The sequence below is a fragment of the Cochleicola gelatinilyticus genome, from assembly GCF_001637325.1.
Classification (GTDB): domain Bacteria; phylum Bacteroidota; class Bacteroidia; order Flavobacteriales; family Flavobacteriaceae; genus Cochleicola; species Cochleicola gelatinilyticus.
The window spans coordinates 1-230,686 of the sequence record NZ_LRXL01000045.1; the positions used below are offsets into that span (position 1 = coordinate 1).

Consider the following 230,686-nt stretch of genomic DNA (forward strand, 5'->3'; position numbering starts at 1 on the left):
CACAAGATAGTAGTAGTCTCGCACGGTATTCTAGCTCCTCTAACATACATCTATGAAACGCTCTAGGCGACCCTCCTCCACCTGTACGCGATGACCGGCCAACACAAAGCCACGAATGGTGAATAATTAATCAGTATTTCAATATTCCCACGAGGTTAAGACGCCACTAAGCAACCTTTATGTAACTCTGTGACCTTCCCGCCTACAGCGGGACGCGATGACCGGGCTACGCTACACCCCGAATGGTGTATAATTAATCAGTATTTCAATATTTCCACGAGGTTAAGACAGCACTAAGCAACTTTTATGTAACTCTGTGACCTTCCCGCCTACAGCGGGACGCGATGACCGGGCTACGCTACACCCCGAGTGGTGTATAATTAATCAGTATTTCAGTATTTCCACGAGGTTAAGACAGCACTAAGCAACCTTTATGTAACTCTGTGACCTTCCCGCCTACAGCGGGACGCGATGACCGGGCTACGCTACACCCCGAGATTAGCTTTCACCGAAATCTCTAAATTTTAAGTTCTTAAAAAGATCTCAAAAAATTTTTGCGGAGAGTGTGGGATTCGAACCCACGCGACAGTTACCCGTCGACAGTTTAGCAAACTGCTCCATTAACCACTCTGGCAACTCTCCAAAAAATAAGAACGTCCTCTTTTAAAAGAGCGGTTGCAAAGGTAACTTTTCATTTGAGATTTCACAAAATTTATGCTTCTTTTTTAAAGGAAAATTTTTTGAAGGATCTTATTTGTTTTTTTTAACCTTATAACTTGCTGCAAACCAATAAAATCTTTTGGTTTTCAATAGTGGTTGTAAAAAACAAATATAGCTCCCCACCATCTTTTATGTTCCATTTCTTTCGTAATGTAGCTACAGATTCGGGAAAATTTCTAATACTAATATTTGCTTTGTCAATATGCAATCCACGCATTTCTTTCTTAGAATAATTAACCACCTTATCTATAGAGAACCTACGGCCAGGAAATTCTCTTAACGCTTCACTTGTGTATAAGTGACTGTGCTGGTGTAATTTTTTCACCTTAAAAGCATCAGAAAGCAGGTGAAATGCTCCGCTTTTTAAAATTGCAGTGTTTGGTTCGTAGAGAAATCGTTTTGGATTATCATAAATAGTTTCAGAAGTGTCGCTTAATTTGAAGTTGAAAGTCTCAACAACCTCGTTTGTGTAATTAATGGTTTTTATTAATGGAGTATTAAAACAATCTTTTTTCAGTAACCATACGAGTTCTTTTACTTCATTTGAAACAGCCACGACATGAATTTCTTCAACATTACTAAGTTCTTCAAGTCCTATTGAGAGATCAAGCATTGGAGACGTTTTCAGTAATATTGTGGAGGTGTGATTGAAAAGTGTGTCTAAAACTTCTGGAATATTAGGTTCACAGTCTCTTAAAAAGAATACTTTCCCCTTAGTATTATGTCGGCGGGAAGGGTCAATATAAATAACATCGTATTTTTTATTTTCAATTCCAGAGAGTCCATCTTGTGCAAAACAGGTGATTGTTCTTGCGTTAAGCATTATAAAGTTGTGTGCTGCAATTTCAGACAAAGCTTCGTTATGCTCGTAATGATCTACCTGCCGAAAATTCTTTCCGAAGTAAAGGCTGTCTACCCCAAAACCACCAGTAAGGTCTGCAATATTATTTCCTGCCACTATGGTTGCTTTATAGGCCGCTGTTTCTTCAGAAGAAGTCTGTTCTATATTCAGTTTTGGAGGATAATAAACTCCTTCTGTATTATAATAAGAAGGTAGTTTTTTTACAGTCTTTTTTCTACTTTCAATTTGCTGAATTAGCTCTTGAGTCGTAATTTCCTTAAAAGGGCTTCCAGCAAACGCGAGTTTTTCTAAGGGGTCGTTATAATTTATTATAAATTCCTGGACCGTAGCGCTTAACAGTTTCTTGTTCAAAGTATTAATATAAGTTTTTTGTAAGACGTTTTACTATTTTATATTCTGAAAGAAACTCCTTTGAAATCACTTTTATAGCAGTGTATGTGGGGACTGCTAGAATCATTCCTGCAATTCCAAAAACAAATCCACCAATCAGGATAGCAAGAAAAATTTCAAGAGGGTGCGACCTAACACTTTTTCCAAATATTACTGGCTGAGTAATCAAATTATCGAATGTTTGGGCTATAGCATATCCAATTGAGGTGTAAATTAAGAGCGGTAACAACTCTGTTGAAAAGTCAGCACCAAGATTATTAGATATAACTACAAGAAGCATTAAAAAGCCTCCAATAAGAGGTCCGAGATAAGGAACGATATTCAAAAAAGCGCAAATAAGTGCAATAGCAATGGCATTTTTAATATCTAGAAATAATAGCAATACTGAATAAAATAAGGTAAGTATTGTAATTTGAAGCAATAGACCTATAAAATAGCGAGAAAGCAACTCTTTAATTTTGGTAAAGACCATCATAAATCGACGTTCATTTTTTTCTTTGGCAAATACAGTTACCGTTCCTGTAATTAGCTTATCGTCTTTAAGTAAGAAAAAGGAAATAAACAATACCGAAAAAAGGCCAACCATAAAACTCCCAACATTTCCAAAGAAAACTTCTACGAAGCTAGGAATAACTTCCATTTCAAAGTTTCGAACATACGAGGTGTTTTTAATCGCTTCAACGATATCAATTCGTTCTACACCAAGATAGTCACTTGCTTGAATGTTTAATTCATTAAGATCTCTTTTTACAAGGTCGAAATCGATCTTAGAGATGGTTTTACTTTGTTCTATTACAATAGGAGTGAAAACCCAAAGAAGCAAAATAACTGAAGCAATTACTAACAATAATGTTATAATAGAAGATAACGTGTTGCCTAACTTGAGTCGACTTCTTAAAAATAAAACGACGGGGCGGCCAATAAGTGACACTACAGCTGCAATCCCAATAAATAAAATAAGGGCTTGAATTTCGTATAAAAACCAAAGCAATAAAATAACTCCAGTAAGAATTGCTACCACTTTTAGTATTCCAACTGTAATTGCCTTGGCGTTATCTTTCATGTTGTAAATATAGCACAATCTAAATGCTAAAATATCAATTTTTTGTTAAGGCATACAGGGCTATTCCCGTTGCTTGTATTACATTCATACTACTATTTACACCGTACATTGGAATATGTGCGATTTTATCTGCTAAAGACAAAATTTGTTTGGAAACACCTTGCTGTTCGTTTCCAAGGATCAAGATAATTTTTTCATCTTCACTAATTGATAAGGATTGAATTGGTTCACTTGTTTCGGTAATTTCTAATGCTGTTATTGTAAAGCCTTGTTTCTGAAACTGTTCTATTTCTGAAGGTACATCATCAACTATACGATAGGGTACTATTTTATTGGTATTTCGAGCTGTTTTTCGCAGTCTTGAAGAATTAAAATTAATAGTAGCATTAGAAAAAACAATTTCTGAAACACCAAAGGCATCACAAATTCTAAAAAGACCTCCTACGTTTGAAGGGCTTTGCAAACCGTCACAAAGAACCACAATTTTATTTTTACGAATGGAAACAGAGGTCATGTCATGTGTGAGTTGTTGTGACATTTTAGCTCAATTTTCGAATGCGTATTTTACAATATTAGCGCCCATTTGCAATGCTTTTAAACGAACCTCTTGTGGGTCGTTATGAATTTCTTGATTTTCCCATCCATCTCCAAGATCGCTTTCGTAGGTGTATAAAAGAATGAGACGACCTTCAAATTCGATTCCGAATGCTTGCGGACGAGAGTTATCGTGTTCGTGAATTTTAGGCAATCCCTTTGGGAAATTATAATGAAAATTAAAAATTGGATGATTTCCAGGAAGTTCTTTCAATTCAAAATCTGGGAAAATTTTCACAATCTCTTTCCGAAGGTATTGATCCATTCCATAATTATCATCGATATGCAAAAATCCTCCACTTATTAAATAGTCTCTAAGATTTTGAGCTTCTTCAGAAGTAAAAAAAACATTTCCATGTCCCGTCATATGTACATAAGGATAATCGAAAAGATCAACACTTTCTGGAGTCACAGTTTCGGGCTTAGCTATGAGCGTAGTATTAATTTGTTCATTACAAAATTGAATTAAATTGGGGAGCGCCGTAGGATTACTATACCAATCACCACCACCACCGTACTGTAAAACGGCTAATTTTTGAGCCGACATAACGCCCGAACAAAGTACTAATAAAATAAGAATGAGTTTACGCATGGTTTCAAAAATACAAATAAATGCGGTGCAAATAGAAGGGTGTTTTTTAAGTCGAATTAAAATAATTTATATAATAATTTCACTACTCATTTACAAAAGCCACGCTGTGACACGCTACTACAGCTGCGGTTTCTGTTCGCAAACGAGAATTTCCTAAACTTACAGGAATGAAATTGGAAGCAATGGCATTTTCAATTTCGGAAGTTGAAAAGTCACCTTCGGGTCCAATAAGAATTACTACAGACGTTTTAGGTCTTAATTGAGATTTAAATGATTTCTTGTTGGTTTCTTCGCAATGTGCAATGCATGAAAGGGTTTCTTTGTCTGATATAGCTAAAAATTTCTCAAGAGGAATCGCTTCATTCAATTTTGGGAGATATGCTTTAAGTGATTGTTTCATTGCGCTCACTAAAATCTTTTCATAGCGTTCAGGTTTAATAACTTTACGTTCGCTGTGATCGCAAATAATTGGAGTAATCTCTGTGATCCCTATTTCGGTTGCTTTTTCCAGAAACCATTCAAATCGATCGTTTAGTTTGGTTGGGGCAACTGCCATATGAAGCGAATAGGGGAGAGGTGCTTGTTTTTCAGCTTTTAAGATTTTTGCAACACACTGTTTTTGGTGTACACTTATAAGTTCAACTTCAAAGAAAAAACCTGACCCGTTGGTGCAATGTATGCGATCGCCTTCTTTTTTTCGAAGAACTTTTCCGAGGTGACGGCTTTCTTCTTTTTCGAAAACAATTTCGGTATCGGTTTCTTTAGTATGTGGCGTGTAAAATAAATTCAAAGTAAAAAGGGTAAAAATGAGTTATTTTGATGTTCGTTCGGCGTGTTCAATACCCAACTCGATCCATTGTTGTAATTTTTCTTCGGTATTATATCCTTCCGAAGCAACAAAAATAAATTCTTTTGTAGGTTTCCCTGTAAAGTTCATTGGAGTAACATGTGGCTGCCGTAGTGTCCCCTCCATTTTTTCTGAAATCACTCGAACCATTAGACGTTCTTTAGTTTCCCCAACACACATTTTTGATTTGTACAAGAAGCAATAGCCTCCAAACATTTTTTTCTCGGTAATGTGTGCAGTCCAGGGCAATAGAGCCACTTTTAGTCTTCGAATTAAATCTTCAGAATTTGGAGTCATGCACGAGTATGTATAAAAACTTTCTTTTGCCGATTAATCAAAGCTACGTAAACTTTTGGATGGCAGGTGTTCCTCACAGAACTAATTGTTGTTTTTCTTTTGTTTTAAACCTTTACTTTTAAAAACTCGTGTTAACCTGCTATTTGTGGGGTACGATCTATGTTTAGTTATATTATTAAAAATAAGGGCGGTTATAAATAAAATAATGGTGCCTGTTAATACTGGTGAAATGACATAAAAATAGCCTAACGTTTTAATTTTTTCGGTTCCTATTACTGCAATCAATGCTGTAGCACCACCGGGTGGGTGTAATGTTTTGGTAATTTGCATGGCAAGTATCGAAGTTGCAACCGCAAGTGGTGCAGTAATCCAAATAATTTCTGGAAAAAATTTAAAAATTGTAACTCCAATAAGTCCAGAAATTATCTGTCCGCCAATAAAATTTCGAGGTTGTGTTAAGGGACTTTGTATCGCTGCAAAAATAAGCACACTTGATGCACCAAAGGAACCAATTAAAAGTACATTTTCTAATTCGGGCAAATAAAACGACTGAATAAAAGCAATAAGTCCAATACCTACAAATGCTCCAATAAATGACCAAAACTGTTCTTTAAAATCAATTAAAGTCTCTTTATAGATCACATATTTTGAGATCCTAGCGTTTCTCTTTATTTTTTGGCGTATTCTCATTATTATTTGTGTTCGGTCTACATCACTTTTACAAACGTATTTTTACCTTTTGTTCATTCAACATCAAAAAATGAGCATACAGATGTTTAAGATTTAAAGTTTCATACGTGCATTTGCAGCTATCTCCTGTGTGTTGAAGATCCCTTGTTTGTATTTTAACTCTCCAACAATTGCGATCATGGCAGCATTATCGGTGCAATACTCAAAATTAGGAATGTGTGTCTTCCAGCCATATTTTTGTTCTGCATCTTTTAGTGCCTTTCGAATTCCACTATTTGCTGAAACACCCCCACCAATGGCAATCTCTTTAATCCCAGTTGCTTTTACAGCATTTTTTAGTTTGTCCATTAAGTACTCTACAATAGTGTGTTGAAGACTTGCGCACACATCTTCAATATTTTCGGAAATAAAATCAGGATTAAGGTCTACCTGCTTTTCAACAAAATAAAGAACTGCTGTTTTAAGTCCGCTGAAGCTAAAGTCCATAGGTTTTACCTTTGGTTTGGTAAATCGAAAAGCTTTCGGATTTCCTTGTTGTGCATACGTATCGATTAAAGGGCCGCCGGGATAAGGAAGTCCTAAAATTTTCGCAGATTTATCGAATGCTTCGCCTACTGCATCGTCTATAGTTTGACCTATTACTTCCATCTCAAAATAACTGGTCACTTTTACTATTTGAGTATGTCCTCCACTAATTGTTAATGCTAAAAAAGGGAAATTTGGTGCAGTTTGATCTTCTGCTTTAATAAAATGAGCTAGAATATGCGCTTGCATATGGTTTACAGCAATCAATGGGATGTCTAACCCCATCGCTAATGACTTTGAAAATGAGGTGCCTACCAACAAAGATCCCATAAGTCCGGGACCTCTTGTAAAAGCTATGGCACTTAATTGATTTTTGTCGATATTTGCCCTGCGAAGTGCTTGGCTAACCACCGGAACAATATTCTTTTGGTGAGCACGCGAAGCCAACTCGGGGACCACGCCACCATATTCCTCGTGTATTTTTTGTGTGGCAACAACATTGGCGAGTACTACACCGTTGTGAATAACAGCAGCAGCAGTATCGTCGCAGGAGGATTCGATTCCAAGTATATAAGTGTTCGTATCGTTCAAGATTAGGTATGTTTATTGCGTGTAAAATTAAAACTTTAAAAGCGTATCAAAAAATTTAGAAAAATAGTACTTCGCATCTTCGCAGTTATTGTACTGCTTATCGTACTTACGATTATTGTTTTTTCTATTCCTTCCGTGCAAACTTATGTAGCCAATCGAGTTACCAAAGATCTTAATGAGACCTATGGTACCAATATTAATATCCATCGATTAGGACTCAACTGGAAAGGCGAAGTTGATATTCGAGAGGTTTATATTGCAGACCATCATGACGATACGCTAATTTATTCGAAAGAGCTTCAAACCAACATATTAAGCTTTCAAAATCTAATAAAAGGAGATCTTGGCTTCGGAAACATTGCACTTAGTAATGCGAAATTATACGTGAAAACATACAAAGATGAGGAGGATGATAACTTGTATATTTTTTCAGAAAAATTTAATACTGGAAAACAAAGTAGTACCCCTTTTACGCTTTTTAGTAATGATGTAATTTTAAGAGAAAGTCACGTAAAAATTACAGACGAAAATCTCGATACTCCTGTAATTTTTGATTTAACGAATGTAAATGCGATTGCAGACAATTTTAAAATCACTGGTCCCGATGTGTTTGCGAACATAAAAGAACTTTCGCTAAATGCGGATCGAGGTTTCTCTATTAAAAATTTAAAATCAGATTTTTCTTATACTACCGAAGCAATTTCTTTAAAAGAGCTAACGCTAGAGAGTGAAGATTCTGAAATCAACGGAGAAGTTATTATGACCTATGGTGATGGTGGGTTAGGTGATTTTGAAAACACCGTTGTGATCAAGGCAGATTTAAACAATACTAAAATTTCGACCAACGATCTAAATGCATTTTATAATGAGTTTGGTACAGATCAACTTATTTTTCTAAACGGATCTCTCGATGGTACGCTCAATGACTTCACTTTCGAAAATGCACGCCTAGAGTCCGGTGATATGCGCGTGGTTGGAAATTTTGCGTTTAAAGATCTTTTAAAAGGAAGCGATTTATACTCTATTACCGCTTTAAACCACAGCATTCGCACCAACTATTACGAGTTGCGTCGTTTTATGCCTCGTGTGCTTGGCGATGTTCTTCCGGAACAACTTAAAGTAATTGGAACTTTTACTTTTCAAGGAAATACTAGCATTAGTGCCACTAAATTAGATACAAAGAGTACCATAAGAACGTCCATAGGAAGTGCTGAAACCAATCTTTCTATGGGGAATATCAATGATTTCGATAATGCATACTATAAAGGAAATATACGCTTAGATAATTTTAATCTTGGTAAAATCGCTAATTCTATTTCCTTCGGAACAATGACTGCCAATTTAAATGTGGATGGTCGAGGGTTTACACAAAATACAGTGAGTACTGCAATCACTGGGAAAATTTCTTCTTTTACTTTTGAAGGATACACGTATAAAAATATAAATGTTTCAGGGAATCTGAAGAATCCATTGTTCAATGGAGAACTTACCATTAATGATCCCAATTTAAAGCTAGATTTTAAAGGACTGGTCGACGTGTCGAAAGATTTTAATCAATACGATTTTGAAGCCGATGTTACCTATGCTGAATTAAATAAGCTAAATTTATTTAAACGAGACAGTGTTTCGGTCTTCGCCGGAAAGGTTATAATGGATATGGATGGCACCACTATAAATGATGCTAAAGGAACCATCTCCTTTATGGAAACCTTTTACCAGACTGCCGATGACGATTTTTACTTCGATGATTTCAAGATCATTTCTACGTTTGAAGGTCCTGTAAGAACTATTACCATCGATTCCCCCGACATTATAAATGGATCCATTACTGGAGAATTTTTAGTAGAAGACATTCCCAATCTTTTTGTAAATGGAATAGGAAGTATTTATACCAATTACATTCCTAGCGAGGTCACAACCAATCAATACATAGATTATAACTTTACGGTTTATAATAAGATTGTTGAAGTTTTCGTGCCACAGCTTCAGTTAGGTGAAAATACGCGAATTAGAGGCTCGGTATCTTCAGATCAATCTAAATTTAAGCTGGACTTTCGTTCTCCTGAGATCGTGCTGTTCGATAATTATATGAATACCGTTAACCTTCAAGTTGATAATGACAATCCTCTCTATAATACTTTTATAGCTGTAGATTCTGTAGATGCTGGATTTTATGATGTGATCGATGTAAATGTAATTAACAAAACAATAAAAGACACTCTTTTTGTTCGGGCGGAATTTAAAGGAGGCTCTAAAAAAGAAGATTTATTTAACTTGTCTTTGTACCATACAATAAATCCATCGGGAAAATCTGTAGTAGGAGTAAAGAAATCTGATATTACTTATAAAGAAAATGTTTGGTATCTTAATGAGAACGAAGACCGATTAAACAAAGTAGTGTTCGATGATAATTTTCAGACCGTTCGCATAGATTCATTAGTGTTAAGCCATAACAATGAAATTATACAGATGTCTGGACAGCTTCGAGATTCTACTTATAAAGATCTAAAGCTTCAGTTTAACGATGTAAATATTGGCAACCTAACGCCTCATATAGATAGTTTACGTTTAGCGGGAAATCTAAATGGTAAACTAAATTTCCTTCAGAAAAACGGAGCCTATTACCCCGATTCTAAAATGCGAATCGATAACGTTATTATTAACGATATTGGGTTTGGGGATCTACTTCTTTCAGTAACAGGAAATGAAAACCTTACAGAGTATAGTATCAATACTTCGTTAACCAACAATCAAGTAAAATCGATTAATGCCGTCGGAAAAATCGATGTCTCTCCAAACAATCCTCGTATCGAAATGAAAATCGATCTTAATGAATTTAATATGCAAGCATTTAGTCCGTTCGGCGGGGATGTTATTACCGACATTCGAGGTCTTATTTCTGGAAGTGCAAGGGTTTCGGGCGATTATAAGTCCCCTGATATTTTGGGTCGCTTTAATCTTGAAAATAGTGGGTTAAAAGTACCGTATCTTAATACAGATTTCGATTTGGATGAAAATACCACCGTTCTGGTCACAAAGAATAAACTCGAAATAAACAACTCGATTATTACCGATACAAAATACGGTACAACTGGATTATTCACGGGGAATGCAACTCACGAAAATTTTTCAAAATGGGCATTAGATCTCTCTATCCAAGCGGACGAACGATTGTTGGTTCTGGACACCCCAGCGGAAGAAGATGCCTTGTATTATGGAACTGCTTTTATTAGTGGAGAAGCAACGATAGCTGGTCCAATCGATGAATTAGTTATCGACGTTCTAGCGTCTACCGAAGAGGGAACTACGTTCAAAATTCCGTTGAGTGATACCGAATCTATTGGCGACGATTCTTTTATTCGGTTTTTATCGCCAAAAGAAAAAGAAGCGCGTATTAGTGGAGAGCAACTAGATCTGGACGATCCTAAAGGCCTGTCGCTTAATTTCGATTTAGATATTAATGATAATGCAGAGGTAGAGGTCGTTGTAGATCAAGTAAATAATTCGCGATTAATAGGAAGAGGAGCAGGAACCTTGTTAATTCGTATTAATACCCTCGGAAAGTTTCAGATGTGGGGAGAATTTACCGTGATTGAAGGATTGTTCGATTTTAGATACGGCGGATTAATACAAAGAAATATTGCAGTGGTTCCAGGCGGAAACATTAATTGGGATGGAGTTCCAGAACGAGCACGACTCGATATTAGTGCAAAATATTCTACAGAAGCAAATCCATCGGTACTTTTAGACAACCCAACCGTTAACAGAAGAATACCAGTAGATGTTCTAGTAGATCTTACGGGAGAAATTATACAACCAGATTTAAATTTTCGAATCGAATTCCCTAGAACTAGTTCGGTCGTTCGTAGTGAATTAGAATATAAATTACAAAATCAAGAGCAGCGACAAAAGCAGGCGTTATTCTTAGTTGCAACAAACACATTTATTAGTGACACTTACGACAATGCAGGGATTGCACCAACAGCATTGGTTGCCGAACGTGTTTCTGGTATTGTAAACGAATTATTTGCCGATCAAGATGGGAAGTTTAAGGTTGGATTAGATTATTCGCAAGGAAGTAGACTGCCTAACCAAGAGTCTGCCGATCGGTTTGGAATTACCTTATCAACTCAAATTAACGAACGAATTCTTATTAACGGAAAAGTAGGTATTCCTGTGGGAGGAGTTAATGAGACTGCAATTGCAGGTGATATTGAGGTGCAGTGGTTAGTGAATGAAGATGGAAGTCTGCGGATGAAATTCTTCAATCGTCAGGCAGATATTCAGTTTATCGGGGAAGATCAGATTTTCGAACAGGGTGGAGGTATTTCATATTCCGTTGATTTCGATACTTTCCGTGAGCTTGTCGATAAACTTTTCAATAAAAAGCTTACTTTAGAATCGGAAGAACCACTTCCCGTAACCCCCGACGATAATTCGTTACCTGTGAACTTCAATACAGAAGCACGACAGGAAAATGAATAATTATTTCTGAAGGTATATCGAAGGATTATAGTTTCAGAAACAACTTCAACTTTATTTCTATAACGAAGCGATCATCGAAATTTCTACATTCACAAATTTAGGAAGGTTTGCCACTTCCACAGTTTCTCTGGCTGGCGCCGTAGCTTCATCGAAATACTTAGCATATACTTCGTTGATTTTACTAAAGTCTTTCATATTACTAATAAAAATAGAGCTCTTTAATACATTTTCGAAGGTCATTCCTGCTGCTGCGAGAACGGCTTTCATATTCTCCATGACAAGTTGTGTTTCGTCTTGAATGGTGCCTTTAAAAAGTTTTCCATTTTTCGGATCTATTGCAATTTGTCCAGAGGTATATAACATCGTTCCGTGTAAAACAGCTTGATTGTAAGGTCCGATAGGAGCGGGTGCGTTTGGAGTATTAATAATTTTCTTCATGATTATTTTAGTTAGAGATCAAACTCCAATATACTAATAAATTAAAGCCTTTGGTCTGGTTCTCTACGTTTGTCGTATTTAATATCACTAAGAATGGATGATTTAATACCAACAAAGAAATACCAAGATGTATTAATACTACCAATGGGCGTCCAGTTAAAACTCATTTGCCAGCTTTCAAGATCTCTTTGAAACCTGAATTGTGTAAGCGTAACTCCTTTGTTTTTAAAATCATATCCAGAGGAAACACCCACTTGCCATCGGGGGGATAATTCTAAATTAGAACTAAACATAAGGGATTGTGAAGAAATTTCATTCTGCCTGCGAGAATTAGAATATGTTGCAGTATAGGCAAGCCTAAGATCCCAAGGTATTTTATAGTTGTACCATTCAACATTTTTTTCGGTTCCGTCATCATCTTCTTCCTCGAAAATAGCACCATTATTTATATCGGTGTTGTCCCCAAACAAATCATCGGGACGTCCTCCGTTTCTAAAGGTGTCGTTATTTAACCGATCGGGATCGCGACTTTTTCCTTCAAAATCTTTGCTAGAAAATGTGTAGTTAACACTAATATTTGCGTTTGTTAATCGAAATAAACTACCCCCATTTTCAATATTAAACATATCGATTTTATTGTTACTATTATCTAGAGCATAAGGGTCGAGTACTCCATTAAAATTAAAGTCTAGTTTTTCAACAATAGGAATGCTTCCAGAGAACCGTAATGGACTCCAATTTAAAGAGTCTCCCGCTAGATTATAGGCAGTTGAAAAATTTAAATTATTTATAAGTACTACCTTTTTTGGTTCGGTCGCGGTGGTGTCTTTGTCACGTACTTTTGCTTCAAACGTATTGCTAAGGCTCATTCCTATACTACTCGAAAAATTTTGCCCTGGCACACCGTATAAAGTTCCTTGAAATCGGGAATATGAAACAATTTCTTCATTTATGTCTGGGTCGGCTGTAGCGGGTGGTCTACTGTAAGTGTCGTAATATTGATCGAAACCAGGATTGATATTATAACTTAAACTTGGTCGCACCACATGACGTATAGCTTGTATTTTTTTATCTTCTCCAAAATTAAAAGTTCCGTACACGGTAGATCCTAGGCTAGTTGAAAAATTATATGTGCGGTAACTGTCAAAGCCAGGTATAGTGTCTGTTACAACGGCTCCGTTACCATCATTTAAATCTTCATCGAAACGCTGTCTAAATGTTTTTAAGGTCCATGTTTCTCTAAATGTTGTACTAGCAGAAGCACTTAAATAATCTAAAATTTTAAAATTTGTACTAATAGGGATGGTGTGTTGAACCCCTACTAAAGCATCATTAAACATCTCTGGTTTCAGAAATAAAGAATCGACTGTATTAATTCGATTTTCACCCCGAACATCATACTGTAAATTAATATTTTGCAGAATTCCTTTTTTAACTCCAACTTTAGGAGCAAAAGGGAATATTCGAGATACGCTTGCGGTTACATTGGGTAAAGAAAGGGTTACATTTCCTGTGTTTGTATTCTGTGAATGTGTTGCTGCGATAGTAGTATTTACCTGAGGTTCACCATCGAAAGTCTTGGAATACGAGACAGATGACTGTAGGGTGTTAACTAACGAACTAGCATTGTTATTTACATTTATAGATTCTTGAAAATACCTCTGACTTCCAAGGTTTACGGAAGCTGAAAAACGAGAGTTTGGACTTGCCTTTTGATCTTGCGTATGCGTCCATCTTATATTGTATTGGGAGCTCTGACTAAAATTAGGAAAACCGCGCTCTTCATTAATAAGATTTTCATATCGAACACTAACATTTCCATTAAACTTATAACGAACCCGATACGAAGATTCCCCTCGTAAACCATAACTACCATTTGTATAGTAATCTCCTAATAGTGTAAGATCTACATAGTCGTTAATAGCAAAATAATACCCTCCGTTTTGAAAGAAAAATCCACGTGCATTATTATCACCGATGGCAGGAATAATAAATCCAGAAGTTCTATCTTCAGTTAAAGGGAAATATGCAAATGGTAATCCGATGGGTGTTGGAACATCGGCAATGTACATGTTTGTAAGTCCAGTTACGATCTTTTTCTTCGGAACGAATTTTGCTTTTCGCGTATAGAAGTAATATTCTGGATCGTCTATATTTTTTGAAGTGGTAAATTTTACATTCCGTAGAAATACTACCGAATCATTTTCTTTTTTAGTGACTTCAGCGATTACATTAAAGCCGCTTTGCTCGGTACGAGAATTAAATACAATCGCCTTTTCTGAATCAAAATTAAAACGAATCGAATCGGGTCGTACTTCATTAGCTGCTTGAACAAACACTGGTTTTTGAGAATACACTCCAGCGCTATCAATTCCTTTAGCGTACACTTCATTTTTGTTGTAATCGAGAATAATAAGTCCAGCGTCGATCCTCGTGTCACCATAGATCACATAGGCTTTATTGTACATATACACTTTATTTTCCAATCGGTCGAGGTATACATAATCTTCACCGTAATAATCTACAATATCGGTGAGCGTTTCTTTAGGCGGTTGAACTGAATCTGTTTTTACGGTGTCTGAAACAGCTTCATTAGTTTCTAGAACTACAGGCTTCGGTTGTGGTGTAAGTGAATCTGTTACTACAGTAGAAGGAATGTCTGGATTTTCATTTGGAGGAATATCTTGCGAATACAAACCGTTGCTGCAAAGAAGCAGAAGAATAAAGACAACCGATACATAGTGCTTTTTTGTTTGCAATGCTGCGCTATAAATTTTGTGTGTTTCCGAAGTAATTTTGGTTAAATTTGCGTATTGTAATAACAAAATATGCTACGAAAACACCTGGTCTTAATAGAAGGTGTGTAAAAACCCTGACAGACCTTTGGCTTAATTTTTGAAACGTCAAAATTAAGCATATTTTTCGGGCTACCTTTTAAAATCAAAAAATTAAAATATCAAATTTCAAGATACGTTACTAACTATATGAAAACGAAACTAATTCACTTTTTCGTATTTGCCTTTTTCGTAAATACTTTATTTGTTTTTGCAAATCACAAGAATAATACCACAAAACCTTTTGTCGTTGTTTTAGATGCGGGGCATGGGGGGCATGATTCTGGAAATACAGGGAATGGATACAAGGAAAAAGATATTGCATTGAAAATCGTTTTAGAGGTCGGAAAAATTATTAGTAAGATCGATGGTGTAAAAGTAATCTATACCAGAAAAGATGACACTTTTATAGATCTTTGGGAACGTGGAGCAATTGCAAATAGAGCCGATGCAGATCTTTTTGTTTCGGTACATTGTAATGCACACAATAGCGATGCTTATGGTACGGAAACTTTTGTATTAGGACTGCATGCTAACAAGCGGAACCTAGAAGTGGCTAAAAAAGAAAATGAAGTAATTTTTTTAGAAAAAGATTATCAAGAAAAGTATGCAGGGTACGATCCAAACTCGCCAGAGTCGTTTATTGGTCTTACCTTAATGCAGGAAGAATACCTAGATCAGAGTATCATGTTGGCGAGCTTGATTCAGAATAATTTTACTAATAAACTGAAACGTAAGGATAGAAGTGTAAAACAAGCTGGTTTTATTGTATTGCATCAAAGCTATATGCCTAGCGTTTTGGTCGAAACAGGATTTCTCACTAATAGAAAAGAAGGAGCCTATCTAAATTCTAAAAAAGGCCAGCAGGAAATGGCAGAATCTATTTCGGAAGGAATTATAACCTACCAGAAAAATTTAGGAATGGCAACATCGAGATCCCAAAACCCTGAAATTACCCAAGAAGAGATCGACAAAGCGATTGAAACTACCGAAGAAAAAAAATATGAAGGAATTACCTTTAAAGTTCAAATCGCTGCCAGCAGTAAAAAAATCGATTTAAAAGCCTATAATTTTAAAGGGTTGAAAGACGTAAGTCGCAATGAAGAAGACGGGTTGTGGAAATATTATTACGGGGAAACTTCAGATTATAATAAAATTCAATTAATGAAAACATTTGCCCGTGAAAAAGGATATTCTGGCGGGTATATTGTAGCCTTTAAAGGGCGAAAAAAAATAAAACTCTCCGAAGTCTTAAAATCGGAAGATAAATAGAATCTGTTTATTTATATTTATTCATAAATTTGTAAGAATTAAAATTCAAAACATTTGAGACTCTCAAGAGAAGTAAAAACAGGAATACTAGCCATTGGCGCGATCTTACTATTTATATTTGGGTATAGTTATTTAAAAGGGACCAATTTGCTTGAGAAAAAGCGAACCTTTTTTGTGAAGTACGACAACGTAGAAGGACTCGCAAAATCTGCCCCCGTAACCATAAATGGACTTAATGTAGGAAAAGTACAAAGCATCGATTTTGCAAATAGGGAAGGTGGACTCATAGTTGAATTTGCGCTCGACGAGGATTTCGATTTTTCAAAAAATAGTCTGGTGCGAATATACAGCAGTGGATTAATAGGAGGAAAGTCTCTTGGAGTTTTCCCTGTCTATGATCGAGAAAATATTGCCAAATCTGGTGATACACTTCGAGGGGAGATTGAAGATGGAATGCTTAGTGCTGTGACTAAAGCATTAGGACCTCTCGAAAAGAAAGTAAATAACACATTGGCAACTGTCGATACCTTATTACTCGCCTTTACCGATGTAGTTGACGAACCCACACGAAGGGATCTTAAAAGCGCTATTAAAAATTTAAATGCTACATTAAACTCCTTAAATGGGGTTTCTACAAAATTAAATGGGGTTCTTGCAGGAAACTCAGACAAACTTGACCGTACTTTTACCAACCTAGATATTACAGCTAAGAACTTTGCTACTTTATCAGATTCTTTATCGCAATTAGAAACAGGAAAATTGGTTACAGACCTTCAAGATGTGGTAAGTCGTTTCGATGCTATTGTTGAAGGAATCGATAATGGAGAAGGAACCGTTGGTAAGTTATTAAAAGATGAACAATTGTACGAAAACCTAGAAGGTGCCTCTCGTCAATTAGAAGAACTAATGCAAGATCTTAAATTAAATCCAAAACGTTACGTTCACCTTTCAATCTTCGGAAGAAAAAACAAAGAGTACGAAAAACCAGAAGATCCCAATAAATAAACTATGCAATACATTCCTAATATTCTTTTCTTAATTGCGCTCGTCGTAGGTGTCGGTTTTTTTACCATGAATATCCGTAAGGTTATTCGAAATATTAAATTAGGACATGGGGTAGATACCTCAGACCATAAAGCTGAACGATGGGGAAATGTATTTCGAATTGCATTAGGGCAATCTAAAATGGTGGTACGACCTATTCCAGGGTTGTTGCACATTGTTGTATATGTCGGGTTTATAATTATAAATATTGAAGTGATGGAAATCGTCATAGACGGTATTTTCGGAACTCACCGAATTTTTTCATTTCTAGGTCCTGTATATGATTTCCTTATTGCTTCATTCGAAATTTTAGCGCTACTCGTACTTGTTGGTGTAATTCTTTTTTGGACTCGAAGAAATGTACAAAAACTGAAACGGTTCTGGGCACGTGAAATGACAGAATGGCCAAAAAATGATGGTAACTTTATTCTGTATTTTGAAATGATTCTTATGGTGCTGTTTCTTACAATGAACGCAGCAGACCTTCAGTTGCAACAAATGGGTGCCGCACATTACACACAAGCGGGTTCATTTCCTGTAAGTAGTTTTATCGCACCACTTTTTGAAAATTTTTCAGAAGCAACCCTTATTATTATTGAAAGAACAGCGTGGTGGCTACACATTTTAGGGATATTAATATTTCTGAACTATTTATACTGGTCGAAACACCTTCACATCATGTTAGCATTTCCTAATGTTTACTTCGGAAAAGTAGTTCCGAAAGGAAAGTTTAAAAACCTTGAAGCAGTTACCAATGAAGTAAAATTAATGATGGATCCTAATGCAGATCCGTTTGCCGCTCCAGCTGAAGGAGCAGAAGCACCAGCAAAATTTGGAGCCAGTGATGTAATGGATCTTAATCAAATTCAATTGCTAAACGCTTATACCTGTACAGAATGTGGACGTTGCACCAGTGAATGCCCAGCAAATATTACAGGAAAGAAATTATCTCCAAGGAAGATCATGATGGACACCCGTGACCGATTGGAAGAAGTAGGAAAAAACATTACTAAAAATGGTGAGTTTAAGCCTGACGGAAAACAATTATTAGGAGACTATATCTTACATGAAGAATTATGGGCGTGTACGACCTGTAATGCTTGTGTAGAAGCTTGTCCGGTAAGTATCGATCCACTATCGATTATTATGGATATGCGACAATACTTGGTTATGGAACAGTCAGCAGCTCCAATGGAATTAAACGGAGCGATGACAAATATCGAAAACAATGGAGCTCCTTGGCCCTACAATCAAATGGATCGATTAAACTGGAAGAACGAAGCATAAAAACAATACGAAGCGAAAGAAATTGAGATCATGAAAAAAGAAGAAGTAGCAAAAATATTACATGCAAAAGTAGAAGAAGGATCTCATGTAAGTCCCATATTACCAGAAGGAATTAAGAATTACCTTATCGATATTGATGGAACGATTACTGAAGATGTTCCTAACGAAGAACCAGAGCGTATGGCTACCTGTGAGCCTTTTCCCGATGCATTAAAAACGTTAAATAAGTGGTATGATGAAGGTCATATAATTTGCTTTTTTACATCGCGAACCGAATCGCACCGTGAGGTAACCGAGCAATGGTTAAAACAACATAAATTTAACTACCATTCCCTATTAATGGGGAAACCGCGTGGAGGTAATTACCATTGGGTTGATAATCATTTAGTAAAGGCTACCCGATACAAAGGTAAATTTACCGATCTGGTTGAAAAAGAAGTAACCATTCAAGTTTTTGAAGATTAAATTAAAAAATAGAAGATGTTTCTTTCTGAAGTTTTCTTAAGATATTACATCTTTTTTAATAGTAATTAAAATACACCCGTTTAATCGGGAAATTATATGAGTGACGCAATAAAAGTACCCACGATGGCCGAATATATGGCGCAAGGCAAACAACCCGAAGTTCTTTTTTGGGTAGGTTGTGCTGGTAGTTTCGATGATCGTGCCAAAAAGATTACCAAGGCATTCGTAAAATTATTAAACAATGCCGGTGTAGATTTTGCCGTATTAGGTACCGAAGAAAGTTGTACCGGAGATCCGGCTAAACGTGCCGGAAATGAGTTTCTGTTTCAAATGCAGGCTATGGGAAACATAGAAGTTCTCAATTCATATGAGGTTAAAAAGATCGTTACTGCGTGTCCGCACTGTTTCAACACCATTAAAAATGAATATCCAGAATTGGGTGGAAATTACGAAGTGGTTCATCATACACAATTTTTAAAATCGCTTTTAAGTGAAGGTCGTCTTAAAGTTGAAGGAGGAAAATTTAAAGGAAAGCGAATTACGTTTCATGATCCTTGTTATTTAGGTCGTGCGAATGGAGAATATGAAGCACCTAGAGAATTGCTCCAAAAATTAGAAGTGGAATTAGTTGAGATGAAACGCTGTAAATCTCGTGGATTATGTTGTGGTGCCGGTGGTGCTCAAATGTTTAAAGAACCAGAAGAAGGAAAAAAAGACGTGAACATAGAACGTACCGAAGAAGCGATCGAAACAAAGCCAGATATAATAGCTGCAGGTTGTCCTTTTTGTAATACAATGCTTACCGATGGTGTTAAAGGAAAAGACAAAGAAGGTGATATCGCTGTAATGGATGTTGCTGAAATGATTGCAACAGCAGAGGATTTTTAACAAAAAGGCCTCATTATTTTGTGATTTCTAAATTTCACAATCCGTTATTCTTTGCGACCTTTACCAAATTACTAAATGAAAGAGAACTATGCTCACAGATTTTACCAATCTACCAGACAATTCCCGTATTTGGATCTATCAAGCCAATCGTAAATTAACCGACGAAGAAGTAGAAAAAATACACACTAAAACAAATGCTTTTTTAGAAAAATGGACTGCTCATGGAAGTGAACTAGAAGCAGGTTTCGAACTAAAATACAATCGCTTTATTGTTATAGGTCTTAATCAAGCAAATGCTTCAGCTTCTGGTTGTAGCATTGATGCTTCAGTACATTTTATTCAAGAACTAGAAAAAGAGTTCGATGTAGAATTGTTAGATAAAATGAATGTTACTTTTTACAATGGTGAATTCATTGCTCACAAATCGCTTACCGATTTCAGAAAAATGGCAAAAAATCGCTCCGTTTCTGGAAATACCGTAGTATTTAATAATCTCGTCAATACAAAAGCTGAGTATCTTGAAAATTGGGAAGTTCCAGCAAAAGAGAGCTGGCATAACCGTTTTTTAGCATAGTTATTGTAACCCCCCGTACATGAAAAAGTTGTTTTTTACCGCCTTCTGTTTATTAACGTATGCAGTAGTATTTTCACAACAGATTAATCCGCTGATCGTAAAAGAAGATTTTCAAGATCAAAAAAAATGGGTCGACAGCATCTATGGGTCGATGTCTCTTCAAGAGAAAGTAGGGCAGCTTTTTATGGTCGATGTATTTTCTTCAGATCCCAAAGCGAAGACCGATAAAGTAAAAGATCTTATTAAAAACCAATACATTGGTGGGGTAATTTTCTCAAAAGGAGGACCAAAACGACAAGCAAAACTTAATAATGAATTTCAATCGCACTCTAAAGTGCCTTTGTTAGTCGCTATGGATGCCGAATGGGGACTTTCTATGCGATTAGATTCAACGTATGCATTTCCTTGGAACATGACTTTGGGGGCAATTACAGACAATAGTATTGTTGAAAAAGTGGGATACCGAATAGGAGAACACTCTAAACGACTCGGAGTACATATTAATTTTGCACCAGTGGTCGATATTAATACCAATCCGAAGAATCCAATCATTGGAAATCGTTCGTTTGGGGAAGATAAAGAGAATGTTACCGAAAAAGCATTGGCATTTATGAAAGGAATGCAGCGTGCCGGAATTATTGCCAATGCTAAACATTTTCCCGGGCATGGTGATACCGATACCGACTCTCATAAAACGCTTCCTACAATTGAGTTTTCTAAAGAACGTATCGACAGTGTCGAATTATACCCCTATAAAAGACTTATTCGTGAGGGGCTTAGTAGTGTAATGGTTGCTCACTTAAATGTTCCTTCACTTGAGCCTAGAGATGGATACCCTTCTTCAATTTCAAAAATAATCGTGACCAATATGTTGAAAGGACAGTTGGGTTTTAACGGCCTTATTTTTACCGATGCTTTAAATATGAAAGGCGCAGCGAATTTTAAAGAGCCGGGGGAGATTGATCTTGCAGCATTTCTTGCAGGAAATGATGTGTTATTAATTTCTGAAGATATACCGAAAGCGCATCAGTTATTGGTGAATGCCTATCGAGAAGAAGTGATTTCAGAAGAACGATTAGCACATTCTGTAAAAAAGATTTTATATACTAAATACAAAGTAGGGTTAAATGCCTATCAGCCCGTAAATGATAATTACTTAATTGAAGATCTTAATTCGGTAATCGATGATGTGGTTTATGAAGAAGCGATGGAAAATGCATTAACGATGTTGAAGAACGATCGAGCAATCCTGCCAATTAAAGATCTTCAGAAGAAAAACATTGCCTATATAAATTTTGGAGATGCAGATGGTAAACCTTTTCTTAATCAACTTCGAAAATATGCAAAGGTTGATTATGTAAAAGCAACTTCGTTAGATAGCTATGTTCAAAAACTTAAAAACTATAATTATGTAATTGTTGGGTTTCATAAATCGAACGAGAATCCGTGGAAAGGATATCAATTCACCGATAAAGAATTGGTATGGTTGTACGAAATCGCACGCACCAACACCGTGATTCTTGATGTATTCGCAAGACCATATGCCATGTTAGACTTAAAAACAACTGCGAATTTTGAAGGAATTATCATGTCCTACCAAAATAGTACAGTCTCTCAAGAATTATCGGCACAGCTCATTTTTGGTGCACGGGAAGCAAAAGGAAAACTTCCAGTAACTCTTGGAGATGATTTTCCCGTAAATACTCATTTTAAAACCGCATCACTTAAAAGACTACAGTACGGAACTCCCGAAAGTGTGGGAATTAATAGTTATAAATTAAATAAAATTGACTCTCTTGCGCGGTTAGGTGTATACAGTGGAATGATGCCTGGCGCACAAATTTTAGTCGCTAGAAGAGGAAAAGTTATATATAATAAAAATTTTGGCTACCACACTCCTTCAAAAAAAAATGCAGTAAAAGATAATGATGTTTACGATGTGGCTTCGCTAACAAAAATCTTAGCAACGCTCCCCTTGATCATGGAACTGGTAGATCAAGGAAAATTGAATCTCGACACGAAACTTTCAGAAATGTTGCCAGAATATAAAGGGTCTAATAAAGGAAATATTACGCTTCAAGAAATGCTTACGCATACGGCACGTCTAAAAGCATGGATTCCATTTTACACCCATACATTAGATACTGTGACGCATCTTCCTTCAGTAAAATACTATAGAAAAAAACCCGATGTAAAATACAACATCAAAGTTGCCGAGAATTTATACATGCGGAAAGACTATCAAGACAGCATTTACGAGATTATTAAAGAAAGTGAACTAAGAGATCGTAAAGGATATAAATACAGTGATCTTCCTTATTATTTAATGAAAAAATATCTTGAAGATTACTATGGTACCACCATGGATAAGTTGGTGCAACGTAATTATTATGAATCATTAGGAGCTAATTACACTACATTTCTTCCTCTTGAAAAATTTACCAAAGCAGATATTGTTCCTACTGAAGAAGACACCTATTTTAGAATGCAAAAAGTACATGGATATGTTCACGATCAAGGCTCGGCTATGATTGGTGGGGTGAGTGGTCATGCAGGACTTTTTAGCAATGCAAACGACATAGCAAAAGTTATGCAAATGTATTTAGACAAAGGGTTTTACGGCGGAAAACGCTATTTTAAACCAGAAGTTTTAGATCTTTTTAACACGTGTTATTACTGCGATGATGATATACGACGGGGGGTTGGATTCGACAAGCCTCAATTAGGAGAATCGGGTCCCACGTGTGGATGTATTTCTATGACAAGTTTTGGTCACAGCGGATTTACTGGAACCTTTACATGGGCAGATCCAGAAGAAGAGATTGTATATGTTTTTCTCTCAAACCGAACGTATCCTTCTGCAAATAACCGAAGTTTAATTGGTAGTAATTTGCGAAGTAATATTCAAGAAGCTATTTATGAGGCCATCGATCATAAAAATGAAACAAAAAAAATTGAACAATGAAAATAGCCATCGTTTGTTACCCAACCTTTGGAGGAAGTGGAGTAGTAGCTACAGAATTGGGAATTGCTTTAGCAGAGCGAGGACATGAAATTCATTTCATTACCTATAAACAACCGGTGCGTTTAGAGTTGTTATCTCGAAACATACATTTTCATGAAGTTTCGGTGCCCGATTACGCGTTGTTTCATTACCAACCGTACGAGTTAGCATTGTCTAGCAAATTGGTCGATATGGTGAAATTACATAAGATCGATCTTATGCATGTTCATTACGCAATACCACATGCTTATGCGGGTTATATGGCTAAGAAGATGCTAGCAGAAGAGAATATTTTTATTCCAATGGTGACGACATTGCACGGAACCGATATTACCCTTGTTGGAAACCACCCTTTTTACAAACCTGCCGTTACCTTTAGCATTAATAATAGTGACGTGGTAACTTCAGTTTCAGCAAGTTTAAAAGAAGACACGCTTCGCCTTTTTGATATTCGAAAAGACATACATGTCGTCCCTAACTTTATTGATATTGAAAAGTATAACAATCCATATACCGATTGCCAACGAGATCTTATGGCAACAAAGGACGAGCGCATTATTACACACATAAGTAACATACGTGCAGTTAAAAGAGTGCCAGATGTAATCGAAATATTCGATCGTATTCAAAAAGAGATTCCTTCAAAATTACTTATTGTAGGTGAAGGACCTGAAAAAGAAGCCTGTGAACGATTATGTGCTTCAAAAGGAATTCAGAATAAAGTGTTGTTTTTAGGGAACAGTAGTGAAGTAGATAAGATTCTTTGTTTTAGTGATCTATTTTTACTTCCTTCAGAAAAAGAAAGTTTTGGTCTTGCAGCTTTAGAAGCGATGGCAAGTAGCGTTCCCGTTATTTCTAGTAATACTGGCGGATTGCCCGAAGTGAATCAACACGGAGTTAGTGGCTTTTTAAGTGAAGTTGGGAATGTTGATGAAATGGCACAAAATGCCTTATTAATTCTGAAAGATGACACCTCGCTTTCAACCTTTAAAAGGCAAGCTAGAGAAGCCGCCATAAAATTTGATACGAAAAACATCGTTCCTCTTTATGAAGCTGTCTATGAGAAAGCCTCCAATAAAGTGACGTAATTTCTTCTTTTAAAATTACCTTTCTTAAATAAAATTTTTCTTCAAAAATTCCATGGCATTTCCGTGCAATACGCGCTCTATGATTGCTTCGGAAGAAATATGATTATAATCTTTTAAACGTTCTCGATTATTTTGAAGGTATGCCTCAGCGTGATGAATTAACTCATCTGCTAGATCTGAAATATTTTCTGCAGTCCAAATTCCTTTTATTGGATTCACAATACCATCAAAATCACTTCCAATTGACTGAATTCCCCAACAAAAAAGATTCGCTGCATTTAGTACTTCAGCGACATGCTCAATTTGTCGCCATACCAATAATGATTTACGTTTTAATTGCTTTCTTTTATTGGGAAAGAAAATTTTAGATTGATTTATAGCATGCGTACTGCCTATTCGTCTTTCATCCATTTGTAATCCAAAGATTCCGTTGCTTTTTGCAATTCGTATAAGTTCATCATCGTACAGATTAATGTCTATATCGGCAAACCAACCTACATAATCTGGATAATCGGTTTCATACCATTCTTCGATCGAGCGTTTTCCATTTACAGCTCCATGACTCGCAATTACCGGAATGTTTTCTTCGCTATACAAATCATCTAGTAAGTCATAATAGGTATTTCTTGAGGCAGTACTCATATGTTTTACGTCAATGAGAATACGATCATTGTTTGTATTATCTAAGAGCTCTTTTAGAACTCGTAAGCCAAGAGGAGTGATTCCCGTATCGAGTCCACGATTTTGATTTTCCTCTAAAGCTCCTATGCTTATGCTTCTTGCATGCCCACAAAGTTCGTTATAGAAATGATGTGCAAAAGTGATGAATAATGGACGGTGCTCCCAAAGCTTCACTTTCGAAACATTTTTCATCACTTCTATTGGATCGGCCATGTCTGTACTCATGTCTAATCCTGTATTAAATGCGTGCGCTCCTTCAATAGAAAGTACGACGTTGATAATTTTTTTGTTTTCAGTTTCGCTTTCAAAATTTTTCTCAATCTCTTTAAAATTCTTTACAAGTCGGTATGTGTAAAAAATACCATCTATTTTTTCAACCTGATTCTGTATTTGTTTGTAGAAATCATATTCGTCTGTAAGGTCTTCGTAGTAGTCTTTATGATTTAGAACATAATCTATTCTTTTTTGACTAATGCTTGCAGCAAGATTTACCAATAAATCGGTAAGACCTTTAAACCCTAAAAGTCGTTTGCTAAGAAAATGTTTTTCAAAAGGGTAGAGACTTACAATTACCACTTTAGATCCTGCTCTAGCTAAAGCAGACATGTCGGTTTGTGTAAATTTTGTTAATGTAACAATACGATTAACAAATTTCTCTAGTGTGTTGGGGGGGCTATAATGCCATATAGAGTTCTTTCTTCCAGCATCCAAGCTATTTAATTTAGCAGGAGTATATTTAAAGCTTTTGCTGTAGGGTTTTAGAGAAGGATGGCAATGAATATCAACATAATGTTTTTTCATTGTTTTGAGTTAGTTAGTTGGTTATCACAAAGTTGATAATTTTTTTTTAAATATCATGTACATGGCATCTAGATTATAAAATAAAAAAGCCCCGTTCGTTATGAACGGGGCTTGCTATCTATATTGGTTTGTATACTAGAACTGGTAACGTACTCCCAAAGCAATGTCAAAATCAACATCGTCATTATAATCTCCAAAACCAAATTCGGGTCTAAAGTCTAGGGATAATAATAATGGAAAATCAAAATTATACTCGATACCTACATCTCCAGCTAAGAATATATATGTTTCGGTGTCATCGAAACGATCGTCGTTCGGAAAAAAACGATCATCAAAATCTACTTGAGCGATACCAGCACCAGGGCCCGCATACCAATTAAATCCTCCATCGATGTTCCATACCCATTGGTAAAGACCTACTAATTTATAAGCATCAAAGTCATTATTACTTCTCCATCCTAAACCGAATTCTAATCGGTTGTTGTTGGTTCCAACTGCGCGTTGATAGTTAATTTCTGTTCCAAATCCGTCACTATCACCAAGGCGCAAACCAATTGCATTTTTTGAGATCTCTTGTGCTTGAGCTTCAAAAGTAAAAGCAGTTAGTACTAAAAGAATTACCAGTATTTTTTTCATGTTGTTTGTGAGTTTAGTTATTTCCACAAAGCTAGTCTTTAATCAAGCTTACTTTTGTTAATAGCTTCATAAGAACTACATATAGTTTAAGAAAGTTCTGTTAACGTTTCGTATTTTTACGTACTAGAATGAAAAAAAAATTAAAGAATCTTGCTTTAAGCATTGAGGGTGAACTTCATTACGATTCACTTTATACTACGCTGTATGCTACAGATGCCTCCGTATATAGAAAATTACCAATAGCAGTAGCTTTCCCCAAAACTTCATTGGACCTCAAAAAACTTATTAATTTTGCTTTAGAGAACAGTACTTCTTTAATTCCAAGAACTGCGGGTACATCGCTTGCAGGGCAATGTGTTGGCGAAGGAATAATTGTAGATGTGTCTAAACACTTTACAACAATTATAAATATCGACGCCGAAAAAAAAACTGTAACGGTACAACCTGGCGTTATTCGTGACGAATTAAACAGTGTGTTAGAACCGTATGGTTTATTCTTTGGTCCAAATACTAGCACCACAAATCGCTGTATGATAGGAGGGATGGTTGGAAATAATTCTAGTGGAACAACATCGATACAATATGGCGTAACAAGAGATAAGGTGCTTCAATTAAAAACGTTTCTTTCAGACGGAAGTGAGGCGATCTTTACATCCATTACTTCGGAAGAATTTAAGCAAAAAATGCTTCAGAAAGACCTCGAAGGAAAAATTTACCAGCGAATCTATTCAGAATTAAAATTAGACAGTGCAAAAGACGAAATACTGAAACAGTTTCCGAAGCCGGAAATTCATAGAAGAAACACGGGCTATGCGGTAGATACATTGCTTAATACTTCCACATTTAGCACTTCTGAAAATCTTATAAATCTTTCCACGTTACTTACTGGAAGCGAAGGTACATTAGCATTTACCACAGAAATTACACTTCAGCTAGATGTGTTGCCACCAAAACATACAGCAATGGTTGTTTCACATTATACAACTCTGGAAGATTGCTTAAAAGACGTTGTTACTGTTATGCAGCATGATTTACATACGTGCGAAATGATGGATGATGTAATTTTGGATTGTACTAAAAAAAATAAAAAATATGAACCCTATCGTTTTTTTGTACAGGGCGCTCCTAAGTCTTTATTGCTATTAGAATTAAAGGCGGATACAGAAGAAATTTTGGAGTTACAGATCAAAAATCTACTAAATTCATTAACCGCTACGGGTTTAAGTTATTCAAACATAGTATTAAAAGGGTCTGAAATAACAATGGCTTTAGAATTACGTAAAGCAGGATTAGGATTGTTAGGGAACATGGTAGGTGATAAAAAGGCAGTTGCATGCATAGAAGATACAGCAGTTGCCTTAACAGATCTTCCTTCGTTTATAGCGGAATTTACGGCGTTAATGAAAAATTACAATCAAGGCGCGGTTTATTATGCTCATGCTGGTGCTGGAGAACTACACTTGCGCCCTATACTAAATTTGAAAGAAAGCTCTGGAGTAGATTATTTTAGAAAAATCACAACCGATGTTGCTCTTCTAACTAAAAAATATAAAGGTTCTTTTTCGGGTGAACATGGGGATGGTATTGTGCGTTCCGAATTTTTACCCATACTCATTGGAGAAACTAATTATCAACTTCTAAAACGTATTAAATTTACGTTCGATCCTTACAATATTTTTAATCCAGGAAAGATTATAGATCCTTATCCTATGGACGCTTCATTGCGGTATGTACCCGATAGAAAGGAGCCGAAAATTCCTAGTTTTTTAAATTTTGATGATTCTGGAGGCATCCTACGGTTAGCAGAAAAATGTAATGGTAGTGGCGATTGCCGTAAATCTGCAGAGGCAGAAGGGGCAATGTGTCCAAGCTATCAGGCAACTAAAGATGAGAAAGATACGACTAGAGCCAGAGCAAATATGTTACGAGAAGTACTTACTACTCATAGCGATCTAAACGCCTATGGTTCTGAGAGTCTTAAAAAAGTATTTGATTTATGTATTAGCTGTAAAGCATGTGCAACTGAGTGTCCGAGTAATGTTGATATGGCAACTGCAAAAGCAGAATTTCAATTTCAATATAATAAGATACACGGCGTGAGCAGAGTAAATAAGCTGTTTGCTAAAAGTTCTTTCTATAATAAAAAAGCTTCAAAGTTTCCCTGGTTGATAAACAGCATTTTTAAAAATCATTTTTTATCGGGTTTTGTTAAAATGAGAATGGGAATTGCTTCTAAAAGAACATTGCCAATACTATCAAGTAAAACTTTTAGTAAGATTTACTTAAAAACTGTAAAACAGTCTACTATAAATAAAAATAACAATAAAAATGTTGTTTTATTTATAGATGAGTTTAGTAATTACCTCGATGCTAAAATTGCTGAAGATACCTATCAGCTTTTAATATCATTAGGCTATAATGTAACACCGATTATGCACTTAGATAGTGCACGTGCATTGTTGAGTAAAGGATTTTTAGAAGAAGCAAAGAAAGTAGTAAATACAAATTTAACTTATTTAAAAGATAAGGTTTCTAAAGATGCTCCATTGGTTGGAATTGAACCTTCCGCTATTTTAGGTTTTCGAGATGAATTTCTGCGTTTAGCAGACGATGTAGATTTAGCAGAGCGAGTTGCTCAACACACTTTTTTAATAGAAGAGTTTCTTTCTAAGGAAATTTTAAAAGGACGCATTACGACAGAACAATTTACTTCCGAAGAAAAAACAATTAAGATTCATGCGCACTGTCATCAAAAAGCAATGAGCAATCAAAAGGTTACTTTCGATATATTAAATCTTCCAGTAAATTATAAACCAACCATTATATCAAGTGGTTGCTGTGGTATGGCGGGAAGTTTTGGGTATGAGAAAGAGCATTACAATGTGAGCATGAAAATAGGAGAATTAAAGCTTTTTCCCTCTATAAGAAAAGCTTCTAAAGAAACCATTATCGCTGCAAATGGAACGAGTTGTCGACACCAAATAAAAGATGGAACGCAGCGAGAAGCATTACATCCAGCAACCATCTTACGACAAGCGTTGCGTTAAGAAAAAAGTTGTTGAAACGCAGACCACATTTCTGGGATAGCGTCCTCATCGTTCATAGCAATTTTAGAGGCAGTAGTTTCTGGAGTATCGTAGGTATTTTTATTGAAGTAATAGAGTTTCCAACTTTCGTTTTGATATTCTAATGCAGTAAGGTTTTCAATCCAATCACCACTATTAAGATACACACATGAGCCTTTATCATTTGTTATTTTTCGTATTTGCGGTTGGTGGATATGTCCACAAACCACGTAGTCGAAGTTGTTTTCTATGGCTAGGTCGGTGGCTGTTTTTTCGAAATTCGTTATGAACTTCATAGCTCCCTTTACCGAATTTTTAATTTTTTTAGAAAGTGAAAACTTTTCTCTTCCCAACTTTGCTAGACAAATATTTATAAAGCGATTTAGTATTATTAACAAATCGTACCCCCAGCCTCCTAATTTTGCGATCCACTTTGTATGTTGTACAGAAGCATCGAATACATCACCATGGAAAAACCATGCTTTTTTACCATCTAATGTGAGAACCAATTTATCGAGAATTTGAATATTTCCCATTTTTGTATCACTAAACCGCCGCATTTTCTCATCGTGATTTCCTGTTAAATAATACACTCGGGTCCCTTTTGTAGCAAGCGCAATAATTTTTTTAATCACTAATAAATGTGCTTTAGGAAAATACCGTTTCCTGAACTGCCAAATATCAATTATATCGCCATTTAGAATTAACTTTTTAGGTTTCACCGAATTTAAGTACTGTAGTATTTCTTTAGCATGACACCCATAGGTACCAAGGTGGAGATCGGAGAGCACAACTACTTCTACTTTTCGTTTCAACAGCAAAGATTTTATAATACAAAGAACCTATTTTATAGGAACTGCAAGTTTATCTGAATGTTATGCTTTGGTGTTTAAAACTTTATATTAAAATAGCTATGTTTCGCAAGTATTAAGCGCAATGTTTATTTTTAATATTCGACCGTAAGATTTACATTTGTTGAAAACACAATTATGGCAGGTAATTCCTTCGGAACAATTTTTAAACTCACTACTTTCGGAGAATCACATGGTGAGGCTATCGGTGGTATTATCGATGGGTGTCCAGCCGGTGTAACAATAGATTTGAATGCGGTTGAAACTGAAATGAACCGAAGAAAACCAGGGCAATCGGCTATTGTGACTCAACGAAAAGAACCCGATACAGTGCGTTTTCTTTCTGGTATTTTTGAAGGAACGACCACGGGAACGCCCATCGGTTTTGTAATTGAAAATTCCAATCAGAAGTCGAAAGATTACGATCATATAAAAAAAACATACCGTCCTTCGCATGCCGATTATACCTACGATAAGAAATACGGAATCCGAGATTATCGAGGAGGCGGAAGATCTTCAGCTCGGGAAACTGCTTCAAGAGTAGCTGGAGGTGCTATAGCCAAACAATTGCTTAAAGATATTAAGATTACAGCATATGTTTCAGCCGTAGGAAGTTTGAAACTACAGAAATCGTATTCCGAAGTAGATTTTTCAGAAATAGAAAAAAATCCAGTACGTTGCCCAGATGCACAAATGGCTTCAGAAATGGAAACCTATATTAAAGATATAAGAAAACAAGGGGATACTGTTGGTGGCATGGTTACTTGTGTGATCGAAAATGTGCCTGTCGGACTCGGAGAGCCGGTTTTCGATAAATTGCATGCCCAACTAGGGAAGGCGATGTTATCGATTAATGCGGTGAAAGGATTTGAATTTGGAAGTGGTTTCGATGGAATCACAATGAAAGGGAGTGAACATAATGATCTATTTGAAACCGATGGCAGTACAAAAACGAACTTCAGTGGTGGGATTCAAGGCGGGATTAGTAATGGAGCACCAATCTATTTTAATGTAGCTTTTAAACCAGTTGCCACGATCATGCAGAAACAAAATACAATTACTTCGGAAGGAGAAATCGTCGAAATGCAAGGTAAAGGTAGACACGACCCTTGTGTGGTCCCAAGAGCTGTTCCAATTGTTGAAGCAATGGCGGCATTGGTACTGGCCGATTTTTGGTTGCTGAATAAATTGTCTAAATTGTGACCTTTGAGATTTTTTTTTCTAATTATTATAGAACCTTAGCATAAAAGTCACCCGACTTCTCGGGAATACATATGAAAAAATTAGCGCTACACTGGCAAATCATTATCGGATTAGTTTTAGGAATTATCTGGGCATTATTATCTAGCACATTAGGTTGGACCAATTTCACTATTAATTGGATTGCACCTTTTGGAACCATATTTATTAATTTACTGAAACTTATTGCAGTGCCTTTGGTGTTATTTTCGGTGATTAGTGGTGTTGCTAATATTGGTGATCCAGCAAGTCTAGGTAGAATGGGAGGGAAGACTTTGCTAGCTTATCTTCTAACAACTGTTTTAGCAGTGTCATTAGGATTAGCGCTTGTTAATGTTATAAAGCCAGGGGCTTTGGTAGATGAAGATAGTAGAATTGATAACCGAATTAGTTACGAAATCTGGGCAAACGATCAAGGCTATGAAATAAAAGATGGTATTAATTATTTGCAAGAACCCGAATTTTTCGAGCGTGCCCAACGCATTACCGACCTTTCTAAAGGCGAACTAAAAGATGCTGCTGTAAATGAAAAGATGCAGACGGCTAATCAAACAAAAGATGCGGGTCCATTGCAGCCATTAGTAGATATTGTTCCTCAGAATTTTTTCCGTTCACTTACCGATAATGGGCTAATGCTTCAGATTATCTTTTTTGCATTGTTCTTTGGTATTTCTTTGCTTTTCATTCCTAATGAAAAATCGAAACCTGTTACCGATGTGGTGGATAGCATCATGGAGGTATTTCTGAAAATGGTCGATTTAGTAATGCGAGCCGCTCCGTTCTTTGTCTTTGCGTTATTAGCAGGAGTAGTAAGTAAAATGGCAGGGGATGATATAGGAAAAGTATATGAAATTTTTAAAGGATTAAGTTGGTATTCGCTAACAGTTTTTGCGGGACTTATGATTATGATTTTTGTAGTGTACCCTCTATTCTTAAAAATCTTTGTGAAACAAATTCCTTACAAAGGCTTTTTTAAAGCAATGAGTCCGGCGCAAACACTAGCCTTTTCAACATCAAGTAGTGCAGCAACCTTACCTGTTACGATGGAATGTGTAGAAGAGAATTTAGGGGTCGATAAAAAAGTAACAAGCTTTGTGTTGCCTATTGGAGCAACGGTAAATATGGATGGAACGTGTTTGTATCAAGCAGTAGCGGTGGTGTTTTTGGCGCAATTGCACATGATCGACCTTACATTAGGACAACAGTTAACTATTGTACTTACAGCAACTTTGGCGTCTATTGGTAGTGCAGCAGTTCCTAGTGCAGGACTTGTAATGTTAATAATCGTATTAGACTCGGTAGGGTTGAATCCGGCTTGGATCGCAATTATTTTTCCAGTAGATCGTATTCTAGACATGTTTAGAACCGTGGTAAATGTTACAGGAGATGCTACGGTATCTTCGATTATTGCTAAAGGGGAAGGAATGTTGCATTATAAAGAACATGAAAATCCTTCAGAAACATTCGATCTCGATTCGTAATTGTTATTAACAAACGATTAATTTTTACAGAAACACTTAGAAAGATGTATTTTTTTTAAGTTATTTGTATAGCCCATTGCGTTTTACGCAACTACAAATCTATTATGTTCTCGATTACTATGCCATGAAAAATCTCATAGCATGAAACAGAACATTACTTTTTTAGCATTTTTTTTACTCACCTATTTGGCAGGTGCCCAAGTAGGAATAGGAACTACAAATCCATCACCCGCTTCTAATTTGGAAGTAAGTGGAACAACAAATGGCGTAGGGCCGTATCGAGGTTTTATGCCTCCAAGAGTAGCTACAATAGCACAACGCGATCTTATACCAGCAACTTCTACCGATGTCGGATTAATGATTTTTGTTTTAGACCCTGGTTGCTTACAGCTTTGGGATGGAGATAGCTGGGAGAATGTGAACTGTTTTACAGTGCCTCCTGTCCCTACAGAGCCATGGATTAATGAGTTGCATTATGACAATGGCGGAAGTGATGCGGGCGAAGGTGTAGAAATTGCCGGTCCTGCTGGCATAGATCTTTCCGATTACAGAATTGAATTTTATAACGGCTCAAATGGTTTATCCTACGATGGCTTAACATTAACAGGAATAATTGGGGATGAAGGAAATGGTTTTGCTGCAGAATGGTTTCCGAGAGTTGATATACAAAATGGAGCACCAGATGGATTAGCACTTGTAAAAATTTCAACGGGAACAGTGCTTCAGTTTATTAGTTATGAGGGTTTCTTTACGGCAGCTGATGGGCCTGCGGCTGGAGCTGTTTCACAGGACATTATTGTACAAGAAGATACTGGGACGGCTATTGATGAATCATTACAACTAACTGGAACAGGAAATAGATATACCGACTTTAACTGGAATGGACCCACACCGCATTCTCGCGGCCTTTTAAATGTAGGACAAACGGTTAATTAATTTCAAAAAAATAAAAACCATAAAACCTCTTCTTTTAAAAATTAGAGGTTTTTCTTTATTGCATATTTTAGAACTTGTGACATTTCTAATAATATGTATCTTTATGTTAAAACCATCAACTATGAATGTTTGCTTTATAATGTACCCTTGGGATGAAATGGACCCCGATAACGATTCAACGCTTGCGATGATTCATGAATTTGTAAAACGTGGACACGGATTGGCAATTACAACGCCTGCAAACCTTACCATTCGGGATAGCGTTGCTTTTGCTTTTTCTAAAGTCATGAAGCGAAAAGATAAAATAGCCGGTAGTCTTAAATCATTTCATAAACAAGCAGAATTTTATGATGAGATGCTACCTATGGCAGGCTTCGATGTAATTGTATTACGAAGCAATCCACCGTTAGATATGATCATGTTGAATTTTCTAGATTCGGTAAAAGATGATGTCTTTATTATGAATGATCTTGATGGAATACGCCGGGCAAATAACAAGCTATATACAGCGGTTTTTGAAGATGATACGAACGAAATGATTCCTCGAACCCATGTTACAAAAAATAAAGAATATTTAAAGAAAACAATCAAAGAGGGACCAGATAAGATGATTCTGAAACCTTTAAACGGATATGGTGGATCGGGAGTAATTTTAATTGAAAAAAGAGCTATGTCGAGTATTAACTCGTTATTAGACTTTTATATCGATAATAAAGATGGTACTTCTAATTATGTAATACTACAAGATTATATTGAAGGTGCCGATCAAGGAGATGTGAGAATATTGCTTCTTAACGGACAACCTATTGGGGCAATGAAGCGAGTCCCAGGAGATGAGGACCACCGCTCTAACGTGAGTGCAGGTGGCTCTGTTCAGAAGCACACATTATCGAAACAAGAAAAAGAATTGTGTCGTCGAATTGGTCCTAAATTAGTGAAAGATGGATTATACTTTGTGGGTATCGATGTAATAAATGGGATGCTAGTAGAAGTAAATGTTATGTCCCCAGGTGGGATTACGTATATGAATAAAGTATACAAAGTTAAAATACAAAAAAAGATCATCGATTTTGTCGAAGACAAGGTAATCGAACGAGTAGCTGCATTTGAAAGAAGACAAAAGCTTCGAAAACATGTGGATGAGGCGTAATTAAAGACGTAATGAAAAATATTTATTGGATAATGTAGAAGGAACTATAGAAGTAGATGAAGAAAATTTAGAGGGGGCAATTAAATAAATTTGTATGAAAGATCAAGGCAATAAATTACTTCTTGTACTTGGATTATTAGGTAGTATAAGTAGTATAGTCGCATTACTTATTCATTTTAGTGGAGACAGCCTTCTTTTGTTTTTCTTTTATGCAATTCTAATTATCGCAGGTGGAGTGCTCGGCTTCATAATTAGAGGGGTCTTATTCCAAAGAAATACTTCTACAAATAAAGTTTTTAGAACTCCCGATAATGCTAAATATAATGAACAGTTCTATGAGTATTTTAATGATAAGATTAGAAATGCCAAACACGATATCTACATAACAGGTGAAGGATTTGAATGTAAAGATCCTAAAGGCAAAGAAATCGCTAGAGAGTTTAAAAGCGCGATTGAAACAGCTCTTAAAAACAACGTGAAAGTAATTCGACTTCAGACAAAAACCTATCACGAAAACGACTATTGGAATAAACAACTTAAGTATTTACTTAGTGAATATCCAGACTATTTCGAACTATACATAACCAACACAACCTTCGAAATTACTGGTTTAGCCTCGGTTTGTGTTATAGATGATTGTAACGACAAAGACAATACAGTAGAATTTATGTTCACCGTATTGAGAAATATTGGAACTAAAAATGCTAGATTAGCGGGTGTTGGAATTTTTATTGAAAACAATAAAGAACTTTGTATCGATTTTAAGGAAAGGATACTTGCAGATATAAATAACGAGGTTTCCACAGACCGAATTACGCTCGAAAATTTCGATAGAGAGATGGTAGAGAAATATTTATATTTTTCTTACGGCTCTAATATGGATTTAAGTCAAATGAAAGAACGATGCCCTTCTGCCGAAAAAATTAGCAATGGGTATGTAGAGAATTATTCTTTAGTTTTTAATAGAAAAGGGGATTATCGCGATGGAGGTGTGGCCAGTATAGAACCTGCTTCAAATTCAAGGGTTTATGGGGTGATTTTCGAAATGTCGAAAGACGATTTTAAGGAACTTGACCGCATTGAAAACCCAAATTCTTACGTTAGAAAAATCATGCGGATTAATTCACTTGATCATGGCGAATTGGAATGTAATTTGTATCTCGCTATTCCAGAAGGAGATATTTCACCAGATGAAGAATATTTGGAAAAAATTATCTCAGCGGCACATATTGCTAATTTACCTTTAGATTATATTCAAATTTTAAAAGATTACAGACACAAGGCACAATAACCATAAATTTTTACATTTGCTCATATATGATACGTCTTTCAGCTAAACAACTAATTGAAAAAATTAATAATGAAGAAATTTTCGAGGCAGTCTGTGACGATTATTCATTCACGCTAAAAGTTGATGCCTATGTGCCTTATGTGTGCAGTGCAATTCACGATGGGCATCAATTTCGAAGAGAATTATGGGATAAATGTACGCATACCGAATACGATCGTTGGTTCGAGGAAGATCCTTGCACTAAAGAGTTTGTAAAAACGCATCCTATTGTAATAGCAGGATGCGATAGCCGATTCGAATACGATCTTAATCGTGATCCCGACAATGCAATATTTGATGATGCCTGGGGAAAAAAATTATGGAAAGAACGATTAACGACCGAGCAACGAAATAAAAGTCTTGAAAAACATGCTACATTTTATACCGTTGTTCATGCCTTAATTTCAAAATTAGAGGAGAAATTTAAGGATGTAATTGTGTATGACATGCATTCTTATAATTGGAAAAGATGGGATCGCGAAGTACCCGTAATTAATTTAGGAACGACAAATATAGATACGCAACGTTATGGAACGTTTATAGAGTCTTGGCGCATTTCTTTATCTCAACTTGATATCCCTGGAGTGCCTGAAACAACCTCTTTAGAAAATAATACCTTCTTCGGAAAAGGCTATTTTTTGAAATTTATTACCAAAAACTTTAGAAATACCTTAGTTTTGGCGACAGAATTTAAGAAAATCTATTGTGATGAAATGAAACAGGTGATCTTTCCTGAAGTAGTTTTCGCTATTGAAAAACAACTTCAGAAAAAATTAAAAGATCATGCAAACGCTTTTTACAAAACACACAAATCTTAAATTTTAGAAATTAATAGACCTTAGATATTAGGATAAAATTTTTCAATGACCTACCCCGAAGCCAGTATCGATAGCCATCCAAATCTTTTTAAGATAGATTTTAATTTAAACAAATTAGTTCAGAAAATTGAGTTACTTAATTATGTGAACCCCATTAATATTGAACAAGAGAAACGAAATTTCTTTGCTTCCAAGTACAATATAAATCCGAACTTTAAATACCGGAAAATTGATTTTAATGCGCATCAGATTCAGCAGGAACTATTCTCGCAAGACATTGATAGTATTAAAGATGAAACTACCCGAAATTTTTATAGGGATGTAATCTACGATTATTCGGGGTTAATACAATGTATTGAAACGATAGGGCAGGGTCGAAAATTTTACTATAACGTTTTAAAATCGTTTGGAACTCCTACAGAAAAAGATGTTGAAAATGCACGTTTTATTCTTCATTTTGAAGATGAATCGTATGATAAAGAAATGATCCCAGCCTATTCAGCACCCGAAGCGCTCGATTATTTTATGGATTTTACCAAACGATATGATTTTGCCTTTAACACCAAATTATCGAATAAGATCACTGCGGCAGCAATGGTGCAAAATAACACGCAAACACTATTATTAAAAAAGAACTATCGATATAGTGCCAATCAGTTAAAGGTATTAGCAAATCATGAGATAGGGGTGCATTTGGTTACTACGTTCAATGGATTAAATCAGTCGTTAAAAATTTTTCATAACGGATTCCCAAACAATGTTGAAACTCAAGAAGGACTTGCCGTTTTTAGCGAATACATGAGCGATTGTTTAACACTCTACCGCCTCAAAGAACTAGCGTACCGTGTTATGGCTACCGATAGTTTACGAAAAGGTTTTAACTTTTGCGATACATTCGATTTGTTGCACAATCAGTATAAATTAAACAGAGACGAATCGTATAATATTACACTACGCGCACATCGGGGTGGTGGGTTTACAAAAGATTATATGTATTTAACAGGTTTAAAAAAAGTGTACGATTATTACCATCGTAATGAAAATCTAGACACGCTACTGGGAGGAAAGGTTACGTTAGAAGCTGCGCCAATGGTTTTAAAATGGAAAGAAGAAGGCTTAGCTCTGGAAAATAGGTACCGTAATTTTGCGTTCGATTCTAACGAAAATTCTAACACCAAATTGAATTTTATTCTTCAGAATTTAAAATAGAAAAAGCGGATAGAAATCTCCATCCGCTCTTAAATATTTTAAATTTAAACGAAACTTAATTTTTAATTATCTTTCTTGTTATCGATGATGTATTGCTATTAACTTTAAGTACATATATTCCTGTAGCGAATGCTGACATATCAATTTGAGATTGAATTGTTCCTGTAGCTATTTTTGTTCCAAGCACATTATATATTTCGTATGAATCTGCAATATTGTTTTTGTCTATTATGTAAATAATTCCTGTAGTTGGATTTGGGTATATTACAACATTTGTTAATTGAGATTCTTCTATACCCGCTATAGGTTCTGTATTAAATCGTGAAAAGTAAACATCGTAACTTCCTATAGAACTTATAAGATCCTCCTCATCGAACGGATTAAAATCTACATCTGTACCTTGAAAAGCACCAAAGGTTATAATTTCGTTGTTTTCATTAATTTCGAGTTGTGGGTTTACTTCTGCCAAAGGACCTCCAATTGTCCAATGGTTCACATAATTACCATCTGTGTCAATTTCTAATAGGTAGCTGTCGGTATTTCCATTGGAAGTACTTTCGGCAGTGTTGTCACTATTGTCAAAATCGGTTGTTACTAAGAAAGTTCCAGTAACAAAAAGATTTCCGGTGGCTTCATTTTTTCGCAAACTGTATACGTCTTCTAAATTTGTAGTATCATCACCCCCAATAGTATAACTAAATTGATAGTCTCCATTTGAATTAAATTTACTTAGATAACCATCGTAACCACCTAAGGCTGTAAACTCATTAACTCCGTCTGTAGGGTTTAAGTCTGTAGTTTCAGTATACATTCCTCCAATATAAATATCTTCATCGATGCTTTTTATGACTTTTGAAATTTCTGAAGCAGCACCCCCAAAGGTTTGCGCCCATAGGTATTCCCCATCTGAAGTAAATTTGGCCATAAAAGTGTCTCGAGCACCATTAGATGTGAATTCTGCATCTTCAGTTTCAGAAGGATTGAGATCTACTGTTTCTTCAAAATCCCCTATCATGAGTAAATCCCCATTTGCATCGAATTCCATGTCGTTTATTTGCACTAATCCTTCCGAAGTAAATGTTTTTACCCAAACATAGTTTCCATCGGTATCCAGTTTCAGAAGAAAACCATCTAGAGATGAGCCTCCTCCGGTGGATATAATTATTTCTTCTCCATCTGTAGAAGGGTCGAAGTCTGCATAAGCAAATCTACCTCCCACATAAACATTTCCGTCGGTATCTACTTCAATACTATAAGAGTCTTCATTTGCTACTGCCGCAGGATTGCTTACTTGTTTTGCCCAGATAAAATCCCCATTAGGATCTAATTTTATAATAAAGCAATCACGACTTGCAAATGGAGAAGGCTGCATTAATAAAAATTCTTCTGGTCCTGGATCAGCATCAAAAGAGTCTGGACCTGCTCCTGTAAAATATCCAGTGATATAAATATTGTCATTGATATCTATTGCTACGTCGAGTGCTACATCGTCCATAAACCCTCCAAAGCCTTTAATATCTAAAGGTGTTCCATTGCTGTCGTGTCTGGTTAAAAACCCGTCAGCGTTTCCACCTTCCCAAGTAATTGTTGCATCCCCTAATGTTAAGGTTCCTGAATATAAACCGAGTGTGAAAATTTCCCCTTGACTGTTAACGGCAGAGCGATAATTAATGTCGATAGAAGTATCACCAATGCTAGTGGTTCCAAAATATTCTTGCGCTCTTACGAGATTCGTAGTAACGATAAGAAATGTTACTATTAAAATGTGAGTAATTGTTTTCATTATATAAAAATTATAGTTAATTATTTAGCGTTTATATTAAATTCTAATCCTATTCCACGCACGCTTTGCAGGCGTATAGAGGGATCTTTTTTAAAGTATTTACGAACCCTGCTTATAAAAACATCCATACTTCTTCCCGAAAAGAAATCTGTTTTATTCCAAACGTGTGCGAGTATCTCATCTCGTTTAATAAGTTGATTCTTATTAGTATTGAGGTAATAAATAAGCTTTGCTTCTTTAGCAGTAAGTCTTTGCATTGTATTGTCTATGCGTAATTCAAGATTTCGATAATCGAAAGTGTAATTGCCAATATCTATTATACTATTTGTTTCATCATCAGGCTCTATAATACTTTGTTGCTTTACTCTTTTAACAATATTCTTAATTCGAAGAATGAGTTCTTCAGCTTCAAAAGGTTTAGCGATGTAATCATCGGCTCCTAGTTTTAAGCCTTTTATTCGATCCTCTTTTGTTTTACGTGCTGTGAGAAATAGAAAAGGCATTTCTGGTTTTATGGTAACAATTTTTTTTGCTAATGAAAACCCATCCATCCTCGGCATCATGACATCTAATATGCATATATCAAAATCTTCTTCTTGGAAGAGTTGGTATGCTTTTTCTCCATCCTTCTCCCACTTTATCTGAAAATTATTTAATTCTAGATATCGCTTTAGCATGGTACCCAAGTCTTGATCATCTTCTGCTAATAATATTTTCCAGCTCATACAATTGGGATTTTAATGATAAATGTAGCTCCGTGATTTACTCGGCTATGTACTGTAATTGATCCATTATGTGCTTTAATTATTTGTTTGGTATAATAAAGTCCTAATCCAAGTCCTTTAAAATTATGGGTGTCTTTTTCCCCTACACGGTAAAATTTATCGAATATATATTTTTGATATTTTTCTGAAATTCCAATCCCATCATCTGTTACCGTTATGTGATGAACATTTTCTTCTTTTATAATTCCGTAAGACACTACGAGTGTTCTCCCGCCATATTTTATGGCATTATTTAATAAGTTTATTATTGCAGTACTTAAGTAAAAATTATCTGCACTTAATAAAATTCCAGTGTTGTCGATATGGGTGATAATATTCACTTCTGAATGTAATGTTAAGCGATAATCTTCTATTACTTGTTTCATAAAAAGACTTCCATTAAGTTCTTCTTTGGATAGTTTAATCTCTTGATACCCCAAGCTACTTTGCAACACTTGATCGATAAGTTTTTGTAGTCTTATGTTTTGTCGATTAACTACCTCCACTGCTTCTGAAGCAATAGTGCGATCTTGGGCATACGAACTTGTAAGAGTTTTAGTAGCCAAGGATAAAGTAGATAAGGGAGTTTTTAACTCATGTGTGATATTATTAATGAAATCGGTTTTAATTTCAGCAAGTCTTTTTTGCTTTAATAAATTCTGAATCGAATAATAGAGAAGTGCAACAACAAAAAGTAAAAGGAGACTAGAAACAATAAAAAGTCCCGATAACTCTTTAAATAATATGGTGTTCCAATCGGTAACATTCATGTAAATACTAGACTTAAAGGTAAGATCGAATTTATCTGGTACGCCATTATTTAAAAATTCGTGGTCTTTTTGCCAAGTACTATTATTAATTAGCATGGCATCTTCTTGTTTAAAATTTTGACCTACAAGAAGTATGGTGTCTGGAGTAACTTCTGAAATTATAGTTTCAGAGTTCCCATCATTATTAGTTAATGTGATGCTAGTTACTAGTTTTTTAAACTTAATGTTGATACCAGGAATTTGAGATTCGATCCCTTGTTTGTAAAGATTTAAAAACCCAGGATTTATCTCTTTAGCTTTCTGCTGAAGACCCTCAACAGCTTTATCTTTGGTGAGGTTGCCACTTTTATACTCCTCTAAATGATAAAGAAAATCGTTTCGATATAACCAAAGAATTGAATCTACTTCTTTTGTATTATAAACTTTAGCTACAGCATTTCGGGCATCGATCGTAATTGTCTTTTTCTTAAGCTCATACGAGTTATAGATAAGATACCCCTGTATTGCAATAAGCGCTAATAAAGTAATTACAGCAGCTATTATTAAGCCTTTGGTTTTTAATTGCATATCGTAAAAGTAGGTGTTAGATAAGCCATTAAGGTACAAAAAAGCATGCGTTAACCGATCGTTAACCTAACTGTTACTAGATATGAATTAGAACTAAAAACGTTTTTTAAACGTTGAATAATAATTAAAGCTATAAAAATCTGGATTTTAATTCTGGAGTCGGAATCATACAGCTATCTTTTTTTCCGTACCATTTGTAGCGATTTTTTGCGACGTAATCGTAAACTTTGTTTCTTATAAAAGTAGGAATAATTATAAAGGCATAGAGCAGGGGATAAGCACCAGACAATCCTTTAGCAATGCGAAGTGCTGCTGTAGATTTAACGTAAGCGGTATTGTTCTCAATAAGAATAATAGAATCTGTATCGTTAGGGTCTATAGTAAACTCTTCGGTAAGCGAAGCTCCAATTTCGCTCTGTAAAGCAGCAAATTGGAAACGATTTTTTGGATCATGACGAATTACAAAATTGATAGAGCTATTGCACAAATTACAAACCCCATCGAATAAAATAATGCTATGTTTTTCTGTTTTGTCCATGAATTATAGTGCAATTAGATTTAGATGTTTTTTAAATTTCCTAATTCCCCATTTCTCACTTAAACTTTCTCCAATTCATCCATACTTACATCTGCGGTAAACATTCCATAATTCACAATAGCTTTTTTCTTTTCGATGCTATCAATTGTTCCTATGGCACGCCCATCTATCATTCTAACTCTGTCGCCAACTTTAAGTATAACTTTCGGTTTTGGAGGTGGTGCTTTTTTAGCTTCTGCTTTTTCTTTCTTTTTTCGTTCTCGAATTACTTCAACTTTTTTCTCTACTTCTTGCTGAACTTTTTTTTCTTTAGCTTTTACAACCTTTTTTACTTTAGGGGCGAGCTTTTTTCGTTTGCTGTTTTCTATCATGACCAGCTTCATTAATTCATCTGTAAGCTGTTTTTTTCGTTTGTTGTTGAAATAAGATTCCGATAACGAATCGAACTTCTTACCTAAGCTAATCATCTTTTGGTTCGCATCATATAATTCTTGATACCGTTCTAACTTCTCTTGAACTTTAGCATTTATTTCTTCCAATTGCTTACTTTCCCCCCGTGCTTTCTCTTCTTCAGATTTTAATGAAGCAGAGGTTTTACGGAGTGCCGATCGTTCTTTTTGAAGGTTCGCAATTGTTTTATCGAATCGAACTTTTCCGCGTTCTATTTTTTTCTTCGAACGGTTAATAAGACTGTACGGAATGCCATTTTTTTGTGCAACTTCAAATGTAAACGAACTTCCAGCTTCTCCTAAATGAAGTTTATATAAAGGTTGAAGCGATTTACTGTCGAACTGCATGTTTGCGTTAATGGCATGCGGTAATTCGTTTGCCAGTAGTTTCAGATTAGTGTAATGAGTCGTGATTATTCCAAAAGCTTCTCGTTCGTAGAATACCTCCAAAAAGGTTTCAGCCAATGCTCCACCTAATTCGGGATCACTTCCGGTACCAAATTCATCAATTAAAAAGAGGGTCTCGTTATCACATTTCCGAAGAAACTGATTCATTTTTTTTAATCGGTAACTATACGTACTTAAATGGTTTTCGATAGATTGGTTATCTCCAATATCGGTAAGAATACGCTCGAAAAAACAGAGTTCACTTTGTGGATCCACAGGAATTAACATTCCACTCTGTATCATTGCTTGTAATAGTCCTACGGTTTTTAAAGTGATACTTTTTCCCCCTGCATTTGGACCTGAGATCACAATAATTCTACTTTCTGGCTCCAGTGCGATGCTTTGCGGAAATGTCTTTTCGTTTCTTTTTTTATTTGCTGTTAAAAGTAGAGGGTGATACGCATTTACAAGAGAGAGTCTTTTTTCTGAAGTAAGTAACGGCAACACTCCATCAATACTAATGGCATATTTTGCTTTGGCGTAAAGAACATCCATCGTCGAAAGATAGTCTTGATAATCGGCAAGCAATGAAGCATACGGACGAATTTGTTCGGTGAGCACCTTTAAAATTCGTTTTACTTCTTCCTGCTCTTCATACACAAGAGTGCTAAGTTCGTTGGCATATTCCAGCGTTTCTTGCGGTTCTATATACACAATACTTCCTGTTTTGGAAGTACCTAAGACTGCGCCTTTAATTTTTCTTCGGTGCATGGCAGTCACGGCAAGAACTCTTCTATTATCGACGATTGTCTCTTTTATGTCATCTAAGTATTCAGCTTTTACATAACGTTGCAACGCTCTTGAGAAAGAGGCATTAATTTGTCCTTTCACCAAGTTGAGTCTTCTGCGAATGGCGTCCAGTTCGGGTGAAGCATCATTTTTTACTTCACCGTATTTATCAACTACTTTATTAATTGCTTCGGAAATCATCCCAGTATAAGCAACTCTTTCTGAAAATGCATTTAGATATATATAGAACTCTTCAAATTTTTTAAAGAATTTAAGTAATATTCTAGTCGTTTCTGAAACACTTAAAATGCGACGAAATCCGGAGATCTCTAACGTACTGTTTTCAATTTCAAATAACTGAAGTTCTTTAAATATGGGCTCGAAACCATGATTTGGAATTCGATTATCTCCGTCGAATGAAGCTACAAACTCTTTTACCCTATTTAATTCGGGCGCAATGTCGTTTGTATTTCTATAGGGAGCAATACCAGCTACTTTTCGTGTGCCTGGTTCGGTTACACAAAATGCTGAAACCTGACTCAAAACCGTGGGAAACTCAAGGTCTTCTAAGGTTTTTTTATGGATTTTTGTCTTTGAATTCTGTTGCAATTTTTATTCTTAATTTTGAAAAAGTAAAAGTACAAATAATGCAGATAAAAATAGAGGAAGGTTGGAAGTCGGTTTTAAAAGATGAATTTAAAAAACCTTACTTTGAAGAATTGACTCGTTATATAAAAACCGAATACGAACAACACACATGTTTCCCGCCAGGCAATGAAATTTTTGCAGCATTCGACCATACACCCTTTAATGAAGTAAAAGTGGTGATTCTAGGACAAGATCCTTATCACGGGCCAGGCCAAGCTAACGGACTTTGTTTTTCGGTAGCCGATGGAATTGCTCATCCTCCCTCGCTTCAGAATATTTTTAAGGAACTTGAAACCAATATTGGGGTGCAACTTCCTGATAGTGGAAACTTGCAACGATGGGCAGATCAAGGAGTTCTTTTGCTAAATGCTACGTTGACAGTCCGTGCTCACAACGCAGGCAGTCATCAGAAAAAAGGATGGGAACAGTTTACCGATGCTGTGATTAGTGCACTTTCAGAACAACGAGAAGATCTTGTCTTTCTTTTATGGGGTGGATACGCAAAGAAGAAAGGAGCCAAGATCGATACTACCAAGCATCTTGTACTTACTAGCGGACACCCATCCCCATTGAGCGCCAATAGAGGATATTGGTTCGGAAATCAACATTTCAGTAAAGCCAATGACTATTTAAAAAAACTTAAAAAAATGCCAATTGAATGGTAAATAAGCCATCAAAATTGTAATATGTATTATGAAAAAAATTATTTCTCTACTATTATTATCTGTTATTTCTGGTGTTCATATAAGTTGTGCACAAGAGAAAGCACCTTTTTCGATTCATCCAGAAAGTTTTCAGGTAGATCCAAGTAAAAAAATTATTGTACTTAATATAGATGCAATAGAGAGTGATCCTGAAACTCCACTAAGCACCATTACATTAGATACGACCTATCATTTCGAAACACCGATAGCATCGTTATCGAACAGTGAAGTGTACCCAGTTTCAGTAGGGGAAGAACAATTCAGTTTGTATGTTACAAAATCTCCGATCCTTTCAATTACGGTTAAGGATGATATTGTTGATTTTCCGAAGAAAAATGCGGAGTTTCATTATTACGATGCCGACACTACGTTTACCAGTGCTGCAGGAATTGAGCTACGTGGAAATCTATCGCTTACCTATCCCAAGAAATCGTTTAATGTAGAATTTTATACCGATACAATTTCGAAAGGAAAAAAGGAAATAGACTTCAAAGATCTTCGGAAAGAAGACGATTGGATTTTAGACGGTCTTTACAATGAACCCTTATTTGTTAGAGCAAATTTTTCTCAGACACTTTGGAAAGATATGTACGAACCGCATTACGCTTCAGAAGAGCCCAAAGCCCGAAGTACGATCGATGGGTTTTATGCAGATCTTTTTATCGACGGTGAGTATCGAGGTGTCTATTTCTTTTCAGAAAAAATAAACCGATCCTTACTGAAACTAAAGAAAATGAAAGACGGTGTTGCCAACGGATTGCTTTTTAAAGCATCGAATTATGTAAATGGAACTGCATTTAAAGGCGCTCCAGAATTTAATAATAATTTACCGATGTGGGGTGGTTTTGAGATGAAATATCCTTTTGAAGATTATGTAGCGCATTACGATGATTTCTATAAAGCGGTTAAATTCGTTGCCGAATCGAACCCAAAAGCGTTCGAAGCTGAGATTGACTCCTATTTTGTTGTGGATAATTTAATGAATTATTTTTTGTACATAAATTTAATTCGTGCTACCGATAACTTAGGAAAAAACTACTATATGGCTCGGTACGATAAAGAGACTCCTTTTTTTATTGTTCCGTGGGATCTTGATGGCGTACTTGGAACCATTCAAGACGGGAAACGAATTGCAACAACAAACGACATTTTGAGTAATAATTTATTCGATCGTCTGTGGAATGAGAATCCGAATAACTATAGATCGAAGGCAATTACGCGATGGAAAGAATTGCGAAGAGGGGAGTTTAGTGATGAAAAAATTAGCAATCGAATAGAAGAGAATTACTTAAAATTAAAAGAAAACAACTTTTATGAAAGGGATGCAAAGGTATGGAATGTCTCTCACGACGAAGAAAACCTAACTTACCTTAAAGAATGGCTTGAAAATAGATTGTTGTACCTAGATGGATATTTTAAAGAATAAAATACCTCTGATTATTACTTATAAAAAAGAAATTACTCTTCTTCGGGTACTTCGGGATCTGTAGCATCGTTACAGCTAAATTCTAAAAGTAGATAGTTAGTAACAAGTAAGGCCCCCAAAATGATTAGAAAGATTGTCATATTGCTTACTGTTTTATATTTAAAAGATGCAGTAAGTATAAATGGGTTGCGTTAACAGATCATTTTTTTAAAATTTGTGTAATACCCTGTTTTTATTGATCTTATCGTCGATAAGCTGTAATTTTTTTAATTGTGTTTGAATTTTTTCGAGCTGTGAATCTGTTAATTGTGACTGACTCCATTCGGTAAGCGACAACCACTTTTGTACATCTTTAAGTTCTAATTCGTATCTATTAGCAATCATCACATCGATAGAAGGGATGTCTTTAAATTCTGAAGTAGTTCGATTAATGATTTCAATAATTTTTTTAACCGCGTCTTCATCTTTCTCTAATACCTCGTCACGAACTGCAATAACGAAGCAAGGCCAAGGGGTAGGGCATTCACCTACCAATCGAAATGTTCCGTTATCTACATGAGGTTTGGTCATAAATTTCTCCCACATAAAATAATCGCCATTTCCTTCAGGAAGATTTTTTAGTGCTCCATCAAGATTTTTTATTACCGTAAAATCAAGGTCTTTTTCGGTATTCCAGCCTTGTTGTTCCGCATTTACGAAAGCCATTAAGTGGGATCCCGAACCGTATCTACTAATAGCCGCCTGAGTACCTTTTAATTCTTTAACCGAATTATAGTCTGAATTTTCAGCCACGTGAATTCCCCAAAGCAAAGGTGTTTCAACAAATACTTGTACAATTTTACACGGATTTCCATTAACAATATCGCGTACCATTCCTTCGGTTAAAATAACTGCCATATCAATCTCACCTTCGCGCAATGCTTTGCACATTTCTCCAGTACCTCCCGAGTAATCTTTCCAACGTAAATTTATATCCTCTTCTTGATATTCTTTATCACGTAGTGTTAAATACCAAGGTAAATTAAAGTGTTCTGGAACACCACCAATTTTAAAATTTTTCATGCTACTAGAATGGATAAGGTTTTTTGAATTAACAGATCAACTGTCTTTTGGGGTTGTTTGCTGAATGTTTGGTCACATCGATTCGCTAAGATAGCATTTAATGAAATAGCACGATGCCCCAACAAAGTCGCCATTCCATAAATTCCTGATGTTTCCATTTCAAGATTGGTAATTTTTTTCTTCTGAAACTGAAAACTGGTAAGTTTGTCGTTTAACATGTTATCTTCTGTTTGAAGCCTAAGAACGCGACCTTGCGGCCCGTAAAACCCAACATTGGTGGCAGTACAACCTTTTAAAAAATCGGTTTCAGAAGAGAATAATTTTAATAGTTCGGTGTCTGCTGAAACTACATATGGGGTTGATTTATGGGCATTCCAGTTAGTATGCTGTACAAATGCTTCAGAAAAAGCGGAATCTGTAAAAGAAATATTTCCGTAGAAATGAAGCAGATTGTCAAAACCAATCGCTGTTTCAGTAACTAAAAATGAATCTATAGGAATAGTTGGTTGTATAGCCCCAGAAGTTCCAATACGAATTATAGTAAGTTTGGTAAGGTCTTTTTTAACGCGACGTGTCTTAAAATCGATATTAGCAAGTGCATCGAGTTCATTTAGAACAATATCGATATTATCGGTTCCAATTCCGGTAGAAATAACGGTTATTCGTTTTCCCTTATAGGTACCAGTATGTGTTTTAAACTCTCTTTTTTGTACCTCGACCTCAAGAGCGTCAAAGTGTTTTGAAACTGCTTCAACACGATCGGGATCGCCTACGGTAATAATGGTTTCTGCAATATCAGCAGGTTTTAAATTTAAGTGATATATACTTCCGTCGTCATTGAGAATTAATTCACTTGATGTGAGGGCAGGTTGTTTCAAACTTGAGTTTCTGTTTATTTAAGAGTTGTTTCTTAAGAAGCTAAATGTTGCATGCTTCTATCGTATTGAGTGGGTTAAAATGCCAAATTTAAAATTTTAAATAGACCATTTACTTTATCCGCCAACGCGCTTAGTTTTAAATCCTTTTTCTTGTAAAAATTTCATAATGCGATCGCGATAATCACCTTGAATGATAATTTTTTCATTTTTAAAACTACCACCCACACTTAATAATTGTTTTATTTCTTTGGCAAGTTTTTTAAAGTCGCTATCTGCTCCGGTATATCCTTCAATAATAGTGATAGGTTTTCCTTTACGCTTTTCGTATTTACAAAGTAACGGATCATCTTGAAGCCAAAGAGTTTCTTTATTCTCAAGGCTCGCAGGTTCTTCCGATGTTTCGTGTTCGGGAAATAAATTTTTAAGTTGGTCTTCTAACGATTTCAAAAATAATTAATTTTAAAAGTTCTTACGTGAGTGGATGCATTACTTATTTTTTAATCAAACCTATTTCTACCAGTCGTTGATGTAAAAAATCTCCTGCAGTAATATCATCAAATGCTTTTGGGTGTTCGTCATCTACACATTCCTCCAAACAATCGAGACGCATATCGCCTCTTGGATGCATAAAAAATGGGATAGAATAGCGTGGAGTGTTCCATTGCTCTTTTGGTGGATTTACCACCCGATGTATGGTAGATCTTAACTTATTATTGGTGTGTCTTTCTAACATATCTCCAACATTTATTACTAATTCATCGTCTTTAGGTATGGCGTCGATCCATTCACCGTCTTTACGAAGAACTTGTAAGCCTCCTGAAGAAGCTCCCATTAAAAGTGTAATTAAGTTAATATCACCATGAGCACCAGCACGAACCGCACCTTTTGGTTCTTCGGTAATTGGAGGGTAGTGAATAGGGCGCAAAATACTATTTCCATTGGCTGCCCAATGATCGAAATAATGTTCCTCTAAACCAATGTATAAAGCCAACGCTCGTAATACATAAATTCCAGTTTTTTCAAGCATACGGTAAGCCTCCATTCCGGTGTGATTAAAATCTTTTAATTCGGTGACTTCAACATTGGCAGGGTATTCCTCTGGGAGATCCGCATCTGCATCTGGTTCTTGACCAAAATGCCAAAATTCTTTTAGATCCCCTTCTTTTTTTCCTTTGGCATGCTCTTTTCCAAAAGAAACATAGCCACGTTGTCCGCCTAATCCTTCTATTTCATATTTCTCCTTGGTTTCTAACGGAAGTGCAAAAAAAGATTTAATTTCTTTATATAGTTCTTCAACCAATGTATCACTCAAAAAATGATTTCTAAGAGATACAAAACCTATCTCTTCGTATGCGGTTCCAATTTCCTGAACGAACTTTTCTTTTCTTTTTGGATCGTCCGAAAGGAAGTCGGCAAGATCTACACTTGGTATATTATTCATAATACTTTATTTAATAGTACAAATATACCAAATTCACTTCGGAAATTCCTCAATAAAAAAACCTCTAAAATCTTTGAAAACATGCTATTTTTTCTACATTTGATATATATTTTCTGAAATCTTTCAGAAGCAACCCAATTCTATGAAGTCTCAGATTGTTCCTAAGATCCATTTCGATTACGACCGAACCAATATTAATAGTGATACACTTGTATCTCTTTACAGAGCAATGCTTAAACCACGCCTCATTGAAGAGAAAATGATGATTCTCTTACGACAAGGAAAAATCTCAAAATGGTTTAGTGGAATAGGACAGGAAGCTATTTCTGTAGGAGTAGCAAGTGTGCTAAATTCGAATGAATATATTTTGCCAATGCACCGAAACCTAGGTGTGTTTACCACCCGCGAAATTCCTTTATATCGCTTGTTCTCACAGTGGCAAGGGAAAGCAAACGGATTTACAAACGGTCGAGATCGTAGTTTTCACTTCGGAACCCAAGAATTTAATATTGTTGGAATGATATCGCATCTAGGACCCCAATTTGGTGTTGCCGATGGAATTGCATTAGCAAACCAATTGAAGAAGAATGATCATGTATGCGCCGTCTTTACAGGCGAAGGAGGAACTAGCGAAGGTGACATTCACGAAGCACTAAATGTCGCTTCTGTTTGGCAATTACCCGTTTTGTTCTGTATTGAAAATAATGGGTACGGTCTCTCAACACCAACCAGCGAACAATATAATTGTGAACATCTTGCAGATCGAGGAAAAGGCTACGGAATGGAATCGCACATTATCGAAGGAAACAACATTCTTGAGGTTTATAGCAAACTTAAAGAGTTGGTTTCAGATATGCGTAAAAACCCCCGTCCAGTATTATTAGAGTTTAAAACCTTTAGAATGCGTGGACATGAAGAAGCAAGTGGAACGAAGTATGTACCTACAGAATTAATCGACTTTTGGGGCGAAAAAGATCCGCTTATAAATTTTGAAAAATATTTGATTTCTGAAGAATTATTATCGGAAGAAATGATTGAAGCTTTTACGAATGCGATTAAACAAGAAATTGATGAAAATCTAGAGAAAGCTTTTGAAGAACCAACGATTGAAGCTGATTTAACAAAAGAGTTAAATGACGTGTACTCAAGCTTTAAATACCAAGAAGTTGCGCATACTAATGATGTTGAAAATATACGACTCATAGACGCAATTTCTGAAGGACTAAAACTCTCAATGAGAAAACATGATAATCTTGTTATCATGGGGCAAGATGTTGCAGAGTATGGTGGTGTTTTTAAAATTACAGAGGGTTTCGTTGAAGAATTTGGAAAGGAACGTGTACGTAATACACCTATTTGTGAATCTGCCATAGTTTCGGCAGCTATGGGATTATCTATTAATGGGTTTAAAGCTGTTATGGAAATGCAATTTGCAGATTTTGTAACTTCTGGATTTAATCCGATAATAAATTATCTCGCTAAATCACATTACCGTTGGAATCAGAAAGCAGATGTAGTAATACGTATGCCTTGTGGTGCAGGGGTAGGAGCAGGTCCTTTTCATAGTCAAACTAATGAAGCTTGGTTTACACATACCCCAGGACTCAAAGTAGTATACCCTGCATTTCCTTATGATGCGAAAGGGTTACTGGCTACTGCAATAGAAGATCCTAATCCAGTGCTCTTCTTTGAGCACAAAGCTCTTTATCGTAGCATTCGTCAAGATGTTCCTAAAGAGTATTACACATTACCAATTGGAAAAGCAGCGACATTAAGAGAAGGAGATGCAATTACTATAATTTCGTATGGAGCAGGAATTCATTGGGCTATCGAAACATTAGACACACTCCCAGATGTAAAAGCAGATCTTATCGATCTACGAACTTTATCACCTTTAGATACAGAAACCATCTTTGCTTCTGTTTCAAAAACAGGTAAAGCGATCATCTTGCAAGAAGATTCGCTATTTGGAGGAATTGCATCCGATATATCGGCATTAATTTCAGAACACTGTTTCGAAAAATTAGACGCCCCAGTAATGCGTGTGGCTAGTATAGAAACTCCTATCCCTTTTGCAGCGGCATTAGAATCTCAGTATCTTCCAAAAAATAAATTTAAAGAGGCATTAATAAACCTACTAGCTTATTAATACTTTAACATTTGCTGTTAAACTTTAGACAAACATTCTCTACACAACGTCCTGTTGCTGTACCTTAGCTGTATTACTAATCATCAAAACTTAAACATTATGGTACGTTGGATCGTTATTTTTTTAGTCATTGCATTAATCGCAGCAGTATTCGGATTCGGAGGAATTGCAGAAGGAGCTACAGATATTGCAAAAATTATTTTTTACATCTTCATAGTATTACTGGTACTTTCACTTTTGTCCAGACTTTTTAGAAGATAATAAGCAAATAACAACTTAATTATTAATCACTTAACTTAAATTAAATATGAAAAAGATCATATTACTTTTAGTTTTAGGAGCTACCATGTTCGCATGCGGAGTTCCCAAAACTGTACAAGAATCACGTAAGGTTATTAAAGGATATTGGAATCTTGATAAAATAACTTATAATCAATCAGGAAATTTTAATGTTACAATGTTCAACGATACATCGACAGAATGTTTTGAAGGAACTACATGGAGATTTATTCCAAACAATAATACAGGTGTATATTCGGTAAACGACGCAAATTGTCCTACTGGAGATCGAAATTTCGTTTTTACGATACAAGAGATTGACCCTAATACTGGATTGTACGATTTTCTTTTAAAGCCTACCAATGCTAAGAATAAATCTGAAGACGATAGAGGTTTCAGATTGCAGTTAAAGCAATTAAATGCTAATTCTATGCAATGGCAACAAACGGTAACTTTAGAAGGTGAACCGTTTAAAATTAATATGAACTTTTCTAAAATTGAAGAATAATGAAAACATTTTTTAAACAACTTTCGCTAGCTGGTTTAGCATTAGTATTTATTGCTAGTCTTAGTAGTTGTGAAGCAACACAAAACGCAAATAATAAACAAAAAGGTGCTGTTATAGGTGCTGCAGGAGGTGCTGTTTTAGGTGCCATTCTTGGGAACAACATCGGTAAAGGTGGAAATGGTGAAATTGGAGCTGTTTTAGGAGGAGTCGTTGGTGGTACCGCGGGTGTTCTTATTGGTAACAAAATGGACAAACAAGCGCAAAAAATTGAAACTGAAATTCCAGGAGCTCAAGTAGAGCGAGTAGATGATGGAATCGTTGTAACATTCGATGAAAACAGTGGAGTTTATTTCGACACCAATAAATATAATATTAATTCAGCATCACAAGTGACTCTCGATAAACTTGCAGGAGTTTTAAGAGAATATCCAGATACAGATGTATTGGTAGTTGGTCATACAGACAGCACGGGTGCTGACGATTATAATATGACGTTATCTAAGAATAGAGCGTACGCAGTGACCAATTATTTCACACAGAATAAAGGATTATCTAATTCGCGTTTTACAACCAATTGGTTTGGTGAGCAAAGCCCTGTTGGAGATAATAACACAGTAGATGGACGACAACAAAACCGTCGTGTGAACGTAGTAATTGTGCCGAATGAAAAAATGAAGCAAGATGCCGAGCAAGAAGCTGGTAACTAATTACTAAGTAGATACCCATCTATTTAATGAAGCTCGTTCAAATTTTTTTTGAACGAGCTTTTTTTATATCGTTCATAGTTTTACATTTAGAAAATGCATAACAAAAAATACGACCTCATTATTATTGGAGCAGGGCTAGCTGGACTTACAGCAGCCATACACCTCTCCAATAATAATCTTAGTATTTTAGTATTAGAGCGACATACTTTTCCACGTCATAAAGTATGTGGAGAATATATATCTAACGAAGTACTGCCTTACCTTAAGCATTTAGGAGTTGATCCTTTACAAGCTGGTGCAAAAATGATAGATCAATTTTTAATAAGTAATAAAAAAGGGGCAACGTTAAACACCTCTTTACCTCTTGGAGGATTCGGAATTAGTCGATATGCATTAGATGAGATGCTCTACAACAAGTGCAAACAAACTGTCGATTTTGTATTTGAATCTGTTGAAACTGTAAATTTTACTTCGGAAAGATTTACTGTAGAAACGCAGTCTAAATCTACTTTTGAAGCCAAATACGTACTAGGGGCTTTCGGGAAACGATCGAACCTCGACCTACATCTGAAGCGCTCTTTTATACAGCAAAAAACTCCTTGGATGGCTGTTAAAGCACATTATAAATACGATCTTTCGGAAAAATCGGTACAGCTTCATTCGTTCGATGGAGGCTATTGCGGACTTTCAAAAGTAGAATCAAACGCAGTGAATGCTTGTTATTTAACAACAGTATCTTCCTTTAAAAATGCTTCCTCAATCAACGATTTTCAAAATAGAATTCTATCACAAAATCCGCATCTTCATAAATTTTATTCCGAAGCAATTCCAATTTTCGAAAAACCATTAACGATAAGTCAAATATCATTTCAATCTAAAAATGCTGTTGAAAATCATATTTTTATGGTAGGTGATAGTGCAGGATTAATACACCCCTTATGTGGCAACGGAATGGCAATGGCTATTCATAGCGCTAAATTATTTTCAGAGTTGTTTCTGGAAGCATATCATTCTAAAAGCGTCTGTAGAGCCGACTTAGAAAAGGAATACAGCAAACGATGGAACGAGACATTTATAAAACGATTACAAGCAGGCGAGCGTATTCAACGTATCTTACAGCATCCTATTGCAATGAAAGTTGGGTTTGGTATTGCTAAAATTGTTCCTTCAATTCTTTCTCCGATTATACAAAGCACACACGGAAAGCCTATAGTTGTATGACGTATTTCTCTTCAACATATCGTTCTAAAGAACCTGAGTTTATGGATGAATTCGACCTACAAGGAGTCGAAATGGAACGAGTATTAACCGATCTAAAGAATGTAAATAGATTATTAGGTGGTAATAAAGTAACCCGAAAAGGAATTGCTTATTTACTTAAAAATGCTCCAAAAAATAAGGTATACACCCTCATCGATATTGGTTGTGGTGATGGAGAAATGCTTCGACAATGTGCTCGTTTCGGAAAATATAATGGGTATAATTTTCAACTCATAGGGATCGATGCGAATGGTTATATTTTAAAAGAAGCAAGAAAAAGATCTAGTAACTTTTCAAATATTCAATATCTAAATAACGATTTATTTTCGCCTACGACGACGCTTCCAGAATGCGATATTGCGTTATGCACTCTGTTCTTACATCATTTTGAAGAAGCTAAAATTATTCAATTACTTACCAAACTTTCCGAAGTATCGAAAGTAGGGGTTGTGGTTAACGACTTACAACGAAGTCGATTGTCTTTCGTATTATTTTCGGTCGTACGGCATTTTCTATTGCGAACAAAAACAGCTCGTAATGATGGATTGGTGTCTATTGCTAGGGGATTTAAACGAAAAGAACTAGAGTTACTTTCAGAAAAAATTCCGAAGCAAACCTCCCGAATTCGATGGAAATGGGCGTTTCGATATCAATGGATTTTAAAAACAATTAATTAATACCAAACACACCATATGAGTGTAAAAATAACAACTGTAGCCACACAATTACCTCCATATACGAGAGAAACCACCGAGATTTTACCCTTTGTTGAACAATGGCTGCAGGGGCAAGATTCTAGATTTCAACGAAAAGTGATGAAAATTTTTGAAGGAGCAGGGGTAGATCGGCGCTATTCGATTATGGATGCACATGAAGTTTTTCTAAACACTAGTTTTGAGGAGCGAAATGATATCTATGTTCGAGAAATTAAAAAACTTGGACGAAGATCACTTGAAAAAGCACTTGAAAAAGCACAATGGAATCCAACCGATATCGATTATATAATTACTGTAAGTTGTACAGGTATCATGATTCCTTCTGTAGATGCATATCTTATCAACGAACTTAAAATGAGGCAAGATGTAGTGCGTCTTCCAGTTACAGAAATGGGATGTGCCGCTGGGGTTTCGGGGATTATTTATGCTAAAAATTTTTTGAAAGCCAATCCAGGAAAACGGGCTGCTGTAATTGCTTTAGAATCTCCAACAGCAACATTTCAGCTTGAAGATTATTCGATGGTTAATATAGTTAGTGCTGCCATCTTTGGTGATGGTGCTGCCTGTGTATTAATGTCTTCAAATGAGGACGATCAGGGCCCAGAAATAATTGATGAGGCGATGTATCATTTTTATGATGCTACTACCATGATGGGCTTTAAACTAGTGAATACAGGGTTGCAAATGATCCTCGATAAAGAAGTACCTCAAACTATTACAGATCATTTTCCGAAGATTGTACATCCCTTTTTAAATCAAAATGGAAAAAAGATAGAAAATATTGACCATCTTATTTTTCATCCAGGCGGAAAAAAAATTGTTCAAACCGTGGAAAAACTTTTTGGAAGCTTAGGAAAGAACATAGACGACACCAAAGAAGTACTGCGACTGTATGGAAATATGAGCAGTGCCACAGTTTTGTATGTGTTAGAACGTTTTATGGATCGAGGAGTTGAAAAAGGTTCTTTAGGACTTATGTTAAGTTTCGGACCGGGATTTTCGGCACAAAGAGTGTTACTCAAATTTTAATTCTGAAATTTAAAAAGAGTATCTTTAAATACTAAATGAAAGAATCTCTATGAAACCGGAACAAATTCAAAATGAACTTCCGTACGCAAAACCGTTTTTATTTGTAGACAAACTAGAGCATGTCGATGAAAATGGTGCACGCGGACATTATACTTTTCCTGAATCTTCCTTTTTTTATGAAGGGCATTTTCCTGAATATAAAATCACTCCGGGAGTTATTTTAACCGAATGCATGGCACAGATCGGCGTTGTAGCGCTGGGAATCTATATCTATAATCTTGAATTTCCAGGAGCCCGAATACGAATGGTAGATGCCGCAGATATTGATGTAAGCATTGCTCTAGCAGAAACACATATCGACTTTAAAAAACCGGTCTTTCCAAATGAGAAAGTGACCGTAATTTCAACCAAAGAGTATTATCGTTTTAACAAGCTTAAATGCAAAGTTGAAATGCGGAAAGAAAATGGCGATCTTGCCTGCCGTGGTTTTATAAGCGGTGTAATTATTCCACAAAGTCGACGTGGATAAACAGCGAGTTGTTATAACAGGATTGGGGGTGGTAGCGCCTAATGGTACAACACTCTCACAATTTAATGAGGCGATACGCTCTGGTGTGTCTGGAATTCAACACTATCCACATCTTGAAGAATTGAGCTTTTCGTGCTGCATAGGCGGAATTCCCTCTATTTCTGAAGAAAGAAAAAGAGAGTATTTTACAGAATTACAGCTTCGAAATTTTAAAAGTAGCGGCATATTATATGGCGTTATTGCTGGGCTTGATGCTTTGGAAGACGCTGGGATTCAACGCGCAGAGAAAAATGCTGATCCGTTATGGGATCTGGGAATAATCTTCGGAACAGGAACCAGTGGGGTTGACAAATTCAGAGAAGCGATTTATAAAGTAGATGAAGGAAATGTACGTCGTTTGGGAAGTACTACCGTGGTACAAACAATGGCAAGCGGCATTAGCGCTTATCTGGGTGGCATGATTGGAGCTGGCAATGTGGTTACCACAAATTCTTCAGCATGTGCTACCGGTGCCGAAGCAATTCTTTTAGCGTATGAACGTATAGCCTACGGCAAAGCGCAACAAGTGCTTTGTGGAAGTACAAGCGACGATGGACCTTACTTATGGGGTGGTTTCGACGCAATGAAAGTAATAACATATAAACATAACGATGCGCCTAAGAAAGGATCTCGCCCAATGAGTGCCACAGCAAGCGGATTTGTGCCTGGAAGTGGGGCAGGAGCCCTCATTCTTGAATCTTTAGAAAGTGCTGAGCATCGAGGAGCTAAAATCTATGCTGAAGTTTTAGGTGGAGCTATAAATAGTGGAGGACAACGAGGTGAAGGTAGCATGACCGCTCCTAATAACAAAGCAGTGCAACGTTGTATTACCGATGCATTAAAAAATGCTAAGATAAATCCTTCTGAAATAGATTACATTAATGGACATCTTACCGCAACTGTAAAAGATCCCGTAGAAATTAACAATTGGTGTGCTGCATTAAACAGAAGCGGGAAAGACTTTCCATACATTAATTCGCTTAAAGGTATGGTAGGGCATTGTCTTGCAGCAAGTGGTAGTATAGAAATAGTTTCAGCAATTCTACAATTAGATCAAGGGTTTGTGTTTCCAAATATAAATTGTGAAGATCTGCATCCTGAAATCTTATCTAAAGTTGATGCTGAGAAGATTCCGAAGCAATTAGTGAAAACTACGTTAAAAACCATTGCAAAAGCGAGTTTTGGTTTTGGCGATGTAAATGCCTGTATTATCTTTAAAAAAAAATAAACTATGACCACCGAAGTTATTTATGCTAAACTGCTTCCTATTATAAAACGATATTTGCCAGAAGATGTTGATACTAATACGATACAGCCCGATAGTGATCTAACAGATGAGCTTAATATAAACTCTGCACACCTTGTAGATGTCGTACTCGATGTAGAGGATGAGTTTGAAATAGAACTTGAAAATAGCGATATCGAGCAATTAAGAACAATGAATGATGCCATTGCAATTATTCAGAAAAAAATAAGTTAAGCTAACGGAAGCTATTTTCCAAGGAACTTGTTTAATCCCTAAATCATGATTTTTATGAATTTCAGACTCTTATTACTTTGCTGTATATTTTTATGTATATCGAATGTACAAGCGCAAGAAACTACCGAAACACTTTTAACAGAGGCTTACGCTAAAGCACAAGCTGAAAACAAAAATGTTTTTGTGAAATTTGAGGCTTCATGGTGTGGTTGGTGTAAACGGATGCAAACACAAATGAAAGATTCGGAGCTGGCTCCATTATTTGATGCAAATTACGTGATCGTAACCTTGGTTACTAAAGAAACTAAACGCTTAAAAGGTCTGGAAAACCCAGGAGCTTTCGAATTGTTAGAAAAACATAAAGGAGTTAAAGCTGGACTGCCTTTCTGGCTAATTTTTGATGCTAAAGGAAATTTAATTGGAGATTCGCTTGATGCTGAAGGAAATAATTTAGGTTGTCCTAGTGCGGTTAATGAAGTTAGTGTTTTTCTTGAAACCCTTCAGAAGACCTCTAATTTATCGGAAACAGAGCTTCAAATGATTGGAGAAACATTCCGTTCAGAATAACTAGTTCATGTTTCACATACATCTTCCGAAGTTTGCACCACAACGCCTAGCTATAAAACTTAATGTAGCTGGAGAAAGAAGTGTGCGCAATGGGCATCCGTGGATTTTTTCAGAAAGCATAGAAAAAATAAATAAAGAAGCACATTCTGGGGATGTTGCAATTATCTTTAGTCATTCTAAAAATAAACCTATTGGAGTGGGATTATACGATCCCGACTCTCCAATTCGGCTCAAAATGTTGCATAGTGGGGGAGGTGCCCAAATTAATTCAGCCTTTTTTGCAGATAGAATTGAACGAGCCTTTTCGCTGCGTCACGAGTTATTAGAAACGAATACCAATAGTTATCGACTACTTTTTGGAGAGAACGATGGTTTTCCAGGATTAATTGCAGATGTCTATGCGGGAGTACTTGTAATTAAATTATATTCCACTATTTGGTTTCCTTACATTGAGCAAATTATTGAGCATTTAATTACTATTTCAAATTGCGAAGCCGTAGTTATTCGTTTAAGCAGACGGCTTCAGCAAACAGAAAGTTATGGGCTTAAAGATGGAACCATTTTTTATGGTAATCTAGACAATGAAACAGTTCATTTTATTGAGCACGGAGTACATTTTTCAGCACATGTAATTCTTGGACATAAGACAGGTTATTTTTTAGATCATCGAGAGAATCGAAGACAAGTAGGGCTGCTTTCCAAGAGTAAAAAAGTATTGGACGTATTTTCGTATGCTGGCGGTTTTTCGGTACACGCATTGGCAAATGGAGCGACCGAAGTTACAAGTGTAGACATTAGCAAACAAGCCTTAGAGTTGGCTGTAGAAAATGGAAAACTTAATGAATTTAAAGGGGTACATACCACACTTGCAGGTGATGCGTTTACTGTCTTGCAACAACTTATAGAGCAAAAGAAAACCTTCGACGTGGTAGTTATCGATCCTCCTTCATTCGCGAAGAGTAAGAAAGAGGTGGATATTGCTAAAAAAAAATATTCACAATTAGCGAAACTAGGAATTGCACTTACCGCGAAAAATGGGTTGCTAGTTTTGGCATCATGTTCTTCACGCATTACTTCTGAAGCGTTTTTTGCCATCAACGAAACAGTTCTTAATTCTCAGCATCGAAATTATAACGTTGTACAAAAGACGAACCACGATATTGATCATCCTATTTCTTTTTCTGAAGGAGCCTATTTAAAATGTGGTTATTATCGTTTCATTAATTAATCATTTACATAACTTGGAGTTTACAAGGCTTCTTCCCTTATAGTAACAATGAAGTAATTAGATAAAAAAAACGCTTTCGAAGTACTTCGAAAGCGTTTTTCAATTAAATATTGAAATAAAATTATTTAAAATTTTCGTCTTCAGTTTTTGAAGAAATAATAGGTTTTTCGGTATGCATGGTTTTTTCTATTCCAGCAGATTCAACATCGAAAAAGTTCATAATATTGGGTGGGTTTTCGATTTGTTTAATCTTATTCCCTTTTATAGCGATAGGTTGTGTAAGAACTTCAGAGTTATTTTGAAGGATCTTCACCCAATCTACCGAAGTAAACTCTGAGGTATCTTCAACCTTCGCAACTCGCTTGTCTACAAGATCACCAATTTTACATCCTAATTTATCGGCAATTTCGGCCCACTGTGTTCCAGTAACTTCAGTTTTTGCAATGTCGATGGTTTGAATTTTATCTTCCATACCTTGCAAATAACTTAACGTATGTGTACCAACACGTGTTTCACTACTATATATTAATGTTAATTGCCTATCATCTGTTGCAATTACTCCCATAGTTTTCATTTAATTTATTTTTATTCAGAACATTAATATGTCTGCATTTTTTCTTTCTTTTTTTGTAACTGCGTTTTTAATTCGCTCACTGTTTTTGCAATAGCGGCTTCAAAAGAACCATTGGCAGTTTCAGCAAATAAAGTTGCTCCCGGTACATTAGCACGAATTTCACAAATTTTTCCAAGGTCTTCCCCTTTCATGTTTTGTTTTTTGAAATAGACATCCACGCCTACGATAAAGTCGTATTTTCCTTCTAACTTATTTAATTTCTCTGTTACCATTGCTTCAAGTCGGGTACTTGCAGCTACGTCTTTGTATTCAAAATTGATATTCATATGCATTGTTTTTAAGTTCGTTCTTAAAGGTACAATGCCCTGTTAGGCTTAACAAGGATTTTAATAATTATTTGTGAAATATCAAGGAGTTGTGTTGGTTTCTTCGGAAGGAATTACAATCGAAGCTATTATTCCGCTAGCAAGTGCTAGTATAATGATCCCGAGCGATATCCACTCTGGAATTTCAACGTGATGAGCCAATATCATTTTTACCCCAACAAATGCAAGAATAACTACTAAGCTATAATTAATGTATCGAAATTTCTGAAGCATTCTCGAAATAAGAAAATACATAGAACGTAATCCGAGTATCGCTAATATATTAGAGCTAAATACTATAAATGGATCTGCGGTGATGGCTAAAATTGCTGGAATGCTATCTAACGCAAAAAGTATGTCTGTAAGTTCGATAACCATGAGCGCAATAAAAAGGGGCGTGGCTGCTCGAATTCCCATTCTCCGAATAAAGAAACGATCGCCATCCATTACTGGAGTTACAGGGAAAATCTTTTTTAAAATTTTGTACGCGGCCGATTTTTTAGGATTAAATTTTTCACCAGACGAGGTAGCCATCTTAAAAGCTGTAAAAAGAAGAAACGCGCCAAATACATAAATAACCCAATCGAATTTGGTAATTAAAGTAACTCCAAAAAGAATCATTAAAGCTCTAAAAACAATGGCTCCTAAAATTCCCCAAAATAACACCCGATGCTGAAACTTCTCAGGTATAGCAAACGACGAGAAAATTACTGCGATTACAAACACATTGTCGATACTTAATGAAAGTTCGATAAGATATCCTGTAATATATTTCAAGACAGCATTTTCTGGAGTGAGTCCAGTAGGGTTTTCAATTAGTTCGCTAGAAAATAGCCAGTATATTACTCCAGAAAAACTTAATGCTATGGTTACCCAAACAGATGTCCAGATAGAAGCTTCCTTTGTTTTTATAACATGTGCTTTCTTATTAAAAACACCTAAGTCTAAGGCAAGAAAAATGATAATTATAGTAATAAAACCTCCCCAGACAATCATAATTTTTTTTTCAAAAATAAGCGTTATTATAAATAACTAAAAATAGGAAACGTCTTAATATTCTTCAAAAAGCGTTAAATGTTTTTTAAATTCTTTTAAACAGATCACAAAGGCTGTAACTTACTACAAAAACAATATAACTATGAAAACTACACCCAATGATTTTCCAATTTCAGAAACCATAAAAAATAGGTGGAGTCCTCGCGTTTTTGCAGCAAAAGAAATGACAAAAGATGAAGTTCAAATTTTACTAGAGGCAGGGAGATGGGCGCCAAGTTCTAATAATTTACAACCATGGCGTATTATTTGGGGAATTAAAGGAAGTGATACTTACGATCGTATTTTTAATTGTCTGGCCGATTTTAATAAGCAATGGGCTGGAAATGCTCAGGTGCTTTGGGCATGCGCTTTTAAAAAAACGATGAAAGATGGTGAAAAGGAAAACTTTCATGCGCTCCACGACTTAGGACTGTTTATGGGAAATGTTTCTAATCAGGCTCAAGAAATGGGGATTGCCTTACACCAAATGGCTGGAATCGATTTTAAAAAAGCAGGTAAGGAATTCAATTTTACAGAGGAGTACCATGTGGCTACGGCGGTTGCTTTTGGATATTACGGAGGTGATGCATCTTCTTTACCAAAAGATCTTCAAGATCCTGAAACAAAAACCATGCGCGAGCGAATAAAACAAGATGATTTTGCCTTCAACGGAAATTTTAAATAAAAACTAATTAAAAAAGAAAAAGCTATGAGTGATTCAAATAAAAATAAAGACCACGCTGATTTTCAAGATAACTACAGAAGATCTTCAAATTTTGGAAAAACAGATTCTGAAGACCCCTTAAAGGTTGCAGGAGATGGAGAAGTAAAACTATCTAAAGAGGGAAATACAATGAGTGAAAGTGATAAGAAAAAGATCGCTGATGCAATGGATTCTATGCAGCAACGAATGGAAATCACTCCCGGTGGAGATCAATCTGACAGAGCGGAAGAAGAGTAACTCGGATAACCCTTTTTTTCTAAAAATAAACCACCTAAATTAAGTATGCACCCCTTTCAATGTATGTTGAATGGGGTGTAGTTTGTAAAGCACCTACGTCCTAACAATTAAATCGTCTTAGGTGTTGATTATGAGTGATGAAACAATATTAAATCATTAAAAGTCAATTTTTTATCGTAAATTAATTTTAAATTTAGACACAAAAATGCTAACAATACACCAAGACCAAATACCTGATCTGGAATTTAAAGAAGCAATTAAAAAACCCATTCCTATTAAGTGTATCCAGATCAATGAACCTTTTGAAGTGGAAACAATGGAAGGGACTATGAGAGGAAAAAAAGGCGATTGGTTAATGGTTGGTATTGATGGTGAAATGTATGCCTGTGATGCTGCTATTTTTAAAAAGACTTACGAGCTCTGTGAATAGCCGGAACACAACTCCCCAAAACTTATGTAAACATGGAGGAATAGTGAACCAAAACAGAATCTATAATGGCAACCGAGAATACCATATTCTTTAGTTATTCGAGAGAGAATTCGGAATTTGTATTACAACTGGCTCAAGACCTTCGGAAAGCGGGGGCGACCATTTGGCTAGATCAACTTGATATTACACCAGGTTCCCGATGGGACAGCTCTATTGAAAAAGCACTCAATAGCTCTGGGCGTCTACTGGTAGTACTTTCCTGTGAATCGGTGGTTTCTCACAACGTTCTCGATGAAGTAAGCTATGCGTTGGAAGAGAATAAGGTCGTAGTACCTGTATTATTAGAACGATGTGATATTCCTTTTCGATTAAGGCGTTTGCAATACGCTGATTTTACTGGGGATTATATGAAAGGCATTAAAACGCTAACAAGTGCGTTGCATTTAGACTCTCAAACTGCCTCCAAACTTGAAAAAGTAGCACAGCATACACATCCCAATATATCTCCTCAAAAATCTAACCCGATAAAGCCTGAAGTTGTAAACGAACCGATATCCTCAAGTTTTCAGCAAACAACGGGTACTCCTCAACACACTGTTTATCCGAAGTTGCCACCTAAAAAAGATTATACCCTTTGGTATGTTCTCGGGGCTTTGTTTCTCGTTTTTATGGTAGCGATCTTCTTTTTCTTTATTCTAGGAGCTATGATAGAAGATCCAGTGTATTATGATGATTATTAACTAACGATAGAATATTGTAAAAAAAAAATACGATAAGTGATTATTTAGGGTACTTAATAAATCCAGACGTTATTGGATTGCACCGTGCCGAGGCACGATCTACTATATTAAAAAACAGTAATGAGGGGTATCTCTATTACGGTCGTGTAAACGGAACGAAAGTAGCAAGCTCGGGAGTTTTTGATGTGATTTGCTGTGGCGATACCGACGTAGCTGCAGATCGAATTCCTAAAACGGGAGATATTTTAATGAGCACCGATACACGCTTTAGGTATAAGGATGTAAATACCAACTATAAAACAGGGAAACAGATGCGAAAGGGAAATCGAGCGATGGTAACCGATGTGCACCGACCTTCAGATAATTCTATCGTTGTTAAGGTGCGTTACTAGGGATACTTCGGAATGAATTTTGATAGGTTTGATGTAAAAAATAAGATGAAATTAATAGGATATATTATTGTTTGTGCCTTGCTATACAGTTGCGGTACGACTGAAACTTCTCCCGAAGCGATTGCGGCTCAAAACAAAAGACTAAGTCAAATAGAATCGCAACTCAAGGAGAACGGACTGGAGATTGAATTTGATTGGGCGCGACCCACAAGTGGAAGTCAAGTTAATTTAATTTCTAATCCAAACGGTTTAGAAATTAAAGGTGATACCATCATTGCATATCTGCCTTATTTTGGTGTACGTCAAATCGCTGATTACAATGGTGAGGGAGGAATAAAATTTACTTCGGTTGCAGAGAATAAGGTAATAGCAAATAATGAAGATAAGGGGGCGTTAGCTATACAATTTAATGTTTCTGATACTAGAGAACAATTTCAATTTAATCTTACAATTTTTGGAAATGGAAAATGCTTATTGAATGTAAATAGTTCAGAACGAGATTTTATTCAGTATCAAGGAAGGGTTTTGAATAAAAAATAAATTAGGTTTTTGGTATTTCTGATACTAAAAATAATAAGGTGTTTTTTTGAAAATTTTTAATGAATAGAGAATAGATATATAAAAAGGATAGTCGTGGAGTGTCTAATATCTACTTAAAAATCAAGCTTCTGCATTTACTTTTTCTGGACGATTTACCCACCAAAGAATCCCGATAGAAATTAAACTGCATACTGAAAACCCAATAAATAACGGCAAGGTACTATCGATAACAAACCTTCCGATAAAGGTACTAATGGGTACTGCCATGAGTGTACTTATTAATCCTGTGATTGCTGCGGCAATTCCCGCAATGTGTCCTAGAGGCTCCATAGCAAGCGCCCTTAGATTTCCGAAGAGAAATCCGATACAGAAAAACTGAAGCGAAAAAAATGCTAGTAAGATAGCAATAGGAGGGTGGGTGTTTAAAGAGAATAATAGTACGTACAATATCGAGACAGCAAAAAATCCATAAATAGACGTTGAGACCATCCGTTTCATGCCAAAGCGTACTACAAAACTTGCATTTAAAAAGATGGCCAAACCAATTGCGATTGCTAACCCTGCGAATATGTATGGAAATTCGTTTTCGAGATCGTAAATATTTTCAAAAATTTGTTGTGAAGTACTTAAATATACTAAGAAAGAACCCACAATAAAACCAGAGATCAAGGTATATCCCATAGTTTGTTTATGTCGAAGTGTTTCAGAAAAACCACGCATAATACGATCTGTAGAAAACGGGATTCGTTTTTCGGGAAGAAGGGTTTCACGTTGTCGCCACCAAAACCAAAGAGCCACTACAAGACTAATAACAATCTGTACATAAAAGATTCCTTGCCAGTTATATACATCCAATACAAATTTACCCATCGCTGGTGCAACTATAGGAATTAGCAGGAATACTACAGTAACAAAAGACATGATGCGTGCCATATAATCACCACTAAATAAATCGCGAATTATTGCAATACAAACCGTTCTAGGAGCCGAGAGTCCGACACCTTGTAAGATTCTACCAATCACCATCCATAAAAGACTTTCAGAATAGATGCATATAAAACTAGCTCCAATAAATAAGGCAAACCCCATATAAACGGAGGGTTTACGACCAATGGCATCACTTAAAGGTCCAAAAACTAAAGGTCCGACGCCAAGACCTAAAAAAATCATGGTAATAAGCAATTGATTGTCAGCTGGAGTATCGGTATGTATGGCAATTCCGATTACATCTAGTGCGGGTAATAAAGCATCAATAGACAGCGCGGTAACAGACATTAAGGCTGCCATGAGCGCGATAAATTCGGTATGTGATGTAGCGTTATTTGTTTTCAAGCTGCGAAATTAGAGATTAATTTCGATTCAGTTAGTAGATTTTTGTTCTAATAAAAAAATGCTACTATAACTTGAATTGATAGTTTTTGGGGAATTCTTACAACCCGATCTCTTAATAATCGTGGAAATAGGATAATTAAATAAGTAGGATAATTTAAAGAGTGGACTTTATTTGTGCAGAAATGAAGTAGGATCGTATTCTAATAAATTCTATTCAACATAATATAAATTATAGTACAAATGTTCATTATGTTGTTTAAGCCATTGTTTCAATTTGATAGCTATAATGTAGTATTATGTAAAATATCCCAGGAGCATTCGTTTACATAAGAATAATTAGAACTTGGGTCATTAAACTTATAAGCGGTTTGCTTCGCAGCGTTTATTTAAAACATTTGTATCTATAATTAGCCGTTATGTAAAATAGCCGCTACCAAGCGCTCGATTGTTTTATAAAATCAAATTGCTCTAGCAATTTATTTTACACACAATTATCCAACGCTTGCCAACGCCAAAATAAAAGCTAACCTTTTTGCTCTTATTAAAAATCGCGTATTTGATTAAATGTACGTCATAAAAAATTTTAGACGATTCTCGTAAGCTTGCCACAAGAGCATAAATTTTATGAAATCGAGTTTTTACGAGATTCACGAACTCCTTTAAAGTTTTTGCAAATAATTAAATAAGTGAGTAAAAATAAAATTCTATGCACTTGTTTTAATTAGAACTTCAATTAATCTTTTTTTTTATATTTCACTATCTTTTGTCTTGAAACAAAAGAAACAAAAATTCAAGGCTGCATATAATTTTGGAAACAATTACGGCTCATTCGCTATATTTTAGGAAACATTAGAACTGCTTAACATTGCTTTGAAATCCTTTGTATAATTGAAACTCTTAAAAAACTGTATTACTAAACCCCTAAAATATGCACGCTCATTTCTCCTATTGTTTTGACCAAAATTTTATGAGGCCAAGGTAAAATCGAGATTCTATTTTACATAATGTTTTTAAATAACCTATATTAGTTTTCCTTTTTTGCTTTCATCTCTTCAGAATGAAGTCTTTTAGCCTCATTAAAACTGTTCACAAAGTCTTTAGTATTAGTAGATAATTCAGATAATAATTCATAATACAGTTTGTCTCCATTATCACCATTGGTTAAAATCACTACACCTTGTTTTAAATCTGGAAATAGTTGCATTATGGTACGTACTCCTGGATCTCTTCCGTCATGATACATCATTTTTTGCCCTGATTTAAGTTTAACCGACATCCAACCATTGCCATATTTAACAAGGTCTCTAAATAACGATGAATTTTGTTCCGTCATTTCGGCATATAGTGTGTTTGAGATTCCGGCACCTTCTAAAATGTGAACCCCAAATTTTAAATAATCGTTTGCTGTTGCTAAAATATTTCCGGCTCCACTTGCATTATAGTATTTATAGGTCTCGAGCATTTTGCCTTCTGCATTATAATTTTCAGCATAATTATTTGGGTTCATTGTACCATTCCACCAAAACCTTATGTTTTTCATGTCTTGTTTATTAAATAATACCTTTTGAACAATATCTTCCATTGGTGTTTTGAATTTTGCTTCTAAACTCCGCATCACATAATCAAAACCTTCTCCTGAATACTCTACTTTTTCTCCTGGCTCAAACAAGAATTGAAGTTTTCCTGACTCCGTTTGAAATCTCCAGTTTGGGAAACCAGTTTGCATATTTAAAACAAGTCGTGTTGTTATTTTTTTCGTTCTAGGATCATCCTTAATATCTGGATCCATCCAATAATTATATAAAGGTTCATCTAAATCCCATAAGCCCAAATCTACCAACTTATAGATCGTTGTAGCCAAAATTGGTTTTGTTATGGATGCCACCTTAAAAACAGTATTGTTAGTTGCTTTTTCACCATTACTTTGTACACCAAAGGTTTTTGAATAGGTAATTTTATTATCATTAATAAGGCCAACACTTACTGTAGGCACATTGTAAGTTACCATCCAACCTTTAATTTTTTCTTCTAAAGCAGCATTAATTTCAAAACTGTTATAATCTACATGTTGATGATCGTAGCTTATCACGCGAGTTAACTTCCAACCATCATCTGTATTGTTCCAAAGTTGAACAATTTTAGCCATGTCCATTAAAAACTCCGTACCATCTTTTCTAGTTTCATAAAATTTATGATCTGCAATTTGCATGACGCCATAATTGATTAGAGGAAATATTTCTAGTGATTCCTTTATCAATTCACGACGCTGAAAGTTCTTTTCTCCAGCATTTTGCTTTTTCCAATTGCGCTTAAAACCGTTAATGAAACTTTCCGAAGTTATATTGGTTAAACCTCCTTTATCGTGATAAAATTCAAAATCAGGTGACAATGCTTTTTGTAAATAGGCATCATCTTGTGTGTTAAAAGCCGCATTAAATAGTAAGCTATCTTGCTTAAATATAGTTTCTATTAATTGCGCTTTACTTTCTTCTTTTTGATATAACGCAAACACCTCATTAACTAAATCCTTAAAACCTTTATTTTGTGCATTAGTATTATAAGCAATAGAAACATTTAGTGTTGGAAAATAAACAACCCAAGAACGAAAACCATCAATGCCTCCTGTATGACCAATAGCATCGGCATCATCTAAAGTATAGTTCATTAACCCAAGACCATACAAGTCTTTTGGAGGTAACATTTTTTTCAAGCTTCCGTTAGAGATAATCTTATTGCTAAAAAGTAAATTGATAAATCTATTTAAATCTGTTGGTGTAGATACAATACCTCCAGCACCTAAAGGCATAGAGTGATGAACTGTTGAACTTAACGCCCAATTTTCTTTCTTCTCATAGGAAACCGCTTCGTTTTTTTGGGTTCCCATGATACCACCATAATAGGTGCTGGTCAATTTATAGGGTTTGATGATACGATCATTCAAAACTTCTGAAAACGATTTACCTTCAATATCTTCTAAAATATAAGACAGAATCACATAACCATTGTTATTATATAACTGCTCTGCGTCTGGCTCTGACTGTACACCTAACTTCACAAACTGTGCTAGCATTTCTGTTCTGGTATGTTCGATTTCAATCCATTTTGCCATGTCTTCATTATGAACAATTTCTTTAAAACCACTTCTGTGACGCAATAAATGTTCAATGGTAATCCTTTTTGCATTTGGAAGTTTTGGAAAATACGTTGCAAGCTTGGTATCCAAACGTAACTTGCCTTCTTCTACAAGTTGCATTATCATTGTAGCTGTCATCGTTTTTGAGATACTACCAATTCTATATCTTGTTTGTAGAATTGTTGGTGTTTTGGTAACTATATTTTGATAACCGAAAGCACGATTATACACTTCGTTTCCATGCTTAAAAATAGAGATGCTACCATGACCAAGATCATTGCGTTCAATGGTATCTAAATAGGCATCGATAGTTTTGTTTTTGTTGAATTGTGCGTTTGCCTGTAGCGAAAAAAAGGCAATAAAAAGGATAGCGATTACTCGCGAAATTGTAAATGATTTCATGTTCGTTTTTGATTAATTGATGATTTTTTGTAGTCTTATTTTTTTCGAAGGATAAGATAACTACTTACTAAACCTATTCCTCCAAATAGAAATACCATTGATGTATAGGCTATTTCTTCTTCCAAAAGATTATTTTCATAAAGCAGATTTCCTATTAAGGAACCTATTGCTATACCAACTCCCAACAATCCAAATTTTAAAGCATCAGCTCTAAAGAACGGTTTTGGAAAATGTTCTGGTTGATCTGCAAACAGTTCAAAAAGTTTCATACGTTCTCTATGTCTCGTGGTAAAAAATAAGTAAGCGATTCCTAGAATCAAACCTCCTATTATAAACATTGATACGATATCTGCATCCATAAGTTGTAATTTTGTGTTCTCTTCGTAAGATGCAAGTAAAACGAAAGAGGTTACAAAAAAGGTGCTTTTATTTTTTTTTAGAAAAGCTGTAACCATAAACAGAAAAGTTGCATCTTACATAATAATGACTAACCAAGATGACAGCTTTTATATCAATAAGGTGAAACAAGGCGACTTGCAGGCTTATACCTATCTTGTTGACAAGTACAAGAATATGGCGTTTAGTATTGCCTTGAAGTTGTCAAGAAATACTGAAGATGCTGAAGATGCTGTACAGGAAAGTTTTATTAAGGCCTATCATAAAATCGATACGTTTGCATATAATTCTAAATTCTCTACGTGGCTATATAGTATTGTTTATAGAACAACAGCTTATAACTTGAGGAAGAATACGATTAGCACGCAAGAGATTACTGATACAACGTTTCACAATCTTGAAGATGATGAAAATACTGATTTATCTGACGCTGAACAAAAACGATTTATTACAGAAGCAATAGATAAACTTCCAGAAATAGAATCAATAATTATAACATTATTCTACCTGAATGATAACACGATTGCCGAAATTGAAAGTATCACAGGACTATCAAAATCTAATATTAAAGTAAAACTTTTTAGAGCTCGTAAGGCATTAAAAATAGAACTGAAACATATTTTAAAAGATGAAATAAAATCCATTTTATAATGAAGAAAAAAATAGAAGAACAAGCCTTTTCTAATGTGTTAAAAAGAGCGACATTAAAGAAACCAAGTCCGCTTTTTACAGATCATATATTAGAGCAAATTCAACAGGAACAAATGGAAGCAGCTTCTAGTGAGCTCATTTTTGAAAAAACAATTAAAACTGCTGAAACTGCCTATGCTCCATCTAATTTATCATATAATGTTATATCAAAACTGGAATCTCAAAAACAGACCTCGGTTGAATATGGTTCATTAATAAGTAAAAAAGTGAAATTTGTTTATGCGACTCTTATGAGTTTGGGCGTATTTTATTTGTTGCTTTCTAGCACATTCTCATTAGATAAGTTACTAAATAGCTTTAGTGAATATTCAAGTAATTTTACATTGCTGTTTACAAGTTGCTTTTGCCTTATAGCTTTTGCTTTTTTAGATGTGTTTTTAAAAAATAGTAAGACTTTTAATATTTATTAATCCTTTTCCATTACACACACATTATGCTTCCCTCCTACGTCGTCGCATAAAAAGTGTTCCATTAACATCGTAGAAGACGCTTTTGAGAATAAATTTTTTAAAGAACCTGTAGTAACAACTTTCGCTTTTAGTCAAAGCTCAAGTTACATAACGCAGAACATTATAGTACATTTTATAAATAGGTTTACCCGGTGGGTGAAGCTATTTATAACACAGATGGCGCGTTGGCGAAATTATGATGTTTCGAACTACCATTCTATTTATAAAAAAAATGATAGCTATAATTAGACGTTATGTAAAATAGCCGCTACCAAGGGCTCGATTGTTTTATAAAATCAAATTGCTTTGGCAATTTATTTTACACACAATTATCCATCGCTCGCTAACGCCAAAATAAAAGCTAACCTTTTTACTCTTATTAAAAATCGCGTATTCGATAAAATGTACGTAATAAAAAATTTTAGACGATTCTCGTAAGCTTGCCACAAGAGCATAAAATTACTCAGCGAGATAATTTCTATGCACTTGTTAACTTTAGAAGTTCAATTAATCCTTTTTTTAATGATTCATTATCTTTTGTCTTGAAACAAAAGAAACAAAAATTCAAGGCTGCATATAATTTTGGAAACAATTAACGGCTTATTCGCTATATTTTAGGAAACATTAGAACTTATTAAGACTGCTTTGAAATCCCTTTTATAATTGTAACTCTTAAAAAACGGTTTTGCTAAACCCCTAAAATATACACGCTCATTTCTCCTTATTGTTTTACCAAAATTTTATGAGGCCAAACTGAACTTCAAAAGTCTTAAATTAAATGGTAATTCTAATTTTTACCTCTCATAAGAAAGGCTTCTAATTCTTGACTCAATTTATGACCTGTATTGCTATTAGTGAATATAACAAATCCCATTTTCTTTTCTGTAAACAAAACAAATTCGCTTTGAAAGTCCCAATTACTGCCACCGTGCATTATGGCTTTTCCGTGATGTGTATCTTCTACGAAAAACCCTAATCCCAATCCTAAATCCCAATATGAGTTATTTGGTGATTCAAACCCTTTTGCTTTTACAATTCTCTTGAACATAGCATCGTATTGCTCTTCAGATAGTCCTTTCCTGTTACTCAATGCCGCTACAAACTCTGAAAAAGTCTTTGCTTCTGTGAGCATACTATGAGCAACACCAGGTTCTAATGCCATATCCCAATAGGTCGGATTTCCGGCTAAATGACCTTGTACCATTTTTAATTTGTCATTCCCTTTAAAATACAAGGGTTGCATTTGTAATGGCTCGATAACTTCTTCCTGAATTAATGTAAGAATGTCTTTTCCTGTAACTTTCTCAACTACCCTATGAAGATACTGGAAGGCTTCACCAGAATAACCATACGCTGTTCCTGGTTTGAAAAGCAATTCTGTTTGTCTCCCTTTTTTCCAACCTGATGGTCCTCCCCAAGCCCAATTAGGTAATCCAGATTGATGAGACAACACCATACGAGCAGTTATTAATTTATAATCTTCAATATGTTCAATATTTTTAAATGGTAGTAAGGTATATAAAGGCGTATCTAAATCAATAACATCTCTATCTGCTAATCTGTTAACCACAAAAGCAAAAACGGCTTTGGTTACTGATGCTGCTTGAAAAACGTTATCATCTTCAATTTTCTTTTTAGTGAGCATACTCTGCACACCATAATTTTTATGATAAACAAGCTTACCGTTATTGATTAAACCCAAAGAAACGCCAGGAATTAAATAATAATCCATATGGGCTTCAATAAAGGCATCCACATCGGCTTTGGAAGCATCATTGAAATTATAAAGAACACCTTTACTTTTAAATTTGTCAATTGGTGGCTCAACTATATCTAATTGTAATGCGCCTGCTTTGGTTTCCATGTTCGATTTAATAATTATGTTAACTGCATTGGTTTCTTTAATTTGTTTTTGATTAAAATACCCATCACCAGCTAAAGGGTTTGTTAGTCTTTCAGCAAATGTTACATAATAGTTACCTGAAGGTAATTTTAAATTATAGCGATTAAGCGAATCTATACTTGCATCAACATATAATTTATTATTTATAACTGAAGTAATACGAACCTTTTTGGGCAAGGGCTGTTCTATTTCATTTTTCCAACCTATAAAACCTTCAAGTTGTCCAAATGTGGTTTTTGGTGCTGTTAAAACCACATCACCTAATTGACCTGAATTATATTCTTTATTAAATCCATTTCCATAACCCAAATCCCAATTGATATAGGTCGTTTGATCTTGATTGGTATCCACATCACCAAACATAAAATCAACCCCTATTGATGTGTTTTCTTGAATATATTTACCTAAAAACAGACGACCTTCAAAAAAGTATTTACCTTCTTTTTTTATAATTTTATACTCAAAATCATCTAAAGTCAAAAACTGATGTATAGGGTCTTTTGCTGAAGTATGCTTTACCATTTTTAGAGCATCATTTTCAATAGAAAAAACAATCATACTTGGTGCATTAGGTATATGTGCAGCATTGATGTAAATGTCGATAAAATCTTTTTTAGAATAAACATCGTCCATTATTTCAATATTAAAATAAAGTGATTGCGCCTTAATGTTATAGCCTAAATTTATTTGGGCATTAAAATCATTTTTGCCATCTAGAGGATTAGCAACGACTTCTTTAACTGAAAATGTCGAAATGTTTGTAGGCCAATCATTTAAATTGCCATCTATGGTAATATTGTTTACATGAATGGCGAATGCTATTTTTCCGTTATGAGCGTATGTAGTTTGGGTTAGTGCAAGAAAGCACAACCCTAATAAAAATTTAAATAGTGTCATTAGTTTTTGTTTAGATAAACGTTTCCGCTTAAAATTTTGAAGTTATAATCAACGTTGGCTTTACCAATTTTTAGACTATGCTTGTTTGTTTTTTGTGAGTCAAATTCTGAAATGACTTTACCATCTTGAATCTCATAGGAAATGTTTGCATCTAAATCGTTTTGAAGAGCTAATTCTATGTGTCCGCTTGTGGTGGTAAAGGTTGAACTTTGTGTCGGGTTTTCGGCATAAGACGCTTTAATTCCTCCACTTATTGTATAAGCATTTGTTGCACCAGATACATTTTCCAAATTAATAGAACCGCTTATATGGTTTACCATAATAGTATTAGTATTAACATCTTTCACTAAAATATCACCTCCATTTACAGTCCTTAAATTCAGGTTAATACCTTGAGGAACTTTAATGGTATAGTGCATTTGAAAGGTATAATCAAAACAAGGCTTGCCATTACAATCATTTTGAAACGATAATTCATTGTTTAGCTTATTATACTTGGCTTGAGGCGAATCTAAATACACAAATTGACCATTATTATCTTCTGTTGTTAGGATATTTATTTCGTCAATACCTCTTTGCAATTCTTTATCAGAAGTGGCTGAAATGACTTTTTCAATTTCAATTTTCACAACGTCACCATCAAAAGCTTGTATATGAATAGCACCTGTAATATTGCTAATGGATAAAACATTATTTTTTGATTTATTTGAAAATTTTAACTCTTTTGTTATGATTTCCCTATGGATTTTATTCTCTGTTGCAGTTGAAAGGGTATCTGAACCTAAAGTATTATTTGTAGGCAAATAGGTCGCATTTAAAATAGAAACCGATAATAGTAACATAGGTACTAAAACCAAGTACTTCCAGCTTGATTGCGCAGAAGATTTTTTTGAATTCATCATAGTTATTCGTTTTTGTAAGATTGATTGATTATAATTTGTTGTAAAATTTAAAGGATGTTGCGGTACAGAAACTTTGAGCAGGCTCATTTGATAACTTTCCGGCTCTACTCCTACCATTATTAGCTCGTTATCTGTTAAAAATTCTAGATTATTAGAAATACTCTTTTTTAACGACCACATTAAAGGATTAAACCAGAAAATGATAATTCCTAGTTCTGCAATTAGCATATCTATAGAATGGTATTGATTGATATGTACTTTCTCGTGAGCAATGATTTGCTCGTAAGTATCATTATTATACAATGTTGGGTTTATAAAAATCCATTTATAAAATGAAAAAGGCGGACTATTATCTGTAAGTTCATAAATCTTAATGGCCCCATCTTTAATGGATTCTAACCTGCTTTTTTTATACAGTAGTAATAGAAACTGAATCAAAAATCCAATAAAAAACAAAGCAATTCCACCAAAATAAGCATACCATAAAATTTGAGAAAGTGAATATGTAGTTGTATCATTTTCAGGTATAAGACTTGTTGCTTCTGTCTCTTCCCTATTTTCTTTTGTTGGTACAGTAACTATCGAATTAGCATCGCTCTTCCAGTTAAATAATGTAACCTTATTGCTTAATTCTTTATTAATAGAAAGTTGTTGCGGAACTCTTAAAAAAGGTAATGTGGTACTTGCTATTATAATTCCTAATAGGATTATTCTATTCAATTTGTAAAAAGTTTCTTTTCGTAATACCAGCAAGTAGAATACGTAGAGTACCGAAAGTAGTATGGTACTATGTAAAAGATAAGGTATCATTTCTTTCTGTTTTTAATTTGATTGATGATTTGTTGTAGTTCTTTTTCATCTATATTTTCTTCTTTAGCGAAAAATGAAATCATTTTTGAATATGAATTTTCAAAATATTTACCTACCACATCGCTGACAATAGTTTTTTGATATTGCTCCTTTAAAACAACAGGATAATATTGATGTGTTTTCCCAAAAGAATTATGTGCTAAAAAACCTTTTTCTTCCAATATTCTTACCATTGTAGATACAGAATTGTAATGTGGCTTGGGTTCTGGAAGTTCGTCTATAATTTCTTTTACAAAAGCTTTTTCCAACTTCCAAAAAGCTTGCATAATTTGTTCTTCTCTTTTTGCTAATTTTTGCATCTCTTTAATTTTCTGAGGCAAACATATAACTAATTGATTAGTTACACAACTAATTGGTTAGTTTTTGTTTAATAATAGTTAAATTATTCATTTCACACATATTACGCTTCCTCCTACGTCGTCGCATAAAAAGTGTTTATTCACAAGGGTATCATTGTTTTAGTGGAGTTCATGCATTTCGTAAACTCGATGTCATTAACATTGTAGAAGAAACTTTTCAGAATAAATTTTTTAAGAAACTGTAGATAAAATTTCGCTTTTACCTAAGCAAAGTTACATAACGCAGAACATTATAGTACACGTGACATAAAGCAATGATCCGGTGGATGATTGGTTTTGGCGGCGAGTTGGTGCGCTGGCGGTTGCGTCATCGTGATTCTTCAATCTTAATGGCATTATATGTTGTAATAGTATGTAGTATATTTTAGAAGCATTTGTTTTCAGCAGTCCGCTGGAGCCATTCGCTATATTTTAGGAAATATTGGAACTTATTAATTTTCCTATAAAGCAGAATGTTAACTAGAGCCTTTAAGGAATTGTATTGCTCAACCCCAAAAATATACACGCTCACTCCCCTATTGTTTTGACCAAATTCTTAAGAGGTCTGTATTTTAAACTATTTAATTATCTTTTCAGTAAAGTATAATAAACTATTGATTTTCTCTTGACTGTAAGCATCAGGATGTGCCTTGGAGAAACTGCCTTTATCGTTATCATAATAGTGCCCAGAATTATTGTTATAAATTTTAGATAACGCTAAGTCATATAAAATATCCACACCTTTTTCTGCAGGTGACCAATGTTGTCCATATGCTTCGTTTGCCATTTTCGTATTTAATAATGACCCAGGATTTACTGCAATAGTAGTAATAGTAGGATGTTTTTCAGCAAATCTAAAAGACCACATAGTTAAGGCCAGCTTACTTTGAGCGTAGCTTTCATTAGAATTTACAGTAGCATCACCAGTTAACACATCTTTTTGAACAGTAGATTGTGCTGCCGAACTTAAATTTACAATACGCGTGTTGTTCCCTTTTTCTAATAAAGAACTTATACGTTCCGTTAAAATATAAGGTGCTACGTAGTTGACGACGATTCTATAATCTAATCCGTTTTTCGCGAAAGTATCTTTGGTTTTATATATTCCTGCATTGTTGATTAGAACATCTAATTGAGGCACTTCTTTATTTAGTTGTTCTGCGAGTTCTTTTACAGCATTTAAGTCAGAAAAATCGGCAACCAACCCTTTCACATTCATATTATTTGAAGCTTCTTTTATCTCAGAAACAACAGCATTTATCTTTGCTTCGCTTCTACCATGTACATATACGTAATGCCCTTCTTTTGCTAGTTTTAAAGCTGTTAATTTTCCAATACCATCTGTACTTCCTGTGATTAATATATATTTATTCATTTTGTTTTGCTTTTAATTATTTGCGTCACTTCGAATGAGTTTTACCATCGTAATAAATGAAATTTGTGTCGATACGTTTCACTATTTACTATTCTCGACACAATTTTTCCTGCTTCAAAATCACACCAACAGACGTGATAATTTTACTGAAATTTAATTAAAACGGCGCAATAGTATCTTTAGGACCATCTGGCAAACTCCAACGCTGACGAGCAGTACTATTTTCTACTGAAACAACTGAGGCTGTCGAATTGTTTGCACTTTTATAACTACTCGTATTACCGTGAGGTATTTGCATACGGTCTCCATACAGCCACACAACTAAGTTATTTCGTTGTCCGCTAGTAATTGGGTGTGTTGCGTGTGGCACATTACCTCTATGAATGATTGCTTTACCGGGTTTAAAAGTAGTTTGTACCGTTTTTCCTGAAACTTTATCATAGAAATCAACTTCCGATCCTGTAAATTTTTCACCGGGCAAGTTAATATTAATATTCAAAGTAGCTGCTGAAGCATCGGTATGCGCGTGTAAATCTTTGTCTTTATCTGGATTGTATTGTATTGAGAAACCAAATGTTTGATTGTCGTATCCATACGTACCTAATAATAAACGTGCTATCGGACGCATATACCTGTCCATTATGTCGTTGTAAAATGCTTGAAAATTAGGAGCAGCCAAATGTCCTTCTGAGCGTGGATCGAGCATCATTCCATAACGGTTTAACTGTATACCGTAAGGTGCACGTTTTGGCACTCTTGAGTTTGCAACAGCTTCTAAATAGTTGCGGAAATCTGCTAAGCGGTCTACATCAAAAAACTGTGCAGCATACACACCAGGTATAATTTCTTCCCATAAATCGGACACAGCAGTTTCTTTTTCTGGGTTTTCCCAGGCGTCTTTTATTGCTTTTCTCAATCGAGGATCTAGTAGTGTTTCATCAGGAGTTAGCAAATTGTTTTTGTTTTCAATTTCCCATTCTACCCACGCATCTTCAAGTATTTTTCGGTTAGTATTCCAAAATTGTGAGACTGAGATTTCACGATTTAGCGATGCTTCGCGTGACGGTAACGTTAGTGAACGCGCTGCTGCAAGTGCATTTGTATGTTCTAAGGTTTTCATAATATCTATTTTTAACTATAACAAAATTAAGCAGGAACCCCTGTTTGCCTTTGGTAGTAAAAATGGTGGTTTTAGTAAAAAAAAGGTTTTCTTTTTAACAAATGAAAAATGCCTCTAAAAAGAGGCATCTAACGCTACTAATCAATTTAAGTATATTTTGTAAACCCTTATTACTTTTAGTTTTCAATTACTATTTTACCAATGGCTTTTCCGCTTTGTAAATGTGCATAAGCGTCACCAACTTCTTCTAACGAAAAAGTTTTTTCATCTAGTATAGGAGTTAAATGTCCTTCGTTAGAAATTTCGGCTAAACGCTCTAAAATGTCTCCGTGTATATCTCTTTTAAAATTGTGTAACATCGGTATCAACATAAACACTACGTGTAATGATGCACCTTTAAAGTGTAGCGGAGTTAAATCTAACTCACATAATGAAACTGTAGTGGAAATGTGTCCGTTTAAGGCAATTGCTTCGATAGAATTGTTCAAGTTTGCACCACCAACGGTATCGAAAACCACATCAAAACCACCATCGGTATATTTCGCAGTATATTCGGCTACTTTTTCAGTTTTAAAATCGATAAAGGTTGCTCCAAATTTTTCAACGATAACTTTTTGACTGTCACCTGTACCTGTTGCGTAAACTTCTGCTCCAAAGTATTTAGCTAGTTGTACAGCTATGTGACCAACACCACCAGAACCTCCGTGTACCAATACTTTTTGGCCCACTTTTACACCTGCTCTAGTTAAACCTTCTAAGGCCGTAATTGCCACCAATGGTAAGGCTGCAGTCTCGCGCATGGTTAACCCTTTTGGTTTGTGTGCTACAAGGTTGCTATCTGCTACGATATACTCAGTTAATGTTCCTGGTAAATCTGTTAATCCACCTGCACAACCATACACTTCATCGCCTACTTTAAAACCTTCTACTTCATCGCCAACAGATTCTACAGTTCCTGAGAAATCCATTCCTAATAAGGCTGGTGTCTCAGGTGATAAAGGTAAATCGCTTCCCATTTTCTTAATCATAGTGTCTATGGTATTTACACTAGATGCAGCTATATTTACCAATACGTGATTTGCTTTTACTGCTGGTTTTTCAGTTTCAGTAGCCGTAAATGTTGCATTTTCTCCATATCTGTTTAATAACATTGCTTTCATATCTAATCTTCTTTTTTATTTATAATTCTTAATTTACTTCTTGAATATCCATTACCATTTGCTCCCAGTTCTTTTGGTTGTCATGTTCAAATTGAGCCCCATTTTCATCTGCATAGGTGAATCTATTTATTGCAGGAGTTCTGCTTGTTGCTTGAAACAATTGGTATGCTTCTTCTTTTAAAGCCTCTTTAATTGGTAAGTCTATAGACGCATACACCGCACGTTTACAAGCAGCAATAGAGTCTGCCGGAAATTTAGAGATACGTTCTGCTAAAGCATCGACATAAGATCCGATCTCATCTGCATCTAAAGCCTTATTAATAGTTCCGAATTTTTCTGCCTCATCTGCGTCCCAATCTCTGGCACTTAAAATAATTTCTAATGCCTTTCCTAATCCGGTTTGTCTTGCCATACGTGAAGCTCCTCCTCCACATGGCAAAATCCCCATTCCTACTTCCATTTGCATAAATTTGGCTTTTCCTCTTGCGGCAAAACGCATGTCTAATGCTAATGCCATTTCGTGTCCGCCACCTCGGGCAAAACCTTCAATTTTAGCGATGGTTGCTTGTGGTACATTGCTTAATCGTTCTAAAACAGACTGTAAGTCTAATAGCTGCATCTCATTTCTTGGCACCGCTTCAGTAGACATATCTCTAAGCAAATTGGTATCGTAATGACAGACCCAATATCCTGGATTCGAAGATTCAAAAACCACTACTTTCACACTTCTATCGCGTTCTAATCGTAAACACAAACTGCTTAAATCTGCTAGCATTTCTTGCCCTTGCACGTTTACGGGACCAAAGTTTATAGTCACTGTTAAAATTCCTCCTTTTTGTTCTGCCGAAAATGTTTGAAAATTCTTGTAGTCCATACTATTGAGTTTTAGGTTATTGTTGTTCTGTTATAATTACAGGACAAAGGTACCTAGGCACTCAAGCTTTGGATAAGTAAAAAACAAAGTGGTTTTAGTAAAAAAGAAGGTAAATGGTATTCTTTCAAGAAATACTTGCCTTATAGGCACCAATGGTCATGCCTTTATAGCTTTGAAAAGTTTTGTTAAGATGACTAGAATCTGTGAAACCTAGTTCAATTGCTATTTCAGAAAACTGCAAGTCGGTATATTTTAATCGGGTTTCTACCAATTTTAATTTATAGTTAAGTATGTACTTTTTTAAAGGAACATCGGTATGTTTTTTAAAGTACTCACTTATGTAATTGTCTGCCATATGAAACTCTTCTGCCAAGTTTTTTGTGGTCAACAATTCTGAATTGTAAATGTTAGCGTGAATAAAGTTGATGATCTGCTGGATTTTGGAAGATTTCACCTCTTTAATCGTATCAGCATTCATATACTGAATATTTCTAGCAATTAAATGAAGAATTACAGACAATGAATTTTGAATTATAAAAATATCATTGGATTGCTTATTTGAATATTCTATTGCTACCATGTTAGCTAAAGAGACTAAATGCGCTTTATCTGAAGCTGTCTCAAATTGCATTTCGCGTAATTGATGGCTTTCACTATTTAAGATTTCTTCAATTTTGCGAAACCAATCGTTGACAGGAAGGGTTGTATTCTGAGACGATGTATTTCTAAAAAAGCTCTTTAAAAATTTAATAGCTGTGACTGTTGTTGCTGTTTCAGCTTGTAGAATATAAATATCGTCAGGAATGAATACAAAAATACTATCATCTGAATAAGGCACCGTTTTACCATTAATTTTTATGGTTCCATTGCCTTTTTCGATGTAAACAATTTCAAAAAATCGAATGGTAGTGTATTTACAAAACGTGAAAAACGTTTCGTTTTTATACTTCTGAATTACGATATTTTCTATAATAGTTCTTGGCACAGGATAAATATATGTAAAGAAAATTTAAGCTAACAAATATGCTTCTATTACTAAGTCCATTAAGCACAATTTGATTCTTTCTTCAATCGCAACACAAAAATCAGCTACACATTCGAATGATGCTTATATTTTTGATAGAACTAGTACACCGTTTTATCTTCCTTCTTTGTCCACTCTTGAAAAGGTTTAATGGCGATTTCGGGAGCTAGTTGCTCAAAGGGAATGCTCCGTTTGTCGTATGGCAACGGAATTTCCTCATAGATAAATGCATCGTCGAATCCTATATTTGCTGCGTCTTCCTGACTGCTTCCATAATATACCTTATCGGGTCTCGCCCAGTATATAGCGCCTAGACACATGGGGCACGGCTCACAAGAGGTGTAAATGGTACAACCGTCTAACTGAAAAGAATCTAAGTTTTTACACGCATCTCTAATTGCGGTCACTTCCGCGTGTGCTGTTGGGTCGTTGGTAGAAGTCACTTTGTTGTTTCCTTTGCCAACGATTTTTCCGTCTTTTACAATCACACATCCAAAAGGACCTCCTTCGTTGTTTTGCATTCCTTTTAACGCTGCATTTACAGCTTCAATCATAAATTTCTTAGTACTCATAACGCTCTTTTGTTACAAATATAAGGATGTTCCGTTTTTGAAATGGTGTACGTAACACTATTTGTAGCTCATTTTTAAAAGTAGGTAACCAATCCTATAAATATAACGCTTACCAATATGTAATACTTCATTATTTTTTTATTCCCCTAACCTACTCACACTAAAAGCGATGACAATTCGCTAAATATTTTGTGAATATTAAAGCACATTTTTAAGACTGTTAGCTGCTACGAACTGTTATATTTGCCCTCCCAAAAAAAGAAACGATATGAGTGCAATATGGTATGAGTGCAAAGTAAAATATAGAAAATTAGATCAAACTACTGGTAAACAGAAAATAGCAACAGAGCCTTTTTTGGTAGATGCTATTTCATATACCGAAGCGGAAAGTAGAATTACGCAAGAAATGGCAGCGTATTTAGCCGATAGTGATGAAATAAAGATCACCAACATTAAAGTGGCGAATTATGCTGAAATTCATCCGTTTGAGAATTCAGACCGCTGGTTTAAATCTCGTATTTCGTTAATTGCTTTCGATGAAGAAAGCGGTAAAGAGCGCAAAGCAAATCAGTACTTATTGGTGCAAGCAAACGATGTAAAAGAAGCTTTCGAGAATACGATGGAAGTGATGAAAGATACCATGGGAGACTTTACCATTCCTGCTATTTCTGAATCTCCTATAATGGATGTTTTCCCTTATTTTTCGGGCGATGAAGATGATCTGGAACGCTTGGAGGAATTTAGCCGTTTAAAAGATTCGGTACCTGTTACTACAGGAATGGACGAGAAGCTTGAAATGGCAGACGCACTTTCTGAAGCGACCGAACCTTCAGTTTAAGACGTCACCTTCCATATATTAAGATGTCAGGTCGTATATTTGCATATGCCATTTAAAAAATTACACCCCGAAATACTAGAGACGCTCGAACAGCAGAACATTGAAACCCCTACTGCGTTTCAGAAAAAAAGCATTCCTGTAATAAAAAGTGGTGCCAATGTGTATTGTATCGCTCCCAAAGGAAGTGGAAAAACAACAACACTAATTGTAACAACGCTTCAGAAATTAAAATGTGAAGCTGTAGGAAACGCACCAAGAGCGATTGTATTGGTCGAACATAAAGAACGCGCTATGGAGATGTACGATGCGTTCTTAAAATTCACAAAATACAACTCATTACGTGTGTATGTAGGATATGAAGAACTGCATGTAGATGTTCAAAAATCGGAGATATTTGAAGGAATCGACATTCTTATTACCACCCCAAAATCGATGAATAAATTGTTTTTATTAAATGGTGTAAATACCGCTAAGTTAAAGATCTTTAGTATCGATGATGCAGAATTCCTTATTCAGAAATCGGCTTATGCGGCTTTAATGTCGATTACACAGAGTGTTCAGAAAAGTCAGTACGTGCTTTATGCAGAGAAGATGCACCCAAAATTAATGCGGTTCGAATCGTATTTTATGGAATACGCTAAAACCATTTCGGTGTAGTTTCAGAAGTGCCAAAATCATTTAAACAAAGTACCATGATACCTAAACTACACTACATTTCTCAGGGAACTTCTATTAAGGATCATCTCGATGCTATTCAGAAGGCATGTACGTCGGGAGCAGAATTGGTGCAATTGCGATTAAAAAATGTTTCAGAAAAGAAATTTTTAAAAGCCGCACACACCGCCAGGGAGATCACAGCGCATTTTCAGACCCGATTACTCATTAACGATTCGTATAAAATAGCGAAAGCAGTTAAGGCAGATGGTGTTCATTTAGGAATTAGTGACCCCTGCCCTACTACTGCAAGACCCGAATTGTATTCTTGGCAGATTATTGGTGGAACAGCCCATACCTTACAAGACTGCGAAACCTTACTGAAAAAGGATGTGGATTATATTAGCTTGGGGCCTTTTCGAGCAACCACTACTAAAGAGGATGTTCCATCAACGGTATTAGGTCTTTCCGGTTATACTGCTATTATGGATGTATTACAAACGGAAACTCCCGTATTAGGTGTAGGTGGAATTACTACGGAAGATGTTACTGCCATTTTAGCAACAGGGATCTCTGGAGTCGCCGTTTCTGAAGCTATTTCAAAAAATTTTAATTCAATACGCACCTTTAATGAATTATTAAATGCTTCTGTAACTGCAGAACAACGGCATACGTTTTAAGTAGTTTTTTAAAAGGTTCTGCGCTGCAAAATTACTAACTGCATTTTATGTTGGTAATAATGCCGTATTCTTATATCGTCGAGACAAGATTTTAAAACTCACAACTCTTAATAATGATATCACTAGTAATATAGCTATACATAAGTTGTTGTAAAATATTCGATAGGTTACCACTACATACCTACATAGTAATATTGCATTCTTTATCCCTGCTTTTATAGAGTAAAGTGTTGTTAATAAACCTTTGTTAAAAAAAGAATGAACGTTCATTTTTTGTGTATCTTTGTATCAGATTTAAAGATTATGGCGAAGCTTCAAAAAAGTATCGATAAACGAAATGCTCTTATTAAGGCCACTATAGAATTGGTGAATAATAATGGTTTTCACGCTACGCCAATGAGCAAGATCGCTAAAATGGCTAATGTATCACCTGCAACCATCTATTTGTACTTTGAAAATAAACAGGATCTGGTAAACAAGACATATATCGAAGTTAAAGAAAGATATACGAGGTTTGCTTTTGCAACCTATACCGAAGATATGAATGTCGAAAAAGGTTTTGAAGTGATCTGGAAGCGCATTGCCGAATTTAAATTAAACGAATGTGAAGATGCGATGTTCTTAGCGCAATGTGATAATACCCCAGTGATCGATGAAGAGAGCAGACAGGAAGGAATAAAGCATCTACAGCCCCTACTCGACCTTTGGGCACGAGGAAAGAAAGAGGGGCTTATAAAACCCATATCAGATTATATTCTGTATGCCTATGCAATTAATCCGCTTTCGTTCTTAATGATTGTTCAAAAAAGAGGTTCGTTTCAACTGGATCAAACACACATAGAAGAAGCTTATCAATCTGCATGGAGCAGTATAAAAGTTTGTCATTAAATTAAAACTGAATACTTAAATAAATTAAATGTATAGTATGGAATTACTGGATAAATTAAATTGGAGATACGCCGCTAAAGCCATGAATGGCGAGAAGGTATCGGAAGACAAAATCGAGCGTATTTTAGAAGCTGCGCGATTGGCTCCCACTTCAAGTGGATTACAACCTTTCGAGATCATAGTTATTAAAAATCAAGAAGTTAAAGAGAAAATAAAACCAGTTGCTTGGAACCAATCTGTGATTACAGACTCTTCTCACCTCCTTGTTTTCGCAGCTTGGGATACTTACACAGCAGAAAGAATTAATTATATGTTCGATCTCACTAACGAGATTCGTGGTTTTAAAAATGAAGGTTGGGAAAATTACCGACAGATGCTTCTAAATTCCTATCCACAGAAAGATGCAGAAGAGAATTTTAATCATGCCGCAAAGCAAGCCTATATTGCATTTTCACAAGCGATAACTGCAGCCGCTTTCGAAGGTGTAGATGCTACTCCCTTAGAAGGATTCGACCCTACTGCCGTAGATGAAATTTTAGGATTACGTGAAAAAGGATTGCGAAGTGCCGTATTGCTTCCTTTAGGATATAGAAAAGAAGATGAAGATTGGTTGGTAAACTTAGTGAAAGTTAGAAAACCTATGCAAGATCTTGTAACGGTTATTGAATAATAGAGAATACTATATTAATTAACTATGAACTTCATTAAAATAGTGGCACTAACTTTTACCATTGTATTAGGTATAAGTTGTAAAGACACTACAAACAAAGTATCTTCTGAAAAAGTTTCAGAAGAAATAAATAAATCAAAAATAGAAAAAGAAATGAACGTACTATTTGTATTAACATCTCATGATAAGTTAGGAGATACAGGAAAAAAAACAGGATTTTGGGTAGAAGAATTTGCTAATCCATATTATACTTTACTCGATAAAGGTGCCAACATTACAATAGCAACTCCAAAAGGAGGAGCAGCACCCATCGATCCAAGTAGTGATGCGCCAGATGCTGCTACTGAAGCAACAGAGCGTTTTGATAAAGACGATAAAGCTCAAAAATTAATTGCCAATACAGAGAAATTATCAACAATTAATGCTGACGATTTCGATGCTGTATTTTACCCTGGAGGTCACGGTCCGTTATGGGATTTGGCGACCGACGCTACTTCGATTGCACTCATAGAAAAATTTAATAGTCAAGAGAAGCCAATTGCTTTTGTGTGTCATGCTCCTGCAGCATTAAAGAATGTAAAATCGGCAGACGGAAATCCTTTGGTACAAGGGAAAAAAGTAACTGGTTTTACGAATACTGAAGAAGATGCGGTGCAACTAACTAATGTAGTCCCTTTTTTAGTTGAAGACATGCTGACAAAGAACGGTGGAATTTATTCTAAAAAAGATGATTGGGCTGCGTATGCGATTCAAGATGGAAATTTAATTACTGGACAAAACCCTGCATCATCAGAGTTAGTTGCCGAAAAGCTAATTGAAAGTTTAAACAACTAATCTTATTCCTTTAATACAAAAAAGGTTGTCTATAAAGGCAACCTTTTTTGTATTAAAGATATTTGATCTTACAAAAGGATACTTTATAAAAGGCTTACGCGTACCTTTTTCTTTTTTAATCGAGTATTGTTTGTGAGCTTGATAATGCTTTCTACTTTACTTTTTGGAACCGCAACAAACGCACAATCTTGTTTTAATTCGATTACGCCAAGTTCATTGCGTTCTAAATTTCCTTGTTTAAAAAACAGTCCGGCGAGATCCCCTTTCGATATTTTATCTTTTCTACCTCCAGAAACAAACAAGGTCGCCCATTTAGATTGAATAGTAGTTTGTTTATCCTGAAGTGTGATTACTTCGGAAGTAGTAATAAAATCGGGGGTAGTTTCTTCTTCCCACTGCAATACATAGGCAGTTCCTTTGGCATTCATTCGAGCCGTTCTACCATTGCGATGGGTAAATTCTTCAGCTTTAAGTGGTAACTGATAATGAATGATGAAATTTAGTTCTGGAATATCTAAACCACGTGCTGCAAGATCTGTTGCAATAAGAACTTGATGCGTTCCGTTTCTAAATTTAATAAGCGCTCGTTCCCTATCGATCTGTTCTAATCCTCCGTAAAAACAACCGTGAGGAATTTCATTTTCAGTTAAATTGGTACTTACAAAATCGATGGTGTTTTTAAAATTACAGAAGATAATTCCCGGTTCGTTGCCTATATGCTTCAGTAGTGCTACAAGTGTTTTTAATTTATCTTTTTCCGAAGCAATTACTTTTTTAATGGCTAAGTGATTAGTTTGAGATCCTAGATAATCGATCACTAATGGATTTTGTAACTGTACAAATTCAGGGATCTCCAGTCCTTGTGTGGCAGAGGTTAAAACGCGTTTTTCAATATTGGGAAGGTGTGCTATAATTTCACGCATTTCAGTTTCAAAACCAACTTCCAGCGATTTATCAAATTCATCGAGAACAATAGTTTTTAGGGAGGCAACTGAAAACATTTCACGTCGTAAGTGATCGGATACCCGACCTGGAGTTCCAATGATGATTGCGGGCGTATGTGCCAATTCAATTTTATCTTTTGAAAAGGGTCTGCCGCCATACACTGCATTGGCTTTAAAGCCAGTACCCATTTCACGAATAACTTGCTCTATTTGGATTGCTAGCTCCCGTGATGGTACTAGGATTAACAATTGTACTCGCTCGTTATCATTATCGAGTAACTGAAGCAAGGGAACTAAAAACGCTACTGTTTTTCCTGTTCCTGTGGGAGATAGAAGTATGGTATTTGGGGTAGAAGAAATCGCTAGTAATGCTTCCTCCTGCATTTCATTTAAACGTTCGATTCCTAATTTGGCAAGAATCTCCTTTTGTGATTTTAATGAATTTCCCATACTGAAAATACTATTTGTTAGACTTCTTTTTCTTCTTTTTTGAAACTACGACTGTATGCTGAGCGTCGGCCGCCTGATGTAATTGGTCTGCGATTAACTTATCTATAAGTTCTTCTTTGGTTAAATGGTGAAAGATTGTTTTAATGGTGGTTTTAAAATCTTCAGAAATTACTTTATTGGGTTTGGTTTTAAAGACTTTGCGTGCCCAAAGAATTGTATTATTTTCTTCGATTGCTGCTTCATCTGCCTTTTTCATTTCAGAAATAACAATTCCTAATTCCTCTTCAAGATCTGGAATATCTGTCACTTCTTCCTCTTGTATTACACTTAATGAAAGCCCCTTTGCTCCTGCTCTTGCAGTTCGTCCACTTCGGTGAACATACGCATCGTACGTGTCGGGTAAATGGTATTGAACCACATAGGTAATCTCTTTTACATCGATTCCTCTAGCGGCAAGATCTGTGGCAACCAATATATTAATATGGCTTTCCCGAAACTGTTCCATAATTCGATCTCTAATCCCCTGCGACAAACTTCCGTGTAGTGCTCCAGAAGAAAATTTATTGATTGCTAATTTTTTTGCTAATTTATTAACGGCTGCTTTTGTTTTACAGAATATAATTCCTCGCTCGCCCTGTCGTGTATTTAGAAAATGCATTAATACATCAAGCTTTTCGATTGGTTTTACTACAACGTATTTATGGTCGATGCCTTGATGTCCTAAGGTTTCCATATCGGCTTCAAGGTGCACTACTTGTTTCGACATGTAATTTTGAACGAGTTGTTTTACTGCACCTGATAGCGTTGCTGTAAACAAAAACGTTCTTCTCTTCTTCGGAAGACCTTTAGTGATTGTATCTAATCCATCTTTTAAAGCGGTTACCATTTCGTCAGCCTCATCGAGTACAAGATATGAGGTGTTAGTGATAGAAACAGCTTTTCGTTGAATTAGATCTATAAGACGACCTGGAGTGGCAACTATAATATGTGTAGGTTGTTGAAGCCGTTCTATTTGAGGTTTTATAGGAATACCACCACAAATAGATGCTATAGAAATTTCTGGTATATGGGACGCAAAATCATTTAAATTTGTGAAGATTTGTTGCCCAAGTTCTCTGGTAGGTACTAAAATTACTACTTGAATGTCTGAGTTTTTAACATCAACTAATTGAAGCAATGGTAATCCAAAAGCAGCTGTTTTACCAGTTCCTGTTTTAGCTAAGGCTACTACATCTTCTTTTTGTTTTAAAAGTACCGGAATAACTTTTTGTTGGATTTCGGTAGGATTCTTTATTGCCAAATTGTGTAATGCAGTTACGAATTTCTTGTCTATTCCTAACTCTAAAAATGTAGTTCCCATACGTGTGTAAATTTATGTACTAAAAATTATAATCTTTTTTGAAAACTATGCCTCCTGTAGAGTTCGTTTTGATTTTCGGTACGTATATTTTGGATAAATACTTCGTTTTGCAAAGCGGTTTAAATTTCCAGCGTTGATCATTTTTTGAAAAACGGGCTTTGTAACTCCGAAATATTCGTAAGTGCTACCATCGGTAAATGTGATTTCAAGCAGAAGTCCTTTATGTTGATAATCTGCAATGGCCGAATTTGTAATAGTTTCTGTATACTCTGGAAGGTTTTTTTCTTTGGTTTCTGGAGCTATACTTACTAAAAAATGATAGCCATCTATAATCTTTCTACTTTGTAATTCTGCTTCTTGTTGCAATGCATCGCCATCTTGAAATTTATCTGGATGCCATTGTTTTACTAAATCACGATAGCTTTTTTTTAGAAGTTTGAGATCTACTTCTTTTTCTACTCCAAATAATTTCTTGTACTCGTTGATACGCTTCATACTGAGGGGGTTTAATTTGGCGCGAAACTACTTCTTTTAAATGGAATTTCTTTTAAATATTCGCGTAATAAAAAAAGCCTACCGTTTCGGGTAGGCTTTAATAGAAAATATAAGAATATATTTAGTTCACTTTTACGTTTACTGCGTTTAATCCTTTGTTACCTTCCTGAAGGTCAAATGTTACTTCATCGCCTTCTCTAATCTCATCGACTAATCCAGAAATGTGTACAAAGTGGTCTTTTTCAACTCCTTCTTCAGTGATGAATCCAAAACCTTTAGTGTCGTTGAAAAATTTTACTGTTCCTTTACTCATTGTAATGTAATTTAATTTATTAATACTTGTTACTTGGCAAAGATGGTGCCATTAAATTAGATTACAGCGAATTATCTCATTTATTATTAAAAAATGTGATTATTTGTTTTTTTGCGTTTCAGATAGAAGGGAAAATTACTTTGTATAATTACCCGAATACGTATCTTTATTTTTTTAATTATTCGATACACAAGGTGGAACAAATTAAAGCGTATTTAGATCAAATGGCTTCCATATCTGAAGTAGATTGGAATTTCTTTATGTCTAAATTACAACGACGGGTTATTCCGAAGAAGGATGTATTTTTAAAATTAGATGAGATTGAAAACACTATCTCATTTATTGAATCTGGTGTGGTACGTTTGTTTATTCCGAAGGAAGACCCCGATAAAGAAATAACTTTTGGTTTTAGTTTTAAAAATCAATTCATTAGTGCCTACGATTCTTTTTTAACTCAAGAACCCTCTGCATATCAATTACAAGCTCTCACCGAAACCACGCTTTTAAGTATCACTTATGAAGATCTTCAAGCGGTATATAAAAAAACTCAAATAGGTAATTTAATAGGTAGACTTACTGCAGAGCGGTTATTTCTATTAAAATCGAAACGAGAACAAAACCTTTTAAACCTTAGTGCAGAACAACGGTATGTAAAATTATTTAAAGAACGTCCCGAACTTTTAAAAGTAATTCCTTTAAAATATATTAGTTCCTATATTGGCGTAACTGCACAGGCATTAAGTAGAATTAGAAAACGGCTATAACGATTTTTTTTCTTGATTTAGGTTCATTGTTTCACTCGAAACCACCCTATATCTTTGTAAAAAAAAGCTATGGCAGTTGTAATTTTTGTGTTAGTACTTTGGTACGGAGGTTTGTTCTTTCAATCTTTTTTTTTACATCGGTATGCAGCGCATCAAGTTTTTACCATGTCCAAGACCATGGAACGTATTACCTTCGTTTTAACGTGGATTTTTCAAGGCTCTAGTTATCTAAGCGCCTATGGGTATGGAATCATGCACCGTATGCACCATGCTTTTACAGATACAGAAGACGACCCACACTCCCCTTCTCATGATCCCAATTTATTTGCCATGATGTGGAAAACAAAAACCATTTATCAGGATATTAATCAACAACGCATTGCTATCGATGCACGTTTTACGAAAAATGTTCCCCAATGGTCGAGTTTCGATACGTTTGCAAGTTCTCGTTTTTCTCGAATAGTATGGGGAAGTCTTTATATTTTATTCTTTGTATGTTTTGCGACCACTTGGTGGCAATGGCTACTTTTACCCGTTACCCTATTTATGGCTCCCATACATGGTGTCATTATAAATTGGTTTGGACATATTTATGGATATGTAAACTATAATGTTAAAAACACTAGTAAAAACCTCTTTCGCTTCGATTTTCTAATGATGGGCGAAGGGTATCATAACAATCATCATAAATACGCTAGCAGAGCTAATTTTGGAGTAAAATGGTATGAAGTAGATCTTACTTATGTAATTATCAAAATACTAGACGCATTTGGGCTTATTAAATTGAAGCCTGTTAGAATTCGAAAATAATGTTGTCTTGAAAGAACTAACTTCGGGATCTACCAAATTTTAATTCGTTCTTCTTTTGGCTTATAATTTTTTTGTCCTTCTGTAACTTGAAAAGCATCATAAAAAGGGGTGAAATTCATTAGAGGACCATTAACGCGCCATATTGGTGGAGAGTGTGAATCTGTAGTGACATAATTTCGCAAAAATTCTTCACGCATTTTAACTCGCCAAATTCTTGCGATCGACAAAAAGAATCGTTGATCTGGAGTATACCCTCCTATCTTAGTGCTATCTTTTCCTTGATCTGTCATTTTAAATGCATCGTATGCGATGGCGATACCACCATTGTCAGCGGTATTCTCACCTACCGTTAAAGCTCCTTTTAAATACACGCTATCTAATACAGTAAACTGACTATATTGATTTATAATTTGTTTTGTTTTTGCTTCGAACATTTTATAGTCAGTTTCGGTCCACCAGTTTGACACATTTCCATTTTTATCATACTGTGCACCTTGGTCATCGAAAGCATGAGTAAATTCATGACCTATTACCATTCCAATACCCCCATAATTAACTGCATCATCGGCGTATAAATCAAAGTAAGGGGCTTGAAGAATCCCTGCAGGAAAAACTATCTCGTTTAAAGATGGATTATAATAGGCAGTAACGGTAGATGGTGTGGTATGCCACTCGTTTCTATTTGGGGGTTGGTTTAATTGGGATAATTCGTATTGATATTCATCCTTTCGCAAAGCAACGACATTTTCAAAAAACTTATCCCGATCTATTTCAACATTATACGTACGCCATACATCTGGATATCCAATTTTCTTGTTAATGGCATATAATTTATCTATAGCTTTAACCTTAGTACTATCACTCATCCAATCTAAGTTACTAATTCGTTGTTCGAGTGTTTTCTGAAAATTTGTAACCAATGCCAACGCTCTGTCCTTCGCATCTTCGTTAAAATAACGTTTTACATACAATTGTCCTAACGCAAAACCCAACTGCCTATCTACTTTACGTGTCATTAGTTTCGCTCGATCTTGTTGTTCAGATTGACCAGAAAGAATTTTTTCATATTCAAAAGCTGCTTCTTGAAATGAGGAACTTAAAATCGCATCATGAGATCTTATAGAATGAGCCTTTAAGTAAAGTTTCCAATCTTCTAAAGGTGTTGTGTTAAGCATAGAATTTAACGTTTTATAATATACAGGTTGTCGTATATCAATAGAATCTACATCAGCACCCATTTTATCTAATAGTGTGTGCCAATCTATATTCGGTTGTGTTGTATGTAAATCTTGTATTGAAAATTTGTTGTAATTCTCTTTTACAATACGACGTTCTATTCTCGTTTTGTGCGATTTTGCAAGTGCAGATTCTATTGCATATACTGTATTTGCCTTCTTTAATGTATTTTCTTCTCCGATTAATTCAAATACATTACTTAAATACTGCTTATATGCCTCTTGAATTTCTTTAACTGAGGTACCTTCACTAAAATAATAATCACGATCTGGTAGCCCTAATCCCGCTTGAGAAAAGTGTAATATATTAATGGAACTATTTTCTTGGTCGGGAGATATCCTAGGAGCAAATATGGAATAATCTCCAGAAGTGATTTGCTTAGCAACAAAATTTAACATTGTAGCAGTATTGTCTATTGCTTCTATCTGTTGTAAAATAGGCATTAAAGGAGCTTTTCCTCGCTCATTAATCTTTAATGTATCCATTCCAGAAGCGTAAAAATCTCCGACTTGCTGTTCTATACTGCCTTCTTGATGACTACCTGCTGAAACATCATTGAGAATATTTTGTAATAGTTGCTGCTGAGGAATATTCAAGAAGCGGTATGCACCTACTCCCACTTGATCGTCTGCGATTGGGGTATTCTCAAACCAAATTTTATTTACGTGATTGAAAAAATCATCTCCAGGACTTATAGAATCTGTAATTCCATCAAAAACCACTTGATGAGCTATAGGGTTAGATTCAACTTCGGATTTATGTTGTTCGTTGCAACCTAAAATAAAGGAACAGATAACAATTATGTAGGATAAATTTCTCATATTCATAGTTTTATAGTTTCTCAAATATAGTCATTATATACTTTTAGAAGTTTCAATTACAATTTTTCAAATTAGAACGTTCCCTCCGCCACTTTTACATAGTTAACATTCATTTTAAAGTTTCAGAGAGAGTTAAAACAAACCTACATTTACATTTAAACGATGTTATTTGCTTTTAAACGAATTTAATCGTATTATTGAACCTTAAAAGCATATTACCCCCGAACTAAAAAATAGTTATTATGTCTACTACAACGAACTTAACAGTACTTTTTATCATTTTATTTTTAGGATCGAGCATTACTTATGCTCAAAAAAAAGATGATGCTCAATACATTATTAATGGAGATGTTACCATAAAAAAATACCATGATCGAGAAGAGCTTGAAAAATTGCAAAAAGGACAGTTACTTGATTTATATAACCGGCGCATCGAGATTATAATAAAAATTCTTCCTAACATCGCATTTGCAACGCATCCAAATGTAACTATGACTTCTTTGGGGATTCCAAATACAAAGGATAATCGGAGAGCTTTAAAAGATAACCTTGAAGCCACAGACATCTATTTTGATAATACCATCGAGTTTCAAAAAATTGTTCTTCCCTATTCCGATAAAACAAATTTAATTTCTGCCATACTTTTTTACGAAGAAACCTTAAAAGGGCTACATACGTACAATGATTTCAATTAATGGTTTAGCTATTTACTAGCCAAGTCATCACAAATAATGTATTTAATCGCATAAATTTGCACGTTGTCGATTTTATGATTACTTTTATTCATAATTAAAGTATAAATTTAACAAAACTATCCCCATGTTTATTAAAAGACCCCTTATCCTACTCACTTTTCTATTTTTATCGGGATCCATTTATTCTCAACAAGAAAAGGGCATTTTTGGTGTTGATAATTGGCTAAGTCTTTGGACTGAATTTAATTCCGGTGACATTAATTACAATAAACCAACACAAATTCTTTCTGGAACAATTAATAAAAACACCACCTTACTTAAGAAAGAAACCTACCTCTTACTCGGAAATGTCTTTGTTACCGATAGCACCCAATTAATTATAGAACCCGGCACAGTAATTCTTGGAGATTATAAATCAAAAGGAGCATTAATCATCACTAGCGGTTCAAAAATAATTGCTGAAGGAACACAAACAGATCCTATTGTCTTTTCTTCAAACAAAAGTGTAAAGAAACCTGGTGATTGGGGTGGAATTTTTATTTTAGGAGATGCTCCTACTAATAAGACGGGCACTATCTGGGACTTAGATTATGGATTAAAACCTTCCGAAACACTTCAATATGGAGGCTGTGATACCGAGAGTAATTCTGGAATTTTAAAATATGTACGTATAGAGTATGCTGGAAAAAGAACTAAAAAATATGGATATTTTAATGGACTCACTTTAGCCGGAGTAGGAAGTGAAACTATTCTAGAAAATATTATGATTAGCTATTGTGAAGGTAGTTCGTACTATGTTATGGGTGGCAATGCGATACTATCTCAAACGGTATCTTTTCGCTCTAAAAGAAATGATTTCGTGTTTCATAATGGAGCTCAATCTTACCTTACCAATTCTTTAGCAATTAAATCTCCCTATTATACCGCCTCAGGAGGAGCTAGTAGCTTATACCTAGCTTCTACTAACAAAGATGATGATGTCGATCCTACAAAAAAACATACACATCTTGAAGCAAAAAATATAACCCTACTTACAATTAGCGATGACTTAGATGCAGCTATCGAAGTGGGATTAGTAAGCGAAGCGATGCACGTTAAAAAAGGGGCAACTTTCTCTATTAAAAAAAGTGTTTTTTCAGGTTTTAACCCTGCTGTTGTAATGAATAATAAAATCATGATCAATAATACAAACTTGAACAACATGGAATTTAGCAACATGTATTTTAATAATTGTAGAGGAAATATTTTTACTGAAGGTCAGCCAAATAATGAAGATCTTGAAAATTGGTACGGAAATCGAAGCTTTCAGAATGTTTATTCGCATGGGTCTGATAATGAAACCTTTATTTCTGTTGAAAATTTAAACGATCCCGATTTTAGATTACGAATAAATAAAATTATAGCAAGCAATCTTCCTGACGAAGATGAAGAATAAGAATCCCTCAAAAAACTAACAAAAACTCAAACTCACATGCATCATCCCCAAGTAACGATGCTTAGAAATTATCGTGGTAAACCATTAAAGCAAACCAAATGGCCAAAACTACCTTTCTTACTTTTATCTCTTCGCTCTGTTGTTTTTTAGGTGTATTTCATCTTCAAATCACACATGCACAGATTGTTATTGGTAAGCCTGTATTAGAATTCACACAAGCATGTGCGAACGATACTTTTAATTCGTTTACAACAAGCTTTGTTTTTAGTCCAGAATCGGGTGTTGAAACTTCGAATCAGTTTCTCATTGAACTTTCTGATGCCACTGGAAGTTTTAATACTGCGACAACTGTATTTACCTCAAATCCTGGAGCAATCACCGCTTCTCCTGCCAATGTATCATTCTCCCTACCCATGTTTACTGCTGGTGAGGAATATAAGATTAGAATTAAAAGCACTCACCCAGAAGCTGTAAGTGCATCATCCAATAGCTTTGCGGCATATTATAAGATTCAGGATAGTCCTTTTACTATTAACGATCTTACTGCTACCGCCGTTTTTTGTCCTGGAGGCAGTTACCTATTGTCAATAGATAATCCTGGTACTGGAGATAATGATTCTCCATTACAATATCCTTCCTTGACATTTAACTGGATGAAAGAGACAGGTCCTACTACTTCTGTAATTATAGGTCAAGGTCCTACCTTAGCTGTTTCAGAAGCAGGAGTATATTTTGCTGAAACTAATTATGGAAGCTGTACTTCAGATTCTTTTTCAAATCGAGTAACAGTTTCAGAAGCTACTTCCGAAGAAAGCGCCGATGCTACAATCGTATCTTCTCTTGGTAATCCTTTTTGTTCTCAAGAGGGACCGACAACATTGCAAACTATTACCGGGAACAGTTATACTTGGTTTAAAAATGGGACGATCATCCCTGGAGCGACATCGCAAACGTACGAAACCGAATCATCAGGTTTATACGAAGTTATCGTCTCTTTTGGCAGTTGTGAAGCTTCTGGAAGTATCGACTTGAATACTGGTGATTTTACCGCAGAAATAAATGTGCCCGAAACAAATTTGCTGGAATCTGGAGAGACAATCGATGTTTTAGTTACTACCAATGCGATAGCTCCAGAGTTTAAATGGTTTTTAAATGAAGAAGAAATTTCAGGTGCTCTTGAGAACTCATTCACTGTGACAGAATTTGGATTATACCGCATAGAAATTACACAAACCGACGGTTGCGTTTTTACCAAAGAGCTCTCTTTTCAAGTAGATGAGTTTACAGACCCGTTTCCTAATGTTGATAAAATTCCCAATATAATCAGCCCCAATGGAGATGGAATTAATGACACCTGGATTATTCCTATTGAGTATACCAGCGGTACTAATAGCAATGTCACTATTCTAAAACGAAATGGTGAAGATGTGTTTAGCACAAACGATTATGTGAACAACTGGCCCGAAGATCCACTTCCCTTTTCAGATGTAAATCAGGTGTTTTATTACATAATTACTCCACCCGATAAAGATCCCATTAAAGGTTCGATAACCGTATTAAAATGATATAAATATTTTAGCAAACCACCGTGAAAACAGTTTTTATCCCCATACTAATTTTCTTCTGTACGTTACAGATGATCTATTCTCAGTCTGAGAATGGTGTGGTTGCGCTAGATATTCCCGTACGAAATTCTTTAATGTTTAATCGGTTTATAGCCAACCCTACTTTTAGCTTTGTGCGTGAACCAAATATGTATATTGCTCTTACCAATAAAAGAGAATTGTTAGAACTAGAAGATGCTCCCCAAACATTTCTCGGTACGTATTCGGGAAGATTTGGAGAAAATGTTGGAGCAGGAATTGGGCTCTTTCAACAAAATTACGGGGTATTTACCACCTTCGGAGGATTATTAAATGTAGCATACAACATTCGTTTACAAGAAGATAGCAACCTTACTTTTGGTATAAATGCCGGCGCTTATAACAGTGGTTTGAATAATGGAAAGGTCGTTACAAATTTCGATGATCCGGCTTTAGAAAACATTCCATCAAATTTTTCACTTACTGCGAGTCCGTCGTTTAATTATGGTACTGGATTCATGGACTTCGGAATCACGTTACACAATATTGTCACCTATAATTTTCAAACGTCAGGAATTATCAAAGAGAATCCAGAACAAGGTATTCAGGGACACCTTATGTATACGGGCTACTTAGGTGGGTACGGATTTTTTGGTGAAAGTAAATTTACAGCCTTAGGAAAAACTGAGTTTCAGAAAGACAATACTATTCTTTCGGGAACCATTCTTCTTACCGTACCAAAAGGTATTTGGGCGCAAGCAAGTTACAATACGATCTATGGAGCTTCGGGAGGTTTAGGAATAAACATTACTCCCCAAATTGCGATAGAATATCAATACGAAAAAGCATTTATGGGACTTTCAGATCTTGGCGCATCGCATGAGATCACCCTCGCCTACCGATTTAAAAACAACAATTATTACGATTACAGTAGAGATGAAGAATTAGCGGGACTGTTTACATCTGGCAGCAAACGCAAGAAAAAGAAAAGCAGTAAAAAAGCGGTTGCAACTACTCCGGAAACAACCATAACACAACCTGAAGAGGAATCTATACCAGAAGATCTTTTTACAGATACCAGAGAAAAAGAAAGAATAGCAGCCAAAGAAAAGGCACGCCAAGAAGCGGAAGCACAAGCGAGAATTGCTTCGGAAGAAAAAGCACGCCAAGAAGCGGAAGCACAAGCGAGAATTGCTTCGGAAGAAAAAGCACGTCAAGAAGCAGAAACACAAGCGAGAATTGTTTCGGAAGAAAAAGAAGTGAAAGAAACAACTTCAGAAATTATAAATCCAACCGATGCAATAGGACAACAATTAAACACACTAACCAACCAAACTGAAACTGAAGCGGTGGCTCAAACCAAACTTCTCGCTCAATTAGAGTCGGCGGTCGCAAGCAAACAACAAACCTTATCGGATCTTAAAGAAGAAAACGATTTGGGAGAGCAAGGAATTTTTGTAGCGCCAAAACCGTTTAAAAGTATTACAGGAGAAAATGAAGCGATTGAAAATTTAAAAATTAATCTAGATACGGTTATTCTACGACAAGCTAGAAAAATTGCACAATTGGAAGCATTACTTATAGATAGAAGAAAAACGTTTAAGAATAAGGATGACGCTACGAATTTACACTTTCAAACTACGTTGGCTACGTTAAAATCTGAACAGAACAAAGCTATTAAGACACGTGAAGCTTTAGTCTCATCGCTAACGCAAATCGCTGTTGCTACTGCATTTGAAAGAAAAAGAAGAATAAAACGTGCTTCATATACTAATGAAGAGGCTAGATATTCACAAGATAGAGCACGATTGGCTGCTATTAAACAAAATACGCCAAAACAACAAACTCCACTTGCAATTGAAGATCTAGATTTTGGTGAAGAGCGAAATACGAACATTCAAATCCTTAAAAATGTTTCTAATACCGAGAGTGGTTATTATTTAGTGGTTGCTGTTCATAACGACTCTGGTAAAAGAGACGATTTCCTTACGAAAGTTGTGGCTTCCGGAAAACAGAACATCGATTTCTTCTATGATGTAAATACAAGTAAGTATTATATATACACACAGAAATTCGATTCGATTCAGGAAGCGAATGCAGCATTAAATTTAAAAGGAAACAATATATACGAAGAAAAAATGTCATTACTTAAAATTGAAAATTAAATGTAAAAACGAGTAACAACAGATCCCCCTATGCTGTTAAAAAGATTCTTACGACGGTGAGAATCAAAAAAATGATAGTTACTATGAACAAACCTACTATTCTAAGAATATCCCTAATTCTTACTGTCCTATTTTTGGGCTTACAAACATATGCCCAAAATTATGTCCCCTTTACTCCACGATTTAATCAAGACCTTAAAGGTGATATTGTTTTAATTGGAAACAATATTCTGGGTCCCGATAACGGTCCTTTTAATGATAACGGAGTGTATAATCACAACGTTGATATGCAGTATATCGACATCGATGGGGATGCTACAACATTTAGCTCTTCAAGTGCAGATCTGGAAATTCCTAATCCGAACTGCTATAACATTATTTATGCAGGATTGTATTGGGGTGCTGTGACTAGTGGAGATCAACCCATAACTAGTGTAAAATTTAAAGGTCCAACAGGAGGATATAATGACATTACAGGAACATTAATTTTTGATGCTGGAGATATCTCGGTAGATGGAGGAAATAGTTTCCCATATGCTTGTTTTGCTGATGTAACGTCTATAGTTACAGGGTTTGGAAATGATCTAGGAACTTATACTGTAGCGAATGTTTCGAGTGCATTAGGGGAAACTGGGTCTTTCGATCCTTATAATGGTACAGGATATTCTTCGGGCTGGTCACTATTTGTTGTGTATGAAGACCCTACCCTACCAGGAAAATCGATTACAAGTTTCGATGGTTTTAGCTCCATAAGTGTTTCAGGAAATAATCCCAGTCTCAACATACCAGTTTCTGGTTTTAGAACTGTGCCAGCACCCGCTCCGGTTCGGGCAAATTTTGCTTTTGCTACGTTAGAAGGTGATAAACCGATTACAGGAGATCGACTAAAATTAAATGGTACCAACTTAACAACATTAGATCGCACATCGAATAACTTTTTTAATAGTTCGGTAACGCAGCTGGATGCCACACCAGTGAACAATAGAAATCCAAACAGCACCAATACCTTAGGTTTCGATACGGGAGTTATTGCAGTACCAAATCCAGGAAATACCGTTATCGAAAACGACGCTACTTCGGCTATCGTACGATTAGAAACCAGTGGCGATACGTATTTTCAATACTTTTTTGCATTTGCTGTTGAAATTATAGAGCCTGATATTGTACTTACAAAAATTGTTGAAGACGAATTTGGCAATGATATTGGAAACCAAGTTGTAGATCTGGGACAGGAATTAAATTATGTAATTGGATTTCAGAATGTAGGAAATGACAACGCAACAAATTTTACAATTAGAGACATACTTCCTATTAACATTATTTTCGAATACCCAACTGGATTAACATTACCACCGGGTGTAACAGTAGCGAGTTACGATCCAGCTACCCGAGAGATTATTTTTGATATTGAGAATTACTTGGTGGAAGAAAACGATCCCGTTTATGAAATTCGAATACAAGCTCAAGTAGTAGATTCCTGTCAGCATTTAGTAGATGCTTGTTCTAATATAATAAACAATCAAGCATTTGCCACGTATGAAGGAACATTAAATCCGAATTTTGTAATTACCGATGATCCTAGTTACAGTGAGAATACTGGATGTCTTATTAGTCCTCAAGCTACTAATTTCTTAGCGGACCTAAATGACTGTATTTTTATACAGAACGAAACACTTTGCGGAAATAGCACCGAATTAACTGCTGCAAATGGTTATGATTCTTATTCTTGGTCTACAAGTCCTACGGGAACTCCGGTTATAGGAACCACTCAAACTATTACAGTAACCGAAACTGGCACTTATTATTCTTTTAATACAGCGGCGGCACCGTGCCAGTCTATTGTTCAGCAATATGAAGTTACATTATATGGTGGGAATATTACCAATCCTGTGATCCCTTATGCTGACGAAGTAGTTACTTGTCCGAACGACGGAAAGCTACTTCCAAACATCTTTTTATGCGGTGAGGATGATTTTAGAGAGATCGCTACTGAAATTGATGGAGCGACTTCAATAATTTGGGAAAAACTTGACGAGTCTAGTTGTCCACCTGTGGATGATACAGATTGTGCAAATGAAAATAATGCCTGTACTTGGAATGAGGTTGGCATGGGAGCTGATTACACGGTAAATACTTCGGGACAATATCGACTCACCATTAATTATAATGGAGGATGTTTTAATCAGTTTTATTTTAATGTTTACCAGAATTTATTAGATCCAACGGTTACTGCCACCGATATTATCTGTACAACCCCAGGATCTATTACTGTAGGGAATGTACCCAGCGGATATGAATACAGTATCGATGGGAGTAATTACCAAGCAAGTCCTGTATTTACAGTACCAACCCCTGGTTTTTATACAGTTTATATACGTCAAATTGGTGTGCCTGAAGGAGCTTGTATTTTTACAGTTCCTGAAGTGTTGGTAAGAGAACGTGATTTTACAGTATCGACTATTATAAACCAACCTTTATGTAACGGTGACAAAGGGAATATATACTTGGCTGCAAATGATGCCGATCCACAATATTTCTTTTCATTATTTCAAGGAGGAACACTTGTAAATAGTGTGGGACCTATTGTAGAAAACAACTATGCTTTTGAAAACTTGAATCCTGGTACGTATACGGCAATGGTTGAAACAGAAGACGGGTGTATGTATTCTGAAGAAATCACGATAACCGAACCTCCTTTATTAACGGCTACAGCAGCGATCACGATTCCATTAACTTGTACAGATGGAGAGATTACTGTATATCCTGAAGGGGGAACAGCCCCATATTTCTATTTTGTGAATAATGATACCGATTTTCAAACCAATCCAGAAATCATAGTTTCTACACCTGGAGAATACAACATCACAGTGGTCGATTCAAATAATTGTAGTGCAGAGACTACCATTACTATTGAAGCTACCCCAGCTCCAGATTTCACAGTTACAACCACCGATATTTTATGTGCGGATTCTGGCGATACGGGTACTATTACAATCAATGTTACCAATCCGAATGGAAACAGCCTTCAATATAGTCTTGGAGGGTTAGTTTATACGTCTTCCAATGTTTTTACTGGTCTTAATGCAGGAACCTATACTGTATTTGTACAATATACCAATGGGCCTTCCATTTGTATATCCGATCCGCAATCTGTTACCATTACCGCAGCTTCAGCAATCTCAGGTGAAGCAGAATTAACCGCTCCCTATACATGTACTTCAACAGGAACAATTACGGTTACAAATGTTACTGGGGGTACGGCGCCCTATTTATACAGTATTGACGGAATTACTTTTCAGACAAGTCCAGTATTTTCAGATCTAACTCCAGGAACTTATACTGTTATCATTCAAGATGCGAATGAATGCACTTTTGCGGCTAATGAGATCACCATTCCAACATTAGATCCACCCACCGATCTTATGTTCAGTGCAACGCCTGTTACTTGTCCTACGAATACAGCTTCAGTAATTATAACAGGAACTACAGGTGGTATTGCTCCCTTGGAATATCAGATTATTGCACCAGCATCTGCTGCAACACCGTATCAAACTTCAACTACATTTTCAGATTTAGCTCCCGATATTTATACATTTCAAGTTAGAGATGCAAATGAGTGTGTGTATAGTGAATCTTACGCTATAGATCCTATTCCTGCAATAAATATCGTTAGTGAAACTACAAGTGATGTTAGTTGTTTTGGAGCGTCTGACGGTACTGCACAATTTATTATTTCAGGAACCAGCACTTTTGAATATACCATCAACGGTGGTGCACCTAATACTGGCACCTCTCCTATTACACTGACCGGATTAAATGCAGGGGATTATACCATAGTTGTCACAGATACAAATACCAATTGTGAGGCCACTGCAACGGCTACCATTTCTGGTCCGCAAGCCCCATTAACTGTTTCGGTTGACACAACCCCGATTACGTGTATTGATAGTGGTAGTGCGACAATTAATGCTTCTGGGGGCTGGGGAGGATTTACGTATACGCTTTTACTACCGGATGCTACATCACTACCGATTCAAAACACCCCTATTTTTAATAACCTATCACAAGATGGAACGTATACCATAAGTGTAGAAGATGCCAATGGATGTATTGTTATTGAAACGTTTGTCTTAACAATTCCAAATCCACCAGTAGCAACTGTAAGTGTAACTTCAGATGTATGTTATGATGCTGATACAGGTGCAATTATTATAATAGAGGTACTTTCTGGAGAGGCCCCTTTTGAATTCAGTATAAATGGAGGCCCTTTTCAGCAGGACAATACATTCTCGAATTTAGTTCCCGGAACGTATACCATTACAGTTAGGGATGCTTTTGGTTGTGAAACCATTTTACCAGCAGAAATTATTGCTCCTCAATTACTAGTGAATGCAGTTTTAACGAAAGATTTAGATTGTACGAGTACGCCCGATGCTGAAATTACAGGCACAATTTCTGGAGGAAGTGCTCCTTTCATGTATGCTGTATCTTTTAATGGAGGTGCATTTACTCCCTTAGGGTCAACCGGTTCGCCTTTTACCTATGTGACATCAAACCCAGGTACATATCAATTTCAAGTTACCGACGACAGTGGCTGTGAAACCACTTCACAGATTCTTACTGTGAATCCAATTTCATTACCCAATATTGCTGTTGTGGTTCAAACTGAGCCTATTTTGTGTAACGGAGATGAAAATGGTGCCATTGATATCACCATCGATCCTACACAAGGAACTCCACCATTTCTAATAAACGTTACGAATACAACCACGGGAACAGACTATGGAACGCAAACTTCAGGGTTGCCTGCTGGGGACTATACCATCACGGTTACTGATGCAAAAGAATGTGCTGCAACCGAAACTATTACTATTGATCAGCCAGATCCAATCGTAGTGGATTATGACTCGATCGATATTACATGTGGACCAGGAGGAGTATCACAAGGATCTATAATTATTAATAGCGTATTTGGAGGTGTAGCACCTTATAACTATTTCGTGACAGGGTCTAATGGATATTCAAATTCTGAATTAAATGCAACTGGCTCAACCTCGGTAAGTTTCGATGTGGTTGATTTTGGTTTGTATGAAATAAACGTAGTAGATGCCAACGGATGTTCTGTGTTGATTGAAGATGTCTTGGTTGCATCTCCTCCTTCAGATCTAGATATCTCAATTGATACAACAGTAGATTGTTCTACGGGAGGACAGGCTGTTGTAAGCGTAAGTTCTACATTGGGAAGTACGGGGCCGTTCTGGTTTAGTATTTATCAAGGTCCTATTTCGGTATATCCAGACCCACCTGGATCATGGATTCCTGAAAATCCTGCAGGAAGTCAATCTACCACGTTCGACAATTTAACTCCAGGAGTGACTTATACATTCATTGTATACGATGAATCTACAAATTGCACCTATTATGAACCAGCCACAACACCGATTCCAACAAACTCTACGTTGACCTTAGATGCAGTGAGTTCAGATAATATTACCTGCACCGGAAGTGCCGATGGCGATGTTTCTTTTACTGTAAATAGTGTATATGGAACTCCAGTAGATGTAACGTATGAAATATTCGATTCGTTAACCTTGCTAAGTTCAGGAATTTCAGGAACAGGAACAGTGCCTGCCGGAGGTTCGCTAGCAGTAACAGATTTAGGACCCCTTCCCTTTGGAACCTATTATGTATTAATTGAAGAAACTGCAGGACCTAATACAGGTTGTGGAGTAGTGACTGCGCCTTTTAGTATTACCGAATCTGCTATTTTATTAAGTTTAACAGCTTCAGTAGACCAGAATGCAAATTGTAATGCGAATTCAGGAGTGGTAAGTGCAATTGCTCAAAATGGAACGCCTCCTTATCTTTATCAGATTACGACCACGCCAGCTGCGCCCGTTGCGACAGACCCTTCATGGAATTCAGCAAGTACCTTTAATGTGGATGCGGGCGATTACTATGTGCATGCTCTAGATGCCTATGGTTGTATAGTTTCAAGTCCGGTACAGATCGTTCCTATGGATGCTTCTCCCGAAATAGCAGCAGCCGTTACTAATGAGTGCTCTGCTTCCGAAGGAACCTTTGAAATCGATGTAACATTAATAACCGCAGGTACTGCCCCATATAGCATTCGTATCAACGGTGGAAGTTTTCAAACACAAACCCTTCCATTTACAATTACTGGATTATCATCAGGTTCTCATACTATAGAAGTAAATGATAGCAATGGGTGTGGAAATACCGTTACTGTCGATATTGTTCCACCTTTAGGGGTAACACCCGCCATAACAGCATTACCCAGCTGTACCGACGACGATGGAGCGATTACCATAACAGCAACAGGTGGAAGTGGAATGTACGATTATACTATTATGCCGAATGCACCTTCAATCGTGCTTACCGGTACTGTATTTTCTGGAGTACCTTCAGGAACGTATACCGTAACTGTGACCGATACTGTGACCCTGTGTACCGAAGATGTTTCAGTAACATTAGACAATGCAACGCCTGTGGTTTTTACCACTTCAGTAACAGATGTTATGTGTAATGGTGCGAGTGACGGTACTATTACTGTTGAACTACCAGCAAGTAACGACAACCCAATATATACGTACGAAATTACAGCACCTATTATAGTTCCTGCGCAAAACAGTCCGATATTTACAGGACTTCTCGCCGGAACTTATACCGTTCAGGTTACCTCGGGGAGAGGATGTATTGCCACCGAGGATGTAGTTATTACTGAACCACAACTTCTGGAGGTTACGGGTACTGCTACCGATTTTTCATGTAATGCAGATAATACCACGTCAACAGCAGTTCTTACACTGACTGAAACAGGGGGCACGGCTCCATACACCTATAGTATAAATGGCGCTAATTATTTCAACACCAATATTTTTGAAGTTGTAGATACCGGCGGAACTCAAAACATTACAATATATGTAACCGATGCAAATGGATGTATAGCAACAAATACCCTCGTCATCGAACCACTACCTACGATTACTGCAGCAGCCGTTACTATCGCTACTCCGATCGATTGTAATGAAACAGGATCTGTTAGTATTAATGTTACTGGAGGTTCAGGGAATTTCACCTATCAAATGCTACCCGATGGTGCCCCCCAAGTTTCTAATACGTTTAATATTCCGGGACCTGGCACGTATTATTTTCAAGTGAATGATGTAGATACCGATTGCTACTTTCTCACAATTCCTTTTGAAGTGTTGCCATTCGATACGATCGATGCAAGTCTACTTGCTTCGGAAGCAAACGAATGTTATGGAGAAACTAATGGCGAATTAGCGTTAACCATAAACGGATATACAGGAGCTTACAGTTATCAGTTACTCGATGGTTCAGGAAGCCCTGTAGGAGGTCCTGTTGTTGGAAATACAGCTACCAACCCAGAAATTATTACAGGACTACCCTCTGGAAATTATTCAGTAGCTATTACTGAAACCGAAACTCCATTTTGTTCCACAACGACCAATGTGGTTACTATTGGGACACCTCCTACTCCACTAGCTTTAGACATTTCTGAAACTTCGAACGTTACATGCACCAATAGTGAAGGAACTATAACAGCCATTGCAAGTGGTGGTACTTTTCCATACGAATTTGAACTAACAGGAACGGCAACGGTTCCATATTCATCAGCAAATACATTTTCTGATTTAAGCGCTGGTACGTATACTGTAAACGTAAGAGATGCAAATGGTTGTATAGAAACTGCTACAATCACCTTGGTAGCGCCAACCCCTATCGACGCAGATTTTGTAGCTAATACTACAATGCTTTCTTGTTTTGGGGATCAAAATGCTACCTTAACGGTTCTTAATATAAGTGGTGGCCAAGGGAGTAATTATGTCTATACCCTAAATACCATTACTCCTACGCCAGCAACTTCGGGACCTCAAACCTCTAATGTATTCGAAAACCTAGGTGCAGGTGTTTATTCCGTAACGATTACCGATGGGTACGAATGTGAGTTTACATCGTTACCGGTAACTATTATGCAACCTGATCCTATCCTTTCAAGTTTAGTGACAGCAACGACCCAAACCTGTGAAACCGATGCAACCCTTACTTTAAATGCAACGGGAGGAACTGGTGATTACGAATACAGTACTAATGAAAACTTTAACCCAGTACTAGGATCGTTTACAACATCGGTTACATTTCCTGTGTCTCCTGGTACATACATGTATTATGTAAGAGATGCGAATGGATGTATCGCGAGTGTATCTAATGATATTACGATCGATTCGTTACCAGAACTAGAAATTAATCTTACCTCTACCAACCCAGAAATTAACTGTGTGGGAGATACAACAGGAAGTATTGAAGCTACTGCTACAGGTGGTCTTGGGAATTATGTGTATACGCTTCAGGATACCGATGGCAATACGATACCCGCAGATCAAAATACGCCTGGAATATTCACAGGTCTTCCTGCAGGAGACTACGTAGTATATGTGGAAAGCGGAGATTGTAATGCCGTTTCAGAAGAGATCACCATTACTGAACCCGAAACTGCCTTAGCGGTAACCTTTGAAGTTACCAACGTTCTTTGTTTCGGAGAAGATAGTGGGCGATTAGAAATTTTTGCTTCAGGTGGTACGGGTATTATTAAGTATGCTATTTCTCCACAATTGGATCAGTTTTTCGACACCAATATTTTCGAAAACCTAGAACCGGGCATGTACGATGTGATCGTTCAAGATGAAGCGGGATGTTTTATAACATTCGACTTTGAAATAACAGAGCCATTACCAGTAATTATAACCATAGTTCCAGATTCTATAATACCCGAAATATGTGAAGGAGATGCCATGGGATCGTTCAGTATAGAGATCGAAGGTGGAACACTTCCTTACAGCATTAGTTTAGACGATTATGACGGAACTTATACCACAGGAGGTCCCAATCAGACATTGTTCGATTTTACCGAATTAGGTGGTGGTGACCATGTAGTATATGTTCGGGACAGCAATGGATGTGAGTCTGAATGGAACATTTCTTTTCCAGATGCTGCCATCATAGATCCAAGTGTTGAGGTGCTGTATGAATGTGAGAATAATGCCACCGGAAATATAGTAACCGTGCTAGTAGATGACAGTAATACAGATCTTTCGCAGCTTCAATATTCATTAAATGAAGGACCTTTTCAAAACAGTAATGTATTTACAAACCTTCCTCCAGGTACCGATTATTATATAACTGTAAGACATGCTAATGGGTGTGAACAAATTACAGACTTTTTCGACATCGGTGATTTTGAACCTCTATCCCTCTATTTGGCCGAAGGCGAATTGAATGAAATCGTTGCAACTGCCAGCGGAGGTACTGGAGAGTATCAATACACACTAAATGATGTAGACTATGGTAGCACAAATACATTTATAATTGAAGCCTCAGGAGATTATACGGTAACAGTTACAGATAGCAGCGGCTGTACCGCAACGGCCACGATAACAATGGAATTTATTGAAATCTGCATTCCTAATTATTTCACTCCAAATAATGATGGTGTGACCGACACGTGGGCTCCGGGATGTGTAGATTACTATCCGAACTTAACATTTTCTATCTATGATAGATATGGCCGAGAAGTTGCCAAATTACGTGTCGGCCAGAGTTGGGATGGAACCTATCACAATACCGAACTTCCAACAGGAGATTACTGGTATGTTGTAAAACCCGGAGATGGAAACGACCGTGAATTTGTAGGGCATTTTACCTTATACCGATAACAAACTAATAATTCACTTATATGTGATATAAAATATATCCCCCATGAAAACTATCCTAAAATACCTACTTATTTTAACCCTTACCCAAAGCTATGGACAAGAATTTAATTTGCCCGTTTTTACTCAATATCTAGCAGATAATGATTTTGTAGTATCCCCTACCTTCGCAGGAATTGGAGATAATTTTAGAATCAGGGCCAACGGACTCATGCAATGGGTGGGAATCAAAAATGCACCACAAAATCAAGCAGTATATGCAGACATTCGAATGGCAAATCGTTCGGGTGCTGGTATCTCTGCTTACAATGATCGCAATGGAAATACACGGCAGCAAGGAATAAAACTTTCCTACGCCCATCACCTTATCCTTGATTATAAAAGCAAGCAGTATTTATCTCTTGGATTGTCATTTAACGTAAATAGCTTTAGAATTGCCATTGAAGATTTTAACACCACCTACGACATTCCCATAGTCGATCCAAGCATTACCGATGACCGCGCCGTAGTTAATAAAAATTTCGATGTAGGTGCTTTGTATCGAATTAATAGTTATTGGCTAAGCTTAAATGCGAACAATCTTTTAGAAAAAGAAGCGAATGTTTTTGAGGGAACCGAACCCACTAGCCTGCTGAACTTACAGCTCTATTCTGGATATACCTTTAAAGGAAATAACTATTCAGAAATAGAGCCCTCCGTATTCTTACAACACTTTGTTAGCGATGGCCGATCAAGTACCGACATTAATGTAAAATATCGAAAATTTAACGGATACAACGATTTCTACTGGATTGGAGGTTCGTATCGTTTTTTAAACGATCAAGTCATGGTTCCTTTAAATGTTGGACCAATGGTCGGATTCAAAAAATCCATATTTTACTTTTCATACGCCTATCAAATAACAATAAATGATTTAACAGGATTCAACTCTGGTACACATGCCGTTACCATTGGTTTTGACCTTTTACAAGAACTAAGCGATTGCCCATGTACCGAAGGAAAATACAAACAAGGAAATAAATTATATCAATAATCAATTGTAATAGTATTAGGAGCCGGGAACCTGCTATTCGCTGTATCTTTTCTTTATAGTCTCCTTTAACTAGAAGCGACATATTTAGAAGTAAATCCCTCATTTTTTCATATCCTACATAAAAGAAAAGGATGCCGCTGCTATCAGGGCTAATGATTAAACTATTTTTATTAAGACCTATTAATAAGAATATTACAAATAATTATATAAACTATCTGTTTATGTATAATTAATGAGGATTTTCTGTTTTTGAATATACTTTTTAAACTTTTATCAAATAATTCAATCTACCCACTATAAACTTTATGAATTAATTTAAATGGCACTTTCATACTTTCCTAAATAAATGAAATACCTTTATAATAGAATTCTATAAAATGCATTAAAAGATAGAACATTGCGTTGCTGCTAAAAGCAGCATAATAATTTAAGGAAAACAAAAAGTATACATACAAAGTAATATGATGACTTTAATCGTAGTGGTGGTAGTTTCGGGAGCGCTTATTCTTGGAGCGCTCTGGGGAATTTACGGTAAATTATCTAATAGAACTGAAGGCTTTTTAGTCGCCCTGGCTGGTGGAGCGCTAATGGTTTCAGCTATATTAGAACTTTTAGAACCCGCAACACATGATGCTCCCTTATCGTGGGCATTATTACTAGTTTTAATAGGAGCAATTGTATTTGTAGGTTTAGATTATCTAGTAAAACAACGTTGGGGAGGTGATAGTGGTGGCGGACTCTTAGCTGCCATCACACTAGATGGAATACCTGAAAATCTCGCTTTAGGAGTAGCGCTTATTGGTGCAGATCCTTTATCGGTAGCAGCATTATCAGGTTCTATATTTTTATCTAATTTACCCGAAGCCGCAGGAGGGGCAAAAGAAATGTCTAAAAACGACCATTCTAAAGGTAAGATTCTTTGGCTATGGGTTGCTACCGCCCTGCTTCTATCTGCTGCAGCTATTGCAGGACATTATTTTCTAGATGGCGCAACCAAGGAATCCCTGGCGTATATTCGCTGTTTTGCTGCGGGTGCCGTACTGGCGTCACTGGCTATAGAAGTATTTCCTAAAGCGTATAAAGAAGATAATTATATATCTGGAATTGCCACCGCAATAGGTGTAATTCTAGCCTTCTATTTAAATTCACTCGGGAAATAAAAAATCCGCAAAAGTTTTGCGGATTTTTCTAAACAATAAATGGTGTTGTTATAAATATTATTTTTTCGACACTTTCCAGATTATTCCGGCATCGTCATCATTAACTAGTAATGATCCATCTGTTGCCACTGTAACACCAACTGGTCTTCCGTAAACTTCACTATCAGCTTCATTAGCAATAAATCCGGTTAGAAAATCTTTTGGTGGCTGTGGTTTTCCATCTTGAAATGGAATAAACACCACTTTATATCCAGAAAATTCAGCTCGATTCCATGAGCCATGTTGCCCAATAAAAGCCCCATTTTTATACGAAGCAGGAAATTGGTCTCCCGTATAAAAGGTTAATCCTAATGATGCAGTATGATTTCCTAACGGAACGTCGGGAATAATTGCTTTATCTACCATTTCTTGGTGAGGCTCATCTTTCCAACGTGGATCTTTTATAGCTCCGTAATAACTATATGGCCATCCATACCAACCTCCTTTTTTCACACTCGTGGCGTAGTCTGGAACTAAGTCATTTCCTAATTCATCTCGTTCGTTTACAGCGGTCCACAATTCTCCTGTTACGGGGTTCCAGTCCATACCCACTGGATTTCTTAATCCACTAGCATAAATGATTTCTTCACTACCATCTGTATTCACTTCTAAAATATTGGCTCGCCTCACTTCTTTTTCCATTCCTTGATCTCCGTAATTACTCGCAGAACCTACCGAAATGTATATTTTATCTTTGGCTTTATTGGTAATAATATTTCGAGTCCAATGATTGTTATAACCACTGGCAGAGAGTTCAACGATTTTTTCTCCTTCCGAAGTGATCTTAGTCTGTCCCTCTGTGTAGGGATAGCGATAAAGTCCGTCGGTATTAGCTACATAAAAATTAGTGCCCAAAACTAACATTCCGAAGGGTTGATTTAGATCTTCTAAAAATACATAGCTTTCATCGATACTGCCATCTTTGTCGGTATCACGCAAGAGTGTAATTCTGTCAGCACTGTTTTTTGTATTTGCTTCTGAAACAAAATAATCACCATTGGGTGCAACATAGGTCCAGCGAGGGTGTTCTAAACTATCGGCAAAGCGCGTAACTTTAAAACCTTCTGGAGCAATGGGAGTTTTTCCTTCGGGCCAAGGGATTATTTTACTTACTTTTTGAACCGATTCTGAAGCGTAAGGCGCAGCCAATTCGAGTGTTCCCACAGCTGTTTCAACTCGATCTCCCCCTTCTGCAGCAATAATTTCCTTCTCTTCTTCCGAAACTTTAGATTTACATCCAGCCAATACGGTTAACGCGATCAACGTTAGTGAAATTAGTTTTTCTTTTTTCATATTTTTTTAGTTAGTGATTTGTTTCAAAAAAATACGATAAATCTTTCAGAAATAATTTCTTTTCAAAAAATTTTGATCTCACTTTAGAAACTTTATGATTTCATGAAGATAAATACCTAAATGTTTGCCAAAATAATCTGACACAAAATGAGTTGGCGCATCTTTTGCTTATATTCAATCAAGTTTAAATGAAGAATTAACTTAAACAAAAATCACTATGAAAAACGCAAGAAATAAAAAAACAGGAATTTTAGCATTATTAGGATTAGCAGGCGGAGCACTTGCCTATTGGAAGTATAAAAATCTTACTCCTGAAGAAAAGGCAAACATGAAAGCGAAAATTAAAAATACAGGAGATAAGCTTAAAGAAGGTGTTTCTGATGTTGAAAATTCTATTTCTGAAAAGTATGAGCAACTTAAAACTTCTGTACAAAAGTAAGTCTCTTTGTACGAAATACATATAATTGAAAAAGTCTTCAGAATCTCTGAAGACTTTTTTGTTTATAATTTAAAAGGAAACCCTCTATTATTTTGCTATTATATCCATGTACTTAAGGTTTACGTAGATTTCGATAAAACACCCGATGGAGGTAATAATACCATACATCGAATGCGAATCGACGAACAAGGTCATGTGGGAATAGGAACAGAAAATAGCGTCATTACTGAAAAGCTAGTAGTTGAAGGAAAAATTAAAGCAACGTCTATAAATTTTTCTGAACTTGTAGTTTTTGCATCCGATGCCGCAGCTGGGGCTGGTGGACTAACTTCTGGAGATATCTACAAAACGAATGACGGCACACTAAAAATAAAGATGTAAATTTTGAAGATTCATCGATTTATTAGCTAATTAAGGTAATTCCGTTTGCTTCAGTAATTACTAATCTTATCTTTTTACATTGTGGGTACAATCTTTCTGCAATGAATTTTTTTTGAGCTATTAGAGCTTAATTTACTTAATACTACTAAAATAGAGTTGAATTAATATTTCCTAATAAATTCTAATGTTGTCTAATTATTCCAAAGAATATTTTTTTAACCCTCTCTAGACATTAAAATTTAGCTCATATAGTCAATTAGTAAGAAAATCAGACAAACTACTCCAAAAATCGTTTAAAAACATATTGTAGGAATTTTCCTTAACAATATCATACTGAATTTTAAATTAGTTTTGAAATACCCAAATTTTAAACCTATGAAAATTTCTACTTTAAGCATTTCACTATGTTTTGCTTTCTTTTCAATCCTTAGTACAACCGCACAAGTTGGTATTGGAACATCCAACCCCAGTTCGTCAAGCATGCTCGACATAACATCTACAAGCGGAGGTATTCTTATCCCGAGAATGTCTGAAAATGATAAGAATAATATTTTAAATCCTAAAAAAGGACTTCTTATTTTTCAAAATGATGCCGATGAAGGATTTTGGTATTTTACCGGTACGACATGGGAACCTATAGCGGCCAAAGGTGGAGAATTTAAAAGCACTAATGGAATTGTTCATAATACAACAAATTTAAGGGAAGATGATTTTGCTGTTGGTACCGATAAAATGGACAATCAAACTACAGCTAATGACGACTCCAGAATTATATTCGATAAAAGTCAGAGTAGCTTGCGCGTAGGATATAGTAATACAGACAGCTGGGATACATCAAATAGAGGGAGCTATAGTATTGGAATGGGTTCTAATACTACCGCTAGTGCGAACTATGCAATTGCTATGGGACGACAAACAGTAGCGTCTGCGATGTATGCAGTATCTCTTGGAAGAAATAATATTGTATCTGGTATAAATGCTACAAGTTTTGGATATTTAAATAATGCAACAGCAGACTATGCAACCACTTTTGGACGTGGAAATACGGCAAGTGGTCAATACAGTATTGCTGGGGTTGTTGCAAGTAGAGCTACAGGGCTGCATGCCATCTCATTAGGAAATACAAGTACTGCTTCAGGTGAAAATGCACTTGCGTTAGGGAGGCTTAATGTAGTTTCTGGTTTAAATGCTGCCGCGATCGGGTTTACAAATACAGCTACTCAAGAGGGAGCATTTGCTTTTGGTTCACAAAATAATGCCACTGCAACCAATGCAATGGCATTTGGATATGGATTAGAATCTAAATCCTATAACGAAATAGTTCTAGGACTTTATAATGAACGTTATAGTCCATCAAGCACAACAACTTCTGTTGGGACAGATAGAATTTTTACCGTTGGAAATGGATTTCGCTCAGGAGGTACTACAACCTATAATAATGCACTAACTATATTAAAAAATGGGCATACAGGAATTGGTACTTCTACCCCAACAGAGGCATTAGAAATTCACGGAAACGATTCTTTTGGAGGCGATGCAGATTTTGATGCACACAGTTACGGAACAAATATTACATCATTCCATATTCGAAGTGCTGCAGGAACACGAGCCAACCCTAGGGCTGTATCGAATAAATCTAACGCAAACTTTTACAATATGGAAGCGCAAGGTTATGATGGTACTGCCTATCGAAATGCGGCTGCAATCCGTATGGGTACGATGGCTACTAACAGAACTGGGGCTAATGATATGCCAGGAAGAATCGATTTTGATACTTCTGCAGATGGTAGTAGTAGTGCAGTTACACGAATGAGAATTGACGACCAAGGACATGTTGGAATTGGAACTGGAAACGCTGTAATAAGTGAAAAATTAGTAGTTCAAGGAAGAATTAAAGCTACTTCAGTTAATTTTTCTGGACTTCCAACCTTTGCGAATAATAGTGCGGCTCTATCGGGTGGTCTTGTTTCAGGAGATATGTACAAAACTTCAGATGGTGATGTTCGTATTGTTCTATAATTATTAAAATTACATTGTAAGCGAATAAGGATATTATTTATTTATAATGTTCGCTAAAACAATTTTTTAAATACTTCTCACCTATTTCAAATTAATAATATTCAGCCAATATTGTGGGCTGTATTTTAATCTTTATTAAACTGTAATAATTCCTTCCTTTCAGGTATTTAGTGAAATTATCTTTCCAACAAATAATTAAATTATTAGTTGTTTCCTAAAAATGTTTTGAATTAAACACAGACAATCAACGTGTTATATTTTCTTATTTAGATTTATTTTAAATAGCTTGTTTATTCAGTAAATACTGAATAGTTTTGCCAAAAATACAAACCTATTTGTATTAAGTCTAAATAAAAACAAATGAAAAATTATTTACTTTTTCTATCATTTATAGTATTCACAAATATTCTATGTTCTCAAGAAAGCACGGTTTCAGGATTAATTACAGATAACAATCAATCCCCTCTTTTGGGTGTAAATGTTCTTATAAAAAATACTACAAAGGGAACTCAAACCAATATCAACGGTGAATTTATAATTACAAATTTAACCGATGGAGCGTATACACTTTCAATTACATATTTAGGTTTTAAGAATAGAGAAATTTCATTTTCTGTAAAAAAAGCTCAAGAAATTACGTTACCAACTATTATTTTATATGAAGGAAATGAAATTTTAAGTGAAGTTGTGGTCGAAGGCGAACGACGAAACAAATTTTCAAGAAAAGAAACTGCATATGTATCTAAATTGCCTTTAAAAGATATTGAAAACTCCCAAGTATATAGTACAGTGACTACAGAATTACTGAAATCTCAAGTAGTTACTAGTTTCGATGATGCTTTAAAAAATGCTACAGGGGTAGAAAATTTATGGGCTTCAACGGGTCGAGGTGGAGATGGTGCTGGATATTTTTCGCTGCGTGGCTTTTCTGTTCAACCACAATTAGTAAACGGACTACCTGGATTAACAAATGGAACAATTAACCCCGCAAATATTGAGCGTATAGAAGTTCTTAAAGGTCCCTCTGCAACTCTATTTGGTAATGCTGTTAGTTCTTATGGTGGATTAATTAATGTAGTAACCAAAAAACCTTATGTAGGTACTGGTGGAGAAGTTTCATTTACATCGGGAACGTATGGATTAAATCAAATCATTGGTGATTTTAATACTGCCTTAAGTAAAGAAAATAACCTCTATTTTAGGGTAAATACAGCGTATACTACAGAGCAAAGTTTTCAAGATGCGGGTTTCAGAAAATCTTTCTTTGTTGCACCATCACTTTCTTACAAAGTAAATAACAACCTCTCCTTTTCATTTTACGGAGAAATCACTCAGGCAGAACAAACAAATCCTACTTTTTTATTTTTAAATAGAAGTGCACCTACCGAAGCATCAAATTTAGAAGAGTTGGGTTATAATAATAAACTTTCTTTTACTAGTAACGATTTAACTCTTGAAAATCCTACTCAAAACTATAGAATAGAGATGGATTATAAATTGTCAGACACATGGCAGTCACAGAGTTTAGTTTCTAAGAGTTCAACATCAACTTCGGGATATTATTCATATTTATTCGATTATGGTATTTTGGGAGGAAATACATTTTCTCGTTTTATTAATAAACAAAATGCAAATACTCAAACTACAGATATACAACAAAATTTTATTGGAGATTTTAAAATAGCATCACTTCGAAATAGAGTTGTAATAGGTGTTGATTATTTTAACCAAACTCAAACAGATAATAGTACAGGTTATGCGTTTTATGGAAATATTACTCCCAATGGGGGTTCCAATGGTGATAATCCTTTCACTCCAGAAGTAGAAGGAGCCAGCTTCCCTCTCTCCTCTTCTGGTGTTGATGCAGTGTTAGCTTCTCAGGGAGTAAGTAATATAAAATCTAAGTTTCATATTTACAGTGTGTACGCTTCAGATGTAGTAAACTTTACAGAGAATCTTTCTGCAATGGTTGGTTTACGTTTAGATCGATTTGATAATGAAGGTAATCTATCTAACATTGAAGATGATTACGATCAAACAACATTTTCTCCGAAATTTGGGATTTTATTTCAACCCATAAAAGATAAAGTATCGATCTTCGGAAATTATCAAAATGGGTTTACTAACGTAGCTCCTCAATTAGTAGGAAACCCAGAAAACGGCCCCCAAACGTTGCAAATTTTTGATCCTGAACAAGCCAACCAATTTGAGTTTGGAGTTAAAACAAATGTATTTAATAACAGGTTGAATGCTACAATAAGTTATTACGACATTAAAGTTAAAGACCGAGTAATTACAGACCCATCATCTCCATTTAACAAAATTCAAGGTGGTGAGGTAGTAAGCAAAGGATTTGAAATTGAACTAAATGCAAACCCAATAAAAGGACTAAACGTTAGAGCTGGTTTTAGTAAAAACCATAGTGAAACTACTAAGTCTGACAATACAGAAATACTAAATCGCAGACCTTTAGAAGCAGGGCCAGAAATTTCGTATAACTTCTGGGCAAATTACGAATTTCAAGAAGGAAATTTGAAAGGGTTTGGTCTAGGTTTAGGGCTTAACGGATCAAGTGAGCGGTTTGCTATAAATTATGAATCTACAGGAGAATTCATATTACCAAGTTATACAATTGCTAATGCTTCAGTTTTTTATCAAGCAAACAATTATAGATTAGGTTTAAAACTAAACAACGCATTTAACAAGGAGTATTATAAGGGTTGGACGACCATAAGTCCACAAACGCCAAGAGCTTTATTGGCAAATATTTCATATCAATTTTAATTAGCCCAGTTGCCAATTAAAAAACAGCAACTTTTAGTAAAGATTGCTCTTTCTATAAATTCATCCATATGACTTTCAAAAAAATTATCTTTCAATTGCACAAAATATTAGGTCTAACAACAGGTCTTGTCGTATTTATAGTGGCAATTACCGGTTGTTGCTGGGCATTTAGAGATGAAATTGAAAGTCTTTATGATGATTATAAAAAAGTTGCACCAGAAGATAAACCTATACTCACACCAACTGAAGCTAAATACCTAGCCGAAGAGGTATTTCCTAACAATACGGTACACGGGACATTATTTAAAAAAGCAGACGATGCTGTAGAAGTTATTTTTTACGATGCAGAGCCAGAGTTTTATCAAAGCGTATTTTTAAATCCCTATTCTGGAGAGGTGATTCAAGTTGACAATCACCTAACAGGCTTTTTTGCATTTACCTTAAAAGGACATATGCGCCTATGGTTACCTAAAGAAATTGGCGAACAAGTCGTAGGGGCATCCATACTACTATTTATTCTTATAATAATTTCAGGGTTTATTTTATGGATTCCTAAAAAGCGGAAAAATTTTAAACAACGCATTAAATTTAATTGGAAGAAAACAACACGGTGGAAACGTAAAAACTTCGATTTACATACGGTAGTTGGGTTTTATGTATGCAGTTTAGCATTAATTGTAGCTTTTACAGGATCAATGATTTCGTACAACTGGTTAAAGTTCGTTGTATACAAATCAACTGGTGGTGAAAAAGTGGCTGCTTTTGTAATACCCGAAAATGTAAGCGAACAAAATAATAGTAAAGATAAAGTTCCAATGGATCTGCTCATTATTAAGTTAATGAAAGAATCGCCAAATGCTGAAGCTTTTGAATTGCACTACCCTAGCACAAAAGACGAAAGTATTTATGTAGAAGTGTCGAATAGCAAAGGATTGTATTACGACGCAGATTACCGATTTTTTGATCAAAATACCTTAGAAGAAATCGAAACCCCTGGTATTTATGGAAAATATAAAGACAGTAAATTAGCAGATAAAATTTTGAGGATGAATTATGACATTCATATTGGTGCTATAGGGGGAATTGCAGGAAAAATCATAGCCTTTTTAGTAAGTCTATTAACAGCAACATTACCTGTAACAGGAGCATTACTTTGGTATGGTCGTACTTATAAAAATAAAAAAAGTTGAGATAATTTTAAATATTCACAAACTCATTAATAAAATTATGTCTGATAAAATAGCCATTCTTTTTTTTCTTTAGGAGCTTTACTTTTGTAACTACAATTGCAACGCTTCAGTAATACTATATCACCACTATTTATTAATTATCTTTAAGCATTCGCTACTCAACAGCACGCATATGTGTAGGAGTCACGTGTAATTACTTCAGCTTCAATGAAAGGTTTATAGGAGGAGTTATAGAAGATTCCATAGTAAATTTTTTATAAAAGAGTTTGCCACATATGCTTATCTCTCTAAAAATTAGCTTATTTGAAGTTACAGATAAAGTATTTTTTTTTAATAGAAGTTTACAACTCCAGAATCATTTTAGTCTACCGGTATTAACTCATATGATCCATTAAATAAATTTTTAGATAAACTGTAAAATATATTCGTTAAAAAACTTATTGTAGGAATTTTCCTTAACATTATTACTTGAGATTTTGAGCTAGTTTTGAACTAACCCAAATTTATACATCATGAAACAAAAGTACCTACTTTGTATAGCCTCTCTATTTTTTATTTTCACGATAACCCAAGCTCAGGTTGGTATCGGCACCACAAATCCTAATGCAGCCCTCGATGTGGTAGCAGATGATAATGGCATCTTAATTCCCCGAGTTTCTTTAACCGGAACCAACGATGAATCTACCATTGTAAGTGGAAATGTTGTTAGTATGCTTGTATATAATATAGCAACGACAGCTGATATTCTACCAGGTTATTACTATTGGAATGGATCAAAATGGGAAAATTTAGTAACAGAAAGTAAGATTACTTATGAGAGCATTTGGCTTAACAATCCCGAAAAAGGACGTACAGAATTACGAACTCTTAGTGATGGTGTTACCGCCAGAGGAATCGATAACAATGTTTATATCACAGACAGTAGTAATTTACTAATCGATGCATTGGTGGGTGATGAAACTAATGGTAATTCTAGAAAAATTCAAGTACATAACGGAGATATTGCAAAATATACTTATTTAAATAATCCCGCCAGTTTCGGATTTTTAGGATTTAAATCTCGCGGAACTCAAGAAGACCAACAAGCGGTTCGTGCGGGTGATGTTATTACTTCTTTTCAAGGACTCGCTCACAATGGAACCGAATATGTAACTGGATCTCTTTTAAGCCTTGGAGTTGATCCAAGTTACGATAATAGTAGTACGCTTGTTCCCGGAGATTTTAGATTCCGAACTTTGGTTGATGGTGACCTAACAGAAAAAATGAGAATTACAGCGATTGGAACAGTGGGAATCGGAACGGTTACTCCTTCAGAAATGCTGGAAATTCATGGTTCTAATCTTCTTGGTGGCGATGCGGATCTAGATGTGCATTGCTATGGTAGCAACATTACAAGCTTTCATATACGTAGTGCTGCAGGGAATAAACACCATCCTTTAGCAGTTTCAAACAAGTCCAATCCCAATTTTTACAATATGGAAGCTCAAGGGTACGATGGTTCTCGTTATATTAATGCTGCCGCAATTAAAATGGGTACCATGGCAACCAATCGTACTGGAGCTAACGATATGCCAGGACGAATCGATTTTGCCACTTCACCAGACGGAGGAGCTTCTGCCGTAGATCGAATGCGTATCGATGATCAAGGACATGTAGGAATAGGAACAGGAAATGCAACTATTACTGAAAAATTCGTGGTAAACGGAAAGATGAAAGCGACAGCAGTAAACTTTTCGGGATTGCCTACCTACGCTAATGACAGTACGGCAGGCTCTGGTGGACTGGTTTCTGGTGATATGTATAAAACTTCGGGAGGAGAATTACGCATAAAACTGTAGTTTATTAAGAATTATTTCTGAATAAAAATAATCTATTCATTCTCTGCTTCATGAGCTTCAAGGTCCTTCTGAAGGTCTAACTTTCGTAACTTCGGAAACAACGCCCCAGTAGTAACTACCGTAGCAATTGTCATAGATCCTCCAAATACGACAGCAGTAACAGTGCCCATTAATTTAGCAGTAAGACCACTTTCGAAAGCCCCTAGCTCATTAGAAGAACCTACAAACATTGAATTTACAGAAGCTACTCGTCCACGCATCGCATCGGGTGTTCGTAACTGTAAAATAGTTTGACGTATTATCATAGAGATTCCATCGGTAACACCACTTAGAAATAATGCTACAACCGAAAGCCAGAAAATAGTAGAAACTCCAAATACAATAATGCAAATTCCAAACCCGAAAATCGCAGCTAAAAGTTTCATTCCCGCATTTTTATTTAATGGAAAATAGGCGGACGTAAACATAATTAGTAACGCGCCTACTGCTGGTGCAGCTCGTAAAACCCCAAAACCCTGTGGTCCCACCTTCAAAATATCCTGTGCAAAAATGGGTAACAAGGCTACCGCACCTCCAAAGAGTACTGCAAACATATCTAATGTCAAAGCACCCAAAATTACCGGCGTATTACGAACAAATTGAATTCCTTCTTTCAAACTTTTTAATACTGGTTCTCCTAAATTCGGATTTAAAATGGGTTTCTTCGGAATTTGAAATAAGAAAAACAATGCTAATAATGAAAGTGCAAAAATAAGACACATAGACCAATGAACACCAATCAAATGAATGGCAAATCCACCCACCGCAGGTCCTACCACAGCTCCCATTTGCCATACCGAACTACTCCATGTAGCTGCATTTGGAAATACTTTTTTTGGAACCACTAAAGAGAATAAAGAAAATATCGTAGGGCCTATAAATGAACGTACAATACCTCCAAGAAAAACCAATGCATAGACACTATATAATATTGTATTTTTTGAAAGATCTTTTATAAATACTGGCCAGGTTATTAAAAAAAGACCAAAACTTATTACAGAAAACCCGGCAATGCATAACATTAGAAGCCCTCGCTTTTCTTTTTGATCTACGATATGCCCAGCAAAAAGTGCCATCGAAACCGCTGGAATAACTTCCATTAAACCAATAATTCCTAGTGAAAGTGCACTTTTAGTAATACTATACACTTCCCACTCTATAACAACAAATTGCATCGACCAAGCAAATACAAGTGCAAAACGAACAATTAGAAAAATATTGAATTCTCGAAATCGAAGGGCAGCGTAGGGATCGTTCTTTTTCATAAAAAATTTCAAGCTTTTAAACGCAAAGGTATTGTAATGTGTTTTAATAATAGATAGAAACAGGCAATAGTACGCCAAGATAGATTTTAGTATATTCGTTTTTTAAACAACTAACTAATGAGATATAGAATCGTACTATTATTAATCGTATTCGGTGTTCAATTTCAAAGTAATGCTCAAGATAAACCTATTACTATTGAAGCTGAAACCGTAGCAAATCGTATGCTTCTGTATGCCGTAAATCAAACACTAACCGATTACGATGCCAAGCTCGAAGTGGAAGGAACCAATTTTAGACAAAGCAAGGGGAAACCCAGATGGATTCATGTTCCTGCCGCCTCTAAAGTCCACATGCATAACTTAATGCTTACCAAGGGAAAACAACCAAACTATACCTATACTTTAGAGATAAATGACAGTCTTTCAAGACGTGCTTTAAAAAAACCTGCGGAGGCAATCAAAATCGATCCTAAAAAGCCCATATTAGTGTATCGCACGAAGAATTGTACAACATGTGATGCACTTATACATTCATTAAACAATAGCAAGTATCGCTATACAATGCATGATCTTGCAGAAAAGCCAGCAATGAAAGAACAGCTGTCTTCTGCATTACCCGGTCTCGACACCATCGCTACTCCGGTTATTAGTTTGGGGGGATTGCTTTATACAGATCTAGAAACGTACGATGCTATTATCGAAAAATTAAATAAAGAAGAATAGTTTATACGAACTAATAAACCAAAAGCTTTAAATAGTTTCTAAATGAAAAAGGTGGACGTTTAAACGTCCACCTTTTTTTATGTTTTATCGCCTCTTATTCTTATTACGATTGTTATAGTTTTTATCCCCTTTGGTCTTCGGTTTCTTGTATTTTTTCTTAATAATACGCTGGTAAGAACCCCCTTGATTTGTTTTTTGATTTTTCTCCTTTTTTTCATGAAAGGCAGGTCCTGCGGCTTCCTCTTCATGTTGTTTGTGCGGATTATTAGGCTCTAAGTTTTTAGGTTGTTCTTCGGGTGTGAGTCGTTTTGAAACTTCTATTTCAGAAGGCATTTCTACCTTCGGAATTTTATAGTTCATTAACGTTTCAATAGCTTCTTTTGCTTCAGTTTCGTGTTCAGAATAAAATAAAAGCGAACTTCCCTCTTCTTCAGCACGTCCCGTTCTACCAATTCGGTGCATGTAATTTTCTGGAAATTTCGGGGTGTCAAAATTAATAACATGCGAAATTTTATCAAGATCTAAACCACGTGCCATTACATCGGTAGTGACCAAAATTCTTGTTTTTTCACTATTAAAATTTTCGATCGATCGAAGACGAAAATTCTGTGTTTTATTTGCATGGATTACCGCAACTTCAGAACCAAAATAATCATCCATTTCTATGTAAAGACGATCGGCACTTTTTTTGTTTGAAACAAATACCAATACCTTAGAATATTCTTTTTCATTTTGAAGCAAATGTTTTAATAGGTTTGCTTTGGTATAAAAATTAGGAACCTGATAACATTGTTGTGATATATTATCTAAAGGAGTCCCACTTACGGCTACCGAAATTGTCTCAGGACCAATAAAAAAATCTTGTATCAACGCATTAACTTCATCTGTCATAGTTGCAGAGAACATAATATTCTGGCGGCGATCTGGGAGAAGATCGAAAATATTCATGAGCTGAAAACGAAATCCGAGATCTAGCATGACATCTACTTCATCGATCACGAGTTTACGAACCGATTTTAACTGAAGCGCACGACTTAATACCAAATCGTAAAGTCTACCCGGAGTGGCTACTATTATATCTGTTCCTTGTTCTACTGCTTCCTTTTGTCGGTTAATATTTGTTCCTCCAAAAACACCTAATACCCGAACTGAAGCATATTTAGAAAACTTCTCGATTTCTTCTACAACCTGTATTACTAATTCTCGAGTAGGAACTAAGACTAATACCCTCGGGTTTATTTCGTTTGAAAAAGGCAATCCTTGTAAAAGGGGCAACATATACGCGAATGTCTTACCCGTACCCGTTTGCGCAATACCTACCACATCTTTCCCAGATCGAATCACCGAGAAAGCTTGTTCCTGAATAGGTGTAGGGGTTTCGAAACCAAGATCATCGATCGCGTTTTGTAACTGTTTAGAAATTTTAAATTCTGAAAAGGAGGCCATGGCTTGAATTTGTGGCAAAAGTACGGTATTTATTACTTTCTTCGGAAGGCAATATGCTATCTTTGAATTGAAAACACAGCACTTCTATTTTATTCAATATAAAAATTGAAATAATTGAAGCCGATAGGTTCTACTACAACATGGAATTTGCCAAAAATCGTAGTACACCAGATTTTCAAAACAGTATTATTTTCATTTCTACTTATTCACTTATTTATGCATTCAGATAATATTCATAACGAACCGTATCCAATGAAAACGCTTCAGGAAGTTAATCCTTTACTGAAACCGTATGTTTTTGAAAATGAATACAACACTCAAACGATCGATTTTTCAGACCCCGACGCGGTGTTTCAGTTAAACAAGTCACTTCTAATGCAATTCTATAATATTCAAAATTGGGAACTTCCGAAGCAATACCTCTGCCCTCCTATTCCCGGACGTGCCGACTATTTATACCATATAAATGACCTTTTGGAGAAACCTTCAGATAATAGTAAAACACGTGGTTTGGATATAGGTGTGGGTGCCAATACGATCTATCCCCTGCTTGCTGCACGAATCTTTGGTTGGAATATGGTAGGGTCTGATATTGATGAAACCGCCGTTCATTCCGCAGAAAAAAATGTAGCATCATCAGAAGGACTTTCAGAAAAAATAGAAATTCGTAGACAAACGAACAATGCAGACATTTTTAAAGGCATTATTAAATCAGACGAATATTTCGATTTTACAATGTGTAATCCGCCATTTCATGCTTCTGAAGAAGAAGCGCATAAAGCAAATCTTCGAAAAGTAAGAAACTTACAAAAACCAGAAGGAGGCTATTATAAAAAAGAAGATATCCTTTTAAATTTTGGTGGTCAAGCAAATGAACTTTGGTGTAACGGTGGCGAGGCACTTTTTATAAAACGAATGATTAAAGATAGCATCGGGTTTAAAGCGCAGGTAGGATGGTTTACTACGTTAGTCTCGAAGAAAGATAATCTGAATAAAATATACAAGCAATTAAATAAAGCTGGTGCGACACATAAGACCCTTAAAATGGATCAAGGGAATAAAACCAGCAGGATTGTAGCGTGGAAATTTTAATCGTTTTAAACGATGCTAAAAATAGCAATTGCATAAAGGTAGAAACGTACAAAGCGTAACAACCCGAAAAGTAGGTAATTCTTTAAAGGATAATTTATAGTTCCCGCTGCCATACTCGTCATTGAGAACGGAATTGGAAGCAAAGCACCAACAATTATTAAAAAACCACCCCATTTGCGAATGTTAGTAAGATGCTTTTTCATTTTTCCTTCCATGTAATTATAGACACTTGGAATTTTTAAAATTGTTTTCCCAATAAAATAAGATGTGATTCCTCCTAGATATGAGAGTAATGCTAATAAAGATAAGAATACAATTGGGTTTACCGTTTTATCGGACCAAGCGATAAAAATCTCAGGCGGAATAAGTCCAAGTAAGGATTCGGACACATAAAACACGGTGAGAATGCTTATTGGTGCATAATTATTAGTTACATGTGTAAAAAAATCACTAAAATCTATTACAAATTGATCGATAGCAATTAATGCCAAAATAAAAATTGCAATGGGCAGTATCGATTTCTTAAGACTTCTCCCAACAAAAGTGTAAAATCCTGTGTATTTATAATACTGATGAATTCTTTTTAATCGGTTCTTTATAGAAGTCTCTTTTGTTCTCATAGCTATTTATGGTGCAAATAGTACGCCCTTTTAGTTATTTTATTGTCTCTTAACGAATTATTGTGAGTTCAGGTTATCTTACTATTCTTCTAAAGGAGGATGCCCATGGATTTGTTCGAACACTTCTTCGAAATTTTCTCGAAGATAACTTCTTAATTTAAGACGGTAGTCGTTTTTTAACCAAGAAACAAAATTATGTGTACTCTTACTAATACATTTGGTATATCGATCTATTCTAAAATCGATATCATCTCCCAACATTTTGGCAAGTCCTAAAGCGTCAAAAACATCTTCACTATTTTCGATACAAATTCTTGCGTGTTGTTCTATAGAACGTTCTAAAATTACTTTAGAAGACTCCCCGCTTTTAACAGACTCTGTATATGCATTTTTAATATCGAAATATACGTCTTTAGAATTTTTAAATTCTTCACGAAGTTCATCAGGCATTTCATATCTAAAATGACTTTCTAATTCATCATCGTCCATCATGGTATCGAGGAAGTAATTAGGAGCACGGAAAATACGCTGCCAATCTAAATCTGACCCCCAAGGACCAAAACGGTGAAAATTATTTCCAAGATCAATGACATCGAACGTGGATTTATTTTTTAAAATACGCGATCCACGACCAATCATTTGGTAGTATAAGGTTAACGATTTTGTTGCACGGTTTAGAATAATCGATTGCACTGTTGGTTCATCAAACCCAGTAGTTAATATACTTACCGAGGTTAAAATTGCATCTGGCGTTTCCTTGAACCATTTTAAAATTTGCTTCCGTTGTTTCTTGGTTGCCGTATTGTCAAGGTGCATAATTGGATACCCGGCATGTCTAAAGGCATCATACACATATAAAGAAGTATTAATACCGTTATTAAAGATCAATGTTTTTTTACCCTTAGAACGCTCCTCGTATGCCTGTAAAAGTTTACTAAGCATATTCCCTGTAGTATAGAGATCTTCGGAAGACTTTACAGTATAATCTCCATTAGCTCCAACTTCAAGCGATGTTAAACCTACATTATAAGAATACGTTTCTGCGCGCGCTAAAAATTCATTTTCAATTAACGACTCGATCGATTCTCCAACAATAAGTTCATTGTAATTATCATTCATTGGAAGCTTAATATTAGAACTAAGCGGAGTTGCAGTAACTCCCAGAATAAATGATTTTTCAAAAAATTTAAAAAGTTTGGTAAACGAGTTGTAGTGTGCTTCATCAATAATAACTAACCCTACATCTGAAATATCGAGCCGCCCTTCCTGTAGCCTATTGTTTAAAGTTTCTACCATGGCAACAAAACAACTGTACTCTTGTTGATCATCAAGATTAGCAGTACTGTTCACTACCTTGTTTCTAACTCCGAATTCGGTAAGTGTTCGTGAAGTTTGTTTGCAGAGTTCGATACGGTGTGTCATCACCAATACCTTCTTATTATGATTTTTTAAATATTGACGAACAATTTCAGAAAAGATAACTGTTTTCCCACCACCTGTCGGCAATTGATACAGTAAGTGATAGTCTTCGGGAGCTTCATCAAAGCTTTTAAATATTTTATCGATAGCTCCTTTTTGGTAGCTATACAACGCGATATCACTATTTCTTTCTTCTAATGCTTCTTCAGTTTGAGTGTGTGCCATGATCAATTTTCGGGCTGCAAATATACAATGAATTAAGGTGTTTCAACGAATTTTATTTTAAAAAGGACAATTTTTTTTAAATAAAATTTATCGGATGTTTATTGATAATCAAATGGTATACCATTTTTTTAGAAAAATATTTATAATGTAATCTAAAGGAATTTCTCTAGAGGAGTTTCTCTAATAAAATAAAAAGTAACTGAACATTCATCCCTACTCTTTGTTTTGTCATAATTTAGAAATCAAAGTAGCTAATACTCTCTTTATCTAATTGTACTATCCTATTTACTAGTCCTTACATGATGTTTCGTTAAATTAATGTTAAAATAGTACTTTGTATTACATAGTACTGTAACATTCTATAAAGTTAGGCGTCTCTTAGATATAACCTTTAAAACCAAAATTATGAGAACGTTACATAACAATCAAATCACCTCTAGTTCACCAGCAAGTAAAACATATACATGGAACAGTAAACGCCGGTACAGAAATTAATAAAAATCATCAATCAATAAACGAATAGTAATCTTCTGAAATTTTCTTAATCAAAAATTCAGGTCTAAAATCCAACATTATGAGAACATTAAATAGCAACCAAATTACAGAACGTATAAACACCTCTAAAGCGTATGTTTGGAATAATAAACGACGGTACAGATAATAATATCTTCAAATTAAAAAATCTTTCTACTATGAAAACAATAAGAGATTTACAAAAAAGAGCTAAGTATGCTGCTCAAAAACGGAACCTCCTATTTTACAGGAACAATAATGAAAAAATGTTTGAAGTACCCACAATCTCAAAAAACAATCGTTTTGCATTTTAATTACAGCCTACCTATAACTAAAAAGCTGAATTTCAACATTAGAAATTCAGCTTTTTAGTTTATTAGTATTTTTATCAATGATTTATGGGAGTTGATCTCCCTTTTGGTGGCGGCATGGGGCCTCTTAAATGAATAACAAGTCCATTTAAAAAATTTCGAAGAAACTGATCGCCACATTCCACATATTTTGGATGTTTTTCATTTCTAAAAATTGCTCCTAATTCACTTTTTGAAACTTTGAAATCTACCAATTCACATATTTTCACAATATCATCATCGCGAAACTTATGCGCTACGCGAAGCTTTTTCATAATATCATTGTTTGTTAATGCCATAATTAAACCATTCGTTCTTTAAAAGTAATACCCAATTCTTTTTGTAATTCATGAATTCGTTGCAATTCGCTAGGTAGAATTAATGCGATCGAAATACCAGTCTTCCCTGCTCTAGCAGTTCGACCGCTCCGGTGCGTATAGTATTCTAACTGATCGGGCAATTGGTGGTGAAATACGAAGGCAAGGTTATGAACGTCAATTCCACGTGCAGAAACATCGGTAGATACTAATACGCGAAGACTTTCATTTTTAAAAGCTCGCATTACTTTATCGCGTTCTTTTTGCTGCATATCTCCTTCTAGCGCTTCCGCAGAAAAACCTTTGTCTTTCAACTCAGTTACTAATTGTTGCGTCCCAGCTTTAGTACGACAAAAAATAATACCGCGCTCCCCAGCGTAACGTTCTAAAAGTTGCGCCAATAAATCGACCTTATCCTTAATTTGCGTTATAATGTAATGGTGTGTAATGTTGGCATTAACAAGCGCATTTTTATTTACCTCTACTCTAGCTGCGCCAGGATCCATATACTCTTTGACAATTTTTTTAATGTCATCGGGCATAGTTGCTGAGAATAACCAAGTAGTACGTTTGCCTTTGGTTTGTTTCAAGATTTTATTAATATCTTGTTTAAACCCCATGCTAAGCATTTCATCTGCTTCATCTAGAACAAGCGTCTTAATATTTTCAATATTCACTGCTTTACGCTCCAAAAGATCCAGTAACCGCCCTGGTGTAGCAACTACAATATGGGTAGGTCGCTTTAAATTTCGAATCTGAATATCTATTTTTTCTCCACCATAAACTCCTTCCAAAAAGATTTTTTCAGGAACATATTTTGTGAATTTAAAAAGTTGCTTTTTAATCTGTTGCACTAGTTCCCGGGTAGGAGCCAGTATCAACGCCTGAATTTCATTCTTACCAGCATCAATGTGATGTAATAATGGAAGTCCGAATGCTGCTGTTTTTCCTGTTCCGGTTTGTGCTAGTCCAACCAAGTCGGTAGGTGCTTCTAAAAGGATTGGAATCGCAATTTCCTGAATTTGTGTAGGAGTTTTAATTCCTAATTCTTTTAATCCTTTAATGTATTCTTTACGAATACCCAGCTCCTGAAAAGTTGCCATAAATTAAACTTTCTTTACCCGAACTGCATTAAGACCTTTTTGTCCTCTTTCTAGTTCAAATTGAACACGGTTTCCTTCCACGATCTCTCCACCGGAAAGTCCACTAACATGCACAAAATAACGCTCTTTGTTTTCAGCATCAATAATAAAACCAAATCCTTTAGAAGAATCAAAGAAATCTACAGTACCTTCTCGTACTGGATCTTCTTCTTCTCCTTCTACTTTAGGTGGAATTCCTAAAACAATGTCTTCTGCATCTATTTCAGGTTTCATCGAAGGGTCTGGTGGTGTGTCTGTAAGGTTTCCGTTATGATCAACGTACACCAACATGTCTTCAAGTGAGCTTCCGCCAGAGTTGGCTTGACGCTCTTCTTTACGCTTTTGTTTCTCCTTACGTTTCTCTAATTTCTTTTTTTCCCGTTCTTTTTTTGAATAGCTTTCTTGTGATCCTGCCATTAATATTTTTTATTTTTTAGTATGAATATTGGGATAAAGATACGGCTAAAATAATTGAAATTAATATTCTTACTTATTTGTTGATGTTTGCTTAATAATAAATGGAGTAAACCAATCCCATGAAACGCCAAAAGAAAGACGCGGATAACTATCCACAAAACGATAATTATAATCATCGAAACCAAAATCAAATTGTGCGAAAAACCCTAAATCGGTATTCCACGGATTTAAAATAAATTTTGTTTCAGATCGATAGGGCGTTACCGAGGGGTGCGCTCCCAATTGCAGAAATACCTCCTGCCCTGCCGTATAGCGCATCTTCTTATAATAGCCAGTAAACTCATAACCAAACTCTAATCTGTGTCGACCATACAACGCTATGTCTTTTGCATTGTAACCACCTACATCGATCACACCTAGAAACTTGTTATGATACAATTGATAAGCAGCAGTTAAGGAATGAATACGCTTTGGAGCATTGGTTTCGGTAAATTTGTTGAGTCTGTAATTAAATGAAAGTCGCGTAAGGTTGGTAGAAAAATTTCCATCTTCTCGGTTTAAAATTGCCGAAAGATCCGTAGCATCGGTAATAGTTTCGTAAACAGCCTGTCCTTCTTCCGATTCATCCTCAAAATCCTCACTAAATGCGCTTCCGTTTTGTCCGTTCGAATAATGTCCCGTTTCTATTGCAAAGGTTAAAAAATTATCCTCAGATGTTTTAATAATAGGTTGCCATCCAAATAAAACTTTATACGAAGGAGTTTTTATAGGTTTCGAATTTTCAGAAAACATTCGTATTTGTGGTAAGAAAGCAACATAAACCGCATAACCAGGTGTAATTTCTTCGGCAGTTAGCGACTCACGTATATCGTTGTATAAGCTATAATACACAGAAGGTTTAGCATCGAAAATTATCTGCTCGTATTCATTATTTCCAAAACCTCCAGAAATAAATGAACGTTCTGCAATAGGATAGTATTCTTTAAAAGCAGATTTTTCTGCATTGGTTTGGGCGTAAAGAGATGAAATTTGAAACAATAAGAAAAAGAAGGAAAGGTATTTCATTGGTGGTTTTAGTCAATTTATAAACTGTATTTTTGAAAAAAACAGCGCTACTAGATAATTTTGCAAAATTATTTGTTTCGGTAACAATAGGCTAGCCTATTTATCTTTTTAACACGTATTTAATGACCTCTAATTTTACTCCCACCGAGAAACATTTACACCGCTATTTTGCACTTTTTAAACCCTTTGGATATGTAAGTCAGTTTATAACAAACGATCGACATGCAAAGCGGAAAAAATTTCTCGGAGAACTATACGATTTTCCTGAGGGCACAATGGCTGTAGGCCGCTTAGATGAACCTTCAGAAGGGCTTCTTTTACTTACAACCAATGGTAAATTCAGTTATCATTATACTTCAGAAGGAGTAGAAAAAGAATACTACGCACAAGTAGATGGCACTATTACTTCCGAAGCAATCCAGCAATTAGAACAAGGTGTTACCATTACGACCGAAGGTATTTCACATCACACCAAACCCTGTCCTGTTCGCATTTTAACAGAACCCCCTACACTTCCACAACGCGCAAAAAAAATTAGAGACGATCGTCATGGTCCTACCTCTTGGATTTCGATCACGCTCACCGAAGGGAAATTTCGCCAAGTAAGAAAAATGACTGCAGTCGTAGGCTTTCCAACGCTGCGTTTAGTTCGTGTACGCATTGGCAAATATACTATCGAAGGCATGCAAGCAGGTAATGTAAAAGAAATAATGGTAAATAATGGTATAAATTAAGAACCTGAAGCAACCATTTTCTAAGTCCTTCGTAATACTTAATCCAATTTAATTTGGGCAAGCCCATCTCCGCTGCGCTACGTTGGTCGGGCTATCCGCGCTACACGGTAGCTTGCTTCTATCCCTCTTGCAAACATACAATCATGAGGAAATTCACTTTATAATCAACCTACTCTATACTTTACCTAGCATTTTTTTTTAATCGCAATGATCTATATATCGTTTTCTTCCCAATAAAAAGCGATGTCCATTGGTAACGATGCTGCATCCTCTAAAATAAAAGCAGCTTCATTGGTGAAATCTTCCGAAGAAATTTCAGAATAAATTGAGGCTTCTAAGTGAGCATCACAATCGTTTTTAAAGAAATCTGTTGCGTTTTCTAATTTGTTGTTTGGCGTTTTCATGAGGTATTTATTTAAATGAGTCTTTTATACGTTCAAAAATAAACTTAGAACTTATTTCATACAACGATGTAAACCCTGTAAATAGATACTATTACACCCCAATCCTAGACAGGAAAAACCCTTACTCTAGTAATTAATGAGTTTGTGTATCTTTGGTAGATAACAACCCATCCTATGAAATATACAACACTACATGTACTGGCATTTTTAACACTTACAACCCTATTCGTTGGTTGCAATGAAAATGAAAAAGAAGAACCCAAAGAAATGACCGAAAAAGAATTGCTAGCCAAGGCAGAGGCAATACATAAACGAGTAATCACACTCGATACACATTGCGACATAAATATTAAAAACTTTACAGATTCAATTAATTACACGCAAGAATTGGACAATCAAGTAACCTTACCAAAGATGAACGCTGGTGGTCTTGATGTGGCGTGGTTTATTGTTTATACAGGACAAGACACCCTTTCTGCTGCAGGTTTCGAAAAGGCATACCAAACAGCAATGTCTAAGTTCGAAGCAATTCACAAATTGGTCAACGATATTGCACCCGACCAAATTGAACTAGCCACAACGTCAGAAGAAGTTAGAGCCATTCATAAGAAAGGAAAAAAAGTGGCGATGATTGGGATCGAAAATGGGTATCCTATAGGTAAGGACATAAAAAATGTACAACGTTTTTATGATTTAGGGGGTCGATATATGTCGTTGGCACACAATGGGCACAGCCAGTTAAGTGACAGTAATACAGGTGAAAAGGATAGCGTATGGCTTCATAATGGCTTAAGCAACCTTGGAAAAGAAGTAATAGCCGAAATGAATCGCGTGGGTATGATGATCGATGTATCACACCCTTCTAAAGAAGCAATGCGCCAAATGATCGAGTTAAGCAATGCACCCATTATTGCTTCACATTCTTCTGCTAGAGCCTTGTGCGACCACAGTAGAAATCTGGACGATGAACAATTACAATGGATGAAAGAAAATGGTGGTGTGGTTCAAACTGTGGCATTTACCTCTTATTTAAATACCGAAAAATCCGAAAAACGAGCTGGCGTCGAAGTTGAGGTCGCAAAAAAAATAGCAGATTCGATGGGAGTTGCTTGGCTGGAGCGAGAAGAAATAATGGCACTTTCTCCAGAAGAACAAGACTCATATTTCGATTTCTACGTAAAAATGGTACCTCTACGGAATGCAAAACTTAAAAACATGGAAGGCCTCCCTCCAGCTGTAGATGTGACCGATTTTGTAGATCATATTGATTATTTGGTTGAAAAAATGGGCATTGACCATGTTGGTATAAGTAGTGATTTCGATGGTGGAGGTGGAATTGAAGGTTGGGAAGATGCTTCTGAAACTATGAACGTAACAATTGAATTAGTTAGAAGAGGATATTCTGAAAGTGAGATCGAGCAATTATGGAGCGGAAACTTATTACGTGTACTTGATGAAGTAACGGCAAAGGCGAAAGAACTTCAAAAATCATAATCATTTAATCTAAAAAATGGTTGATTTTTCAATTCAAAACATCAGTATTTTAACCTCTATTAAAACTGTTATAATTTTGTTATAACGCTGAAATCCTCCTAACAGAACCAGCTTCTTTTGTATCTTAAATAAAAATATAAATTATGAGCAAGTCAAAAGAACAACAAAAAGATACGTACAATAGCGATATTACAAAACATGATCTTGATATTTTAAATCAGAAAAACATACACGGAGACGGCGGTGATGACCAACAATTAAAAGATCGTAAAAACAAAGTTGATTTTGAAGGTAAAGATTTGGATATACCTGGAAGAACTACTGCAAAAAAAGGAAACGGACCTAAAGGTTTAAATGATGAAGAGAACAAACTTCACAGCCAAGGTGGTTCAGAAAATGAGAATTTAGAACGTGATGATAGCGCTGTTTAGATATTATAACTAAACATGGGAAATTTTAATCTTTAACCACTATAATTGTAGCTGTATTTCCAGTTAATAGGTTCCATTCATGGGAAGCGAGAACAGAGCCGTCATCATCGTACACACGTAATTGAGCAGTATTTGGCCCCGAATCACCTTGATTTAAGGCTTGAAAATCTATTCTATTAAAACCAGATTGAAGCGGAAGTTTAAATCCTCTAAAATTACCTCCAAGACTCACATTACCGCGTACTACATCATCATTAACAAAAATTCTCACCCGATCTCCATCTACAAATTCATGATCGCGGTACGCTATGGTAACATGCCCAGCCTTCGTTTTAAAGTCCCCTAAATATTGGTCGCCCCCTATTTCATCGGTAATCGATTTATCTTTGGTAAAATATTTGGGAGCTGTATCGGTTTTATAATCTAACAGACCATCCCCTTTTGTAAAATCCACGGGAGCTTCTTTATTTTCTCCCAAATTAGGGTCTACCGTAGAAGTATATGGTCTGCGATCGTTCGTTACACGAGGGGTTTTAATAGCTGGCAATTCAAAACCAGTGGGTTCTTCATAGTTGTTTTCATTAGCTTCAAAACGTGGTGTATTACTTGATGAATTATCAAATTGTGCCATTACAGAAGTGATTCCGAAGCAAACTAAAAAAAGATATATAAAAACTGTTTTCATACGATGAATCTAAAGACGATTAAAATTTACAAAAATTACACCAAACTTAATTTTTAATAAAAAAAGTTAAAAAGGATATCCTATTGCAAAGTTAAGAACTGGTTCGTCTGCTTTAAAATTAAAACGCTCTCCTTCTGGTTCTCCTGGGTCATGAAACGGTGCCGCCAGATCGAAACGTATTACGAAGCCTTGAATATCTACTCGTACTCCAAAACCGGCTCCCATTCCTAATTCGCTGATAAAATTAGAACTAAACTTACTGGCTCCCTCATATGTATCTGTCTCTTTCGAGTTCCAAATATTTCCTGCATCAGCAAAAAGAGCTCCTTTAACAAAGCCGAAGATAGGGAAACGGTATTCTATGTTTCCTTCTAAACGAATGTTACCAGTACGGTCAAATACTGTCCCTTGATCGTCAAACTCATTCGAGACAGTACCCGGTCCTAATGAGCGAATTCGAAATGCACGTACGCTATATGGGCCTCCAGAATAATATTGTTTTACAAATGGAACCACATCCGAATTTCCATAAGCATATCCATATCCTGCGAACAGTCGTGTTGCTATTTTTTGTTCTTTACCAAAATTAAAGTGGTACCGAATATCCATATCTGCTTTTGCATACTGGGCATATTCTAATCCTAAAAATGTTTTAGGAGCTCCTGGTGTTTCTTCTTTGCCAAGCAAACTAATAGAATTTCCGGCTACGTCCAGAGTTGCATTTAAGAAAAATTGATGCGTTTTCTGTGTATCGACCATTCCATTATAGGTGAAAGAATAGTTTAATCCTGAAATAAATTGTTGATCGAAACTTCTTCGAAGAAATGGGTTCTCATTAAGTATTGTTTCAAAAGCGTCTGTTGTATTCGATAATTTAGTGTAGTTCACTGAAATAGGAATAATTTCATGAGTTACATAGCGATTTGCACGCCAAACATAACCGAATTGAGCAGTGGCAGAGAGCAATGTGTACAATTCACTCCTACTTAAATAATCGACACCAAGGCTCGTTTTTGTTTTCGGAATTGAATATTTAAAGAAATCTGTATCTATTTTAACTGGAAATATGACTCGTGGAAATATTATCTCTCCCTTTAAGCCTAATTCTATACTAGTCTTACCCGTGCTACCACCACCTCCACCAGCCTGCACCTCATAACCAACATTTCCAATAATATTAAGTACTTCACCACCTCGAAATAAGTTTCGATTGGTATAGGTTAATGCAAGTCCGGGTCCAGCGAAATTATTCGATTTGGTGACTGCCTGTAATTCGGCACGAATTGCCCGTTTGTTTAATGGTGATAGAAAAATAGAGGCTTCTAATTGTCCTAGACTATCTGTTGCTTCAGAAGGAATTTCGGTGTATTGAATATTCACAAATTTATAAGCGCCTATTCCCGACAAACGACGCGCAGTATTTTTTGAAGTTTCAGGATCGTACCGTTGTCCTTCTTCTAATGTTATAAAAGGATCTAAATACTTTTGCTTAAAAAAATTATTGGGATCTATATAGTTTTTCCCATTAAATCGTAATGATGAAACTTCAGTAGAGTCTTGTACGTTATAATCTGCATACACATTGAGCTTCTTAATTTCATAAGGAATTTTAGATTGTACTGGTACATCCTTTTTCAGTGTTAAAAATAAATCGAATTTTTTATTGTCATACTGATTCGTATCTGCTTCAAAAATTAAAAATCCTGGATTAAAATTATAATATCCTTTCTTTTTTAAATCACTGTCTATACGCTCTCGTTCCAATTTCAGGTTGGAAAGATCGAATCGCATCCCTTTTGTAAATTTAGTTCCCGCAACACTTTGCGCAACAGCTTGATACAAAGGCGAGCTAATAGTGTCTAGCTGATATTGCTCCATGGTATAAGGAGTAGGCACTTTTACAGTATATATGGCTGACGCCCTTTTCTTGTTTTCATCTTCCACAAATTCTGAATTCGCACGACTATAGAAAAACCCACGATTTTCAAGTCGGTTGATAAGAATTTCTTCAATTTCATAAGGTTTTACATCCGATTGATACACGGGTGGTTCTCCTATTTGCTTGTTAAACCACTTGTTTAGAAATCCTGGCGTACTGTCTTGCTGCACTTTATAATAATAATGCAACCCAGGATACATCCCCAAGAACTTTTTATTGGGTTCTGGACGCAATGCTTCTTCTAAAACGATTTTTAAATTTTCTACATTTTTTACCGTAGAATCTGTCTCTATTTTAATGGAAGCGCCAGTATATAATCGTTCATCTTCTGGAATGTATTTCTCTATTGCACACGAATGCAATCCCAAAATGAGAATAAGTATTACTATACTTGTAACTATCTTTTTAAAATTCATAGTACTTATTCGTTTCCTGTTTTGTTCTCCAATTCTTCTTCATTTTTCTTAGCACGATCTTCCACTGCTTTATCTGCCGCTTTTTGAGCTTCTTGTTCACCTTTAGTTTCAGAGCGCAATAATGCATCCCAGAGTTCATCGAACTTATTAAATTCTTGGGTGAATATGAGAGCCAAACCACTCACAATGGTTTGTCCGTCGATAACACTTTCAAATTCGTTTCTTCGGAAACCTTTTAGGCGGTAACGACCATTATTGGTAAGAAGATATTCCAGACTCACATTTCCTATTAATGGTGTTGCTTCTCCCGAAGTATTGCTTCCTTGAATATCAACTTCACTCCCAACACGAACAATTAATCGGTCATTGAACAGTTTTTTCTGAGCTGCAATATCTAGTTGTGTACGTTCTTGTGGTGTTTCTCCTTGATAGTCGGTGTAGCTATCAAGGCCAAAATCCAGTTCTACTCCCGTATCTCCTAATAATTTATCTGAAAATACATTTAACTGGTCTGAAAGCGCATCGTTTAAATTATCTCTCGCGATCGAAGCCACTCCTCCTCTACTTCCATCACTTCCAGGCTCAGGGTAAAAACGATTAAGCACCAATAAAGAAAATACTTGACGGTTCAATTCACTTTCCTGTTGATTAATTTGTTGAACCTGGCCATACACTTGTCCGCCGATCGATCCTTGCTCGTCTTCTGGCATATCTAAAGCAAAAGAAATTTTGGGTTGCGTTAATTCGCCATCGATATTAAGATATACTAAGAAAGGTAATACTTGTCGGTATTTATTTTTTATAGATGGATCAGACCCCGAACTTACAGAAGCCATTAACCCCGACGCAGAAGTTTCAAGCTTATAAATAGCACGAACATCTAACTCAGCATCAAAAGGATCGCCCGACCAGATCACCCGACTTTCGGGCGCTAATTCAAAACGACGATTTACAAGGTTATATAAATTCATTTCATAATGCCCACCAGCTACTTCATAAACACCAGCAAGTGTCATACGACCATTAGGATTCATTTTAAAATCGAATTCTCCTTCTCCAAATACTTCAAAATTATCTCCAGTTTCTTCATCGATAATGATAGTGACTTTTGCTCCATTGCCTACATTAAGTAATGCATCGACATCGAATCCTGTCACCGTTGCAGTTTGTTCTTCTGTTCTAGTAAGTATCGCATCTGGATTTTCACGATTTACAAAAATCACGACCCCATCACGTTCTTCAATGTTTACAGCCGCAGAAGGCATTACATAAGTAACATTGGTATCGTCATTCACATTCAAGCTCATGGTTACCTTCGGAATTTGTAAATCACCCGTTATTTTTGCGTCGGCGTCAAAACTGGCTTTTCCGTATAGAAAATCGTTATCATCTTTGGTTGCATTTAACACTTGGAAATCGTCGGCCTTAATGGTAAGGTCAAAAGTTGGATTTATAAAACTTTCGGTCCCTATAGATCCAGACGCAACCAATGTATTATTATTCTCATCACGGATGGTGAAATTAGACATAGAAAGCCCCTCGTTATCTACTTCAAGTAACTCATCCTCAAATACAAATGGGGCATTTAATGCAGTTACTGTGAGCCCTGCATTTGTAAAACGAAGACTTCCGTTGTATTTGGGTGCGGTCGTGGTTCCCGAAACATCAAATTTACCTGAAAAGCTTCCGTTGGTATTCTTTAAGGCTCCTAAAGAAAAGCCTTCAAGCGCCTTCATTTTAAACTCATTGATATCGAGATTCAAATTTAGGCGTGCACTTTCTTCAGAAGCAATATAATCTCCCTTTAATGTCATGTCTATCGCTCCACCATTCATGGCCGCATTAAAATCATATTGAGTACCCCCTAAAGACTTAGCATTCATCTCTAAGGTTCCCAACGCAACGTCCAACATGTTTAACTGCTGAATATCCAAATCGGCAACCAGCCCCAAACTTCCAAAGGGTTCTTCGACAATAAGTTCCCCGTTCATATTTCCTTTGGCGAATTCTTCTTCAGGATTAAGGTAATTTAAAAATTCGCTTAGCTGAAAGTTTTCAAAATCGATAGCAACTTGATCTTTTCCATTGGTAATGGCATCGGTTATTGCGACCGACTGATTGTTTCTGCTAAACTTAAAATTATTAAATTCTAAACGCTCTTTGGTAAAAATAAGCTCATTATCGGAAGGAGTTTGCCAAGGATTTTTTTGAATAATTAATGAGTCTGGAAGCACATGAAATCGCAAACGGTCCCTATTTCCCGTGATCTTAGTTTGAATCTGAATAAGCTTATCTGTTTCCTGATATGCAACAAAATCTAATGATAGCTCATTGTTCTGCTGATTGCCGCGTACCACTGTTCTCTGAATCGCCAACGGTCCCGCATTAATTTCGTTAAAGCCTAGATCGAACGAAAAATTATCTTTATCTGTATTCATAGAAAAAGCCAAACTATCTAACTCCATACCATTATAATTAATGTGTGGAGCGGTGATGTTTGCTTTTAATTTTCGAGCTTTTTCATTAAAGTTCATGGCGATATCGATCGTATCTAGATCTTGAAGGTTTACTAAAAAGACTTCATTTAATACTGGCGCCTGACTCACCTTTCCCGTTACGGAAAGTACCACCGGATTATTGATCGTGTCTGCCACAGCTATATCTCTATAAAAATAACTTGAAACGTGTCGTTGTAGAGCAGTTGCAAATTGTTGTGGATTAGAATTCGATTCTAGTGTAAGTTGAATTAATTTATTGTCCAGCCAGACCGAAGTCGTGTCTTTACGAACATGGGCCGTTGTAGATACATCTCCTAATAAATATGTCTTATTATCATACACTACAACACCATCCCCAATAGTAGCAATAACATCAAAATCGTCTGCGTTTCCTTTAAAATCGGCGTTTAATTTCAAGCCCGTGCGCACATCCCTTTGCATTAATCCTAACGACTGTAAATTTGCCCCTATCAAGTTAAGATCGATAGAAGCTTCTGGAGCAATCGAATCTAAAAGCACATTCGCCCTAAGGTCTAGATTTAGATTGTCATCTTTATATGCCGAAGTGACGGTTCCTTTTCCGTTGTTGATATCACCATTAATAGTAAGGTCGTTAATCTCATAGTTATTATACTGAAACTCGAGCACTGTAGCCTTTAAAGTGGCATCTAAAGAATTAATATTAGATCCTTTTCCTTGCGTATCAATTTGTAGAGATAGACTACCTAATTGATCATTGTTTAATAGTTTATTTAACTGAAAGTTTTCAATAGTTCCCTCTAACTGAAACGCTATTTCATTGTCATTTTTAAAATTTCCATTAAGTGTGGCAATTCCTTGAGTGGTTGTAATTTTTGTGCTCGTCTTAATATTTGAAGGAGTCCCCACCAAGTTGCCATTTAACGCGACATCTTCTGGCAGCGTGATTCCCATTTCTTTTTCATCTAAAAAATGAAGTAAATCGTTTCTTTTAGTAATCGCTGTATATGAAGGGAAATTAAAAATAAGAGCATCTGGATTGGTAGCATTTTCAACCCTACCTGTAGCACGTATGCTCGTATTCCCGCCCCAAAGTACATAAGCGTTCGGAATTTGAATGGAAGCAAGATACCCTGAAGCATTGAGACTTCCAGTAAGGTATTTTTTACTTAGTTTTTGAAAATATTCATTCGATCGCAAATCGGGTTGAAACTGAAAAACTTCGTTAAGATCTGCCCGAAAAGATGAAATATTTAATGCGATTTTTGAAGCTTCCGGTTTGCTTATAAGCTCTGACAAGGCAGTGTAGTCCAACTGAAGGCTTCCCTTTAATATATTATTATTTAACGCTAAAGAGAGTTCATCTACTGATAGCTCTGTATCGCTTGCGGCAAGTACTACAGCGGCTTCCTTTAAATTAAATCCACTTGCCTCTTTAAATGTCATAGCCTCTAATGTAAGGCCGGCGCTTTTATCTTTCAGAAAAATAGTTTCAGCCTGAAGGTTCAAGTTATTTAATACGATTGCATTCTCATTAAATACGCCTTTTTTAACTACCGCGTTTCCTACGTTATAGGCAAACTCATTGTTTTCAAAATCAATAGTTTCGATTAAGATTCTAAAATCTGGCCATTCAAATTTGGCAATATCTTCTTTTACTTCTTCGATGCCTTCCTCAACTTTTTGGGTGATTGCATTAGTTTCAGTCTCGGTTTGAATTTGAATGTGAGAATTTTTCAGAAAGAAATCTCCTATTTCAATATCATTTTCCGCAATGGCTGCTTTTGGTAACTCTAAAAATAATTCATCCACATCGAGTTGTGCAGCAATGCGATCGCCATAGGATGCATAATCCACTAAAACATTCTTTAGTGTAATATTATCTGCCGAAAGATATGGCAACGGAACAGGTTCTGCATTGGGATCGATCGGAACGGGTGACTGATAGTATTGAATCTTTGAATCTGAAATAATAAGGTCTGAAGCTCTAAAGTCCATCGCATCGAGATCTGTTTTTTCCATTTCTACATCAAGATCTCCCACTACAAAATGTGAATCGATCCCTAGGACCTCGTCGTTATAGATAATATCGAAATCTTTCAAATTAACATCCCCAATGCGAATATCCAACGGTTTAGAAGTGGTATCTACCAGTGTGGTTTGTGGTTCTTCGGTTACAAATGCATCGATAAGGAATTGAAAATTATAACCGGCAATAGTATCTTTTCGAAGTACTTTGGCTTTCACACCTTCCCAATTCAATGATTCTACCCCTACTCCATTCCCACGTATCATCGCCCAAAGTGGAACATCGGCCTCTAGGGATTTTGAATAGACGAGAGTATCTCCCTTTGTATCTTCAAGATACAGTCCTTTAAGCATAATATCCCCATCGAAAGTGATAAACAATTTTTCGATAGCTACGTTTGTCTCTGTTTTGTTAGAAACATAGTTCACTGCTTTTTGAACGATAATGTCTTGTCCCCAAGGGCTACGAATAAATAAAACTAGTAAAATAAACAGAACTAATAGCACTGCCATGACCCTACCAATGACTCTTAGCCAACGGTATTTTCTTCTTTTTTTCTTAGAATTTTCTTTTTCTTTTTCTTGCAAAATATGGGGTATTCACTAGCATTCTTTCCTTGCGCAAATTATCATTTTTCAACGGATGAATAAGTTATAAAAAACATAACTTTTTAAAGAGTAAAATATACGAGCAAAAGAACGAATTTATGAAACTCGTAGTTTATTTAATTTTTCTATTTCTAGTGCAGATAATTGCAGCGATACTGCTTCCCGAAATGCTATTAGGTGTGATTTTTTAGTTGCGCTAACAATGGGTGCCGTAACTTGCGGTTGTGCTAAGAGCCAAGCTAAAGACACTGCAGCCATTGAAGTAGTATGATTTTTAGAAATAGATTCGATAATTTTTAAAGCTTGTCGGGTTTCTTTATTCCAATGTTTTTTTACATAATCGGTTCTTGAAGATGCATCTAAATCTTCTTTTGAAGAATACTTCCCTGTAAGTAATCCACTTGCCAAAGAAAAGTAAGTTACGGTTGCCAAATCATGCTTTTTACATAACATTTGGTTTTCTTCTGAAAAATTATTTCGCACCAATAAATTATATTCGGGTTGATAGACGGCGTACTTCGGAAGCCCCGTTTCTTCTGAAAGCTGCAACGATTGTTGTAACCTTTCTGAAGAAAAATTAGAAGCACCAATATGTTTTATTTTACCGGTATCTAGTAGTTTTTTAAAAGCGCCTAAGGTTTCTGAAGGTGCAGTGGTTTTGTCATCCTTATGCGCATAATATAAATCGACATAGTCTGTTTGAAGTCGTTTTAAAGAGTTATCGATCGAAGTAAGAATATGTTTTTCTGATAGATCGATTCCTCCCTGTCCGACGTCCATACCTACTTTGGTGCAAATAATCATCTCATCACGATTTCCCCGAGCTTTCATCCATTTACCAATAATTGTTTCAGATTCTCCTCCTTTATTTCCAGGGAACCAGCGAGAATACACATCTGCAGTATCGATACAATTTATTCCCATTTCGAAAATAGCATCGAGCATAGCAAACGATTCTTTTTCATTTAACGTCCAACCAAAAACATTCCCTCCAAATATTAGAGGTGAAATTTTTAATTCGGTAGTTCCGAGTGTTATCTTCTTCATAGGGATTTTTAAATTTTTATTTGTTTTTTTTCTTTTGCCGCCATAAAACATATAATATAATAATAACAATGGGTAAGATTACAAAGACAATTAAATCGAACGGTTTGCTTAGATCTATTGGGGTGTTATTGTCGGGATGTGGCACATCTTCTGGAATTTGCGCAAGAGATGTAAGGTTGGTAGACAATAAGACGACTAAAAGTGAGTTTCTTAAAAGATTCATTTTCATTTTTTATTCAAAAGGTAGGTATTAATAATAAAACTTAATTATTTTTTAACAAATAGTGTTAAGTATTTGGAATTGTAAATTCTATGTGTTATTATGCCGTGTTACAAAAATTAAAACAAGGACAAATATATGAGACAACTCAAAATTACGAAGCAGGTTACCAACAGAGAAACTAAATCTTTAAACAGTTATTTGCAAGACGTCAGTAAGATAGACATGATTACTGCTGAAGAAGAGGTAGAGTTGGCACAGCGCATTCGTGAAGGAGACCAACGGGCTCTGGATAAATTAACTAGATCGAATTTACGTTTCGTGATTTCGGTTGCCAAACAATATCAAAACCAAGGTTTGAGCTTATCGGACCTAATTAATGAAGGAAATGTAGGATTGGTAAAAGCTGCAAAACGATTTGATGAAACTCGTGGTTTTAAATTTATCTCGTATGCAGTTTGGTGGATTCGTCAATCTATTTTACAAGCCATTGCTGAACAAGCACGTGTGGTTCGTTTACCATTAAATAAGATTGGTGATATTAGTAAAATAAACAAAGCTTCTATTCATTTAGAACAAGTTCACCAAAGAAAACCCACCGCAGAAGAAATTGCCAAAGAGTTAGACATGTCTGTTCGAAAGGTAAAACATTCTTTAAAGAATTCTAATAGAAGTCTTTCAATGGATGCACCGTTTCAAGAAGGGGAAAACGATAATAATCTGTATGATATTATTAGTTCAGGTGAAAGTCCTAATCCAGACAAAAGTCTTATACATGAATCTTTAAAGATCGAGATCGATCGCGCACTAGACACCCTTTCTCCAAGAGAAGGTGATGTTGTTAGATTAAATTTCGGTTTAAGCGGACAACCAGCGATGACACTTCAAGAAATTGGAGACACGTTTGATTTAAGTAGAGAACGTGTTCGTCAAATTCGTGAGAAAGCAATTCGTCGTCTGCGCCAGCAATCTAAAAGTCATATCTTAAAGAAGTATTTAGGATAGTCCTTACTTTATTTCTGAAAGTGTTCAACTTTTAAGAAATAATTATAAACGAGTATAGTTTCTACAAGTTATCTTTAGCCTACCAACTAAAGAACAAAATGACCGTAGAAATTATACTCGTTTTTGCTATTCTATTTATTACGATCATACTTTTTGCGTTCGAAATTTTCCCAGTTGACAAAATCGCTATATTTATAATTGTCTCTTTAGCTATATTCGGATTGGTGGAACCAGAAGAAGCTATTGCAGGATTTTCGAATTCAGCGACCATAACAGTTTTATTTTTAATGATTATTGCCATTGGACTTGAAGATACTGGTGTTATTTCAAGTCTCGCTCGATATTTGAAGAATTTACACATTCTCCCATTCTTTTTGCTCCTCCCCGCTTTTATGCTAATTACAGCAGGAATTTCTGCATTTATTAGCACCACAGCTGTGGTTATTGTATTTATAAAAATTATATCGGAACTTTCAAAACGCTTTAATCTCTCTCGATCTAAATTACTTTTACCTATTTCATTCGCTGGAATAATGGGTGGTAGCTGTACGCTCATGGGAACTTCTACCAACTTAATTGTAAATTCGGTATCTCAAAACTTAGGAGCAGAGCGGTTTTCCTTCTTTGAATTTAGCTTGTATGGGGCCATCTTTCTTGGAGTTGGGATTGTGGTAATTACAATATTATCGAGATGGCTTCCTAAAGATAAGGTTGATTCTTTAGAAGATGAATATTCGCTTTCAAAATTTGTTACTACCGTTGAGATTGGTTCAGATTCTAAACTTGTGGGTAAAAATATTGAAGACACTTTATTTTTTGAAAATTCAGAAATTAGCCTATTAAAACTTACGCGAGATAAGAAGATTACCAACGCACCCGGAAAATATATTTCATTGCGAGAAAAAGATAAGCTTTTAGTATTATGTGATATTGAAATGTTGTCTGAACTTAATGAAGCGGAAGGCTTAATAATACATAAGAAAGATAAAAAGTCTAAGAATAAAATGCTGATTGAAGATGCTTCAGTCACTTCCGATGTAGAAAAAGAAGAGGAAGAAGATGAAAATGAGAAACTGAGCCTTGTGGAACTTCTTATACTTCCAGGAGCTACACTTATCGGAAAAACCCTTAAACAGATACGAAAGGAAACTATTAAAAATGCCACCCCTATTGCGATTCAGAAAAGAAAAAATATTCGCAATACGAAGGAGCGACTAATTCGAAAAAATATTCAGCAAATTCGCATTAAGCCTGGGGACAGAGTGCTTGTTCAAATCCCTTCAGAAAATATACGCCAATTGCAGTCTATTGAGAATGTCGCAATACTAAGAGAACATGAGCCTCCTAAAACAAGCACTCCTAAGAAAAGAATACTCGCATTTAGCATCTTATTAACAGTTATAGGTTTGGCTGCAAGTGGTATTTTATCTATATTAATTAGCGCTGCATTAGGAGTTAGTCTATTATTGCTAACCAAATGCTTAGAGCTAAACGATGTTTATCACCGCGTGAATTGGCAAGTAATATTTTTACTTGCAGGAATGATTCCTTTGGGTATTGCCATGCACAATACGGGTGCAGATATGTGGGTAAGTGATCGTCTTTTAGAGTTTTTTAAAGGACAATCCAACTTTGTGGTTATCGGGCTTATATTCCTAATTACAATGGTTTTAAGCGGCGTAGTTAGCAATAATGCAACGGCAATTATTATGACCCCTATTGCAATAGCTGTTGCCAGTGGATTTGGTTTACCATTAAAACCATTTATACTTGCAGTACTGTTTGGGGCTAATTTTAGTTTTTTTACTCCAATGGGGTATCAAACCAATACCCTAATATATGGTATGGGATTTTATAAATTCAAACACTTTTTTATCATTGGAGGCATCCTCTCACTCATTTTATGGATTTTGGGTACGATTATGCTTTCTACATTATTTTAAAACACTTAAAAATGGAAGACAAATTTTCAATTAACGATGCTATTGCGAGTCTATGGGACAAACTAGACGGATGGCTGGATGCAATTATTTTAAAACTACCAAATTTTATCGTGGCCATATTGGTGATGATCATTTTTTACTTTCTAGCTAAATTGCTGCGAAGATTGGTAAGAAGAGTGCTTTTAAACAAGGTATCTCAAGTTTCGGTGCAACAAATGGTAGGGCAAATAGTTTTCGCAATAACATTACTTGTAGGATTCTTTATCGCCCTTGGAGTAATGGAATTAGACAAAGTACTTACATCTGTGTTAGCGGGTGCAGGAGTTGTTGGTCTTGCGATAGGTCTAGCACTACAAGGCACACTAAGCAATACATTTTCTGGATTACTTCTATCATTTCTCCCTAAAATTAGAATTGGAGATTTTGTTGAAACAGGTGATAATAGCGGGTATGTGACCGAAATTAGTTTACGAAATATCGTATTACGTAGAACAGATAATGAGTATGTAATTATCCCAAACTCAGATGTTGTTGACAGCCCATTTATAAATTACTCTTGGACCGAACGTTCCCGTGTAGATGTTAGCTGTGGTGTAGGCTACGAAGATGATCTTCAGAAAGTAGAAGACATTGTAACGAGAATTATCAAAGAAAATTTCGAACAACGGCAAGGAGAAGGAGTTGAATTCTTTTTTACCGAATTTGGAGATAGCTCTATTAATTTTGTAACCAGATTTTGGATTGATAGTAAGAAACCGAAACCAAAATTAGAAGCAAAACACAAAGCAATTAAACTTATCAAGCAACATTTCGATACCGACGGAATTAATATTCCTTTCCCTATTCGAACTTTAGATTTTGGAAAGAATAAATTAACCATGATTTCCGAACAAACAAATGAAGAATAAGTGCGAATTATTTAAATTTAAAAATTAATCTATGGGCTTCTCTGGAAGCCCTTTATACTTTATTATTATGAAAAAACTTCTTAAATTATTTCTAGCAGGATGGGGTGCCAAAAAAATAGGGGGCGGAAAATGTGGCTGCATTGGCGTCGTAATTGTTTTCGTTATTTTATGGATTATACTGGGTTATTTTGGACTTTAATTTAATGGTACTTGCCTAAATAACAACTTTTTAGGTAAATATTTAGATTTTAAAAATTATATTCATGTAGTTCCTTTAACAAAAAAATAGGAACTCATTAACTTATAATTTTAAGTTCATTGATGTTCTTTGTATCAAATAAACCATAACATAAATTCAACTAAAATGAAAAAATTAATCTCACTATCCCTAATTTCTTTGGCACTTGTTTCAGCCTCATGTGTTTCGAAGAAAAAGTATGTCGAACTAGAAGGTCAATATAATGACACTCGTTCTAGCTTAGCTAAAACGCAACAAGAGAAAGAAGAAGCTGAAATGAAATTGGCTAAAATTGAAGAGCGAGTTGCCGATTACAATTCAAAAATTCAATCTCTTTCTGAAACAAATGCAGATCTTGACATGAATCGTCTTCAGAAATATGAGAATGTTGTTCTTTCTAAGAAGGACAAACAGCAAATGAATGCTGCTTTAGCTAATGTGGATCCTAATGAATTAGCGAAAGCAAGAACATTACAAGATTCAATGAATCTTATTGTATCGTATAATCTTAAGAAAAACCTAGATAATAGTCTTATCGCAGATGGTGAAGAAGATGATATTCAAATTAATATTGATGAAACAGTAGTTATGATTACTGTGTCAGATAAACTTCTATTTAAGTCGGGAAGTTACCGATTAAATCCTAAAGCAAATAATTTGCTAGAGCGTTTAGCAAGTGTAATTAACAGCGAACCAGCAATGGAAGTAATGGTAGAAGGTCACACAGATGCTCAAACTGTAAAACAAGGTGCATCGGTTAAAGATAACTGGGATTTAAGTGTACAGCGATCTACTGCGGTTATTAGAACCTTACAAGATAAATACAATGTAGCACCCGAGAAGTTAATTGCTGCTGGTCGTAGTAGTTACCATCCTTTAACCGATAACGAATCTGCTGACAGTAGAGCTAAAAACAGAAGAACAAGAATTGTTATTCTTCCTAATTTAGATAAATTTTTAGCACTACTCTCTTCGAACTAGAAGTTAGTTCTATATAACATAATTTAAAAAGCGACTTTTAATTAAGTCGCTTTTTTTATGGCGTATAAAAATTTAAGTATCTTTATTAAAAATTATTCTAGCCCCAAATGCGAATAGAAGATTCAAAATATAAGAGTCAATACGAAAAGAAGGTTTCCCTTCCTTCGGGAAATTATTATTTTTTTAAAAAGTTTGTTGTTGCCGAAATTAATGAAGGAATTCACTTTAACTGGGATGTAGCTGAAGTTGTAGTCAAAAAAGCTTATGAGCATTATGGCGAAAACTTAAAGGTAGCATACATTTCAAATCGTGTAAACGATTATACTATCAGCCCTCAAGATTGGCTCAATTTCTATAGAGAGCGGCATCGCCTCGAAGCTTTTGCAATTGTAGCCTACAATAAAAAAGGACTCATGGCCGTAGTTCTTGAAAAAATATTTTCTCAATCTATGTTACAAAAATTTAATTCTTTAGATAAAGCGGTAAATTGGGTGTTGACACTTAAGAAAGAGGAAAAATTAAATCAAGCTAAATAAAAAAAACCTTCTTCGAAAACGAAGAAGGTTTTTACTTTTGTGATAGTAAATGCTATTATTTACTTGGAGGTGTACTCGGTCTCACTTCAATTTTACTAGGTAATGTTCTAGGATGCATTTTAAGTAGATCCACCACCAACTTTCCAATATCTTCAATTTGAATTTTCCAAGCCTCCTCCCCTTCTTCGGGTGAATTTCCGTTAAAGTGAGTAGAAACACTTCCTGGCATAATAGTACTTACTTTTATTTTGTCTTTTCTAAGATCAAGCATTGCAGCTTGGGTAAAACCAGTAACTCCAAATTTACTTGCATTATATGCTGCTCCTCCAGCAAAAAAGTTAGTACCCGCAAGACTTGAGATAGTAATATAATACCCTTCTTCCTTTTTTAATGCATTCACACTTGCTTTTAAAGTGTAAAAAACGCCTGTTAAGTTTGTTTCTATAGTTTCATTCCATTGTTCTACAGACAACTCATCAATAGATCCAAAATGCCCTAACCCTGCATTAGCAATTACAATATCCAATCTTCCAAACTCAGTTAAAACCTGTTGTACAGCTTTCTCTTGACTTTCAAAATTTCGAACATCCGCTTCAATTCCCATTGCTTTTCCAGTATCTGTGCCTGTGTTTAGTTTTGAAGCAGCATCATCTGCAGAAGATTTACTTCTACTTGTTACTGCCACATTAATACCTTGCTCCAATAAACTTTGTGCAATTCCAAAACCTATACCCTTACTTCCGCCGGTAATTAGCGCAACTTTTCCTCTTAAATTTTTCATGTTATTGTTTTACCCAAAGTTACAAACGCAAACCAAGTTCGAGTCCTAAATTATCCTTAAATTTAACCCCTATGCGTAGCTTTACTATACTTATTTTCTCTTTTTTATTTCTGAATTTTTCTTCGGAAACTTCATCACCTCCAGAACTGGTCAACATTACATCATATAATTCTCAATTCGAATTTGAAATACGCTATGCCACTTCTGAAAATTTTATTGGTGAAATCTTATACGATTGCGCCGAATGTTTATTACAACCCGAAGTAGCACAAGCATTAGTAAAAGCTAACGAATACTTTTGTGAACGTGGCTACCGAATTAAATTATACGATTGCTACCGACCCTTAGACGTTCAAAAAAAAATGTGGGCAAAAGTACCACGCCCAACCTATGTCGCCAATCCCTACGGAAAAGGGTCTATTCATAACAAAGGTGCGGCGGTCGACATGACGCTTGTTACTTTAGAAGGTTGTTATGTAGAAATGGGCAGCGATTATGATTATTTTGGACGGGAAGCACATATCGATAATTATAATTTTTCTGATGAAATCCTCGCTCATCGAAAATTACTGTTTGAAGGCATGCGAAATGTTGGTTTTAATACTATACGAACCGAATGGTGGCACTTTAGCTTTGGAAAGAGCTGGAAATACTCTACTTTAAATGAACCACTACCGTGCGATTAATTTAGCACTCTCTTAATACCTTTTCGTACTGCTCTTTTGTAACTTTAAATAAAACAAAAAGGTATGAAAAATAAAACTGTTATTATAACCGGAGCAGGTTCTGGTTTGGGAAAAGCAATTGCTCTTCGATTCGCTAAAGAACATGCCAACGTAGTGGTTTCAGATATTGATGAAGAAAATGCGAAAAAAGTAGTTTCAGAAATTGAGAAAAATAAGGGTACAGCAACCTTTATTAAAGCGGATACCTCTAATCCTAAAGATTGTGAAAGTTTGGTTAAGCAAACTGTTTCAAAATACGGTTCGTTGCATTACGCTGTAAATAATGCAGGTATTGGGGGAGAAATGGCAAAAACAGCTGATTACCCATTAGACAGTTGGGAAAAAGTAATTGCTATTAATTTAAGTGGTGTCCTGTACGGATGTAAATTTCAAATTCCCGAAATTATAAAATCCGGTGGTGGCGCCATTGTAAATATGGCTTCGATTCTGGGAAGTGTGGGTAGCGCAAATTCCGTTGCTTATGTTGCAGCTAAGCATGGCGTGGTAGGACTTACCAAAACAGCAGCATTAGAATATGCTACAGAAAACGTTCGAATAAACTCGGTGGGTCCAGGATATATTAAAACACCGCTTTTAGATCAAATTGATGAGGAACAAAAAGAACAATTAGTCGCCTTACATCCCGTAGGAAGACTCGGAAAGCCCGAAGAAGTTGCTAATATGGTATTTTGGCTCTGTTCCGATGAAGCTAGTTTTGTAACTGGATCGTATTATACAGTGGATGGTGGTTATACTGCACAATAAAATTTATAAAGATAACTTCATATTTAACCTTCCTGTTTAGGAGGGTTATTTCTAAATTTTATGGGAATAGCATCTTCCGTTCCGTAGATCTTTAGTTCTTTAATGTCTGCGGGTAAATTGAATTTCTTTTCAACCAATCCGTTTTTCACCTTTTGAATCACACGCCCTCGAAGAACTCTTGAAGCCTTTCGGTAGTCTAACGTATCTACCCAGAAGAAAACCTTTAGATTTACGGTGCTTGCAGCTAGTTCGTCTTCAATCACAAAGTTTTCATGAACATCATCTTGAATAATTTCTTCATGTTCATTTAAAATATTTTGTATGAGTTGTTTTGCTCCTTCTATGTCATCTTCGTACCCAATTCCAACTACGAAATCAACACGATAATAGCCATCTGCGGTATAATTTTCGACCGGTTCGGTTAATACATCACTGTTGGGAATGTAAATATCTCGCCCGTCCGGAGTCTTAATGTGTGAATACCGAAAGTTTAAAGCTTTTACCTTTCCGAAGATATCCCCGATTTTAATGGTATCATTGATATTAAATGGTCGGTTGAATGCCAAAATAATCCCTGCTAAAAAGTTCTTTCCAATGTCTTGAAAAGCAAACCCTAGAACGATTGCTGCTCCACCAGCAGCAGTAAGCAATCCAGTTGCAATACCACTCAACCCAGCAGCTTCTAATGCCAGCATGATCGTTATAATTATGAGAACTGTTTTAATAGCTTGAGCGAGAAACCGAGCCATTAAAGGATCTTCAGCTTTTTTTAAAATTCTTCTTTTGTAAATATTAGTGATAAACTGGGCGATAAGAAATCCAGCGATTATTATAAATATCCCCAGTGCGATTCTCGGTAATAATTCTAGAAAATTCTGATAATAGGTTTCAACAGATTCAGAAATAGTTTCGGCAGGACTTTGTTGCAAGGTAACTTTGTTTTAGTGGATTTCTTAAAGATACAAAGGGAATCGTTTTTCCGACTCCCTTTGCATACTAAATTATTGCTAAATTTTTACTGAACTGGGTTTCCGTAAATGTCTAATTCTATCACTTTTTTACCAAACTTCTTCACTTCGGAAAACTGTGTGGCTTTGTCGCCAACTACTACATACACAAAAGTCTCTTCAGGCATGTAGGTGTCGATCACACTTTTAAAATCATCTAACGTCATTTTCTGAAGCATTTCCTGCTCTTTGTTTATATAATCGATTGGTTTATTATACTGGCTAATCGCCTCAAGAATATTCAGTTTCGCATTTAATGATTCGTAATTTCGAGTATTTTGTTTGATAATCTTATTCTTTGTCAATGCTACATCTTCTTCAGTAAAACCTGATCCATAAGCATTTACCATATCTCTAATAATTTTTAGTGACGCTAGTGTTGCATTTGCTCTCACACTACTACTAATGGTAAAGGGTGCAACATCGGTACGATTAGGAATACGAGAATAAGCTCCATAAGTATACCCTTTTTGAATTCGAAGGGTTTGAAATAATCGCCCGCTAGACCCACCGCCAAGAATTTCATTTGCAAATCCAAGTTTAGCAGCGTTCGGATCGTTCGCAGAAAGCGCTAGATTTCCAATATATAAAACCGATTGTTTAGCATCAGGCACATCGATAAAATAAACCACGCTTTCTGGGTTAATTTCGGGTAGTTGTTGTTTTGGAATGGTGATTTCCTCCCCTTTCCAAGTATCGGATAGCCCTTTTAAAGCATCTTGTACACGTGATTTAGAAATATTACCAGCCACATGAAAATTGGAAGCTTTTGGTGAAACTGTGGTATAAAATTCTTTCACGTCCTCGAGTGTAAAATTCTTATTAGATGCTAATGTTCCGCTAACAGGTACTCCATAGATATGATCATCTCCATATACTAATTTATTAAAGTTAATCGACGCAATCGCCGTAGGGTTAGCTTCACGCCCTTTTAAATTAGTTTCAGTTTCTTGTTTTAAGCGATTAAATTCTTTTTCATCCCAACGTGGCTGAAGTAACATTTCTTCCACAATAGCCAAGGTCTCTTCAAAATTTCGAGTTAGGCAACTTCCAGAAATGGTTATACCTTCTAATCCGCCAGATATACGCAGACTTGACCCTAACAACCCGATAGCCTCCTCCAGTTCTGCTGGAGTTTTAGTAGCCGTACCTTCGTTCATAAGGTCGGCTGTAAAGGTAGCCAGCCCTGCTTTGTCTTTGGTATCTAAACGATGACCCCCATCGATCGTAATACTAAATGTTACCAATGGTAATTCATTGTTTTCAATACCGTAGATATTCATTCCGTTTGAAGTTTCTGCTTGCCATATTTCGGGCATTTTAAATAGGGGTGCATCTCCATATTCGGGTTCAGAACGGTCGTACTTTGAAGGTGTTTTTTCGTATTCAGCTTCTTCTCCCTGTGCTACCTCTTCGTTGGCTTTCATAGCGGTAATTTCTTCCTGCCAAACGGTAGCCTCTGTAGCATTGGCTACTGCAAGTTCTTTAGCTCCATTAGGAACTACACTCGTCATGACATAGTTTTTATCTTTCAGATAGGTGTTGTACACCCGCATAATATCTTCCCGAGATACCTCCTGAATAAATTTCGCACGCTTCGTGATAAAACCTGGATCGTTTCCGAATTCATTATCCTGCACCAACTGAAACGCTTTGTTCAATACTGTAGAAACTCCATAATATAATTGAGTTTCTTGTTCTGCTTTAATACGTTGTAATTCGTTGTCTGTAAATCCGTTTTCTTCAAAATCTGTTAATCCTTCTACAACTGCATTTTTTACGTCGTTTAAAGAAACACCCTCATTGGCGCGCACCCTAATTATGAATTCTCCTGCAATTTCGTTACTGCTCTGATAGGTCCCTACATTGGGTGCAAGTTTATTTTCTTCAACTATTTTGGTATATAATGGTGCTTTTTTACTTCCACTTAATAATTGTCCAAGAATTTCTAAGGCATACACATCTTTATTGTATTCTTCTACCGAAGGGAATACCATTCGAAGTTCTGGGAGTTTTGCAAAATTATCTTCAAAATACAATGATTTCGTCTCACTCAATGTAACGGGTTGTGCTTCTAACATTGGCACTTCTGGTCCAGAAGGAATTTCTCCAAACCATTGTTGCACCAACTCTTTTGTTTTTTGAATATTGATATCTCCAGCAATAACCAAAGAAGCATTTGCTGCACCATAATACGCTTTGTAAAATTCTTTAACGTCCTCTAGGGTGGCTGCTTGAAGGTCGGGCAATGCACCAATTACGGTCCAGCTATAAGGATGTCCTTCTGGATACAAATTTTTTCTAATTATTTCGTCGGTATAGCCATATGGAGAATTGTCCACACGTTGTCTTTTTTCGTTCTTTACAACTTGTTTTTCGCGTTCTAAAGCTGCTTCAGTTACTGTATTAATCATGTATCCTAATCGGTCGCTATCAATCCAAAGAATTTTTTCGAATGCGTCTTTTGGCACCACTTCATAATAAACGGTACCATCACTCCAAGTTCCTCCGTTACGACTTCCACCCCACTCTGGAATCATTTTACGATTGGCACCAACAGGCACATTTTCAGAATCGTTAAAAGACATGTGTTCGAAAAAATGAGCAAATCCAGTTTTTCCAGGTTTTTCTCTATTAGAACCTACGTGTACCATAGTTGCTACAGCCACAATAGGATCACTGGTGTCTTTGTGAAGTATTACTTCTAGACCATTATCCAGCACAAATTTTTCATAATCTAAAGTGAATTCGGTTTTTGTTTCTTTTGTTTCCGAAGAAGTATTTTCTGAACAAGAAGAAACCGCAAGTACCAATGCGGAGATACATAGGCTCGATAAAAATTTCATAGGTGTTGGTTTTTAAAAAATTGTATGGTCGTCAAGATACTGTCTTTTCTCTAAAAATCTCTCTTAAATTATCTGTAAATTGAATTGTATTAACAGTAGGGGCTTTATCTTTGCACCCGAAAATACGATGATAACACGCTTATATTTATAGTCATTATGAACGCAACGTTAAAAACTTTTAAAATCATAAGTTTTCTTGAAGCCATTTCTTTTTTAGTTCTTTTAGGTATTGCCATGCCTTTAAAATATATATGGGAGTTACCACAAATGGTTCAAGTTGTAGGAATGGCGCATGGGGTACTTTTCTTATTGTATATTGCAGGTGCCGTTTATGTAAGTCAAATATTACAATGGAGTACCAAAACGTTACTAATTGTTCTGGCTTGTTCTGTTATTCCATTTGGTCCTTTTTATGCAGAACGTAAATACTTACCATGAATAAAGAGACAGTAATATACTATAGTTGTTGGTTTCAAGAGTATTTTGGAGCTCAAGGAATGGACGCCGATCTTGCTATATTTCTGAACGTACTAATTAATTGTATTTTACTGGTCATCGTTGTTCTAATTCTTGATTGGATTGCCAGACGTTTTTTAATTGAAGGTTTTAAAGCATTTAGTCAACGAACGGAAACTAAGTTCGATGATTATTTAGTGCTGAGTAATTTTCCGAAGTATATCGCACACTTTTTACCTTTAACGGTAATTTGGTATATGGTGCCTATAATATTCTTAGAGTACCCCATCCTAGAATCACTTATTCTTCAGACTATCGATATTTACGTGATAATTCTAGGGGTGCTAGTAGTTCGCAGTATTCTAAGAACTAGTAAAAATTATTTTGAGACTAAAGAAAAATATCACGATAAACCCTTGCAAAGTTATGTGCAGATATTAATGATCTTCTCTTGGGGAATCGCTGTTTTTTTAATCATTAACATTTTAACGGGATACTCGCTTGTAAGTTTAACAACGCTTGGAGCTGCTTCCGCAATTCTATTACTCATATTTAAAGACACTATACTCGGATTTGTAGCCAGTATACAAGTGTCTGTTAATGATATTGTTAGACTTGGAGACTGGATCACTTTTAGTAAATTTGGAGCTGACGGATATGTTACTGAAATCAACTTAGCAACCGTTCGTGTTCAAAATTTCGACAATACTTTTACTACCATACCAACGTATAGTCTAATCGCAGATTCTTTTCAAAACTGGCGTGGTATGCAAGAATCTCCAGGTCGTAGAATAAAGCGAAGTATTTTTATTAAACAAACTTCTATAAAATTTTTAAGTGCTGAAGAATTAGAGGAATTAAAACATATTCAATTAATAGAGCCTTATATAGAACATCGTGAGCGAGAAGTAGACCGTTTTAATAAAGTAAAAGAGGCAAATAAGAAATTATTAATTAATGGTAGAAACCAAACAAACCTTGGCGTCTTTCGTCGTTATGCTGAGTCGTATTTAGTTGAAAATGAATTAATAAATCCCGATTTATTTTTAATGGTTCGTCACCTTGCTCCTACAGATAAAGGAATTCCGATAGAAATTTTCTGTTTTACGTACGATAAAAAATGGGAAAATTACGAACAAATTCAAGCTGATATATTCGATCACTTATTGGCAGCAGTTTCTTACTTCGGTTTAGAAGTCTTTGAGTTACCAACAGGAAAAGATTTTAGTTCGAAAATGCCACCCGAAGCATAGTACAATAAATTTAAAGTACCTTTAGCCTCCAACAGCAGAAAGATTCACAACCCATGAACTTAAAAAATTTCCTCCAAATATTTGGAGCTATTGCCATTGTGCTCACCCTTGTTCCTCTTATAGCTATCGATTATTGGTGGATTAGAATGTTCGATTTCCCTCACATTCAGTTAACGGTACTTACCTTCACTGCAATGATTACTTATTTTATGAGGTTCGATATTAAAAGCTGGCAAGATCACTTTTTTGCTTTTGCAATAATTGGTTGTTTTATCTTTCAATTTGTAAAAATATATCCTTACACTCCCTTTGCACCTTATGTTGTTTTAAACAGTACTCCCGAAAAATCTGAAAGAGATATATCGATATACACAGCAAATGTTTTTCAAGAAAACAAAGAGAAAGACGCGGTTATTGCAGATATTATAACCCGTGATCCCGATGTTTTATTGTTCCTTGAAACAAATAAAGATTGGCAAAACCATATCGAAAAGCATGTTTTAAAATCCTATCCATATACCATTTTAGAACCACTTCCAAATACCTATGGGATGTTATTATATTCAAAGAAGAAACTAATCGATCCTAAAATAAAATATTTGGTCGATGATAGCATTCCGTCGTTTCATACCAAATTATTACTCACTCCAACAGATACGGTACAGGTATATACCATTCACCCTACTCCTCCCATGCCACAACATAATCCGAGTTCATCCGACCGTGATGCAGAAATGATGAAAATTGCAAATATGAGTAGAGCATCTAAGTTGCCAGTATTGGTGATTGGTGATTTTAACGATGTAGCTTGGTCTGCAACAACCTCATTATTTGAAAATGTTGGTGAATTATTAGACGTACGTAAAGGAAGAGGTTTTTACAACACATTTAATGCTAATAGTTTCTTATTACGCTGGCCTTTGGATCATATATTTGTTTCTTCTGAATTCCGCGTAATTCAAGTTACTCTAGGAAAAGATATACATTCGGATCACTTTCCAACCTTTACACATTTAAGTTTTGAACCTGAACTTGCATATTTGCAAAAACCACAGCCCCCTTCTGAAGCTGAATTACAAAGAGCAAAAGAACAGGCTTCTGGAGTTCGAAAATTAGAGTTGGACTTTTAATTTTATTCGAGACGATCCTTTACAAATTCAATCTGAGTTTTTCCATGAGGCTTAGGAGATCCATTTTCGTCTAGGCTTACCATAATAATCGTATCGATTGTGATAATTACTTCACGAGTCATTTTATTTCTTACCTCACAAGCAAGTGTTAGTGATGTTTTTCCAAATTTCTTAGCTTCTAATCCTATCTCTATAATATCTCCCTTCGTAGCAGAACTTCGAAAATTAATCTCACTCATATATTTAGTAACTGTTTTTGGATTCTCTAACTGAATAATAGCATAGAGTGCTGCCTCTTCATCGATCCATTCGAGCAAACGTCCTCCAAAGAGTGTTTCATTGGGATTGAGGTCTTGTGGTTTAATCCATTTACGAGTATGAAAATTCATTAATATAAAGTTTTAGGGTTATCCATTCCTGGAATATGCAGGTTGGTGCCAAATCGTTCGTTAGCTTTTTTTATAAAATGTGCCGAAAGTAACGGTGAGGCCTTTTCGAGATTTTGATGTACAAAAAAATAGATATGCTGTAAGCCTTGTGATATCCATTCTTCCAATCGATCGATCCAATCGTCGAGGCGCGTATAATCTGATTCATGATTCGCACCATTATACCTTATAAATGCAGCATTATTAGTCATTCGCATATGCAACAAATCTCTTCTTCCCGCACTATCTACAAGAATATTTGAAGCATCATAACGTTCTAAAATATCGTAGAGTTCATTTGCGACTACTGGGTCGTTAAACCAATCTGTATGGCGAAATTCGATTGCAATGCGAATATCTTTAGGAATGGCTTCAAAAAAAGGTACTAAACGTTCCATGTTTTTAGGTCCGAAATTATTATGCATTTGTACAAAAGGCATTTCGAGTTTTTCTTTAAGGTTTGAAGCATTCAGTAAATATTCATTTAAATATGCTTCAAAATCATTTAAGCGTTTCCAATGTGTAACTCCTTGAAACACCTTAGGGAAAAATCTAAAATCTGCCGGAGTCTTGTCGTACCAACCTGTAAAAGTTTCAGGAGAAAAAATTCTGTAAAAAGTAGCATTCAATTCAATACTATTAAATTGCGTAGCATAATAGGTGAGCTCATCTTTAGTGCCTCTTGGATAAAACCCTTTTAAATCGGCTCTATTCCATTTAGCGCACCCCACATATAAATTAGGTACCGATGCTACCTTTTCTTTAGCAAGAACATTTTTTGTTTCAGGGTGATCTTCTGGTAAGGTGAAATCAATTAATGACGGATCGTCAACTTTTCCAAACTTCATAAACAATGCATTTTATGTAAAGATATTCATTTCAGAAGTTTGCTTTAATTTTTTTTTAGGTAGATGTAACAATATTTACAGAACTTAGACTTATTTTTACGTAAACCATTAAAACTAAACTATGAAAATTTTTAAATCGTTATTAATAGCGTTGCTTTTAGCAGTAATTACACCGGTATCTGCACAGACAGCTGATGAGATTATAGCAAATTATTTTGAGAATACAGGTGGTGAAGAAGCCTGGAATAAGTTGGAAGGAATTAAAATTATTGCTTCGGCAAATGCACAAGGAATGGATATTCCTGTAGAAGTGTATCAATTAAAAGATGGAAGCCAATTGGTGAAGATTAACTTTCAGGGACAAGATATTACACAAATTGCTTACGATGGTGAAACAATGTGGACTACAAACTTTATGACCATGCAACCTGAAAAGAGTGATGCAGAGACTACTGCTAATATGAAAACTAAAGCAAATGATTTTCCTTCTCCGTTCTTAAACTATAAAGAAAAAGGATTCGATGTTGAATTAGTAGGAAATGAAACTATTGAAGGTACAGACACTTTTAAAATAAAATTAACTCAGAAACCAGTTATGGTAGACGGAAAAGAACAGCCTAATGTTTCTTTTTATTATTTCGATACCGAAAACTTTGTGCCTATCGCTTCTGAAGCAGAGATCCCATCTGGGCCAATGAAGGGACAAATGTCAAAGTCAACCATGAGTGATTATCAAGAAGTAGATGGACTTTATTTTCCGTTCGATATGGGAATGGCAGGACAAAATGTGATTGTAAAAGAGATTGTTATTAATCCGGAAGTAGACAAAACTATGTTTGCTTTTCCAAACTAATATGATCTTTTAATTTATTTAAATCCTCGTTTATTCGGGGATTTTTTCTTTCAACTAACCAACACGAATTACAATGAAAAAACTACTCTTATTCACTACCATACTCCTTCTATTGCCAATAACGCTTTCGGCACAAGAGGTTGCCCTTAAAGGAAAAGAATTGTTTGGGGATATGCAAGCACGGCATATAGGCCCTGCATTAATGAGCGGACGAATTAACGACTTAGAAAATCATCCTACTAATCCAAGAATTCTATATGCTGGAACAGCTGGCGGAGGTGTCTGGAAATCGGGTGATGGTGGTGCGACCTTTTCCCCTATTTTCGATGATCATGCACAATCCATAGGAGTGGTAACATTAGACCCTAAAAAACCTGATGAAGTAATTTGGGTAGGAACTGGAGAAACATGGACTCGCAATTCTGTTTCCATAGGTGATGGTTTGTTTAAGTCTACCGATGGCGGTAGTAACTGGAAGGAGATTGAAGGGTTTGAACATAGCGAACGTATTGCCTCTATCGTTATTAATCCTAAAAATACTAATGAAATGTACGTTGGTGTTTTAGGAGCTTTATGGAGTGATAGTGAAGATCGTGGAGTTTATAAATCTGCCGATGGCGGAAATACATGGAACAAGATTTTATATGTAGGTCCTTCAACAGGTGCTGCAGATGTGATTATGGATCCAACAAACCCGAATGTATTGTACGCATCTATGTGGCAATTTAGAAGAACAGGTTGGGGGTTTAACTCTGGAGGAACTAACAGCGCGCTATACAAATCGACAGACAGCGGTGCAACTTGGAACAAAATTCATAATGGGTTTCCTGCTGGGAAATTGGGCCGTATCGCTGTAGCCGTAGCACCCAGTGATGGAAATTTTCTTTACGCAGTGTTAGAAACCGAAGAAAAGGATAAAAATGGACTGTGGAAATCTACCAATGCAGGACAAAATTGGGAACACCTCAATAACGATTTTGGACTGACCGTCCGTCCATTTTATTTTTCCCGAATAACTATCGACCCAAAAAACCCAGATATTGTTGTAAAAGGAGGACTTAATGGATCTATTAGTCGTGATGGAGGAAACACTTTTAAATCGTTAGGGCAAATGCATAGTGACATTCATGATATTACATTTGCAATTAATAATAGCGACATTATTTATTCAGGGACCGATGGTGGTGTTTATCGTTCATGGAATGGTGGTACTACTTTCGAGATCGTTGAAAACTTACCCATTTCCCAATTTTATCATATTAGTACCGATAATGAAACCCCTTATAATGTCTATGGAGGCCTACAAGACAATGGTTCTTGGTGGGGACCTTCTTCCTCTCCAAATGGTGTTGAAGCAAGAGATTGGAACAGTGTTGGTGCGGGCGATGGATTTAGAGTATTAAAACATCCAACAAAAAAGATTATTTATTCTGAAATGCAGGGAGCTGAAAATGTATGGAGGTACGATGTAGAGAAAAATCGAACAAAGACCATACAACCCTTAAAAAATGAGGGTGATGCAGATTTACGTTTTAATTGGAACGCCCCTATGGCAGTAAGTGCGCATGCACCCGATAGATTTTATATGGGAAGCCAATATCTACATCGCTCAGAAGACATGGGAGATAACTGGACAATTATTTCTCCAGATTTAACTACCAATGATGCTTCAAAACAAGATCAATCGAAATCGGGTGGGCTTTCCGTAGATAATAGCGGAGCTGAAAATCACACCACTATATTCACAATTGCAGAATCTCCATTAGACGAAAATGTAATCTGGGTAGGAACCGATGACGGGAATGTTCAGGTAACTACAAACGGAGGAAAAGATTGGAAGAATGTAACTGCAAACCTTACAGGTATTCCAAAAAACACATGGGTGTACCATATTGAAGCAAGTGTTCATGGAAAAGGAACTGCCTATGCGGTATTTGAAGGACATACTAGCGGGGATATGAAGCCATATGCCTTAAAAACAACAGACTACGGAGAAACATGGAATTCAATTATTTCTGAAGATATTCAAGAAAATGCATTTGTACGTAACATACAGGAAGATTATATAAATGAAGACCTGCTATTTTTAGGAACCGAATTAGGATTATATGTAACTATCAACGGAGGAAAAACATGGTCTCACTTCACCAATAATATGCCCCCAGTTGCTGTACATTATATCGATCTTCAGAAAGCTACTAACGATATTGTTATGGGAACACACGGTCGTGGAGTAATAATTATCGATGATATAAGTCCGTTGCGAGAACTAGATCAAGAAGTACTTTCTAAAGATGTACATTTCTTTCAGAATCAACCTTTCACAATGGTTGAAGAAAGTGGTTTCGGAGGAAACTTCGGAGCTGAAACTCAATTTGTAGGAAACAATAAAAGCTCTGCGGCACGTATTGTTTACTATCTTAAAAAAAGGCATACCTTCGGAAAGATGTCGATGGAATTACAAGATATGGATGGAAATAAAGTTTCAAATTTAAATGCTGGGAAATCGAAAGGAATCAATGTTGTAAATTGGAATTACACTACAACAAATCCTAAAATGGCTGAAGCCAAAACAGTTTCTTTTGGAGGATTTGTTTCTCCTCGAGTCCCTGCTGGTAAATACAAAGTAGTTCTTACAAAAGGAAAAGATACCTACGAACATGTTATCGAAACAACTTACGACACCAATTCGCTAGCAACCCTAGCAGAAAGGAAAGAACAGGAAAAATTAACCAAAACACTTTTCGACATGGTAGAAGACTTGGCATATATGGTATATGAAATTAATACCCTACAAGATAAAGCTACTGAAGTTATCGAAAAGCATCCTAAAGGTAAGAAAGAAGCACAATCCCTATTTAATGCCTTAGAAACACTTCGGAAAGATTTAGTAGTGACCACTGGAGATAATTATGTCGCTTCTGCTGAAAATGAATTACGTGAAGAAATGGGAGAATTGTATAGTAATGTGGCAACTAGTTACGATCGTGTGTCAGGATCTCAAAAGCAAAATTTAAAACGTATCACTTCTCAGTTTGAAGCTGAAAAAGCTAAGTATGAAGCTATTACTAAAAAAGAAGTCGTTAAATTCTATAAATTTTTAGACAAAAATGATATTCCAAAACCCGAAATTAAAACAAAAGATGCGTTTCTAGATAGAGAATAAAAAAATAAATTGTAAAAAATCGCTTCATTTCTGAAGCGATTTTTTTTCTTTAAACTCGTTTATTTATTAATATAAATTGTTTTACGATTCATAAATTCGCGAATACCGTGCTGACTTAATTCTCTTCCATAGCCACTATCTTTAATACCTCCAAAAGGTAATCTAGGATCACTTTTTACGAGTTCATTAATAAATACCGCGCCTTCATCGAAACGATATGCCATTTTCTCAGCGGCATCGATATCTTTAGTGAAAATAGAAACTCCCAAGCCAAATTTAGAGTTATTTGAAAGCTCGATAGCCTCATCTGCATCTTTAAATGTGGTAATTGATAGTGCAGGCCCAAAAGTTTCTTCATTAAAAACAGGCATTTTTGGTGTCACTCCACTAACTATCGTGGGTTCAAAATATGCATTTTGTCGTTTTCCGCCCAGTTCTAATTTAGCGCCTGCCTTTACCGAAGCCTTTACTTGCTCTTCAATGTCTTTTGCCAGATCTTCACGCGCTAATGTTCCAATATACGTAGCTTCATCACTTGGATCACCGCTTTTTAATTCCCTGACTTTCTTCACGAGAATTTCTGTGAATTCTTTTGCTATAGATTCAGCCACCAATAATCGTTTTCCAGCAATACAACTCTGCCCTGTGTTTTGGTAGCGTGCTTGAACACAAATATCTACCGTAGTTTCCATATCGCAATCTTCCATCACCACTAAAGCATTATTTCCTCCTAATTCTAAAACAGTTTTTTTAATATTTTCTCCCGCAACAGCTGCAACAGCAGAACCAGCAGGCCCGCTTCCCGTAAGAGTAACAGCTTTAATTATCGGATTTTCAATAATTTCTTCAATTTTGTCGCTTCCAACTAAAAGCGTTGTAAAGCAATTTTTTGGAAATCCGGCACGTTGAAATACTTTTTCTATAAGCAGAGCACTACCAAACACGTTAGAAGCATGTTTTAAAACCCCTATATTACCCGCCATAAGTGCTGGGGCTGCAAAACGAAAAACCTGCCAAAATGGATAATTCCATGGCATTACTGCAAGTACAACACCCATGGGTTCGTAACTCACATAACTTTTGTGGGCATCGGTCTTAATTATTTCGTTAGCAGTTTGTTTTTCAGCCTGGTCTGCGTAATATTCACATACCCAAGCACATTTTTCAACTTCCGAAATAGCTTGAGTAATTGGTTTCCCAACTTCTTCGGAAATTGTTTTTGCATACTCCTCTGTGTTTTTTTTTAGTTCTGAAGCTGCTGCAATCATTAATTTTTTTCGGGCTGCAAATGAGGTTTCTCTCCAAGAGTAAAAACGTTCATCTGCTTTTTCAAGAAGTTCGGTTATTTCTTTCTTAGTATGGGTTTTATACGTGGCAATGGTTTCACCTGTATATGGGTTGGTGGAAGTTACAGTACTCATTTTTATTTTTAAATGTATTGAAAACCCTTTAAAACAGGGAGGTGATTAAGACTACTTTAACGTGTAAATTGTTGACAAGGTAGTTTATAACTTATAGCCATTTGCTTCAGAAAGGCGATGACATTTCCTACTTTTAAGTAAACACAAAGAAACCATTATGGACCTACGTGAAACTGTTCTTATACAAATTCGACCTGAAATACCTTCCGCTAAAGTTAACGACGCCATGTCTGTAGACGAAATTTTTCAGAATAAAACCTTGCGACCTATCACTAAATTACAAAACGATTTATTGGTGGCAGTTTTCAGAAATTACATTAGAAAACATAAAAACGTTTTTCATAACCTTACTATAGAAAAACGTTTAGATTATATAGAAAATGCAATTCATAAGGATATGAAATTTAGAAATTCGTTGAAAGGAATTATTATTGGACAATTCACTTTAGAAGAATACGAGACTTACATTCAAAACTCGTCTGCTTTAAACAAACGAATGATGAATATTGTGAAAGAGCGTATTAAAAGCAACATCCAGTTATTAGAATACGAGTACGCGCATTAGAAACCCGATAATGATAGTGATTGCAAAGCTCATAAGTGTACCAATTAGTACATATTCGGTTTGTTTTCTAGCTCCGCTTTTTCCTTTATCACTAAATCGTAAAATAGATTTAGCAGCAATTAATAGTCCGATAGCTGCAAAATTATCGGTGAGGATAAATGTGAGTACCAAGATCCGCTCGAAAATACCGATATAACGTCCAGCTTTTTCTAAACTAGGAAATTCCCCTTCATCTGTAGCAATTTCTTCCTGCCAGCGTTGTGTTGCTTTTCCAATAACAAACCCAACAGGAAAGATTACCAATAAATATCCAATTACGAAAATCAGGGTTATTTCTGAAGCAAAAACGGCAGCAATAAATGGAATTACTTGAGTGAGATTATTAGTTAGAATTATCCAGATTCCTAATAAAATTAATAGGTGAAACAATTGATCGAGTAAAAAGTAGCGGAGAGAATCATCTTCTTTGTTAAGTTTCCACAGATCGATAAAAAAATGGGTAACACTTATAATTACGGGTACTAGCCACATGCTCCAATCTTGTACAATTAGATATGTTAAAAAACCAGCTAAAAACGCATGGATGTATAAGAACGGAGCTTTGGCTTTGTATCTCCGCTTTTGGTCAATCCACTTTTTGGTCTGTAATGCAAAATCTGTTATAACATGTGCAAGAATTAATTGCAAGGCTAAAATTAGTTCTGGATTCATACTAATTGATTTTTAGCTACATATTGGTAGCGTTTTAGTAATAACTGAATTTCTTCCCATCCCGCAGCTCTTTTGCGGGAATTTACAGCTGCTTGACTAATCCCTATTTCATCTGCGATTTGTTGTTCTGTATAATTTTTTAATAAGTAGTATACTACTTCTGCAGACGCAAGGGACCAACGGTCTGTGATCCCGTCTAAAAACTTTAGAGATACTGCAAATTCATAGTTTATTTCTTCATTGGAAGTAACCAAAGTAATAGTACGACCCTCACCCTTCATACTGTCGAGCGATCTTCCCGAAAATTGAAATGCGGCACCATTGCTTTCTTCTAATGCCTGTTTTTGATAGGTCGATTCCCCTACCCCTATTGCGATACGAATATCTGCAAGTGGTGTGCTGCTTTTCGAAGTATGATTTGCGGGTTTATATTTAATTACTGCTGTTTTTATTTGTAATGCAATTGTTAGAGCCAAAGAGACATTTTCGACAACTCCTTGAAAACTATCTCCTCTATAGAGAGAAAATGTTATCGCTTCTGGGGAATGCTTTTCTTTGACCCCTTTAAATTCGTGCTTTAATACTGTAATAATATCTTTTAATAATGTAGGCTCGTATTCCGAAGAATTAACCAAATCTCCACTTAGTACTGCTATTTGTTGTTTCATAAAATAAAATTATAGGTCTGTAGGGTTATAAAACACTATTATAAGCCTGTAGGGTTATAAAACATAATTATAAGTCTGTAGGCTTATAAAATACAATTATAAGTGAAAAGACTTATAATTACAAAGAAAACACCTTAAAATTACAGAACTTACTAATGATCAATCTTCTAGTAAAGAAACTCCATTAAGATCGGTAGTTAAAACACTACTCATATAATCGAAATAGGGACGCAACAATAGGTAATGATGAATAAGATTCTTTTTAAAGTCTGGAGCAAGAACTTCTTTATCGGTAAAAGAATGGGAAACGACATAATTTTTTAAGCGTATAAGATCGATGTTGGAATCTTCTTTACTGAAACCTTTAGGTGCCGTTTTTACAGCATATTCCTGATTAAAACCTCCAAAAGCTTGTTGAAACTCAGACTGATTTAAAATGGCTCGTATTTCTGAAGCATCAATCTCAAACTCTTTTCTAATGCGAAGTAAATCGGCAGGTTCGGGACCAAAAAAACCACCTGCCATTCTAGAATTCCCAGGTTCTATTCGCAGGTAATAACTGCCGCGACGATGTGCTCCTGCCCTACTAAAACTAACACTACGATGTACATTGTAAGGAGTTTTATTTTTACTAAAACGAATATCTCTATTAATTCTAAACACTTTACGTTTAGAGATTTCATCGGTTACATTAAGTGCCGCTTCCACATCACTATAAAATTGTTTTAATATGCTTTCATTACTTTGATATTCTTTACGATGCTCATCCATCCATTCGCGAGAATTATTTTGCTTTAGCTTTTTAAGAAAAGTAAAAACAGATTTTGGAATGGTTGTCATATCTAACGTGCTTTTATTTTAAAGATATAAAAAAGGAAGGTTATAAAATCACGTTGTTCAATATAAGTCCGCTGGCTTTTGCAATATGTTCTAATTTAATAGTATTATCGGGTTCGAGAGTTTTCTTTACAAATTCGAGGTCGCATTTACCACGCCCAAGATCAAATAAAACCCCCATCATTAAACGTATTTGGTGCCGTTTAAATCCTTTGCCACGAATTCTAAAAATGTAACTTTCCTTCGGAAAAAAGTTCGCTGTAAATAATGTGTTTGGTTCGATAAAGGCAGAAATTACAGTGCCAACAGTATTCGTTTTTTCATTGGGTTTGTAAGTATATGCCCTAAAATCGTGGGTCCCTTCAAATAAGGAAGCGGCTTGTTGCATGAGCTTGACGTCTAGGTCTTCAATCATGTTCACCATAAAAGGAGCTGCAAACGGATGCGATTTCTTTCCGAAGCAAAATAAATATACATATTCTTTTTCTGAAGGTGCATCCATAATATTAAAAGAGGCGTCTACTTGAGAAACCTTTAGTGCTCTAATATCTTGTGGAAGATTTTCATTTAGTAAACAGAGGAAAGATTCTGGTTCGATCGATTCATCTTTCATAAATAATTCTACAAATGCAGTATTTGCCGAGACTTTAGCATCGGTTCTTCCAGACGCTAATAATTTAAACCTATCGTGTTTTACAATATGCTTAATAGTACGTTCTACCATATGCTCTACAGTTTTAACGTTAGGTTGTTTTTGCCATCCGTGGTATCGAAAACCCAGATATTGAAGCTTTAGCAAGTAGTAATTACGGTTCAAAAACATGATTCAAAAATACGTATATTTACTACAAACAACTATAAAACCAACACTATGACTACAATTACTAAACCCAACACCGGCTTTTGGATTATTTCGGTAATCGCACTTTTATGGAACCTTATTGGAGTTTATTTCTGGCTTAGCGAACACTTTTTAATGACGGAAGAAATGAAAGCAATGTACACTCCCGAACAACTTGAATTGGTTAATAATGCTCCTGCTTGGGGTATGTATGTATACGGGATTGCTGTTTTTGGAGGCGTTCTTGCCAGTATTTTATTACTTATGAAGAAAAAGCTAAGTGTTCCCATCTTTTTAATCTCTCTAGTGGCAATCTTAATACAAATGGGCTACTGGATTTTTGGAATGAACGCGATAGATGCTTTTGGCCCCGAAGCCATTGTGATGCCACTCATTGTTATTGCGATAGCCATATTTCTTTATTTTTATAGCAAAGGAGCTAAAATGAAAGGATGGCTCTCATAATATATTGAAAATAGTACTCAATAGCTAGGTAACGTAAAAAGCTTCAGAAAATCTCTGAAGCTTTTTTATTAGAATATCACTCTCTTTACAACCATTTTTTACGCTTAAAGTAATATAACAATCCGAAGAAAACCAGTATCATAGCGCCCCATAAATAAAAATACCCGTATTTAATTTGTAACTCGGGTATGTACTCGAAATTCATTCCGTAGATACCTGCCATAAAAGTTAATGGGATAAATATAGAAGCCATGATCGTAAGCACTTTCATTACTTCATTCATTTTATTACTTATGGTCGTCATATACATATCCATTAAGCCCCAAATCATTTCCCGATAAATATCCACACTTTCTGAAACTTGAATAATATGATCGTATAAATCGCGGATATAGTTTTGTGTGCGTGGTTCTATAAGTTCTGTGTCGGTTTTTTCCAAACGATTAATTACTTCGCGTAAAGGCACCACAGCACGGCGAATACGCAATATTTCTTTCTTTAAAATCTGTATATCTTGAGTAATATCATCTTCAACTTTATCATCGAACAATTGATCTTCTATAAACTCTATTTTTGTACTTAGGGTCTCTATTACACTAAAGTAATTATCGACAACCGCATCGAGAAGAGCAAACATTAAATAGTCTGCTCCTGCACTACGAACTCTACCTTTAGCATTTTCTAAACGATCACGAAGTCCATCAAAAACATCTCCATCTGCTTCTTGAAAAGTGGTAACATAATCTTTTCCCACAACCATACTAACGTGTTCATTTATAAATTCTCCGTCATCATTATAATGAAGCATTTTAAATACAATGAATAAATAATCTTCATATTCGTCCATTTTAGGACGTTGGTTGGTGGTAACAATATCCTCTTGTATTAACGGATGCAAATTATAATATTCTCCTAATCGTTCTATTTCAGAAGTATTATTTAATCCGTTGATGTTAATCCATGTTATATGTTTAGAACTTTCAAAACTAAATGCATCCTCTATATTTTCTGAATCGATTCTTTTATAATGGTCTCTAGAATAGTCGATAATTTCGACCTTGGTAACCATAGATTCTTTTTTTCCCGTGTAGGTAACTGTACCAGGAACTTCGTTTCGGTTTTTTGCTCTTACAGGAGCCGGAATTTTAAACGTACGTTTCTTTTTTCGTGCCATGTATGCTTCTTTTACTTTATACGTACGAAATCTATGGTTTTTTTTTATTTTCACATCATAATATTATATTAAGTAATACTTCATTCTGAAAATTTTATATCCGTTCGATCCCTCTTTAAAACATCACTTGCTTATTGCACTGGGTCTTGCAATATGGATTTTTCTATTCTTAACATTGACCGAGCCTTTAAATACGCAGGAATTTTCAAGGGGAGAAAAATTTGTTTTTTTACCTATCTATGGTTTAGCAGGTGCAACTGCTTATTTATTCATGCTTCCTTTACAATATTATATCTATGGAAAAATGAAAAAACGATGGAAAGTACTTAATGAGTTTGTATTCTTTCTCTGTATGTTAACTACAGGACTTATCTTTTCTCGTAGTATCTATTTATATATTGTCGTCCCAAATGATAATAATCCATACTCCTTATGGTATTTTATTACTTCTATTTACCTCCCAGCAATCGTAACTATTTTTCCGATCATAGCGATTGGGCGATGGGCTTTTGGTCGGTATTATGAAAAAAAAATAGATGATCAGAAAATACAAATTGATGGGGAAGGTACTTACGAAGGATTGCGGCTTCAGTTAAAAGACTTAATACGTGTAAAAGCCGATGATAATTACGTTGAAATATCATATCTAACCAATGGCACTCTCAAAAAACAACTTATACGCACCAAACTATCTAAAGTTGAACATGTCATTCCAGAATTAATGCGCACACACCGTTCCTATCTTATAAATCCGTTGCATTTTCAGCAGTTTTCTATGGACTCTGGAAAATTGATAGTGTTACTTACTGCAGAACTTGTGGTTCCTGTTTCAAAAACTTATGCTACGAGTATAAAACAAAATCTTTTGAACTAGATCGAATTATGACTTTATGGGGTTATTTTAGAGCTATATTTTAATAATTCTATCTCTTCAATATTGTTACTTCTCTTTTTATTTATATCATTTAGATGCGGATTCTAAAAATATAAAAAACTACTCGCCACAAATACCTATCATTTCACCCCTAAGTGCTATAATTAGTTGTATACCACTGTTTCTCTTACTATTTTCGTTTTATCGTTTTGCTAACCTTCTGAAACTTTCGGAAACAAAAATTTTAATTATGAAGCTACAATCCATCTTTATTGCAACTCTTATTTCTCTTTTATTTTCATCGTGTCAGCTTGGGCGATTTGCTTATTACAATTTTGCTAATATTACCGATCATAAAATCTTTCCTAGCCGGGCTATTCAGAAGCCAACAGAAGCATTTAAATTTTCATCTACAAATAAGCCTTTTATACAAGATTCACTCACCATCACTTCAGGCGGAGTCGCTACTAAAATTACTTTTGAAGAGTATCTAATTTCGAACAAAACCGTAGCCTACCTTGTAATTAAAAATGATACCATTCTATATGAAAATTATTTTAATAGGTATAATGAAGGGTCAATTGTAAATTCCTTTTCAATGGCAAAATCTATTCTTTCCATTTTAGTTGGATGTGCCATCGATGATGGTTATATAAAATCTACTAGCGAACCTATTACAAATTATCTAGAAGATTTAGAGGATGAAGGTTTTAAAAATATTACAATTGAACATGTTTTAAATATGACATCTGGGATTCATTTTAATGAAAGTTATACAAATCCTTTTGGCGACGCTGCAACATTTTACTACGGAACCAATCTACCAAAGGCAGTTTCAAAAATGAAAATCACTAATACTCCCGGAACACAATTCGCATATAGTAGCGGCGATAGTCAGGTGTTAGGAATGGTGTTAGATGCCGCATTAGGAGAAAAAACAATTTCAACGTACTTAGAAGAAAAAATATGGAAGCCTTTAGGAATGGAATACGATGCTACTTGGAGTCTTGATAGAGAAAAAGAAGGAGTTGAGAAAACATTTTGTTGCGTGAATGCCCGAGCCCGTGATTTTGCTAAAATTGGGCGGCTTTATCTAAACAAAGGCAATTGGAATGGAACGCAAGTAGTCTCAAAGGAATGGGTAGAAAATTCTACTAAAATTGATACTACAAATGGAAGTGTGGCATACTATCAACACCAATGGTGGATAAACGAAAAAGATAATTCTTTCGAAGCAGAAGGAATTCTAGGACAACATATCTATGTGAATCCTGAGAAGAACATTATTATTGTTCGTTTAGGAGAAAAAGTAGGGAAATCAGGCAGTTGGACCTATGCTGCCCAGAGTATTTCAGAGAAATATTAAACTACTAATAAGAATCGGGATAAGAACCATTAATACTTTTCCCGATTCCTTTATATTTTACTAAGCTTCCCTATCAAATTTGTGTCGGGACTGAAGGGTTTTTTCAACGTCTTTAAGACGAAATCCTTTTGCTTGTAACAATACCATGGTATGAAACAAGAGATCTGCGCTTTCATTTAAAAAATTAAGATCATTATCGTCTTTTGCTTCGATTACGACTTCTACGGCTTCTTCTCCTACTTTTTGCGCGATGGTATTTATTCCTTTTCGAAACAAAGAAGCAACATATGAGTTCTCCTGTTCTGGATCGTCTTTTCGATCTTGAATAACATTTTCAAGATATGATAGAAATCCGAATTTAGAATAATTCTTTTCTCCCCAACACGTATCGGTGCCTTTGTGGCAAATTGGTCCTTGAGGATCGGCTTGAATAAGGATTGAATCATTATCGCAATCTAAATTAAAAGAAACTAAATCGAGAAAATTTCCTGTCTCTTCACCTTTGGTCCAAAGTCTCTTTTTACTTCGACTATAAAACGTTACTTTTTTAGTCTCTAGAGTTTTTGTTACTGCTTCTTGGTTCATAAACCCAAGCATTAATACTTTTTGAGTAATAGCGTCTTGAACAACTGTAGGGACTAACTCGTCGTTATATTTTTTAAAATCAATTTTCATAAGGTTTGTATTTAAATATTATAATCGCACAGGAATGCCCTGCTTTTTTAATGTCGTTTTTAATTCTGAAATAGTTATTTCCTTAAAATGGAAAACACTTGCTGCTAGTGCTGCGTCTGCATTTCCTAACTGAAAGGTATCACTAAAATGTTGAATATTTCCCGCTCCTCCTGAAGCAATAATAGGAATATTAATTAATTCTGAAAGTTTTTTAAGCGCATCATTAGCGAATCCATTTTTTGTCCCGTCATGATCCATCGATGTGAATAAAATCTCTCCAGCTCCACGTTCTGCAACCTCTTGCGCCCAATCGAATAGTTTTAATTTAGTAGGTTCTTTCCCTCCAACTAAATGAACGATCCATTCACCGTCGATCTGTTTTGCGTCGATAGCCACTACAATACACTGTGAACCAAATGTATTTGCTAAAGTGTTTATAAGCTCAGGTTGTTTTACTGCGGCCGAATTTATAGAAACTTTATCGGCACCATTTTTTAAAAGTACCGAGACATCTTCAACCGATGCAATTCCTCCTCCCACAGTAAAAGGTATATTAATAGTTTCAGCAATGCGAAGTACAAGGTTTGCAAGGGTTTTTCGGCGTTCTTCTGTCGCAGAAATATCGAGAAATACCAATTCATCTGCATGAGTTTCAGAATATAATTTTGCTAATGCCACAGGGTCGCCTGCATCTCGAAGCCCAACAAAATTTACGCCTTTCACTGTTCTTCCATCTTTTATATCCAAGCAAGGGATAATTCGTTTTGTTAACATTGAATGTGATTATTTTGAATTCAGAATAAATGATTCTAATTGTTTAAGAGAAATCCTATTTTCATAAATAGCCTTTCCTAAAATGGTTCCCTCACACCCTAATGCTGCCAATTTTGGTAGTTCATCGTAGGTGGATATTCCACCCGAAGCAATTAATTTTAGTGGACTCTTTTTATTTTCTGAAGTCGCGCTAAGCATTTTTTCATATAATTGAAAAGAGGGACCACTCAACATACCATCTTTGCTAATATCTGTAGCAATAACGTACACTATGCCTTCTTTTTGATACTCTTGAATAAAAGGAATTACCTCTTTATCTGAAGCTTCTTGCCATCCGCTAATAGCTATTTTTTCGTGTTCTGCATCTGCACCTAAAATAATTTTATCTGGTCCATACGTATGTAACCATTCTAGAAATAAAGTTCTATTTTTAACCGCTATACTGCCTCCCGTAATTTGTTTAGCGCCACTCTCGAAAGCTATCTTAAGATCCTCGTTGGACTTTAGCCCTCCACCAAAATCAACTCTTAAACGTGTCTTAGAAGCAATTTGCTCTAACACTTTATGGTTTACAATATGATTGCTTTTTGCGCCATCAAGGTCAACAACATGTAGGTGTTCAATTCCGTAAGCTTCAAATTGTTTTGCAACTTCTAGCGGATGTTCATTGTATATTTTCTTAGTAGAATAATCGCCCTTCGACAAACGGACACACTTTCCTTCAATAATATCTATAGCTGGTATAATTCGCATAATGTTAGTTTAAAGATTAGGAATTTCAATAAAATTCTTTAATAATAATTCTCCTGCCGTACTGCTTTTTTCTGGATGAAATTGAACGCCAAAAAAATTATCTTTCCGGAGTGCTGATGCGTATAAGTTATCATATTCTGTGACTGCAATAGCCTCGGGACAGTTGGGTGCATAATAGCTATGAACTAAATACATATATTCGTTTTCAGAAATACCCTGAAACAAATCTGTTTTTAATGCTTTAATAGTGTTCCATCCCACTTGTGGTACTTTTACATTGTTAGAAAATTTTATGACTTCCGTATTAAAAATACCTAGCCCTTTAGTTTTTCCTTCTTCCGAAGAATTACACATTAATTGCATCCCTAAACAGATACCTAATACTGGTTGTTTTAAGGTTGGAATAATAGTGTGTAATCCACTCTCACGCAATTTTTGCATGGCATTACCTGCTTCTCCTACACCCGGAAATATTACTCGATCTGCATTTCTTAAAACAGCAACACTTTTAGTTAATTCTGCTGTGTAACCAAGACGTGCAATTGCAAATTGTAAGCTCTTAATATTCCCGGCTCCATAATCTATAATGGCGATTTTCATATACATCTATGTTATAAAGTTCCCTTCGTGCTTGGCAAAATCATTTTTTCTGAATCTCTTTTTACGGCTGCTTTTATTGCTTTTGCAAATGCTTTAAAAATTGCTTCTATCTTGTGATGTTCGTTGGTTCCTTCGGCTTTAATATTTAGATTAGCTTTAGCGCCATCGGAAAAAGATTTAAAAAAATGCATGAACATTTCTGTAGGCATCTTCCCTATCATTTCTCTGTTAAATTTTGTTTCCCACACCAGCCAGTTGCGTCCGCCAAAATCTATGGCAACTTGTGCCAAACAATCGTCCATAGGTAAGCAAAAACCATAACGCTCTATGCCTAACTTAGATCCGAGAGCTTTAGAAAAGACCTCTCCTAATGCGATTGCAGTATCTTCAATGGTGTGGTGCTCATCCACATCAAGATCTCCTTGAACTTGAATATTTAAATCCATTTGACCGTGTCTTGCAATCTGATCGAGCATATGATCGAAAAATGCAATGCCGGTACTAATTGTACTGTTTCCAGTTCCATCTAAGTTTAATGTTATCGCAATCTTCGTTTCATTTGTGTTTCTTACAATGCTTGCCGTTCGATTTTCTAACTTCAAGAATTCGTAAATTTTTTGCCAGTCGTTACTTTCCAGCGCAATTATCGTATCTAAATCGTCGCGTTTAACTGTAATTTCTTGCGTTCCAAGATTGGTGTCGTCGTTAATAAAGATTCCTTTTGCACCTAGGTTCTTCGCAAGTTCTATATCGGTTAAGCGATCTCCAATTACAAAGGAATTGTTTAGATCATAGTCATCACTAAAATATTGGGTCAATAGTGCTGTTCCTGGTTTTCTAGTCGCTGCATTTTCATGAGGAAAAGTTCGATCTAAAAAAATGTTGTCGAAAACAACCCCTTCATTCTCGAAAGCTTGTATAATAAAATTATGCACTGGCCAGAATGTATCTTCGGGAAAAGAGTCTGTACCGAGTCCGTCCTGATTGGTGATCATTACAAGCTCATAATCTAATTCTGTCGCGATCTTTGAAAGGTTTGCAAATACTTTAGGATAGAAAACCATCTTATCGAACGCATCGATCTGTTCGTCTACTGTTTCTTTTATAAGGGTTCCGTCCCGATCTATAAATAGTACTTTCTTTTTCATGTTTTTATAATGCTTTAAAAGCTTTAATCAGCCGTTTATTTTCTTCTTTCGTTCCTATGGTTAATCGAAGCGTATTGTTGCAGAGCGGTTGTGAACTTCTATTTCTAATAACAACTTTATTCGCTATTAATTCTTGATATCTCTTATCGGCATCATCTACTTTTATAAGAAGGAAGTTAGCTTCAGAAGGATAAATTTTCATGATCCAGTCTATATCAAGTAAAGCTTTAGATAAATACCTCTTTTCTTCATTAATTGAGTTAATTTCAGTTTTAATATTAGCAACATCTTCTAGCCGTTCTAATGCTTTTTGTTGTGTTAGTTCATTAATATTATAAGGCGGTTTTATTTTATTTAAAACCGTAATAATTTCAGAAGAAGCATAACAAATACCCAATCTAATTCCTGCCATTCCATACGCTTTCGATACCGTTTGAGTAACTATTAAATTTGGATAATCTACTATTTTTGAAATCCAACTGTTTTGTGTTGAAAAGTCGATATACGCCTCATCGATGACCACTAAACCGCTGAAAGATTTTACTAGTTCTATTACATCCTTTTCTGAAAAAATATTGCCTGTAGGATTGTTGGGCATACATAGAAAAAGCACTTTTGTATGCAAATCGAAAGCATTTTTAATCGCAGCGATGTTTAGTTCAAAATTGGGTGTTAATAGCACTTCTTTATTTTGTACTGCATTAATCCCAGCGAGAACACTATACATTCCGTAGGTTGGTGGTAAAGTTATGATTGAATCTTTTCCTGGCTCACAAAACGCTCTAAATATAAGATCGAGGACTTCGTCGCTACCGTTACCTAGTAAGATTTGATCGGTAGGAATGTTCTTTAACTCGGACAGTCGTTTTTTTAAAATCCGTTGTTGGGGATCTGGATATCTATTTACACCATTCTCAAATGGATTCTCGTTCGCATCTAAGAAAATCATATTTTCTGAAGCATTAGTAAACTCATCTCGAGCAGAGCTGTACGGCTTTAACGCTGCAATATTAGGGCGAATTAGTTTTTGTAGATTAAATGTAGTTCTCATTATGCCTTTCGAATTGTTGCTATATTTTATTTGTTATAATTTAAACGGAGTGTCACGGCATTTCTATGTGCTTGCAATCCTTCTGCTTCAGCCATATTTTCGATAGCATTGCCAATATTATTAAGTCCGTCTTTAGTTATTTTCTGAAAGGTCATGCTCTTTGTGAAGCTATCAAGATTTACACCGCTATACTGTTTTGCATAGCCATTTGTAGGTAAGGTATGATTGGTTCCTGAAGCATAATCTCCGGCACTTTCGGGGGTGAAGTTCCCAATGAAAACCGAACCAGCATTCTGAATGTTCTTTATAAAAAAATCTTCGTTTTCTGAAATTACAATAAAATGTTCGGGTGCATATTCATTGATTAATTCTAGAGCGATTTCTTTATTTTTAACAAGGATTAGTTTCGAATTTTTTATTGCTTTTTCTGCAATTAACTTTCTAGGAAGCGACCCAATCTGCTTTTCAATTTCAATTTCAACTTTTTGAAGCATCACTTCTGAAGTTGTTACTAATATTACCTGACTATCAGCACCGTGTTCTGCTTGACTTAAAAGGTCTGATGCAACGAATGATGGGATGGCACTATCGTCTGCAAACACTAATAATTCTGAAGGTCCTGCTGGCATATCGATTGCAACATTATGTTTTGTAGCCAATTGTTTTGCCACGGTCACAAACTGATTTCCAGGTCCGAATATTTTATACACTTTAGGAACGGTTTCTGTTCCAAAGGTCATAGCTGCAATCGCTTGAATTCCCCCAATTTTAAAAATTGTGGTTACACCACATAATTTCGCTGTATATAATATAGCGGGATTTACCTTTCCATCTTTTCCTGGAGGCGTGCATAGTATAATTTCGTTACACCCTGCTAATGCTGCAGGAATTGCGAGCATAAGAATTGTTGAAAACAAAGGAGCCGAACCACCCGGAATGTACAAACCTATTTTTTGAATAGGTTTCTTTTCTTGCCAACAGTGTACCCCAGGGATGGTATTTATATCAACACGTTGTGTTTTTTGAGCTGCGTGAAACGTTGTTATATTTTCTTTTGCTACTTGAATAGATTCTTTGAGCGAAGAAGGTACTATTTGTATGGCCTCTTCAATTTCAGAATTTGAGACTTGAGTATCTAAATTTGAAATTCCATCGAAAAGTTGTGTGTATTTTGCTACTGCGCTATCACCTTTCTGTTTTACTTCAGAAAAAATTTCTGTCACTGTGGCTTCAATATCATCGACTGTTTGCGTAGGTCGTTGAAGCAATGTATTCCATGATTCTTTTAAAGGGTTGTTTATTTTTTTCATTTGTGAAATTTCAAATTAGAGCAGCCTTTTAAACTACTGTACCATTTTTTCGATTGGACAAACTAAAATACCTTCTGCTCCGGCTTCTTTTAGTTTATCGATGACCTCCCAAAATTCATCTTGGTGCACTACAGAATGAATACTACTCCATTTTTCATTAGCGAGTGGAAGAACTGTAGGGCTTTTTATTCCTGGTAATATTGAAATTATCTCATCCAATTTATCATTAGGAGCATTTAGTAAAACGTACCTAAAATCTCTTCCTTTAAGCACAGACTGAATTCTAAAACGAATTTTGTCTAGGAGTTTAGAAACTTCATCTGTAATCTTCGGCGAAGTGGCCAAAACCGCTTCACTTTTTAAAATCGTTTCAACTTCTTTTAAGTTATTTTTAAATAATGTACTACCACTACTTACAATATCACAAATAGCATCTGCCAGACCAATATTGGGAGCAATTTCAACACTACCATTAATAATATGTAATTCTGCTTCTACTCCTTGTTCATCTAAATACTTTTGAGTAGTTACTGGGTATGATGTAGCAATTCTTTTGCCTGAAAGATCTTTAATTGAGTCGTATTCAAAAATTTTAGATACCGCTAAGGATACACGGCATTTTGAAAATCCTAGTCGTTCAGCAATCTGAATACTCTCACCATTTTCTATAAGTAGATTTTCTCCTACTATAGCACAATCTATTACTCCATCTTTTAAATACTGTGGTATGTCACCATTTCTTAAATAATAGATTTCTAAGGGAAAATTTTTAGCAGAAGCTTTTAATTGATCTTTTCCATTATCGATCGAGATTCCACAATCTTTTAAAAGAGACAGGGACTCGTCGTGTAATCTTCCCGATTTTTGTACAGCAATTTTAATTTTTTTCATGTGTTTTTCTTTTGAAGAATATTTTAATTTAAAAAAACAAAAAACCCGTTTGATTGCTCAAACGGGTTTCGAAATATGTGATTTTTCACATACACCAAATTCACCTCGCATGAGCGAAACGGAATATATGGTGGTGATGTAAAAATTTATTTGTCATAATGAAATACAAAGAAAAGAAAAAAAATGTTTATTACTTGTGAAAAAACAAATAAAATTAATCGGCTTCAAAGTAAGAAATTTCATAGATTTGTTTACTTAACATCCCACAAACCTAATCAATTGAAATTGAACACATAGGGATAATGAAAAATTTTTTAATAGCTTTTTTAGTTTTTTTAATTTGGTCTGTTTTTGGCTTGTGGCTTTATTCCCTGCTTCAAGATACAGGAGAGACTTCTTCGCTAATTGATAATGATTCAGTTTTAAACACGAGTATTCCGTCACCGAATGAATTTGAAAATATAAATTCTAAATTTGACACAAGTGCTAATAATAAAATAAGTTCCGCTCATAAAAGTGTATCAAATTTAGATAACGAGCTTTCAGAAAAAACAATAGAACATTCTGGATTGTACGCAGAAAATGAAAATGGAGAAACAATTTTTAATTTTTCTAATGGAATTGCAGTTTTAAAGAATAGTACAGAAATTGATATTCCAGAAAGCGTTCTTTCTTTTAAAAATCAAATAAGTGAATACCTTTCTACTCGCCCCAATACGGAGGTTCACATACAATCGATTTATAGTCCGAATGAAAATATTGAAACTCCAAATTTAGGAGTGATACGTGGGCTTAAGATTAAAGAAATTCTGCTTGCCTCCGGGATTAGTGAAAATAGAATTGTAATAAAACCAACGATTAAAGATATTACTTTCGATAATGAAGGCACTTTTAATAATGCTATTTCGTTCTTGATTAAGCCTTTTAATTATGAAAGGATTGAAAATCGCAAAGATGCCTTACCTGTTAAAAAAGTAATTTATCCACAATTTAGCACCTCTGGAATACAAGTAGATGAAACACTAACAGAGCTTCTTTCTGAAATTAAAGAACTATGTGTAGCACATCCAGATCTTAAAATACAGATAGTTGGACATACAGACAATATTGGAAACGCCGAGGACAATTATAAACAAGGACTTGTTTACGCTAGACAGGTGCGTTGGTATCTTATTACGAAAGGGAAAATAGATAGAAGTCGTATTAGTGCAATTTCGAAAGGAGAAAGTGATGCCATCGATACAAACAACACAAAACAAGGTAGAAATACAAATAGGCGCATTGAGATTTTATTTATGTAACTTATGACTTTTTTGATTAGCATTTTACAAACAGTTCCAGAAATTTTAGGCATTTTTATTTTAATGCTATCTGCATTTCTAATTGGATACTTCTCTTCTTGGTGGCTTCAGAAATCGAAATATTCATCACTTGTGTCGAAATTAAAAAGACAAGTAAACTCAACAATCCGTGAAAAAAACATAAATAATATCGATGTGATTTTTACAGAAATAAAGCCTAAAATCATAGAAGTAATAAAAGACACAAGAGAGGAACTGCACGAAGCTCAAAAGAAGAAAAAGGTGCAAGAAAAAACGAGATCAAATTACGTGTCTTACACAAAAAATAAGCCCTCTTTAAATTTTGATAGTTTTGGAATTGCCACAAGTTCGAACCGAGACAAATTAACCAATATAACGGGTATTGGTCCATATATAGAAGAAAAGTTAAACGAGATTGGAATTTATACCTTCGAGCAACTTAGTAATTTAAAAGAAAATGACATTCGTACTATCACAGAGCTTATTGAATTTTTCCCTGGACGTATCGATCGTGATGATTGGGTGGGACAAGCAAAAGCAATTCTAAAAAAATAATCTTAAATAAACATACTATTGAAATTAGCTACTCTGGATTGGATTCTTATTCTTTCCTTCTTCGCAGTATTTTTAATTATCGGATTTCTAGTTGCAAAAAGATCGGGTAAGAACACACAAGAATTTTTTCTTTCTGGAAGAAACATGCCTTGGTGGTTGTTGGGAATCTCAATGGTTGCAACAACATTTTCTGCCGATACGCCTAACCTCGTAACAGATATAGTTCGACAAAACGGAATTTCAGGTAACTGGGTTTGGTGGACATTTTTAATCACAGGGATGCTTACGGTATTTGTATATGCAAAATTATGGCGCCGCTCTAAAGTACTTACCGATCTACAATTTTATGAATTACGATATAGCGGAAAAGAAGCTGCTTTTTTAAGAGGATTTCGCGCTATTTATTTAGGGGTCTTTTTTAATGTTATGATCATGGCGTCAGTTTGTCTCGCCGCTATTAAGATTGGTGGGATCATGTTTGGACTTGCACCGTGGGAATGCGTTTTATATGCCTCTATAATTACAGTTTTATATAGCTCTATTGGTGGGCTAAGAGGTGTTATTTTTACAGACTTTTTACAATTCATTGTAGCAATGATTGGTTCTGTTTGGGCTGCTTATTATATTGTAAACCTTCCTGAAATTGGGGGTCTTCAGAATTTATTGGCTCACGAAAATGTTTCAGATAAATTAAACTTTCTGCCCGATTTTAATGATACTAAATCGCTCTTAGTCTTACTTATAATTCCTATAGCTGTACAATGGTGGAGTGTTTGGTACCCTGGAGCAGAACCTGGTGGTGGCGGTTACATCGCACAAAGAATGCTTTCAGCTAAAGATGAAAAGAACGCGATTGGTGCCACCCTCCTATTTAATGTAGCACATTATGCGCTGCGCCCTTGGCCGTGGATTATCATTGCTTTAGCATCGTTAGTATTGTATCCGAAACTATCCGATCTTGGATCTGAATTTCCTAATGCAGTATTAGGTCATGACTTAGGCTATTCTGCAATGCTAACCACCTTACCAGCGGGATTATTAGGATTGGTAGTTGCTTCTCTTGTTGCAGCATTTATGAGCACTATTTCAACACACCTCAATTGGGGTTCTTCATATATATCACTAGATTTTTATAAACGTTTTATAAAACCTGAAGCTTCAGAAAAAGAATTGGTTTCTATCGGAAGAATCTCGACAGTTGTTCTTATGCTTCTATCTGCGCTACTAGCACTAGTTTTAAGCAGTGCTTTAAGCACCTTCGCTATCTTACTTCAAATTGGAGCAGGTACTGGACTTATATTCATTCTTCGCTGGTTCTGGTGGAGAGTAAATGCGTACAGTGAGATCACAGGAATGGTTGTTTCTTTTATTGTAGCACTCACGTTCGAATTTGGAAATTTTGGATTAGAAGATTATGAAAAACTAATTTATGGAGTTGCAATTACAACGTTTAGTTGGATAAGTATCACCTTGATTACTCGCCCTACAAGCACCAAGACACTAGCTAACTTTTACAATTCTGTCACTCCTTACGGAAATGGCTGGAAACCATTTAAAAAAATAGCGTCTAAAGAAAATATTCCTCTAAAGAGTACCAATGATGTATTTACAATAGATTTTGCTTCGATGTTATTAGGAATTCTTTTTGTGTACTCTTCATTGTTTGCCACAGGTTATGTGATCTACGGGAATGTATTAGGAGCAGGAATTCTAATAACTATCGCCGTAGTGTCGGCAATATTTATTTTTCGTTTGTGGAAGAAAAAACCATAAATAGTATGTTTTTAAAACTAAAAGAGCCGCTTCTAATAGAAGCGGCTCTTTAAGTTTAGTGATAAAAAATTAAAATTTAATTATTTCCCAAGATGAGAGGCAAACCACTTTCGCCACCTCCAACAACGATCACTTTCGAATTTGGAGATTGTGAAAGTTGAACTGTAGCATCAATACCTTTATCCTGTAGAATCTTATCTGTTAACGATGCACTTAATATTCGGTTAGCATCTGCTTTACCTTGTGCTTCAATACGAACCTTTTCAGCCTCTTTTGAAGCTGTGACCAAACGGAACTCATATTCTAAAGATTCCTGTTCTTGACGTAATTTACGCTCGATAGCTTCTTTAATAGTATTTGGAAGTGTAACGTCACGTACTAATACTTCATTTAATTGTACGTATTGTTTTTCTAAAATTACTTTGGTTTCAGCAAAAATCTCATCCTGAATCGCATCCCGTTTGCTGCTGTAAAGTTGTTCTGGCGTATATCGTCCTACAACACTACGCGCAGCACTACGAATAGCAGGCTGTATTACACGTTGCAGATAATTCTCTCCTAAGGATTGGTGCAAGTTTCCAAGGTCTTTGTAAACTGGCTCATACCAAGCTGATGCTTCAATTAAAATTTCTAATCCGTTAGAAGAAAGAACTCTCATTTTTTCGAATAATTCCTGCTGACGTACTTCGTATACAAATACTTTATTCCAAGGGGCTACAATATGAAAGCCTTCCCCCATGGGTGGCTCATCTGTAACTACACCATTTTTAAAAGTTTTATAGAGAACCCCCGCCTCTCCCGAATCTATCGTTACAGCTGATTTTGCAATCACAATAATAAGAATAATGATAATAATAATTACGGGAATCCCGATTTTAGGTAATTTGTCCATGTGTGTTTTTTATTTTCTGTTATATAAGTCCGTTGTATTTTCTAATAAACCACTCAAGTGATAAGGTAAGTACGATAAGTCCTAGTAAATATTTCCAATCGATTAAAGGTACCACTTTTTGTTCGCTTTTCTGAATTTGCTGATATCGATCGTCTTCCAATAATGCGTTAATTGCGTCGGAAACCTTTGTAACAAAATAAGCCTCTCCTTTTGTATTGCTGGCAATTCGATTTAATTTAGAAACATTCGCATTTAAAAATTGCTGTTCTACATTAAAATCTAAAATGGTAAAACTTCCACTTCTTGAAACCGTTTCGTCTTGTACTGAAACAGTATACGAATAACTGCCTGGTGGAAGACTATTAAGATCCACCTCGTAAAAATTATTTTTTAATAATAAAGGAAATACTGCGCGTTCTTTAGTCTCTTGATTTACGGCTGTAATTTGAAGCGACACTCTAGCGTCGAACACAAAATTTTTATCAAAATATTGCGCAGAAATACGAATTGGATTGTTGTTATAATAAAAAGTTTCACTACTTACTTCCAAACGGCTTCTTCGTTTATTTGAAGCTAAATACTGTACCATTTTTGCAATAAATTCATCAAAAGATTCAAAGCTATTCGATTCGAGGTACGATTGTGCTCTCCACTTCCAAAGTCCTTCACCATCCCAAATCGCATCACGCTTCCCATTAACCTCCGTAGTTGCTAATAAGGCGCTTTCACTTGCAAATCCATCGATAGCTTGATCTAACAATATTTCGTGAGGAACGGTAATTGAAAGCTCTCCGAATAGAGTATGCAGTGGAGGGAAATTTTCAAAACCAATATCTTCTACCGCAAACGTTCCGTAATTAGGATTAATGGTTGCGGAAACTTCTTCAGTTTGGTTGGTTACATCTTTTTTAAAATGGTCTTGAATGCTGTTTAAAAAATTCCAATCGGTTTCAAGTCCCGTGATTACAAACGTGTTTTTTTTCAGTTTTTCTATTTCTGAAAAAACTCCAGCAAAACTTCTATCGGGTTGGTACAAAAGAATTAATTGATGATCATTTAGCAAGGAAACCGCTTCTGAAGGTTTTTTAATAGTAACGGTACGCTGTTCATTTGTTGTGACCGCTTTTTTTAAAGCACCAAGATCGGGATGAATAATTTTGCTTACCACCAATACATTGGTTGCCTGATCGATCACTTCAACTGCGAATTGCTTTACATTATTGGTTGTGTTCTTTTCGTCATCTATTGGAAGTAGCTGTGCTGTATATTTTTGCAAGCCAACAGCAGAAGCAGGAAGTGTGAAATTTAAGGTTTTAGATGAATTGGTTTCAGAAAAAGTAACGTTAGATTTAAAAACTACAGCGGCTCCCTGTTTAACAATGAACTGTGAATTTACAGAACCAGTTCCATTATAAACTAAGATTACTTCAACTGGAAATTTATTTTTTAGAAATGCATAACGATTGGTATTAAGCTGTTGCACTTGTAAATCGGTATATTTTGTGGAATCCCCTAAAATTATTGGATAGATTGGATTTCTAAAAGTAGTGCCTGCAAATTCATAGTCGTTCCCAAGCGTCTGGTTCCCGTCGGTAATTAGTAACGTTGGCGCGATCTGATTTTTGTACAACTCTTGCGTCGTTTTTAACGCTTTGGAAATATTGGTATTTCTTTCAGAAAAAGATAGAGAGTCAATTTCTTTAAATTCACTTCCGAAGGAAAAATAAGAAACTTCAAATTTATCGTTGAGAGCGTCATTCAGTTTTAATTCTGAAACCAATGCAGAAACCTTTCTAGATTGACCAAGCTCCACTACTGAAGCTGAATTATCTATTAACACAGGAAGCATGGGCTTCTCAATAGTATAGGTATCACTCTTAAATTTCGGATTTATAAGCAACAACAGTATAGCAAACAACGTTAAAAAACGTAATAATCCGAAGCTCCATTTAAGCGTTCCTGTATATTTTGAACGATATCCATACATAAATACTGCCAGTCCAAAAGACAGGATTGCAGCAATAACAATATAAAGTATGGTTTCGGAAGACACCTTTAAGCTAATAAATATTAAAAAATGATTAATGAATAGGGCGTATTAAGTAATATAGGGTAGAACAGTTTACTCCTTTTACACTATACTTTATTCATTTTTAGGTTAGCATTCCACCATCTACGTTCATTACTTGACCAGTAATGTATGAGGAAAGGTCGCTCCCTAAAAAGACACATGCATTAGCAATATCTTCTGGAGAACCCCCACGTTTAAGTGGAATTGCTTCTCTCCAACTTTGTACGGTTGCTTCATCCAATTTACCAGTCATTTCTGTTTCAATAAATCCTGGTGCAATAGCATTGCAACGAATATCACGCGATCCTAATTCGAGTGCCACCGATTTTGTAAATCCGATGATTCCTGCTTTAGAAGCGGCATAGTTAGTTTGTCCGGCATTTCCCTTCACTCCTACTACAGAACTCATATTAATAATTGAACCTTTTCGTTGTTTTAGCATGGTACGCTGCACTGCTTTGGTCATGTTAAAAACCGACTTCAAATTTACCTCGATCACTTTGTCGAAATCTTCTTCAGAAATACGCATTAACAAATTATCTTTTGTAATCCCTGCGTTATTGATTAGAATATCGATACTCCCAAAATCTTTTAATACTTCTGAAGCTAAGTCTTGAGATTGCTCATAATTTGAAGCATCACTTTTATATGCTTTTGCTTTAATACCAGTTTCTGAAAGTTCATCGGCAAGTGCATTAGCAGCTTCTGATGATGAGTTGTAAGTAAAAGCCACATTTGCGCCATGTTTAGCAAACACTTCTACAATTCCTTTTCCAATACCACGGCTTCCACCGGTAATAATTGCTGTTTTTCCTTCGAGTAATTTCATGAGTTTTACGGTCTTTTGAATCGTTTCAAATATAGGAAATCGCTTCGGTGTTACCATAAAAAAACTCCCCAACTTGGTTAGGGAGTTTTACATTATAATGAATTTTAAGTCTTGAAAAAACTATCCAAGAACTTCTGCCACTTTTTTTCCAATTTCTGCTGGAGAATTTACGACATGTATTCCACATTCAGCAAGAATCTTTTTCTTTGCTTGTGCTGTGTCATCACTTCCACCTACTATTGCTCCTGCATGACCCATTGTGCGCCCTGCCGGTGCTGTTTCTCCTGCTATAAAACCAACTACAGGTTTCTTACTTCCGCTTTCTTTATACCATTGTGCAGCCTCAGCTTCTAATTGTCCACCGATTTCACCAATCATTACTACAGCTTCTGTAGCAGGATCGTTGATTAATAACTCAACAGCTTCTTTTGTTGTAGTTCCAATTATAGGATCTCCACCAATACCAATTGCTGTAGTGATACCAAGCCCTTGTTTAACAACTTGGTCTGCGGCTTCATAGGTAAGCGTTCCTGATTTTGAAACAATTCCTACTTTTCCGCTTTTAAAAACGAACCCAGGCATAATACCTACTTTCGCTTCTCCGGGAGTAATAACTCCTGGACAGTTTGGACCTACCAAACGACAATCTAAATCTTTAATGTAATCTGCTGCTTTAATCATGTCGGCAACCGGAATACCTTCTGTAATAGTAATAATTACTTTAATTCCTGCATTTGCAGCTTCCATAATTGCATCGGCAGCAAATGCTGGTGGTACAAATATAATGGTTGTATCAGCACCTGTTTTTTTTACCGCTTGTTCTACAGTATTGAAAACAGGACGATCTAAATGGGACTGACCGCCTTTACCGGGAGTTACACCTCCAACAACATTGGTTCCGTACTCGATCATTTGTTCGGCGTGAAAAGTTCCTTCACTTCCGGTAAATCCTTGTACAATTATTTTTGAATCTTTATTGACTAAAACACTCATTCTATGTAGGGTCTAATTATTAATAGTTCTGATTTTTCGTTCCTAAAACAACTTATTTGGGAACGACGGCAAAGATACTTTTTTTAAGGAAGTTGTAAAAGAAAATTAGACTTTAACCTTGTGATACGATTCTGATGTATCATCATTATTAGTTACAGGCTGACTAATTTGATAGCCTCTATATAATTTACCATCTTTTACTTCCCAAATACACATGAAATGAGCAATACCCAATTCTTCATCTTGGTTTTCGATAGTTTTAATATAATATTTGTAACGAACAGTTACATGTCCAGAATCTTCTAATAAATGACTTACTTCTACTCTCATATCGAGATAGGTTCTTTTTATTTCTGAAAAGAACGTCACAATATCGTCATAATTCATAATTGTAAGTCCATCGGCACTATTCCATATAAGTACCAGCTCGGGATGAAAAAATTTCTCTAGAACTGATTCATCTTTTAATAGGTCTGATTTATAAAATTCTTTAACTATTTCCTTTGCGTTTTTACTCATTTTATTTTGTCTAGTTTGTCAATAATATCTGGAATTAAGCGAATAGACGCTAATTCTTTGTACTTTTTTCTGAATTCGTCGGCGGGCGTTCCAAAATACGACTTATGTCCTGGAAGTGATTTACTTACGCCGCTTTGGGCAGAAATTATAGCCTTTTCACCAATTGTAATTCCGCTAGTAATTCCAACTTGCCCCCATATAGTCACAAAATCTTCGATTAGAACACAGCCAGCTATTCCTACTTGTGAAGCAATAAGGCAACGTCTTCCAATCACGGTATCATGACCTACGTGCACTTGATTGTCAAGCTTAGAGCCTTCGCCGATAATAGTAGAAGCACTAACTCCTTTGTCGATCGTGCAGTGTGCTCCAATGTCGACATTGTGCTGAATTACAACATTTCCTCCACTAATTAACTTATCGAAATATTCTGGGCGGTTTTTATAATAAAATGCATCAGCACCTAATACCGTTCCTGCGTGAATGGTTACATTGTCACCGATAACAGTATGATCGTAAATACTAACATTACTATGTATAACACAATTATCTCCAATTATTACATTATTCCCTACAAAACTATTGGGTTGAATTACGGTATTTTTTCCTATTTCAGCAGATGGAGCAATAGAGGCACTTGCAGAAACAAAAGGTCTAAAATAACGCGTTAAATAATTAAAATCCCGAAAGGGATCTTCAGAAATTAGAAGCGCTTTTCCTGTAGGACATTCAACTTCTTTGTTAATAAGAATAATGGTTGCTTGAGACTCTAATGCTTTGTCATAATACTTGGGGTGGTCTACAAAAACAATATCTCCTGGACGAACTACATGAATTTCGTTCATTCCCAAAACTGGAAAATCTGCATCACCTATATAACTACAGGCAATTAATTCTGCAATTTCCTTGAGTGTCTGGGGATCTTGAAACTTCATAATATCAAATATAAAAATTCCCATCACAATATATCGGGCGATGGGAATTAATTTTTAAGCGTATTAAGAATAAAATTATAAATGCTATTCTTTTACCCGTTCCTGATACTGTCCTTTATCTGTGTCTATTCTTATTTTATCACCTTCATTAATAAATAAAGGGACATTTACTTCTGCTCCAGTTTCAACAACTGCTGGTTTTGTGGCATTTGTAGCTGTATTTCCTTTTACACCCGGTTCTGTAGCAGTTACCTCTAAAACTACATGTGGAGGCATTTCTACTGAAAGAGGCATATTGTCTTCGGTATTAATTATAACCGTCACAACTTCTCCTTCTTTCATTAACTCGGGAGTATCTAAAGCTTCTTTTAATAATCGAATTTGTGAATAATCCTCATTATTCATGAAATGATAAAACTCACCTTCATTGTATAAAAACTGAAACTTATGTGTTTCTACACGAACATCTTCGATCTTATGCCCTGCAGAAAATGTATTATCGATCACCTTTCCAGTTGTAACACTTTTTAATTTCGTACGAACAAAGGCAGGCCCTTTTCCTGGTTTTACGTGTAAAAATTCAATAATCTTGTAAATATCGTTACTGTACCTGATACACAATCCTTTTCTAATATCTGAACTTGTTGCCATATGTATTTCCCGTAGTTACGGGTATATTTTTAGGTTAATATTTTTTTAGTTATTACTGAAATACCCTTTCATGATACCGCGCTTAGAATTCTTAATAAATTGAAGAATTTCATCTCGCTCTGGAGTTGCTTCCATTTCAGCTTCAATGATCTCACAGGCTTGGGTATTGTTATAATTACGCTGATATAATAAACGGTAAATATTTTGAATCTCTCTAATTTTTTCTGGTTCGAAACCTCTTCTTCGCAACCCTATAGAGTTAATCCCTACATACGATAAAGGTTCTCTCGCAGCTTTAACAAAAGGAGGAACGTCTTTACGAACCAAGGATCCCCCAGTCACAAACGCATGATTTCCAATCATACAAAATTGATGTACAGCGGTCATTCCGGCAAGTACAACATGATCTCCAACAGTAATATGCCCTGCTAATGTGCTATTATTTGAAAAAATACAATTATCTCCAACAATACAATCATGTGCAATGTGGCAGTACGCCATTATCCAGCAATTTTTTCCAATTACTGTCTTCCCTCTATCGGAAGTACCACGATTAATGGTTACATATTCTCTAATAGTGGTGCCATCACCTATTTCTGCTGTAGTATCTTCGTCATTAAACTTTAGATCTTGTGGAATCGCCGAAATTACGGCTCCTGGAAAAATATTACAATTTTTTCCTATTCGAGCGCCTTCCATTATAGTTACGTTAGATCCGATCCAGGTACCTTCACCAATTACTACATTATTATGAATTGTGGTAAAAGGTTCTATGACCACGTTTTTGGCAATTTTTGCGCCCGGATGGACGTATGCAAGTGGTTGATTCATTTATTCATTTTTAGTTTTAACGATCTGTGCCATTAATTCGGCTTCGGTCACTAATTTGTCATTGGCGTAGGCCTTTCCCGTCATGTGTACAATTCCTCTTCGAATTGGAGTAATTAGATCGAGTTTAAAGATAAGGGTGTCACCAGGATTCACTTGTTGTTTAAATTTCACATTATCTATTTTCATAAAATAGGTAAGATAATTTTCGGGGTCAGGCACTGTGCTTAGCGCAAGGATCCCTCCCGATTGTGCCATTGCCTCAACAATTAGAACTCCAGGCATTACGGGTGCTCCAGGAAAATGGCCTACAAAAAAAGGCTCATTCATTGTTACATTTTTAAGTCCCACTACATGAGAACTTGACATTTCCAAAATTTTATCTACCAACAAAAAAGGCGGACGGTGCGGAAGCATGTCCATAATTTGGTTAATGTCTTTAACTGGAGTTTTTGAAAGGTCGAATTTAGGTACTTTGTTTCTGCTTTCGATCTTAATAATTTTTGAGAGCTTTTTTGCAAATTGGGTGTTTACGTAGTGTCCCGGCTTATTGGCAATTACTTTACCTTTAATACGGGTTCCTACCAATGCCAAATCTCCAATTACATCCAATAATTTATGTCGAGCAGCTTCATTAGGGTGATGCAACGTTAGGTTGTCTAAAATTCCGTTAGGTTTTACTGAAATTTCATCTTTTCCGAAGGCAGTACGAAGTTTTTCCATGGTTTCTGAAGAAAGCTCTTTATCTACATACACAATGGCATTATTAAGATCCCCTCCTTTTATAAGTCCGTTATCTAATAACATTTCAATTTCATGCAAAAAACTGAAAGTTCGTGAATCTGAAATTTCAGTTTTAAAATCAGATAATTTTTTCAGAGATGCATTTTGTGTTCCTAGGACTTTGGTTCCAAAATCGACCATGGTTGTTACCTGATAGTCTTCCGAAGGAATAATTGTAATTTCACTACCAGTTTCTTCATCTGTAAAAGAAATAACTTCTTTCACGACATATTCTTCTCGTTCTGCTTCTTGATCTACAATACCAGCTTTCTCTATCGCTTCAACGAAATATTTGGACGATCCGTCCATAATTGGTGGTTCTGAAGCGTCTAATTCCATCATACAGTTATCTACTTCCATCCCCACAAGTGCAGCGAGTACGTGTTCGGAAGTCTGTATTTTAACTCCTAATTTTTCAAGGTTGGTACCTCGTTGTGTATTTACCACGTAATTAGCATCGGCTTCTACTAAGGGTTGTCCTTCGAGATCGATGCGGGTAAAAGAATATCCGTGATTTTCAGGTGCGGGTTTAAATGTAATGGTAACCTCTTTTCCTGTATGCAATCCAACACCAGTTAGCGATACTGCTTTACCAATAGTGCGTTGTTTTACTGAAGTTTCACTCATGAGTTTTCAAAGTTTTTTTCAATCGTATTTAACCGTTCCATTGTTTTTGGAAGGTTTTTAAAGTGCACATAGCTTTTATTAAAATCACCATAATTTAAGGCTGGTGATCCCTGTAATGTTTCATTATCTTTTACATTTCGACCAATTCCACTTTGTGCTTGTATGCGCACGTTATCGCCAATCGTAATATGACCTACAATTCCAACTTGCCCACCAATAATGCAGTTTTTTCCTATTTTGGTAGATCCTGCTATTCCTGTTTGTGCAGCTATCACAGTATTTTCACCAATTTCTACATTATGGGCAATTTGTATTTGGTTGTCTAATTTTACCCCTTTTTTAATTATTGTAGACCCTAGGGTCGCTCTGTCTATTGCAGTACCTGCGCCAACATCTACGTGATCTTCTATGATCACGTTTCCTATTTGAGGGACTTTATTGTATTCTCCTTTTTCGTTGGGTGTAAATCCGAAACCATCTGCTCCTACGATAACTCCACTATGAATTACACAATGGTTCCCAATTATGGTTTCTGAATAAATTTTAGCTCCGGCAAAAACGACTACATTATCACCTAAAGTTACATTATCACCAATATATGCGTTAGGATAGATCTTTACATTATTCCCAATTTTCACATTCTCTCCAACGTACGAAAAAGCACCTAAGTAAATTTCATCCCCATGCGTAGCAGTCTCAGAAAAGAAAGAGGGTTGTTCGACGCCTTTTTTGTTCATTTTTACTTGGTTATAATATTCCAGTAATTTTGAAAAAGCTTTATACGCATCATCTACACGTATTAATGTAGTGGTAATGGGGTTTTCAGCAATAAATGCTTTGTCCACAATAGTAATGGATGCCTGGGTCGTATATATATAGGGAGTATATTTAGGATTGGAAAGAAAGGTAAGTGTTCCTTCACTACCCTCCTCTATTTTTGCAAGCTTAAAGACTTCTACTGCTTCATTGCCATCTACTTCACCGTCTAAAATTCCTGCTATTTGTGTTGCTGTAAATTTCATTCTTTATACTGGTATGGATCTAAGAAAAGAAACACTACCTGCTCGCAAATTTGAAAACGTATCGTGCTGTCTTTGGTTATATAACATTCTTGCAAAAATAGAAAAAAAGGATTAGTATTTCGACTTTGGATAACAGAGATAATATTTTACTACATTTTTACTAAGGGCCTCAAGGTTTAATTGATCACTTGCTTTGGCTACATCTACAATTTTTCCCGTTTTTGTAATAAGGTTAATGGTGTCTTTATCCATTCTGTATGCCTGATTTGAAATGGTTCCAGTAAACACAAAATAAGATGCTTCATGTTCCGAAATGTTGTGTCGTTTCATTAACCGTTGTTTCTTTTTAAGTAGAAGTTCTTCAGAAATGGGCTTTTTTTTCAGTTTTACTTTTAATAAATTTCGGTTTAAAAGCATTTCTGAACTATTTCGTAGCACAAAATCTTCAGAAGTGACCCATGATTTCATTGCTGAAATAATATCATAATCATCGAGCTTCGAAAATGTATTGAGAACATCTTCAGTAAAACTAGTTTCAGTAATCGCATTTTTCAGAAAAAAAGATAAGGCACTACTTGCGGGCAATTTATATCCTTGTTGTGTTAGTTCTTTGGCACGCTTTAAAACTCGCAATAATAATTGTTCTGCTACAATTCCCGTTTTATGCAAATACACCTGCCAATACATGAGGCGACGGGCGATTATAAATTTTTCTACGGAATAAATCCCCTTCTCTTCCACTACCAAATCGTCATCATGAACATTTAGCATGGTAATAAGCCTTTCGGAATTCACCGACCCTTCTGAAACTCCTGTGTAGAAACTATCTCTTCGCAAGTAGTCGAGCCGGTCCATATCTAATTGTCCAGATAACAGTTGATGAAAGAAATTACGGTCATATTTGTTCTCAAAAATGGTGATCGCCAACGTTAATCTGTTGTTAAACTTTGTGTTTAATTCCCTCATAAAAAGTAGTGAAATCTGTTCATGACTTATATTTTCAACGATGCTGTGTTCCATCGCATGAGAGAATGGACCGTGCCCAATATCATGTAATAAAATGGCAATTAGCAAGCCTTCTTCCTCTTCTTCGGAAATTGTAACCCCCTTTATGCGAAGCACCTGAACGGCTTTTTGCATTAAATACATGGCACCCATCGCGTGATGAAATCTCGTATGGTGTGCACCAGGATAAACGAGGTATGACATTCCCATTTGCGATATTCTTCGCAGTCTTTGGAAATAGGGATGTTCAATTAATTGAAATATGAGCGTCCCTGGAATCGTAATAAAACCATAGATCGGATCGTTAACTATTTTGAGTTTCTTTTTGGAATTCAACTATTAACTTTTAATTAATACAGCCCTGTTAGTTCCCGGGGTATTTCGGAATTAAATTTGTAACAACAATATAAATAGTACAGGAACAAAAATTAATAAACAAATATACATATATGAGCGACATAAAAGTACTTTGGGTAGATGATGAAATTGATTTACTAAAACCGCACATTATATTTCTTGAGAACAAGAACTATAAAGTTACAACCGCTCAAAGTGGTACGGAAGCTCTGGAAGAAATTAAAGAAGAAAATTTCGATATTGTTTTTTTAGATGAAAACATGCCTGGACTTACAGGTTTGGAGACACTTGCTGAATTAAAAGAGTTCGATGCTACCCTTCCTGTTGTGATGATTACGAAAAGTGAAGAAGAATATATTATGGAAGAAGCGATTGGTTCTAAGATCGCTGATTATCTAATAAAACCTGTTAATCCTAATCAGATCTTATTAAGTCTGAAGAAAAATTTAGATCACTCACGATTGGTTTCTGAAAAAACTACTTCTAACTACCAACAGGAGTTCAGAAAAATTGCAATGGATCTGTCTACGGTAAATTCTTATGAAGAATGGGCAGAAATGTATCAGAAACTGGTTTATTGGGAATTAGAGTTGGAAAGTATAGAGGATTCTGGGATGTTCGAAATTTTAGAATCTCAAAAAACTGAAGCGAATACGCAGTTCTGTAAATTCATCGATAAGAATTATCCACAATGGTTCGAAGATAAAGCAGACGCTCCTACTATGTCGCACACTTTATTTCGTGACAAAGTAGTACCACAATTAAAAGATAAAAAACCAACGTTACTTGTTGTTGTAGATAATTTAAGGTACGATCAATGGAAAGCTTTTGAGCCATTTGTAAATAATATCTACAAAAAAACGGTAGAAGAAATGTATTACGGAATATTACCTACTGCGACACAGTATGCTCGAAATGCTATTTTTAGTGGATTGATGCCCGCCGATATGGAAAAAAGGCATCCCGACCTTTGGCTAAATGATACCGATGAAGGAGGCAAAAACATGAAGGAAAAAGAATTTCTCGAAGCACAGTTAAAGCGATTAGGATTGGAACTTAATTGGAGTTACCATAAAATATCTAGCTTAAAACAAGGGAAGCGACTTTCAGAAAATTTTAAAAGCCATAAAGATGAAGATCTTACTGTAGTAGTATACAACTTTGTAGATATACTCTCCCACTCTAAAACTGAAATGGAAGTTATTAAAGAATTAGCCTCTACCGATAAATCGTATCGAAGTTTAACACAAAGCTGGTTTAAAAACTCTCCTTTAATGGAGATCATTCAACAAGCTGCACAATTAGGATTTAAATTAATAATTACTACAGATCACGGTACAATAAATGTAAAAAATCCATCTAAAGTTATTGGTGATAAAAACACAAGTTTAAATTTAAGATACAAAACAGGTCGTAGTCTTACTTATGAAGATAAAGATGTATTAGCGGCAACAGACCCTAAAAACATTAAGCTACCTACAATAAATATGAGTAGTTCATTTATTTTTGCGAAAGGGGATCTCTTCTTTGCATACCCTAATAATTACAATCATTATGTTAGTTATTATAGAAACACTTATCAGCATGGAGGAGTATCTTTAGAGGAGATGATTATTCCGTTTACAGTTCTTGAACCAAAATAATTTCTGTAAGATTATTCCTATTAAATTACCGTTCGTCGATATTTCGTGTTTATAAACTGAATATTTTCCTATATTTGCCAGCGATTATACTATGGAAATAACCTACACACTAAATCAATTACCAACAATAGCTACCCAGATAATAGCATCGCTTTCTAACAGGGTATTATTATTTCATGGTAAAATGGGTGTTGGAAAAACAACATTAATAAAACAAATAGCCGAGCAGCTAGGGGTTGAAGACAGCATGAGCAGCCCTACCTTTTCATTGGTGAATGAATATAAAATTACGAATGATCTAAATTTATACCACTTTGATTTTTATAGAATTGAAAGTGAGGATGAAGCTTTTGATATTGGAATTGAAGAATATTTTGAATCGCCACATTGGAAACTAATTGAGTGGCCGGAAAAAATAAAAAATTTAATTCCTAACACACATACAAAGATTAATATTACTGAAAATTTAGATAAGAGTCGAACATTAAACATAACAATGCCCGTGAACTAAAAATAACGCTACATTCCATATTTACAATACTTTATTACGCCATATTGTTAATTTTTTATTAATTATCAAAGGAAATCATTTTGATTATAAAAAAACTAATAAATATACGGCAATCTTAGTTTGAATACTTGTGATATTTTGTGCCATATTTGTACTATAAACCTCACAAAACTCATATATTATGAAAAACTTAAAAGTATTATTTATCGTAGCAATTTTTGGATTAGGATTAACAACTTCATGCACCCCGGAAGGAATAGAAGATGGACAAACCGAACAACAAGTCGACAAAACACTTAAACCTTTACGCCAAGGGTAAATCAAAATTATATCTTGGAGGTTTTATTGTATTTTTAATTGCTTTAACTCCAATTTTATTTTATTCTTATGAGAGTTTCCCAGATAGCCAAATTTGGGAAACTCCTTTTTTTACATTAGAGACTAGCTTTCCTGATTGGTATTCATTTGCATGGTATTTTACAGGAAAAGCAATTCCCTTATTTCTATTGCTTTTATGGTTTTTTACTTGCAAGCATTGGTGGCATTGGATAATATTAGTACCAATATCAATGTATTCGTTTCAATTATGGGCTGTTATAAATGAAAGTAATGATTTAGACGAAATTGAATTAATTTATATTCTTCCCTTAATGATGGTTTTAGTGCCTTTCGTTTATTTAATTAGAGCTCAACTATTTAATAAATTAGTGGATAAGGATCTAAAATCATTCGAAAAAGATCTTCTTCAAAAAAAATCGATTTGGCAGCAGATACGCGATTTGTTCCGCTAAATTGTTTCCTCTATTTTAATAAATAAATGTGTAAATTGTTCCTGTTAACACATTCTAAATGACACAACCTAAATCACCTTTTACAAAGGAACAACTCCTCCCTCAAGAAGAAACACTTGAAATCTCTAGACAAAGAGGAGAATTATTTATTGGAATACCTAAAGAGACATATTTTCAAGAAAAACGAATTTGTTTAACCCCTGATGCTGTAGGAGCAATTGTGGCTAACGGACAAAAAGTACTTATTGAAAAAGGGGCTGGTAAAGAAGCGGGATTTAGCGACACAGATTACAGTGAAGCTGGAGCCATGTTAACGAATGATACCAAAAAAGTATTTCAATGTCCTATTATATTAAAAGTAGAACCCCCTACCTTGGAAGAGCTTAAACTTATAAATCCCAAAACAGTTTTAATTTCTGCGCTTCAACTTAAAACACGAAAAAAAGAATACTTTGAAACTCTTTCTAAAAAGAAGATTACCGCTTTGGCATTTGAATTTATAAAAGACCAAGACCACAGCTATCCTGCTGTAAAAGCATTGAGTGAAATCGCTGGTACTGCAAGTGTTCTAATTGCTGCCGAATTAATGGTAAATGCTAAGAAAGGAAATGGACTTCTCTTCGGAAACATATCTGGTGTTCCCCCTATCGAAGTAGTAGTTATAGGAGCCGGAACGGTTGGACAATTTGCAGTTCGCTCTGCATTGGGTTTAGGAGCTAATGTTAAAGTTTTCGATAGTTCTATTACAAAATTAAGAGATATTCAAACCAAAGTTGGACAAACCCTATACACCTCTACCATACAACCTAAAAATCTAATGAAAGCGTTGCGGCGTTGCGATGTTGCCATTGGTGCCGTGCGTGGAACTAATCGATCGCCCATTATTGTTACAGAGGAGATGATCGAAAAAATGAAAAAAGGTGCCGTTATTATTGACGTAAGTGTAGACATGGGGGGGTGTTTTGAAACTACAGAAATGACATCTCACGATGCTCCTACACATATAAAACATGATGTTATACATTACGGTGTTCCTAATATACCTGCACGATATCCTAAAACAGCGTCCATTTCTATTAGTAATATTTTCACACCGTATCTTTTAGATATTTCAGAATGTGGTGGTTTAGAAAATGCCATTCGATTCGACGCAGGACTAAAAAATGGTTTGTACTTTTACCGCGGCATTTTAACCAATAAAGCAGTTGCTGAGTGGTTCGATATGTCGTATAGTGATATCAATCTTTTATTTTTTTAGATGAAATTTATACATAGACTTGGATTTTACAGTGGAGGTTTTATTATTGGGCTTATAATTCTATTTTTCTTTTTAAGCGGCAAAAAAACCTCTTGTGACTATGGTCCTGAAGCACGTGTGTTAAAAAACATTCGAATAAAGAATAGATTATACAGTCCAAAAGCACTTCAAAAATTATCTAAAAATAATATAGACACCGCAAATATTTCTGAAATATTACACAATGGCAATGTTGATTTCTCTAAAAGTAATACCGACCTAGACTCTTGTAAACAATATGTAGTAAAAGGGAAGGTTTTGGATAAAAAGATTTTGGTAATTATTGAAAATTGTAATGATAATGCTACTATATTAGATGCAGATATAGAAAACTAACTTTCGCTACATTTCTTTTTTAAGCTGTTTAATATAGTAAGAAGGATATATCCCACAACGCTTATAAAAAGCTTTATTAAAAGATTCTGCTGTATTAAAACCACATTCCCTTGCAATCGCTTTTATCGTATATTTTCTAAACATTTTATTCTTTCTTAATTCTTCTAGTGCATAGTCTGCACGGAGATCATTAACGTATTGAGAAAAGTTTTTCTTCTTTTTTAAATTTATCACTTTAGATAAATAATTAGAGTTAGTTCCGAATCGTTTTGATAATTCATTAAGATTAATTTTTGATGCAAGAAATTCATTTTCTTCTTCAAATTCCTCCAAACGTTTGACAATTTGTGTCTCAATAGTTTTGGATATTCCTAAACTTGTTTCGTTTTGCAACGAGCTCAAAGCTTTTTGTTCTTTATTGATATTTAATGCATTAAAACGTTTCTTATAAATTAATTGGCGTTTAAAATAATACAAGAGTGCCGCAATTGTACATGACAAAATACCAAGACATACCCATAATATTATTCGAGATCGTTGAGTTTTCTCCTGAAGATCTAAAATTACTGCTTCCTTTTCTTTTAAAAGCCTCGGTCTAGAGAATTTACGATTAAATTCAGGTTCAAAATATTGATAATTAATTTTATGTATACTGTCTATGTTAATCAGCTTATTTAAATATTCAATTTGCTCACTTGAATTTTTTGATAATGCTAATAGTTTTTCAAACATTATCCGTTGATTAGGAAATATGTCTATATTATTATTTTCATAAATAGAGTCCGCCTTATAGTAAAACTTCTTAGCTTCCTTAATTTTAGCAAGACCTTCTAACGCTAATCCTTTATGCATTAGAATATTAAACATTGCCGATTTTTCATTCTTTAAAACCATTATTGGATAAATAGAATCTGAAATTCTAATAACTTTATGGTAATTTCTCTCTTTTAAATACAACTCTATTTTAACTTCCTCAATCCAAAAAGAGTAAAAATTAAAATATTGCCCTTGGCTTGAATTATTTAAAGCTTTAGCTCGATTTAAATAATAAAAAGATGAGTCTATTTTATTTAATTGATAATAACAGTTTGAAAAATTCAAGTATGATTCAATTTTCATATTTATAGAAAGTGAATGGATTTTGTCTTGATATCCCTTACGTGAAGATTGTATTAAATACTTAGTAAAATCTTTATTCGTTAGAAGTTCATGTCGTTTCTTTTGTAAGTTCAATGCTTCTCTTTTATTTCCCCATATTGATTTTTGAATAATTAAAAAGTTTAAAACAAATACTTGATTTGGAATATTATTACTACTTAAAGAAAATTTATATGCTATTAGAAAATTTTCCGCTGATTTGATTAAATCGCCTAAAACATGATAATTTGAGGCTTTTTGAATATAGCCCAAACCAGGATAAGTAATATGCTCTAACTCTTTAGTTAATTCTATAATACTGTCAGCATATTTTATATTTTTCTCAGAATGGTAAATCCTTGCTAATCGATCGTAGCCTCTCGCTATCTTAATAGTATCGTTCTGTTGCTTTGCTCTATTGAGGTATACGTTTGCAACCTTTTCAGCTTTAATTGAGTCGTATTCAACTTCTGAAAAAAGAGTTAACAATGATTCATCTTCCATTTTTTTAAGATTCTCAATACTTAAATCTTGTGAAAAAGTATGTAAGCCGGAAGTAAGTAAGATTAATAGTAAAAGAATTCGCATAGGGATATTTAAAAAGTATAGAGGGAGTTAATATGCGATCATTTATAAATGTACTAAAATATTATTGGCTCCGAAATAAACGAAAAGAACCACCAACGTACACTCTTAATTGTCAATAGGATAATAATTTATATTGATATCGTAATTCTTGAATGACGACATCTGTATTCTTAAAATCAGAGATTGTGCTCTTGTAAAGAATAATTATATGCATCACCTTTATATTGCTGAAAGATGCAAAGTCAACCAGAGGTTTTCATATTTAATATTAACAGGGGAGTTGATGCAGTGGAAACCTCGATGTTGACTAACCTATTAAAATTGTACTGTCTTAAAAAAAATTAAATCTTTCTTCGCTCTTTTTCTCTTTTTAGCAAAGTTAATTCGCGACTCGTTTGTCCAGCTACCGATGTGTTTTCTTCAGCTCTACGAATTAAATAAGGCATAACATCTTTAACAGGTCCAAAGGGTATATATTTTGCAACATTAAATCCTTCTGCTGCCAAATTATAACTTATATGATCACTCATACCATATAACTGTCCAAACCAAATTCGATTATCACGTTTTAACAATCCTTTCGCATCCATAATTTCCATTGCTAAATAGCTGCTAGCTTCGTTATGTGTGCCCAGAAATAATGATATGTCCTCAAGGTTGTCAAGAATATAATTCATTACTGCATTAAAATTATCATCGGTTGCTTTTTTGCTTTCGCAGATAGGAGTTTTATACCCATTTTCCTCTGCTCGGTCATTCTCTTTCTCCATATAAGCTCCTCTTACAACTTTAAAGCCGAGCTTATACCCTTTTTCTTTAGCTTTTTCGTGAGCAGCTTTTAAATAACTTAAACGGTCCCAACGATAACATTGCAACGTATTAAATACAATAGGTTGTTCTTTATTATATTTCTCCATCATTGTTTCACAAAGATCATCTGCGGCATCCTGTATCCAAGATTCTTCACCATCGATTAGTAAGGAGATATTACATTCGTGTGCCACCTTACAAACTTTGTCGTAACGTTCTTTAATTCGCCCCCACTCTTGTTCTTCATTAGAAGTTAACGGGTCTTTCTCGGTTATTTTTTGCCATAATTTAAATCGACCAAACCCCGTAGGTTTAAAAACGGAGAATGGCATTGCGTCTTTATTTTTAGCAAAACGTGTCAACTCAATGACCTTTTCCATTGTTGCATCAAATTGAGCTTCTGTTTCTTTCCCTTCTACCGAATAATCTAATACAGAATATACTTGTGCAGACATTAAATTATCTACTACTGGCATACAATCCTTTTCGTTAACGCCACCACAGAAATGATCGAACACAGTAGACCGTATTAAACCTTCTACAGGTAGATGTAAATTTAATGCAAACTTAGTTGCTGCTGTTCCTATACGAACTAAGGGTTCTTTAGAAATCATCTTGAATAAAAAATATGCACGCTCTAGTTCTGAGTCAGTTTTTAGAGAGAATGCTGTTTTTGTATTATCGAATAAAGATTTTGATACCATATTAGCAAAATATTGTTGGCAAATATAGTTAGATTTGACATGTAATATTCTAATAAATACGGTTTCAATAGATGGAAATTATTCAAAAAGAACGAGGTTCTATTTCTAATGCTAATGTTGGATGGATAGAGCTTGTTAAACAGCTTAAAATCAATTCATTTTCTAAAATATTTATTCTTACCGATTCTAATACTAAAATAGACTGCTTACCTTATTTTCTTTCAAAAGTAAATTTTAAACAACAGCCTGAGCTTCTTGAGATGCATTCGGGAGAACAAAATAAGAACATTTCGACATGCATAGAGCTATGGACTACACTTTCAGAAAAAGGAGCAGATAGAAATAGTCTTTTAATAAATCTTGGTGGAGGTGTTGTTACCGATCTTGGAGGGTTTATCGCTTCTACATTTAGGAGAGGGATTGAATTTATTAATATTCCCACTACCCTACTCGCCATGGTTGATGCTTCTGTTGGAGGAAAAAACGGGATTGATCTCGGAAATTTAAAAAATCAGATTGGCATTATTCGAAATCCACTTTTAGTTCTTATCGATATTGAATTTCTCAAAACATTACCGCAAGCAGAACTTACTTCAGGATATGCCGAAATGCTGAAGCATGGTCTTATTTATTCTGAAGAATATTGGAATGAATTAAAACAATTTTCTGCAGCTAATATGAATGAAGTCAATCAACTTATATGGGCTTCAGTTAAAATTAAAAATGAAGTTGTTACGGAAGATCCTTTAGAAAAAGGAAGACGAAAGACTCTAAACTATGGTCACACCTTAGGGCATGCAATCGAGTCTTATTGCCTTTCTTCAGAAGAAAAAAAAACATTGCTACATGGTGAAGCTATCGCAATTGGAATGATTCTCGCTACTTACATTTCGACCATACTCTGTAATTTCCCAAAACAAAAATTGGAAGCAGTAACTTCAACATTTTTAAAACATTTTCAGAAGGAATTTTTTACAAAAAAGGATATTGAGTCTATAATAGATTTATTAAAATATGATAAAAAGAATTCTCATGGCGAAATAAACTTTGTATTGTTAGAGAATTTTGGTAAACACCGAGTAAATTGCCACGTTGAAAACCAGCTTATTTATGAAGCATTTAATTATTATGACAATTATTAAAAAAAATAAACCCGAAGATTAAGTGTGTTTTTATTTTTTTCTTAGTTTTAGCACTCATTACAAACCATCAACCCCAGTATCATGAAACGCGTAATTGTAGATTACAAAAAATTAACTCCCGAAATACTTTCTTTATTAGTAGAGAAATATCCGGATGGATATGATGATGACCACGTCATCACTTTTAAAAATGCCAAAAATGAAACTGTCGAAGCTGTAGAGGTACGCGACAATGATAGTATTTATCTAGTTAAGGTAAGTTCACGTCTTGAAGTTTCTATGGCAAATTTCGAAGAAGACGATTACGAGGAAGCTGAAACTAACGAGCCAATCGCAGAGTTTTTGGATCGAAAGAAAATGGATGACGAAGAAGAATAATAAAAAAGAGATATTCTAATTATTATCAATAAAAAGAGGCTCCAAACGGAGCCTCTTTTTATATTAGAAAGTTTCATAAATTAAGCGTGCTGTAATTCATGTTTACCTTCTTTAATTTCTTCAATTAACTTAGAATTAAAAGCTGGAAGATCGTCTGGATTTCTACTCGTTACAAATCCTTCATCTACTACAACTTCTTCATCTACCCAATTTGCTCCTGCATTTACAAGATCATCTTTAATAGATTTAAAGGAAGTTAATTTTCGACCTTTCACTACATCAGCAGAAATTAAAGTCCATGGTGCATGACAAATTGCCGCTACGGGTTTCTTTTCTTTAAAGAAATCACGCACAAATACTAACGCGTCTTCATTTCTTCTTAATTTATCTGGATTAATTACTCCACCTGGTAAAACTAAAGCATTATACTGTTTCGAATTTACGCTATTTATAGTTTTATCAACAGTGTACTCGTTGCTCCAGTTTCCATCTGCCCAAGATTTAATAGTTCCAGATTTATCACTAACTATATCCACGACAAAACCTTCTTTTTCCATCGCTTCTTTAGGTGATTTTAATTCAGATTCTTCAAATCCATCGGTTGCTAATATTGCTATTCTCTTTTTCATAATCGCTTTCAGTTTTAATATTAATTGTTTTGCTTACTCAAAGATACTAGTATTCATAGGCTCTAACAAAGACTTTGTGCTAAGCTTATATTAATTAATGCTAAAGTTTGTTAAGGAAAGTAGGTTAATTAGTTGCGAGATCCTCGGCGGTCTCTTTGTCTTTTTCAATTTTAGCTTTGTATTTACGAAGTTCTTTTAATTCTTCTTCATATGACAAAACAGCATTGTGAGATGGATTTACTTTAATGTTCCTAAATAGCGCCCAATTTACAGTAAATTCAGCCCCAAAAAATAAAATTAAACATGTGTAATAAACCCATAGTAAAATGAGTACAACGCTTCCAGCGGCTCCATATACAGAAGCAGGATTTGACTGTGTAAAGTAAAACCCGATTAGGTATTTCCCAAATAGAAATAAAAGAGATGTAATTAAAGCTCCTATAATAGTGGTCTTCCAAGGAATAACGATATCGGGTAGCATTTTAAAGATTGCCGCAAATAACCCTGCAATAAATATTTCTGAAAGTAACAGGTTAAGTACCCAAACAAGTACTGAAGACACTTCAGAATAATAATTGGCTAAATATTTACTAAGCACATCAATGGCTGAAGATAACACCAGTGATATGAGTAATAAAAATCCAATGATGAGTATGAGTCCGAAAGAAAGTAATCTTCTCTTCATACTATCAATAAATGTATTTTTTTTTGCGCGTACACTCCAAATATCATTTAATGCTTTCTGAAGTTGAAAAAACACACCTGTAGCTCCAAAAATCAACATTCCGATACCTATAATTACGGTTATTGTAGTACTATCTTCTACTGCAGCGTTAGCGATCATTTCTTCAATTGCTTCTGCCCCATCTATACCAATGGTGCCTCCAATTTCTGAGGTAATTTTTCCTTGTACCGCATCTTTTCCGAAGAAAATACCTGCAACATACATGGTAATCATTAATAATGAAGGTAACGAAAAAAGAGCATAATAAGCAATTACTGCACTTTTCGCCCATGGGTCATTTTTATCCCAGCTTGAATAGGTTTTTTTAAGTAGTGAAATTATTTTCATTATAAGTATCGTTCCTTAATAATATTACAATGATGAATTTCATGGCCGCAAATAATGGTTCCTGCAGCCCGAACCGAGAGTGTACTTCCACTAGCTATTCCTGATTGCTGTAGCGTTTTTTCGTTAAAACCTTTAAAGAGTGAGATTGTTGCAGTTCGAGTTGCCAAATAATCATCCAATAATTCATCTAAGGTGTATTTGTTCGCGTCTGAGTTTTGTACAAACTCATCTTGATCGAATCCAGGAAGCTCCACATTTTTTGAACGTGCAAATGTGAGTGCTCTATAAGAAAAAACGCGCTCTGTATCTATTAGATGCAATAGAACTTCCTTGGGCGTCCATTTATTCGTCGCATATCGATATTCAAGCTTATCGTTAGGAATTGCATTAAAAAAATCTGTTATATTCAGCAATCCTATTGAAAGACTTTTAGTGAGTAATGGCTCGGTTACTAAATTAATGTAAGTCTTGTAATAGGGGTTATATTCTTGTGAGGTCATAAAGTATAAAAATGAAAGTTAAAGTATAAAGATAAAAAAACCCTTTGCCATGTGACAAAGGGTTTTACTATATAATGCACAAATTTCAATTATATTTCATTAAAGATAGAGTGCATTAAACGTTTTTTATCATTAATACTTTCCTCCAATGAAATCATAGTCTCGGTTCTTGTAACTCCTTCGATATCATCTATTTTATAGATCACTTCTTTCGCATGACTGGTATCTTTGGCCCGTATTTTACAAAAAATATTAAACTTCCCAGTAGTGACATGTGCTACTGTGACGAAAGGGATTTCGTTAATCCGCTCTAAAACAAATTGGGTCTGAGATGTTTTCTGAAGAAATATTCCAACATATGCAATAAACGAATATCCTAATTTACGATAATCTAAACGAAGAGAAGATCCCGTTATAATTCCAGCTTCTTCCATTTTTTTTACGCGTACATGCACAGTACCAGCGGAAATTTGGAGTTTTTTAGCGATATCTGTAAATGGAGTTCGAGTGTTCTCGATAAGCATATCGAGAATGTTGTGATCGGTGTCGTCTAGTTTAAATTTGGCCATCTTGTTTTTTTGTTTTCAAAATGCAAAAATAATGCCTTTAATTATAAATCACCATTTAATTTAAAAAAAATAAGTGATCTATCATTTTTAGCAATAATAGTTGAAATTTTTTGTCCAATATGTACAGATTCTTGAGAATTCACTAAAACGAGTTCATTGTTTCCTTCAATTTCTTTGTGTCCATAGTTAGAATCTAAATTTCCAATAGCGTCCACTCTCGGATGAAAAGATATTGCACCATTCTCAAGTACTTCTTCATACTGAATTGCTATAGATGTAATTGTTACTTTAGAATTTATCACCACACCTACCCGTCGTACAATTACATCGTTAAAATTTACAAGGTTTTCAGGTATGTCAAGATAGCTTTTATAATTGTACGATGGATTTGTTTTAAGGATGTCGAAGAGCGAGAGAAAGGCATAAAAAATATAAGACCTTGTTTTTTCACGTTGGTAATCATTTTCATAATGTCCTGCTTCAAACAAAATAGTAGGGACACCACTTTCCTGAAAAGAATCGCCAACACAATTCGCATTATACGCATCATCGTAACGACCAATTTTACCTGGAATATACTCCTCAAGAGCTTGTTGCATTTTCACAATGAGTTCCATAGCGACCTTTCTAGAGGCTGTAATACTCCTCTTCTTATCTGCGGAAGGAGAGAGAAAAGAAACCGTTGCTGCCTTTCTATTTTTTAATCCGTAGATACTTCGTTGGTCGTGTAAATTTAAGCAGAGATCTGGCTTCAAAGATTCAAATACATTTCGCAATGCAATACTTTCTTTTTGAGAACGGTTCTTTGCATCACGATTTAAATCGATTCCATTTGCATTAACACGAGTATACAATTTTGCGCCATCTGGATTTAGTATTGGGATACTATAAAAGGTATACGTTTCTAAAAATAGATCAATCTCTTTTTTATAATACTTTTTTTGCGCTATAAATTTATAAAAATCGAAAAGAGCTTTCGTGGTTGTAGATTCGTTGCCATGCATTTGAGACCATCCTAAAACAACTTTTTTTCCCGATCCAATTTTAACCATTGGTATTTCCTCACCAGATTCTGAGGACCCAATCGAAGTTATTTCGAAAGTATTTTCATAGCTATCGAGGAGTGGTAAAATATGTTTTAAAGTAACATATCTTCCTAATAAATTAGATTCAAAATTAGAGTCGTAAAGTGTTGTTAATTTCATAGTGTTCAAAACGTGTTTACAAAAATAAACAAACCAACGGTTACAATTGTAAACATAAATTTAGAATTGTATTGTATACATATGTAAACAATCTTGGTACATTTGGAGTTGCTCGTAAAGTCTACAAACTGAATACATTATAAATACGTGTCATTTTATTGTGTATCAGATTATTAAAACAATTTATATAAAGTAAGATTATAACCACAAAGAACATATTTCATAATTTTATATGCTGATAAATTACAATAATTTACATTTGTAACCGTTAAATTAAAAAGTTAGATATTACAATGGTAAACAGTACCGATTTTGCTAAAAGGATAGAAAAGATACTTGATTATTACAGTCTATCGGCTACTGCTTTTTCTGAAGCAATCGACTTTAATCGCTCCACTATCTCACATCTTATTTCAGGTAGAAATAAACCAAGTTTAGAATTTGTAATGAAGGTGGTCCAAAAATTTCCAGAGGTAGAATTGTATTGGCTATTAAATGGAAAAGGTGTTTTTCCTTCTGAAGAAAATATTTCAAACTCCCCTTCTGCTTCAATAAGTAGAACTACGAAAACCGAAAGTTCGAATCTATTGAAAGTGCTTCAGAAAGAAACTGAAACATCTCAACTGTCACAACGTAATTCAGAAGAAAAACAAAAAGAAATTGACAAAATTGTTATTTTTTATAAAGACGGAAGTTTTAAGGCTTACGAAAACTAACTTATTGTTTAAAAAATTCAGAAATTCGCATAAAATATTTCAGCATGCGACTTTTATTTATTTCTTTCATATTATTAACGTGCTATAGTTGCTATCAACCTGAACGTAATTGTACCGATTTTAAGACCGGAACTTTTAAATTTGAAGCTCTTGTAGGTACCGAAGTCTTAACTACAACGTTTTTGCGTAACGATTCCATAGAAATTGATTACTTTAGAGGCAAGGCTGACACCTCCAGTATTCGTTGGATCAACGATTGTGAGTATATTGTGAAAAAATTACACCCTAAAAACAAATCTGAAGAGAAAGCGATTCATATGAAGATTTTAACCACAAAAAAAGACGAATATACGTTCGAATATAATGTTGTGGGTACACCCAATAAAGAAAAAGGGACCGCAATTAAAGTAAAAACAATCAACATTCAATAACAACCAATCATCACATTATAAAGTAACAAACAATTTATGTTCGAAATTTTAACTTCTCCAGATGCGCTTGTAGCATTGCTAACCTTAACATTCTTAGAAATAGTTTTAGGGATCGATAATATTATATTTATTTCTCTTGCGGCGAGTAAACTTCCTAAAGAGCATCAGAAAAAAGCAACTAACATTGGGCTTTTAATGGCGATGCTCATTCGTATCGTGCTGCTTTTTGGTATTTCATGGCTTGTAGCAATGGAAGCTCCTTTTTGGCACATTAATTTACCTTGGTTAAAAGCAGGCATTAGCGGACAAGGTTTAATACTGCTAGCAGGAGGATTGTTCTTATTATATAAAAGTACCACAGAAATTCACGAAAAAGTGGAGGACAAAGGGCACGATGAGCGCGAAGTAAAAAAACAACGCGCAACAACTCTTACTAAAGCTATTATTCAGATCTGTTTAATTAATATTGTTTTTTCATTCGACTCGATTCTTACTGCAGTAGGAATGACAAATGGTATTGGAAACACCCCTACAGATGCCTTAGTTATCATGGTCATTGCTGTAGTAATCTCGGTATTAATTATGATGATTTTCGCAAATCCAGTAGGTCGTTTTGTAACACAGCACCCAACCGTACAGTTGCTCGGACTTTCCTTCCTTATACTTATTGGATTTATGCTAATTGCTGAAGGAGCACACTTAGTACATTTAGAAGTTTTTGGATCTGAAATAGGTACAATTCCGAAAGGGTATCTTTATTTTACCATTGCGTTCTCTTTATTTATCGAATTTATTAACATGAAATATAGAAAGAAAACATCAGATATTGTTTCGAATATCCCTGAAGACGAAACAGACACATTAAACTAGTATTATGAGCGATTTTAAAACCACTTGGACACAAAAAGAACTCTCAGCATACCTTCTGTTGTATTGTGCCAATGTAGATTATATAGAGTCTGAAGAAGAGGTCGAAATGATTCGCGCGAAGGTTGATCCTGCGGAGTATAAAAGTATTCACAAGGAATTTGAGCATGATAACGATTATCAAAGCATTCAAAAAATACAAGCCGCAGTCGAACGTTTAGGACTATCGAAAACTCACATTGATATAATGATCGCAGAAATGAAAGCATTGTTTGTTGCCGATGGCGAATTCGATGCTACCGAACATGCTTTGTTTAACGGTATTAAGAAACTTTTGGAAGAACAATAGAAAACATGTTAGACCAAAGCGTAAAACAAAGAAACGCACTAATCATTTTTCTCTTCGGGCTGCTATTTTTAATTTTAGGAATTTACCTTTTAGTCCGAAATTTTCAACAACAAGAAGACACCTGGTATTATTGGATTGGACTTATTCTTGTAGGAGATATTTTAATTATTTTAGGCATACGAATGCTGAAAAAAGCTGAAAACGTAGAATAAGTTCGACTCTATTATTGCTTTCCTTTTAATAATGTATTCTGTTCCTCCATTAACTTTTCGATATTAGCTAAAAGCTCAATGTTTTTAGGAGTCTCTACTTCTTTATTTTTGGGATCTTCCGCTTTGTTTTTAAAGCGATTAATAAATTTAATTACTATAAATATCGTTAATGCAATAATTGTAAAATCGATAAGTGCCTCAAACAATTCCCCGTAACCAATGGCAACTTCTTCAGCGGTTTCGGTTGCTTCTCGTAGCACATATTTTCGATTTGAAAGATTTACACCGTCGGTAAGTAAAGACAATGGAGGCATTACTACTTTTTTCACGATGGTATTTACCACATTGTTAAAAGCAGTACCAATAATGATTCCCACTGCCATATCGATCATATTACCTTTGATCGCGAAATTTTTAAACTCCTGTATAAATCCTGCCATTATAGATTTTTAATTAAATTCGGAATTGATGTATTTAATATTTTGTTTTATTTATTAGAAAAGTAACGTTTGCCCCTCATCATCTCTTTTTGTATCGTCATCACTATTTGAAGATTTTTCAGTATTAGTTACGTTTTTTTTTTCTTCTGAAAGTGCGTCTTCATTATTTGAATCTATAGCTTCTTCATCTACTACATCCATCTCTTCGGCAGATTTCTTCTCTGGTTCATTATAAGGTAATGAAGAAAGTGCGTTTATTTCTAAGATTTTATCTTTAGTGAGTTGATTCCCCATAGCTGTAATCCCTTTGACTGAAATAAACTCCTCAAGGTTTAGCTCCATGTTATCTTGTCGTTCCTGCCCTCTTTTCTTAGCGAAAACAATTTCTGCCATAGGCCTATAATCTGTAAAAATACGTTCCAAATACGATTTAGGATGTTCAGAAATTATCACCTCTTCCCTGTCAGGATTTTCAATTAAAAAACGTTTTACATAAAAAAGCTCCTTTTCTCCTTCCCAGTAAATGGCTGACAGTGGTTTCTTCGGGTTCCATTTTTCAAGGACGATCATGTCATCATCAAAACGAAGAGTTAATTCTGGAATTACCGCCTTAACAACCCCTTTCTGATTTACAATAAGCAAGCGATCTTCACTGGTAAATTCGCCTAACAATTCGCCTCGATCATCCACATTAAGACGTTGTACTGTATCGTCAAACCATATTTTTCGTGGCTTTAATGTAGAAAGTCCTTTTTCTTTTAATTCTACTTTCTTAACAGCATACTTGGTAACAATGTTTCCATTGGAATTTCTACCCTTAATCAATTGATCTGCAAAATCTAGGTCGAATTTTAATTTTTTAATACTTCCGCTTTGTCTTAAATGGATTGTTACAACCTCAGCTTCCCCGTTTGGATTGGCTGTAAAGTAATACACTTTAGAACCTTTAGCTCCTTTCGTAAGATCATATTCTTTATCACGAGTCATCGCTGTTACTGCAAAACGTTTTACGTATGTTGCACCTTTCGTTCCGTCACGATATATCATGTTGTATATGGTACGCTTATCCTTTTTCTTAAAAACAGCTACGTGTATAATGCCTTTTCCAACGAAGGTTTTACTATCCACTTTACTCACCATCATTTTACCATCTTGCGTAAAGACAATAATATCATCGATATCTGCGCAATCTGTCACATATTCATCTCGTCGTAAACTCGTTCCTACAAACCCTTCTTCTCGATTTACATATAACTTAGTGTTCCGTATTACAACCTTTGTAGCTTCAATATCTTCAAAAACACGAATTTCGGTTTTACGCTCTCTTCCTTCCCCGTAATCTTTTTTTAAGCGTTTAAAATAATCTATAGAATACTCAATAAGATGATCTAAGTGATGCTTTATTTGAGCGATATTATCTTCCAGTGCATCAATCTTTTGTTGTGCTTTATCAATATCGAATTTAGAAATTCGTTTAATTCTAATTTCAGTTAATCGTACGATATCTTCTTCGGTAACTGCGCGTTTTAGATGCCCAGTATGTGGCTTTAATCCTTTATCGATTGCTTTAATCACTCCTTCCCACGTTTCCTCTTCTTCAATATCCCGATAAATACGGTTTTCTATAAATATTCGTTCTAAAGAGGCATAATGCCATTGTGCTTCAAATTCTTCTAATTGTATTTCAAGTTCACTTTTCAGCAACTGTACCGTACGATCTGTAGAACGACGAAGCATTTCAGTTACCCCCACAAAAAGAGGCTTGTTATCTTCAATTACGCAACCTAAAGGTGAAATGGAGTTTTCACAATTTGTAAACGCATATAAAGCATCGATCGTTTTATCGGGAGATAAGCCGCTGGGTAAATGAATTAAAATTTCAACTTCCGCAGCTGTATTATCTTCAATTTTTTTGACTTTTATCTTTCCTTTATCATTTGCCTTCAGTATAGAATCTATTAATGAAGAGGTGGTGGTTCCGAAGGGAATCTCGGTGATCGCCAAGGTGTTCTTATCATGTTGAACAATGCGTGCCCGGCTTCTTATTTTTCCACCTCTAAGTCCGTCATTATAATTTGTAGCGTCCATAATTCCTCCAGTTGGAAAATCTGGAAGTATCTGAAAACGTTTTCCTTGCAGGTGTTTAATTGAAGCATCAATTAACTCGATAAAATTATGAGGAAGCACCTTTGTCGAAAGCCCTACCGCAATACCCTCTGCTCCTTGAGCCAAAAGCATTGGGAACATTACGGGAAGATTTACAGGTTCCTTTTTACGACCATCATAAGATGCCTGCCATTCTGTGATTTTTGGATTGTAAACTACATCTAGCGCAAATTTGGAAAGTCGGGCTTCGATGTAACGGGCAGCTGCCGCACGGTCTCCCGTAAGAATATTTCCCCAGTTTCCTTGGGTATCGATTAATAAATCTTTTTGCCCAATTTGCACCATCGCATCTGCAATACTTGCATCTCCGTGTGGATGATATTGCATGGTATGCCCCACTACATTGGCCACTTTGTTATACCGACCATCATCCAGGTCTTTTAAGGAATGCATGATACGACGCTGAACCGGTTTAAAACCATCTTCAATTGCAGGTACAGCACGTTCTAGAATTACATAACTCGCATAATCTAGAAACCAATCACGATACATTCCGGTGACCTTCGTGATGGTCTCACCCGACGTATCCTCATGCTCTCCTAAATAATCAGGCCCTGTTTGTTCTTCTTCGCTATTTGGGTTCTCTTCCTCGCTCATAATGTACCTTCAGGTTTCAATTTCAAAATTGAAAAATTCCCTTTATGTTATTTTATAATTTTACAGATTGTGAAAATTCGGTTATTACTGCCCACCGAATCTACTCCTCCACTTTATCCAGTTCCACTTTTAGATTATTGATGATAAACTTCTGTCGATCGGGTGTGTTTTTACCCATATAAAAGGATAGTAATTCTTCAATACTCATTGATTTATCCAGCATTACTGGATCTAAACGAATATCTTCCCCAATGAAATGTACAAACTCATCGGGTGAGATTTCACCCAATCCTTTAAATCGTGTAATTTCAGGTTTCGGTTTTAATTTCTCCATGGCATCCCTGCGTTCTTCTTCGGAATAGCAATAAATCGTTTCTTTTTTATTTCGAACTCTAAATAACGGAGTTTGCAATATGTACAAATGACCTTCCTTTATCAACTCTGGAAAGAATTGTAAAAAGAACGTTATAAGCAGCAATCGAATGTGCATTCCATCAACATCAGCATCGGTAGCGATCACAATATTATTATACCGCAGGTCTTCCATTGATTCTTCAATGTTTAATGCCGCCTGAAGTAAATTAAACTCTTCGTTCTCGTATACGATCTTTTTTGAGAGTCCGTAGCTATTTAGAGGCTTTCCTTTTAAACTAAACACGGCCTGTGTATTTACATCACGACTTTTTGTAATACTACCAGAAGCCGAGTCTCCCTCGGTAATAAATAATGTGGTTTCAAGATTACGTTCTTTCTTTGTGTCTCCTAGATGCACACGACAATCGCGTAATTTTTTATTATGAAGATTGGCCTTCTTGGCTCGATCTTTTGCTAGCTTTCGTATACCACTTAATTCTTTCCGTTCCCGTTCTGCCTGTACAATCTTTCTCTGAAGCTTATCTGCGGTATCTGGATTTTTGTGAAGGTAGTTATCGAATTGGGTTTTGATAAAGTCATTAATATAGGTTCGAACCGTAGGCAAATCTCCACCCATATCGGTAGAACCAAGTTTCGTTTTGGTCTGACTTTCAAAAACAGGTTCCATTACTTTAATGCTAATAGCGGCAACAATGGACTTACGTACGTCGCTGGCATCGTAATTTTTTCCGTAGTATTCACGTACTGTTTTCACGATACTTTCCCGAAAAGCGGCAAGATGGGTTCCTCCTTGTGTAGTATTTTGACCGTTTACAAAACTGTGATATTCTTCGCTATACTGAGTTTTACTGTGCGTAATGGCAATTTCAATATCATCGCCCCGAAGATGAATTATGGGATATACCATATCTTCATCAGAAATATTTTCTTCTAACAGGTCTTTTAGCCCATTTTCACTAAAAAACTTTTCTCCATTAAAATCAATCGTCAATCCTGGATTGAGATAGACATAGTTTTTAAGCATTTTTGCTACATACTCGGTACGATACTTAAAATTTTTAAAAATACTCTCATCTGGAATAAATACAACTTTAGTTCCTTTCCGCTTAGAACTGTCTTCGGCTACGGGATCCTCAACAAGTTCTCCTAATTTAAATTCTGCCGCTTTAATTTTATTATCACGAACAGATTCTACTCTAAAAACAGCAGATAAAGCATTTACAGCTTTGGTTCCTACTCCATTAAGACCTACAGACTTTTTAAAAGCTCGGGAATCGTATTTTCCTCCGGTATTCATTTTCGATACAACATCTACAACTTTTCCGAGAGGGATACCACGACCATAATCGCGAACTTTAACTTCTTGATCTTTTATTCGCACTTCGATCGTTCTTCCCGCGCCCATTACAAATTCATCGATACTGTTATCAAGCACTTCTTTTAAAAGAATGTAAATTCCGTCATCGGGAGAAGATCCATCTCCTAATTTTCCGATATACATCCCAGGACGCATTCGGATATGCTCTTTCCAATCGAGAGAGCGTATGTTATCTTCGGTATATTGAGTTTCTGCCATAAAGCTAGGTGTACTGCGCTAATATACCCATTCAGACTAAAAATGAAAACCTGAAAAAAGGAAAGTAATTAACAATTAAACGCACTATATTGTTAGTAAGATTCTTCTTTTTTTTCTTCGGAATAACACAAAAATTCATTTTATAAAAATCTATTAATTTTTTTATAACGATTTGTTAAATGAAGTATAGTAGGGTTGGTTTTAAATATATTTGAAACATGAAAAATTACACCTTAGTTATCTTATTCCTATTAGGAACAATTATCTCAAATGCTCAGAAAAGTGAATCTCCTTACGAATGGGATTGGGTTCGTGATGGAATCTGGACAGGAGCAGGCTTAGCAGGTAGTGCTGGAGGATTATTACTTATTCAAAATAAAGAAGATCTCTCTGATGAAGATTTCTTTAAAATTAAGAATGACCTTCAAAATGAAATAGATGATATAAATTTTTTAGATCGCTGGGTCGCAGGTAAACATGATGAAAGTGCAAATTCGATAAGTGATATCCCTTTTGCGATATCGTTTGCGGCTCCATTCATTTTGTTACTCGATGACGAAACTAATGATCATACAGGACAAGTTTTGGGTATGTACCTTCAGAGTTTAGGAACCACAGCAACTATGTTTACTATAACTGCTGGCCTAGTAAACCGCTCCCGGCCTTATGTATATGACGACAGTGGAAATACTTCGGATGAACGAAGACAAAAAAATAATGGACAACGTTCATTCTATTCTGGACATGTTGCTGCTACAGCCACAGCTACTTTTTTTACAGCTAAAGTATATAGCGATTTTAATCCTGATTCCCCAGCTATTCCTTATGTTTGGGCAGGAGCCGCTGTTTTACCTGCTGCTGTAGGATATTTTAGAATGGAAGCTGGACAACACTTTTTAACAGATGTAATTTTGGGGTATGGTCTTGGTGCCGCAACTGGATATTTTATACCAGAGCTTCATAAGAAAGAGAATAGTAACATAGATGTTTATTCAAGTTCAGGAAGAGCTTTTAATGGAGACACCTATCATGGGATGGCGTTACGGTATAGTTTCTAAATTAAAAACCAATACAATAAAAAAAGTGCTGATCTCTTCAGCACTTTTTTTATTTTTAAGGATTTCTTCCGAAGAAAATAATTTAAACGTTAAATCGGAAATGCATCACATCCCCATCTTTTACAATATATTCTTTTCCTTCCACGCCTAGCTTGCCTGCTTCACGAACTTTTGCTTCACTCCCGTATTTTTCAAAATCATCATATTTAATAACTTCTGCACGAATAAATCCTTTTTCAAAATCGGTGTGAATTACCCCAGCTGCTTGAGGTGCTGTTGCTCCTACTGGAATGGTCCATGCGCGCACTTCTTTAACTCCTGCCGTAAAATAGGTTTGTAAATTTAGTAACGAGTACGCACCACGAATTAATTTTGCCGAACCTGGCTCTTCAAGTCCAAGGTCTTCTAGAAATAATTGTCGTTCCTCAAAAGTTTCCAGTTCTGTAATATCTGCTTCGGTACCTACTGCAAGTATGACCACTTCAGCATTTTCGTTAGCCACCGTTTCTTTTACTTTATCGACATAAGCATTTCCAGTTACAGCAGCACTTTCGTCCACATTACAAACATACATTACAGGCTTGTCTGTAATGTATTGCATGGGCTGGATGAACTCTTCGCGTTCAGATTCTGTCAAATCGATAGCGCGTACAGAGATCCCCGCCTCTAATCCAGCTTTTACTTTGTTTAATGCTACTTCTTCTTTAATTGCTTCTTTATTTCCAGTACGTGCAGCTCTTTTAACTTTCTCTAATTTCTTGTCTGTAGTATCCAGATCTTTTAACTGCAACTCTATGTCTATAGTTTCTTTATCGCGAATAGGGTCAACACTTCCGTCAACATGCACAATATTATCATCATCGAAACAACGTAATACGTGAAGAATTGCATCGGTCTCACGAATATTTCCAAGAAACTGATTTCCAAGCCCCTCTCCCTTACTAGCTCCTTTTACAAGCCCTGCAATATCTACAATTTCTACCGTTGCTGGTAGTACCCGCTCTGGACTTACTAATTTTTCAAGTATTAATAAACGGCTATCGGGAACATTTACTACCCCAATATTTGGTTCTATCGTACAGAAAGGAAAATTCGCGCTTTGCGCTTTCGCATTCGACAAACAATTAAAAAGAGTGGATTTTCCCACATTCGGTAACCCGACAATACCTGCTTTCATGTTGAATTTTTTAAGGCTGCAAATATACGGTTTCATTGTAATATAAAAGATTTTTATTTTCTTGATTTTAGAAAGAATTATAGGAAAACTTTGGCTTAGGTTTTACGATACTTTAACAACTCTCATTGTATTTTAGCTACATAACAATTAAACCATAATTAATTATGAAAATTATATTAAGTTTTTTAGCAGTATCCTTATTTGCGGTTATGCCTGCAATAGCTCAAGTAAAGACAGATGTAAAAGAAGAAACTACAACCAAACGTGTTACTAAGCGGGATACAGAAGTTCGTACTAAAATAGTTCAAGAGATCGACCAAGAAAAAGACCTTCTTGAAGTAGAAGGAAACGATGAGTTAAATCAAAATTCATCTATAAAAGTCGTTAAGGACAATAAAGTTGAAGTAGTTAAAGATGCGGTTTCTAAAGATGAAAGAAATGTTGCATTAATAGAAAAGAATAAGGCAAAAAAACAAATGGATTTGGAAGAATCTATTAGGGCTGAAAAGGAAAGAGCTGAAATGAAAGCAAAAAAAGCAATGCAAGAGAAAATGGCTGCCCAACAAAAAGAGTTGGCAGAACGTAGAGCGATGTTAGAGAAAAGACCTGATGGAATTGTAAAACTAAAAAAAGACAACTAATTCAGGTTTCCAAGAAATATTTTAAATCCACCTTTTATAGGGTGGATTTTTTATGTAATAATTCTTACAACCACATAGAAAGATTATCTCTATATTTTCTAAATTTAATAAGGTTTTTATGTCCTCCACCTTCAATAGTAATAAAGGTACTATTTTTTGCATCGAATTCTTCTAAGAGTGCTTTTGCAGATTCGTATGGCACTACCCGATCTTTTGTGCCATGAAGTATTAAAACTGGGCAGTTTACTTTAGAAACAAACGTGTATGTAGGAAATTTATAGTTAAGGATTAGGTCCATGGGTACTATGGGAAAGCGTCGTTCTGCCACATCTAACAAACTATAAAAAGGTGTTTCTAAAATAAGATTTTTCGGATTATTTTTTGAAGCAACATAGGTAGCAAAAGTAGTTCCTAGGGATCTTCCAAATACGGTTATATCTTTTTCATCTGAATGATCTTGTGCATACGTATAAAATAGTTCGGCATCTTCATATAATTTATTTTCATTTAACACTCCTGTACTTTTTCCAAAAGTTCTATAATCCATAACTATTACGTCGTAGCCTTCAGTTACAAAGGGTTCTATAATTTTACCCCAACGCACCAAATTATCTGCATTTCCATGGTAATACAAAATAAGCCCCTTTGAATTCTCTGCTTTAAAGTGAAGACCGTTTAATTTTGCCCCATCTTCCGAAGTAATATAAAATTCTTTGAAAGGAGTTTCAAAAGTGTAAACATAATCTATAGGAAGTTTGACTGGAAAAAAAATTAGTTTTTCTTGCATGGTATAAAGTATTGCAATTAATGAAATCACTGCAATGAAACAAATTAGTACTATGTTCTTAATTTGTTTCAATTTATTTTTTGCTAGCGTGTACAACTCCAATACTTGTAGTGTTTAAGTCTATCTCGATAGGTTTGGAACGTATAATATTGTTTAAAATCTCGTGGTAAGATTCAAAGGTATTCATATTCTTATGCCCGCCACCAATTACTGGGTATAAGCGTGTAATTTTTGGTTTAATCTGTGATAACTTTACACTCGTTTTAAAAGGTATAAGCTTGTCTTTTGTGCCATGAATAATATGAATTGGACAGGTTACATATTTAAGCCATTTATAGGTCGGCATGGGATATTTAAGAATCACAGAAAGTGGCATAAAGGGCATATAACGGCCTGTTACCTTCGTTAAACTATAATACGGTGCATCTAGAATTAACATTTTTGGAGTATTCATAGAAGCCAATTTGGCTGCGAATCCAGACCCTAAGGAGCGACCATACAATATAATATGCTTTTCGGCTACACGTTTTTTAATTTCATCGTAAACAAACTGTAAATCTCTTTTTATAGCTTTCTGAGAACGCTTTCCCGTGCTTTTACCAAACCCACGATAATCAACCATTATAACATCGTAATTCAATCTGGTAAAATCGATTGCAAATTTCCCCCACCCTTTAATACTTTTCGAGTTACCTTTTAAATACAATACTACACCGATAGGTTTTTCTACTTTAAAGTGAAGCCCGTTTAATACAGCCCCATCACGTGTGGTGAGGTGGTATTCTTCAACTACTTGATTTTCGTACAGAAATTGAAAATCGGCAGGAAGTTTTTCTGGTTTAAACAAGAAATAATCTTGTAAATAATACAATAGTATACTTATAATAAAATATACGATAAACACAATTAATGTTACATGCAACCAAATTGGCATATGAAATATTTTCTCTAAATGTACAAAAAATGAATCAAGCGTCAAGCTCTATCAAATTTACACCCAAGAGGTCTAAATAAGATAACAATTGTAGTAAAATGAATATTACTCGTTTTTATTAAGTAATTTTAGTGTTACTGTTTAATTAATTTCTAACCCACAAAAAAACAACCTCATGATTAAAAATTTTACATTATTCATATTCTTTGCAATATGTTATTCGACTTATGCTCAAAACACCGTGACCGGAATGGTGATTGATGAAACTGGAACCCCCCTATCATTTGTAAATGTTCTTGAAAAAGATACAGATAACGGTGTCATCACTTCAATCGACGGAGATTTTACCATTGAAGTAAATGATGCTAATGCCACTCTAATATTTAGCTATGTCGGTTTTACCCCAAAAGAAGTTCAACTTCTAGGAAAAACGACGTTAGAAGTTACACTAACCGAAGGGGAATCACTTAATGAAATAGTTCTTGTAGGATCCAGAGGCCCCAAACGAACAACAGTGAACACTACAGCTCCCGTAGATGTAATCGATGTATCGAATGCCACACTTCAAGTAGGTAAGGTTGAGATCAACGAACTCCTACAATATGCAGCACCCTCTTTTAATGCCAATAAACAATCAGGATCAGACGGTGCAGATCATATCGATCCAGCCTCTCTCCGTGGTTTAGGTCCCGATCAAACACTTGTATTAATTAACGGTAAAAGAAGACACCAATCTTCCCTAATTAATCTTTTTGGTACAAGAGGTCGTGGAAACACAGGAACCGATCTAAATGCAATTCCTGCATCATCCATTAAACGAATTGAAGTTTTAAGAGATGGCGCGGCTGCTCAATATGGAAGTGATGCCATTGCGGGTGTTATTAATATTGTTTTACGTGACAATGTCGACGAGTTAACAGGGAGTCTCAGCTATGGTGCTTACAGTACAAATGCAGATGTAGATACGAGCGCATTTCAAGACGGAAATTATGGGGTTTGGAATACCGATGGCTTTCGTTTAGACACAGAAAAAGATGGAAATGCAATTGGAGATGATCAAAGTTTTGATGGTGGATCGGTAAAATTGGGCGCAAATTATGGCTTCGGAATAGGAGAAACTGGCGGATATGCAAATTTCACGACCGAATATCTTAATAAAAATAAGACCCTCCGCCCCGCTTTCGATTTTAGAAAAGGATTTGGAGAAGCAGCTATTGAAGGATTTAATTTCTTCGGAAATGTTATGATCCCTGTAAATGATAATACCGAAATTTATGCATTTGGAGGTAGAAACTATAGAGATACCGATGCGTATGCATTTACAAGAAACGGAGGAAATCGTGTAGTAGCATCTATATATCCAAATGGATTTACACCACGTATTACTTCTATAATTACAGACAACTCTGTTTCTGCTGGGGTTCGAACTACAACCGATTCTGGATGGAAAGTTGACGTTAGTAATACCTACGGAATTAATTTATTTCACTACTATATTAAAGGTACATTAAATGCATCCTTGGAAGAAGCTTCACCTACCGATTTCGATGCCGGAGGACACAGCTTATCGCAAAACACAGTAAACGCAGACTTTTCTAAATATTATGAAAACATTCTAAACGGGATGAACCTTGCATTTGGTGCAGAATATAGAACCGAAAATTTCATTATTTTCGCCGGAGAACCAGGTGCCTATGGTACGTTCGACGAAAATGGTGTATTAATTACCAATCCTGCAGACCAAACACAACCAACTATTACTATAGATGGTGAAGAAGTTACTAGACCTGGTGGTTCACAAGGATTTCCTGGGTATGGTCCAGCAAACGAAGTTGACCGAAGCAGATCTAACTTATCGCTATATGCAGATGGAGAATTCGACATTTCTGAAGCATTACTCTTAAGTGCAGCGGCAAGATTTGAAAACTATAGCGATTTTGGGAGTACACTTAATGGTAAAATTGCTGGTCGTTTTAAGGCCACAGACGATATTAATATCCGTGGTTCATTAAGCACAGGATTTAGAGCACCATCGCTCGCACAAATCTATTATAACCTAAGATTTACAAACTTTATTGGTGGCGTTGCTAGTGACCAATTATTGTCACCAAACAATAGCCCAGTTACTGCTTCATTTGGTATTGGTCCATTACAAGAGGAAAAATCTATAAACGCAGGACTTGGATTTACAGCAAACTTCTCTAGCTTTACTGCTACGGCAGATTTATATTATATTGATGTACAAGATCGGATTGTACTTACAGGAAATTTTCCTGCTCCCGACCTACCCAATGTTGACTCAGCACAATTTTTTGCAAATGGTGTTGATACCGAAACTACAGGTTTAGACCTTGTGTTTTCATGGAAAGAAACTTTTAACGAAAATAGGTTTTCTGCTACATTTCTTGCCAATTTTAATAATATGGTGATTAAAGAGGTTCAAAACGGTCCTTTAAATGAGCAAACATTCTTCGGAGAACGCGACAAAGCTTTTTTATTAGCTTCAGCTCCAGAAAGTAAGATAGTATTAAATGTTACTTATGATCGTGATTGGTTCAACGCAGGAATTGGAATTACACGTTTTAGTGAAGTTGAATTATTAGATTTTCAAGTTTTTGAAGATGTTTCAGATTATGGAAGCTTCCAAAACCAAATAACAGCAGCAACCGATACGTACACTTCAAAGATCGTTACAGATCTTAATCTAGGTTTTCAACTTTCAAAAAATTTAAAATTGAACGTAGGTAGCAATAACCTCTTTAATGTATATCCAGATCAACAGGATGACTGGACCGAAGGTGGTGGTTATTGGGATTCTGTACAAATGGGATTCGGCGGCGCATATTATTACTCTCGCCTTAATTACAATTTCTAAAATAATTTAGTTTTTCTAAAAAAAAGTTCTTTTGATTATCTCGAAAGAACTTTTTTTGTTCCCCTATTTATTTTAAGACTATTTATCATAAATATTGTTAAACACCTCAAAGATTAGTATAGTCTTATCATCCTCTTTTATCAAATTAACAACTCTCCTAGTTACATTGCAGATAGATAATAATTAAAACAATATATAATGAAAAAGATAGCCTTAATTATAGCAATGGGAGCCTTTACAGTAGGTTTTGCTCAAGACAATAAAAATGAAATGAAAAAAACCGAAGTGGTTAAAACAAAAGTAACCACAAACAAGGGAACCGATGTTAATACAAAGTCGATGACTACTACAGAAAGTCAGGAAATAGCTCTTAAAAATTCGTCGATGGATAGAACCAATTTTGAAACTAAAATGCTTCCGTCGAAAGCAGACACAAAAATATCATATAGCACAAGTGATGGAAACCGTTATATGTTCAAAAATCAAAATGATGGTTATAAAATGATGATGATGAAAGATAATACTCCAAACGAGTATGCGCTTTTAAAACCATCAACTCAAAATGGGTATTATATCATCTCTAATACTGAAGGAAATTCTTTCGGATATTTTAATCAAGATGGAAATTTCATCGTAGAGAAATATGATCCTGAGAGTGACCGTGTAATTATTACCACGTTTGCTGCAGATATGACCAATAAAAAGATGAAGAAACAGACTATGAAGAAAGATAAAATGAAATAAGCTTCATCTGGAAAAACCACTGCTTCTTGAGAAGCAGTGGTTTTTTTATTTAAAAATCTAAAAACAAGAATCTAAATTAAATATACAACTATGAAAAATCTATTACTTACAGCAGCTTTATTAGGATCATTCGGTGTGTTCGCACAAAATGTAAACGTCACCGAAGAAGTAACCACTATTAAAGTAGCTAACGCCAATAATAACGGAATTGAAATATCTACTACCGAGCAAACTAAAACCGTGACGCAAGATATTGCTTTAAAAAATGCGGATTCCAATCAAACTAACTTTTCGAAATCACTTCAACCGAAAGAAATCAATACTGAATTTGAATATGACCTGGCAGGAACTGTGTATGTTTTCGAAAGAGATGGAAATGGTTTTAAAATGATAACTGTCGATAAAGACGAATCCAGAAAAGAATATGCAAAGATTAAAGCAACGAATCAATTAGGATATTTCTATATTTTAACTGAAGGTCAACCCAATGCGTTTGGATATTATGATGAAGATGCCAATTTTGTGGTAGAATCTTACAATCCAACTACCGATAAGATTGAGGTAATAACCTACTCTTTGCGTTCTGGGAATGAAATAAAAAATAAAACTAAAGAAGTTGATATGAAGAACAAAGAAATGATGAAAAGTAAAATGTAATCTCTTTCTAATAGTCAAAAAAAAACACCGCTATCGTAGCGGTGTTTTTTTTTAATAATCTAACCTATTATTTGTGATGCATAAACGCCTGTTTCCCCAGCAATACTTCATCACTCTCTACATTATTGTCATCGGGAACACAACAGTCTACGGGACATACGGCAGCACATTGCGGTTCTTCGTGAAATCCTTTACACTCAGTACATTTATCGGGTACAATATAATAGATTTCATCACTAATTGGTTCTTGAGTTTCAACGGCATCAACCTCTTTTCCATTTGGTAATACTACATTACCTTCTAGATCGGTTCCATCAGCGTAACGCCAGTCGTCTGCTCCTTCATAAATTGCGGTATTTGGACATTCTGGTTCACAAGCACCACAATTAATACATTCATCTGTTATTATAATTGCCATCGTTTTTTCTTTTTCTAACTTTGCGCAAATTTAATGCCTAAAAAGGGCAACTCCAAACGAACCATGGATTTACAACAAAGAATTAACGCCTTTACGGCTTTAGGGCAATTTTTAAGTCAGTTCTCTTCAGAAAAAACACTTAAAAATGATGCTATTCAAGGAAACGATCTTTTTTTCGAACGCATGTCTCAGCAATTAGATACAGCAGTACATCATAACGGCTGGTTTACTAGAGAGAATATTCAGTTTGCTTTAAAAAGTTGGGGCAAGGCACTTTCAGAAGAAAATATAAAAAAATGGCTTAGTAAATATCCCATTCCGAAGAAAACAAATTTGAAAACCATAGCAATTATCATGGCGGGGAATATTCCACTCGTTGGGTTTCACGATTTTCTTTCGGTTTTAATTACTGGCAATACGGCTCTTGTAAAACTTTCATCGAACGATAGCCAATTGTTACCATTGATATCAGAATATCTTATTGGGATCGAACCTAGCTTTAAGCAACATATTAAAATCACCAATAAAAAACTAGAAAACTTCGATGCTGTAATTGCAACAGGAAGTGATAATACAGCTCGGTATTTCGATTATTACTTCGGAAAGTACCCACACATTATTCGAAAAAATCGAAACGCTGTGGCAGTACTCACAGGAAAAGAAACCCCAGAGCAGCTTAACGCATTGGCTAATGACGTGTTTCGATATTTCGGACTTGGTTGTCGAAATGTTTCTAAAGTATTTCTTCCAGAAGATTATAACTTCGACCCATTATTTAATGGTATGTTCTCTTGGAAACACATGATAAATAACAACAAATACATAAATAATTACGATTACAACAAAGCAGTGTATTTAATGAGTAATCTTGATTTATTAGACAATGAATTTTTATTGCTGAAAGAGGACTCTGGCTACTCCTCTCCTATTTCGGTTCTTTTTTATGAAAAATACAAAGACCTTTCGGAAATAAAACAAAAATTAAAATCTGAAGCTGAACACATTCAAGTGATCGTTTCAGACAGTGGTATTAAAGAAGAAGTTCCTTTTGGAGCTGCACAGAAACCGCAACTTTGGGATTATGCAGATGGAGTTGATACGGTAGATTTTTTGTTGAAACTTCCTTAATAAGTTATCCTAAAATTAACAAAAGCTTCATTCATAATTTACATCTTTGTACACCTAAAACGTCTTTCATGAAAAAACATAATTTTAGCGCAGGACCGTGTATACTGCCTCAGTCTGTAATGCAAAAAGCGTCAGAAGCAGTTATCAATTTTAATAATCTTGACCTATCTCTTATCGAGATTTCACACCGTAGTAAGGATTTTGTAGACGTTATGGAGAATGCCCGTAGTCTCGCCTTAGAGCATCTCGGCCTCCAAAATAAAGGGTATCAAGCATTGTTTCTGCAAGGAGGTGCCAGCACTCAATTTTTAATGGCAGCCTATAATCTTCTCGAAAATAAAGCAGCGTATTTAAATACTGGAACTTGGTCTTCTAAAGCAATTAAAGAAGCAAAGCTTTTTGGAGAAATTATCGAAGTAGCATCGTCAAAGAATGCCAACTTTAATTACATTCCTAAAGAGTATGTAATTCCGTCAGATGCAGATTACTTCCATTGTACCAGTAACAATACGATCTTTGGGACACAAATGAAAGAATTTCCAGAAGTTAACATGCCATTGGTTTGCGATATGAGTAGTGATATTTTTTCACGCGTACTTGATTTTTCAAAATTCGATCTCATCTATGCAGGGGCTCAAAAAAACATGGGACCAGCGGGTACAACACTAGTTGTTGTAAAAGAAGACATTCTTGGGAAAATTTCTAGAACAATTCCATCTATGCTTGACTATACAGTACATATTGGAAAAGATAGTATGTTTAATACACCTCCAGTTTTTGCAGTATATGTATCGATGCTTACTTTAGAATGGCTAAAAGAGAAAGGCGGGGTTGCTGCTGCTGAAAAATTAAATAACGAAAAGGCTTCTCTACTATATACCGAAATTGATCGCAACTCACTATTTGAAGGTTTTGTAGCGAATAAAGAAGATCGTTCTAACATGAATGCTACTTTTAATCTTACTAGCGAATCTCATAAAGATGCCTTCGACTCATTGTGGAAAAATGCTGGAATTAATGGTCTTGAAGGACATCGGAGTGTTGGCGGATATAGAGCCTCAATGTACAACGCATTGCCCATAGAAAGTGTACAAGTTCTTGTAGATGTAATGAAAGAATTAGAAAGAAAAGGATAATAGGATATAAAACAATATACCCTTATACAGTTAAAAAATAATTTTTAAAATTAGACAGATGAAAGTATTAGCAAACGATGGAGTTTCACAAAGTGGAATTAATACACTCGAAGCAGCCGGGTTTGAAGTTATTACAACCAAAGTAGCACAAGAACAATTAATTAATTTTATCAATAAAAACAGTATAGATGTAATTTTGGTTCGCAGTGCCACCAAGGTTAGAAAAGATATTATCGATGCATGTCCTTCCCTAAAGATCATTGGCCGGGGTGGTGTTGGTATGGATAATATAGATGTGGAATATGCTCGCGAA

Annotated in this window: 205 protein-coding genes and 1 tRNA gene (1 of these 206 cut by a window edge); 104 read left to right on the forward strand and 102 right to left on the reverse strand. The window is 35.4% G+C overall.

Annotated features, from left to right (window positions below; all coding sequences use genetic code 11):
• Positions 1–557: 557 nt before the first annotated feature.
• The 9 genes from ULVI_RS10590 to tsaD all read right to left on the reverse strand — a co-directional run bounded on the left by ULVI_RS10590 (position 558) and on the right by tsaD (position 7,171).
• A tRNA-Ser gene (locus ULVI_RS10590) sits at positions 558–642 on the reverse strand.
• Positions 643–769: 127 nt separating this feature from the next.
• Positions 770–1,933 carry a class I SAM-dependent methyltransferase gene (locus ULVI_RS10595; protein ID WP_068592618.1) on the reverse strand — a complete coding sequence of 388 codons (1,164 nt, stop codon included), beginning with the start codon at positions 1,931–1,933 and terminating at the stop codon, positions 770–772.
• 4 nt (positions 1,934–1,937) lie between these two features.
• A complete protein-coding gene (locus ULVI_RS10600) occupies positions 1,938–3,035 on the reverse strand; it encodes an AI-2E family transporter (protein WP_068592621.1) in 1,098 nt (365 codons plus the stop codon).
• A gap of 34 nt (positions 3,036–3,069) precedes the next feature.
• The gene (locus ULVI_RS10605) at positions 3,070–3,573 is read right to left on the reverse strand and encodes a TrmH family RNA methyltransferase (RefSeq protein ID WP_068592623.1); all 504 of its coding nucleotides are present in this window, start codon (positions 3,571–3,573) and stop codon (positions 3,070–3,072) included.
• Between the two features lie 6 nt (positions 3,574–3,579).
• Positions 3,580–4,221, reverse strand: a complete 642-nt coding sequence (locus ULVI_RS10610; RefSeq protein ID WP_068592625.1) for a DUF4159 domain-containing protein — start codon at positions 4,219–4,221, stop codon at positions 3,580–3,582.
• An 82-nt stretch (positions 4,222–4,303) separates the two neighbouring features.
• On the reverse strand, positions 4,304–5,011 hold the full coding sequence (locus tag ULVI_RS10615; protein ID WP_068592627.1) for a 16S rRNA (uracil(1498)-N(3))-methyltransferase: 708 nt from the start codon (positions 5,009–5,011) through the stop codon (positions 4,304–4,306).
• Positions 5,012–5,032: 21 nt separating this feature from the next.
• Positions 5,033–5,365 (reverse strand): TfoX/Sxy family protein, encoded by a 333-nt coding sequence (locus tag ULVI_RS10620; protein ID WP_068592628.1) that lies wholly within the window; start codon positions 5,363–5,365, stop codon positions 5,033–5,035.
• Positions 5,366–5,446: 81 nt separating this feature from the next.
• Positions 5,447–6,055, reverse strand: a complete 609-nt coding sequence (locus ULVI_RS10625; protein WP_082830846.1) for an HPP family protein — start codon at positions 6,053–6,055, stop codon at positions 5,447–5,449.
• 93 nt (positions 6,056–6,148) lie between these two features.
• A complete protein-coding gene (tsaD, locus tag ULVI_RS10630) occupies positions 6,149–7,171 on the reverse strand; it encodes a tRNA (adenosine(37)-N6)-threonylcarbamoyltransferase complex transferase subunit TsaD (RefSeq protein ID WP_068592630.1) in 1,023 nt (340 codons plus the stop codon).
• 135 nt (positions 7,172–7,306) lie between these two features.
• Here tsaD and ULVI_RS10635 point away from each other — a divergent pair, with 135 nt between their 5' ends.
• Positions 7,307–11,656, forward strand: coding sequence for a translocation/assembly module TamB domain-containing protein (locus ULVI_RS10635; protein ID WP_241780984.1), 4,350 nt, complete (start codon positions 7,307–7,309; stop codon positions 11,654–11,656).
• 57 nt (positions 11,657–11,713) lie between these two features.
• Here ULVI_RS10635 and ULVI_RS10640 read toward each other — a convergent pair whose 3' ends face one another.
• Positions 11,714–12,094 carry a Rid family detoxifying hydrolase gene (locus ULVI_RS10640; RefSeq protein ID WP_068592634.1) on the reverse strand — a complete coding sequence of 127 codons (381 nt, stop codon included), beginning with the start codon at positions 12,092–12,094 and terminating at the stop codon, positions 11,714–11,716.
• 41 nt (positions 12,095–12,135) lie between these two features.
• Positions 12,136–14,853 carry a putative LPS assembly protein LptD gene (locus ULVI_RS10645; protein WP_068593094.1) on the reverse strand — a complete coding sequence of 906 codons (2,718 nt, stop codon included), beginning with the start codon at positions 14,851–14,853 and terminating at the stop codon, positions 12,136–12,138.
• 225 nt (positions 14,854–15,078) lie between these two features.
• Between ULVI_RS10645 and ULVI_RS10650 the strand changes: the two genes are divergently transcribed.
• The 8 genes from ULVI_RS10650 (at position 15,079) to bshA (ending at position 24,550) form a co-directional block, all read left to right on the forward strand.
• Positions 15,079–16,200, forward strand: a complete 1,122-nt coding sequence (locus ULVI_RS10650) for an N-acetylmuramoyl-L-alanine amidase family protein (protein WP_068592636.1) — start codon at positions 15,079–15,081, stop codon at positions 16,198–16,200.
• Positions 16,201–16,254: 54 nt separating this feature from the next.
• The gene (locus tag ULVI_RS10655; RefSeq protein WP_068592638.1) at positions 16,255–17,205 is read left to right on the forward strand and encodes an MlaD family protein; all 951 of its coding nucleotides are present in this window, start codon (positions 16,255–16,257) and stop codon (positions 17,203–17,205) included.
• 3 nt (positions 17,206–17,208) lie between these two features.
• A complete protein-coding gene (locus ULVI_RS10660) occupies positions 17,209–18,531 on the forward strand; it encodes a (Fe-S)-binding protein (RefSeq protein ID WP_068592639.1) in 1,323 nt (440 codons plus the stop codon).
• 30 nt (positions 18,532–18,561) lie between these two features.
• Entirely contained in the window at positions 18,562–18,996 is a 435-nt protein-coding gene (locus tag ULVI_RS10665) for an LNS2 domain-containing protein (RefSeq protein ID WP_068592644.1), read from the forward strand.
• Between the two features lie 96 nt (positions 18,997–19,092).
• On the forward strand, positions 19,093–19,884 hold the full coding sequence (locus tag ULVI_RS10670) for a (Fe-S)-binding protein (protein ID WP_068592646.1): 792 nt from the start codon (positions 19,093–19,095) through the stop codon (positions 19,882–19,884).
• A gap of 88 nt (positions 19,885–19,972) precedes the next feature.
• Entirely contained in the window at positions 19,973–20,458 is a 486-nt protein-coding gene (locus ULVI_RS10675; RefSeq protein ID WP_068592647.1) for an ABC transporter ATPase, read from the forward strand.
• 19 nt (positions 20,459–20,477) lie between these two features.
• On the forward strand, positions 20,478–23,423 hold the full coding sequence (locus ULVI_RS10680) for a glycoside hydrolase family 3 N-terminal domain-containing protein (protein ID WP_068592649.1): 2,946 nt from the start codon (positions 20,478–20,480) through the stop codon (positions 23,421–23,423).
• Positions 23,420–24,550, forward strand: a complete 1,131-nt coding sequence (bshA, locus tag ULVI_RS10685) for an N-acetyl-alpha-D-glucosaminyl L-malate synthase BshA (RefSeq protein WP_068592651.1) — start codon at positions 23,420–23,422, stop codon at positions 24,548–24,550. Before ULVI_RS10680 ends, bshA begins: the two co-directional genes overlap by 4 nt.
• 24 nt (positions 24,551–24,574) lie before the next feature.
• Here the strand turns inward: bshA and ULVI_RS10690 are convergent, their stop codons facing one another.
• Entirely contained in the window at positions 24,575–26,032 is a 1,458-nt protein-coding gene (locus ULVI_RS10690; RefSeq protein WP_068592653.1) for an amidohydrolase family protein, read from the reverse strand.
• Positions 26,033–26,167: 135 nt separating this feature from the next.
• Positions 26,168–26,668: a hypothetical protein gene (locus ULVI_RS10695; protein WP_068592655.1), complete on the reverse strand. Its 501-nt coding sequence runs from the start codon at positions 26,666–26,668 to the stop codon at positions 26,168–26,170.
• A 128-nt stretch (positions 26,669–26,796) separates the two neighbouring features.
• Here ULVI_RS10695 and ULVI_RS10700 point away from each other — a divergent pair, with 128 nt between their 5' ends.
• Positions 26,797–29,715, forward strand: coding sequence for an FAD-binding and (Fe-S)-binding domain-containing protein (locus ULVI_RS10700; protein WP_068592657.1), 2,919 nt, complete (start codon positions 26,797–26,799; stop codon positions 29,713–29,715).
• Here ULVI_RS10700 and ULVI_RS10705 read toward each other — a convergent pair.
• Positions 29,712–30,551: a UDP-2,3-diacylglucosamine diphosphatase gene (locus ULVI_RS10705; RefSeq protein WP_082830864.1), complete on the reverse strand. Its 840-nt coding sequence runs from the start codon at positions 30,549–30,551 to the stop codon at positions 29,712–29,714. The two genes, ULVI_RS10700 and ULVI_RS10705, sit on opposite strands and share 4 nt — an antisense overlap.
• A 171-nt stretch (positions 30,552–30,722) precedes the next feature.
• Here ULVI_RS10705 and aroC point away from each other — a divergent pair, with 171 nt between their 5' ends.
• The 7 genes from aroC to ULVI_RS10740 all read left to right on the forward strand — a co-directional run bounded on the left by aroC (position 30,723) and on the right by ULVI_RS10740 (position 38,747).
• The gene (aroC, locus tag ULVI_RS10710) at positions 30,723–31,787 is read left to right on the forward strand and encodes a chorismate synthase (RefSeq protein WP_068592660.1); all 1,065 of its coding nucleotides are present in this window, start codon (positions 30,723–30,725) and stop codon (positions 31,785–31,787) included.
• Between the two features lie 71 nt (positions 31,788–31,858).
• Positions 31,859–33,304, forward strand: a complete 1,446-nt coding sequence (locus ULVI_RS10715) for a dicarboxylate/amino acid:cation symporter (RefSeq protein WP_068592662.1) — start codon at positions 31,859–31,861, stop codon at positions 33,302–33,304.
• A gap of 141 nt (positions 33,305–33,445) precedes the next feature.
• The gene (locus tag ULVI_RS10720; RefSeq protein WP_068592664.1) at positions 33,446–34,240 is read left to right on the forward strand and encodes a hypothetical protein; all 795 of its coding nucleotides are present in this window, start codon (positions 33,446–33,448) and stop codon (positions 34,238–34,240) included.
• 121 nt (positions 34,241–34,361) lie between these two features.
• Positions 34,362–35,390, forward strand: coding sequence for a glutathione synthase (gshB, locus tag ULVI_RS10725; protein WP_082830847.1), 1,029 nt, complete (start codon positions 34,362–34,364; stop codon positions 35,388–35,390).
• A gap of 94 nt (positions 35,391–35,484) precedes the next feature.
• A complete protein-coding gene (locus ULVI_RS10730; protein WP_068592667.1) occupies positions 35,485–36,681 on the forward strand; it encodes a gamma-glutamylcyclotransferase family protein in 1,197 nt (398 codons plus the stop codon).
• Between the two features lie 26 nt (positions 36,682–36,707).
• Positions 36,708–37,538 (forward strand): N-formylglutamate amidohydrolase, encoded by an 831-nt coding sequence (locus ULVI_RS10735; RefSeq protein ID WP_068592669.1) that lies wholly within the window; start codon positions 36,708–36,710, stop codon positions 37,536–37,538.
• Positions 37,539–37,583: 45 nt separating this feature from the next.
• On the forward strand, positions 37,584–38,747 hold the full coding sequence (locus ULVI_RS10740) for a flavohemoglobin expression-modulating QEGLA motif protein (RefSeq protein WP_068592671.1): 1,164 nt from the start codon (positions 37,584–37,586) through the stop codon (positions 38,745–38,747).
• A 55-nt stretch (positions 38,748–38,802) separates the two neighbouring features.
• Here the strand turns inward: ULVI_RS10740 and ULVI_RS10745 are convergent, their stop codons facing one another.
• From ULVI_RS10745 to ULVI_RS10765, 5 genes are all read right to left on the reverse strand, one after another.
• Positions 38,803–40,530, reverse strand: coding sequence for a T9SS type A sorting domain-containing protein (locus ULVI_RS10745; RefSeq protein WP_068592672.1), 1,728 nt, complete (start codon positions 40,528–40,530; stop codon positions 38,803–38,805).
• Between the two features lie 20 nt (positions 40,531–40,550).
• A complete protein-coding gene (locus ULVI_RS10750; protein ID WP_068592674.1) occupies positions 40,551–41,255 on the reverse strand; it encodes a response regulator transcription factor in 705 nt (234 codons plus the stop codon).
• Positions 41,252–42,631: a sensor histidine kinase gene (locus ULVI_RS10755; protein WP_068592676.1), complete on the reverse strand. Its 1,380-nt coding sequence runs from the start codon at positions 42,629–42,631 to the stop codon at positions 41,252–41,254. The genes ULVI_RS10750 and ULVI_RS10755 overlap by 4 nt, the downstream gene beginning before the upstream one ends.
• A 130-nt stretch (positions 42,632–42,761) precedes the next feature.
• Positions 42,762–43,169, reverse strand: a complete 408-nt coding sequence (locus tag ULVI_RS10760) for a thiol-disulfide oxidoreductase DCC family protein (protein WP_068592678.1) — start codon at positions 43,167–43,169, stop codon at positions 42,762–42,764.
• 59 nt (positions 43,170–43,228) lie between these two features.
• Entirely contained in the window at positions 43,229–45,403 is a 2,175-nt protein-coding gene (locus ULVI_RS10765) for an endonuclease MutS2 (RefSeq protein WP_068592680.1), read from the reverse strand.
• A 38-nt stretch (positions 45,404–45,441) separates the two neighbouring features.
• Between ULVI_RS10765 and ung the strand changes: the two genes are divergently transcribed.
• Both ung and ULVI_RS10775 read left to right on the forward strand, forming a co-directional pair.
• Complete coding sequence (gene ung, locus ULVI_RS10770; protein WP_068593095.1) at positions 45,442–46,107, forward strand: uracil-DNA glycosylase; 666 nt, start codon at positions 45,442–45,444, stop codon at positions 46,105–46,107.
• Between the two features lie 28 nt (positions 46,108–46,135).
• Positions 46,136–47,572 (forward strand): CotH kinase family protein, encoded by a 1,437-nt coding sequence (locus ULVI_RS10775; protein ID WP_068592683.1) that lies wholly within the window; start codon positions 46,136–46,138, stop codon positions 47,570–47,572.
• Positions 47,573–47,779: 207 nt separating this feature from the next.
• Here the strand turns inward: ULVI_RS10775 and ULVI_RS10780 are convergent, their stop codons facing one another.
• The 4 genes from ULVI_RS10780 to ULVI_RS10795 all read right to left on the reverse strand — a co-directional run bounded on the left by ULVI_RS10780 (position 47,780) and on the right by ULVI_RS10795 (position 50,953).
• The gene (locus tag ULVI_RS10780) at positions 47,780–48,634 is read right to left on the reverse strand and encodes a substrate-binding domain-containing protein (protein WP_068592684.1); all 855 of its coding nucleotides are present in this window, start codon (positions 48,632–48,634) and stop codon (positions 47,780–47,782) included.
• On the reverse strand, positions 48,631–49,512 hold the full coding sequence (locus ULVI_RS10785; RefSeq protein ID WP_068592686.1) for a nucleoside phosphorylase: 882 nt from the start codon (positions 49,510–49,512) through the stop codon (positions 48,631–48,633). The genes ULVI_RS10780 and ULVI_RS10785 overlap by 4 nt, the downstream gene beginning before the upstream one ends.
• A 114-nt stretch (positions 49,513–49,626) precedes the next feature.
• Entirely contained in the window at positions 49,627–49,959 is a 333-nt protein-coding gene (locus ULVI_RS10790) for a translation initiation factor (RefSeq protein WP_068592688.1), read from the reverse strand.
• A gap of 43 nt (positions 49,960–50,002) precedes the next feature.
• A complete protein-coding gene (locus tag ULVI_RS10795; RefSeq protein WP_068592690.1) occupies positions 50,003–50,953 on the reverse strand; it encodes an isopenicillin N synthase family dioxygenase in 951 nt (316 codons plus the stop codon).
• A gap of 142 nt (positions 50,954–51,095) precedes the next feature.
• Here ULVI_RS10795 and ULVI_RS10800 point away from each other — a divergent pair, with 142 nt between their 5' ends.
• The 12 genes from ULVI_RS10800 (at position 51,096) to ULVI_RS10850 (ending at position 61,444) form a co-directional block, all read left to right on the forward strand.
• A complete protein-coding gene (locus tag ULVI_RS10800) occupies positions 51,096–53,102 on the forward strand; it encodes an alpha-ketoacid dehydrogenase subunit alpha/beta (RefSeq protein ID WP_068592691.1) in 2,007 nt (668 codons plus the stop codon).
• Between the two features lie 99 nt (positions 53,103–53,201).
• Entirely contained in the window at positions 53,202–53,363 is a 162-nt protein-coding gene (locus ULVI_RS15340; protein WP_082830848.1) for a DUF1328 domain-containing protein, read from the forward strand.
• A gap of 46 nt (positions 53,364–53,409) precedes the next feature.
• Positions 53,410–53,889: a lipocalin family protein gene (locus ULVI_RS10805; RefSeq protein WP_068592694.1), complete on the forward strand. Its 480-nt coding sequence runs from the start codon at positions 53,410–53,412 to the stop codon at positions 53,887–53,889.
• A complete protein-coding gene (locus tag ULVI_RS10810; RefSeq protein ID WP_068592696.1) occupies positions 53,889–54,596 on the forward strand; it encodes an OmpA family protein in 708 nt (235 codons plus the stop codon). Before ULVI_RS10805 ends, ULVI_RS10810 begins: the two co-directional genes overlap by 1 nt.
• Before the next feature lie 93 nt (positions 54,597–54,689).
• On the forward strand, positions 54,690–55,817 hold the full coding sequence (locus tag ULVI_RS10815; RefSeq protein ID WP_068592698.1) for an NAD(P)/FAD-dependent oxidoreductase: 1,128 nt from the start codon (positions 54,690–54,692) through the stop codon (positions 55,815–55,817).
• Positions 55,814–56,533: a methyltransferase domain-containing protein gene (locus tag ULVI_RS10820; RefSeq protein WP_068592700.1), complete on the forward strand. Its 720-nt coding sequence runs from the start codon at positions 55,814–55,816 to the stop codon at positions 56,531–56,533. The genes ULVI_RS10815 and ULVI_RS10820 overlap by 4 nt, the downstream gene beginning before the upstream one ends.
• 15 nt (positions 56,534–56,548) lie before the next feature.
• Positions 56,549–57,601 (forward strand): type III polyketide synthase, encoded by a 1,053-nt coding sequence (locus ULVI_RS10825; protein WP_068592704.1) that lies wholly within the window; start codon positions 56,549–56,551, stop codon positions 57,599–57,601.
• Positions 57,602–57,650: 49 nt separating this feature from the next.
• Positions 57,651–58,130 (forward strand): 3-hydroxyacyl-ACP dehydratase FabZ family protein, encoded by a 480-nt coding sequence (locus tag ULVI_RS10830; RefSeq protein ID WP_068592706.1) that lies wholly within the window; start codon positions 57,651–57,653, stop codon positions 58,128–58,130.
• A complete protein-coding gene (locus ULVI_RS10835) occupies positions 58,123–59,397 on the forward strand; it encodes a beta-ketoacyl-[acyl-carrier-protein] synthase family protein (protein ID WP_068592709.1) in 1,275 nt (424 codons plus the stop codon). The genes ULVI_RS10830 and ULVI_RS10835 overlap by 8 nt, the downstream gene beginning before the upstream one ends.
• A gap of 3 nt (positions 59,398–59,400) precedes the next feature.
• Positions 59,401–59,649, forward strand: coding sequence for an acyl carrier protein (locus ULVI_RS10840; protein WP_068592711.1), 249 nt, complete (start codon positions 59,401–59,403; stop codon positions 59,647–59,649).
• Positions 59,650–59,703: 54 nt separating this feature from the next.
• Positions 59,704–60,216 carry a thioredoxin family protein gene (locus tag ULVI_RS10845; RefSeq protein ID WP_068592713.1) on the forward strand — a complete coding sequence of 171 codons (513 nt, stop codon included), beginning with the start codon at positions 59,704–59,706 and terminating at the stop codon, positions 60,214–60,216.
• Positions 60,217–60,223: 7 nt separating this feature from the next.
• The gene (locus ULVI_RS10850) at positions 60,224–61,444 is read left to right on the forward strand and encodes a class I SAM-dependent rRNA methyltransferase (RefSeq protein ID WP_068592715.1); all 1,221 of its coding nucleotides are present in this window, start codon (positions 60,224–60,226) and stop codon (positions 61,442–61,444) included.
• A gap of 121 nt (positions 61,445–61,565) precedes the next feature.
• Here the strand turns inward: ULVI_RS10850 and ULVI_RS10855 are convergent, their stop codons facing one another.
• The 3 genes from ULVI_RS10855 to ULVI_RS10865 all read right to left on the reverse strand — a co-directional run bounded on the left by ULVI_RS10855 (position 61,566) and on the right by ULVI_RS10865 (position 63,379).
• A complete protein-coding gene (locus ULVI_RS10855) occupies positions 61,566–62,018 on the reverse strand; it encodes a hypothetical protein (protein WP_068592717.1) in 453 nt (150 codons plus the stop codon).
• Between the two features lie 23 nt (positions 62,019–62,041).
• Entirely contained in the window at positions 62,042–62,344 is a 303-nt protein-coding gene (hpf, locus tag ULVI_RS10860; protein ID WP_068592719.1) for a ribosome hibernation-promoting factor, HPF/YfiA family, read from the reverse strand.
• An 81-nt stretch (positions 62,345–62,425) separates the two neighbouring features.
• A complete protein-coding gene (locus ULVI_RS10865; protein ID WP_068592722.1) occupies positions 62,426–63,379 on the reverse strand; it encodes a TerC family protein in 954 nt (317 codons plus the stop codon).
• A gap of 142 nt (positions 63,380–63,521) precedes the next feature.
• On the opposite strand from ULVI_RS10865, the gene ULVI_RS10870 reads away from it, so the two are divergent.
• From ULVI_RS10870 to ULVI_RS10895, 6 genes are all read left to right on the forward strand, one after another.
• Positions 63,522–64,103, forward strand: a complete 582-nt coding sequence (locus tag ULVI_RS10870; protein ID WP_068592725.1) for a nitroreductase family protein — start codon at positions 63,522–63,524, stop codon at positions 64,101–64,103.
• A 24-nt stretch (positions 64,104–64,127) separates the two neighbouring features.
• A complete protein-coding gene (locus ULVI_RS10875) occupies positions 64,128–64,379 on the forward strand; it encodes a hypothetical protein (RefSeq protein WP_068592726.1) in 252 nt (83 codons plus the stop codon).
• A gap of 205 nt (positions 64,380–64,584) precedes the next feature.
• Positions 64,585–64,809 carry a hypothetical protein gene (locus tag ULVI_RS10880; RefSeq protein ID WP_068592728.1) on the forward strand — a complete coding sequence of 75 codons (225 nt, stop codon included), beginning with the start codon at positions 64,585–64,587 and terminating at the stop codon, positions 64,807–64,809.
• Positions 64,810–64,874: 65 nt separating this feature from the next.
• Complete coding sequence (locus ULVI_RS10885) at positions 64,875–65,549, forward strand: toll/interleukin-1 receptor domain-containing protein (RefSeq protein ID WP_068592730.1); 675 nt, start codon at positions 64,875–64,877, stop codon at positions 65,547–65,549.
• Between the two features lie 77 nt (positions 65,550–65,626).
• Complete coding sequence (locus tag ULVI_RS10890; protein WP_068592736.1) at positions 65,627–65,941, forward strand: hypothetical protein; 315 nt, start codon at positions 65,627–65,629, stop codon at positions 65,939–65,941.
• Positions 65,942–65,986: 45 nt separating this feature from the next.
• On the forward strand, positions 65,987–66,481 hold the full coding sequence (locus ULVI_RS10895; RefSeq protein WP_068592738.1) for a DUF4251 domain-containing protein: 495 nt from the start codon (positions 65,987–65,989) through the stop codon (positions 66,479–66,481).
• Positions 66,482–66,601: 120 nt separating this feature from the next.
• Here the strand turns inward: ULVI_RS10895 and ULVI_RS10900 are convergent, their stop codons facing one another.
• From ULVI_RS10900 to ULVI_RS10910, 3 genes are all read right to left on the reverse strand, one after another.
• Positions 66,602–67,813 (reverse strand): multidrug effflux MFS transporter, encoded by a 1,212-nt coding sequence (locus tag ULVI_RS10900; RefSeq protein WP_082830850.1) that lies wholly within the window; start codon positions 67,811–67,813, stop codon positions 66,602–66,604.
• Positions 67,814–68,837: 1,024 nt separating this feature from the next.
• Entirely contained in the window at positions 68,838–71,348 is a 2,511-nt protein-coding gene (locus ULVI_RS10905; RefSeq protein WP_068592741.1) for a serine hydrolase domain-containing protein, read from the reverse strand.
• A gap of 35 nt (positions 71,349–71,383) precedes the next feature.
• Positions 71,384–71,707: a DUF6249 domain-containing protein gene (locus ULVI_RS10910; RefSeq protein WP_068593096.1), complete on the reverse strand. Its 324-nt coding sequence runs from the start codon at positions 71,705–71,707 to the stop codon at positions 71,384–71,386.
• Between the two features lie 124 nt (positions 71,708–71,831).
• Here ULVI_RS10910 and ULVI_RS10915 point away from each other — a divergent pair, with 124 nt between their 5' ends.
• Both ULVI_RS10915 and ULVI_RS10920 read left to right on the forward strand, forming a co-directional pair.
• Positions 71,832–72,395 (forward strand): RNA polymerase sigma factor, encoded by a 564-nt coding sequence (locus ULVI_RS10915; RefSeq protein WP_068592744.1) that lies wholly within the window; start codon positions 71,832–71,834, stop codon positions 72,393–72,395.
• Entirely contained in the window at positions 72,395–72,865 is a 471-nt protein-coding gene (locus tag ULVI_RS10920) for a hypothetical protein (RefSeq protein WP_068592746.1), read from the forward strand. The genes ULVI_RS10915 and ULVI_RS10920 overlap by 1 nt, the downstream gene beginning before the upstream one ends.
• Positions 72,866–73,691: 826 nt before the next feature.
• Here ULVI_RS10920 and ULVI_RS10925 read toward each other — a convergent pair.
• From ULVI_RS10925 to ULVI_RS10965, 9 genes are all read right to left on the reverse strand, one after another.
• Positions 73,692–75,704 (reverse strand): serine hydrolase domain-containing protein, encoded by a 2,013-nt coding sequence (locus ULVI_RS10925; RefSeq protein WP_068592748.1) that lies wholly within the window; start codon positions 75,702–75,704, stop codon positions 73,692–73,694.
• On the reverse strand, positions 75,704–77,326 hold the full coding sequence (locus ULVI_RS10930) for a M56 family metallopeptidase (RefSeq protein WP_241780985.1): 1,623 nt from the start codon (positions 77,324–77,326) through the stop codon (positions 75,704–75,706). The genes ULVI_RS10925 and ULVI_RS10930 overlap by 1 nt, the downstream gene beginning before the upstream one ends.
• Before the next feature lie 86 nt (positions 77,327–77,412).
• Positions 77,413–77,775, reverse strand: a complete 363-nt coding sequence (locus ULVI_RS10935) for a BlaI/MecI/CopY family transcriptional regulator (RefSeq protein ID WP_068592752.1) — start codon at positions 77,773–77,775, stop codon at positions 77,413–77,415.
• Between the two features lie 616 nt (positions 77,776–78,391).
• On the reverse strand, positions 78,392–79,189 hold the full coding sequence (locus tag ULVI_RS10940; RefSeq protein WP_068592754.1) for an SDR family NAD(P)-dependent oxidoreductase: 798 nt from the start codon (positions 79,187–79,189) through the stop codon (positions 78,392–78,394).
• Positions 79,190–79,346: 157 nt separating this feature from the next.
• On the reverse strand, positions 79,347–80,309 hold the full coding sequence (locus tag ULVI_RS10945) for a 2OG-Fe(II) oxygenase (RefSeq protein WP_068592756.1): 963 nt from the start codon (positions 80,307–80,309) through the stop codon (positions 79,347–79,349).
• Between the two features lie 176 nt (positions 80,310–80,485).
• Positions 80,486–81,469 carry a zinc-dependent alcohol dehydrogenase family protein gene (locus tag ULVI_RS10950; RefSeq protein ID WP_068592758.1) on the reverse strand — a complete coding sequence of 328 codons (984 nt, stop codon included), beginning with the start codon at positions 81,467–81,469 and terminating at the stop codon, positions 80,486–80,488.
• 28 nt (positions 81,470–81,497) lie between these two features.
• Positions 81,498–82,343 (reverse strand): enoyl-CoA hydratase/isomerase family protein, encoded by an 846-nt coding sequence (locus ULVI_RS10955; protein ID WP_068592760.1) that lies wholly within the window; start codon positions 82,341–82,343, stop codon positions 81,498–81,500.
• Between the two features lie 124 nt (positions 82,344–82,467).
• The gene (locus ULVI_RS10960; RefSeq protein WP_068592762.1) at positions 82,468–83,328 is read right to left on the reverse strand and encodes an AraC family transcriptional regulator; all 861 of its coding nucleotides are present in this window, start codon (positions 83,326–83,328) and stop codon (positions 82,468–82,470) included.
• A 140-nt stretch (positions 83,329–83,468) separates the two neighbouring features.
• Positions 83,469–83,939, reverse strand: coding sequence for a nucleoside deaminase (locus ULVI_RS10965; protein WP_068592764.1), 471 nt, complete (start codon positions 83,937–83,939; stop codon positions 83,469–83,471).
• 268 nt (positions 83,940–84,207) lie between these two features.
• Here ULVI_RS10965 and ULVI_RS10970 point away from each other — a divergent pair, with 268 nt between their 5' ends.
• The 6 genes from ULVI_RS10970 (at position 84,208) to ULVI_RS10995 (ending at position 88,503) form a co-directional block, all read left to right on the forward strand.
• A complete protein-coding gene (locus ULVI_RS10970; RefSeq protein WP_068592766.1) occupies positions 84,208–84,777 on the forward strand; it encodes a DUF4494 domain-containing protein in 570 nt (189 codons plus the stop codon).
• A 45-nt stretch (positions 84,778–84,822) separates the two neighbouring features.
• Complete coding sequence (locus ULVI_RS10975; protein ID WP_068592768.1) at positions 84,823–85,434, forward strand: DEAD/DEAH box helicase; 612 nt, start codon at positions 84,823–84,825, stop codon at positions 85,432–85,434.
• A 35-nt stretch (positions 85,435–85,469) separates the two neighbouring features.
• The gene (locus ULVI_RS10980; RefSeq protein WP_068592770.1) at positions 85,470–86,111 is read left to right on the forward strand and encodes a thiamine phosphate synthase; all 642 of its coding nucleotides are present in this window, start codon (positions 85,470–85,472) and stop codon (positions 86,109–86,111) included.
• A gap of 303 nt (positions 86,112–86,414) precedes the next feature.
• Positions 86,415–86,999, forward strand: a complete 585-nt coding sequence (locus ULVI_RS10985) for a TetR/AcrR family transcriptional regulator (protein WP_068593097.1) — start codon at positions 86,415–86,417, stop codon at positions 86,997–86,999.
• A 37-nt stretch (positions 87,000–87,036) separates the two neighbouring features.
• Positions 87,037–87,669: an NAD(P)H-dependent oxidoreductase gene (locus tag ULVI_RS10990; protein WP_068592772.1), complete on the forward strand. Its 633-nt coding sequence runs from the start codon at positions 87,037–87,039 to the stop codon at positions 87,667–87,669.
• 24 nt (positions 87,670–87,693) lie between these two features.
• Entirely contained in the window at positions 87,694–88,503 is an 810-nt protein-coding gene (locus ULVI_RS10995) for a type 1 glutamine amidotransferase domain-containing protein (protein WP_197463505.1), read from the forward strand.
• A gap of 83 nt (positions 88,504–88,586) precedes the next feature.
• Here the strand turns inward: ULVI_RS10995 and ULVI_RS11000 are convergent, their stop codons facing one another.
• From ULVI_RS11000 to ULVI_RS11015, 4 genes are all read right to left on the reverse strand, one after another.
• Entirely contained in the window at positions 88,587–89,897 is a 1,311-nt protein-coding gene (locus tag ULVI_RS11000; protein ID WP_068592773.1) for a DEAD/DEAH box helicase, read from the reverse strand.
• A gap of 10 nt (positions 89,898–89,907) precedes the next feature.
• Entirely contained in the window at positions 89,908–91,257 is a 1,350-nt protein-coding gene (locus ULVI_RS11005; protein ID WP_068592775.1) for a DEAD/DEAH box helicase, read from the reverse strand.
• 45 nt (positions 91,258–91,302) lie between these two features.
• Complete coding sequence (locus ULVI_RS11010; protein ID WP_068592777.1) at positions 91,303–91,752, reverse strand: KTSC domain-containing protein; 450 nt, start codon at positions 91,750–91,752, stop codon at positions 91,303–91,305.
• Positions 91,753–91,873: 121 nt separating this feature from the next.
• The gene (locus ULVI_RS11015; RefSeq protein WP_068592780.1) at positions 91,874–92,065 is read right to left on the reverse strand and encodes a cold-shock protein; all 192 of its coding nucleotides are present in this window, start codon (positions 92,063–92,065) and stop codon (positions 91,874–91,876) included.
• Positions 92,066–92,259: 194 nt separating this feature from the next.
• Here ULVI_RS11015 and ULVI_RS11020 point away from each other — a divergent pair, with 194 nt between their 5' ends.
• Positions 92,260–92,829, forward strand: a complete 570-nt coding sequence (locus ULVI_RS11020; protein WP_068593099.1) for a Crp/Fnr family transcriptional regulator — start codon at positions 92,260–92,262, stop codon at positions 92,827–92,829.
• A 69-nt stretch (positions 92,830–92,898) separates the two neighbouring features.
• On the forward strand, positions 92,899–93,639 hold the full coding sequence (locus tag ULVI_RS11025) for an acyl-CoA desaturase (RefSeq protein ID WP_068592782.1): 741 nt from the start codon (positions 92,899–92,901) through the stop codon (positions 93,637–93,639).
• A 29-nt stretch (positions 93,640–93,668) separates the two neighbouring features.
• Here the strand turns inward: ULVI_RS11025 and ULVI_RS11030 are convergent, their stop codons facing one another.
• Positions 93,669–95,696 (reverse strand): M13 family metallopeptidase, encoded by a 2,028-nt coding sequence (locus ULVI_RS11030; RefSeq protein ID WP_068592784.1) that lies wholly within the window; start codon positions 95,694–95,696, stop codon positions 93,669–93,671.
• A gap of 242 nt (positions 95,697–95,938) precedes the next feature.
• Between ULVI_RS11030 and ULVI_RS11035 the strand changes: the two genes are divergently transcribed.
• The 7 genes from ULVI_RS11035 to ULVI_RS11065 all read left to right on the forward strand — a co-directional run bounded on the left by ULVI_RS11035 (position 95,939) and on the right by ULVI_RS11065 (position 113,522).
• Positions 95,939–96,391, forward strand: coding sequence for a hypothetical protein (locus ULVI_RS11035; protein WP_068592786.1), 453 nt, complete (start codon positions 95,939–95,941; stop codon positions 96,389–96,391).
• A 124-nt stretch (positions 96,392–96,515) separates the two neighbouring features.
• Positions 96,516–97,826 carry a hypothetical protein gene (locus tag ULVI_RS11040; protein ID WP_082830852.1) on the forward strand — a complete coding sequence of 437 codons (1,311 nt, stop codon included), beginning with the start codon at positions 96,516–96,518 and terminating at the stop codon, positions 97,824–97,826.
• Positions 97,827–97,924: 98 nt separating this feature from the next.
• Entirely contained in the window at positions 97,925–99,391 is a 1,467-nt protein-coding gene (locus tag ULVI_RS11045; RefSeq protein WP_068592788.1) for a T9SS type B sorting domain-containing protein, read from the forward strand.
• 23 nt (positions 99,392–99,414) lie between these two features.
• Entirely contained in the window at positions 99,415–101,574 is a 2,160-nt protein-coding gene (locus tag ULVI_RS15345) for a PorP/SprF family type IX secretion system membrane protein (RefSeq protein WP_082830853.1), read from the forward strand.
• An 83-nt stretch (positions 101,575–101,657) separates the two neighbouring features.
• Positions 101,658–111,332 (forward strand): T9SS type B sorting domain-containing protein, encoded by a 9,675-nt coding sequence (locus tag ULVI_RS11055; protein WP_068592790.1) that lies wholly within the window; start codon positions 101,658–101,660, stop codon positions 111,330–111,332.
• A 43-nt stretch (positions 111,333–111,375) separates the two neighbouring features.
• Positions 111,376–112,362, forward strand: a complete 987-nt coding sequence (locus ULVI_RS11060) for a PorP/SprF family type IX secretion system membrane protein (RefSeq protein ID WP_068592792.1) — start codon at positions 111,376–111,378, stop codon at positions 112,360–112,362.
• A 461-nt stretch (positions 112,363–112,823) separates the two neighbouring features.
• Positions 112,824–113,522, forward strand: a complete 699-nt coding sequence (locus tag ULVI_RS11065; protein WP_068592794.1) for a ZIP family metal transporter — start codon at positions 112,824–112,826, stop codon at positions 113,520–113,522.
• Between the two features lie 57 nt (positions 113,523–113,579).
• Here ULVI_RS11065 and ULVI_RS11070 read toward each other — a convergent pair whose 3' ends face one another.
• A complete protein-coding gene (locus tag ULVI_RS11070) occupies positions 113,580–114,854 on the reverse strand; it encodes a PQQ-dependent sugar dehydrogenase (protein ID WP_068592796.1) in 1,275 nt (424 codons plus the stop codon).
• A gap of 217 nt (positions 114,855–115,071) precedes the next feature.
• Here ULVI_RS11070 and ULVI_RS11075 point away from each other — a divergent pair, with 217 nt between their 5' ends.
• The 6 genes from ULVI_RS11075 (at position 115,072) to ULVI_RS11100 (ending at position 123,505) form a co-directional block, all read left to right on the forward strand.
• The gene (locus ULVI_RS11075; RefSeq protein ID WP_068592797.1) at positions 115,072–115,293 is read left to right on the forward strand and encodes a hypothetical protein; all 222 of its coding nucleotides are present in this window, start codon (positions 115,072–115,074) and stop codon (positions 115,291–115,293) included.
• A 6-nt stretch (positions 115,294–115,299) separates the two neighbouring features.
• Entirely contained in the window at positions 115,300–115,674 is a 375-nt protein-coding gene (locus tag ULVI_RS11080; RefSeq protein ID WP_068592799.1) for a hypothetical protein, read from the forward strand.
• Positions 115,675–116,049: 375 nt separating this feature from the next.
• Complete coding sequence (locus ULVI_RS11085; RefSeq protein ID WP_068592801.1) at positions 116,050–117,693, forward strand: hypothetical protein; 1,644 nt, start codon at positions 116,050–116,052, stop codon at positions 117,691–117,693.
• Between the two features lie 360 nt (positions 117,694–118,053).
• Positions 118,054–120,477 (forward strand): TonB-dependent receptor, encoded by a 2,424-nt coding sequence (locus ULVI_RS11090; protein ID WP_068592803.1) that lies wholly within the window; start codon positions 118,054–118,056, stop codon positions 120,475–120,477.
• A gap of 68 nt (positions 120,478–120,545) precedes the next feature.
• Positions 120,546–121,667 (forward strand): PepSY-associated TM helix domain-containing protein, encoded by a 1,122-nt coding sequence (locus ULVI_RS11095; RefSeq protein WP_068592805.1) that lies wholly within the window; start codon positions 120,546–120,548, stop codon positions 121,665–121,667.
• Positions 121,668–122,179: 512 nt separating this feature from the next.
• On the forward strand, positions 122,180–123,505 hold the full coding sequence (locus ULVI_RS11100; protein WP_068592807.1) for a hypothetical protein: 1,326 nt from the start codon (positions 122,180–122,182) through the stop codon (positions 123,503–123,505).
• A 32-nt stretch (positions 123,506–123,537) separates the two neighbouring features.
• On the opposite strand, the gene ULVI_RS11105 is transcribed toward ULVI_RS11100, so the two are convergent.
• Positions 123,538–124,809, reverse strand: a complete 1,272-nt coding sequence (locus tag ULVI_RS11105) for an MFS transporter (RefSeq protein WP_068592809.1) — start codon at positions 124,807–124,809, stop codon at positions 123,538–123,540.
• Positions 124,810–124,926: 117 nt separating this feature from the next.
• Here ULVI_RS11105 and ULVI_RS11110 point away from each other — a divergent pair, with 117 nt between their 5' ends.
• On the forward strand, positions 124,927–125,532 hold the full coding sequence (locus tag ULVI_RS11110; RefSeq protein WP_068592811.1) for a thioredoxin domain-containing protein: 606 nt from the start codon (positions 124,927–124,929) through the stop codon (positions 125,530–125,532).
• An 84-nt stretch (positions 125,533–125,616) separates the two neighbouring features.
• Here ULVI_RS11110 and ULVI_RS11115 read toward each other — a convergent pair whose 3' ends face one another.
• On the reverse strand, positions 125,617–126,978 hold the full coding sequence (locus ULVI_RS11115; protein ID WP_068593102.1) for a DEAD/DEAH box helicase: 1,362 nt from the start codon (positions 126,976–126,978) through the stop codon (positions 125,617–125,619).
• 216 nt (positions 126,979–127,194) lie between these two features.
• Here ULVI_RS11115 and rlmF point away from each other — a divergent pair, with 216 nt between their 5' ends.
• The gene (gene rlmF, locus ULVI_RS11120) at positions 127,195–128,070 is read left to right on the forward strand and encodes a 23S rRNA (adenine(1618)-N(6))-methyltransferase RlmF (RefSeq protein WP_082830866.1); all 876 of its coding nucleotides are present in this window, start codon (positions 127,195–127,197) and stop codon (positions 128,068–128,070) included.
• 5 nt (positions 128,071–128,075) lie between these two features.
• Here the strand turns inward: rlmF and ULVI_RS11125 are convergent, their stop codons facing one another.
• From ULVI_RS11125 to ULVI_RS11155, 6 genes are all read right to left on the reverse strand, one after another.
• Positions 128,076–128,690, reverse strand: coding sequence for a YqaA family protein (locus ULVI_RS11125; protein ID WP_068592814.1), 615 nt, complete (start codon positions 128,688–128,690; stop codon positions 128,076–128,078).
• A gap of 81 nt (positions 128,691–128,771) precedes the next feature.
• Positions 128,772–130,334: a DEAD/DEAH box helicase gene (locus tag ULVI_RS11130; protein WP_068592815.1), complete on the reverse strand. Its 1,563-nt coding sequence runs from the start codon at positions 130,332–130,334 to the stop codon at positions 128,772–128,774.
• Between the two features lie 901 nt (positions 130,335–131,235).
• Complete coding sequence (locus ULVI_RS11140) at positions 131,236–131,496, reverse strand: DUF1456 family protein (protein WP_068592820.1); 261 nt, start codon at positions 131,494–131,496, stop codon at positions 131,236–131,238.
• 2 nt (positions 131,497–131,498) lie between these two features.
• Positions 131,499–132,617: a DEAD/DEAH box helicase gene (locus ULVI_RS11145; RefSeq protein WP_068592821.1), complete on the reverse strand. Its 1,119-nt coding sequence runs from the start codon at positions 132,615–132,617 to the stop codon at positions 131,499–131,501.
• A gap of 3 nt (positions 132,618–132,620) precedes the next feature.
• Complete coding sequence (locus ULVI_RS11150) at positions 132,621–133,073, reverse strand: cold-shock protein (protein WP_068592823.1); 453 nt, start codon at positions 133,071–133,073, stop codon at positions 132,621–132,623.
• A 69-nt stretch (positions 133,074–133,142) separates the two neighbouring features.
• Complete coding sequence (locus ULVI_RS11155; protein WP_068592826.1) at positions 133,143–134,138, reverse strand: hypothetical protein; 996 nt, start codon at positions 134,136–134,138, stop codon at positions 133,143–133,145.
• A 122-nt stretch (positions 134,139–134,260) separates the two neighbouring features.
• Between ULVI_RS11155 and ULVI_RS11160 the strand changes: the two genes are divergently transcribed.
• A complete protein-coding gene (locus tag ULVI_RS11160; RefSeq protein WP_068592828.1) occupies positions 134,261–134,872 on the forward strand; it encodes a pseudouridine synthase in 612 nt (203 codons plus the stop codon).
• Between the two features lie 212 nt (positions 134,873–135,084).
• Here ULVI_RS11160 and ULVI_RS11165 read toward each other — a convergent pair whose 3' ends face one another.
• Positions 135,085–135,276: a hypothetical protein gene (locus tag ULVI_RS11165; protein ID WP_068592830.1), complete on the reverse strand. Its 192-nt coding sequence runs from the start codon at positions 135,274–135,276 to the stop codon at positions 135,085–135,087.
• Positions 135,277–135,450: 174 nt separating this feature from the next.
• Here ULVI_RS11165 and ULVI_RS11170 point away from each other — a divergent pair, with 174 nt between their 5' ends.
• Positions 135,451–136,770 carry a dipeptidase gene (locus ULVI_RS11170; protein WP_068592832.1) on the forward strand — a complete coding sequence of 440 codons (1,320 nt, stop codon included), beginning with the start codon at positions 135,451–135,453 and terminating at the stop codon, positions 136,768–136,770.
• Between the two features lie 143 nt (positions 136,771–136,913).
• Entirely contained in the window at positions 136,914–137,201 is a 288-nt protein-coding gene (locus ULVI_RS11175; protein ID WP_068592833.1) for a hypothetical protein, read from the forward strand.
• 25 nt (positions 137,202–137,226) lie between these two features.
• Here ULVI_RS11175 and ULVI_RS11180 read toward each other — a convergent pair whose 3' ends face one another.
• The 5 genes from ULVI_RS11180 to ULVI_RS11200 form a co-directional block, all read right to left on the reverse strand.
• Complete coding sequence (locus ULVI_RS11180) at positions 137,227–137,886, reverse strand: hypothetical protein (RefSeq protein WP_068592835.1); 660 nt, start codon at positions 137,884–137,886, stop codon at positions 137,227–137,229.
• A 66-nt stretch (positions 137,887–137,952) separates the two neighbouring features.
• Complete coding sequence (gene tamL / locus ULVI_RS11185) at positions 137,953–140,241, reverse strand: translocation and assembly module lipoprotein TamL (protein ID WP_068592837.1); 2,289 nt, start codon at positions 140,239–140,241, stop codon at positions 137,953–137,955.
• A gap of 5 nt (positions 140,242–140,246) precedes the next feature.
• Positions 140,247–145,259: a translocation/assembly module TamB domain-containing protein gene (locus ULVI_RS11190; protein ID WP_082830867.1), complete on the reverse strand. Its 5,013-nt coding sequence runs from the start codon at positions 145,257–145,259 to the stop codon at positions 140,247–140,249.
• A gap of 192 nt (positions 145,260–145,451) precedes the next feature.
• Positions 145,452–146,402 carry an aldo/keto reductase gene (locus ULVI_RS11195; protein WP_068592841.1) on the reverse strand — a complete coding sequence of 317 codons (951 nt, stop codon included), beginning with the start codon at positions 146,400–146,402 and terminating at the stop codon, positions 145,452–145,454.
• A gap of 16 nt (positions 146,403–146,418) precedes the next feature.
• Complete coding sequence (locus ULVI_RS11200; protein WP_241780986.1) at positions 146,419–146,631, reverse strand: adenylosuccinate synthetase; 213 nt, start codon at positions 146,629–146,631, stop codon at positions 146,419–146,421.
• Positions 146,632–146,760: 129 nt separating this feature from the next.
• Here ULVI_RS11200 and ULVI_RS11205 point away from each other — a divergent pair, with 129 nt between their 5' ends.
• The 5 genes from ULVI_RS11205 to ULVI_RS11225 all read left to right on the forward strand — a co-directional run bounded on the left by ULVI_RS11205 (position 146,761) and on the right by ULVI_RS11225 (position 152,233).
• Positions 146,761–147,627 carry a sigma-70 family RNA polymerase sigma factor gene (locus ULVI_RS11205; RefSeq protein WP_068592846.1) on the forward strand — a complete coding sequence of 289 codons (867 nt, stop codon included), beginning with the start codon at positions 146,761–146,763 and terminating at the stop codon, positions 147,625–147,627.
• Positions 147,628–147,725: 98 nt separating this feature from the next.
• Complete coding sequence (locus ULVI_RS11210) at positions 147,726–149,570, forward strand: SLC13 family permease (protein WP_068592847.1); 1,845 nt, start codon at positions 147,726–147,728, stop codon at positions 149,568–149,570.
• A gap of 11 nt (positions 149,571–149,581) precedes the next feature.
• Positions 149,582–150,478 carry a mechanosensitive ion channel family protein gene (locus tag ULVI_RS11215; protein WP_068592849.1) on the forward strand — a complete coding sequence of 299 codons (897 nt, stop codon included), beginning with the start codon at positions 149,582–149,584 and terminating at the stop codon, positions 150,476–150,478.
• 364 nt (positions 150,479–150,842) lie between these two features.
• Complete coding sequence (locus ULVI_RS11220; protein ID WP_068592852.1) at positions 150,843–151,697, forward strand: OmpA/MotB family protein; 855 nt, start codon at positions 150,843–150,845, stop codon at positions 151,695–151,697.
• Between the two features lie 107 nt (positions 151,698–151,804).
• Positions 151,805–152,233 carry a hypothetical protein gene (locus ULVI_RS11225; protein ID WP_068592853.1) on the forward strand — a complete coding sequence of 143 codons (429 nt, stop codon included), beginning with the start codon at positions 151,805–151,807 and terminating at the stop codon, positions 152,231–152,233.
• Positions 152,234–152,288: 55 nt separating this feature from the next.
• Here ULVI_RS11225 and ULVI_RS11230 read toward each other — a convergent pair whose 3' ends face one another.
• On the reverse strand, positions 152,289–153,014 hold the full coding sequence (locus ULVI_RS11230; RefSeq protein ID WP_068592855.1) for an SDR family oxidoreductase: 726 nt from the start codon (positions 153,012–153,014) through the stop codon (positions 152,289–152,291).
• 71 nt (positions 153,015–153,085) lie between these two features.
• Here ULVI_RS11230 and ULVI_RS11235 point away from each other — a divergent pair, with 71 nt between their 5' ends.
• Both ULVI_RS11235 and ULVI_RS11240 read left to right on the forward strand, forming a co-directional pair.
• On the forward strand, positions 153,086–153,700 hold the full coding sequence (locus ULVI_RS11235) for a M15 family metallopeptidase (protein WP_068592857.1): 615 nt from the start codon (positions 153,086–153,088) through the stop codon (positions 153,698–153,700).
• Between the two features lie 63 nt (positions 153,701–153,763).
• The gene (locus ULVI_RS11240; protein WP_068592859.1) at positions 153,764–154,504 is read left to right on the forward strand and encodes an SDR family NAD(P)-dependent oxidoreductase; all 741 of its coding nucleotides are present in this window, start codon (positions 153,764–153,766) and stop codon (positions 154,502–154,504) included.
• A gap of 23 nt (positions 154,505–154,527) precedes the next feature.
• Here the strand turns inward: ULVI_RS11240 and ULVI_RS11245 are convergent, their stop codons facing one another.
• Positions 154,528–155,433, reverse strand: coding sequence for a mechanosensitive ion channel family protein (locus ULVI_RS11245; protein ID WP_068592860.1), 906 nt, complete (start codon positions 155,431–155,433; stop codon positions 154,528–154,530).
• Between the two features lie 86 nt (positions 155,434–155,519).
• Positions 155,520–158,357, reverse strand: coding sequence for a M16 family metallopeptidase (locus ULVI_RS11250; protein WP_068592862.1), 2,838 nt, complete (start codon positions 158,355–158,357; stop codon positions 155,520–155,522).
• Between the two features lie 156 nt (positions 158,358–158,513).
• Here ULVI_RS11250 and ULVI_RS11255 point away from each other — a divergent pair, with 156 nt between their 5' ends.
• Genes ULVI_RS11255 through ULVI_RS11265 form a run of 3 tightly spaced genes read left to right on the forward strand, consistent with a single transcriptional unit; the run spans position 158,514 to position 161,196 of the window.
• A complete protein-coding gene (locus ULVI_RS11255; RefSeq protein WP_068592865.1) occupies positions 158,514–158,795 on the forward strand; it encodes a DUF3817 domain-containing protein in 282 nt (93 codons plus the stop codon).
• Positions 158,792–160,066, forward strand: coding sequence for a mechanosensitive ion channel family protein (locus tag ULVI_RS11260; RefSeq protein ID WP_068592867.1), 1,275 nt, complete (start codon positions 158,792–158,794; stop codon positions 160,064–160,066). Before ULVI_RS11255 ends, ULVI_RS11260 begins: the two co-directional genes overlap by 4 nt.
• A 53-nt stretch (positions 160,067–160,119) precedes the next feature.
• Positions 160,120–161,196, forward strand: a complete 1,077-nt coding sequence (locus ULVI_RS11265; RefSeq protein WP_068592869.1) for an endonuclease/exonuclease/phosphatase family protein — start codon at positions 160,120–160,122, stop codon at positions 161,194–161,196.
• Between the two features lie 2 nt (positions 161,197–161,198).
• On the opposite strand, the gene ULVI_RS11270 is transcribed toward ULVI_RS11265, so the two are convergent.
• Positions 161,199–161,585, reverse strand: a complete 387-nt coding sequence (locus ULVI_RS11270; RefSeq protein ID WP_068592871.1) for an acyl-CoA thioesterase — start codon at positions 161,583–161,585, stop codon at positions 161,199–161,201.
• Positions 161,585–162,472 (reverse strand): DUF72 domain-containing protein, encoded by an 888-nt coding sequence (locus ULVI_RS11275; RefSeq protein WP_068592873.1) that lies wholly within the window; start codon positions 162,470–162,472, stop codon positions 161,585–161,587. The genes ULVI_RS11270 and ULVI_RS11275 overlap by 1 nt, the downstream gene beginning before the upstream one ends.
• Positions 162,473–162,593: 121 nt before the next feature.
• Here ULVI_RS11275 and ULVI_RS11280 point away from each other — a divergent pair, with 121 nt between their 5' ends.
• Both ULVI_RS11280 and ULVI_RS11285 read left to right on the forward strand, forming a co-directional pair.
• Complete coding sequence (locus tag ULVI_RS11280) at positions 162,594–163,325, forward strand: outer membrane lipoprotein-sorting protein (protein ID WP_068592876.1); 732 nt, start codon at positions 162,594–162,596, stop codon at positions 163,323–163,325.
• Between the two features lie 73 nt (positions 163,326–163,398).
• The gene (locus ULVI_RS11285) at positions 163,399–166,491 is read left to right on the forward strand and encodes a WD40/YVTN/BNR-like repeat-containing protein (protein WP_068592878.1); all 3,093 of its coding nucleotides are present in this window, start codon (positions 163,399–163,401) and stop codon (positions 166,489–166,491) included.
• Positions 166,492–166,550: 59 nt separating this feature from the next.
• Here ULVI_RS11285 and ULVI_RS11290 read toward each other — a convergent pair whose 3' ends face one another.
• Positions 166,551–167,912 carry an NAD-dependent succinate-semialdehyde dehydrogenase gene (locus tag ULVI_RS11290; RefSeq protein WP_068592880.1) on the reverse strand — a complete coding sequence of 454 codons (1,362 nt, stop codon included), beginning with the start codon at positions 167,910–167,912 and terminating at the stop codon, positions 166,551–166,553.
• 157 nt (positions 167,913–168,069) lie between these two features.
• On the opposite strand from ULVI_RS11290, the gene ULVI_RS11295 reads away from it, so the two are divergent.
• Complete coding sequence (locus ULVI_RS11295; RefSeq protein ID WP_068592882.1) at positions 168,070–168,477, forward strand: glyoxalase; 408 nt, start codon at positions 168,070–168,072, stop codon at positions 168,475–168,477.
• Here ULVI_RS11295 and ULVI_RS11300 read toward each other — a convergent pair.
• The 4 genes from ULVI_RS11300 to truA form a co-directional block, all read right to left on the reverse strand.
• Positions 168,454–169,188: a DUF3307 domain-containing protein gene (locus ULVI_RS11300; RefSeq protein WP_068592883.1), complete on the reverse strand. Its 735-nt coding sequence runs from the start codon at positions 169,186–169,188 to the stop codon at positions 168,454–168,456. The genes ULVI_RS11295 and ULVI_RS11300 overlap by 24 nt on opposite strands.
• Complete coding sequence (locus ULVI_RS11305; protein WP_068592884.1) at positions 169,185–169,856, reverse strand: hypothetical protein; 672 nt, start codon at positions 169,854–169,856, stop codon at positions 169,185–169,187. The genes ULVI_RS11300 and ULVI_RS11305 overlap by 4 nt, the downstream gene beginning before the upstream one ends.
• A 159-nt stretch (positions 169,857–170,015) precedes the next feature.
• A complete protein-coding gene (locus tag ULVI_RS11310) occupies positions 170,016–170,696 on the reverse strand; it encodes a DUF2461 domain-containing protein (RefSeq protein WP_068592885.1) in 681 nt (226 codons plus the stop codon).
• Positions 170,697–170,736: 40 nt separating this feature from the next.
• On the reverse strand, positions 170,737–171,516 hold the full coding sequence (truA, locus tag ULVI_RS11315) for a tRNA pseudouridine(38-40) synthase TruA (RefSeq protein ID WP_068592886.1): 780 nt from the start codon (positions 171,514–171,516) through the stop codon (positions 170,737–170,739).
• A gap of 48 nt (positions 171,517–171,564) precedes the next feature.
• Between truA and ULVI_RS11320 the strand changes: the two genes are divergently transcribed.
• Positions 171,565–171,999 carry a hypothetical protein gene (locus ULVI_RS11320; protein WP_068592887.1) on the forward strand — a complete coding sequence of 145 codons (435 nt, stop codon included), beginning with the start codon at positions 171,565–171,567 and terminating at the stop codon, positions 171,997–171,999.
• 85 nt (positions 172,000–172,084) lie between these two features.
• On the opposite strand, the gene corA is transcribed toward ULVI_RS11320, so the two are convergent.
• Complete coding sequence (corA, locus tag ULVI_RS11325) at positions 172,085–173,173, reverse strand: magnesium/cobalt transporter CorA (protein ID WP_068592888.1); 1,089 nt, start codon at positions 173,171–173,173, stop codon at positions 172,085–172,087.
• Between the two features lie 127 nt (positions 173,174–173,300).
• On the opposite strand from corA, the gene ULVI_RS11330 reads away from it, so the two are divergent.
• Together ULVI_RS11330 and ULVI_RS11335 are read left to right on the forward strand one after the other, a co-directional pair.
• Positions 173,301–174,047 carry a LytTR family DNA-binding domain-containing protein gene (locus ULVI_RS11330; RefSeq protein WP_241780987.1) on the forward strand — a complete coding sequence of 249 codons (747 nt, stop codon included), beginning with the start codon at positions 173,301–173,303 and terminating at the stop codon, positions 174,045–174,047.
• 250 nt (positions 174,048–174,297) lie between these two features.
• Positions 174,298–175,413, forward strand: coding sequence for a serine hydrolase domain-containing protein (locus ULVI_RS11335; protein WP_068592890.1), 1,116 nt, complete (start codon positions 174,298–174,300; stop codon positions 175,411–175,413).
• 60 nt (positions 175,414–175,473) lie between these two features.
• Here the strand turns inward: ULVI_RS11335 and hisIE are convergent, their stop codons facing one another.
• From hisIE to hisG, 8 genes are read right to left on the reverse strand one after another with little or no spacing between them, the layout of a single operon-like run.
• A complete protein-coding gene (hisIE, locus tag ULVI_RS11340; RefSeq protein ID WP_068592891.1) occupies positions 175,474–176,088 on the reverse strand; it encodes a bifunctional phosphoribosyl-AMP cyclohydrolase/phosphoribosyl-ATP diphosphatase HisIE in 615 nt (204 codons plus the stop codon).
• Positions 176,089–176,106: 18 nt separating this feature from the next.
• Complete coding sequence (gene hisF, locus ULVI_RS11345; RefSeq protein ID WP_068592892.1) at positions 176,107–176,862, reverse strand: imidazole glycerol phosphate synthase subunit HisF; 756 nt, start codon at positions 176,860–176,862, stop codon at positions 176,107–176,109.
• Between the two features lie 9 nt (positions 176,863–176,871).
• Positions 176,872–177,615: a 1-(5-phosphoribosyl)-5-[(5-phosphoribosylamino)methylideneamino]imidazole-4-carboxamide isomerase gene (hisA, locus tag ULVI_RS11350; RefSeq protein ID WP_068592893.1), complete on the reverse strand. Its 744-nt coding sequence runs from the start codon at positions 177,613–177,615 to the stop codon at positions 176,872–176,874.
• A gap of 9 nt (positions 177,616–177,624) precedes the next feature.
• Positions 177,625–178,215: an imidazole glycerol phosphate synthase subunit HisH gene (hisH, locus tag ULVI_RS11355; protein ID WP_068592894.1), complete on the reverse strand. Its 591-nt coding sequence runs from the start codon at positions 178,213–178,215 to the stop codon at positions 177,625–177,627.
• An 11-nt stretch (positions 178,216–178,226) separates the two neighbouring features.
• Entirely contained in the window at positions 178,227–179,363 is a 1,137-nt protein-coding gene (hisB, locus tag ULVI_RS11360) for a bifunctional histidinol-phosphatase/imidazoleglycerol-phosphate dehydratase HisB (protein WP_068592895.1), read from the reverse strand.
• Positions 179,364–179,367: 4 nt separating this feature from the next.
• On the reverse strand, positions 179,368–180,414 hold the full coding sequence (gene hisC, locus ULVI_RS11365; RefSeq protein ID WP_068592896.1) for a histidinol-phosphate transaminase: 1,047 nt from the start codon (positions 180,412–180,414) through the stop codon (positions 179,368–179,370).
• Positions 180,415–180,440: 26 nt separating this feature from the next.
• A complete protein-coding gene (gene hisD, locus ULVI_RS11370) occupies positions 180,441–181,724 on the reverse strand; it encodes a histidinol dehydrogenase (protein ID WP_068592897.1) in 1,284 nt (427 codons plus the stop codon).
• Between the two features lie 33 nt (positions 181,725–181,757).
• Entirely contained in the window at positions 181,758–182,615 is an 858-nt protein-coding gene (hisG, locus tag ULVI_RS11375) for an ATP phosphoribosyltransferase (RefSeq protein WP_068592898.1), read from the reverse strand.
• A 302-nt stretch (positions 182,616–182,917) separates the two neighbouring features.
• Here hisG and ULVI_RS11380 point away from each other — a divergent pair, with 302 nt between their 5' ends.
• From ULVI_RS11380 to ULVI_RS11390, 3 genes are read left to right on the forward strand one after another with little or no spacing between them, the layout of a single operon-like run.
• Positions 182,918–183,916 carry an OmpA family protein gene (locus tag ULVI_RS11380; protein WP_068592899.1) on the forward strand — a complete coding sequence of 333 codons (999 nt, stop codon included), beginning with the start codon at positions 182,918–182,920 and terminating at the stop codon, positions 183,914–183,916.
• A gap of 3 nt (positions 183,917–183,919) precedes the next feature.
• Positions 183,920–184,492 carry a hypothetical protein gene (locus tag ULVI_RS11385; protein ID WP_068592900.1) on the forward strand — a complete coding sequence of 191 codons (573 nt, stop codon included), beginning with the start codon at positions 183,920–183,922 and terminating at the stop codon, positions 184,490–184,492.
• 18 nt (positions 184,493–184,510) lie between these two features.
• Positions 184,511–186,265, forward strand: a complete 1,755-nt coding sequence (locus tag ULVI_RS11390; protein WP_068592901.1) for a sodium:solute symporter family protein — start codon at positions 184,511–184,513, stop codon at positions 186,263–186,265.
• A gap of 76 nt (positions 186,266–186,341) precedes the next feature.
• On the opposite strand, the gene ULVI_RS11395 is transcribed toward ULVI_RS11390, so the two are convergent.
• The 11 genes from ULVI_RS11395 to ULVI_RS11445 form a co-directional block, all read right to left on the reverse strand.
• A complete protein-coding gene (locus ULVI_RS11395; RefSeq protein ID WP_068592902.1) occupies positions 186,342–187,157 on the reverse strand; it encodes a prohibitin family protein in 816 nt (271 codons plus the stop codon).
• A gap of 19 nt (positions 187,158–187,176) precedes the next feature.
• Positions 187,177–189,210 carry a hypothetical protein gene (locus tag ULVI_RS11400; RefSeq protein ID WP_068592903.1) on the reverse strand — a complete coding sequence of 678 codons (2,034 nt, stop codon included), beginning with the start codon at positions 189,208–189,210 and terminating at the stop codon, positions 187,177–187,179.
• A gap of 100 nt (positions 189,211–189,310) precedes the next feature.
• On the reverse strand, positions 189,311–190,057 hold the full coding sequence (gene fabG, locus ULVI_RS11405) for a 3-oxoacyl-[acyl-carrier-protein] reductase (protein WP_068593103.1): 747 nt from the start codon (positions 190,055–190,057) through the stop codon (positions 189,311–189,313).
• Positions 190,058–190,177: 120 nt separating this feature from the next.
• Positions 190,178–191,050, reverse strand: a complete 873-nt coding sequence (gene sucD, locus ULVI_RS11410; protein WP_068592904.1) for a succinate--CoA ligase subunit alpha — start codon at positions 191,048–191,050, stop codon at positions 190,178–190,180.
• A 105-nt stretch (positions 191,051–191,155) separates the two neighbouring features.
• Positions 191,156–191,569 carry a nuclear transport factor 2 family protein gene (locus tag ULVI_RS11415; RefSeq protein ID WP_068592905.1) on the reverse strand — a complete coding sequence of 138 codons (414 nt, stop codon included), beginning with the start codon at positions 191,567–191,569 and terminating at the stop codon, positions 191,156–191,158.
• Entirely contained in the window at positions 191,566–192,504 is a 939-nt protein-coding gene (locus ULVI_RS11420) for a UDP-3-O-(3-hydroxymyristoyl)glucosamine N-acyltransferase (RefSeq protein ID WP_068593104.1), read from the reverse strand. Before ULVI_RS11420 ends, ULVI_RS11415 begins: the two co-directional genes overlap by 4 nt.
• Positions 192,505–192,588: 84 nt before the next feature.
• Positions 192,589–193,155 (reverse strand): elongation factor P, encoded by a 567-nt coding sequence (efp, locus tag ULVI_RS11425; protein WP_068592906.1) that lies wholly within the window; start codon positions 193,153–193,155, stop codon positions 192,589–192,591.
• A 45-nt stretch (positions 193,156–193,200) separates the two neighbouring features.
• The gene (gene lpxA / locus ULVI_RS11430; protein WP_068592907.1) at positions 193,201–193,986 is read right to left on the reverse strand and encodes an acyl-ACP--UDP-N-acetylglucosamine O-acyltransferase; all 786 of its coding nucleotides are present in this window, start codon (positions 193,984–193,986) and stop codon (positions 193,201–193,203) included.
• Positions 193,987–195,393 (reverse strand): bifunctional UDP-3-O-[3-hydroxymyristoyl] N-acetylglucosamine deacetylase/3-hydroxyacyl-ACP dehydratase, encoded by a 1,407-nt coding sequence (locus ULVI_RS11435; protein ID WP_068592908.1) that lies wholly within the window; start codon positions 195,391–195,393, stop codon positions 193,987–193,989.
• The gene (gene lpxD / locus ULVI_RS11440) at positions 195,390–196,415 is read right to left on the reverse strand and encodes a UDP-3-O-(3-hydroxymyristoyl)glucosamine N-acyltransferase (protein WP_068592909.1); all 1,026 of its coding nucleotides are present in this window, start codon (positions 196,413–196,415) and stop codon (positions 195,390–195,392) included. The genes ULVI_RS11435 and lpxD overlap by 4 nt, the downstream gene beginning before the upstream one ends.
• Positions 196,416–196,526: 111 nt before the next feature.
• Entirely contained in the window at positions 196,527–197,756 is a 1,230-nt protein-coding gene (locus tag ULVI_RS11445; protein ID WP_068592910.1) for an HD domain-containing protein, read from the reverse strand.
• Positions 197,757–197,869: 113 nt separating this feature from the next.
• Between ULVI_RS11445 and porX the strand changes: the two genes are divergently transcribed.
• The 5 genes from porX (at position 197,870) to ULVI_RS11470 (ending at position 202,355) form a co-directional block, all read left to right on the forward strand.
• Positions 197,870–199,420 (forward strand): T9SS response regulator signal transducer PorX, encoded by a 1,551-nt coding sequence (porX, locus tag ULVI_RS11450; protein ID WP_068592911.1) that lies wholly within the window; start codon positions 197,870–197,872, stop codon positions 199,418–199,420.
• Between the two features lie 91 nt (positions 199,421–199,511).
• Positions 199,512–199,931, forward strand: a complete 420-nt coding sequence (gene tsaE / locus ULVI_RS11455; RefSeq protein WP_068592912.1) for a tRNA (adenosine(37)-N6)-threonylcarbamoyltransferase complex ATPase subunit type 1 TsaE — start codon at positions 199,512–199,514, stop codon at positions 199,929–199,931.
• A 263-nt stretch (positions 199,932–200,194) separates the two neighbouring features.
• Entirely contained in the window at positions 200,195–200,722 is a 528-nt protein-coding gene (locus tag ULVI_RS11460; protein ID WP_068592913.1) for a hypothetical protein, read from the forward strand.
• Between the two features lie 58 nt (positions 200,723–200,780).
• A complete protein-coding gene (locus ULVI_RS11465; RefSeq protein WP_068592914.1) occupies positions 200,781–201,980 on the forward strand; it encodes an alanine dehydrogenase in 1,200 nt (399 codons plus the stop codon).
• Positions 201,981–202,355: a DUF4258 domain-containing protein gene (locus ULVI_RS11470; RefSeq protein WP_068592915.1), complete on the forward strand. Its 375-nt coding sequence runs from the start codon at positions 201,981–201,983 to the stop codon at positions 202,353–202,355.
• A 6-nt stretch (positions 202,356–202,361) separates the two neighbouring features.
• Here the strand turns inward: ULVI_RS11470 and ULVI_RS11475 are convergent, their stop codons facing one another.
• Entirely contained in the window at positions 202,362–204,080 is a 1,719-nt protein-coding gene (locus ULVI_RS11475; RefSeq protein ID WP_068592916.1) for a helix-turn-helix domain-containing protein, read from the reverse strand.
• 341 nt (positions 204,081–204,421) lie between these two features.
• Positions 204,422–205,594, reverse strand: a complete 1,173-nt coding sequence (locus ULVI_RS11480) for a proline dehydrogenase family protein (protein WP_068592917.1) — start codon at positions 205,592–205,594, stop codon at positions 204,422–204,424.
• Positions 205,595–205,665: 71 nt separating this feature from the next.
• On the opposite strand from ULVI_RS11480, the gene aroB reads away from it, so the two are divergent.
• Positions 205,666–206,736 (forward strand): 3-dehydroquinate synthase, encoded by a 1,071-nt coding sequence (gene aroB / locus ULVI_RS11485; RefSeq protein WP_068592918.1) that lies wholly within the window; start codon positions 205,666–205,668, stop codon positions 206,734–206,736.
• Positions 206,737–206,817: 81 nt separating this feature from the next.
• Complete coding sequence (locus ULVI_RS11490; RefSeq protein ID WP_068592919.1) at positions 206,818–207,114, forward strand: hypothetical protein; 297 nt, start codon at positions 206,818–206,820, stop codon at positions 207,112–207,114.
• 80 nt (positions 207,115–207,194) lie between these two features.
• On the opposite strand, the gene ULVI_RS11495 is transcribed toward ULVI_RS11490, so the two are convergent.
• The 5 genes from ULVI_RS11495 to ULVI_RS11515 all read right to left on the reverse strand — a co-directional run bounded on the left by ULVI_RS11495 (position 207,195) and on the right by ULVI_RS11515 (position 211,089).
• Positions 207,195–207,743, reverse strand: coding sequence for a type 1 glutamine amidotransferase domain-containing protein (locus tag ULVI_RS11495; RefSeq protein ID WP_068592920.1), 549 nt, complete (start codon positions 207,741–207,743; stop codon positions 207,195–207,197).
• Between the two features lie 124 nt (positions 207,744–207,867).
• Positions 207,868–208,815: a YihY/virulence factor BrkB family protein gene (locus tag ULVI_RS11500; protein ID WP_068592921.1), complete on the reverse strand. Its 948-nt coding sequence runs from the start codon at positions 208,813–208,815 to the stop codon at positions 207,868–207,870.
• Complete coding sequence (locus ULVI_RS11505) at positions 208,815–209,315, reverse strand: DinB family protein (protein WP_068592922.1); 501 nt, start codon at positions 209,313–209,315, stop codon at positions 208,815–208,817. The genes ULVI_RS11500 and ULVI_RS11505 overlap by 1 nt, the downstream gene beginning before the upstream one ends.
• An 89-nt stretch (positions 209,316–209,404) precedes the next feature.
• Complete coding sequence (locus ULVI_RS11510) at positions 209,405–209,884, reverse strand: Lrp/AsnC family transcriptional regulator (protein WP_068592923.1); 480 nt, start codon at positions 209,882–209,884, stop codon at positions 209,405–209,407.
• A 41-nt stretch (positions 209,885–209,925) separates the two neighbouring features.
• Positions 209,926–211,089 carry a M14 family zinc carboxypeptidase gene (locus tag ULVI_RS11515; RefSeq protein WP_068592924.1) on the reverse strand — a complete coding sequence of 388 codons (1,164 nt, stop codon included), beginning with the start codon at positions 211,087–211,089 and terminating at the stop codon, positions 209,926–209,928.
• 293 nt (positions 211,090–211,382) lie between these two features.
• On the opposite strand from ULVI_RS11515, the gene ULVI_RS11520 reads away from it, so the two are divergent.
• Genes ULVI_RS11520 through ULVI_RS11540 form a run of 5 tightly spaced genes read left to right on the forward strand, consistent with a single transcriptional unit; the run spans position 211,383 to position 213,664 of the window.
• On the forward strand, positions 211,383–211,805 hold the full coding sequence (locus ULVI_RS11520; RefSeq protein WP_068592925.1) for a helix-turn-helix domain-containing protein: 423 nt from the start codon (positions 211,383–211,385) through the stop codon (positions 211,803–211,805).
• Between the two features lie 44 nt (positions 211,806–211,849).
• Positions 211,850–212,236: a DNA topoisomerase IV gene (locus tag ULVI_RS11525; protein ID WP_068592926.1), complete on the forward strand. Its 387-nt coding sequence runs from the start codon at positions 211,850–211,852 to the stop codon at positions 212,234–212,236.
• A gap of 36 nt (positions 212,237–212,272) precedes the next feature.
• Complete coding sequence (locus tag ULVI_RS11530) at positions 212,273–213,106, forward strand: TerC family protein (RefSeq protein ID WP_068592927.1); 834 nt, start codon at positions 212,273–212,275, stop codon at positions 213,104–213,106.
• Positions 213,107–213,110: 4 nt separating this feature from the next.
• The gene (locus ULVI_RS11535) at positions 213,111–213,452 is read left to right on the forward strand and encodes a hypothetical protein (RefSeq protein ID WP_068592928.1); all 342 of its coding nucleotides are present in this window, start codon (positions 213,111–213,113) and stop codon (positions 213,450–213,452) included.
• Positions 213,453–213,457: 5 nt separating this feature from the next.
• The gene (locus ULVI_RS11540; protein ID WP_068592929.1) at positions 213,458–213,664 is read left to right on the forward strand and encodes a hypothetical protein; all 207 of its coding nucleotides are present in this window, start codon (positions 213,458–213,460) and stop codon (positions 213,662–213,664) included.
• 11 nt (positions 213,665–213,675) lie between these two features.
• On the opposite strand, the gene mscL is transcribed toward ULVI_RS11540, so the two are convergent.
• The 3 genes from mscL to ULVI_RS11555 form a co-directional block, all read right to left on the reverse strand.
• The gene (gene mscL, locus ULVI_RS11545) at positions 213,676–214,104 is read right to left on the reverse strand and encodes a large-conductance mechanosensitive channel protein MscL (protein WP_068592930.1); all 429 of its coding nucleotides are present in this window, start codon (positions 214,102–214,104) and stop codon (positions 213,676–213,678) included.
• A 54-nt stretch (positions 214,105–214,158) separates the two neighbouring features.
• Positions 214,159–216,867, reverse strand: coding sequence for a DNA gyrase/topoisomerase IV subunit A (locus ULVI_RS11550; protein ID WP_068592931.1), 2,709 nt, complete (start codon positions 216,865–216,867; stop codon positions 214,159–214,161).
• 100 nt (positions 216,868–216,967) lie between these two features.
• Positions 216,968–218,818, reverse strand: coding sequence for a DNA topoisomerase IV subunit B (locus ULVI_RS11555; protein ID WP_068592932.1), 1,851 nt, complete (start codon positions 218,816–218,818; stop codon positions 216,968–216,970).
• 218 nt (positions 218,819–219,036) lie between these two features.
• On the opposite strand from ULVI_RS11555, the gene ULVI_RS11560 reads away from it, so the two are divergent.
• Positions 219,037–219,876: a phosphatase PAP2 family protein gene (locus ULVI_RS11560; protein ID WP_068592933.1), complete on the forward strand. Its 840-nt coding sequence runs from the start codon at positions 219,037–219,039 to the stop codon at positions 219,874–219,876.
• Positions 219,877–219,958: 82 nt separating this feature from the next.
• Here ULVI_RS11560 and ychF read toward each other — a convergent pair whose 3' ends face one another.
• On the reverse strand, positions 219,959–221,053 hold the full coding sequence (gene ychF / locus ULVI_RS11565; protein ID WP_068592934.1) for a redox-regulated ATPase YchF: 1,095 nt from the start codon (positions 221,051–221,053) through the stop codon (positions 219,959–219,961).
• Positions 221,054–221,217: 164 nt separating this feature from the next.
• Between ychF and ULVI_RS11570 the strand changes: the two genes are divergently transcribed.
• Positions 221,218–221,694 carry a hypothetical protein gene (locus ULVI_RS11570; RefSeq protein WP_068592935.1) on the forward strand — a complete coding sequence of 159 codons (477 nt, stop codon included), beginning with the start codon at positions 221,218–221,220 and terminating at the stop codon, positions 221,692–221,694.
• 64 nt (positions 221,695–221,758) lie between these two features.
• Here the strand turns inward: ULVI_RS11570 and ULVI_RS11575 are convergent, their stop codons facing one another.
• Complete coding sequence (locus ULVI_RS11575) at positions 221,759–222,481, reverse strand: alpha/beta hydrolase (RefSeq protein ID WP_157632612.1); 723 nt, start codon at positions 222,479–222,481, stop codon at positions 221,759–221,761.
• Between the two features lie 73 nt (positions 222,482–222,554).
• On the reverse strand, positions 222,555–223,415 hold the full coding sequence (locus ULVI_RS11580) for an alpha/beta hydrolase (RefSeq protein ID WP_068592936.1): 861 nt from the start codon (positions 223,413–223,415) through the stop codon (positions 222,555–222,557).
• Positions 223,416–223,593: 178 nt separating this feature from the next.
• Between ULVI_RS11580 and ULVI_RS11585 the strand changes: the two genes are divergently transcribed.
• The 3 genes from ULVI_RS11585 (at position 223,594) to ULVI_RS11595 (ending at position 227,691) form a co-directional block, all read left to right on the forward strand.
• On the forward strand, positions 223,594–226,290 hold the full coding sequence (locus tag ULVI_RS11585; protein ID WP_394330941.1) for a TonB-dependent receptor: 2,697 nt from the start codon (positions 223,594–223,596) through the stop codon (positions 226,288–226,290).
• A 198-nt stretch (positions 226,291–226,488) separates the two neighbouring features.
• On the forward strand, positions 226,489–227,034 hold the full coding sequence (locus ULVI_RS11590) for a hypothetical protein (RefSeq protein WP_068592938.1): 546 nt from the start codon (positions 226,489–226,491) through the stop codon (positions 227,032–227,034).
• A 90-nt stretch (positions 227,035–227,124) separates the two neighbouring features.
• A complete protein-coding gene (locus ULVI_RS11595) occupies positions 227,125–227,691 on the forward strand; it encodes a hypothetical protein (RefSeq protein ID WP_068592939.1) in 567 nt (188 codons plus the stop codon).
• Positions 227,692–227,758: 67 nt separating this feature from the next.
• On the opposite strand, the gene ULVI_RS11600 is transcribed toward ULVI_RS11595, so the two are convergent.
• On the reverse strand, positions 227,759–228,109 hold the full coding sequence (locus ULVI_RS11600; RefSeq protein ID WP_068592940.1) for a 4Fe-4S dicluster domain-containing protein: 351 nt from the start codon (positions 228,107–228,109) through the stop codon (positions 227,759–227,761).
• A 63-nt stretch (positions 228,110–228,172) separates the two neighbouring features.
• Here ULVI_RS11600 and ULVI_RS11605 point away from each other — a divergent pair, with 63 nt between their 5' ends.
• The 3 genes from ULVI_RS11605 to ULVI_RS11615 form a co-directional block, all read left to right on the forward strand.
• Positions 228,173–229,237, forward strand: coding sequence for an acyl-CoA reductase (locus ULVI_RS11605; protein ID WP_068592941.1), 1,065 nt, complete (start codon positions 228,173–228,175; stop codon positions 229,235–229,237).
• 68 nt (positions 229,238–229,305) lie between these two features.
• Positions 229,306–230,373, forward strand: a complete 1,068-nt coding sequence (serC, locus tag ULVI_RS11610; RefSeq protein WP_068592942.1) for a 3-phosphoserine/phosphohydroxythreonine transaminase — start codon at positions 229,306–229,308, stop codon at positions 230,371–230,373.
• 58 nt (positions 230,374–230,431) lie between these two features.
• Positions 230,432–230,686 carry the beginning of a D-2-hydroxyacid dehydrogenase gene (locus ULVI_RS11615; RefSeq protein WP_068592943.1) on the forward strand. 705 nt of this gene lie beyond the right edge of the window, so only the first 255 of its 960 coding nucleotides appear in the window; the start codon lies at positions 230,432–230,434; its stop codon lies off the right edge, out of view.

What these genes read in the sequence shown, in the direction of transcription:
- ULVI_RS11090 (WP_068592803.1), top strand. Translation starts at nt 118,054, where the DNA reads ATGAAAAATTATTTACTTTTTCTATCATTTATAGTATTCACAAATATT.
- ULVI_RS11145 (WP_068592821.1), bottom strand. Translation starts at nt 132,617, where the DNA reads ATGGCAACTTTTCAGGAGCTGGGTATTCGTAAAGAATACATTAAAGGA.
- ULVI_RS10875 (WP_068592726.1), top strand. Translation starts at nt 64,128, where the DNA reads ATGAGTGATTCAAATAAAAATAAAGACCACGCTGATTTTCAAGATAAC.
- ULVI_RS11010 (WP_068592777.1), bottom strand. Translation starts at nt 91,752, where the DNA reads ATGAAGCGTATCAACGAGTACAAGAAATTATTTGGAGTAGAAAAAGAA.
- ULVI_RS11195 (WP_068592841.1), bottom strand. Translation starts at nt 146,402, where the DNA reads ATGAAGAAGATAACACTCGGAACTACCGAATTAAAAATTTCACCTCTA.
- ULVI_RS10845 (WP_068592713.1), top strand. Translation starts at nt 59,704, where the DNA reads ATGAATTTCAGACTCTTATTACTTTGCTGTATATTTTTATGTATATCG.
- tamL (WP_068592837.1), bottom strand. Translation starts at nt 140,241, where the DNA reads ATGAATTTTAAAAAGATAGTTACAAGTATAGTAATACTTATTCTCATT.
- ULVI_RS11255 (WP_068592865.1), top strand. Translation starts at nt 158,514, where the DNA reads ATGAACGCAACGTTAAAAACTTTTAAAATCATAAGTTTTCTTGAAGCC.
- ULVI_RS10855 (WP_068592717.1), bottom strand. Translation starts at nt 62,018, where the DNA reads ATGAAAACTATGGGAGTAATTGCAACAGATGATAGGCAATTAACATTA.
- ULVI_RS11290 (WP_068592880.1), bottom strand. Translation starts at nt 167,912, where the DNA reads ATGAGTACTGTAACTTCCACCAACCCATATACAGGTGAAACCATTGCC.
- ULVI_RS11335 (WP_068592890.1), top strand. Translation starts at nt 174,298, where the DNA reads ATGAAGCTACAATCCATCTTTATTGCAACTCTTATTTCTCTTTTATTT.
- ULVI_RS11230 (WP_068592855.1), bottom strand. Translation starts at nt 153,014, where the DNA reads ATGAAAAATTTAAGAGGAAAAGTTGCGCTAATTACCGGCGGAAGTAAG.
- corA (WP_068592888.1), bottom strand. Translation starts at nt 173,173, where the DNA reads ATGGCACGAAAAAAGAAACGTACGTTTAAAATTCCGGCTCCTGTAAGA.
- ULVI_RS10720 (WP_068592664.1), top strand. Translation starts at nt 33,446, where the DNA reads ATGAAACAGAACATTACTTTTTTAGCATTTTTTTTACTCACCTATTTG.
- ULVI_RS11305 (WP_068592884.1), bottom strand. Translation starts at nt 169,856, where the DNA reads ATGAAACAACAAATAGCAGTACTAAGTGGAGATTTGGTTAATTCTTCG.
- hisH (WP_068592894.1), bottom strand. Translation starts at nt 178,215, where the DNA reads ATGAAAATCGCCATTATAGATTATGGAGCCGGGAATATTAAGAGCTTA.
- ULVI_RS11510 (WP_068592923.1), bottom strand. Translation starts at nt 209,884, where the DNA reads ATGGCCAAATTTAAACTAGACGACACCGATCACAACATTCTCGATATG.
- ULVI_RS10745 (WP_068592672.1), bottom strand. Translation starts at nt 40,530, where the DNA reads ATGAAAACAATTACTCACATTTTAATAGTAACATTTCTTATCGTTACT.
- ULVI_RS10775 (WP_068592683.1), top strand. Translation starts at nt 46,136, where the DNA reads ATGAAAAAAATTATTTCTCTACTATTATTATCTGTTATTTCTGGTGTT.
- ULVI_RS11540 (WP_068592929.1), top strand. Translation starts at nt 213,458, where the DNA reads ATGTTAGACCAAAGCGTAAAACAAAGAAACGCACTAATCATTTTTCTC.
- ULVI_RS10640 (WP_068592634.1), bottom strand. Translation starts at nt 12,094, where the DNA reads ATGAAGAAAATTATTAATACTCCAAACGCACCCGCTCCTATCGGACCT.
- ULVI_RS10610 (WP_068592625.1), bottom strand. Translation starts at nt 4,221, where the DNA reads ATGCGTAAACTCATTCTTATTTTATTAGTACTTTGTTCGGGCGTTATG.
- ULVI_RS11500 (WP_068592921.1), bottom strand. Translation starts at nt 208,815, where the DNA reads ATGAAAATAATTTCACTACTTAAAAAAACCTATTCAAGCTGGGATAAA.
- ULVI_RS11160 (WP_068592828.1), top strand. Translation starts at nt 134,261, where the DNA reads ATGACCTCTAATTTTACTCCCACCGAGAAACATTTACACCGCTATTTT.
- ULVI_RS11040 (WP_082830852.1), top strand. Translation starts at nt 96,516, where the DNA reads ATGTTTATTAAAAGACCCCTTATCCTACTCACTTTTCTATTTTTATCG.
- ULVI_RS11065 (WP_068592794.1), top strand. Translation starts at nt 112,824, where the DNA reads ATGATGACTTTAATCGTAGTGGTGGTAGTTTCGGGAGCGCTTATTCTT.
- ULVI_RS10730 (WP_068592667.1), top strand. Translation starts at nt 35,485, where the DNA reads ATGAAAGATCAAGGCAATAAATTACTTCTTGTACTTGGATTATTAGGT.
- ULVI_RS10605 (WP_068592623.1), bottom strand. Translation starts at nt 3,573, where the DNA reads ATGTCACAACAACTCACACATGACATGACCTCTGTTTCCATTCGTAAA.
- ULVI_RS11575 (WP_157632612.1), bottom strand. Translation starts at nt 222,481, where the DNA reads ATGCAAGAAAAACTAATTTTTTTTCCAGTCAAACTTCCTATAGATTAT.
- ULVI_RS10940 (WP_068592754.1), bottom strand. Translation starts at nt 79,189, where the DNA reads ATGAATAAATATATATTAATCACAGGAAGTACAGATGGTATTGGAAAA.
- ULVI_RS10680 (WP_068592649.1), top strand. Translation starts at nt 20,478, where the DNA reads ATGAAAAAGTTGTTTTTTACCGCCTTCTGTTTATTAACGTATGCAGTA.
- truA (WP_068592886.1), bottom strand. Translation starts at nt 171,516, where the DNA reads ATGTTTTTGAACCGTAATTACTACTTGCTAAAGCTTCAATATCTGGGT.
- ULVI_RS10800 (WP_068592691.1), top strand. Translation starts at nt 51,096, where the DNA reads ATGAAGTCTCAGATTGTTCCTAAGATCCATTTCGATTACGACCGAACC.
- efp (WP_068592906.1), bottom strand. Translation starts at nt 193,155, where the DNA reads ATGGCAACAAGTTCAGATATTAGAAAAGGATTGTGTATCAGGTACAGT.
- ULVI_RS11395 (WP_068592902.1), bottom strand. Translation starts at nt 187,157, where the DNA reads ATGGACAAATTACCTAAAATCGGGATTCCCGTAATTATTATTATCATT.
- bshA (WP_068592651.1), top strand. Translation starts at nt 23,420, where the DNA reads ATGAAAATAGCCATCGTTTGTTACCCAACCTTTGGAGGAAGTGGAGTA.
- ULVI_RS11495 (WP_068592920.1), bottom strand. Translation starts at nt 207,743, where the DNA reads ATGAAAAAGAGAATAGCAATATTAGCAACCGATGGATTTGAAGAATCT.
- ULVI_RS11535 (WP_068592928.1), top strand. Translation starts at nt 213,111, where the DNA reads ATGAGCGATTTTAAAACCACTTGGACACAAAAAGAACTCTCAGCATAC.
- ULVI_RS10970 (WP_068592766.1), top strand. Translation starts at nt 84,208, where the DNA reads ATGAGTGCAATATGGTATGAGTGCAAAGTAAAATATAGAAAATTAGAT.
- ULVI_RS10715 (WP_068592662.1), top strand. Translation starts at nt 31,859, where the DNA reads ATGAAAAAATTAGCGCTACACTGGCAAATCATTATCGGATTAGTTTTA.
- ULVI_RS11060 (WP_068592792.1), top strand. Translation starts at nt 111,376, where the DNA reads ATGAAAACTATCCTAAAATACCTACTTATTTTAACCCTTACCCAAAGC.
- hisA (WP_068592893.1), bottom strand. Translation starts at nt 177,615, where the DNA reads ATGCGAATTATACCAGCTATAGATATTATTGAAGGAAAGTGTGTCCGT.
- hisC (WP_068592896.1), bottom strand. Translation starts at nt 180,414, where the DNA reads ATGAGAACTACATTTAATCTACAAAAACTAATTCGCCCTAATATTGCA.
- ULVI_RS11525 (WP_068592926.1), top strand. Translation starts at nt 211,850, where the DNA reads ATGCGACTTTTATTTATTTCTTTCATATTATTAACGTGCTATAGTTGC.
- ULVI_RS11130 (WP_068592815.1), bottom strand. Translation starts at nt 130,334, where the DNA reads ATGGCACACACTCAAACTGAAGAAGCATTAGAAGAAAGAAATAGTGAT.
- ULVI_RS10825 (WP_068592704.1), top strand. Translation starts at nt 56,549, where the DNA reads ATGAGTGTAAAAATAACAACTGTAGCCACACAATTACCTCCATATACG.
- ULVI_RS11475 (WP_068592916.1), bottom strand. Translation starts at nt 204,080, where the DNA reads ATGCGAATTCTTTTACTATTAATCTTACTTACTTCCGGCTTACATACT.
- ULVI_RS11435 (WP_068592908.1), bottom strand. Translation starts at nt 195,393, where the DNA reads ATGAGTGAAACTTCAGTAAAACAACGCACTATTGGTAAAGCAGTATCG.
- ULVI_RS11070 (WP_068592796.1), bottom strand. Translation starts at nt 114,854, where the DNA reads ATGAAAAAAGAAAAACTAATTTCACTAACGTTGATCGCGTTAACCGTA.
- ULVI_RS11480 (WP_068592917.1), bottom strand. Translation starts at nt 205,594, where the DNA reads ATGGTATCAAAATCTTTATTCGATAATACAAAAACAGCATTCTCTCTA.
- lpxD (WP_068592909.1), bottom strand. Translation starts at nt 196,415, where the DNA reads ATGAAATTTACAGCAACACAAATAGCAGGAATTTTAGACGGTGAAGTA.
- ULVI_RS10675 (WP_068592647.1), top strand. Translation starts at nt 19,973, where the DNA reads ATGCTCACAGATTTTACCAATCTACCAGACAATTCCCGTATTTGGATC.
- ULVI_RS11415 (WP_068592905.1), bottom strand. Translation starts at nt 191,569, where the DNA reads ATGAGTAAAAACGCAAAGGAAATAGTTAAAGAATTTTATAAATCAGAC.
- ULVI_RS10795 (WP_068592690.1), bottom strand. Translation starts at nt 50,953, where the DNA reads ATGAATAATATACCAAGTGTAGATCTTGCCGACTTCCTTTCGGACGAT.
- tsaE (WP_068592912.1), top strand. Translation starts at nt 199,512, where the DNA reads ATGGAAATAACCTACACACTAAATCAATTACCAACAATAGCTACCCAG.
- ULVI_RS10985 (WP_068593097.1), top strand. Translation starts at nt 86,415, where the DNA reads ATGGCGAAGCTTCAAAAAAGTATCGATAAACGAAATGCTCTTATTAAG.
- ULVI_RS11225 (WP_068592853.1), top strand. Translation starts at nt 151,805, where the DNA reads ATGCGAATAGAAGATTCAAAATATAAGAGTCAATACGAAAAGAAGGTT.
- ULVI_RS11275 (WP_068592873.1), bottom strand. Translation starts at nt 162,472, where the DNA reads ATGAAGTTTGGAAAAGTTGACGATCCGTCATTAATTGATTTCACCTTA.
- hpf (WP_068592719.1), bottom strand. Translation starts at nt 62,344, where the DNA reads ATGAATATCAATTTTGAATACAAAGACGTAGCTGCAAGTACCCGACTT.
- ULVI_RS11235 (WP_068592857.1), top strand. Translation starts at nt 153,086, where the DNA reads ATGCGTAGCTTTACTATACTTATTTTCTCTTTTTTATTTCTGAATTTT.
- ULVI_RS11140 (WP_068592820.1), bottom strand. Translation starts at nt 131,496, where the DNA reads ATGGCATTAACAAACAATGATATTATGAAAAAGCTTCGCGTAGCGCAT.
- mscL (WP_068592930.1), bottom strand. Translation starts at nt 214,104, where the DNA reads ATGGCAGGATTTATACAGGAGTTTAAAAATTTCGCGATCAAAGGTAAT.
- ULVI_RS10815 (WP_068592698.1), top strand. Translation starts at nt 54,690, where the DNA reads ATGCATAACAAAAAATACGACCTCATTATTATTGGAGCAGGGCTAGCT.
- ULVI_RS11560 (WP_068592933.1), top strand. Translation starts at nt 219,037, where the DNA reads ATGAAAAATTACACCTTAGTTATCTTATTCCTATTAGGAACAATTATC.
- ULVI_RS10665 (WP_068592644.1), top strand. Translation starts at nt 18,562, where the DNA reads ATGAAAAAAGAAGAAGTAGCAAAAATATTACATGCAAAAGTAGAAGAA.
- ULVI_RS10805 (WP_068592694.1), top strand. Translation starts at nt 53,410, where the DNA reads ATGAAAAAGATCATATTACTTTTAGTTTTAGGAGCTACCATGTTCGCA.
- ULVI_RS11165 (WP_068592830.1), bottom strand. Translation starts at nt 135,276, where the DNA reads ATGAAAACGCCAAACAACAAATTAGAAAACGCAACAGATTTCTTTAAA.
- ULVI_RS11310 (WP_068592885.1), bottom strand. Translation starts at nt 170,696, where the DNA reads ATGACAACCATTCCAAAATCTGTTTTTACTTTTCTTAAAAAGCTAAAG.
- hisIE (WP_068592891.1), bottom strand. Translation starts at nt 176,088, where the DNA reads ATGAAAATTGATTTTAAAAAATATAACGACGAGTTAGTCCCTACAGTT.
- ULVI_RS11600 (WP_068592940.1), bottom strand. Translation starts at nt 228,109, where the DNA reads ATGGCAATTATAATAACAGATGAATGTATTAATTGTGGTGCTTGTGAA.
- ULVI_RS11200 (WP_241780986.1), bottom strand. Translation starts at nt 146,631, where the DNA reads ATGAAAATGAATCTTTTAAGAAACTCACTTTTAGTCGTCTTATTGTCT.
- ULVI_RS10955 (WP_068592760.1), bottom strand. Translation starts at nt 82,343, where the DNA reads ATGGACTACAAGAATTTTCAAACATTTTCGGCAGAACAAAAAGGAGGA.
- aroB (WP_068592918.1), top strand. Translation starts at nt 205,666, where the DNA reads ATGGAAATTATTCAAAAAGAACGAGGTTCTATTTCTAATGCTAATGTT.
- ULVI_RS10735 (WP_068592669.1), top strand. Translation starts at nt 36,708, where the DNA reads ATGATACGTCTTTCAGCTAAACAACTAATTGAAAAAATTAATAATGAA.
- ULVI_RS11015 (WP_068592780.1), bottom strand. Translation starts at nt 92,065, where the DNA reads ATGAGTAAAGGAACAGTAAAATTTTTCAACGACACTAAAGGTTTTGGA.
- ULVI_RS10925 (WP_068592748.1), bottom strand. Translation starts at nt 75,704, where the DNA reads ATGACACTATTTAAATTTTTATTAGGGTTGTGCTTTCTTGCACTAACC.
- gshB (WP_082830847.1), top strand. Translation starts at nt 34,362, where the DNA reads ATGAATGTTTGCTTTATAATGTACCCTTGGGATGAAATGGACCCCGAT.
- ULVI_RS10660 (WP_068592639.1), top strand. Translation starts at nt 17,209, where the DNA reads ATGCAATACATTCCTAATATTCTTTTCTTAATTGCGCTCGTCGTAGGT.
- ULVI_RS11095 (WP_068592805.1), top strand. Translation starts at nt 120,546, where the DNA reads ATGACTTTCAAAAAAATTATCTTTCAATTGCACAAAATATTAGGTCTA.
- hisF (WP_068592892.1), bottom strand. Translation starts at nt 176,862, where the DNA reads ATGTTAACAAAACGAATTATCCCTTGCTTGGATATAAAAGATGGAAGA.
- ULVI_RS10850 (WP_068592715.1), top strand. Translation starts at nt 60,224, where the DNA reads ATGTTTCACATACATCTTCCGAAGTTTGCACCACAACGCCTAGCTATA.
- ULVI_RS11175 (WP_068592833.1), top strand. Translation starts at nt 136,914, where the DNA reads ATGAGCAAGTCAAAAGAACAACAAAAAGATACGTACAATAGCGATATT.
- ULVI_RS10945 (WP_068592756.1), bottom strand. Translation starts at nt 80,309, where the DNA reads ATGAAAACCTTAGAACATACAAATGCACTTGCAGCAGCGCGTTCACTA.
- ULVI_RS11125 (WP_068592814.1), bottom strand. Translation starts at nt 128,690, where the DNA reads ATGAGAACAAAAGAGACTTCTATAAAGAACCGATTAAAAAGAATTCAT.
- ULVI_RS11520 (WP_068592925.1), top strand. Translation starts at nt 211,383, where the DNA reads ATGGTAAACAGTACCGATTTTGCTAAAAGGATAGAAAAGATACTTGAT.
- ULVI_RS11250 (WP_068592862.1), bottom strand. Translation starts at nt 158,357, where the DNA reads ATGAAATTTTTATCGAGCCTATGTATCTCCGCATTGGTACTTGCGGTT.
- sucD (WP_068592904.1), bottom strand. Translation starts at nt 191,050, where the DNA reads ATGAGTGTTTTAGTCAATAAAGATTCAAAAATAATTGTACAAGGATTT.
- ULVI_RS10810 (WP_068592696.1), top strand. Translation starts at nt 53,889, where the DNA reads ATGAAAACATTTTTTAAACAACTTTCGCTAGCTGGTTTAGCATTAGTA.
- ULVI_RS10750 (WP_068592674.1), bottom strand. Translation starts at nt 41,255, where the DNA reads ATGAGCTGGAAAATATTATTAGCAGAAGATGATCAAGACTTGGGTACC.
- ULVI_RS11190 (WP_082830867.1), bottom strand. Translation starts at nt 145,259, where the DNA reads ATGGCAGTGCTATTAGTTCTGTTTATTTTACTAGTTTTATTTATTCGT.
- ULVI_RS11055 (WP_068592790.1), top strand. Translation starts at nt 101,658, where the DNA reads ATGAACAAACCTACTATTCTAAGAATATCCCTAATTCTTACTGTCCTA.
- ULVI_RS11300 (WP_068592883.1), bottom strand. Translation starts at nt 169,188, where the DNA reads ATGAATCCAGAACTAATTTTAGCCTTGCAATTAATTCTTGCACATGTT.
- serC (WP_068592942.1), top strand. Translation starts at nt 229,306, where the DNA reads ATGAAAAAACATAATTTTAGCGCAGGACCGTGTATACTGCCTCAGTCT.
- ULVI_RS10965 (WP_068592764.1), bottom strand. Translation starts at nt 83,939, where the DNA reads ATGAGTACTAAGAAATTTATGATTGAAGCTGTAAATGCAGCGTTAAAA.
- ULVI_RS11420 (WP_068593104.1), bottom strand. Translation starts at nt 192,504, where the DNA reads ATGAAGTTTCAAGATCCCCAGACACTCAAGGAAATTGCAGAATTAATT.
- ULVI_RS10990 (WP_068592772.1), top strand. Translation starts at nt 87,037, where the DNA reads ATGGAATTACTGGATAAATTAAATTGGAGATACGCCGCTAAAGCCATG.
- hisG (WP_068592898.1), bottom strand. Translation starts at nt 182,615, where the DNA reads ATGAAAAAAATTAAAATTGCTGTACAAAAATCGGGAAGATTACACGAC.
- ULVI_RS10980 (WP_068592770.1), top strand. Translation starts at nt 85,470, where the DNA reads ATGATACCTAAACTACACTACATTTCTCAGGGAACTTCTATTAAGGAT.
- aroC (WP_068592660.1), top strand. Translation starts at nt 30,723, where the DNA reads ATGGCAGGTAATTCCTTCGGAACAATTTTTAAACTCACTACTTTCGGA.
- porX (WP_068592911.1), top strand. Translation starts at nt 197,870, where the DNA reads ATGAGCGACATAAAAGTACTTTGGGTAGATGATGAAATTGATTTACTA.
- ULVI_RS11180 (WP_068592835.1), bottom strand. Translation starts at nt 137,886, where the DNA reads ATGAAAACAGTTTTTATATATCTTTTTTTAGTTTGCTTCGGAATCACT.
- ULVI_RS11505 (WP_068592922.1), bottom strand. Translation starts at nt 209,315, where the DNA reads ATGACCTCACAAGAATATAACCCCTATTACAAGACTTACATTAATTTA.
- ULVI_RS11280 (WP_068592876.1), top strand. Translation starts at nt 162,594, where the DNA reads ATGAAAATTTTTAAATCGTTATTAATAGCGTTGCTTTTAGCAGTAATT.
- ULVI_RS11035 (WP_068592786.1), top strand. Translation starts at nt 95,939, where the DNA reads ATGTCTACTACAACGAACTTAACAGTACTTTTTATCATTTTATTTTTA.
- ULVI_RS11490 (WP_068592919.1), top strand. Translation starts at nt 206,818, where the DNA reads ATGAAACGCGTAATTGTAGATTACAAAAAATTAACTCCCGAAATACTT.
- ULVI_RS11110 (WP_068592811.1), top strand. Translation starts at nt 124,927, where the DNA reads ATGAGATATAGAATCGTACTATTATTAATCGTATTCGGTGTTCAATTT.
- ULVI_RS10740 (WP_068592671.1), top strand. Translation starts at nt 37,584, where the DNA reads ATGACCTACCCCGAAGCCAGTATCGATAGCCATCCAAATCTTTTTAAG.
- ULVI_RS10830 (WP_068592706.1), top strand. Translation starts at nt 57,651, where the DNA reads ATGAAACCGGAACAAATTCAAAATGAACTTCCGTACGCAAAACCGTTT.
- ULVI_RS10870 (WP_068592725.1), top strand. Translation starts at nt 63,522, where the DNA reads ATGAAAACTACACCCAATGATTTTCCAATTTCAGAAACCATAAAAAAT.
- ULVI_RS10690 (WP_068592653.1), bottom strand. Translation starts at nt 26,032, where the DNA reads ATGAAAAAACATTATGTTGATATTCATTGCCATCCTTCTCTAAAACCC.
- ULVI_RS11580 (WP_068592936.1), bottom strand. Translation starts at nt 223,415, where the DNA reads ATGCCAATTTGGTTGCATGTAACATTAATTGTGTTTATCGTATATTTT.
- ULVI_RS10700 (WP_068592657.1), top strand. Translation starts at nt 26,797, where the DNA reads ATGAAAAAAAAATTAAAGAATCTTGCTTTAAGCATTGAGGGTGAACTT.
- ULVI_RS10670 (WP_068592646.1), top strand. Translation starts at nt 19,093, where the DNA reads ATGAGTGACGCAATAAAAGTACCCACGATGGCCGAATATATGGCGCAA.
- ung (WP_068593095.1), top strand. Translation starts at nt 45,442, where the DNA reads ATGCAGATAAAAATAGAGGAAGGTTGGAAGTCGGTTTTAAAAGATGAA.
- ULVI_RS11595 (WP_068592939.1), top strand. Translation starts at nt 227,125, where the DNA reads ATGAAAAATCTATTACTTACAGCAGCTTTATTAGGATCATTCGGTGTG.
- ULVI_RS11590 (WP_068592938.1), top strand. Translation starts at nt 226,489, where the DNA reads ATGAAAAAGATAGCCTTAATTATAGCAATGGGAGCCTTTACAGTAGGT.
- ULVI_RS10920 (WP_068592746.1), top strand. Translation starts at nt 72,395, where the DNA reads ATGAAGAAAAAAATAGAAGAACAAGCCTTTTCTAATGTGTTAAAAAGA.
- ULVI_RS10760 (WP_068592678.1), bottom strand. Translation starts at nt 43,169, where the DNA reads ATGGACAAAACAGAAAAACATAGCATTATTTTATTCGATGGGGTTTGT.
- ULVI_RS10935 (WP_068592752.1), bottom strand. Translation starts at nt 77,775, where the DNA reads ATGCAAAAATTAGCAAAAAGAGAAGAACAAATTATGCAAGCTTTTTGG.
- ULVI_RS11385 (WP_068592900.1), top strand. Translation starts at nt 183,920, where the DNA reads ATGACTTTTTTGATTAGCATTTTACAAACAGTTCCAGAAATTTTAGGC.
- ULVI_RS10895 (WP_068592738.1), top strand. Translation starts at nt 65,987, where the DNA reads ATGAAATTAATAGGATATATTATTGTTTGTGCCTTGCTATACAGTTGC.
- ULVI_RS10625 (WP_082830846.1), bottom strand. Translation starts at nt 6,055, where the DNA reads ATGAGAATACGCCAAAAAATAAAGAGAAACGCTAGGATCTCAAAATAT.
- ULVI_RS10620 (WP_068592628.1), bottom strand. Translation starts at nt 5,365, where the DNA reads ATGACTCCAAATTCTGAAGATTTAATTCGAAGACTAAAAGTGGCTCTA.
- ychF (WP_068592934.1), bottom strand. Translation starts at nt 221,053, where the DNA reads ATGAAAGCAGGTATTGTCGGGTTACCGAATGTGGGAAAATCCACTCTT.
- ULVI_RS11105 (WP_068592809.1), bottom strand. Translation starts at nt 124,809, where the DNA reads ATGAAAAAGAACGATCCCTACGCTGCCCTTCGATTTCGAGAATTCAAT.
- ULVI_RS11030 (WP_068592784.1), bottom strand. Translation starts at nt 95,696, where the DNA reads ATGAGAAATTTATCCTACATAATTGTTATCTGTTCCTTTATTTTAGGT.
- ULVI_RS11515 (WP_068592924.1), bottom strand. Translation starts at nt 211,089, where the DNA reads ATGAAATTAACAACACTTTACGACTCTAATTTTGAATCTAATTTATTA.
- ULVI_RS11085 (WP_068592801.1), top strand. Translation starts at nt 116,050, where the DNA reads ATGAAAATTTCTACTTTAAGCATTTCACTATGTTTTGCTTTCTTTTCA.
- ULVI_RS11170 (WP_068592832.1), top strand. Translation starts at nt 135,451, where the DNA reads ATGAAATATACAACACTACATGTACTGGCATTTTTAACACTTACAACC.
- ULVI_RS11240 (WP_068592859.1), top strand. Translation starts at nt 153,764, where the DNA reads ATGAAAAATAAAACTGTTATTATAACCGGAGCAGGTTCTGGTTTGGGA.
- ULVI_RS11150 (WP_068592823.1), bottom strand. Translation starts at nt 133,073, where the DNA reads ATGGCAGGATCACAAGAAAGCTATTCAAAAAAAGAACGGGAAAAAAAG.
- fabG (WP_068593103.1), bottom strand. Translation starts at nt 190,057, where the DNA reads ATGAAATTACTCGAAGGAAAAACAGCAATTATTACCGGTGGAAGCCGT.
- ULVI_RS11270 (WP_068592871.1), bottom strand. Translation starts at nt 161,585, where the DNA reads ATGAATTTTCATACTCGTAAATGGATTAAACCACAAGACCTCAATCCC.
- ULVI_RS11460 (WP_068592913.1), top strand. Translation starts at nt 200,195, where the DNA reads ATGGACAAACCGAACAACAAGTCGACAAAACACTTAAACCTTTACGCC.
- ULVI_RS11320 (WP_068592887.1), top strand. Translation starts at nt 171,565, where the DNA reads ATGACTACAATTACTAAACCCAACACCGGCTTTTGGATTATTTCGGTA.
- lpxA (WP_068592907.1), bottom strand. Translation starts at nt 193,986, where the DNA reads ATGAATCAACCACTTGCATACGTCCATCCGGGCGCAAAAATTGCCAAA.
- ULVI_RS11295 (WP_068592882.1), top strand. Translation starts at nt 168,070, where the DNA reads ATGGACCTACGTGAAACTGTTCTTATACAAATTCGACCTGAAATACCT.
- ULVI_RS11380 (WP_068592899.1), top strand. Translation starts at nt 182,918, where the DNA reads ATGAAAAATTTTTTAATAGCTTTTTTAGTTTTTTTAATTTGGTCTGTT.
- ULVI_RS11530 (WP_068592927.1), top strand. Translation starts at nt 212,273, where the DNA reads ATGTTCGAAATTTTAACTTCTCCAGATGCGCTTGTAGCATTGCTAACC.
- ULVI_RS11000 (WP_068592773.1), bottom strand. Translation starts at nt 89,897, where the DNA reads ATGGGAAATTCATTAAAATCACAAAAGGAGATTCTTGCCAAATTAGGA.
- ULVI_RS11115 (WP_068593102.1), bottom strand. Translation starts at nt 126,978, where the DNA reads ATGGCCTCCTTTTCAGAATTTAAAATTTCTAAACAGTTACAAAACGCG.
- ULVI_RS11025 (WP_068592782.1), top strand. Translation starts at nt 92,899, where the DNA reads ATGGCAGTTGTAATTTTTGTGTTAGTACTTTGGTACGGAGGTTTGTTC.
- ULVI_RS11465 (WP_068592914.1), top strand. Translation starts at nt 200,781, where the DNA reads ATGACACAACCTAAATCACCTTTTACAAAGGAACAACTCCTCCCTCAA.
- ULVI_RS11470 (WP_068592915.1), top strand. Translation starts at nt 201,981, where the DNA reads ATGAAATTTATACATAGACTTGGATTTTACAGTGGAGGTTTTATTATT.
- ULVI_RS10905 (WP_068592741.1), bottom strand. Translation starts at nt 71,348, where the DNA reads ATGAAATCATTTACAATTTCGCGAGTAATCGCTATCCTTTTTATTGCC.
- ULVI_RS11045 (WP_068592788.1), top strand. Translation starts at nt 97,925, where the DNA reads ATGGCCAAAACTACCTTTCTTACTTTTATCTCTTCGCTCTGTTGTTTT.
- ULVI_RS11100 (WP_068592807.1), top strand. Translation starts at nt 122,180, where the DNA reads ATGAAACAAAAGTACCTACTTTGTATAGCCTCTCTATTTTTTATTTTC.
- ULVI_RS11205 (WP_068592846.1), top strand. Translation starts at nt 146,761, where the DNA reads ATGAGACAACTCAAAATTACGAAGCAGGTTACCAACAGAGAAACTAAA.
- ULVI_RS10840 (WP_068592711.1), top strand. Translation starts at nt 59,401, where the DNA reads ATGACCACCGAAGTTATTTATGCTAAACTGCTTCCTATTATAAAACGA.
- ULVI_RS11155 (WP_068592826.1), bottom strand. Translation starts at nt 134,138, where the DNA reads ATGAAATACCTTTCCTTCTTTTTCTTATTGTTTCAAATTTCATCTCTT.
- ULVI_RS10865 (WP_068592722.1), bottom strand. Translation starts at nt 63,379, where the DNA reads ATGATTGTCTGGGGAGGTTTTATTACTATAATTATCATTTTTCTTGCC.
- ULVI_RS10915 (WP_068592744.1), top strand. Translation starts at nt 71,832, where the DNA reads ATGACTAACCAAGATGACAGCTTTTATATCAATAAGGTGAAACAAGGC.
- rlmF (WP_082830866.1), top strand. Translation starts at nt 127,195, where the DNA reads ATGCATTCAGATAATATTCATAACGAACCGTATCCAATGAAAACGCTT.
- ULVI_RS10780 (WP_068592684.1), bottom strand. Translation starts at nt 48,634, where the DNA reads ATGAAAAATTTTAAAATTGGTGGTGTTCCAGAACACTTTAATTTACCT.
- ULVI_RS10755 (WP_068592676.1), bottom strand. Translation starts at nt 42,631, where the DNA reads ATGCAATTAAAAACCAAAGGCTTAATAATAGCTGCTGTAATTACTTTA.
- hisB (WP_068592895.1), bottom strand. Translation starts at nt 179,363, where the DNA reads ATGAAAAAGAAAGTACTATTTATAGATCGGGACGGAACCCTTATAAAA.
- ULVI_RS11555 (WP_068592932.1), bottom strand. Translation starts at nt 218,818, where the DNA reads ATGGCAGAAACTCAATATACCGAAGATAACATACGCTCTCTCGATTGG.
- ULVI_RS11005 (WP_068592775.1), bottom strand. Translation starts at nt 91,257, where the DNA reads ATGGGAACTACATTTTTAGAGTTAGGAATAGACAAGAAATTCGTAACT.
- ULVI_RS11605 (WP_068592941.1), top strand. Translation starts at nt 228,173, where the DNA reads ATGGATTTACAACAAAGAATTAACGCCTTTACGGCTTTAGGGCAATTT.
- ULVI_RS11260 (WP_068592867.1), top strand. Translation starts at nt 158,792, where the DNA reads ATGAATAAAGAGACAGTAATATACTATAGTTGTTGGTTTCAAGAGTAT.
- ULVI_RS10975 (WP_068592768.1), top strand. Translation starts at nt 84,823, where the DNA reads ATGCCATTTAAAAAATTACACCCCGAAATACTAGAGACGCTCGAACAG.
- ULVI_RS10650 (WP_068592636.1), top strand. Translation starts at nt 15,079, where the DNA reads ATGAAAACGAAACTAATTCACTTTTTCGTATTTGCCTTTTTCGTAAAT.
- ULVI_RS10880 (WP_068592728.1), top strand. Translation starts at nt 64,585, where the DNA reads ATGCTAACAATACACCAAGACCAAATACCTGATCTGGAATTTAAAGAA.
- ULVI_RS10995 (WP_197463505.1), top strand. Translation starts at nt 87,694, where the DNA reads ATGAACTTCATTAAAATAGTGGCACTAACTTTTACCATTGTATTAGGT.
- ULVI_RS10820 (WP_068592700.1), top strand. Translation starts at nt 55,814, where the DNA reads ATGACGTATTTCTCTTCAACATATCGTTCTAAAGAACCTGAGTTTATG.
- ULVI_RS15340 (WP_082830848.1), top strand. Translation starts at nt 53,202, where the DNA reads ATGGTACGTTGGATCGTTATTTTTTTAGTCATTGCATTAATCGCAGCA.
- ULVI_RS11210 (WP_068592847.1), top strand. Translation starts at nt 147,726, where the DNA reads ATGACCGTAGAAATTATACTCGTTTTTGCTATTCTATTTATTACGATC.
- ULVI_RS10950 (WP_068592758.1), bottom strand. Translation starts at nt 81,469, where the DNA reads ATGAAAGCAATGTTATTAAACAGATATGGAGAAAATGCAACATTTACG.
- ULVI_RS10885 (WP_068592730.1), top strand. Translation starts at nt 64,875, where the DNA reads ATGGCAACCGAGAATACCATATTCTTTAGTTATTCGAGAGAGAATTCG.
- ULVI_RS11215 (WP_068592849.1), top strand. Translation starts at nt 149,582, where the DNA reads ATGGAAGACAAATTTTCAATTAACGATGCTATTGCGAGTCTATGGGAC.
- ULVI_RS11265 (WP_068592869.1), top strand. Translation starts at nt 160,120, where the DNA reads ATGAACTTAAAAAATTTCCTCCAAATATTTGGAGCTATTGCCATTGTG.
- ULVI_RS11075 (WP_068592797.1), top strand. Translation starts at nt 115,072, where the DNA reads ATGAAAAACGCAAGAAATAAAAAAACAGGAATTTTAGCATTATTAGGA.
- ULVI_RS11220 (WP_068592852.1), top strand. Translation starts at nt 150,843, where the DNA reads ATGAAAAAATTAATCTCACTATCCCTAATTTCTTTGGCACTTGTTTCA.
- ULVI_RS10600 (WP_068592621.1), bottom strand. Translation starts at nt 3,035, where the DNA reads ATGAAAGATAACGCCAAGGCAATTACAGTTGGAATACTAAAAGTGGTA.
- ULVI_RS11285 (WP_068592878.1), top strand. Translation starts at nt 163,399, where the DNA reads ATGAAAAAACTACTCTTATTCACTACCATACTCCTTCTATTGCCAATA.
- hisD (WP_068592897.1), bottom strand. Translation starts at nt 181,724, where the DNA reads ATGAAAAAAATAAACAACCCTTTAAAAGAATCATGGAATACATTGCTT.
- ULVI_RS11550 (WP_068592931.1), bottom strand. Translation starts at nt 216,867, where the DNA reads ATGAGCGAGGAAGAGAACCCAAATAGCGAAGAAGAACAAACAGGGCCT.
- ULVI_RS11570 (WP_068592935.1), top strand. Translation starts at nt 221,218, where the DNA reads ATGAAAATTATATTAAGTTTTTTAGCAGTATCCTTATTTGCGGTTATG.
- ULVI_RS10910 (WP_068593096.1), bottom strand. Translation starts at nt 71,707, where the DNA reads ATGGATGCAGATATCGTATCAATGTTTATAATAGGAGGTTTGATTCTA.
- ULVI_RS10695 (WP_068592655.1), bottom strand. Translation starts at nt 26,668, where the DNA reads ATGAAAAAAATACTGGTAATTCTTTTAGTACTAACTGCTTTTACTTTT.